The 230,686-nt window shown below is 41.2% G+C and carries 167 protein-coding genes, 3 tRNA genes and 3 pseudogenes (2 of these 173 running past the window's edge); 87 read left to right on the top strand and 86 right to left on the bottom strand.

Features of this window, described 5'->3' with window-relative positions; genetic code table 11:
• Window positions 1–1,912, bottom strand: partial view of a T9SS type A sorting domain-containing protein gene (locus IPO83_11795; protein ID MBK9731948.1) — the 5' portion only. 731 nt of this gene lie to the left of the window's left edge; 1,912 of the gene's 2,643 nt are visible here — the first part of the coding sequence; it begins with the start codon at window positions 1,910–1,912; its stop codon lies off the left edge, out of view.
• A gap of 128 nt (window positions 1,913–2,040) precedes the next feature.
• A complete protein-coding gene (locus IPO83_11790) occupies window positions 2,041–2,832 on the bottom strand; it encodes a DUF3108 domain-containing protein (GenBank protein ID MBK9731947.1) in 792 nt (263 codons plus the stop codon).
• A gap of 213 nt (window positions 2,833–3,045) precedes the next feature.
• Between IPO83_11790 and ruvC the strand changes: the two genes are divergently transcribed.
• Window positions 3,046–3,630, top strand: a complete 585-nt coding sequence (gene ruvC, locus IPO83_11785; GenBank protein ID MBK9731946.1) for a crossover junction endodeoxyribonuclease RuvC — start codon at window positions 3,046–3,048, stop codon at window positions 3,628–3,630.
• Window positions 3,631–3,838: 208 nt separating this feature from the next.
• On the opposite strand, the gene IPO83_11780 is transcribed toward ruvC, so the two are convergent.
• The gene (locus IPO83_11780) at window positions 3,839–4,834 is read right to left on the bottom strand and encodes an acyl-CoA desaturase (GenBank protein MBK9731945.1); all 996 of its coding nucleotides are present in this window, start codon (window positions 4,832–4,834) and stop codon (window positions 3,839–3,841) included.
• A 354-nt stretch (window positions 4,835–5,188) separates the two neighbouring features.
• On the opposite strand from IPO83_11780, the gene IPO83_11775 reads away from it, so the two are divergent.
• The gene (locus IPO83_11775; GenBank protein ID MBK9731944.1) at window positions 5,189–6,787 is read left to right on the top strand and encodes a T9SS type A sorting domain-containing protein; all 1,599 of its coding nucleotides are present in this window, start codon (window positions 5,189–5,191) and stop codon (window positions 6,785–6,787) included.
• 196 nt (window positions 6,788–6,983) lie between these two features.
• On the opposite strand, the gene IPO83_11770 is transcribed toward IPO83_11775, so the two are convergent.
• From IPO83_11770 to IPO83_11760, 3 genes are all read right to left on the bottom strand, one after another.
• The gene (locus IPO83_11770; protein MBK9731943.1) at window positions 6,984–7,304 is read right to left on the bottom strand and encodes a DUF3467 domain-containing protein; all 321 of its coding nucleotides are present in this window, start codon (window positions 7,302–7,304) and stop codon (window positions 6,984–6,986) included.
• A gap of 96 nt (window positions 7,305–7,400) precedes the next feature.
• Window positions 7,401–11,702, bottom strand: coding sequence for a DNA-directed RNA polymerase subunit beta' (gene rpoC / locus IPO83_11765; GenBank protein MBK9731942.1), 4,302 nt, complete (start codon window positions 11,700–11,702; stop codon window positions 7,401–7,403).
• Window positions 11,703–12,070: 368 nt separating this feature from the next.
• On the bottom strand, window positions 12,071–13,969 hold the full coding sequence (locus IPO83_11760) for a hypothetical protein (protein ID MBK9731941.1): 1,899 nt from the start codon (window positions 13,967–13,969) through the stop codon (window positions 12,071–12,073).
• A 226-nt stretch (window positions 13,970–14,195) separates the two neighbouring features.
• Here IPO83_11760 and IPO83_11755 point away from each other — a divergent pair, with 226 nt between their 5' ends.
• Window positions 14,196–15,527 carry an amino acid permease gene (locus IPO83_11755; protein ID MBK9731940.1) on the top strand — a complete coding sequence of 444 codons (1,332 nt, stop codon included), beginning with the start codon at window positions 14,196–14,198 and terminating at the stop codon, window positions 15,525–15,527.
• 325 nt (window positions 15,528–15,852) lie between these two features.
• Window positions 15,853–17,013 (top strand): aminotransferase class I/II-fold pyridoxal phosphate-dependent enzyme, encoded by a 1,161-nt coding sequence (locus tag IPO83_11750; GenBank protein ID MBK9731939.1) that lies wholly within the window; start codon window positions 15,853–15,855, stop codon window positions 17,011–17,013.
• Window positions 17,014–17,117: 104 nt separating this feature from the next.
• Here the strand turns inward: IPO83_11750 and IPO83_11745 are convergent, their stop codons facing one another.
• The 7 genes from IPO83_11745 to IPO83_11715 all read right to left on the bottom strand — a co-directional run bounded on the left by IPO83_11745 (window position 17,118) and on the right by IPO83_11715 (window position 26,192).
• Window positions 17,118–17,663 carry a YcxB family protein gene (locus IPO83_11745; protein MBK9731938.1) on the bottom strand — a complete coding sequence of 182 codons (546 nt, stop codon included), beginning with the start codon at window positions 17,661–17,663 and terminating at the stop codon, window positions 17,118–17,120.
• Between the two features lie 56 nt (window positions 17,664–17,719).
• Window positions 17,720–18,712 (bottom strand): N(4)-(beta-N-acetylglucosaminyl)-L-asparaginase, encoded by a 993-nt coding sequence (locus IPO83_11740; protein MBK9731937.1) that lies wholly within the window; start codon window positions 18,710–18,712, stop codon window positions 17,720–17,722.
• Between the two features lie 116 nt (window positions 18,713–18,828).
• Window positions 18,829–21,915 carry a T9SS type A sorting domain-containing protein gene (locus IPO83_11735; protein ID MBK9731936.1) on the bottom strand — a complete coding sequence of 1,029 codons (3,087 nt, stop codon included), beginning with the start codon at window positions 21,913–21,915 and terminating at the stop codon, window positions 18,829–18,831.
• Between the two features lie 541 nt (window positions 21,916–22,456).
• Window positions 22,457–23,200 (bottom strand): hypothetical protein, encoded by a 744-nt coding sequence (locus IPO83_11730; GenBank protein MBK9731935.1) that lies wholly within the window; start codon window positions 23,198–23,200, stop codon window positions 22,457–22,459.
• A 421-nt stretch (window positions 23,201–23,621) separates the two neighbouring features.
• The gene (locus IPO83_11725; GenBank protein MBK9731934.1) at window positions 23,622–24,122 is read right to left on the bottom strand and encodes a dihydrofolate reductase; all 501 of its coding nucleotides are present in this window, start codon (window positions 24,120–24,122) and stop codon (window positions 23,622–23,624) included.
• Window positions 24,119–24,940 carry a thymidylate synthase gene (locus IPO83_11720; protein ID MBK9731933.1) on the bottom strand — a complete coding sequence of 274 codons (822 nt, stop codon included), beginning with the start codon at window positions 24,938–24,940 and terminating at the stop codon, window positions 24,119–24,121. The genes IPO83_11725 and IPO83_11720 overlap by 4 nt, the downstream gene beginning before the upstream one ends.
• 73 nt (window positions 24,941–25,013) lie before the next feature.
• The gene (locus IPO83_11715) at window positions 25,014–26,192 is read right to left on the bottom strand and encodes a proline dehydrogenase family protein (protein MBK9731932.1); all 1,179 of its coding nucleotides are present in this window, start codon (window positions 26,190–26,192) and stop codon (window positions 25,014–25,016) included.
• A 355-nt stretch (window positions 26,193–26,547) separates the two neighbouring features.
• Here IPO83_11715 and IPO83_11710 point away from each other — a divergent pair, with 355 nt between their 5' ends.
• Window positions 26,548–26,973: a DUF1761 domain-containing protein gene (locus IPO83_11710; GenBank protein MBK9731931.1), complete on the top strand. Its 426-nt coding sequence runs from the start codon at window positions 26,548–26,550 to the stop codon at window positions 26,971–26,973.
• A gap of 69 nt (window positions 26,974–27,042) precedes the next feature.
• Here IPO83_11710 and rmuC read toward each other — a convergent pair whose 3' ends face one another.
• The 4 genes from rmuC to IPO83_11690 all read right to left on the bottom strand — a co-directional run bounded on the left by rmuC (window position 27,043) and on the right by IPO83_11690 (window position 31,564).
• Window positions 27,043–28,353 carry a DNA recombination protein RmuC gene (rmuC, locus tag IPO83_11705; GenBank protein ID MBK9731930.1) on the bottom strand — a complete coding sequence of 437 codons (1,311 nt, stop codon included), beginning with the start codon at window positions 28,351–28,353 and terminating at the stop codon, window positions 27,043–27,045.
• A gap of 180 nt (window positions 28,354–28,533) precedes the next feature.
• Window positions 28,534–29,265 carry a shikimate dehydrogenase gene (locus IPO83_11700; GenBank protein MBK9731929.1) on the bottom strand — a complete coding sequence of 244 codons (732 nt, stop codon included), beginning with the start codon at window positions 29,263–29,265 and terminating at the stop codon, window positions 28,534–28,536.
• 109 nt (window positions 29,266–29,374) lie between these two features.
• Window positions 29,375–30,139: a phosphosulfolactate synthase gene (locus tag IPO83_11695; GenBank protein ID MBK9731928.1), complete on the bottom strand. Its 765-nt coding sequence runs from the start codon at window positions 30,137–30,139 to the stop codon at window positions 29,375–29,377.
• A gap of 6 nt (window positions 30,140–30,145) precedes the next feature.
• Window positions 30,146–31,564 carry a tetratricopeptide repeat protein gene (locus IPO83_11690; protein ID MBK9731927.1) on the bottom strand — a complete coding sequence of 473 codons (1,419 nt, stop codon included), beginning with the start codon at window positions 31,562–31,564 and terminating at the stop codon, window positions 30,146–30,148.
• Between the two features lie 204 nt (window positions 31,565–31,768).
• Between IPO83_11690 and IPO83_11685 the strand changes: the two genes are divergently transcribed.
• Window positions 31,769–34,867 (top strand): M1 family metallopeptidase, encoded by a 3,099-nt coding sequence (locus tag IPO83_11685; GenBank protein MBK9731926.1) that lies wholly within the window; start codon window positions 31,769–31,771, stop codon window positions 34,865–34,867.
• A 37-nt stretch (window positions 34,868–34,904) separates the two neighbouring features.
• Here IPO83_11685 and IPO83_11680 read toward each other — a convergent pair whose 3' ends face one another.
• Complete coding sequence (locus tag IPO83_11680) at window positions 34,905–35,096, bottom strand: hypothetical protein (GenBank protein MBK9731925.1); 192 nt, start codon at window positions 35,094–35,096, stop codon at window positions 34,905–34,907.
• A 199-nt stretch (window positions 35,097–35,295) separates the two neighbouring features.
• On the opposite strand from IPO83_11680, the gene IPO83_11675 reads away from it, so the two are divergent.
• The 5 genes from IPO83_11675 (at window position 35,296) to IPO83_11655 (ending at window position 43,984) form a co-directional block, all read left to right on the top strand.
• Complete coding sequence (locus tag IPO83_11675; protein ID MBK9731924.1) at window positions 35,296–36,840, top strand: aldehyde dehydrogenase family protein; 1,545 nt, start codon at window positions 35,296–35,298, stop codon at window positions 36,838–36,840.
• Between the two features lie 412 nt (window positions 36,841–37,252).
• A complete protein-coding gene (locus tag IPO83_11670) occupies window positions 37,253–39,199 on the top strand; it encodes an ABC-F family ATP-binding cassette domain-containing protein (GenBank protein ID MBK9731923.1) in 1,947 nt (648 codons plus the stop codon).
• Between the two features lie 513 nt (window positions 39,200–39,712).
• Window positions 39,713–40,897, top strand: a complete 1,185-nt coding sequence (locus IPO83_11665) for a hypothetical protein (GenBank protein ID MBK9731922.1) — start codon at window positions 39,713–39,715, stop codon at window positions 40,895–40,897.
• Between the two features lie 187 nt (window positions 40,898–41,084).
• Window positions 41,085–42,440, top strand: coding sequence for an NAD(P)/FAD-dependent oxidoreductase (locus IPO83_11660; protein MBK9731921.1), 1,356 nt, complete (start codon window positions 41,085–41,087; stop codon window positions 42,438–42,440).
• Window positions 42,437–43,984, top strand: a complete 1,548-nt coding sequence (locus tag IPO83_11655) for a 4Fe-4S binding protein (protein MBK9731920.1) — start codon at window positions 42,437–42,439, stop codon at window positions 43,982–43,984. The genes IPO83_11660 and IPO83_11655 overlap by 4 nt, the downstream gene beginning before the upstream one ends.
• Window positions 43,985–44,583: 599 nt before the next feature.
• Here the strand turns inward: IPO83_11655 and IPO83_11650 are convergent.
• The 4 genes from IPO83_11650 to IPO83_11635 form a co-directional block, all read right to left on the bottom strand.
• Window positions 44,584–50,484: a VCBS repeat-containing protein gene (locus tag IPO83_11650; protein ID MBK9731919.1), complete on the bottom strand. Its 5,901-nt coding sequence runs from the start codon at window positions 50,482–50,484 to the stop codon at window positions 44,584–44,586.
• Between the two features lie 425 nt (window positions 50,485–50,909).
• On the bottom strand, window positions 50,910–51,746 hold the full coding sequence (locus IPO83_11645) for an MBL fold metallo-hydrolase (GenBank protein MBK9731918.1): 837 nt from the start codon (window positions 51,744–51,746) through the stop codon (window positions 50,910–50,912).
• Window positions 51,747–51,927: 181 nt separating this feature from the next.
• Window positions 51,928–52,422 (bottom strand): 6,7-dimethyl-8-ribityllumazine synthase, encoded by a 495-nt coding sequence (locus IPO83_11640; GenBank protein ID MBK9731917.1) that lies wholly within the window; start codon window positions 52,420–52,422, stop codon window positions 51,928–51,930.
• A gap of 111 nt (window positions 52,423–52,533) precedes the next feature.
• Entirely contained in the window at window positions 52,534–53,181 is a 648-nt protein-coding gene (locus tag IPO83_11635; protein ID MBK9731916.1) for an NAD(P)-binding domain-containing protein, read from the bottom strand.
• A gap of 603 nt (window positions 53,182–53,784) precedes the next feature.
• On the opposite strand from IPO83_11635, the gene IPO83_11630 reads away from it, so the two are divergent.
• Window positions 53,785–56,991: a T9SS type A sorting domain-containing protein gene (locus IPO83_11630; protein ID MBK9731915.1), complete on the top strand. Its 3,207-nt coding sequence runs from the start codon at window positions 53,785–53,787 to the stop codon at window positions 56,989–56,991.
• A gap of 95 nt (window positions 56,992–57,086) precedes the next feature.
• Here the strand turns inward: IPO83_11630 and IPO83_11625 are convergent, their stop codons facing one another.
• The gene (locus IPO83_11625) at window positions 57,087–58,004 is read right to left on the bottom strand and encodes a PD40 domain-containing protein (protein MBK9731914.1); all 918 of its coding nucleotides are present in this window, start codon (window positions 58,002–58,004) and stop codon (window positions 57,087–57,089) included.
• A 296-nt stretch (window positions 58,005–58,300) separates the two neighbouring features.
• On the opposite strand from IPO83_11625, the gene acs reads away from it, so the two are divergent.
• The 5 genes from acs to IPO83_11600 all read left to right on the top strand — a co-directional run bounded on the left by acs (window position 58,301) and on the right by IPO83_11600 (window position 64,804).
• Entirely contained in the window at window positions 58,301–60,208 is a 1,908-nt protein-coding gene (gene acs / locus IPO83_11620) for an acetate--CoA ligase (GenBank protein MBK9731913.1), read from the top strand.
• Between the two features lie 126 nt (window positions 60,209–60,334).
• Window positions 60,335–61,276: an Omp28-related outer membrane protein gene (locus tag IPO83_11615; GenBank protein MBK9731912.1), complete on the top strand. Its 942-nt coding sequence runs from the start codon at window positions 60,335–60,337 to the stop codon at window positions 61,274–61,276.
• A gap of 216 nt (window positions 61,277–61,492) precedes the next feature.
• Window positions 61,493–61,936 (top strand): hypothetical protein, encoded by a 444-nt coding sequence (locus IPO83_11610; GenBank protein ID MBK9731911.1) that lies wholly within the window; start codon window positions 61,493–61,495, stop codon window positions 61,934–61,936.
• Between the two features lie 285 nt (window positions 61,937–62,221).
• Window positions 62,222–63,508, top strand: a complete 1,287-nt coding sequence (eno, locus tag IPO83_11605; GenBank protein MBK9731910.1) for a phosphopyruvate hydratase — start codon at window positions 62,222–62,224, stop codon at window positions 63,506–63,508.
• Window positions 63,509–63,634: 126 nt separating this feature from the next.
• A complete protein-coding gene (locus tag IPO83_11600; GenBank protein ID MBK9731909.1) occupies window positions 63,635–64,804 on the top strand; it encodes a phosphoribosylformylglycinamidine cyclo-ligase in 1,170 nt (389 codons plus the stop codon).
• Window positions 64,805–64,965: 161 nt separating this feature from the next.
• Here IPO83_11600 and IPO83_11595 read toward each other — a convergent pair whose 3' ends face one another.
• A complete protein-coding gene (locus tag IPO83_11595) occupies window positions 64,966–66,000 on the bottom strand; it encodes a saccharopine dehydrogenase NADP-binding domain-containing protein (GenBank protein MBK9731908.1) in 1,035 nt (344 codons plus the stop codon).
• 154 nt (window positions 66,001–66,154) lie between these two features.
• On the opposite strand from IPO83_11595, the gene IPO83_11590 reads away from it, so the two are divergent.
• The gene (locus tag IPO83_11590; protein MBK9731907.1) at window positions 66,155–67,246 is read left to right on the top strand and encodes an SGNH/GDSL hydrolase family protein; all 1,092 of its coding nucleotides are present in this window, start codon (window positions 66,155–66,157) and stop codon (window positions 67,244–67,246) included.
• 42 nt (window positions 67,247–67,288) lie between these two features.
• On the opposite strand, the gene IPO83_11585 is transcribed toward IPO83_11590, so the two are convergent.
• The 9 genes from IPO83_11585 to IPO83_11545 form a co-directional block, all read right to left on the bottom strand.
• Entirely contained in the window at window positions 67,289–67,657 is a 369-nt protein-coding gene (locus tag IPO83_11585) for a hypothetical protein (GenBank protein MBK9731906.1), read from the bottom strand.
• Window positions 67,658–67,665: 8 nt separating this feature from the next.
• Window positions 67,666–69,537, bottom strand: a complete 1,872-nt coding sequence (locus IPO83_11580) for a carbamoyltransferase (GenBank protein MBK9731905.1) — start codon at window positions 69,535–69,537, stop codon at window positions 67,666–67,668.
• Between the two features lie 317 nt (window positions 69,538–69,854).
• A complete protein-coding gene (locus tag IPO83_11575; protein ID MBK9731904.1) occupies window positions 69,855–71,006 on the bottom strand; it encodes an AhpC/TSA family protein in 1,152 nt (383 codons plus the stop codon).
• 5 nt (window positions 71,007–71,011) lie between these two features.
• Entirely contained in the window at window positions 71,012–72,463 is a 1,452-nt protein-coding gene (gene gatB / locus IPO83_11570) for an Asp-tRNA(Asn)/Glu-tRNA(Gln) amidotransferase subunit GatB (protein MBK9731903.1), read from the bottom strand.
• A gap of 225 nt (window positions 72,464–72,688) precedes the next feature.
• Complete coding sequence (locus tag IPO83_11565) at window positions 72,689–74,083, bottom strand: hypothetical protein (GenBank protein MBK9731902.1); 1,395 nt, start codon at window positions 74,081–74,083, stop codon at window positions 72,689–72,691.
• A 176-nt stretch (window positions 74,084–74,259) separates the two neighbouring features.
• Entirely contained in the window at window positions 74,260–74,658 is a 399-nt protein-coding gene (locus IPO83_11560; protein ID MBK9731901.1) for a DoxX family protein, read from the bottom strand.
• Window positions 74,659–74,780: 122 nt separating this feature from the next.
• Window positions 74,781–76,244 carry an FAD-binding protein gene (locus IPO83_11555; protein ID MBK9731900.1) on the bottom strand — a complete coding sequence of 488 codons (1,464 nt, stop codon included), beginning with the start codon at window positions 76,242–76,244 and terminating at the stop codon, window positions 74,781–74,783.
• Between the two features lie 57 nt (window positions 76,245–76,301).
• On the bottom strand, window positions 76,302–77,765 hold the full coding sequence (locus tag IPO83_11550) for a Dyp-type peroxidase (protein MBK9731899.1): 1,464 nt from the start codon (window positions 77,763–77,765) through the stop codon (window positions 76,302–76,304).
• Window positions 77,766–77,778: 13 nt separating this feature from the next.
• Window positions 77,779–79,116: a hypothetical protein gene (locus tag IPO83_11545; protein ID MBK9731898.1), complete on the bottom strand. Its 1,338-nt coding sequence runs from the start codon at window positions 79,114–79,116 to the stop codon at window positions 77,779–77,781.
• A 268-nt stretch (window positions 79,117–79,384) separates the two neighbouring features.
• Here IPO83_11545 and IPO83_11540 point away from each other — a divergent pair.
• Window positions 79,385–79,458, top strand: a tRNA-Ile gene (locus IPO83_11540).
• A 144-nt stretch (window positions 79,459–79,602) separates the two neighbouring features.
• Window positions 79,603–80,262 carry an HAD family phosphatase gene (locus tag IPO83_11535; protein MBK9731897.1) on the top strand — a complete coding sequence of 220 codons (660 nt, stop codon included), beginning with the start codon at window positions 79,603–79,605 and terminating at the stop codon, window positions 80,260–80,262.
• A gap of 122 nt (window positions 80,263–80,384) precedes the next feature.
• On the opposite strand, the gene metF is transcribed toward IPO83_11535, so the two are convergent.
• The 3 genes from metF to IPO83_11520 all read right to left on the bottom strand — a co-directional run bounded on the left by metF (window position 80,385) and on the right by IPO83_11520 (window position 82,319).
• The gene (gene metF, locus IPO83_11530) at window positions 80,385–81,338 is read right to left on the bottom strand and encodes a methylenetetrahydrofolate reductase [NAD(P)H] (protein ID MBK9731896.1); all 954 of its coding nucleotides are present in this window, start codon (window positions 81,336–81,338) and stop codon (window positions 80,385–80,387) included.
• A gap of 150 nt (window positions 81,339–81,488) precedes the next feature.
• Window positions 81,489–81,875, bottom strand: a complete 387-nt coding sequence (gene apaG / locus IPO83_11525; protein MBK9731895.1) for a Co2+/Mg2+ efflux protein ApaG — start codon at window positions 81,873–81,875, stop codon at window positions 81,489–81,491.
• 156 nt (window positions 81,876–82,031) lie between these two features.
• A complete protein-coding gene (locus IPO83_11520; GenBank protein ID MBK9731894.1) occupies window positions 82,032–82,319 on the bottom strand; it encodes a hypothetical protein in 288 nt (95 codons plus the stop codon).
• Window positions 82,320–82,500: 181 nt separating this feature from the next.
• Here IPO83_11520 and IPO83_11515 point away from each other — a divergent pair, with 181 nt between their 5' ends.
• Window positions 82,501–83,382: a 1-aminocyclopropane-1-carboxylate deaminase/D-cysteine desulfhydrase gene (locus IPO83_11515; GenBank protein ID MBK9731893.1), complete on the top strand. Its 882-nt coding sequence runs from the start codon at window positions 82,501–82,503 to the stop codon at window positions 83,380–83,382.
• Between the two features lie 23 nt (window positions 83,383–83,405).
• On the opposite strand, the gene IPO83_11510 is transcribed toward IPO83_11515, so the two are convergent.
• The 5 genes from IPO83_11510 to thiL all read right to left on the bottom strand — a co-directional run bounded on the left by IPO83_11510 (window position 83,406) and on the right by thiL (window position 88,983).
• The gene (locus IPO83_11510) at window positions 83,406–84,050 is read right to left on the bottom strand and encodes a hypothetical protein (protein ID MBK9731892.1); all 645 of its coding nucleotides are present in this window, start codon (window positions 84,048–84,050) and stop codon (window positions 83,406–83,408) included.
• Between the two features lie 103 nt (window positions 84,051–84,153).
• A complete protein-coding gene (locus tag IPO83_11505; GenBank protein ID MBK9731891.1) occupies window positions 84,154–85,737 on the bottom strand; it encodes a T9SS type A sorting domain-containing protein in 1,584 nt (527 codons plus the stop codon).
• A gap of 223 nt (window positions 85,738–85,960) precedes the next feature.
• The gene (locus tag IPO83_11500) at window positions 85,961–86,425 is read right to left on the bottom strand and encodes a DinB family protein (protein ID MBK9731890.1); all 465 of its coding nucleotides are present in this window, start codon (window positions 86,423–86,425) and stop codon (window positions 85,961–85,963) included.
• Between the two features lie 109 nt (window positions 86,426–86,534).
• Complete coding sequence (locus IPO83_11495) at window positions 86,535–87,326, bottom strand: DNA alkylation repair protein (GenBank protein ID MBK9731889.1); 792 nt, start codon at window positions 87,324–87,326, stop codon at window positions 86,535–86,537.
• Between the two features lie 607 nt (window positions 87,327–87,933).
• Complete coding sequence (gene thiL, locus IPO83_11490; GenBank protein MBK9731888.1) at window positions 87,934–88,983, bottom strand: thiamine-phosphate kinase; 1,050 nt, start codon at window positions 88,981–88,983, stop codon at window positions 87,934–87,936.
• A 305-nt stretch (window positions 88,984–89,288) separates the two neighbouring features.
• Between thiL and IPO83_11485 the strand changes: the two genes are divergently transcribed.
• Entirely contained in the window at window positions 89,289–89,789 is a 501-nt protein-coding gene (locus IPO83_11485; GenBank protein MBK9731887.1) for a YcxB family protein, read from the top strand.
• A 94-nt stretch (window positions 89,790–89,883) separates the two neighbouring features.
• Window positions 89,884–95,955 (top strand): hypothetical protein, encoded by a 6,072-nt coding sequence (locus tag IPO83_11480; GenBank protein MBK9731886.1) that lies wholly within the window; start codon window positions 89,884–89,886, stop codon window positions 95,953–95,955.
• An 80-nt stretch (window positions 95,956–96,035) separates the two neighbouring features.
• Here the strand turns inward: IPO83_11480 and IPO83_11475 are convergent, their stop codons facing one another.
• Window positions 96,036–97,139 carry a glycosyltransferase gene (locus IPO83_11475; GenBank protein ID MBK9731885.1) on the bottom strand — a complete coding sequence of 368 codons (1,104 nt, stop codon included), beginning with the start codon at window positions 97,137–97,139 and terminating at the stop codon, window positions 96,036–96,038.
• Between the two features lie 620 nt (window positions 97,140–97,759).
• On the opposite strand from IPO83_11475, the gene IPO83_11470 reads away from it, so the two are divergent.
• The 4 genes from IPO83_11470 (at window position 97,760) to IPO83_11455 (ending at window position 101,726) form a co-directional block, all read left to right on the top strand.
• Window positions 97,760–97,978 carry a ferrous iron transport protein A gene (locus IPO83_11470; GenBank protein MBK9731884.1) on the top strand — a complete coding sequence of 73 codons (219 nt, stop codon included), beginning with the start codon at window positions 97,760–97,762 and terminating at the stop codon, window positions 97,976–97,978.
• Between the two features lie 212 nt (window positions 97,979–98,190).
• Window positions 98,191–100,308, top strand: coding sequence for a ferrous iron transport protein B (gene feoB / locus IPO83_11465; protein MBK9731883.1), 2,118 nt, complete (start codon window positions 98,191–98,193; stop codon window positions 100,306–100,308).
• Between the two features lie 220 nt (window positions 100,309–100,528).
• A complete protein-coding gene (locus IPO83_11460; protein ID MBK9731882.1) occupies window positions 100,529–100,879 on the top strand; it encodes a DUF962 domain-containing protein in 351 nt (116 codons plus the stop codon).
• A gap of 79 nt (window positions 100,880–100,958) precedes the next feature.
• Complete coding sequence (locus IPO83_11455; protein MBK9731881.1) at window positions 100,959–101,726, top strand: class II glutamine amidotransferase; 768 nt, start codon at window positions 100,959–100,961, stop codon at window positions 101,724–101,726.
• Between the two features lie 57 nt (window positions 101,727–101,783).
• Here IPO83_11455 and IPO83_11450 read toward each other — a convergent pair whose 3' ends face one another.
• Both IPO83_11450 and IPO83_11445 read right to left on the bottom strand, forming a co-directional pair.
• Window positions 101,784–102,539 (bottom strand): hypothetical protein, encoded by a 756-nt coding sequence (locus IPO83_11450; protein MBK9731880.1) that lies wholly within the window; start codon window positions 102,537–102,539, stop codon window positions 101,784–101,786.
• A gap of 136 nt (window positions 102,540–102,675) precedes the next feature.
• A complete protein-coding gene (locus IPO83_11445) occupies window positions 102,676–103,191 on the bottom strand; it encodes a DNA-3-methyladenine glycosylase I (GenBank protein ID MBK9731879.1) in 516 nt (171 codons plus the stop codon).
• 171 nt (window positions 103,192–103,362) lie between these two features.
• Between IPO83_11445 and IPO83_11440 the strand changes: the two genes are divergently transcribed.
• Window positions 103,363–103,797 (top strand): DUF4281 domain-containing protein, encoded by a 435-nt coding sequence (locus IPO83_11440; GenBank protein ID MBK9731878.1) that lies wholly within the window; start codon window positions 103,363–103,365, stop codon window positions 103,795–103,797.
• Between the two features lie 3 nt (window positions 103,798–103,800).
• On the top strand, window positions 103,801–104,592 hold the full coding sequence (locus IPO83_11435) for a hypothetical protein (protein MBK9731877.1): 792 nt from the start codon (window positions 103,801–103,803) through the stop codon (window positions 104,590–104,592).
• A gap of 17 nt (window positions 104,593–104,609) precedes the next feature.
• Here the strand turns inward: IPO83_11435 and IPO83_11430 are convergent, their stop codons facing one another.
• Both IPO83_11430 and IPO83_11425 read right to left on the bottom strand, forming a co-directional pair.
• Window positions 104,610–105,002, bottom strand: a complete 393-nt coding sequence (locus tag IPO83_11430) for a group III truncated hemoglobin (protein ID MBK9731876.1) — start codon at window positions 105,000–105,002, stop codon at window positions 104,610–104,612.
• Window position 105,003: 1 nt separating this feature from the next.
• The gene (locus IPO83_11425; GenBank protein ID MBK9731875.1) at window positions 105,004–105,300 is read right to left on the bottom strand and encodes a hypothetical protein; all 297 of its coding nucleotides are present in this window, start codon (window positions 105,298–105,300) and stop codon (window positions 105,004–105,006) included.
• A gap of 218 nt (window positions 105,301–105,518) precedes the next feature.
• On the opposite strand from IPO83_11425, the gene IPO83_11420 reads away from it, so the two are divergent.
• From IPO83_11420 to IPO83_11400, 5 genes are all read left to right on the top strand, one after another.
• Window positions 105,519–106,595 carry a saccharopine dehydrogenase NADP-binding domain-containing protein gene (locus IPO83_11420; GenBank protein ID MBK9731874.1) on the top strand — a complete coding sequence of 359 codons (1,077 nt, stop codon included), beginning with the start codon at window positions 105,519–105,521 and terminating at the stop codon, window positions 106,593–106,595.
• Window positions 106,596–106,853: 258 nt separating this feature from the next.
• The gene (locus tag IPO83_11415; GenBank protein MBK9731873.1) at window positions 106,854–108,263 is read left to right on the top strand and encodes an FAD-binding protein; all 1,410 of its coding nucleotides are present in this window, start codon (window positions 106,854–106,856) and stop codon (window positions 108,261–108,263) included.
• Window positions 108,264–108,304: 41 nt separating this feature from the next.
• Entirely contained in the window at window positions 108,305–108,868 is a 564-nt protein-coding gene (locus tag IPO83_11410; protein ID MBK9731872.1) for a hypothetical protein, read from the top strand.
• A gap of 225 nt (window positions 108,869–109,093) precedes the next feature.
• Window positions 109,094–110,857 (top strand): long-chain fatty acid--CoA ligase, encoded by a 1,764-nt coding sequence (locus IPO83_11405; GenBank protein MBK9731871.1) that lies wholly within the window; start codon window positions 109,094–109,096, stop codon window positions 110,855–110,857.
• A 424-nt stretch (window positions 110,858–111,281) separates the two neighbouring features.
• Entirely contained in the window at window positions 111,282–112,514 is a 1,233-nt protein-coding gene (locus IPO83_11400) for a DEAD/DEAH box helicase (GenBank protein MBK9731870.1), read from the top strand.
• Window positions 112,515–112,737: 223 nt separating this feature from the next.
• Here the strand turns inward: IPO83_11400 and IPO83_11395 are convergent.
• Both IPO83_11395 and IPO83_11390 read right to left on the bottom strand, forming a co-directional pair.
• Window positions 112,738–113,231: pseudogene (locus IPO83_11395) on the bottom strand (YkgJ family cysteine cluster protein).
• 111 nt (window positions 113,232–113,342) lie between these two features.
• Window positions 113,343–115,010 (bottom strand): glycosyltransferase family 39 protein, encoded by a 1,668-nt coding sequence (locus tag IPO83_11390; GenBank protein MBK9731869.1) that lies wholly within the window; start codon window positions 115,008–115,010, stop codon window positions 113,343–113,345.
• A 127-nt stretch (window positions 115,011–115,137) separates the two neighbouring features.
• Between IPO83_11390 and IPO83_11385 the strand changes: the two genes are divergently transcribed.
• On the top strand, window positions 115,138–115,977 hold the full coding sequence (locus IPO83_11385) for a T9SS type A sorting domain-containing protein (GenBank protein MBK9731868.1): 840 nt from the start codon (window positions 115,138–115,140) through the stop codon (window positions 115,975–115,977).
• A gap of 18 nt (window positions 115,978–115,995) precedes the next feature.
• Here IPO83_11385 and IPO83_11380 read toward each other — a convergent pair whose 3' ends face one another.
• Complete coding sequence (locus IPO83_11380) at window positions 115,996–116,457, bottom strand: MarR family transcriptional regulator (protein MBK9731867.1); 462 nt, start codon at window positions 116,455–116,457, stop codon at window positions 115,996–115,998.
• Between the two features lie 178 nt (window positions 116,458–116,635).
• Between IPO83_11380 and IPO83_11375 the strand changes: the two genes are divergently transcribed.
• The 5 genes and pseudogenes from IPO83_11375 to IPO83_11355 all read left to right on the top strand — a co-directional run bounded on the left by IPO83_11375 (window position 116,636) and on the right by IPO83_11355 (window position 123,558).
• The gene (locus IPO83_11375; protein MBK9731866.1) at window positions 116,636–119,038 is read left to right on the top strand and encodes a 3-hydroxyacyl-CoA dehydrogenase/enoyl-CoA hydratase family protein; all 2,403 of its coding nucleotides are present in this window, start codon (window positions 116,636–116,638) and stop codon (window positions 119,036–119,038) included.
• Between the two features lie 141 nt (window positions 119,039–119,179).
• Entirely contained in the window at window positions 119,180–119,542 is a 363-nt protein-coding gene (locus IPO83_11370; GenBank protein MBK9731865.1) for a four helix bundle protein, read from the top strand.
• Window positions 119,543–119,729: 187 nt separating this feature from the next.
• Window positions 119,730–120,910 (top strand): annotated as a pseudogene (locus tag IPO83_11365) (acetyl-CoA C-acyltransferase).
• Window positions 120,911–120,985: 75 nt separating this feature from the next.
• Entirely contained in the window at window positions 120,986–121,633 is a 648-nt protein-coding gene (locus IPO83_11360) for a putative metal-dependent hydrolase (protein MBK9731864.1), read from the top strand.
• 140 nt (window positions 121,634–121,773) lie between these two features.
• Entirely contained in the window at window positions 121,774–123,558 is a 1,785-nt protein-coding gene (locus tag IPO83_11355) for an acyl-CoA dehydrogenase family protein (GenBank protein MBK9731863.1), read from the top strand.
• A gap of 86 nt (window positions 123,559–123,644) precedes the next feature.
• Here IPO83_11355 and IPO83_11350 read toward each other — a convergent pair whose 3' ends face one another.
• Window positions 123,645–126,092, bottom strand: coding sequence for a TonB-dependent receptor (locus tag IPO83_11350; protein MBK9731862.1), 2,448 nt, complete (start codon window positions 126,090–126,092; stop codon window positions 123,645–123,647).
• Between the two features lie 300 nt (window positions 126,093–126,392).
• On the opposite strand from IPO83_11350, the gene IPO83_11345 reads away from it, so the two are divergent.
• From IPO83_11345 to IPO83_11335, 3 genes are all read left to right on the top strand, one after another.
• Window positions 126,393–127,361, top strand: coding sequence for a transporter (locus IPO83_11345; GenBank protein ID MBK9731861.1), 969 nt, complete (start codon window positions 126,393–126,395; stop codon window positions 127,359–127,361).
• A gap of 42 nt (window positions 127,362–127,403) precedes the next feature.
• Entirely contained in the window at window positions 127,404–128,948 is a 1,545-nt protein-coding gene (locus IPO83_11340) for a phosphatase PAP2 family protein (protein MBK9731860.1), read from the top strand.
• Between the two features lie 92 nt (window positions 128,949–129,040).
• Entirely contained in the window at window positions 129,041–129,730 is a 690-nt protein-coding gene (locus IPO83_11335) for a DUF4918 family protein (protein MBK9731859.1), read from the top strand.
• A gap of 186 nt (window positions 129,731–129,916) precedes the next feature.
• On the opposite strand, the gene IPO83_11330 is transcribed toward IPO83_11335, so the two are convergent.
• The 6 genes from IPO83_11330 to IPO83_11305 all read right to left on the bottom strand — a co-directional run bounded on the left by IPO83_11330 (window position 129,917) and on the right by IPO83_11305 (window position 136,526).
• The gene (locus IPO83_11330) at window positions 129,917–133,354 is read right to left on the bottom strand and encodes a pyruvate carboxylase (GenBank protein ID MBK9731858.1); all 3,438 of its coding nucleotides are present in this window, start codon (window positions 133,352–133,354) and stop codon (window positions 129,917–129,919) included.
• A gap of 220 nt (window positions 133,355–133,574) precedes the next feature.
• Entirely contained in the window at window positions 133,575–134,192 is a 618-nt protein-coding gene (locus IPO83_11325; protein ID MBK9731857.1) for a SprT-like domain-containing protein, read from the bottom strand.
• A 378-nt stretch (window positions 134,193–134,570) separates the two neighbouring features.
• The gene (locus tag IPO83_11320) at window positions 134,571–134,963 is read right to left on the bottom strand and encodes a hypothetical protein (protein ID MBK9731856.1); all 393 of its coding nucleotides are present in this window, start codon (window positions 134,961–134,963) and stop codon (window positions 134,571–134,573) included.
• Complete coding sequence (locus IPO83_11315; protein ID MBK9731855.1) at window positions 134,963–135,145, bottom strand: AtpZ/AtpI family protein; 183 nt, start codon at window positions 135,143–135,145, stop codon at window positions 134,963–134,965. The genes IPO83_11320 and IPO83_11315 overlap by 1 nt, the downstream gene beginning before the upstream one ends.
• Before the next feature lie 9 nt (window positions 135,146–135,154).
• On the bottom strand, window positions 135,155–135,595 hold the full coding sequence (locus IPO83_11310) for a polymer-forming cytoskeletal protein (GenBank protein ID MBK9731854.1): 441 nt from the start codon (window positions 135,593–135,595) through the stop codon (window positions 135,155–135,157).
• A gap of 34 nt (window positions 135,596–135,629) precedes the next feature.
• The gene (locus IPO83_11305) at window positions 135,630–136,526 is read right to left on the bottom strand and encodes a M23 family metallopeptidase (protein MBK9731853.1); all 897 of its coding nucleotides are present in this window, start codon (window positions 136,524–136,526) and stop codon (window positions 135,630–135,632) included.
• Window positions 136,527–136,764: 238 nt separating this feature from the next.
• Here IPO83_11305 and IPO83_11300 point away from each other — a divergent pair, with 238 nt between their 5' ends.
• The 4 genes from IPO83_11300 to IPO83_11285 all read left to right on the top strand — a co-directional run bounded on the left by IPO83_11300 (window position 136,765) and on the right by IPO83_11285 (window position 144,979).
• Complete coding sequence (locus IPO83_11300; GenBank protein ID MBK9731852.1) at window positions 136,765–138,012, top strand: DUF3179 domain-containing protein; 1,248 nt, start codon at window positions 136,765–136,767, stop codon at window positions 138,010–138,012.
• 78 nt (window positions 138,013–138,090) lie between these two features.
• Entirely contained in the window at window positions 138,091–139,650 is a 1,560-nt protein-coding gene (locus tag IPO83_11295; protein MBK9731851.1) for a glycosyltransferase family 39 protein, read from the top strand.
• A 123-nt stretch (window positions 139,651–139,773) separates the two neighbouring features.
• Complete coding sequence (locus tag IPO83_11290; protein ID MBK9731850.1) at window positions 139,774–142,557, top strand: tetratricopeptide repeat protein; 2,784 nt, start codon at window positions 139,774–139,776, stop codon at window positions 142,555–142,557.
• Between the two features lie 202 nt (window positions 142,558–142,759).
• Complete coding sequence (locus IPO83_11285; protein MBK9731849.1) at window positions 142,760–144,979, top strand: transglycosylase domain-containing protein; 2,220 nt, start codon at window positions 142,760–142,762, stop codon at window positions 144,977–144,979.
• A 131-nt stretch (window positions 144,980–145,110) separates the two neighbouring features.
• On the opposite strand, the gene IPO83_11280 is transcribed toward IPO83_11285, so the two are convergent.
• The 3 genes from IPO83_11280 to mtgA all read right to left on the bottom strand — a co-directional run bounded on the left by IPO83_11280 (window position 145,111) and on the right by mtgA (window position 154,717).
• A complete protein-coding gene (locus IPO83_11280) occupies window positions 145,111–152,778 on the bottom strand; it encodes a hypothetical protein (GenBank protein ID MBK9731848.1) in 7,668 nt (2,555 codons plus the stop codon).
• Window positions 152,779–153,152: 374 nt separating this feature from the next.
• Window positions 153,153–153,809 (bottom strand): START domain-containing protein, encoded by a 657-nt coding sequence (locus tag IPO83_11275; protein ID MBK9731847.1) that lies wholly within the window; start codon window positions 153,807–153,809, stop codon window positions 153,153–153,155.
• 194 nt (window positions 153,810–154,003) lie between these two features.
• Window positions 154,004–154,717 carry a monofunctional biosynthetic peptidoglycan transglycosylase gene (gene mtgA / locus IPO83_11270; protein MBK9731846.1) on the bottom strand — a complete coding sequence of 238 codons (714 nt, stop codon included), beginning with the start codon at window positions 154,715–154,717 and terminating at the stop codon, window positions 154,004–154,006.
• 180 nt (window positions 154,718–154,897) lie between these two features.
• Between mtgA and can the strand changes: the two genes are divergently transcribed.
• The 8 genes from can to IPO83_11230 all read left to right on the top strand — a co-directional run bounded on the left by can (window position 154,898) and on the right by IPO83_11230 (window position 160,660).
• Window positions 154,898–155,545: a carbonate dehydratase gene (gene can / locus IPO83_11265; GenBank protein MBK9731845.1), complete on the top strand. Its 648-nt coding sequence runs from the start codon at window positions 154,898–154,900 to the stop codon at window positions 155,543–155,545.
• A gap of 31 nt (window positions 155,546–155,576) precedes the next feature.
• A complete protein-coding gene (locus IPO83_11260) occupies window positions 155,577–157,394 on the top strand; it encodes an excinuclease ABC subunit C (GenBank protein MBK9731844.1) in 1,818 nt (605 codons plus the stop codon).
• A gap of 174 nt (window positions 157,395–157,568) precedes the next feature.
• On the top strand, window positions 157,569–158,108 hold the full coding sequence (locus tag IPO83_11255; GenBank protein MBK9731843.1) for a GNAT family N-acetyltransferase: 540 nt from the start codon (window positions 157,569–157,571) through the stop codon (window positions 158,106–158,108).
• 64 nt (window positions 158,109–158,172) lie between these two features.
• Entirely contained in the window at window positions 158,173–158,463 is a 291-nt protein-coding gene (locus IPO83_11250; protein ID MBK9731842.1) for a hypothetical protein, read from the top strand.
• 77 nt (window positions 158,464–158,540) lie between these two features.
• Window positions 158,541–158,972 (top strand): hypothetical protein, encoded by a 432-nt coding sequence (locus IPO83_11245; GenBank protein MBK9731841.1) that lies wholly within the window; start codon window positions 158,541–158,543, stop codon window positions 158,970–158,972.
• A gap of 1 nt (window position 158,973) precedes the next feature.
• Window positions 158,974–159,594 carry a hypothetical protein gene (locus tag IPO83_11240; protein ID MBK9731840.1) on the top strand — a complete coding sequence of 207 codons (621 nt, stop codon included), beginning with the start codon at window positions 158,974–158,976 and terminating at the stop codon, window positions 159,592–159,594.
• Between the two features lie 60 nt (window positions 159,595–159,654).
• Window positions 159,655–160,218: a CPBP family intramembrane metalloprotease gene (locus IPO83_11235; protein ID MBK9731839.1), complete on the top strand. Its 564-nt coding sequence runs from the start codon at window positions 159,655–159,657 to the stop codon at window positions 160,216–160,218.
• A gap of 52 nt (window positions 160,219–160,270) precedes the next feature.
• Complete coding sequence (locus IPO83_11230) at window positions 160,271–160,660, top strand: VOC family protein (protein ID MBK9731838.1); 390 nt, start codon at window positions 160,271–160,273, stop codon at window positions 160,658–160,660.
• A gap of 20 nt (window positions 160,661–160,680) precedes the next feature.
• Here the strand turns inward: IPO83_11230 and IPO83_11225 are convergent, their stop codons facing one another.
• From IPO83_11225 to IPO83_11195, 7 genes are all read right to left on the bottom strand, one after another.
• Window positions 160,681–161,574, bottom strand: a complete 894-nt coding sequence (locus tag IPO83_11225) for a hypothetical protein (protein MBK9731837.1) — start codon at window positions 161,572–161,574, stop codon at window positions 160,681–160,683.
• A gap of 254 nt (window positions 161,575–161,828) precedes the next feature.
• Window positions 161,829–162,482: a gliding motility lipoprotein GldD gene (gene gldD, locus IPO83_11220; protein MBK9731836.1), complete on the bottom strand. Its 654-nt coding sequence runs from the start codon at window positions 162,480–162,482 to the stop codon at window positions 161,829–161,831.
• On the bottom strand, window positions 162,479–163,819 hold the full coding sequence (gene gldE / locus IPO83_11215) for a gliding motility-associated protein GldE (protein ID MBK9731835.1): 1,341 nt from the start codon (window positions 163,817–163,819) through the stop codon (window positions 162,479–162,481). Before gldE ends, gldD begins: the two co-directional genes overlap by 4 nt.
• Before the next feature lie 44 nt (window positions 163,820–163,863).
• Window positions 163,864–164,277 carry a single-stranded DNA-binding protein gene (locus tag IPO83_11210; protein ID MBK9731834.1) on the bottom strand — a complete coding sequence of 138 codons (414 nt, stop codon included), beginning with the start codon at window positions 164,275–164,277 and terminating at the stop codon, window positions 163,864–163,866.
• A gap of 258 nt (window positions 164,278–164,535) precedes the next feature.
• Window positions 164,536–165,594 (bottom strand): A/G-specific adenine glycosylase, encoded by a 1,059-nt coding sequence (gene mutY / locus IPO83_11205; GenBank protein ID MBK9731833.1) that lies wholly within the window; start codon window positions 165,592–165,594, stop codon window positions 164,536–164,538.
• Window positions 165,595–165,853: 259 nt separating this feature from the next.
• Window positions 165,854–167,401 (bottom strand): T9SS type A sorting domain-containing protein, encoded by a 1,548-nt coding sequence (locus IPO83_11200; GenBank protein ID MBK9731832.1) that lies wholly within the window; start codon window positions 167,399–167,401, stop codon window positions 165,854–165,856.
• Window positions 167,402–167,720: 319 nt separating this feature from the next.
• Window positions 167,721–168,140: an SRPBCC domain-containing protein gene (locus IPO83_11195; protein MBK9731831.1), complete on the bottom strand. Its 420-nt coding sequence runs from the start codon at window positions 168,138–168,140 to the stop codon at window positions 167,721–167,723.
• A 455-nt stretch (window positions 168,141–168,595) separates the two neighbouring features.
• On the opposite strand from IPO83_11195, the gene IPO83_11190 reads away from it, so the two are divergent.
• The 11 genes from IPO83_11190 to IPO83_11140 all read left to right on the top strand — a co-directional run bounded on the left by IPO83_11190 (window position 168,596) and on the right by IPO83_11140 (window position 185,824).
• Window positions 168,596–168,889 (top strand): integration host factor subunit beta, encoded by a 294-nt coding sequence (locus IPO83_11190; protein ID MBK9731830.1) that lies wholly within the window; start codon window positions 168,596–168,598, stop codon window positions 168,887–168,889.
• A gap of 6 nt (window positions 168,890–168,895) precedes the next feature.
• Window positions 168,896–169,747 carry a tetratricopeptide repeat protein gene (locus IPO83_11185; GenBank protein ID MBK9731829.1) on the top strand — a complete coding sequence of 284 codons (852 nt, stop codon included), beginning with the start codon at window positions 168,896–168,898 and terminating at the stop codon, window positions 169,745–169,747.
• A gap of 555 nt (window positions 169,748–170,302) precedes the next feature.
• Window positions 170,303–171,853: an Rne/Rng family ribonuclease gene (locus IPO83_11180; GenBank protein ID MBK9731828.1), complete on the top strand. Its 1,551-nt coding sequence runs from the start codon at window positions 170,303–170,305 to the stop codon at window positions 171,851–171,853.
• A gap of 124 nt (window positions 171,854–171,977) precedes the next feature.
• Window positions 171,978–173,003, top strand: a complete 1,026-nt coding sequence (locus IPO83_11175) for a class I SAM-dependent methyltransferase (protein MBK9731827.1) — start codon at window positions 171,978–171,980, stop codon at window positions 173,001–173,003.
• A gap of 270 nt (window positions 173,004–173,273) precedes the next feature.
• Entirely contained in the window at window positions 173,274–174,227 is a 954-nt protein-coding gene (locus IPO83_11170; protein MBK9731826.1) for a sulfatase, read from the top strand.
• A gap of 286 nt (window positions 174,228–174,513) precedes the next feature.
• Window positions 174,514–176,514 (top strand): T9SS type A sorting domain-containing protein, encoded by a 2,001-nt coding sequence (locus tag IPO83_11165; GenBank protein MBK9731825.1) that lies wholly within the window; start codon window positions 174,514–174,516, stop codon window positions 176,512–176,514.
• 196 nt (window positions 176,515–176,710) lie between these two features.
• Complete coding sequence (locus IPO83_11160) at window positions 176,711–177,241, top strand: lipocalin-like domain-containing protein (GenBank protein MBK9731824.1); 531 nt, start codon at window positions 176,711–176,713, stop codon at window positions 177,239–177,241.
• Between the two features lie 4,051 nt (window positions 177,242–181,292).
• A complete protein-coding gene (locus IPO83_11155) occupies window positions 181,293–182,702 on the top strand; it encodes a two-component sensor histidine kinase (protein ID MBK9731823.1) in 1,410 nt (469 codons plus the stop codon).
• Between the two features lie 183 nt (window positions 182,703–182,885).
• Entirely contained in the window at window positions 182,886–184,274 is a 1,389-nt protein-coding gene (locus IPO83_11150; GenBank protein MBK9731822.1) for a histidine kinase, read from the top strand.
• A gap of 138 nt (window positions 184,275–184,412) precedes the next feature.
• Window positions 184,413–184,793 carry a response regulator gene (locus IPO83_11145; GenBank protein MBK9731821.1) on the top strand — a complete coding sequence of 127 codons (381 nt, stop codon included), beginning with the start codon at window positions 184,413–184,415 and terminating at the stop codon, window positions 184,791–184,793.
• Entirely contained in the window at window positions 184,790–185,824 is a 1,035-nt protein-coding gene (locus tag IPO83_11140; protein ID MBK9731820.1) for a response regulator, read from the top strand. The genes IPO83_11145 and IPO83_11140 overlap by 4 nt, the downstream gene beginning before the upstream one ends.
• 43 nt (window positions 185,825–185,867) lie before the next feature.
• Here IPO83_11140 and IPO83_11135 read toward each other — a convergent pair whose 3' ends face one another.
• Window positions 185,868–187,499 carry a T9SS type A sorting domain-containing protein gene (locus IPO83_11135; GenBank protein MBK9731819.1) on the bottom strand — a complete coding sequence of 544 codons (1,632 nt, stop codon included), beginning with the start codon at window positions 187,497–187,499 and terminating at the stop codon, window positions 185,868–185,870.
• A gap of 430 nt (window positions 187,500–187,929) precedes the next feature.
• Here IPO83_11135 and IPO83_11130 point away from each other — a divergent pair, with 430 nt between their 5' ends.
• The 7 genes from IPO83_11130 (at window position 187,930) to IPO83_11100 (ending at window position 201,724) form a co-directional block, all read left to right on the top strand.
• Window positions 187,930–190,827: a two component regulator propeller domain protein gene (locus tag IPO83_11130; GenBank protein ID MBK9731818.1), complete on the top strand. Its 2,898-nt coding sequence runs from the start codon at window positions 187,930–187,932 to the stop codon at window positions 190,825–190,827.
• A gap of 189 nt (window positions 190,828–191,016) precedes the next feature.
• Window positions 191,017–192,399: a T9SS type A sorting domain-containing protein gene (locus IPO83_11125; GenBank protein ID MBK9731817.1), complete on the top strand. Its 1,383-nt coding sequence runs from the start codon at window positions 191,017–191,019 to the stop codon at window positions 192,397–192,399.
• A gap of 93 nt (window positions 192,400–192,492) precedes the next feature.
• Entirely contained in the window at window positions 192,493–195,582 is a 3,090-nt protein-coding gene (locus IPO83_11120; protein ID MBK9731816.1) for a TonB-dependent receptor, read from the top strand.
• Between the two features lie 40 nt (window positions 195,583–195,622).
• Entirely contained in the window at window positions 195,623–197,137 is a 1,515-nt protein-coding gene (locus IPO83_11115; GenBank protein ID MBK9731815.1) for a RagB/SusD family nutrient uptake outer membrane protein, read from the top strand.
• Window positions 197,138–197,207: 70 nt separating this feature from the next.
• Window positions 197,208–198,077, top strand: coding sequence for a PKD domain-containing protein (locus tag IPO83_11110; protein ID MBK9731814.1), 870 nt, complete (start codon window positions 197,208–197,210; stop codon window positions 198,075–198,077).
• A gap of 298 nt (window positions 198,078–198,375) precedes the next feature.
• Window positions 198,376–199,317 carry a glycoside hydrolase family 16 protein gene (locus tag IPO83_11105; GenBank protein MBK9731813.1) on the top strand — a complete coding sequence of 314 codons (942 nt, stop codon included), beginning with the start codon at window positions 198,376–198,378 and terminating at the stop codon, window positions 199,315–199,317.
• A 202-nt stretch (window positions 199,318–199,519) separates the two neighbouring features.
• Window positions 199,520–201,724, top strand: a complete 2,205-nt coding sequence (locus IPO83_11100) for a glycoside hydrolase family 3 C-terminal domain-containing protein (GenBank protein ID MBK9731812.1) — start codon at window positions 199,520–199,522, stop codon at window positions 201,722–201,724.
• Window positions 201,725–202,011: 287 nt separating this feature from the next.
• Here the strand turns inward: IPO83_11100 and IPO83_11095 are convergent, their stop codons facing one another.
• From IPO83_11095 to IPO83_11065, 7 genes are all read right to left on the bottom strand, one after another.
• Window positions 202,012–203,172: a hypothetical protein gene (locus tag IPO83_11095; GenBank protein MBK9731811.1), complete on the bottom strand. Its 1,161-nt coding sequence runs from the start codon at window positions 203,170–203,172 to the stop codon at window positions 202,012–202,014.
• A 395-nt stretch (window positions 203,173–203,567) separates the two neighbouring features.
• On the bottom strand, window positions 203,568–205,865 hold the full coding sequence (locus tag IPO83_11090) for a M4 family metallopeptidase (GenBank protein MBK9731810.1): 2,298 nt from the start codon (window positions 205,863–205,865) through the stop codon (window positions 203,568–203,570).
• Between the two features lie 35 nt (window positions 205,866–205,900).
• Window positions 205,901–207,574: a hypothetical protein gene (locus IPO83_11085; GenBank protein MBK9731809.1), complete on the bottom strand. Its 1,674-nt coding sequence runs from the start codon at window positions 207,572–207,574 to the stop codon at window positions 205,901–205,903.
• A 312-nt stretch (window positions 207,575–207,886) separates the two neighbouring features.
• Window positions 207,887–209,527, bottom strand: coding sequence for an NAD+ synthase (locus IPO83_11080; GenBank protein MBK9731808.1), 1,641 nt, complete (start codon window positions 209,525–209,527; stop codon window positions 207,887–207,889).
• Between the two features lie 77 nt (window positions 209,528–209,604).
• Window positions 209,605–210,294 (bottom strand): outer membrane beta-barrel protein, encoded by a 690-nt coding sequence (locus IPO83_11075; GenBank protein MBK9731807.1) that lies wholly within the window; start codon window positions 210,292–210,294, stop codon window positions 209,605–209,607.
• A 99-nt stretch (window positions 210,295–210,393) separates the two neighbouring features.
• Window positions 210,394–211,119, bottom strand: a complete 726-nt coding sequence (locus IPO83_11070; protein MBK9731806.1) for a PorT family protein — start codon at window positions 211,117–211,119, stop codon at window positions 210,394–210,396.
• A 72-nt stretch (window positions 211,120–211,191) separates the two neighbouring features.
• Window positions 211,192–211,692, bottom strand: a complete 501-nt coding sequence (locus IPO83_11065; GenBank protein MBK9731805.1) for a DinB family protein — start codon at window positions 211,690–211,692, stop codon at window positions 211,192–211,194.
• Between the two features lie 157 nt (window positions 211,693–211,849).
• Between IPO83_11065 and recG the strand changes: the two genes are divergently transcribed.
• The gene (gene recG, locus IPO83_11060) at window positions 211,850–213,964 is read left to right on the top strand and encodes an ATP-dependent DNA helicase RecG (GenBank protein ID MBK9731804.1); all 2,115 of its coding nucleotides are present in this window, start codon (window positions 211,850–211,852) and stop codon (window positions 213,962–213,964) included.
• Window positions 213,965–214,092: 128 nt separating this feature from the next.
• Here recG and IPO83_11055 read toward each other — a convergent pair whose 3' ends face one another.
• Window positions 214,093–214,248: a hypothetical protein gene (locus tag IPO83_11055; protein ID MBK9731803.1), complete on the bottom strand. Its 156-nt coding sequence runs from the start codon at window positions 214,246–214,248 to the stop codon at window positions 214,093–214,095.
• A gap of 391 nt (window positions 214,249–214,639) precedes the next feature.
• On the opposite strand from IPO83_11055, the gene IPO83_11050 reads away from it, so the two are divergent.
• The gene (locus IPO83_11050; GenBank protein ID MBK9731802.1) at window positions 214,640–214,912 is read left to right on the top strand and encodes an HU family DNA-binding protein; all 273 of its coding nucleotides are present in this window, start codon (window positions 214,640–214,642) and stop codon (window positions 214,910–214,912) included.
• 159 nt (window positions 214,913–215,071) lie between these two features.
• Entirely contained in the window at window positions 215,072–215,254 is a 183-nt protein-coding gene (locus IPO83_11045; GenBank protein MBK9731801.1) for a 30S ribosomal protein THX, read from the top strand.
• A 54-nt stretch (window positions 215,255–215,308) separates the two neighbouring features.
• Here the strand turns inward: IPO83_11045 and pdxH are convergent, their stop codons facing one another.
• Window positions 215,309–215,953 carry a pyridoxamine 5'-phosphate oxidase gene (pdxH, locus tag IPO83_11040; protein MBK9731800.1) on the bottom strand — a complete coding sequence of 215 codons (645 nt, stop codon included), beginning with the start codon at window positions 215,951–215,953 and terminating at the stop codon, window positions 215,309–215,311.
• Window positions 215,954–216,106: 153 nt separating this feature from the next.
• Here pdxH and IPO83_11035 point away from each other — a divergent pair.
• Window positions 216,107–216,180, top strand: a tRNA-Pro gene (locus tag IPO83_11035).
• Window positions 216,181–216,268: 88 nt separating this feature from the next.
• Window positions 216,269–216,341 (top strand) — tRNA-Thr (locus IPO83_11030).
• Window positions 216,342–216,497: 156 nt separating this feature from the next.
• Here IPO83_11030 and IPO83_11025 read toward each other — a convergent pair.
• Together IPO83_11025 and IPO83_11020 are read right to left on the bottom strand one after the other, a co-directional pair.
• Complete coding sequence (locus tag IPO83_11025) at window positions 216,498–217,994, bottom strand: magnesium chelatase (protein MBK9731799.1); 1,497 nt, start codon at window positions 217,992–217,994, stop codon at window positions 216,498–216,500.
• A 41-nt stretch (window positions 217,995–218,035) separates the two neighbouring features.
• Window positions 218,036–219,133: a hypothetical protein gene (locus IPO83_11020; GenBank protein ID MBK9731798.1), complete on the bottom strand. Its 1,098-nt coding sequence runs from the start codon at window positions 219,131–219,133 to the stop codon at window positions 218,036–218,038.
• Window positions 219,134–219,669: 536 nt separating this feature from the next.
• Between IPO83_11020 and IPO83_11015 the strand changes: the two genes are divergently transcribed.
• Window positions 219,670–220,581 carry a YihY/virulence factor BrkB family protein gene (locus IPO83_11015; GenBank protein MBK9731797.1) on the top strand — a complete coding sequence of 304 codons (912 nt, stop codon included), beginning with the start codon at window positions 219,670–219,672 and terminating at the stop codon, window positions 220,579–220,581.
• 94 nt (window positions 220,582–220,675) lie between these two features.
• Here the strand turns inward: IPO83_11015 and IPO83_11010 are convergent, their stop codons facing one another.
• Window positions 220,676–221,116 (bottom strand): hypothetical protein, encoded by a 441-nt coding sequence (locus IPO83_11010; protein ID MBK9731796.1) that lies wholly within the window; start codon window positions 221,114–221,116, stop codon window positions 220,676–220,678.
• Between the two features lie 258 nt (window positions 221,117–221,374).
• Between IPO83_11010 and IPO83_11005 the strand changes: the two genes are divergently transcribed.
• From IPO83_11005 to IPO83_10990, 4 genes are all read left to right on the top strand, one after another.
• Window positions 221,375–221,671, top strand: a complete 297-nt coding sequence (locus IPO83_11005) for a YXWGXW repeat-containing protein (protein MBK9731795.1) — start codon at window positions 221,375–221,377, stop codon at window positions 221,669–221,671.
• Window positions 221,672–221,717: 46 nt separating this feature from the next.
• Window positions 221,718–222,293: a DUF4142 domain-containing protein gene (locus IPO83_11000; GenBank protein MBK9731794.1), complete on the top strand. Its 576-nt coding sequence runs from the start codon at window positions 221,718–221,720 to the stop codon at window positions 222,291–222,293.
• Between the two features lie 64 nt (window positions 222,294–222,357).
• Window positions 222,358–222,597, top strand: a complete 240-nt coding sequence (locus IPO83_10995) for a hypothetical protein (protein ID MBK9731793.1) — start codon at window positions 222,358–222,360, stop codon at window positions 222,595–222,597.
• 51 nt (window positions 222,598–222,648) lie between these two features.
• The gene (locus tag IPO83_10990; protein ID MBK9731792.1) at window positions 222,649–223,161 is read left to right on the top strand and encodes a DoxX family protein; all 513 of its coding nucleotides are present in this window, start codon (window positions 222,649–222,651) and stop codon (window positions 223,159–223,161) included.
• Between the two features lie 71 nt (window positions 223,162–223,232).
• Here IPO83_10990 and IPO83_10985 read toward each other — a convergent pair whose 3' ends face one another.
• The 6 genes from IPO83_10985 to IPO83_10960 all read right to left on the bottom strand — a co-directional run bounded on the left by IPO83_10985 (window position 223,233) and on the right by IPO83_10960 (window position 226,208).
• The gene (locus IPO83_10985) at window positions 223,233–223,742 is read right to left on the bottom strand and encodes a pyridoxamine 5'-phosphate oxidase family protein (GenBank protein ID MBK9731791.1); all 510 of its coding nucleotides are present in this window, start codon (window positions 223,740–223,742) and stop codon (window positions 223,233–223,235) included.
• A 279-nt stretch (window positions 223,743–224,021) separates the two neighbouring features.
• Window positions 224,022–224,486, bottom strand: a complete 465-nt coding sequence (locus IPO83_10980) for a response regulator (GenBank protein ID MBK9731790.1) — start codon at window positions 224,484–224,486, stop codon at window positions 224,022–224,024.
• Between the two features lie 98 nt (window positions 224,487–224,584).
• Window positions 224,585–225,067 carry a low affinity iron permease family protein gene (locus IPO83_10975; protein ID MBK9731789.1) on the bottom strand — a complete coding sequence of 161 codons (483 nt, stop codon included), beginning with the start codon at window positions 225,065–225,067 and terminating at the stop codon, window positions 224,585–224,587.
• 11 nt (window positions 225,068–225,078) lie between these two features.
• Window positions 225,079–225,327 carry an FAD-binding oxidoreductase gene (locus tag IPO83_10970; protein ID MBK9731788.1) on the bottom strand — a complete coding sequence of 83 codons (249 nt, stop codon included), beginning with the start codon at window positions 225,325–225,327 and terminating at the stop codon, window positions 225,079–225,081.
• Window positions 225,290–225,493, bottom strand: coding sequence for an FAD-binding oxidoreductase (locus IPO83_10965; GenBank protein MBK9731787.1), 204 nt, complete (start codon window positions 225,491–225,493; stop codon window positions 225,290–225,292). The genes IPO83_10970 and IPO83_10965 overlap by 38 nt, the downstream gene beginning before the upstream one ends.
• A gap of 142 nt (window positions 225,494–225,635) precedes the next feature.
• Complete coding sequence (locus tag IPO83_10960; protein ID MBK9731786.1) at window positions 225,636–226,208, bottom strand: ferritin-like domain-containing protein; 573 nt, start codon at window positions 226,206–226,208, stop codon at window positions 225,636–225,638.
• Between the two features lie 223 nt (window positions 226,209–226,431).
• Between IPO83_10960 and IPO83_10955 the strand changes: the two genes are divergently transcribed.
• From IPO83_10955 to IPO83_10940, 4 genes are all read left to right on the top strand, one after another.
• Complete coding sequence (locus tag IPO83_10955; protein ID MBK9731785.1) at window positions 226,432–227,415, top strand: YihY/virulence factor BrkB family protein; 984 nt, start codon at window positions 226,432–226,434, stop codon at window positions 227,413–227,415.
• Window positions 227,416–227,497: 82 nt separating this feature from the next.
• Window positions 227,498–227,668 (top strand): DUF1328 domain-containing protein, encoded by a 171-nt coding sequence (locus tag IPO83_10950; GenBank protein ID MBK9731784.1) that lies wholly within the window; start codon window positions 227,498–227,500, stop codon window positions 227,666–227,668.
• A 238-nt stretch (window positions 227,669–227,906) separates the two neighbouring features.
• A complete protein-coding gene (locus IPO83_10945) occupies window positions 227,907–228,578 on the top strand; it encodes a PorT family protein (protein MBK9731783.1) in 672 nt (223 codons plus the stop codon).
• Window positions 228,579–228,656: 78 nt separating this feature from the next.
• On the top strand, window positions 228,657–230,321 hold the full coding sequence (locus IPO83_10940; protein ID MBK9731782.1) for a DUF748 domain-containing protein: 1,665 nt from the start codon (window positions 228,657–228,659) through the stop codon (window positions 230,319–230,321).
• Between the two features lie 177 nt (window positions 230,322–230,498).
• Here IPO83_10940 and IPO83_10935 read toward each other — a convergent pair.
• A pseudogene (locus IPO83_10935) lies at window positions 230,499–230,686 on the bottom strand (AI-2E family transporter); it runs 938 nt beyond the window's last position.

The following is a 230,686-nucleotide window of genomic DNA, read 5'->3' as shown; positions in this document are numbered from 1 at the left end:
CCGGCGCTGTAGCATTTTTTGTTTCCCAGATATTCTTGATTCCATAATTGGAAAAAACCGCAAACACATGATTAACATCTGAAGGGTCTACATACACACACGAACAATACACAGGATTGAAGGCAGAGCCCGAAGGCAAATTATTCTGTGGATCGCAATCCGTCCATGCATGTGTGAGTGTTGTTGTATCAGCATGTTCGATACGATAAACATTTCCGCCACTTCCTTTTCCAATAAAAACTGTTCCGGGCTGGCTTTTGGAAATGCCGATTGCTGTGATCGCGCCAATCGTTTTGGATGCACGTTCCCAACTGGAATCCGTAGCCGTAGACGCGTTCTTCAATCGCCACAATCCTTTACTTGAGGATGCCATGTACAACAATTCAGGATCGTTGGGATCGAGTGCAATCGCATTGATGAATTGAACATCTGCATCCGTCAGATATGCATTCGTAATGGTATCAGGAATGCTGTAACCTCCGGTAGTTGTTCTGAAAAGGCCATTTGAATTTTTAGTGGTATAAATAATTTCAGGATGCTCATAATTAATGGCGCAAAAACCACCATCATAACCTGAAAGCACCTTGTGCGGACTAATGCCTGCATTTTGCATTTGATTGCTGCCATTATCCTGTGTACCGCCAACAATGGTAAGGTTACCTGAAGCAGGATGAATGTCGCCAGCATAATACTGCGTGACGCGGTAACCTAAGTTGCGTTCATAGATATCAGGAAAATCATCCTCAAAATTTCCCGACTTCCACACACCACCATCATTTCCAAAATAAATGGTGTCTGAATTCCGGAACAATATCGCATGCTGATCAACATGCATGTACTGATAGGCTGTTGAATCCGGATTTCCATGTGCAAGCCGAAACCAGGTATTGCCGCCATCCTTTGATCTCCATTGTTGCCAGCCACCTGCAACTACTGTGTTTTCATCTGCAGGATCAACAGCTAGCACCATATCATACCATGCCTGCTTTTTTGCAAAGGTTAGATCTCCACCCGGATCAGGAATAGTGAACCATGTGTTTCCTTTGTCAATCGTTTTATAAAATCCTGAGATTCCATAGGTGGAAGTGGTGCAGGCAATAGCATAAGCAACACTGTCATTTGAAGGAGCAGTGGCCAGTTCCACTCTGAAAATTCCTGCTGTTGGAAATCCGTTCGTCTGCTTCACCCAGGTTCCTGAATCTCCTGTTGCTGAATAATAAATTGCTCCTGCCTGAAAAATTCCTGTGGTCGCGAAAATGCCTCCACTCTTTGTGAATTCAACATCGCAGATACTGTTGTTTTGTACTCCCGGAACATTAAGCACTTTTTTAAAGGAAGCCCCACCATCCTGCGAACGCATGAGACCCGAGGCGGAAGTGGCAACATATACATCACTGCTCAATGGATGTACATCAATATCCTGACAATAACTGAATAATGAAGTATCGGTGGCAGGAAGTTGAGCCCATGTATTTCCTGCATCCGAAGATTTCCAGACGCCGGCTCCAACAGCAGCATCAACATTGTACCAGCCTTCGCCGGTGCAGAAATAAAATGTTTGCGGTTGTTGCGGGTCGTAGGTAATTTTTGTAATGGCTATGGATGAAAAAAAATCATTCACCGGTTGCCATTCGCCTGTGCGTGTTGTTGCCTGTGAAGCAAATTTTGCCGCAGGAATTTTTCCCTGTGCAATCAATTCCCGATAAGCCTTCCACAATGCCTGCGATGGAATGCTGCCTGTAGAAGGATCTGCATATCTCGCTTTCTCCCATTCCATTAGCTCTATGGGTGATTCAGAACCATCAGCCTGTGCCACATGATTTTTTTCCGTCGTAGAAAAAATAATATAAGTGAGGGCAGTGATCAGCATCAAAGTAATAGCAGCAAGGAAGAAGTTGTATTTATTAAACATGCAGGCAATGTTAAGTTTCTAAAATTAATCATTCTTATCGCTGTGATAATAGAACAAATACTCTTAACAAAAAAAACCGCTGCTATTCAAAATGCACCGGAATACTGCCACCATTAGATAAACAACATTCAGTTCAGCTTAGAAGATACAGGATTGCGAAGCCCGGAGTATTTATACAATTCTGCATAGACAGAACCAACGATAATCGGCGATTCCACACGCACAGGGATTTTATTGTTGTCGTCAGTCACCCACACTTTCATTTCTTCTCCACCTTTGAAGATCGTGCCTTCAATCAACAGTGGTGTAAATTTGATGCAGTTATATTTTCCATTCTTTGTAGTAACCACTTCTTTTCCGAGGTAACGGATATATACAGGATAAATCTTATCATCCAGAAACAATGAGACAGGAATGGTGTCATTTTTTTTGTACTTCGTAAAATCAATATTGCGGGCATAATAGATAGCCGACAGCACATCCTGCACGCAATCCGGAATCAGGAAAGTGCCTTTTGATGAAATTGCTTCCTTTTCATTGTGCTTGAAAATAACATTTTGATTGATCGTATAGCCACCTTCATTCACATCCCTGATAAACCGGAGCGGCTTAAGTGTCTTCATGTCGATGAAAGATTCATAGGTGTCACGCACTTTATAAAACATGTCATATGACTTATAGGTACTTCCATAACCCACCATGTGATAACAGGGTACATTATTAAAAAACCCTTCGTTCACCTTAAAAGAAACTTCACCTGCATTCAACCAGAGAGAATTCCAATTGTATGATACCTTATAATACACCTGTTCACCAATACTAAAAGCAGTATTCCTGGCAGTACATTCACTTTCGTTTTGTGCTTCCGAACTTGTCCTTACCAGGATGCATAATCCAATGACAAAAATTATTTTCTTCATGAAATATATTGCTGCTTGAAATTATAACGCTCTAAGATAAAAAATGTACCAAACATTATTGCAAGACTGAAAGTGAACTTATAGTGTCAAAGTAACGGCTGAGACACCATAAAGTTTTGTTAACACTTAATGCGCTTACCTGTTACGCCATTGAATGAAGAACAGTAACTTGCTTCCATAAAATATTTTCCATTGAATAACCTTGCTCAGGCAATGAAGAAAAAAGAACCGGACATCAGGAAGGTGATTCTTGGGATAGATCCGGGCACCAATATCCTGGGCTATAGCGTGATTGAAATCAATAAACAAGAAATGAAACTGATTGAAATCAATGTGCTCCACATGGATAAAGCGCCTGATCACTATCAGAAATTAAAAGAAATCTTTGATGGTATCAGAAAAGTTGTTCGCAAATACAAGCCGACTGAGATGGCGATTGAATCGCCCTTTTTCGGAAAAAATGTACAATCCATGTTGAAGCTTGGAAGAGCGCAGGGAGTAGCTATTACTGTTGCGCTTTCAGAAGATGTTCCTGTCTTCGAATATTCACCCAGGAAAATAAAACAATCGATTACCGGAAATGGCAATGCATCGAAAGAACAGGTTGCAGCTATTCTTTCTCACCTGTTAAAATTTGATCATCAGTATTTATTACTCGATGCAACCGATGCATTGGGCGTAGCTGTTTGTCACCATTTTCAAAATAAATCTCCTGTCAGCACTGATAAAAAAGTCTCCGGATGGAAACAGTTTCTGCTTCAAAATCCGGAACGCGCGATGACAAAAAAAAAGTCCTGAACTTAGGATTTGGTTATTTAGCGGTTAAAAAAATAATTTCCGGATTTATCATAGCCGTTTGTAAATACATAAAAGGAGCCGGCTTTACCATTGGCTGTGCGTTCACCGCCAACTCAATTAACTCTCTCAATGAATAAATGATTTTAACCCGGATTTTTCTTTTGAAAAATCCCGCTTCGCTACGACGAAGAACTGTAAAAAAAAGGGTTTAAAAGGCCTCCTGATTGGAGTGCGCTAATCGTGGAGTGGGTCTTCCCAATTGTTTCAGATAACGATAATGTGATCGAACAGCGCCTCCAAATTTTTCATGGTAATGATACGGCACATCGAACTGTTCCGCTGTACTTTTTAATATTTTGCTGATAGCAGGATAGTGTACGCTGCAAACACGGGGAAATAAATGATGCTCTACCTGGAAATTCAAACCACCAACATACCAGTTGATGAAACGGTTGCCCATCGCGAAATTACTGGTCGTGCGCATTTGATGCACAGCCCATGAATCTTCCATCGTACCCTCTCCGTCATCCTTAATATGCTCAGTGCCTTCTACGGTATGCGCTAATTGAAAAACGATGCCTAAGATAAATCCAGCCACCATATGCACTGTAAGAAAACCAATGATGAACTGCCACCAGGTGATATCCATTACCAACAATGGAATTATAATAGTGTAGGTATAATAAATTAGTTTAAATAAAATCAACATGATAATTTCCGAAACCGGATGTTTTTTATTTTTGTAAGGTCCGATATCATCCTGCGAAATTTTCTTGAAATCTTTCAGGAACACCCAGAAAATGGTGGCCAAAGAATACGCTAAAAAAGCCAGAATGTGTTGAAAGCGATGAATAGGTTTGTAGTCTTTGTGCTTAGATAAACGGATAAAAGGTGCAAGTTCGAGGTCTTCATCGTACTCATGAATATTGGTATAAGTATGATGTACGACATTATGGGTAATGCTCCATACATACCTGTTTCCACCAATCAGGTTCATCGTAAGACCAAGAACAGCATTTACTTTTGAATTGGAAGAATAAGCACCATGAATAGCATCATGCGCCACAGAAAAACCCAACCCGGCAATTCCCATTCCCATTAAAATGCACAACAGGAACATTGACCACATGGGTAAGAAATCAGCGATAATCAGTCCATATGAACCATAGGTGACAGAAAAAATCACAATCGTCTTAATGATCATCTGCGCATTTGCATGCGACGACAACTTGCGGTCTTCAAAATATTTACTGACCCTGGATTTTACTTCTGAATAAAAACGGTCGCCGCTGCTCTGCTGAAAACTTAATTTTGCTAATGACAAGGTGAGGAACGTTTTTCGTTAAAAAAGATGACGCAAGGTAGTCAAAAAAAGCCATAAATTTTGAAAGACCTTATGCAGGAAATTGAATTCAATATGGCTCATTAATCTCGTCCATAACATAAGAAACGGAGAAATGTTGAATAGTAACAACAAAAAGCAAGCATTATCAATTTAGCAGGCGTTCTTTCCGCATAATTTTCCAATTTGCGGCCATTAACGTAATTAATTTTAAGTATGATCTCACGGAAGTCAATCTGTAACACGGTCCTATTCCTGATATTGGCTTATAGTTATACTTATGCACAACAAGGTCCTTTGCCACCCTTTACTATTGAACTAGAACAGGTTGATGCACCACAATTGCCCGGAATACATTCATACGTAAAAGCTGTATCGGATGACAAATGGCTGATTGTTACAGGCAGAATTGATGGTTTACACAGTTTTTTTCCCAATTCCGCCTTTGCTCCTGCTGAAGCAAATCAATCGATTATAGTAATTGATACCGACGATTGGCAGGTGTGGTCAGCTTCCGTCACATTATTGCCCTATTCCATTCGCACTTCGCTTTCGGTAAGCAATGCAGAATTTATTCAGCAAGGCAATCAATTATATATTGTTGGCGGTTACGGATTTGATTCCTTGACGAATTCAAAAATCACCTTCCCGACACTTACCGCAATTAATGTTGATGCTGTAATTAACGAAGTTGTTTCCGGCAACAATAACCTGTCACCATATATCAGGCAGATTTCAGATACCGTCTTGTCAGTAACGGGAGGTGCTCTTCAAAAAATCGGAGCTACCTTCTTCCTGGTGGCAGGTCATAATTTCACCGGATTATACACTAAACTTCCAACCAATTCCTTCCTTCAAAAATACACCAACAGCATCAGCAGTTTTCAACTTGAGGATGATGGAACAAATATTTCTATCACCAATTTCAGCAAGCACACAGACACCATAAATTTTCATCGCCGTGACTTCAATGCGATTCCGTTAATAAATGGTGATGGGAGTGAATCTATCGGATTATACGGCGGCGTATTTCAGTATGACAAAAATCTTCCTTACCTCAATCCGGTTTATATTAATGAAACAGCAGTCATCACGGATACTTTCTTTGAACAGAAGATGAGTCAGTACACCTGTCCTGTGATTCCGTGCTTCGATTCAGTAACACATACCATGTACACTACTTTTTTTGGAGGCATTAGTTTATATGATTGCAACGATACTTCCAATATCCAGGAAGAAGACACACTTGTGCCGTTTATCAATGACATTACCACAGTTATCCGTTTTGAAAATGACAGTACAACAGAAACTGTTTTGCCGGTGAAATTATCCGGACTCTATGGAGCCAATGCAGATTTTTTTCCCGTTACGAATATTCCAAAATATGAAAACGGGGTGTTAAAACTAAGCGCCCTCAACGGTAAGCAATTGATCGGTTACCTCTACGGCGGCATTAATACCAATAAAGCGAATGAAGGTTATTCCTATGCAAGCAACCTGGTATTCCGGGTTTATCTGACTCCGGATTTTGCTACCAGTACAGCGTCCAATATGCTAACTGACGATTTTAATATTTTTCCAAATCCAGTATATGATCATTTACAAATCCGGTTTTCATTAAATACATCACAACGTGTTGCAATAACGCTGGTCAATTTATTTGGTGAAGAAATAGCCACTCTTGCTGACGGTATATTTTCAACGGGCAACCAACAGGTCTATTTTAATGCTGCACATCTTACCAATGGAATTTATGCCGTCCGTTTTATTTCCGGAGAAAATATCATCACAAAGAAGTTGATGATAATAAAATGAGATTGGCAATCCCGATCAATCCTTATCTATGATTTTTGCAGTGATAGAAGAGACTTAGGTTATTCCCGAAGTCTCTCAAAAACTTCTTAAATCACCAATTGCAAATGGACTTGTTATAATTCTTGTCGGGATATTCAAAAAGAATTGGCAAAGGCAATCAGGATTGATGGCTTTGATACTGATTGAAAAACAACATTCAGGCCTGTGCAATAGAAGGTCCGAAATTCATCGGAATCTTGATGTCTTCCGCTTCCTGAATTTCACCGTACATCGATTCAAACTTGCGCAGGTTATCAGCCATGGCACGCATGAAACGTTTTGCATGTTGCGGTGTGAGGACGATACGAGCTTTTACTTTCGCTTTGGGAACACCAGGCATCACTTTAATAAAATCAAGTACGAATTCCTGATTGGAATGTTGAATGATGGCGAGGTTGGAGTAAATACCATCGGCGGTTTCTTCACTCAGCTCAATATTGATTTGATTTTGCGTTTGTTGTTTGTCTTTGGGATCCATTTTGATTATTTATTTGCTTCAAAGTTAAAAGAAAAAAGCCGCCCCGGTTTACAAGGGCGGCTCTGAAATTATCTGACTCATTTACATTTTAGAATATCATTCATCAAGACTGGGAACCTCGCCCATCAGTTCTCGTTTGGAAGCCACGAGTTTATCGTATTCATCCTGTGAACCCACAACTATGTTTTCGTAATCGCGCAAACCTGTACCTGCAGGAATGAGGTGACCGATGATTACGTTTTCTTTCAACCCGCCAAGCACATCCACTTTCGCATTGATAGATGCCGAGCTAAGCACTTTAGTAGTTTCCTGGAATGACGCTGCTGAAATCCAACTCTTCGTTCCTAAAGATGCACGTGTTATACCCATCAGCAACGGACTTGAAGTTGCAGGCATTGCAGTGCGGAATTCCACGATCGGTTTATCCTGGCGTTTCAGCATCGAATTCTCTTCACGAATCTGACGAAGTGTTACGATCTGTCCCACTTTCAGGTTTTGTGAAGCACCTGCTTCTGTCACCACCTTCTTGTCAAATATTTCCTCATTCTCTATCAGGAACTCAAACTTGTCTGCACCTTCTCCTTCGAGGAAACGTGTATCTCCCGGATCTTCGATGTGCACCTTGCGCATCATTTGACGAACGATCGTTTCAATGTGCTTGTCATTAATTTTCACACCTTGTAAACGATATACTTCCTGAATTTCATTCACCATGTATTCCTGCACTGCATTTGGTCCTTTGATGGCAAGAATATCATTGGGTGTTATCGCTCCTTCTGACAATGGCTGACCGGCCTTTACGTAGTCACCCTCCGCAACAAGGAACAATTTAGACAATGGTACGAGATATTTACGTTGATCAGCATCTCTTGATTCGATGATGATTTCACGGTTACCACGCTTAACAGCTCCGAAAGAAACAACGCCGTCAATTTCACTTACAACAGCAGGATTCGAAGGATTTCTCGCTTCAAATAATTCTGTTACACGTGGAAGACCACCTGTGATATCACCGCGAAGTTTCGCAAGCGTTCTTGGAATTTTCACGAGTATCATTCCACCTTCCACATCTTCTCCTTCTTCTACATTGATATGTGATCCAACCGGAATGTTATAAGATTTATGCTCTTTGTTCTTACCAATAACTTTAATAGTTGGAATTTTCGTCTTATCGCGCGTTTCAATAATTACTTTCTCTTTATGACCAGTTTGCTCATCCATTTCTTCACGGAAAGTAATGCCTTCGATGATGTTATCGAATTCAATCTGTCCTTTCAACTCAGAAAGAATAACTGCATTGTAAGGATCCCAGGTGCAGATGGTTTTGCCCTTGGTCACCTTATCACCTTCCTTCACTACGATAAATGAACCGTAAGGAACGTGATTCGAAATCAGCACGCGATCAGACTTTGGATCTTCAATACGCACTTCACCGGCACGACCTATTGCTACCACCACTTTATCTCCTGCTCCGTTAGTGAACGTTGCAGTTCTCACGTCTTCAAATTTCACTACACCATCAAACTTAGCTTTCAACTCAGACTCAGTGGCCATACCGGAAGCAGCACCACCGGTGTGGAAAGTTCTGAGTGTTAACTGTGTACCAGGTTCACCGATGGATTGCGCCGCGATAATTCCAACCGAATCGCCGAGTTCTGTTCTGCGACCAGAGGTAAGATTACGTCCATAACATTTTACGCAAACACCTTTACGGGATTCGCAGGTGAGCACCGAGCGGATTTCCACCGTTTCAATAGCTGTATTTTCAATTTTTGCAGCGATGTCTTCATCTATTTCTTCACCGGCATTTACAATTAATTCATCCGTAAGAGGATCAATGATGTCGTACAAACTCACGCGACCTACAATACGATCGTACAGCGGTTCTACTACTTCGTCATTGTCCTTCAGGGCTGATATAGGAATACCACGAAGCGTTCCGCAATCTTCTTCCATAATCACCACGTCCTGCGCAACATCCACCAAACGACGCGTAAGGTAACCGGCATCCGCTGTTTTCAAAGCTGTATCGGCCAAACCTTTACGTGCACCGTGTGTGGAAATAAAATATTCCAATACACTCAGTCCTTCTTTCAGGTTGGCGAGAATCGGATTCTCGATCAGTTCTCCTCCTGAACTTCCGGATTTACGTGGTTTTTGCATCAATCCGCGGATACCACCCAACTGACGCACTTGCTCTTTAGAACCCCGTGCACCGGAGTGAAGCATCATGTACACACTGTTGAATCCCTGGCGATCTAATTCCAGTGCTTTATTCAGTGTTTCAGAAATACGGTTGTTCACACGGGTCCAGATATCGATCACCTGATTATAACGTTCGTTATTAGTGATGAAACCCATGTTGTAATTATTCGTGATTTCATCTACTTCATCCTGTGCGCCTTTCAACATTTCCTGTTTGTTATCAGGAATCAAAAGATCAGACAAGTTGAATGACAACCCGCCTTTAAATGCCATGGTGAAACCAAGTTGCTTGATATCATCAAGAAATCTTGCAGTAGTAGGAATATCTGTTGCTTTGATGATGTCTCCAATGATGTCGCGAAGTGCTTTTTTCGTGAGCAACATGTTGATGTAACCGGCCTCTTCAGGCACCATTTGGTTGAAGATCACCCGACCCACCGTCGTTTCAATCAGTTTATCAGAAAAAGTGTCATTCTCTTTCACTCTTGCTTTCACCCTGATCCAGGAATGTAGATCAACCTTGCCTTCATTATAAGCGATGATTACTTCTTCTGCAGAATAGAAGGCCTTTCCTTCGCCTTTCATCTTCAATACGCTGTCGCTCTTTCTTCCTTTAGTAGTATAATAAAGACCCAATACCATGTCCTGTGAAGGAAGGGTGATTGGCGAACCGTTTTGTGGGTTCAAAATATTATGAGAAGAAAGCATCAATAACTGCGCTTCAAGAATCGCAGCATTGCTAAGCGGCACGTGAACCGCCATTTGATCACCGTCAAAATCCGCGTTAAAGGCGCCGCATACCAATGGATGAAGATGAATAGCCTTTCCTTCAATAAGTTTAGGTTGGAAAGCCTGGATGGATAGACGGTGCAGTGTAGGTGCTCGGTTTAACATTACAGGATGGCCTTTCAGAATATTTTCGAGGATGTCCCAGATTACAGGTTCTTTCCGATCTACCAGCTTCTTTGCTGACTTCACCGTTTTCACAATACCTCTTTCAATCAGTTTGCGAATGATGAATGGCTTGAACAATTCGGCAGCCATGTCTTTTGGAATTCCGCATTCGTGCAGTTTAAGATCAGGTCCGACAACAATTACAGAACGACCTGAATAATCAACACGCTTACCCAAAAGATTCTGGCGGAAGCGACCTTGCTTACCTTTGAGCACATCGCTCAATGATTTCAGGGCACGACCACCTTCTGCTTTCACAGCATTTGATTTGCGGGAGTTGTCGAACAATGAATCGACAGCTTCCTGCAGCATCCGTTTTTCATTCCGCAGAATTACATCCGGCGCTTTAATTTCGATCAAACGCTTCAAACGGTTGTTGCGGATAATTACGCGACGGTATAAATCATTTAAATCAGAAGAGGCAAAACGGCCACCATCCAATGGTACCAACGGACGTAATTCCGGTGGAACAACGGGCAAATATTGCACGATCATCCATTCCGGACGGTTGGTGGTTCTTTCATTTGCTTCGCGGAAAGCTTCCACCACACTCAAACGTTTAAGGGCTTCCGCTTTACGTTGTTGGGAAGTTTCATTGGCAGCCTGATGACGCAACTGGTAAGAAAGATCATTCAGATCAATACGTGCCAACAGGTCACGAACAGCATCTGCACCCATTTTAGCCAGGAACTTCTTCGGATCCATGTCATCCAAATGCTGATTATCTTTGGGAAGTTGCTCCAGTATTTCGAGGTATTCTTCCTCAGTAAGCAGATCAAGATATTGCTTGTCATCCCTGATGCCGGGCTGAATTACTACATAGCGTTCGTAATAGACGATGGTTTCCAGTTTTTTGGAAGATAATCCAAGAAGGTAACCAATCTTATTAGGTAGCGATTTAAAATACCAGATATGAACCACCGGTACAACCAGCTTAATGTGGCCCATGCGTTCGCGACGTACTTTCTTTTCTGTAACTTCCACACCACAACGGTCGCATACGATACCCTTATAACGAATACGTTTGTATTTGCCGCAATAACATTCGTAATCTTTCACCGGGCCGAATATCCGCTCACAAAACAAACCATCGCGTTCAGGCTTGTACGTCCGGTAGTTGATTGTTTCCGGTTTCAACACCTCACCATATGATCGCTCTAAAATGGAATCCGGAGAAGCCAGTGACAGGGTGATTCTGGTAAAGTTGGGTTTGATTTTAAGGTCTTTCTTGAAAGGCATATGATGATTTGTGTTATTCGTTAACAGTTACTGGTAGTCGAATCAAGGAGACGAAGCAGCAAAATGCTTCTAACACCTTAAATAAGCAGGTGTCTATAATTGTATTGCAATAGCGAAAAATGATGAATGGGGAAGTGATTGATAACCAATGGTAAACGCCTCCGATTTTAAAGAACGGCAAAGATAGGATTCTTTTTCTGAAAAAGTGCAACGGATTTGAAGAAAAAAGAGGTATTTAAAGGCTTTAAGGAAGTTTTGACTTAAAGGTCGCTTTGATCAATCAGTTTTGGGTAAAATGCCTTTTTAAACAAAGGAAATATATCATCGGCGCCTAACTGCCGCAACTCAGCAATCAAAAATTGCTGCTTTCACTTTGGCTCTATTCTCAAAACAGACAGGTCATCCAGATATATGACAGCAGCATGCGGATTCCAGACATATACTTTCAGCACATCAACAGAATCTTTAGGAACAGGAATCTGAATGTTGAAGACGACTTTCTTCCAGATTCTAAGATCACGAATTTCATTGTCAATATCCAATCCCTTCCAAAAATAAACCTCGCTATTATGCTCCAGTGAAATAACAAAAACAGCATGCTTTTGCTGATCAAAAGGAATCTGACTGGCATAAAACATCGCACCTACTTGTATTGTTCCCGGCAATAAGAAACCAAGCCGGCGAACTTCGGTTGTGAATCCCGGTGCATATCCGTTCGACTCATTTACACGACAGGAATACTTGCCGGAAAATACAATAACCGAATCTCTGCCATCTGATTTTTCGTTTTCAAATTCATTTGTGAAAAGCGTGTCAGCTACTTTCCAGTTGCTTTTTAATTCACCCTTATACAAAAAGACCGCAGACTGGCTGAGATAACCCAAACAATCCTTCGATTGAAAAGTATCAAGCCATTCAAAACGCTCATCCACCATCAAATTAGCGAGTGCTGTTTTTGTTTCGTTAGGTGCGTAAAAATCATCCCAGATAACTGCACTTTTCACGGCCATCTGTTTTTCCTGGTGAATCTCCTGCAATTTTCTATATCGTGTGCTATCGAAAATATCATAGCCGAATGCAACAGCAGCATAACCGGATGATGAATAAATGGTGTAATCATTCAGTTGGTCCTTATATTTTTCAGCAGCTCTCAGGATTGTTTGCTGATTTCCACTTAAATCAAATGCGCACTGTGATTGCAGTTGCAGGAATGGATTAATGAAAACGGCAACCACCATAACCATTATGACACATTTTTTTAAAATACCGTTTGCGGACACTATTTTCCATTCAACAATGCAATTGAATCCATGCAGACAAATAATGCCGGCACATGGAACTACAGCAATTAATACCCTTATGAGTCCCAATGAATTGAACAGTCCCCATGACCAAAAAATCATGTGACTGATCCAAATACTGAAAAAACTTCCATACACCAGCAAAAGCTCTTCTGCAATTAAATTTTTCTGTCTACCGAAAAGATCTTTGAAAGTCCATACCAAACCGGTCAATGTACCAATGCAAAATAAGACGACGAGCGGCCATCCGATAAAATCCTTCATGCCATAAATGAATGTGAGCGCAGATCCTGAGCCATAAGAACTGTTCCAAACGGCATACGTCATTTTATTAAACACCCATAAAAAATCACGGTAATAAAACCAACCTATCAGGCTATAAACAACATGGCCGGTTGCAAGCAGTGGGATGATTTTATATCTTCTTTTGAATAAAAGAAAAACTATACACACTATAAGAATCACCAATCCTTCGGAGCGCATGAATGGAAGAAAAGAAGCAAGCAGCATTGCATACACCAACTTTTGCCGAAGCGCAAGAAAAATTACAATCACAAGTGAAAGCGCAAACAAAGGTTCCGTAAGACCGGAAAGGGAAAGCCGTATGTACATGGGTGCACAACACAATGCAAGCACTGCAAACCAACCGTTTTTTACCTGCAGCAGTTGCGTGATTCTATACGTGAAAAATATAGCCAACGTAGTTACTGTGACATTGAAAATTTTTATGCCGGCAAATCCAAATTGTGCAAAGGGTGCAGAAAAAAAAACATAGACAGGTTTGGCCCAATGATCCACGAAATTTTGAGGATGAATAAATGCATACCTGGAAAACAAATAATGGTAAATGCTGTCACCGTCATCTCCTGTGCCTTTTCTAATAAAAGCCATGGAAACCATGATCACATAATATAAAGCTAAAATGAATAGTGGCAATTGCTTTTCCCTTTCTACTATTGCTCTCATTGAATTAAGAAAAGCTGTACGAAGCATCGGGAGTTAGAAATTAATTAACCTGCATTTGCAATTAAGGATATAAATAAAATGCTCCACAAGTATAGCGAAAATAACCGGTGCGGAATTCTGTTAACGTTTATCTCTTTTTGAGATGGACTTATAAAAAATGCCTGTTTTTTTTGAAATAGAAATAGCCACCAACTCTTGTATCTTTCGAAAGAAAGCACAATAGAAGTTGTCCATCAAACCCAAACTCGGACTTTTTGATTTGACGATGATCATCGTTTCGATGGTGATCGGCATTGGTATTTTTAGAAATCCGTCTATTATTGCTCAGCATGCAGGAAGCGCAACTGTCTTTTTTATTGCCTGGATTTTAGGTGCGGTTGTCAGCATTTGTGGTGCACTTACTTTTGCTGAAATCGGTTCACGTTTTCCGGTAGCAGGCGGTTACTACAAATTGTTTTCATTATGTTATCATCCTGCGATTGCCTTCATGCTCATCTGGACGTATATTCTATTGAATGCGGGTTCAACCGCCGTAGTTGCATTCACCGGCGCTCAATATATCACACCTGTTCTTTTGCCTTTATCACTTCAAAACGCGAATGGTGAAAAGCTGATGTTTTTTTTCATCATTGGAGTTTTGTTTGTCCTGAATTTTCTTGGCATCCGCATGGGCGCACGCACACAAAATGTGCTTAGCATGTTGAAAATAGGGTTGATGCTGGTTTTCATTTCTGCAATTTTTTTTATTCCGCAAAACGATGCTGTTCATGCTGTTTTAGAGGACGTAAAAGAAAGCAGCAGTCATCCTGCTTCCCCCTTCATCTCTGCGCTGGGCATGAGTCTGATTGCGATTTTCTTTACCTATGGTGGCTATCAGAATATTGTAAATCTGGGCGCAGATGTAAAATCGCCGCAGCGCATTATTCCAAAAGCCATCCTGCTTGCAATTGGAATGGTTTTCCTGCTTTATTTTTCTATCAACATTGCTTATGTGAAAGTATTGGGCTTTGAAACGGTACAGCATTCACCGTTAATTGCCGCTGACCTTGGGAAAGTATTGTTTGGAAATGCAGGTGCCGCTTTTGCCTCTGTAGTAATTTTTATTTCCGTGTTAGGATTCATCAATTCTGAATTATTACACAATCCACGCGTGATGTACGCCATGGCAGAAGAAAAAATTCTTCCTAAAATTTTTATGAACGTGCATGCGCGGAAACAAGTGCAGGAATTTACATTGATCTTCTACACTTCGCTCATCGTTGTGATGTTCCTGCTTTTGCAGACTTACAATGATTTACTCAATTATGTGATGTTTAATGACACGATTTCGCTGGCCTGCGCAGCGTTCTGTATTTTTATTTTAAGAAGAATGAAAACAGGTGATGAATCCAAAGGTTTCCGCATCAGGTGGTTTCCTGTTTTACCTATCATCTTTATTGTGATGCAACTGACAGTTACTGCAAACATTGTATACAGCGATCCCGGAAATTCATTGATTGGTTTTGTGGTGCTACTGTGTGGTTATCCTTTGTATTTGTTGTTGAAGCGGTTTGTATGACCCGACTAATTTTTTGCAACCAACCTAAAAATCCTGTCTTGAAAATATTTGAAAATAATGTCGCCCCCGGGCTGAATAAATGCTTATTGAATATGCTGCTACATAATTACGCTCCTACGGGGCTTTACAAAAATGCACATCCTGTTGAGAGAAATTATGATGGCATAAAGAATAAATTTTGTTGAATCCCTCCAGGCAGGTTGGAGTAAGCTTCAGGATAGCATTATTTTGAATACATCAAATTTTTTTATCCGCAGTAGTTATTTTATCAATAAATACCGGGATAAACTTTTAAACCTAACTTTCGAACAAACAAATCAATATCATGGATCTGTCATACATCATTAACGAATTAGGAGAAGATCGCGAATCATATTTCGGTGCTGTTGCGCCGCCCATTATTCAAACCAGCAATTTTGCTTTTAAAAATGTTGCACTATTGCGGGAAGCAATGATGGATGAATTTGGAGTGAATCTTTATTCACGGGGAAATAATCCTACCGTAACTATACTCAGGAAAAAACTGGCAGCACTCGATCATGCAGAAGATGCACTGGTGCTTTCCAGTGGTGTTGCGGCAGTTTTTCTTGCAGTGTTTGCCAATGTTAAGCAAGGTGATCACATTGTATCTGTTGCAAAACCTTATTCATGGACAGATAAACTTTTTAAAAATTTATTACCACGATTAGGTGTTACCACCACATTTGTAGATGGAACACGGATTGAAAATTTCGAGCAGGCCATTCAACCGAATACAAAAATCATTTTCCTCGAATCACCCAACTCCTTCACTTTTGAATTGCAGGATCTGGAAGCAGTTGCACAGCTCGCAAAATCAAAACAACTGTTGACCATTATCGATAACAGTTATTGTTCACCATTGTATCAGCGTCCAATTGATTTTGGAATCGACATTTCCATACAAACCGCCACTAAATACTTAGGTGGTCACAGCGATGTGATTGCAGGTGTGATTGCAGGCAAAAAAGAAATGATTGAAAAAATATTCCGTTCAGATTTGTTGACTGTGGGTTCCGTCATTTCACCGTTTAATGCCTGGCTGTTGATTCGCAGTTTACGAACATTGGAAATAAGATTAGAAAGAATTGCACAGAGTACATTGAAGATTGCTGCATGGATGGAAAATTTACCTCCAATAGAAAAAATCCACTATCCATTTTCGCCTTCCTTTCCACAATATGATCTTGCAAAAAAACAAATGCAGCAAGCTCCGGGATTATTTACGGTAGTGTTAAAAGCAAATTCCATTCAGGCGATTGAAAAATTCTGCAACACACTCAAACATTTTCTGATGGCTGTTTCCTGGGGCGGACATGAATCATTGATCTTTCCTTCTTGTGCGGTAATTAAACCGGAAGATTTTAATCCGGATAATGTTACTCACAGAATGGTGAGGTTTTATATTGGGTTGGAAGATGCGGGGTATTTGATGGAGGATATTGCGGGGGCGTTGGGAGAAATTTGAGGATATTGTTAAATTGTTAAACTGTTAAATTGTTGTGGCGAAGCCAGAGATTGTATAGAAAATCTTCATCAATCTTTTACAATAAGCATTGTATTTGATGCCTTTTATTTCCACTTCCAATTTAACTCCTGGGAATATTTGATTTTCAATGTTCCGGAAAGTGCTCTTAAATAGGTTAGCAGGTTGTCCGGATCTTCAATTTTTGATTTGGGAATAATCAGACTTCCACCTGTCTTGATTCTTAAATAAACATAACTACCGGTCTCCACAATTTCTTCGATAGCCGACATGTCCATTTTTGTTTCTCCGGACTTGTCTATATCCTCTATGCTTGCTTCATTGAAAATTATTGTGCAGGGCTCATTGAATCTGTTCTTATACGTGTCTGAAATATGCTTTCGGTAATGCCGCTTATAATATCTTTGCAAATAAAAGGGATAAAAAATGACGCTCAGGATACTGAGTGCAACAAAATAATACATCCACCATTTTTTTTCAGTTTGAAAGAAAAGAAAAGCCAACACCAGAAATGCCAGCACCACAGTTATCAAACTTCTTTTTCTTTGGCTTTTTATGTTGTTGCTTATAGACGCAAGGTAAAGTTGATGTTGCAAATAATCGTTTTCATCCAGAGCAAACTTGAGTGTCATTCTTTAATAAATTTGGGTTTCACATAGCTGAACATTATTATTTACAGTTTGCACGACTACTTTTTGCCGGAAGGAATTAAGGAAAATGCATCTATCAATTCATTTTTCCCTTCAGTGGCCAACGCGTATTGAAAACCCGGTTGAATAGAGAAGGCACCCACTTCCCCTGCTTTGTTGATGGCGAGAAATGCGACCTGAATGTCTTTATAATTTTTCTGCTTTACGGAAATACGTTTCACCGCTTCTTCACAAGCTCTTTGTGGTGACTGGCCCATGCGCATCAGTTCCACGATCAAATGACTGCCACAGATTTTTAGCACAGCTTCTCCCAAACCTGATGCTGTAGCTGCGCCCACTTCCGGATCAACAAATAATCCCGCACCAATAATAGGAGAATCTCCTACCCGTCCATGCATCTTAAAAGCCAAACCACTCGTGGTGCAGGCACCGGAGAAATTACCTTTCTCATCCCGCAGAATCAATCCAATCGTATCATGGTTTTCAACGTTGATGACCGGTTTATAATCAGCTGTTTTTAACCATTCATCATACGCCCTTTTTGCCTCCTGCGACAATCCTTTTCTTTGACGAAATCCATTTTGAAGCGCAAACTGCAATGCTCCGTCACCTGATAACATCACATGCGGCGTTCTGTCCATCACGAGTCTTGCCACTGAAATTGGGTGGTCAATACCTTCAAGAAAACAAACAGATCCCGCATTGCCGAATTCATCCATCAGGCATGCATCGAGTGTAACATGACCATCCCGATCAGGAAATCCTGAAAGTCCGACGGAAGTATTTTGCGGATCAGATTCCACCACCATCACACCTTCCTGCGCAGCATCCACCGGACGACCTTTCCCTTTCAAAATTTGAATCGCTCTTTCATTGGCAGGAAGTCCGTGTTTCCAGGTAGAGACAACAATATTGCCGTTTACAACCGGTGCGCTTTTCTCTTGCTCACCTGCCTTAGCCAAAGAAGAAATCAATGCGCCGGAAGCGGAGGCCAGTGATACGTTACGGATAAATTTTCTTCTTGAATTCATGGACCTTATTTTCTGACAAATTAGAAATAAACTATGAGCGGAATCGGAAGCACTTCTAAACCCTCCCAATAGTGCTGGACATATTTTAATGAAGTGCGGCTTTCGAACAGTCGCACTTACATTCTCTCAGACATTTCAAATGTTTCCTTTGTTTGTGGTTTCAATTCACTCATTCCATTCTTCTTCAAAGCTTCAATCACTTTTGGAAGTTGCGTTTCATAAATTTTGTCGATCCTTTTATGCGCCACATCCATATCGTATTGCAAGCCGTTGAAACGATCCATTTGCGAGTCGGTTGGTTTTCCTTCATAACTCATCACACTTCCATATAACGAACCCATTCGTTCACGCAACCTTTCCTCACCGGTTATGGCCGTTCCTTCTTTAGTAGCTACGAGTGATTTTCTGGCGGCAGTTAAACTATCTGACAATACAGTTAATGATTGCAATAACTTTTTATCCTTCACAGCAGGTTTCATTTTTGAGATGGAATCATTGAGACTGATGAGTTGCTGATTCATGAAAGCCAATTCTTCAATCATCGAATATAGTTCGCTCAATGTCTTCTTCTGCACCGAACGGTCTGCAACACTGTGAACAGATTTCGGATCAGTTTCCAGCATTACTTTGCCGTTGAATGTTTTATCTCCTTTAATAAGTTTCACCGTGTAAGTTCCTTCATCCACCAACGGGCCAATGGTTGTATTGCCTTCAATCTGTGCACCAACAGGAGCCCGTGGAGGTTTCATTCTCATCGGCCACGTTACACGATTGATGCCTTTGCGTTTCGTTCCGTCAATGGTAGTCATCAGCTTTCCTGTTGCATCATAAATCTCAATTTTTACAGCACCAGTCACCACGCGGTCTTTCAGATAGTAAGTAATCACGGCATCTTCATTAGGATTGGGCGCGGAAAAATCTCCGGCTGTTGTCGGATAAGATCCGCCCAACGCTGACAATGAAACATAATTCGGTCGTGATGGAAGAATAGTGGCTTCTGCATTTAACACCTCATCATTCAATGCGCGAATCGGTGTTATGTCATCTACAATTAAAATTCCGCGACCATGTGTTGCGAGTATCAGATCATTCTTAACAGGATGAATGGCAATATCACGCACCGGTGTGTTGGGAATATTCCCGGTCATTTGTGCCCATACTTTTCCTCCGTCAATAGAAATAAACAATCCGGTTTCTGTTCCAACAAACAACAGATTTTTATTCACCAGGTCTTCCTTCACTTTATGTGCTGACCCTTTCAATCCATCCGGACCTAAACGCATCCATGTTTTTCCTCCATCATTTGTTTTGTACACATAGGAATTCATATCACCGGTTGCATGGCCATCGAAAGTTGCATAACAAATCATCTTATCAAATCGCGAAGGTTCGATGCTGCTCACCCATGTATTCGCGGGAAGTCCCGTAATATTTTTTACGGTATTCGTCCATGATTTTCCTGCATCGTTGCTCAATTGAAGATTGCCATCATCTGTTCCTACCCAGATCTGATTTTGATCCAAAGTTGATTCTGCTACCGTGAAAATGGTGCAATGATTTTCCGCAGAAGAATTATCTACCGTAACACCACCTGACTGTTCCTGCTTTTGCTTATCAGGATTGTTGGTGGTGAGATCGGGAGAAATTTTCGACCATGTATCACCCTGGTTGGAAGTGACGTATAAAAATTGTGAGCCTGCGTATAATTTATTGGAAGGACTGAAATACAAAGGTGAATTCCAGTTCCAGCGTAGCTTTGCTTCTCCCGGCATCGGATAAGGCGCGATGTCTTTCTGTTCATTGGTTTTCATATTTCTGCGGAAAATATTTCCACCCTGATATTCCCAATAAACATAGTCCGTCATTTTTCTGTCGGGCTGTACCCAGAATCCATCACCAAATCCCAGCGGCGTCCAATCATCATTATTAATGCCACCGGCACTTGCCGAAGGACCTTTCCAGGAACCATTGTCCTGTAATCCTCCATATACATTGTAAGGATCCTCACCATCGAAAGCAACATGGTAGTATTGTGAAACAGGTAATGAGTTAAGAAAAATCCAGTTGTTGCCTTTATCGAGCGACATGTATACGCCGCCATCAGTTCCGAGATACAATTGATTTGTATTGTTCGGATTGATCCACAAAGCATGGTGATCGCTGTGCACCCAACCGCCGGCATTCGATGCTTCTTTAAATGAATAACCACCATCATCACTGATAGAAAGTGTGAAGGCAGGACGGTAAATACGTTTCGGATTTTCCGGATCTACTTTCAACACACTGAAATAAAATGGACGCGCTGTTACATTGGCAGTGGTACTTTGTTCCTTCCAGGTTTCACCACCATCATTGGATAAATACAGTCCTGATTTTTTTGATTCAACAATCGCATACACATTTTGCGGTGCGCTTGGTGAGATAGCAATTACTACGCGACCTAAATCGCCCGGTGTAAATCCGTTTTGAATTTTCTTCCATGTTTTTCCGGCATCAATAGATTTATACAATGCACTTCCTGTTCCACCTGAAGCAAATGACCATGGTGTTCTTCTGAACTGCCACATAGATGCATAAATTACATTGGGATTCGAAGGATCAATAGCAACATCTGCACAACCGGTTTTTTCATTTGTATATAAAATCTTCTGCCATGTTTTCCCGCAATCAGTTGACTTATACAATCCACGGCTTTTGCTGTCGCTCCATAGTGGGCCCGGAGCAGCTACATAAATTACATTAGAGTTGGAAGGATCAATGGCAATTTTACTGATGTGTTCTGTGCTGTCCAAACCCATTTTGCGCCAGTTGGCACCTGCATCAAAAGTTACGTACAAACCATCACCATACGACACGCTGTTGCGCATGTTTGATTCGCCGGTTCCTACCCAAACAGTATCGGGATGGCGCTGATCAATTCGAATATCGCCGATACTTTGTGTGTATTTATCAAATATGGGTTTGAAAAAAGTACCGCCGGTTGTGGTTTTCCAAACACCGCCTGCAGCACTGCCTACATACATTGTTTTGGGATCGTTGTTCAACGCGTCAATTGCTGAAATTCTTCCTCCCATCACTGCAGGACCGATCTGGCGTGCTTCGATAGATCCGAATGTGGCGGAAGAAATCGCTGGTGTCTGCGCATTGTTCTTTTGAACGATAAGCAACAAAAAGAAAATAACAGGTAGCAGGACTTTTTTCATAATGATGGTGGGTTTGAATTCAGAAATAAAAAAATAGGAGGAATGGTTAAATGGTTAAATGGTTAAATGGTTAAATGGCTAAATGATTGCGGCAAAGACGGAGAATAGTTCGATGCAGACTCAACAATTGAAATCTTCCTAAACAACGTCATTGCCCAAAGGACTCTTCGAGCGATCCCCGGACAATGCCAGCATGAAAAATTCAAAAACGCATTATGATTAGTTGGCATTATCGGGAGAGAAGCAATCTCCATCGATTTGTGACAACTCTGAATTAAAAAAAAATTCTTATCAGTTTTGGATCGCTCGGAGCGTCTTAATGTCAATTAAGGATTGATTTTTACTAATCTGTATTATCGCTTACCATTCTTTTCAAATTCCTTTTTCGCATTTCATTTGCAAACATGGAATGATGACATTGATGGAGACCTATTTGAAAGGATAGGGATCGTATCCAACTATTCTCCGGCTTCGCCGCAACAATTAAACAATTAAACCATGCAACAATTAACCACTCAACCCGCTTTCATGACCATTCTACTTACTTGGTCGGTTCAGCAGATTTAGGCGGCATCACAAACATGGTAACATCAACCGGAACATTTACTTCCACCGTATTCACTGTTATTTTCTGAGAGCCTTCCTGTCCAGGTGTTTTGCTTTCAATAGAATGTGCCATCATCATACCGCCTTCCTCCTTATAATCTCCATAGATCGTTTCGCTTTGTAATTCCGTATCGGCCATCTTGATGGTTTGTGATTCTTTCAGTAAAAGATTAGAAGCTGCATCAATGAAGTAGGTAGTTTGCTCACCGTCTTTTCCTGTTAAGGAAATTTTATTTACAGGTGTGCCTTCAAAATCTTCCTGACCAAGAAATTCCGCTGTATATCCTTTTTCTTTGAAGTCAATGAGGTGGCCTTCGAAGTCGGCTTGCTGTTTCATAATTTTCAGTTCATCACCATTCATAGGTTCAGGATCCTTTGATCCCATAAATGGATTGATCTGCCAACCTGTGTTGCCATCTACCACAATCTGTTGTGTCATACCTTGAAAAGTGGCTTCAATTTTCATCCTGTCGGGACGTGCGAAATAGTTGGTGAATGGAATCTGAATGCCACCACCAACATCTACCGTGCCTGTCATTTTCATGGTATTGATCGCTTTAATTTTTTCGCGTCCACCTGCGGCTTTTACGTATTGGCCGATTATTTCATCTGCATTCTGAGCGCTGGCAAAAAATACCGCTGATAAAAGAACGGCAGTAAGAAGAAAAATCTTTTTCATGTAAGTGCGTGAGTTTTAGGTTTTAAAAGTTAGGCATTGACTCATAAGTCGTATGCTGAAATGGAAAGTTACAGCAAAGATGAAAAATTGAGGGGAAATGGGAGGAATATTTAGGAAGGAAGAAATTTAGACAACTATGCTTCCCATCCAGCGGAAAGGACTCTTCTTAAAAGTTCGCAACCTATCTGATGGATGGCTTCTAAATCCGATGATTCATCCTTGTTTTGAAAAACAAAAACAACGGGTGCATACCAAGTTGTCGCTAAATGGAACCGTCATGCTGAATTTATTTTCCGAAGGATCCTGCAGGCGACATCTCTGCCAAATTGGGAGATCCCGAAATAAATTCGGGATGACAGCCATGATTTTGCTTTTTTTTCCCACCATCAATGCGACAATTTGATACGCACCACACAATTATTTACAAACGTTGCTGTCTCTCAAATACCTGAAATGCAAACGCATACCTGTTCTTTTCATCGGCCTGATGGCGCTGTTCATTCACCATCTTCCAATCATCTTCATTCAGCGCGGGAAAAAATGTATCACCTTCAAATGAATGAAAAATGCGTGTGAGGTAAATACGGTCGGCCCACAGCACTGATTGAATAAAAATATCTCCTCCACCAATAATGAAAGCTTCCGCTTCTCCAGTTCCTACGGCATGATCAATGGCTGCTTTAAGATTTCCAACTACCGTACAACCCGGAGCGTTGAAGTTCTGCTGCCTCGTAATTACGATGTTGGTTCTTCCCGGAAGTGGCTTGCCTAACGAATCATACGTACCACGTCCCATGATCACCACATGACCTGCGGTGGTTTGCTTAAAATATTTCATGTCTGCAGGAAGATGCCAGGGTAACTTTCCATCCAGGCCAATCACATTGTTTTCGGCGGCTGCCACAATCAGTGAAATAATCATACAGCGATAGGTGCTTTGATGGATGGATGCGGATTGTAATTCAGCAATTCAAAATCTTCGAATTTAAAATCGAAAATATTTTTTACGAAAGGATTGATTTTCATCTGCGGCAAAGGACGGATATCGCGGGTGAGTTGCAATTGTGTTTGTTCGAGGTGATTGAGGTAAAGATGTGTATCACCAAGTGTGTGCACGAAGTCACCGGCTTCGAGATCACAAACCTGAGCAATCATCATCGTGAGCAATGCATAAGAAGCAATGTTGAACGGCACTCCCAGAAACACATCCGCGCTGCGCTGGTACAACTGACACGACAATTTACCTTTTGTTTCTCCCATAGATACATCAGGCGGTGCTACATAAAACTGAAACATCGTATGACAAGGAGGCAATGCCATTTTATCTACGTCTGCCACGTTCCATGCACTCACCATCAATCGTCGTGAGTTCGGATTTTTTTTGATCTGCTGAATCACATTACTGATCTGATCCACCGTTTGTCCGTCAGGTGTTACCCATGAACGCCATTGCTTTCCATACACAGGTCCTAATTCACCGTCTTCATCAGCCCATTCATTCCAGATGCTTACACCGTTTTCTTTCAGGTAAGCAATGTTGGTGGAGCCCTGTAAAAACCAAAGCAACTCATGAATGATGGATTTTGTGTGCAGCTTTTTCGTGGTCAGTAACGGAAATCCTTCTGACAGGTTAAACCGCATCTGATAACCAAACACGCTGATGGTGCCGGTGCCTGTGCGGTCTTCTTTGCGGACACCATTGTCTAAGATATGTTGTAAGAGGTCGTGGTATTGTTTCATGGAAAGTAACAATGCTGAGAAGCGGAGCTAAAAATAATACGTGCGTTGCAAATCGAAACTATAAAATCGAAAGTCAAATCTTTCTTCTGTTGATTTCTTTCTTTAACAACAATAATTCCCTGCTCGTTGCGCCGGCCACGGAAGTATTTTCCTGTGCCCTGCGCATGAGATATGGCACTACATCTTTCACCGGACCGTAAGGCACATACTTGGTAACATTGTAACCGGCGTGTGCAAGGTTGAAAGTGATGTTGTCGCTCATGCCATAAAGCTGTGAGAAATGTAAATGCGGATGCGAAGAAGCAATGCCCTTTTCTGAAGCATAGCTTGCCGCACGCAATGCGCTGATTTCATTGTGAGAAGCCACGCAGCAACTGACGAATTCAACATGATCGAGGCAGTATTGAACGGCGGCGTCAAAATCACGATCACTGGCAGCTTTGTCGGGTTGAATCGGTGACGGGTAATTCATCTCCACTGCCCTCCTGCGTTCTCTTCCCATGTAGGCGCCACGCACCAACTTAAGCGCATAAATGAATTTTCCAGCCCGGGCTTTTTCTAAAGAATCTTTCAAAAACTGCAGCCGGTCAACACGGTATAACTGCAAAGTATTGTAGACAATCGCTTTTTCTTTGTTATAAAAATTCATCATCTCCATCGCAAGATCATCCACCGGATTCTGTATCCAGGTTTCTTCAGCATCCATCATTACGCCAATGCCGGCATCATGTGCCGCTTTGCAGATTTTGTGAATGCGGCCTTTCACCCTGTTCCAGGCCAGGATTTCTGCATCGGATAATTTTTCTCGGGCATGCAATTTTTCAAGCAAACCAAAAGCAGCGATGCCGGTGATTTTGATGCTGATAAACGGAATGTGCTTATTCTCCTTCGCATAAGCGATTGCACGTAGAAACTCATTCACGGCAATATCAAATTCTTCATCCGTTTCTTTCGATTCCACGCCATAATCGAGAATCGTTTCTACATGAAATGCAGCGAGCTTACTGGTTACCACAGAACATTCCGACAATTTTTCTCCTCCACAAAAATGCTCGAAAATGGTGGCCTTCACCAAACCACGAATCGGCAAATGAAGTCTGAATGCTAACGGTGTTGCCCGTGTTCCGATTTTAACTAACCAGTTTTGATTCATGAGAGAAAAAAGCCAGTACGACTTTTTTAACTCTTTATCTGATTTGTAGGAAAACGCAATCTCTGTGTTTTCAAATGAAGGAATGGTTGATGGAGGCATGAAGCAAATGTAAGAATTGGGAATTGAGAATTTAGAATAATGTGCCAATGAATTGATGTCCCGATGTGCCAATGACTATTGACCAAACTAACGCCTAAGGACCATGTATTTTTTCATCTTTTTATCTGACTTGCCCGGGAAAGCGACCTCAGTATTTTCGAATGAAGAAGCAGTAAACGATAACAGGAATCCAATGCAAGAATTGGAAATAATACGCCGATGAATTGATGTGCCGATGTGCCAATGACTATTGACCAATGGCCAAACTAACGACTAAGGACTCAGGACTAACGACTCACTGCTCGCTACTCACTACTCTTTTAAGAACTTTTCCTACTTTGGGCAAAAAAAAGAAATGAAAAACGCAGTACTTCATTTGAATTGGCCCATGGTGCTGGCCGCTACAGTTGCTTACTTTGCAATTGGTGCAGTCTGGTATACCGTTCTATTTGGAAAATACTGGGCACGCGCTCATAATGCTGATATGAACGATCGCAGTGGAATGGCCCGTACAATGGTTATGGGTTTCCTGCTCACTTTTTTGATTGTTACCTGCACAGGATTGCTTCTGAATTCCATCCGCTGTAAAGAATTAACGGATTGCTTTATGCGAAGCTATGTAATGATTGCAGGCTTCGTAGTTGGACTTGTAGGCACCGCTTTGAATTATGGCAAGAAGCCGTTGGGAGTATGGTTTGTAGATATTGGCTATCACCTGATCGGTATTTTTGTCGCGGCACTGATTCTGGCGAAGTGGGGAATGATTTCAGGCAGTGTATAATTTCGCACCTGCCTTCTCATTTAAATTTACTGCTAAAACCTTTCAACGCTCCGGCGCAGGAAGGTTTTTTTAGTTTGAACCATCAACAGATGCTTCCACTAATGGTACCGGTAAATTCTTAGCAGGTTTAAGTCCGAGTACTTTCATTTTTTCCGCTCTGCGGATAAGATTCCCCGTGCCTGAATGCAGCTTATTCATCGCATCATCGTGTGATTTCTTTGCTTCGTCAATTTTTTTACCAATTAGCAAAAGATCATCAACAAATCCCACCAGTTTATCATAAAGGTCTGCGCCCTGCCGTGCTATTTCTTCGGCATTCCTGTTTTGCTGCTCCATCTTCCGGATGCTGGCAATGGTTTTTAAGTTGGCCCAAATAGTAGTCGGACTCACAATGGCAATGTTGCGCTCCCAGGCATAGTGAAATAATTCCGCATCCGTCTGTAATGCAGCGCTGAAAGCGGCTTCGCTCCACAAAAAGAGAAATACAAAATCAGGAGCATGCAGACCAGAGGCTGTATGGTATTTTTTTTCACTCAACAGCCGGATATGATTTTTAACAGATTGAAGGTGCTGCTTAAGGAAAACTGTTCGCTCTTCTACATTCGAGGCATTCATAGCCTGTTCATACGCAATCAAAGAAACTTTTGAATCGATGATGAGATGTTTGTTATCCGGAAGAAAAATAACTGCATCAGGCTGAATAGATCTGCCATCCGTATTTTGCGAAGCATGCTGTAAAGTATAGTCTCTGTTTTTGGTCAGACCTGAATGTTCGAGGATTTTTTCAAGAATCAGTTCGCCCCAATTGCCTTGTTGTTTGGTATCTCCTTTCAATGCTTTTACCAGGTTATTCGCTTCTTCCGATAATTGTTTGTTGAGATCAAACAGTCCTTTTAATTCTGTTTTCAGGCTTACTTTCTCCCGCAATTCTTTGTCATAAGCATCTTCCACTTTCTTTTCAAAATCTTTTATTTTTTCACCTAGCGGGAAAAGCAAATCGTGAATGTTGGCTTTATTCTGCTCAGTAAATTTTACAGATTTCTCTTCCATTATTTCATTGGCGAGGTTGCGGAATGCCGTTGAAAATTTTAGCTGCAATGTTTCTACTTCAACCTTTTGGTCATTTAGTTTTTCATTCAGGTGTGAGGCATCTGCTTGTGATTTTGATAACTCTGCAATATAGTTACGGACAGATTGCTCTTTGTCAGCAACCATAGTTTCCAGTTTTTGATTGGCTGCATATAATTCCGCAATTCTTTGCGCTGCTACATTTGTATGCAGCGTTAGTTTAGAAATTTTGTTGATCATCATCAATCTGGAAAACAAATAGCCAATAATGAAAGCTATCGATGCTGTTAAAATGAGAGGAAGGATTTCCATGGTGGATTTATTTACTTCTGGTTTTGATATTCACGCACACTTTTTTCTTAGCAGGAATTTTCATTTACACACAGTGTGCGCTTCACTAATCTATCAGACAACCACGATTATTTAAGTAGGAAAGATTGAGAAACCTGCTGACCGTTAAATGAAAAAACACATAACGTCAAAACCTGCACTTTATGTATTCCAGATCTGCCAGCTTCTCTCCGCCTGGAGTTGCAGCATTTCCAAACCGTTTTTAGTTTTGGCTTGCCGGGCTTTCCCTTTTTTGAGAAAAAGGGTTTCTTCCGGATTATAAATCAGGTCGAATAATAAATGTGATGGTGTAATATTTTCATAGGAAATATCCGGTGCCGCTGTTACCAAAGGATACATACCAACCGGTGTTGTATTGATGATAATTTTACAGTGCCGGATATCAGCATTCGCCACTTCATAACTTATTTCATCGATGCCCGAAGGATGGCGCGATACAAACTGAAAATCGATTCCCATTTTTTTTAAGCTCCAGGCTACTGCTTTTGAACTGCCGCCTGTTCCTAAAATCAATGCGTTGTTGTGATGTGGTTCGAGCAACTTCATGATCGATTGCATGAAACCATATGCGTCTGTATTGAAACCTTTTAATTTTCCATCGGAGATGCGGATCGTATTCACCGCGCCAATCTCACGTGCCGTTTCGTCTATCTCCTCCAAAAAACTCATCACCGATTCTTTATACGGAATCGTAACATTCAAACCGATAATGTCTTTTTGAGATTGAATTAAAACAGGAAACTCCTCAACGGAAACCAGTGGAAAATTTTCGTACACACAGTCTGCAATATTTTCCCGCTGAAACTTATCTCCGAAATATTTCTTTGAAAAGGAATGCGTGAGTGGGTAACCGATGAGGCCGAAGTGTTTCACTAAGTAGTGAGTAGTGAGTAGTGAGTAGTGAGAAACAAGTCGTTAGTCCTGAGTCGTTAGTTGCTTCATTGGCACATCGGAACATCAAAACAGCGGAACATCATAAAAATCATTTCTTGTTGAGAAAATAAACCATCGTATCTCCTCTCAGCCCAACACGAAGCGTCTCTAACGGAATCACTTCATTGGCAGGAATATTTCCAAGATTAGCATCTGTACCTACGAGCTTGATAAAGAATACCTGCTGCGCTTTGTTAGGTGCTTCCCACAGAATTCTTTCTGCCGGAATTTGTGTGAGAATTTCATCTACCAGTCCTTCGCGCACTTCGCCGGTTCCGCGATAGATGCCGACATTGCCGCCTTCCCGCGCTTCTGCAATCACCTTCCAGGCACCGGCTTCAATCTCTTCTTTCATCAACTGAATCCATTTATACGGCGGAATAATTTTCTCCGCATCTTTTGATCCTACTTCAGAAAGTACAATCCTGTCTTTGGCAAGCGTTCGGATAAGATTACATTTAATATCGTGCGGAATATCCAATGAACCGTCGGAGACTTCAGCATATTCAATTCCATATTTATCCAGGATTCTCTGATATTCATCAAATGCATCATGGGCATAAAACCATTCCATTAATGTGCCTCCGAAATACACCGGAATTTTTGCCGCTTTATAAACAGCAAGTTTCTCTTCCAGATTCGGCGTAACGGCGGAAGTACCGAAACCAAGCTTCACAATGTCAACATATGGTTCCGCGATCGAAAGAAAATTTTCGACTTCGCGTGCACTTAGCCCTTTATCCATTACCATGGTAAGCCCATTGTTGCGCGGCTTCTGTGAGCGGGCAGGCAACCTGTTAAGTAAGAATTGCATTAATGATTATTTGAACTGTTCTACGATGGAAGAGACAACAGCGTCCTTCCTTAACTCGGGTGCGAATTTATACAACAATTTATGTTTTGAATAATGTGAGTTCAGTCCTTCTTCTAACCACGCCAGTGCTTCACGGCGTTCACCCACCCTGAAAAGACAAACAGAACGCATAAATGAATAAGATGCCACGGGTCCTTTTTCAAGCGCAGCAAAATCCATTAACTGGATGGCATCTTCATAACATTCAAGATCTATCAGGTAACCTACCAGCTTTTCGTAATCACTCTTGTTTTTATAACGTTGGTTAAGCGCCATTACAGACTGGCATGCGAAAATGAACGGATCAATTTCTCCGAGGTTATAAAATCCCTGTGCCATACCCATCAGGTAATTTACATTATCAGGCATCAGGCGCAACGCCTTTTTATAAAAGTGAACTGCATTCGTCCAGGCTTTTTCTTTGCGGAATGTTTCCCCTATTCGAAAAAATGCATCGCAATATTTTGGATCTACAGAAATAGATTTTCTGTAGTAACTGCGCGCCTTGTTATAATCTTTCAGCTTCTCGTAACAAATACCAATCGAATAATACAACTCTTCATAAGGTTTTGAAAATTCGATGGCCTTTTGAAACTGATCAATGGCTTTATGATATTGCTTCAGCTTAAAATACGCTTCACCGCAATCGCGATAAGCAAGATCGCACGATTCATTGATGACCGTAACAAATTCATATGCTTCAATGGCCTTTTCGTACAGGTTCATGTCAAAATAAGCATGGCCGAGATTGTGCCAGGCAAGGTAGGAATATGGATTGTTGTCAAGTATCTTATTGTGCAACTCAATACTCTCATGGTGTTTCTTCGCCAGCTCTACACAATACCACATCCTGCTCAACGCTTCTTCATTTTCCTGATTGAGCTCCAGCACTTTCTTCAAAGAATCAAATACAAGATCATAACGATCCCAGTCTTCATACACATCAGCAAGCTCCAGGTACAACTCTTCACGGTCAGATTCATCACAGATCCGGATAGCAGCTTCCAGAATATTAACAGCCCGTTGATGCTGGTTGCGTTCAAGATAAATATCTGAACGGAGAATGTACAAGCCAATGTCGGAAGGATCCATGGCCTCCGCCTGGTCAATCAGCTCAAGCGCCTGTTTGAATTTTTTGAAATAAATAAGAAGACTCGCCTTCTTTGTAAGGAACCAGGGTGAATATGGATGTTGTTCAATCGCGACATCCATTACATGGATGGCTTTCTTCCATTGCTCCTTTTGTTCATAAAAGTTTACAATGTGCTCAAACGTATTTACATCAAAAAAACAGGCGTCCTGGTTGCGCACCATTTCTTCAAACCTGTCCACCGATGAACGGATGTCAACGGGCAATGATTCTTCATAATCTCTTTCTTCCATCATCGCGAATTTAACTGCACGAAATTACAATGAGGCTAATTTACAAAAATCTGTATACGATCAGCGTCATCTTTTCCACAGCGGCAAATTTGAAACAATTTTCATTACCCACCTTCATCGAAAAGTTTTTAGTAAGAATTGCTTTCATATTGATTTGAATAACCGATGTTTGAGTGTTGTCACTTGAATTACATTGTTTCAAAATCCATGAACAGATTTAAGCTTCGATTACCGGTTGTCATTTTCTTTTCATTCATTTCCTCTGCGCTGTATGCTCAAAAAACTAAAGCATACTGGCAACAGGAAGTAAATTATAACATTCAGGTTACACTGAATGACAGCACTCATTTTTTAACCGGCACTATTTCCATCGAATACATCAATCATTCACCGGATACGCTGCGATATATTTGGTTTCATCTATGGCCTAACGCTTATAAAAATAACAGCACAGCTTTCGCAAAGCAGGAATTGGAAAATGGAAGCACAGAATTTCATTATGCAGCACCAGAGGATCGTGGTTATATTGATCAACTTGATTTCAGAATTAATGATCACACTGCAGCAACAATTTATGATTCCACAAACATCGATATTGCAAAACTTTTATTGACCGAACCTTTATTGCCGGAAGGTTCCATCACCATCACCACTCCTTTTCACGTAAAAATTCCCAGAACTTTTTCACGCTTCGGTCATGTAGGCCAGTCTTACCAGATAACACAATGGTATCCAAAGCCTGCAGTGTATGATCGTTTCGGGTGGCACCCAATGCCTTATCTTGATCAGGGAGAATTTTATTCAGAGTTCGGTTCCTTTCATGTATCGGTTACACTGCCGAAAAATTATGTAGTCGGCGCCACCGGAACACTTCTGAATGAAACTGAAAACAAGTGGCTTGATTCACTTGCGCAGGCCAACCAAAGGAAATTTGAAAACCGGAAACAAAGTGGCAATGAACCGCCGCCTTCCCCTTTTGAAAAAAACAAAGATGATAATAGCTTTCCTCCATCTGATCACGAAACAAAAACACTTCAATATGTTGCCGACCATGTGCACGATTTCGCATGGTTTGCTGATAAGCGATATCATGTAATGAAAAGTCATGTTGACCTACCGGGAAAAAATTCCACCATCACTACATGGACTATGTTTCTCGATAAACATGCGGCCCAATGGAAACATGCCATTCACTTTGTGGATTCAGCAGTTATCTATTACTCAAAATGGGTGGGTGATTATCCATATCCACAGGCCACTGCTGTAGAAGGCGCATTGCAGGCAGGTGATGGCATGGAATATCCGATGATTACGGTAGTGAGTGGTGGTTTCGGAAATAATAAATCGTTGGAGACAGTAATTGCACATGAAGTAGGTCACAATTGGTTCTACGGAATTCTTGCATTTAATGAACGTGAACATCCGTGGATGGATGAAGGCATTAACTCCTATTACGAAAACCGGTATGTTGAAACCAGATATCCTGATGAAGGCCTCGTGCCCAATGTGCTGGCAAAGCCATTCGATCTAACTTCTTATCAACGTAGTTATCAGAATTACCTCATCTATGCTTTTCAGGCCTATCGCCATGTAGATCAACCGATGGATATCAATGCTACAGCATTCACTTCCCTTAATTATGGAGGCATTGTGTATGCAAAAACTGCGATTGTTTTTAAATATCTCGAAGCTTATTTAACGACTCCAATTTATGATGAGTTGATGCATCAGTTTTATAATGAATGGGCATTCAGGCATCCGTATCCGGAAGACCTTAAAAATTTCTTCGAAACAAACACACATAAAGAGTTCGATTGGTTTTTTAATCAATCCATTCAAACGAATGAGTATCTTGATTATAAACTGGTGAAAGTAGGCGACACCACTAACATCGGAACAAGAACTTTCCGGAAACTTACCATTAGGAACAAAGCGGAAATAAAAGGACCGTTTTCAATAACAGCCATAAAAAATAAACTTCCGGCAGTTGAAATGTGGTATGGTGGTTTTAACGGAAAGATGGACGTTCTTTTTCCGGAAGGTGATTATGATGCATTCCGCATTGATAAAAAATCCGATCAACCGGAAGTCAACAGGAAAAACAATACCATTCGAACATCCGGATTGTTGCCAAATGTGGAGAAGTTCAGGCTGCAATGGCTTGGCAGTTTAGACAATCCGCAACGCACCCAACTTTTTTTTACGCCAACCATCGGATGGAATAATTATGACAAAACGTGGTTGGGTCTTGCTTTGTACAATTCATTTCTGCCGGGAAAACCACTGAGTTTTGTAGTGATGCCTTCCTACGCTTTTGGCAGCAACCGTATTATTGGATCAGGAGAAATCAACCTGCAGCTTTTTCCAAAAACATCTTTCATTCGCAGGATTGATATTAATTCATCCGCAAAATCCTTTGACTACATCAACGATTCCTTTTATGGTGATGAAGGAGACAACGTGTATCGTTTTATGAAATTCACGCAGGAAGTGCAATTAGGTCTTAGAAAAAGTGAAGCACGCAGCCCGGTAAATCAATCGATCACATATAGAAATATTTATGTGTTGCAGGAGGCCCCGGAAAGTTTTTACAGTCACGCCAGGTATGGTCACCAGTTTTTCAATCAGCTCACCTATGCTCTTCAAAACAAAAGAGTCTTGAATCCATTTGCACTTTCCATTTCGCTGGAAGAAGGAACCAATGAAGGTGAAGATTTTTACCTGAAGACTTTTTTTGAAGGAAACTACACTTTCACTTATCCCAGGAAAAAAACAGGCATCAATCTTCGATTATTCACAGGCGTTATGCTTGTTTCGCCGGAAGAAGGAACAGTTGCGGATTTTCATTTAGGTGCTACCACCGGCGTGAAGGATTATCTTTTTGATGAAGTTTATTTTGGAAGAACGGAGTCCACCGGATTTTTATCGCAGCAAGTTGCCATAGAACAAGGTGGATTTAAATTGCGAACGGATGGCGTACAACCTGAACTTGGGAAATCAGATACGTGGTTGCTATCGCTGAATGCGAAAATTCCTTTGCCGTTTTTCACACCGCTTTTTGCATTTGGTGATGCAGGCATTGCGCCGGATAATAACAACTATCAATCATTTCAATTTGATGCAGGAATCGGATTCACACTTGTTCCAAACATAGTGGAAGTATATTTTCCATTGCTTTTTTCGAACGACATGAAGTTGAATTTAAACAGCACTGAATTTTATGATAAGTGGTATAAGCGGATTTCGTTTACCGTCAATATCAATCAGCTTCATCCTTTCAAAATAATCCGGAATATAACTTTGTAACAGGGTAATCGTGCTGGTTTCATAAAAAACAGCCCATTTACTTTTTCCTCCAGGGCAGGAAAACAAAAAACAAGTACACCAATGCAAAAAAGGTGGTGAAATAGATATTTGACCAGGGCACTCTGCCGCCATCATAACCACCCATCTTCACGATCACAATAAAAGCGAGGTAAGCGATAATTATATACCCTGCAATTCTTGCAAGCAGCGATTCGTGAAAGGGTTTCATGCTTTCTGAAATTTTCAGCAAAGTTATCTCCCGGTTGCGGCTTTCGAAATTTAATTGCACTTCAGCTGCTCATAATTGCAATTGAACTTACGCGTAATAGAAATGTTTTATTTTTTAGTTCTCCGTTTCATTCAGAACCACCCAAGATGTCCTATTTTTGCGCTCGTCAAAAAAATCGAATCGATAATAATCTTAAATCATGGCCACAAAAGTCTCCACCAGCTTCCTCAAAAAACTAAAATTAAAATCCATTTCCTCCGGCGCTTCAACCGGAGCAGCTTGGTTAAAAACCTCAGGTGAAACATTAGAATCCTATTCTCCGGTAGACGGAAAACTGATCGGAAAGATCCGGTTGGCTTCACGCACTGATTACGAAGTAGTGGTTTCCACCGCAGAAAAAGCTTTTCGCGAATGGAAAAATATTCCTGCTCCCAAACGCGGCGAAGTAGTGCGCCAGATCGGTGATGAACTTCGTAAAAACAAGGAAGCGCTTGGCGCATTGGTGTCTTACGAAATGGGTAAGAGTCTGCAGGAAGGAATGGGCGAAGTGCAGGAGATGATAGACATCTGCGATTTCGCGGTCGGACTTTCACGTCAATTATACGGCCTTACGATGCACAGTGAAAGACCTAATCACCGTATGTATGAACAATGGCATCCATTGGGTATCATCGGCGTAATCTCCGCTTTTAATTTTCCGGTAGCCGTCTGGTCGTGGAATGCGATGATTGCATTGGCCTGTGGCGATGTAGTGGTTTGGAAACCTTCTTCCAAAGTTATGTTGTGTGCCGTTGCTACGCAGCAGATTATTGCTTCAGTGCTGAAAAAGAATAATGTGCCTGAAGGTGTTTTATGTCTTGTGGCAGGAAGTTCCGGCGAAGTGGGTGATGTGATGCTGGAGGACAAACGCATCCCGATGATATCCGCAACCGGTTCAACACGTGTAGGAATTAGGGTAGCACAAAAAGTGGGAGAACGTTTAGGTCGTTCCATTCTTGAATTGGGTGGAAACAATGCCATCATTATTTCTGAAAATGCAAATCTTGATCTCGCCATTCGGGCAGTAACATTTGGCGCGGTGGGCACAGCTGGACAGCGTTGCACCACCACACGTCGATTGATCATTCATGAAAAAGTATATGAAGAAGTGAAAAAGAAACTGACGAAAATTTACAGTCAGTTGAGCATTGGCAATCCATTGGATACCGATAATCATGTAGGTCCGTTGATTGATAAAGGTGCGGTGAATGATTTCCTTTCCGCCATTGATAAAGTAAAAACTCAGGGTGGCAAGGTGCTGATTGGTGGAAATGTAAAACAGGGAAAAGGATATACCTCCGGTTGCTATGTAGAACCCTGCATGGCCGAGGTAAAAGAAAATCTTGCTATCGTGAAGCAGGAGACCTTTGCACCTTTGCTTTATCTCATGAAATACAAAACGATGGAGGAAGCCATTCACCTGCACAATGATGTACCGCAGGGATTATCCTCCGCCATCTTTACGGAAAATATGATGGAGATGGAACACTTTCTTTCAAATACCGGAAGCGATTGTGGTATTGCCAACGTAAACATCGGCACCAGCGGCGCGGAAATCGGTGGTGCCTTCGGTGGCGAAAAAGAAACCGGTGGCGGACGTGAATCAGGCAGCGATAGTTGGAAAGCATATATGCGCCGGCAGACCAATACCATTAACTATGGTAAAACGCTGCCGTTGGCGCAGGGGATTAAGTTTGATATTTGACGTGAATGAATGGCAACATGGTTAAATTGCTACAGGGTTGCGGCGAAGCCGGAGAATAATCGCATCTTTCAAGTATTCAATGATTCTTTGTTACAAAGCATTTCAATCAACGCCGTCATCCTAATTTAGGACTGACACTCTAACGAACGCCGTCATTGCACAAAGGACTCTTCGAGCGATCCCCAGACCATGCCAAAATGAAAAATTCAAAAATGCACAATGAGTAGCCGGCATTGACTGGGGAGAAGCAATCTCCACGGACGCATGAAATGTTCCCAACAGAATTTATTCCTATAAAAACTGATTCGATCATACTCTTTGAATCTCCCAATCCCGAAACAATTACTCCCACTTTCCACATCATCAACATTCATAAAATCATAAATCAACTTTCCACTTACCTTTGCCGCTTATGATTTCCATTAACAACATTTCCGTCTTTCATGGCGGTGAAGCACTTTTCGAGGATGTTTCCTTTTTCATAAATGACAAAGACCGTATCGGCCTCGTGGGCAGAAATGGTGCGGGCAAGTCAACGCTGATGAAGATCTTATCAGGAAACAGCAACCCTGATACCGGTAATATTTCCTTTCCGAAAGAATTTACCCGCGGTTACCTCTCTCAGGAACTTACTTTTCATGGTAATAAAACCGTGCTGGAAGAAACAGAAACTGCTTTTCAGGAAATTAAAGCACTGGAGAAAAGATACGATGACCTGACCGAGCGTGTGAGTCATCATACCAGTCATGAAGCACCTGACTACATGGATCTGCTTACTGAATGGCATGATGTAGGTCACCGACTCGAAATTCTCGGAGTTGGTAAATTAGAAGAACAGATGGAGCGCATCCTGGTAGGTTTAGGATTTGCCCGAACTGATTTTTCGAGAAGCGTGGCTGAATTCAGCGGCGGCTGGCAGATGCGGATTGAACTTGCAAAACTGTTGTTGCAGAAACCTGATTTGCTTTTGTTGGATGAGCCAACAAATCACCTTGATATTGAAGCCATCATCTGGCTTGAAGAATTTTTGCAGGAATATGAAGGTGCTGTATTACTTGTTTCGCACGATCGCGCATTTCTAGATCGCGTAACCAACCGTACGATTGAAATCATTAACCGCAACATTGATGATTATCCGGCTTCCTATTCAAAATTTGTGGACCTGCGAAAAGAACGCAGGGATCATTTGCTGGCGCAGAAAAAAAATCAGGACAAAGGAATCCGTCAGACGGAAGTGCTGATTGAAAAATTCAGGTACAAAGCATCAAAAGCAAAATTCGCGCAGTCACTCATCAAGCAGCTCGACCGTACAGAACGCATTGAAGTGGATGATGAAGATAATTCCGCTATCCGTTTTCGTTTTCCGGAAGGACCACGTTCCGGTCAGTTGGTGTTTGAAGCAAAGCATGTTACCAAACGCTATGGTCACAAAGTGATTCTGAAAGATATCACGTTTCATGTAAACCGCGGCGATCGCATTGCATTTGTAGGAAAGAATGGTGAAGGAAAAACCACCATGGCAAAAATTATGGTGGGCGAAGAACCTGCTGATGGAGACGTAACGCCCGGCTACAATGTGAAGATTGGTTTCTATGCCCAGCACCAGGCAGATCGTTTAAATGGTGATGAAACAGTATTCAATACAATTGATAAAATTGCGCCTTCAGAAATGAGTGCACGTGTTCGCAGTCTGCTGGGCGCGTTTCTTTTTCGTGGCGATGATGTAGATAAAAAAGTAAAAGTGCTTTCAGGTGGAGAAAAATCACGTCTTGCACTTGCAAAATTGTTGCTGGAGCCAGTGAATTGCCTTGTGCTGGATGAGCCGACGAATCACCTCGATATGCGTTCTAAAGAAGTGCTGAAAGAAGCATTGAATAATTATTCGGGAACACTCATAGTTGTTTCTCACGACCGTGATTTCCTGGATGGGTTGGTAAACAAAATTTTCTACTTCCGTGATCACAGCATCAGGGAATATATTGGTGGCGTGTATGATTTTTTAGAATCACAGAAAAAAGCTTCCTTCCGGGAATTGGAATTATCAAGAGGGTTGCTTGCATCGGGGAAAAAAAATGGCGTGGAAGAAAAAAACAAAAATTCCAATTCACCCAACGACAAGCAGAAACAAAAAGACCTCAAAAAACTGGAGCGGCAGGTTTCAGATGCTGAAAAAAAGATTGCTGAACTGGAAACAAGCATTGAACATGTTGAAATAAAACTTTCAAAACCTGAATTGCTGAGTGCAAATGAATCGAAAGAAATTTATGCGCACTACGAAAAACACAAACAACAACTTGCTGAAGAAATGAGTCGCTGGGAAAAGTTGGGCGCTGAATTGGAAAGGTTTAGGAATAATTAATCGTTTGTATTGTAATTACATGTAGTGGTCGGTGAAGAACACAGACAAAGCCCGAATAATAAAAAGTTTTAATTTATTAATTTTATTTTAAATACCTGGATATAAGGTCTGGAAAGTTCTAATATCAAAACAGGTTTTTGGATTGATTTATCAACCTGCAATCATAAACCGTCTGAAGTTTCTTTGCTGTTTTGAGATAATATTTATGAAAAACAGGATTATAGCAATATTAATTTTTAATCAACGACTTTGCGACTGAACATATAGTATAAAATATAATACTATAATCCTATTCAGGATAGGTATATGCGTGCAGAAATCATTCAAAATCGCTTTTTTGTACAGTTCACTTATAACAGAATTATAATTGGATAAATATTAACAATTGCGGCTTTCTTCTATGAAAACAGGTATGCATTATCCGTTATCGAACCACAATCGTACCTCTAAAATTTCGCAGTTGGGTTATGGAACGGCGTTTGCAAACGTGCCGCTGTAATAAAAACAGGTATTATGAAAAGGTTCGTTAAAATGTTTGCAATACTTGCTGTGATAACAACGAGTATGTGGGTGATACCAGCTAAAGCTTCAGCACAAATTGCAGTCAGCTACCAGCTTTTTTACGATCAACTCAGTCCATATGGTTCATGGGTAAGTTACCCAAACCACGGATATGTATGGTTGCCGAATGCAGGACCCGGATTCAGTCCGTATGCTACGGCCGGACATTGGATATTTACTGAATACGGATGGACGTGGGTATCAGATTATTCGTGGGGTTGGGCGGCTTTCCATTACGGCAGATGGTTGTTTGATCCTTTTTATGGCTGGCTCTGGGTTCCGGACTCTGTATGGGGACCCGCCTGGGTGGTATGGAGATCAAGTCCTGACTATTATGGATGGGCTCCGTTAAAACCGGGCATCAGCATCAATGCTGCGTTTGGGACAGGTTATAAAGTACCGAATGAATGGTGGGTCTTCGCACCTAGTTCGCATATTACCAGGCGCGACATCCCTAATTATTATGCTCCACGCACTAACAACGTGACCAACATCAAAAATACTGCGATCATTAATCGCACGTATGTGAACGAGAAGGAACACATCACTTATTCATATGGGCCAGATCGTGATGTTGCGCAAAAAGTTACAGGCACTCCTATCATCGCTGTAACAATTAAAGATCGCAGCACACCCGGTGAAAGTATGAGCAACGGTCAACTGAGCATCTATAAACCTCGTGTAGAGAAAACATATGCGAATGGATCAACACCTGTTCCAAAGAAAGTGACTGATCTTGCCGTTATGAAAAAGAAGGAACCTGCATCCATCCAATCATCACTTCAGGATCAGCCAAAGTCAAATACTTCAGTCAAAACATCTCCTGCTACAAAACAAATCCCTGTACAAAGTAAGGAGGAGAAACCTGCAAATAACAATGTGAAACAACCGAACATTGTAGCACCGCCAAAGCGAGAACCGAAGCAAGTGAACCCACAGCCAAAATTAGTAAGTCTGCCTGAGGCAAATTTTGTAATTCCTTCAATACAACAAGTGGCAAAGCATGCAGCTAATCAATCCTCAGGGCAATTTTCTGCCAGTACAATAAAGGTGGAAAAAGTGAAAGAGCCGGAGGTAAAACAACAATTAGGGGAATCGTTTGTAAAGAGAAAAAGGTTAATGAAAGCAGAGCAATAAATAATCCTGATTATTTTCAGAGAAAGGGTTTCAGCCAAATTGGTTTGAAACCCTTTTAATTTTTTTCATTCGATTTTCAATACAGTAATAATTTTTTTTCAATAATAATGGATGTCGATCCTGGTCGACAGATAAATAAATCCTGCTCAGCCACTTTTTTCGTAATATTCCAAACTCATTTTTTTTCATGCACATCGTTATTCTCGGCAATGGCATTTCAGGTATTACGGCGGCGCGTCACATTCGTAAGGGAAGCGATCATCGCATAACGGTAATTTCAAAAGAGAGCGAATACTTTTTTTCACGCACAGCGCTCATGTACGTATACATGGGTCATATGAAATTTGAACATACAAAACCGTATGAAGACTGGTTCTGGAAAAAGAACCGTATTGATCTTATGCAGGATGAAATTATGAGTGTCGCCATTGAAAACAAATCATTGATCTTAAAAACGGGCGCCACAATTACTTACGACAAACTAATTATCGCAAGCGGCTCACGACCTAAAAAATCCGGATGGCCCGGCCAGGATTTGAAAGGTGTACAAGGCCTCTATTCAAAGCAGGATCTTGAAAGCATGGAAGTTTATACAAAAAATATTAAACGTGCTGTGATTGTAGGTGGTGGATTGATCGGAATTGAAATGGCAGAAATGTTAGCGTCACGGAATATTCCGGTGACTTACCTGGTACGTGAAAAACATTTCTGGGGAAGTGTGTTACCGCAGGAAGAAGCAACCATGATCAACAAACACATTCTGGACCATCATATTGATCTCCGGAATAAAACTAAACTGGCTGAAATTCTTTCTGATGAAGACGGCCGTGTAAGAGGAGTGGTAACTGATACCAATGAGATGATTGAGTGTCAGTTTGTAGGACTTACTATTGGAGTAACTCCTTCTATTGACTTTTTAAAAGGAAGTGGTATCGCTTGCAGGCATGGTGTGGTGGTGAATAAATTTCTTGAAACAAATATACAGGATGTGTATGCAATCGGAGATTGCGCGGAATTCACTGAACGCTTACCGAACCGGAAGCACATTGAACAGGTTTGGTACACCGGGAAAATAATGGGTGAAGCAGTTGCTGCAACTATTTGTAACCAGCCTATGGAATATACTCCGGGCAATTGGTTCAACTCCGCAAAGTTTTTTGATATTGAATATCAAACCTATGGCTGGGTATTTCCAGGATTGCAGGCAGAGGAGCAAACATTTTACTGGGAAAATCCCGGGAAACAAATAAGCCTGCGCATCAACTTTCATAAAGTTTCACATGCAATAAATGGTGTAATGGTTTTAGGAATGCGGCTACGGCACTTGACGTTTGATCAATGGATTCGTGAAAAGAAAACCGTAGAATATATACTTGAACATTTACCGGAAGCCAACTTTGATCCTGAATTTTATAAACAACATGAGCGATCTATCATTGATAAATTCAATGCAGAGCATGCAACAACTCAACTTCAGGTGAAAGCAAAGCGTGGATTATTTTTAAAAATTTCAAATCCATTTCAATCAGCAGGAAGCCGATGAGTATTATTATGAAATCAGGAATTGCCATTACACTGGCAGGTTTGTTATTGTTTTTTGGAAGTTTCTTTGGAAGCAGTTTTCAGCTTACCAGCGAAATCCTTCAGCAGACAATTTCAGATTCGGCACACTTACAACAAATTCAACCTGAAGCAACAGCGATGCTTAACAAAAACTATTCTTCAGGATTTACTTTCGCAAATGATTTCAAAAAAATTGTAGCGGACATCAATACAAAAAACCGTACTGCTCAACAATGGGATAAAGTAATTTACAGTGACTACACTTTCGCCATCACTAAAAATTCAACCAGCGGATACATTAAAGAACACAATAAATTATTGCTGTTGCTGATTGTGATATGTATTTTCTTCGGTGCATTGCTGTATATCATTCCAAAATATGGATTGGGTTTGAAAGGAATTAAAAACAACCATATTTATTTCGATAAATTAAATGCACGCGGGTGGGTTGGAATATTGATTGGTACCTTGCTCATTCTGTTTTATATCGTGCTCTATTGGTTTCCTTACTACCTCACCAATTGGGTTATACTGGTTGATCCTGTTAGCAGGTTTCTTAGCGGCAATGATGCCAGTCAGTGGTTTCTCTATGGATTTCTTTATACCATAGCAGTTATTGTAATGGGTATTCGCATGCTGCTCAAGTACCGGCACAATACGTATCAGCAAATAAGAACAGGCTCTGTGATGTTTTTTCAAACTGCACTTGCTTTTATCATTCCTGAAATTCTTGTTTCGCTCAACAAGCCGTGGTACGATTTTAAAAACATCTGGCCGCTCAATTACAGTTTCTTTTATGATTACAATCTGAAAAATATGATTCAGGCAGGAACTATCGGATGGTTCATGTTGATTTGGGGAATTGCACTTATCATCATTGCTGTGCCTGTGTTATCTTACTTCTTCGGCAAACGCTGGTATTGTTCGTGGGTATGCGGCTGTGGCGGACTTGCAGAAACATTAGGTGATCCATTCCGGCAGTTGTCAGATAAATCATTAAAAGCATGGAAGATTGAACGATGGATGGTTCATGGCGTATTGGCTTTTGCTGTGGTGATGACCGGTACAACTCTCATCAATTATTTTTCTGACTATAAATTATTGGGTAATGCTACGAACAACCTGCACCAGTGGTACGGCTTTTTGATTGGTTCTGTTTTTTCAGGTGTAGTGGGAACAGGTTTTTATCCATTGATGGGAAACCGTGTATGGTGCCGTTTCGGATGTCCGCTTGCAGCTTATTTAGGAATGATGCAACGATTCAAATCAAAGTTCAGGATTACTACAAATGGCGGGCAGTGTATCTCCTGCGGTAACTGTTCCACTTATTGCGAAATGGGAATTGATGTGCGTGCCTATGCACAGCGCGGAGAAAATATAGTTAGATCATCTTGCGTAGGTTGTGGTGTGTGTGCGGCGGTGTGTCCGCGTGGAGTTTTAAGATTAGAGAATGGACCTGAGGAAGGAAGGTTTGATTCGCAGGTGATTGTTATATCAGGTGATAAGGTGAAGGTGAAATTGTGATTGGTTATTTCATCTATTAATTGTTAAATGGTTGAATTGCTAAATGGTTGCGGCGAAGCCGGATAATAGGTCACCAATCTAAGTCGCCTTAACATTTGCGTCGCCACTCAATCAACGCCGTTATTATCCAAAGGGCTCTTCGAACGATCTCGCTAAGAAAGCACTTCCATTTACAACACTGACCAACCAACGCCGTCATTTCGAGTAAGAACCATTTCAAAAAATGGAAAAAAATACGTCTATTCAAGTAAAAGGCTAAATTGGAATTGCAATTCAAAATTTGGGTACTCATTATCAAGCATTTGCATGGACGTCATTGTAATCCCGCCTTGCAAGCACTCTGATTTGCAACACTGTTTTTGGCGGGAGAAGCAATATCCTGATGCATCATTTTTTTTCAAATTGGTTTGGTAATTAAATCCTTGGAGATTGCTACTCCCGCTCTATACATTGTTTGGTAATTCTTACGAAGTTAAAGGCGGGATCGCAATGATGGCATTGTTTGAAGTTTCTTACTCACTCAGAAGAAAAATAAAAACCACAAAAAAACTCCCTGAAAAAAGCAGGGAGTTTTATGAGCCGCAGTTTAGTACCAATATTTATCGCTGATAAACTAATTGACCTAGATAAACATGATCTCCAACCAACATTTTTACATAATAAACTCCTGATGGAATGCTGTTATCGAGGTGAATCTCCTGTTCCGCTTTTCCATCAACTACTGAAGCCTGTATCATTTTCATCTGCTGACCAAGCAGATTCAGCAGTTGAATATTTACGGTTGCATTTTCTTCGCTGATCTCTCCTGGTAAATTCATTTCTACTATAAAATTTCCATTTGTAGGATTTGGATAGAGATTCATCGCTACATCTCTCTCCACGTTTGCAACTGATCCTTCCTTACAGCTCTTCGAAACAGTCTTTACGGCAGAAGTTGTACTGCATCCTCCGGGAGTGGTTACTGTTACTTTATAGTTGCCGGCACTGAGGAAGCTATTTCCGACCAAGTAGCTTTGATTGGTTCCAACGGTCTGGCTGCCCTTCTTCCATTGGTACGTGTACCCGGTTCCGAAGTTTGCAGTAAGTGTTAGGCTGGGGTTAACACACAAATCTAACGAGCCAGATGCTGTGATGGTTGCCACCGGCAGAGTTTTCACGATAGCCACAGCAGTGGAAGTTTTGCTGCAACCGTTGCTGCCTGTGACAGTCACTTTATAGTTACCGGCAGTGGTGGCCACATACGTTGAATTCGTGGTGGAAGGGGTGATGGGGTTAACTCCTTTCAACCACATATACAATAATCCTGAACCGGTATTGGCCTGTAGCGTAATACTCGCATGGACGCAAAGATCATTTGAGCCTCCGACCACCGCAGCAGTAGCCAAGGAGGGTAAGCTTAATGCTGTAACAAATGTTGGAGCAGAAACAGCAGTGCAACCAAAGCCGTTGCTTACGTGAACAGTATAACTACCGGATTGTTGAACACTGAACGTTTGAGTGCCATTGCCTGTGCTGATGAGATTTGTATATCTATACCAATTGTAGGTAATGCCAGTGCCTCCATAGGCCGTGAGTGCCGTGAGTGTTGAACCTGCACAAAGAGCAACCGAACCTGAGGGATTTACGGTTACAGTCATGGGGTGATCATCTACTATGCCGTTGCAATCCTCATCAATAAGGTTGTTACAGATGTCAATTCCGCCGGGATTAATTGACGAATTGCCATCATTACAATCTCCACCTCCCAATAATGCTGTAGTGGTATAACCTGCACCAGGGTTGCAATGCTGTACTACTGCGCTGCCCGTGTAATAATGATCGCCATCGGCGTCAAGATACCAGGAAGGTGTTACGCTTCTTGTTTGAACGGGTGTAGTTCTATTCGTAGTGGTTCCATCACCCAATTGACCGTCGCTATTTTTTCCCGTTGCCCACACAGTGCCGTCATTCTTTAAAAACAAGGAATGAGACGCCCCCGCCGAAATTGCAGTGATGCCGCTTAGTCCGCTCACCTGAACAGGTGTAGTTCTATTCGTAGTGGTTCCATCACCAAATTGACCATAGCCATTCCATCCCGTTGCCCACACGGTGCCGTCATTCTTTAAAAACAAGGAATGATACGCTCCCCCCGCAATTGCAATGATGCCGCTTAGGCCGCTCACCTGAACAGGTGTAGTTCTTTTCGTAGTGGTTCCATCACCCAATTGACCATGAGTATTATCTCCCGTTGCCCACACGGTGCCGTCATTCTTTAAAAACAAGGAATGAAACAATCCCCCCGCAATTGCAGTGATGCCGCTTAGGCCGCTCACCTGAACAGGTGTAGATCTATTCGTAGTGGTTCCATCACCCAATTGACCTTCTATATTTCTTCCCGTTGCCCACACGGTGCCGTCATTCTTTAAAAACAAGGAATGTTCTTCTCCCGCCGCAATTGCAGTTATGCCGTTTAGTCCGCTCACCTGAGCAGGTATAGTTCTAGTCGTAGTTGTTCCATCCCCCAATTGACCCCATAAATTCGACCCCGTTGCCCAAACGGTGCCGTCATTCTTTAAAAACAAGGAATGAAAATATCCCCCCGCAATTGCAGTGATGCCACTTACTACGCTCACCTGAACAGGTGTAGTTCTATTCGTATGAGTTCCATCACCTAATTGAAATGCATCATTTCTTCCCGCTGCCCACACGGTGCCGTCATTCTTTAAAAAAAATGATTGTAATTCTACCCCCGCAATTGCAGTGATGCCGCTTAATCCGCTCACCTGAACAGGTGTAGTTCTAGTCGTAGTGGTTCCATCCCCCAATTGCCCTAAACCATTCCATCCGCAAGAACCAGGCTTTCCAGGATAGGTGAAATCAAGAAATAGGGAGTGACTCCACCCTGCTGCAATAGCTGAGTAAATACTCGGGCTGGTAATAAGAGATGGATCTGCATCATCAACTAATCCATCGCAATCATCATCAAATCCTCCATTACAAGTTTCAATTGCTCCGGGATGAATGGCATCGGTCGCATCATTGCAATCATTAGCATTAGAAACATAACCAAAAGGCTGGCTGCAAGCGGAAACGGAAGCATTCACATTTCCATATCCGTCCACATCAGCATCGGCATAATAAGTATTCAAACCAATAACAGAAGGATCAACAGCATCAACTAATCCATCGCAATCATCATCCACTGTATTACAAGTTTCAGTTGCGCCGGGATGAATTGCGCTGTTGAAATCATTGCAATCAGTATGTGATGTAGTGAAATTTGCTCCCGGGTTTGTGCAATATCCGCTACCCGGATCGTTACTGCTTCCATATCCATCAGCATCAGCATCAATATAAAAGATAGCGAATACCAGTCCTTCATCAATCAGACCATTGCAATTATCATCAGCACTGTTGCAGAATTCAGGACTGCCGGGATGGGTAGATTCATTTCCATCATCGCAATCATTATTGGTCAAGGAAGTTCCTGCGGGCTGAATGCAAGCAAGAATCGGAGTACCTCCACCATAACCATCACCATCGCCATCTGCATAATAAGTACCAACTCCGGTTACAGAAGGATCAGCAGCATCAATTAATCCGTCGCAATCATCATCCACTGTATTACAAGTTTCAGTTGCGCCGGGATGAATTGCGCTATTGAAATCATTGCAATCAGTATGTGATGTAGTGAAATTTGCTCCCGGGTTTGTGCAATATCCGCTACCCGGATCGTTACTGCTTCCATATCCATCAGCATCAGCATCAATATAAAAGATAGCGAATACCAGTCCTTCATCAATCAGACCATTGCAATTATCATCAGCACTGTTGCAGAATTCAGGACTGCCGGGATGGGTAGATTCATTTCCATCATCACAATCATCATTGGTTAAGTAAGATCCTGCTGGTTGAACACATGCAAGAATTAGAATGCCTCCACCATAACCATCTCCATCTGCATCAGCATAATAAGTATTCTGACCAGTAATTGAAGGATCTGCATCATCCCCCAATCCATCGCAGTCATCATCAATACCACCATTGCAAATTTCTATTCCTCCCGGATGAATGTTCGCATTGTTGTCATCGCAGTCGTTGCTGGTGGTGGCGTAACCTGTTGGCGTAGCACATGAACAATTCATAAACACAGGTGCCCCTGCGCCAAAACCGTCATGGTCATTATCAGCATAGTATGTACAGGAAATACACTGAAAAATGTTCTGCGGAATTATAGTGGTATTTCCCAATTGTCCATAGTTGTTGAGTCCTGCGCTGCAGTATTCGTTCGTTGATGATTTAATTCCAATGCTGTGAAAATCGCCCCCTGCAATAGCTGTCCAGGTATTATTTGTTCCCACTTGTATAGGATTTCCTGTATCATTGTATGTGCCATCGCCTATCTGCCCTTCCACATTGCGTCCCCACGTATAGACTGTTCCATTGGTTTTCATGCCAGTGCTGTGTAAAGAGCCTCCTTCAATCTTTGCCCAGTTATTATCAGTTCCGGCCTGCACAGGGGAAGTTCGCGCATTGAAGGAAGTGCCATCTCCCACTTGTCCATAGATGTTCCAGCCCCAGCCCCAGAGCGTTCCGTTTGTTTTGATTGCAAGTGAGTGAACACCGCCGCCTGAAATAACAGCCCAGTCATTATCTGTTCCTATCTGTATTGGAACATCGCTTTCTGTTACTGTTCCATCGCCCAATTCCCCGTATCCATTGTAACCCCATGCCCACAGCGTGCCATTCGTTTTAATGGCAAGCGCATGAGAACCTCCGGCAGCAATCACTGCCCAGTCGTTGGCTGTTCCGATCTGCGTAGGGATATTGGTGGAGTTGCCGTTGGTGCCATTGCCCAATTCGCCCAGGTCATTAAATCCCCATGACCAGATGGTGCCATCAACTTTTAATCCAAGGTTATAAAAATGACCGGCAGAAATATTCACCCAGTTATTGTCTGTGCCAATTTGCACGGGACTGGTTTTATTAATAATCGATGCATCACCTAACTGGCCGTAGTAGTCGGATCCCCACGCCCAAAGCGTGCCGTTTGTTTTCAGGGCAATGCTATGCATTCTACCTGCCGAAACAATGCTCCAGTCATTATCAGTTCCTACCTGAACGGGACTGCTTCTGTCTGTGGTAGTTCCATCACCTAATTCGCCTTCGGTATTCAATCCCCACGCCCACAGTGTGCCGTTGGATTTTATGCCAAGGTTGTGGTAGCTGCCGGCGGCAATTTTTACCCATGTTGGTATCGTAAAGTTTTCATCAACCTGGGAATTGCAATTATCATCCACACCATTGCAAACTTCCGTTGCTCCGGGATGAACGGATGCACTTGCATCGTTACAATCGGTATTATCAGTTATGTAACCGGCAGGTGCAATACAAGTAAGAACTGATACACCTGAATTACCAAAACCATCACCATCTGCATCAGCATAGAAATTTTGTGGGGTGCATGGAATGTTTTCGAAATATTGGAAAGCGGAATTTCCATCCCCTGCCATTAAATCAAAATCTCCATCGCCATCAAGGTCGGCAAATGCAGGGGCAGACCAATAACTAATACTAATTAATCCGAATGGATTTGTTTGAACCGCTGCAAATAGAGGAGCTGTAAGTGTTCCGGTATTTTGGAAGTATTCAAAGCTTCCAGAGAATTCACCTGCCATAATATCCATATCACCATCACCATCAAGTTCCGCAAAGGTAACTTTAGAGAGACCGCCATTAACAGTACCAGTTAATCCGAAAGGATTGGATTGCACCCCACCAAATACAGGCACAGCAGTCGTTCCTGTATTTTGGAAGTATTGAAAGTTGCCTAAAGCATGCCCTGACATCATATCCATATCGCCGTCGCCATCAAGGTCCACAAATGCAGGTGCAGAATAATTATTTCCAATATTTGTTAGTCCGAAAGGATTGATTTGTACCGCACCAAATACAGGGGCAGTAGCCGTTCCGGTATTTTGGAAGTAGTAAAAGTTGCCAAGACCATGCCCTGACATCATATCCAGATCGCCGTCGCCATCAAGGTCGGCAAAGGCAGGTGTAGAAATATATCCATTACCGGTTAATCCGAAGGGATTGGTTTGCAGAGCACCAAATACAGGAGTGGTAGTTGTTCCGGTATTTTGAAAGTACTGATAGTTGCCATATTGTTCACCTGCCATAATATCAAGATCACCATCGCCATCCAAATCGGCAAATGCAGGTGTAGAATAGGCAGCAACGGCAGTCAATGAGAACGGATTAGACTGCACAACGGCAAAATTTTGCGCCTGTGATGCATTAGCTTGAAATAACAAGAGGCAGATACCTATCGCGATCGGAACTACTTCTCTTTTATGCAATGATATAAATCCAACCAGCACTTTGAACAATTGCGGCAGGTGCATATCAAGAATGTCTTGATTAAAATGCGTTTTTCCCTTAGGCGCTGGAGTTTGAATTTTTTTACGGGATGCGTAGACGTATCTGATCAATTTGTTGTTTAGTAGAACTTGTTTCATCTGATGCTGATTTAAGCGTTAAAACATAATAAGTGAAATCATGAGCAGTTAATTTATCTAAATGATTTGCCGGAAAATGTTGCATCAATATTTAATCAATGTGTTTGCTCGCAATCTACCAGTTTTATTCTTTATCCCAATTGCTGATTTCACGTTGTTCTTACTCAACGCAAATTCTTCCGATGTAATTAAGTAGTTATCGTCATGCCTTACAAATATAGCTTCACGCTTCATCAAAACCAGGAACAATGAACAGAATGCGTTTGGGAATGTTCAAGTGGTCGCCTTGAGCTGACGAACGGCGCATATTAGCAGCATAGAAGAGCTTTGTCTGCCAGTAACTGAATTTGCGCGCAGAAAAATATCTGAATGCTCAGCTATAATAATATAGTAATAAATTCTTTCTGAATGAAACTATCGTCCGCCTATAATGCGTTCAACTTTACCTCCTCTCCCATCCTGATGCCGCGGTCAGTCTGTTGCAAGGTGCATGCTTCTATCTTCGGATCGTGTTCAAAGAAAAGAACATAATTATTTTCCACCGCTGTAGTCAGAAATGATTCCTTCTCCTGCAAAGAAATCAACGGCCTGATATCATACGCCATTACATAAGCAATAGGAATGTGTCCTGCTGAAGGAATGAGATCGGCCATGTAAGCGATCGTTTGATTTTTATATTGAATCAGCGGAAGCATCATCGCTTCTGTATGACCATACACAAACTTAGTTTTGAAACCGGGAAACAACTCCTCACCATCCTGCAGCATTTTTAGCTGACCACTTTCTTTAATCGGCAGAATATTTTCTTTCAGGAAAGAAGCTTTCTCCCGTTGATTAGGTTGTGTGGCCGCTTCCCAATGTTTTTCACAGGAATAATAAATTGCATTTTTAAATGCAGGCACCAGTTTGTTTTCGTTGTCATATTTTATCGCTCCGCCACAATGATCAAAATGCAGATGTGTCAGAAAAACATCGGTAATATCATGCGGCGAAAATCCAAGATCACGCAACGACACTTCAAGACTTTTATCGCCATGTGGTTCATAATGTGAAAAAAACTTTTCGTTTTGTTTATTTCCTAATCCACAATCAACAAGCACCAACCTGTTTCCTTCTTCTACCAATAAACACCGCAATCCCCACGTGCATAGATTTTTTTCATCAGCCGGATTGATATTGTTCCAGATAGATTTGGGCACTACGCCAAACATGGCGCCGCCATCGAGTTTGAAGAAGCCGGTGTTGAGGGAGTGGAGTTGCATACTTGGAGAGGATGGCTGAATTGTTAAATTGTTTAATTGTCAAATTGCATTTTGGCTATGAGGCTCCATCTGAGCAACAACAATTTAGCAATGCAACAATGGAGCAATTTAGTGAAATGGATAATAGCTGTACTCTTCCAATAGATGCAACAACAATTAACAAGACAACAATTTAAGAAAGTCACTTCAACAACTTCCTCTTCAGTGCCATCATCTTTACAGCAGCAACAGCGGCTTCAATACCTTTGTTTCCATGTTTGCCGCCTGCGCGTTCCTGCGCTTGCTGAAGATCAAAGGTGGTAAGCACACCAAATATTACAGGTGTGGTATAACGAAGGTTCAGTTCCATAATTCCATGTGCTACTGCATCGCAGATAAAATCAAAATGCCTGGTTTCTCCCTGTATCACGCAACCAAGACAAATGATAGCATCTAATTTTTTTGATTCAATGAGCAATTTCGCAGCAACCGGTAATTCATAACTTCCGGGTACGTCAATTTTCAACAGATTTTTTTTCTTCAATGATAATTCCACAAGCGTCTTTCTGCAGCCGTTGTATAATGCATTGGTTACTTCCTGATTCCATTCTGAAACGATCACACCAACTTTTGCATTCGAAAGATCAGGCATTTCATCAAGATGGTAATCGGATAAGCTCTTTAAGCGGGATGACATTGGAAATTAAGAATTAATAATTAGGAATTTGATGTGCCTATGTTTTAATATGCCGATGCACGAATGACTATTAACTAACGACTCAGGACTAACGACTAATGACTTTACTCACTACTTCCTCACGAACTTTATCCCAAAATACGGATCTCCGAATTTTTGCATCAGGTTTACCCATAGCAATACAAACGATTCCATATAACGGGCTGATTGAATTGTACCAAGATCAATGATGTTCTTCCAGCCAAAATCCGTCAGCATCTGCGATACAACATTTTTGGCATTTTCATCATTGCCGCACATCAGCATATCAATTTTACCCGACACGAGAGCGGGATTAACCATCACGTCCGCAGTTACGATATTCAGTGTTTTTACCACATTAGCTTCAGGCAAAGTTCGCTGCACCAGTTCGCCCAACGAATCAGTATTACCAATAAATAAAGACGGTGGCATTCCTTTAGAAAAATCAAGCGGATTGGTGATGTCAATCACGGTTTTTCCATTGAAATTACTAATGCCTGCCATATTCAGGGCGTCCACTGTTCCAGCTCCATTCAAACAAAGAATAATAATCTCTCCGAAGCCGGCCGCCGCCTCAAAAGTTCCTGTTGATGCATTCGCACCATTCTTATTCACCCACGCCAGCGCTTTTTCATGGGCAGCATTGCGGGAACCCATTTTTACAATATGTCCTGACTGTATGAGTTTGGTTCCTATAGCATTGCCTACTGAACCTGTTCCGAGAATTGCTATGTTCATGATTTTAAATTTTATGAAGATTCAATAAAAAATCAGGTCTTCCGTCTTATTTACTATGCTTTGTTTTGACTCCAAATCTAATCGATTCATGAGGAAAGATAAATAGAAAGATTTATTACTTAACAACTGCCTTCGCAGGTCAGGACTTAGGCACAAATTATTAGAACAGTTGAATTCAATTACAAGAAGACTATTGGCTCGACATAACTTTCTCTGGATTCGAACTGTAAAAACCATTGCTGTGAAATTCTTATCCTGAACCAAAAGACAGACCATTTAATTTTACTTATGGCTGTCTGTTGCCAATTAAATGGAGTCAAATCTCAGGCATGCAAAACATAAAGACTCAATTATCTTAAATTGTCAATTTAAGGTGCTAACTTCCGTTTCTTTTTTACCGGTACTCTACGCTTATTCACAATGGTTGAACAAAGAACCAACGTGCAACGCTCTTTAAAAAAATTTCAATTAAAGTTTGCTAATTGCTGATCTAACATGACAATTCTCATATTCTTCATTTTAAACAATCTATAATTTTGGTATCCATTTGAACTACTTTTTCTTGTTTTTACTTTTTTTCACCGCCACCAAAAACTCTTCATTATGACAACCAACTTTGACATTCATTCATTGGAAGCCAAGTCTTCTTTGTTTTTCAAAATCATTCGCCTTGGCCTTACAGCCATATTTTTTCTATTTGTGAATAATATCGCAATAGCACAACAACAGGCGAATAAAAACCTGGTACCAAAATCAATTACACCGGCAAATTTTTATACCATTCAGGAAAATTTTTACAACCACTATGGCAAGCGCGATGAAACGGAGCTGCAATCTGAAATTGCCGGCGAAGACAATGAGGAAGAAAGTTATTACAATGAATTCAAGCGCTGGGAATACCTGATGGAATCAAGAACTTTTCCATCCGGAAATCTTCCTGATCCATCTATCGCTTTAAAAGAATATGATGCTTATAAAATAGCGCATCCCGAAGCTTTTTCTACCAGATCTGCGAGCTGGCAATCTGTTGGTTCGGCAAACGTACCCGGAAATGGCGGTGGCGTAGGCAGAGTGAATGTCATTCGTTTTGATCCGAACAATTCCAACATCATTTATCTTGGTGCTGCCGGCGGCGGCGTCTGGAAAACCACTAACGGAGGTACTTCGTGGAGCGATGTGACTTCTTCCATTCCTGTAACCAGCATTGCGGATATTGCGATTGATCCTTCCAACTCCAACAATATTTACATCGCAACAGGCGATGGATACGGATATGAAGCAACCTGGCAATCAGACAATGACTTTTGGGGAGGTGTATATGCTTCAGGTGTTTTAAAATCCACCGATGGCGGTGCTTCCTGGACAGCTACTGGTTTAACTTATACGCAAAGCAACAAAGAAGTTGTTCAGCGGCTGATCATTTCTCCTGCCAATCCATCGATACTATTGGCGGCCACGAGAGGTGGAATCTACAGGACAAGCGATGCCGGTGTAAGCTGGACCCAGGTTAACGCGAACCATTGCTACGATATGGAGTTCAATACGGCCGATGCAAACACTGTGTATGCAGGAGGAAACCAGGATATTCTCAAATCAACGAATGGAGGGGTAACCTGGACGATTATGAAAGATAACCTATGTGGCTCAGGAAGAATTTCTATCGAAACATCAGCCGCTAATTCTTTGGTGATTTACGCTTTGTGCGAATCAGGAACACTCTCAAGAAGTGCTGACGGTGGCGCTACCTGGGTTACAAAAGCTTCACCCAGTGGAGCAGCTACCTTTTATGGTTATTACGACCTGGTGTTGGAATGTTCTGATGCAAATGCCGACATACTGTTAGCTGGTGGATTATATGTTGCCAAAACAATTAATGGCGGCACTTCATGGCAAACCATTTCAACTTACTCTCCTTACACAGCAACTAATTATGTCCATGCTGATAATCATGAACTGGAATTTTTACCCGGCAGCACACAAACGATCTTCTCCGGAAATGATGGCGGTATTTTTAAATCAACAAATCAGGGCACTGCATGGACGGATCTCAGTTCAGGTTTGCGCATCGCCCAGATCTACCGGCTTTCCACTTCAGCAACCAATCCTTCCATCGTGTATTCAGGCTGGCAGGATAATGGGAGCAACCGCTGGGACGGCACCAGCTATACGCAGGTGTATGGCGCTGATGGTATGGAAGCATTAGTGGACTATACCAATTCAAATATTGTATTTATTGAAACACAATACGGTAGCATTTACAAATCAACCAACGGAGGCAGCTCCTTTAGTTTTGTCGCACCCAGCTCAGGTGCCTGGCTGACACAGTATATAATGGATCCCGTTGACCACAATAAAATGTACGCTGGCTATACTTCACTTTATAAATCTACCAACAATGGAAGCAACTGGTCAGTGCTGGGAAGTAATCTTTACGCAGGTGATTATGCTACTGCAATTGCCGTAGCGCCTTCCAACACCAATTACATTTATACGAGTTCGCTTGGATTGATAAAGAAAACTACCAATGGTGCTGCTCCTTTTTCCGATATCACAGCAGGCTTGCCTGTCTCATCTGCGGGCATCAATTACATTGCGGTCAGCAATACCGACCCAAACAATTTGTGGGTTGTTTTTAGTGGTTATTCGTCAGGAAATAAAGTCTATCATTCTATAAATGCAGGAAGCACATGGACCAATGTTTCAGGCACGTTACCCAACATGCCTGTGAATACAATTGTGTATGAAAACGGAAGTGCCAATCGTGTATATATCGGAACGGATATCGGTGTTTACTATCGTGATGACAACACAACGGATTGGGTGTATTACAACGACGGACTTGCGAATGTGATGGTGCATGAACTCGAAATCAATTACACATCTGATAAACTGGTTGCTGCAACTTATGGCAGAGGCATTTATGAAACCGATCTTGCAGGCACTGCGCCAACGCTTACCATTGCAACCACTGCGTTTGGCGTTTCATCCTTTTGTCCGGGTGAAAACATTAGCGTTGCGTACACTACAAGCGGAGCTTTCACGGCAGGAAATATCTTCACAGCGCAACTTTCCAATGCTACCGGAAGTTTTGCTTCTCCAACCAACATCGGAAGTGTGAATGCTACCGCCTCCGGAAACATCAGTGCACTCATTCCTTCAGCAGCGTCTGGTGCTGCCTATAGAATACGTGTGATAGGTTCTAATCCTTCGGTTACGGGAACTGATAATGGTTCAAACCTTAATATAGCTTGTCCTGTACCTACTAACCTTACCACTACAAATATTACTGCAACCAGTGCCAAGCTCAATTGGCTTCCACCATCCTGCAGTTCTGCCTTTCAGCTTTCATACAAGGTGAGCACTGCATCAACCTGGATAAAAGTTTTTCCGTCAGGCGCTACTTATTCATTAACCGGATTAACTGCCAATACAAAATATAAATGGAAAATAAGGACACAATGTGTCAGCAGCGCTCCCAAAGTTTTTTCAGTCTTTTCAGCTGCGAAAACTTTTACTACGTCTGCAGTAAAAACCGGTGGTGATGTAATTACAATCACAAACACACTGGATGTATTTCCAAATCCATTGAGCAATAACGCCACTATTCAATATGTGATTGGTAAAACATCAGCGATACAACTTGAATTGCTGGATGTACAGGGAAAAATAGTTCAGGAATTATTTAGCGGAATAGTTGATGCCGGCACTTACCAGGCTTCGCTTCAGCGGAATCAACTTGCATCAGGTGTTTACCTTTTACAAATGATTTCTGAAGATGGAATTGTTACGAAGAAAGTAGTGATTGAATAACTTTCTTTAACACAAAAAAGGACTGTGAATTTTTACTCACAGTCCTTTTTATTCTTTATTCAGAAGAAAAATCAACAGCGTTAAAGTTAAATTCTTTAGGGCTTCTCATCCGGATACGTAACCACCGCGATCTTATCACCCGTAGCATTCACCACAATGCGATAGAATTTCTCCACGGCCGTTCCTTCAAATTCAGCAATTGATTTCCAGTCTTTATCTATCGTGCGATCATATTTATATAATACGCCTTCAGAGCCCATTAAAAAAGTGCCATCAGGCATCACACCAAAATCTTCTTCGCCGGGAAGCGTAGGTACAATTTCCGTTGACTTGCCTGTTTTCAATTCATAAAAATTGATGGTGGATGAAGTGGAATCTTCATCAAACTGTACATAGTAAAATCCTGTGGAAGTTTTTCCCGGCATGCGCACCATGCAACGGCCAATTCTTTCACCCACCTTTTTTATTACACCGGTTTTGTAATAGCCCAACTGCAAGGTCTGTGGTTCTCCCAACACAAACATTGCTACAACATCATTATTTACCCAACAGTAATAACCTACCGGGTTTAGTTTTGGAAAAATGGGAACGTACTCATCATGCGCCAGCACCTTGGTCAACAATTGTGTGCTGTCATCTTCCAACACACGCACACAGGAGATTCCTGTTTTATCCGGCATCATCATAGGAGAATATTCCGACGTATTAGGAGTGTGTGTTACCGGTGAAGTTTTTGCAAATTGAAAAGTATATTTATAAATATCCGCTTTTGTGCTGTCGCGAATGGAAGTGTATAGTAAACCTGTTCCATCCGGAAGAAAATAGGGTTGATTATCGTAGCCACGCCATGAAGTTATTTTTTCAGGCGCCTCTACGAGGTATTTGCCTTTTTCATTTTTTGAGATGGATAAAATATATATGTCAGTCGCAGGTAAATCAGTTTGTGCAACGGCATTAAGCGCTGTTGAAACTATACATAATAACAGAAGAGACATCACAACAGACAACTTCATAACTCAGATTTTTTTTAAATGAACTAAATTTATGCGGGCACTAAATTAAGAAGGGAATTGGTATTTTGCGTTAACGGGTAGTGAGTAGTTAGTAGTTAATACAAGTCATTAGTCGTTAGTCATTAGTCCTGAGTCGTTAGTAAATTGGTCACTGGTGCATGAGTCATTGAGGCATTTGCAGATTAGTCATTAAGCATTGGCACATTGCACATCAATTCATCGGCACATCAATTCATTCGCACATCAGCTCATTATACCTCCACTCATAGTTCTTAATTCTCAATTCTTAATTCCCCATGCTCCCCCGCATCACCTCCTTTCACGATTACAAAAATGCTTACGAGCAAAGCCTGCATGATCCTGATGCATTCTGGTCATCGGTGGCAGACAGTTTTCATTGGAAAAAGAAATGGGAACATGTTCAGTCAGGTGGTTTCGAAAAAGTGGATTATAAATGGTTTGAAGGTGGCAAGCTGAACCTTTCCGAAAATTGTCTCGATGTTCATTTAAAAACATCCGGCGATAAAGTGGCCATTCTTTGGGAACCCAATCATCCGGATGAAAAAGCAAGGTCTTTCACTTATCGTGAATTGCACAAAGAGGTTTGCAAATTTTCAAATGTGATGCAGCAATTGGGAATTCAGAAAGGTGATGTCGTAAGCATTTATCTTCCCATGATTCCTGAATTAACTATTGCCATGTTGGCCTGCACACGAATCGGTGCCATTCATTCAATCGTGTTCGGTGGTTTTTCTGCTGCTTCCTTATCAGGAAGAATTCAGGATGCTGAATGCAAGTTGCTGATTACTGCTGATGGTTTTTACAGGGGAGAAAAACCCGTTTACCTGAAGCAAATAGCCGATGAAGCATTGAAGGAAACTCCAACCATAAAAAACGTGATAATCTGTAATCATGCACATCTTGAAATAGCTGTAATTAAAGACCGCGATCTGTTTTGGGATCAGCTAATGGTGCGCGCAAATGAGCTACATGCTGCGGAGGTAATGGATGCTGAAGATCCTTTGTTCATCCTGTATACTTCCGGCTCCACCGGAAAACCAAAAGGCGTTGTACATACAACCGCAGGTTACATGGTGTATGTTGGCTTTACCTTCCTGAATGTTTTTCAATACGAAAAGAACGATATTTACTGGTGTACTGCCGACATCGGTTGGATAACAGGTCACAGTTATGTTGTTTACGGTCCCTTGCTAAATGGTGCCACTACCGTGATGTATGAAGGCATTCCCTCTTTTCCTGACTGGAGCAGATGGTGGCAGATCATTGAGAAATACCGCGTGAATATTTTCTACACAGCTCCTACAGCTATTCGTTCATTGGAAGCCCAGGGAATGGAACACCTCCGTACAGCCAACTTCAGTTCGCTCAGAATATTGGGAACAGTCGGTGAACCCATTAACGAAGAAGCCTGGGAATGGTACCATAAAAATATTGGTCAGGAACGTTGTCCCATTGTTGATACCTGGTGGCAAACCGAAACAGGTGGCATTCTCATTACGCCACTTGCAGGTATTACACCTACCAAACCATCATTTGCAACATTGCCATTTCCCGGAATTGAGCCCGCTATTGTTGACGTAAATGGAAGTGTGCTGCAAGACATGGTTACAGAAGGAAATCTTTGCATTCGTCGTTCATGGCCTGCGCTGGCACGTACGGTTTATAAAGATCATGACCGTTTCATTCAAACTTATTTCAGTGCTTATCCCGGCATGTATTTCACCGGCGACGGTTGCCGCCGGGACGCTGATGGCTATTACCGCATCACCGGTCGTGTAGATGATGTGATCAAAGTTTCAGGACATCGAATCGGCACCGCGGAGGTAGAAAATGCAATCAATGAGCATCCGCTTGTAGCAGAGAGTGCTGTTGTTCCTGTTCCACATGATATTAAAGGCGAAACGATCATAGCATTTGCGATTTGCAGAGCTGCAGTACAACATGAAAGCATTCTGACAATGGAAATCATTCAGACTGTTTCAAAAATTGTCGGGCCAATTGCCAAGCCGGAAAAAATTTATTTCGTCTCCGGACTTCCCAAAACACGTAGCGGAAAAATCATGCGCCGTATTCTGCGTAAAATTGCGGAAGGTCATCCGGAACAGGTGGGAGATATTTCAACCTTACTGAATCCTGAAGTGGTGGAAGAGATAAAATACAAAGTAGCGGTTGACAGAACATAAATCTTGTTTGTTAAATCCAGCCAGGGTTGCACCCTTTCTTCCGGCAGGCGATATTAATAATTTTCAGGGTTCAAAACCTTTTTCTATATTTGAATGCTCAAAAAATCTTACCTCAAACAATCCCTCATGAAAAATTTCTTCGCTCTCATTGTTTGCATTGCTTTCACCGCAGTGTCCTGTACCAAAGAATATGATAATCCAACTCCGGTTGTAATTGACAATAATAACAATGGTGGTACCGGAGGAACAGGTGGTACCGGAGGAACTGGTGGCACGGGAGGAACCGGCGGCGGTACCGGTATTTCAGCAGTCCCCACTACTTTCACTCAAAAAGCATTGGTAGAAGAATTCACTGGCACATGGTGCGGATATTGTCCTGATGGCGCTTTGATACTCGAAGATTTAGTGCTGCATAATCCAGGAAAAGTAATCGGCGCTTCTGTTCATGAAGGTGATCCCTTGGAAATAGGTGTTTTTGCAGCGCTTGATGGCGCTTTAGGTGGTGTAACCGGATTTCCTTCAGGATTGGTTAATCGCCAACCCTATAGTGGACAATTAATAATGGATCGTAATTTCTGGGAAGGTGCATCAAATATGTTATTGACCGGAACAGCATCCTGCGGATTAGCAATTACATCCTATGTTCAAACAGGTAACCTTTATGTAACTGCCCATTGTGGTTTCAATACTACATTATCCGGTGACTACCGTGTTACCATTTACCTTACAGAAAATGAAGTAACCGGCTATCCACAGGCGAATTATTATGATGATGGTTCTTTAGATCCGAATTCTCCATTGGTAGGCATGGGTGATCCAATCATTGGTTGGGCACATAACAGTGTAGTCCGTACTGCACTTACTGAAAATCTTGGAGATGTAATTCCAGCAGCTAAAATGGTTCCCGGCGGAGAATATGTAATTACTAAAAGTGCGAGCACTACGGGTTACAATGTTAATAATCTTAAAATTGTTGCCTTTATTAATCTGGTGGGAACTGATCCGATGTCACACAAAGTCATGAACGTTCAGGAAGCAAAAGTTTTCCAGGTGAAAGATTGGGACTAGAATTTTTTTTGAATTGCAAAAAAGGAAGCTCATTGCTTCCTTTTTTTTTGCTTGTTAATAAAATGTGACTACAATAAACATTTGACGCATGGCATTAAAGAAAATCAACATCTGCACAGAATGTAAAAACGTTACTTTTCTCTAAGAAATTAAAAAGTTATCTTTACGCACGAAAAATCAATAGTTCATCTGATCGATTCCGCAAATTACCGCATTATGAAAGGATTTTCATTGCCTTTACGAATCATAGTCGTTGCCGTATTGCTGCTCTCTTTTAACAGTTGCATGCAATATCCGGAGGGCCCTTTTTTCACTTTGCAAACTAAAGATGAACGTCTCGAAGGCAACTGGTTGATTGATAAAGTGATTGACGCGAATGGCAACGATGTTACCAGCGAATATGCGGATCAGACTCTTTATGTGGTGGCAGGCAGAGATTCAAAAAGTTTAAGCTACTTCAAGTCGGGCTCTTTATATTCTTTCGGCACGTATGCATTTGCCGATAACAGCGATGACTTTATTGTAATCTACACCCAATACCATGGAATGGACGTATCAAAAGAGGTTTTACAAATCTTTTTTACTGTGCGAAAACTTACCGATACCTGGTTTTATTATATCGATGATAACGGTATTGAGTTTCAATGGAAGAAAAATTAACGCCATCATGGCAACAATTTCTCTTTGACCGGCAAATTTTCTGTTGCAAATTCAGTATGCCATTGATGTATAATTTCTGATTCCTTTACGATGCATCTCCCCCATTTCAATTTTTTCCGCTTGCAAAACTGATTTGAAGCGTCACCTGCCACAAGCCTGCTCCGGATGTAATCCTTCCACTTCAAAAAATAATACATTCTTCACTAAAGACTTTCCTCTTTCAATCTTATTTTTAGCGTCCGTAATACATTCAATTTCTTAATTAACTAAAAAATATTTCCCTGTATGTCAGTCATCATTCAAATCAATGCCCGCCAGATTCTTGATTCGCGAGGTAATCCCACTGTTGAAGCTGAAGTAATCACCGAAAACGGGATTATGGGGCGTGCTGCCGTTCCATCAGGCGCCTCCACGGGCAAGCACGAAGCAGTAGAATTACGGGACGGTGACAAAAAAGTGTATGGGGGAAAAGGTGTTTTACAGGCAGTGAAAAACATCAACAAAATTATTTCGAAAGAACTACTGGGTGTAAGCGTGTTTGAACAGCAGATGATCGACAGGATTATGCTGGGGCTGGATGGAACCGACAACAAATCAAAATTGGGCGCTAATTCGATATTGGCTGTTTCTCTCGCCGCTGCAAGCGCTGCTGCGAATGAGATGGGCATGCCGCTTTACCGCTATGTCGGCGGTGTGAATGCGAGAACATTGCCTGTTCCGATGATGAACATATTAAACGGAGGTGCACACGCCGATAACAAAATTGATTTCCAGGAATTTATGGTAATGCCTTTTGGTGCAGGTAGCTTCAGCGAAGCACTGCGAATGGGTGTTGAAGTATTTCACCAGTTAAAAAATGTGCTGAAGAAAAAAGGATATTCCACTAACGTGGGTGATGAGGGAGGTTTCGCTCCTAACATTCAATCCAATGAAGAAGCCATTGAAACGGTATTGAAAGCGATTGAAGAAGCGGGTTATACACCCGGCAAAGACATTTGGATTGCCATGGACGCCGCAATTTCAGAGCTCTGGGATGCCAAGAAAAAGAAGTACGTGTTCCATAAATCGGATGGCAAAGCTTTCAGCTCCGATGAAATGGTAGACTACTGGCAAAAATGGATCAAAAAATATCCGATCGCTTCCATTGAAGATGGTTTAGCCGAAGATGATTGGGCAGGTTGGAAAAAACTCACTGCTGCCATTGGAGATAAAGTGCAACTCGTAGGCGATGATCTTTTTGTTACCAATGTGAAGAGGTTGCAACAGGGCATTGATGAGCATATTGCAAATTCAATTCTGGTAAAGGTAAATCAGATCGGTACACTTTCTGAAACGATTAACGCAGTTGATCTCGCACACAGAAATGCTTATACAAGCGTAATGAGTCATCGTTCCGGTGAAACAGAAGACACTACCATTGCTGACCTTGCTGTTGCGCTTAACTGCGGACAAATAAAAACTGGTTCTGCATCGCGCTCCGATCGTGTTGCTAAATACAATCAGTTGCTGCGCATTGAAGAACAGTTGGGTGATGACGCTTATTTTCCTGGTAAAAATTTTAAATTTTTATAACGGAAAAAATTCAGCCATCATTTGAATTGATTGTTGTTCAGTAAACACTTACCTCACAACATCATTTACTGTTTGTTGATTTGTTGTTGTTGAAGTTTTTGTTCCGGTTTCTCTTTATAAAAATGCATGAGTTCGAAAGATTTAAAATATAGTCAGCGTGGTGTTTCAGCGTCCAAAGAAGATGTTTATACTGCCATCTCCGGACTCGACAAAGGATTATTTCCGAATGCATTCTGTAAAATTTTCCCCGATCATTTTTCAAATGATCCGTATTGGTGCAGCATTGTGCATGCCGATGGCGCAGGCACCAAATCTTCTCTTGCTTATTTATACTGGAAAGAAACAGGTGACGCATCAGTATGGAGTGGAATTGCGCAGGATTCCATTGTCATGAATACTGACGATCTGATTTGCGCCGGAGCTACAGGTCCTTTTTTATTTTCATCTATCATCAACCGCAACAAACATTTAATTCCTGCTGAAGTGTTATCTGAGGTTATTTCAGGCACAGCCGCTTTCCTGCATCTGATGAGGGAACATGGAATTGAAATTCATTATATGGGTGGCGAAACCGCTGACCTTGGTGATATTGTAAAAACCATCACCGTCGATTCCACTATCAGTTGCAGAATGATGCGCGAAAAAGTGATCAGGAATGAAATGCTGCCGGGCGATGTGATTGTTGGTTTTGCTTCTTATGGAAAAGCATCTTACGAACCAGTGTATAACAGCGGTATCGGAAGCAATGGCTTAACTGCTGCACGGCATGATGTGCTGGATCATACTTACTATTCGAAATATCCTGAAACATTTGATAGCAATACCAAAGCGGAACTGATCTATTCCGGTTCGAAAAAAGTGACCGATCAGTTTGAAGGAGCTACCTTAAACGTTGGAAAACTGCTGCTCTCTCCTACCCGCACTTATCTTCCGGTAGTAAAAAAAATACTTGAAAAGTTTTCTGATGAAATTCACGGCATGATTCATTGCAGCGGCGGCGGGCAGAAAAAAGTTTTACATTATACCGATCAGTTGCACATCATAAAAGATAATTTGTTCCCCGTTCCACCGGTATTCAAACTTATTCAGCAGGAATCAAAGACACCGTGGCAGGATATGTACCAGGTATTCAATATGGGACATCGCCTGGAAATTTATACGGAAGAAAAAAATGCAGGAGCATTGATTGATATAGCTGCATCATTTGAAATCGAAGCGCAAATAGTAGGTCGCTGTGTTTCGGCAAGTGAGAAAAAACTTACGATTGAAAGTGAGTTTGGAAGTTTTGAGTATTGAACAACTTTTTTCTTCCGGGAATTAATTTCAATCCACTCATTCATTTTTTTAAGTAACACCACGCTCAGGGTGAGCGTCGGCGTCGCGTTCCCTGAGCCTGTCGAAAGGCTTCACAAATGGTTCGCTGCAATTCAATCAAAACAAAAAAAACTCCAATTAACCTAAAGAATTTTTACTCCATCAATTCCATCAATAAGCGTTGCACCATACATTCCCGCAGGTGTTTGAAATCCGGGCCTGAAATCTCCTTTCAAAATGTTTTCTGCAATTCTAAGAGTAGTAATTGCAGTATATAAATAAGCTTCCGGACCTGTCATCACACATTCAATCTGTTGTCCATTATCATTGGCGATCTTCCCAAACACATACGATTTGCCGCTCTTCAGTTTTTCCTCATCGGGTCCTTCCGGCATCAGTCCGACAATCCAATCCATCAATTTACTTTTCATCACGCCTCTGAATATTCCCGGATGTTTCATGATAAAAACCAATGGTGACGGGAATGCAGTGTAGGTGGAAACATTTTGAATACCGGTCGTGATGGATGCCGTGAACAAATCTCCGCGCCACGGGTTCAAAACCATCTTCACCTCCTTGTTTCCAATTTTCGCGTGAAAAGATTTAGTGGCCGGAAGCGTCACTTGTTTTTCCCCATTTATGACTTCAATGCCAGGTTCATGCATGGCTTTCAATCCTACCTTCATCGTTCCTCGTGATGCTCCGCCGTCAACAGCGAATGCAAGGATGAGCTTATTTCCATCCGGCATCTGCTGCTTTAAATATAGCGCCATCACATCTGTTGGAACGATGCCGAAGCCCGTGCCTGGCATGAGCATGACTCCTGATGATTTTGCTTTTTCATTGAAAGAATAAACCGTTTCATACCCTGTTGCTTCACCTGAAATATCTGTGTAATGCACTTTATTTTCAATGCAACCAGTTATCAGTGGTGCGTTGGTTTTGTTAAAGGGACCTGCAAGATTTATCAGCAAGGAAATGCCTTGCAGATTCTTATTTATTTCCTGTTGATCTTCCAATGAAAATATGCGGTAATCAAGTCCATGCTTAGCTGCAAGCTGTTTTACAGTTTCGCTTCTTCCGGCCAAAACCGGTTTTAAACCTTTCTCTGACATCATGCGGGTTATCAATTTCCCCATGTAACCGGTGGCGCCGTAAATCATTTGTTGTTGCGTCATACATATGCTATCACACTATGAAATGGAGTAGTATTTTTTTAAAGTTAAGAAATCACTGACTTTAAATATGCACGTTTATTTAAAAACGAAGTAAGTACTATTAAATGCAGGCAGGGCTTCCATACAATAAAAAAAATTATACCTTCATCATATTATGACATCACCGCAATCCAATTCGACAAAAAATATACTTTTTGGAATAATCAGCACCGTGATAGTGTTGATTGTTATCTCAATAATTGGCGAAATAGTACTGCGGGTTTTTCCTGGCGCGGTAGCTGACCAGCTTCCGGAACCTCCTTATAATTCGCGGTTATTAAATGATGAAATTGGTTGGATCATTAAACCCAATTATGAATTCACCGGCAAGATGCGGGATCTGAAAAACAATGAATATCCTGTTCACATTTCATTTGATGAAAATGGTTTCCGGAATGTACCTGTTCATGATACACTGCCAAGACCGGTCACCATTTTATTCCTCGGTGATTCTTATACCGAAAGTGTTGAAGTTTCAAATGAAAAACTTTTTTATTCCATCATCCAGGACAGTCTGCCGGTTAAAGTATACGGATACGGAGCAGCAGGTTATGGAAATTTGCAGGAATATTTAATACTCGAGAAATACATCGACAAAATTAAGCCCGACATCGTGCTGTGGCAACTATGCACCAATGATTATATTGATAACTATTGTCCGCTCGAAAAAGAGACTAATTACCGTGTTGGCATGCAACGACCTTATTTAACAGCAACTAACAATATTGTTTATGACCGTGCGTGGCTACCGAATAAACACCTGCGCGAATATTCGCACTTTCTGTATTTTCTTGCTGAAAGAATGGATGCGGCCAAAACTAAAATTACCGGAAAAGCACCTGAACACCCTGGAGAAAAGATGATGTATGAACAGGATTCCTCTTTTGTGCTTTTCAAAAATTCCATTCACATTACTGACCTCATTGCAAAGAAATTCCAGGATCGCTTTGGAAAAGAAACGCACCTTATAACCTATGTTTCCGATAGCTTTGATCCACTATACAGCATTCTTAAAAACATTTGCGTGAAGAACAACCTGGAATTTATTGACAGTGTGGGTACCAAAGTGCAGGAGGCGCAGGATCTTGGCCAGGTTGTTCGCGCTAATGATGGATATCATTGGAATGAAGAAGGTCACAAAATTGTAGCAGCACGCCTGATAGAACAAATACGTCCTGTCGTGAATCAAATAATTGCAGCAAAATGATTGGGTTCTACGCCTGATACTAATTTACAGAAATCGATTATCTCACCAATTATTTTCAAGATCGCCGGCCTGATATTCATGATTGCGTTCGGTATAATATGTTTTCGCGGCAGCCTGTTTTTTCAACCCAAGCTTGTCCTTATTGAACAAGCGATAAACCACTGATACCGGAAACAAAAACAAAAAGAAGATCAACGATAAAATAATCCTGGAGTTGACGTAGCCTATTGCCTCCGCTAATTTCATCCATGCTTTTGAAAGCATGGAAGCCAACGAATAGCTCAGCAATGTCGCAACGAGAATAGCCAACGCTGCATAATCAAGGTAATTGACTTTAAAAATAAAATGAACAGCCAGTAAACCTGCTGCAATAGCGATGATGTTCGAATAGACTTGCGATTTTGTTTGCATACTGATTTTTAGTCCAGTGAAAATTCCTTTTTCCAATCAGCTTCTTCTAACCATTTGGGTTGTTCCAACTTATCAAATACAAAGTTGTTGATCACGAGAAAATCCATTTCTGTACGCATAAGGCACCGGTAGGCATCTTCCGGTGTACAGACAATTGGTTCGCCACGCACATTAAAACTTGTGTTGACTACTACTCCGTAACCGGTAATTTTTTTAAAGGCATTGATAAGTCCCCAAAATTGCGGATTGGTTTCTTTGTGCACTGTTTGAATACGGGCAGAAAAGTCAAGATGTGTAACTGCGGGAAGATCGCTTCGCCTGAAATACAATTTATCCTTCAGTGGCAGATCGTCATATTGATCCGGCAATTTATTCCTGCGTGTCTCATTAATGAAATCCACCAGCAGCATGTAGGGAGAATCCTCTTTCATTTCAAAATATGCTTCGCAGTCTTCAGCCAGCACAGCAGGTGCAAATGGACGGAAACTTTCGCGGTATTTGATTTTCAGGTTCAGCTTTTTCTGCATCTCCTCATTTCGTGCATCACCTAATATGCTGCGATTTCCCAAGGCACGAGGGCCCCATTCCATACGTCCCTGAAACCAACCAACAACTTTTCCATCAGCTAATAATGTGGCCACATGATCATATAACTCTGTTGACTGTTCCAAATATTTATAGGTTGCCTTATATTTTTTAGTCATCGGGATCATATCATGATTTTCAAAAGCCGGACCGAGATAAGATCCTTTCATCGCATCATAAGAATAATTGACTTCGCGTGGTTTATCAAAGTAAATATGATGCGCAGCCAATGCGGCACCCAAAGCACCTCCGGCATCACCGGCCGCAGGCTGAATGTAAACGTGGTCAAATATTTTCTCGCGGATTATTTTACCATTGGCAACACAATTCAGCGCTACACCACCTGCCATACACAAATTGTTACTTCGTGTAACTTCTTTTGCATGACGCGCCATCTTCAACACCACTTCTTCCGTCACCTGCTGAATGGCCAATGCCATATCGCAATATTCCTGCGTTAGCTCAGATTCCGGTTTACGAACAGGAAGGCCGAATAATTTTTCCCAACGGGAATTGTTGGTCATCTTAAGGCCGACCGCATAATCAAAATAATCCTGGTTTAACCAAAGCGAACCGTCATTCTTAATATCCAATAATTCATTGCAAATTAGGTCATGATACTTTTTAGTTCTCGCTGCATGTGGATTACCATACGGTGCGAGTCCCATTAATTTATATTCACCGGAATTCACTTTAAAACCGGTGTAGTAAGTGAACGCCGAATACAACAGGCCTACTGAATGCGGGAACTTTAATTCAGCAATCACTTTAATCTTATTGCCTTCACCATAACACAGGGAAGAGGTTGCCCACTCACCTACTCCGTCAATAGTCAGTATAGCTGCGTTATTGAACCGCGAAGGATAAAAAGCACTTGCTGCATGTGATAGATGATGTTCCGGGAATAAAAACCTTATCGACGCTCTGTTCAGGCCAATTGCCTTTTCGAGTTCATCACGCATCAGCTTCTTTAAAAACAATTTTTCCTTCAACCACACAGGCATCGACATCAGAAAGGATTGCAATCCTTTTGGTGCCCAACTATAATATGTTTCCAGGAGCCGCTCGAATTTGAGCAGTGGCTTATCATAAAAAGCGATGGTGGATAAATCTGCGGGGCCAACACCTGCTTCTTCCATGCAATATTTAATTGCATTGGACGGAAAAGAGGGATCATGTTTTTTCCTTGTAAATCGTTCTTCCTGTGCTGCAGCGATGATCTCCCCATCTTTAATTATAGCAGCAGCGGAGTCATGATAAAAAGCAGAAATGCCAAGGATATGCGCTTTTTCCATTTGCGCCATCAAAATAAAGTATAGATGAATGGCGCAATGGCGCTTCCGCCTGCAAACACGATAAGCACAGCCACTAAAAGCAGAATAAGAATGGTGGGCAGCAGCCACCATTTTTTCCGCTGTTTCATAAATTGCCAAAGGTCCTTTATAAATTCCATCGTGCTATTTCAAGAATGTAAAATATACCAATTCAATCAAATTTTTGCTGCCGTTTATTTTGTTGATCCCGCGTAATCTTAAACTGAATTAATAGAAGTAAAACGTCCCTTCTTTTTGATCAACTTGACTCATAGATCATAAAATGAAAAACAAAAAGATCATTGAAACACCGTTTGCAAAGTACTCATCAATTGTTCACCCCGCAGATTAGTGGCAATCACTTTACCTTCTTTGTCAAGCAGGAAACTTTGCGGAATGGAATGGATACCATAGGTTTCACAAACGGAAGATTGCCAGCCTTTGAGATCACTCACATGATTGGGCCACATCAATTGGTCTTTCTTTATTCCTGCAATCCATTTGTTCTTGTCAGTATCTAACGAAACACTGTAAATGGTGAATCCTTTGTCTTTAAATGCTTCATAGGCCTTCACCACATTCGGGTTTTCTTTTCTGCAAGGGCCACACCAGGAAGCCCAGAAATCCACCAGCACAATTTGTCCGCGAAGTGAAGATAACTTCAATGTTTTTCCATTGAAATCCTCCAAAGCAATATCCGGCACTTCACTGCCTTGCTGAAACGAAGGTGAATTATTCTGCTGCTTCAACTGATTCTGCTGATCGGTCACCATCTTCATGTAATCCTGCACAAAGGGCAACTGCGCATAATCTTTACTTAAACGGTCAGCGAGTTTATCAATCACTGCCGCATCATTCTGATAATCGAGGTTACTCGCTGCGAATACGGCGATGATGGGGTTCTTCACTGTGTCAATATAACCGGCTGCATACCGGCGGAAATTGCTGTCGGCCTTCATCACCTTTAGCTCATAAATTTTGCGAATGGAATCGGGAGTTTCACCATCCACATTCATGTTGTACTCGTTCATTGCAGCACCGAAAGCTTCGCCATACGTTTTTGTGTGCAGAATAAAATCACGCAATTGATCCGTAGCCGGTGAGCCTTTCACTTTATAATTGAAATTAGTAATCGCCGCGGTATCTCCAGTCACTTCCAATGTTCCGCTCTTTTCATCAAGCACCAGGAAAATAGCACGCTGCTCTCCGATTCTCAACTGAAACAAACCCTGATTTTTTACAGTAGTCTGTAATGAAAACCTGCCTTTGCCATCCAATACAGCCGTATCGAGCGCATTGCGCGAACTGTAAGTAAGTTCTTCAAGAAATATTTTTGAATCCTGAGGCAGATTGTTCAATTCACCTTTAATGGTGATGCCTTCTTTCGATGTTGACTGACATGATAGGAATGCTCCGGCAATTGCAAGCAGCAATAAAAACTGTTTTTTCATTTTCTTTATTTTGATTCTAGTTGTATTAACAATAATCTGCCGGCCACTTTCGGGTCAGCAGTTCCTTTTGAAAGTTTCATCACTTCGCCCATCAATAAACCCATCACGCCTTTTTTACCCTGCTTGTATTCGCGTATCTTATCAGGAAATTTTTCAATTGCTTCCGTTACAAATTTTTGGACGATCGCTTCTCCTGATTCCTGCAAAACACCCAATTCACCGGCAATTTCTCCGGCAGAACTGTTTTCCCGCTGAATGAGTTCCGGAAAAATCCGTTGTGAAGCGGCCGTAAAACTAATCTTGTTTTCGTCAATCATTTCAATCAGCTCTGCAAGCACTTCGGGTGGCAGCCGAAATTCTTTCAAAGAAATGGAATATTCATTCAGGTAACTTCTCACCGGTCCCATGATCCAATTTGCTGCTGCCTTATAGTTTTTTGTTTTCGCTGCTACCGCGAAAAAATAGCCGGACGTTTCTTTTTCTTCCGCCAGCATACTTGCGTCATACTCAGAAAGTGAAAAAGTGGTCATCAATTCCTGCTTTACCTGTTCAGGAAGTGATGGCATATGCTCTTTAATTCTTTGAATCATTTCATCGCTGATCATTACCGGTGGAAGATCCGGCTCAGGAAAATAACGGTAATCATTAGCCAACTCCTTGGAACGGATCGAATAGGTTACGCCTTTCGTTTCATCATAGCTGAGTGTATCCTGTTTAATAATTTCTCCTTTACTGATGGCTGTCACTTGTCGTTTGATCTCAAATGCAACCGCAAGTTTTACATGTCGGATTGAATTGAGGTTCTTGATTTCATTTTTGTCACCTAAAGTTGTTTCACCTTTCTTCCTGACCGAAACATTCGCATCACAACGCAGTGATCCTGCCTCCATATTACCATCGCATATATCAAGGTACCGCACCAATTTCCGCACTTCCGTTACAAATGCATGCGCTTCTTCAGGAGTGCTGATATCAGGTTCTGTTACAATTTCAATCAGTGGAACGCCTGCCCTGTTCAGATCTATGAATGAAAAAAATGGATCCTGATCATGCATCGATTTTCCTGCATCTTCCTCGAGGTGAATATGATGAATGCGCACTCTTTTTATTTTTCCTGCTGCTTCCACATCAAGATAACCGTTAAAGCAGATTGGATTTTCATGTTGCGTAACCTGGTAGCCTTTCGGCAGATCAGGATAGAAATAATTTTTGCGTGCAAAATGGTTTACGCGCTGAATGCTGCAATGGAAGGCCAGTCCCATCTTTACCGCGAATTCTATGGTCTTGCTGTTTAATTTCGGCAAGGTGCCGGGATGAGCCATGGTAAAAGCTCCGGCATGTGCATTGGGTGCAGCGCCAAATGAAATGGCGTCACCACAAAAGAGCTTGCTGGCAGTGAGTAACTGCGCATGTACTTCCAGGCCAATCACTGCCTCAAAATTGTTTGCTGAATCCATTTAAAAATTAAGGCGGCAAAGATATGAAATGTGAGGTTTGGAAATGTTTAGGTTGTTTGAGTAGCGGGTCATTAGTCATTTTGGTCATTACTCATTAACTTTAATCGCCCCAATTAATTCCTAATTCCTAATTCTATTGGCGCATTATCTTAGCGGCATTATTGTAGCTCATTTTTCTAACCCAACGGACAAGAACTTTTGACTACACAAAACATTGCAACCACGTTACATACTAAACCGTAACATCGAAACACTCAGGGAAAGTGTAGGGGTATTTTGTTTAAAAAGGGAAATAATATCTCTTGTACCAATGCTTATTTGCCAGGCCTGTTCAGGCGTAAAACTGAATGCAACACCCAAAGGAATATCGAAATCAGCAACACCACCACCCATCATTCCTGTCGTAATTTTCAGCGCCTTTACAGGAACAAAACTTACCAAAGCCGACAGCATTGTCTGTTGAATACTGCCCGGATGTTTATTTAATGGTTGAATCACATCCACACCTATCTCCAGTTTATCGAGAGGCCTGATGGCTCCGCCGATTCGTAACTGGGCCGGCAAAGTTTGTTTGATTTCTGATTGCGGACTCCAACTGAACAGTCCGCCTGCATTGAGGAGGCTCGCAATGTCAGAATAAATATCTGCTGAGTTCACACCAATAAAATTTACAACGCTATCGAGTATGCCATCATTAAGCTTCACCAGATTACCATTCCATTTCATCGATCCCATATTCGTGACTGAGATGCCGCCGAAAATTTTGTTTTTAATAGAAACTGTACCGCCAAAATCAATTGCAAAACCTTTTCCTACCGGATAGAGGTTACCTTTCAAATCTAATTGTGGATTGGTGATGTTTGCATAGTCGATATCAAAAACAGAAGAATAAGCAGCAAAGCCGGTGGCGGTATTTTCCGAATAACTGATATCAGTAATCGCATTACCCAGCAAGAAATTAACACCTATTCCACCATAAATGCTGATGCCCTCCAAATCAATGATTTTTCTGCCATAGCTGATGTTAAAATCCCGCGTCCAGCTCGATTGGAACGACGATCCGTTGAAATACTGGGAATAGGACAATGTAGTATCAGTGTGTCCCACCAAATAACCCGCCGCATCCTGGATAATAGTATCAATATACTTTGAGTTAAGGCCGTTGAAAACCAGGTCGGCAAAAGCAGGGTTGAGTATCGCGTCACCGGATAGTTTTTCTTTCCAGGTAAATGACAATCCGCCCACTTTAGGAATCTGCAATGCAAATGCTACAGGCATCAACTCATAATTGAAAGATAATCCGTCTTCGGCGAATAGTTGCGCGATGGTTAGTTTTTCATCTTCAGATAATTTCTTTCCATGAATGATGGATTGCACCAGATCAGTTTTTGGCAAGGCGTCAGAATATACCAATCCACTTGCGTCAAAAAATGCGAAGGTCATCCGGGTTTCATCGCCGAATATTCCAAGGTTAGCAGGATTTACGCCGGCCGACTGATAATCGCGGTAAAGGGTTGAACCGGCACCAAAAGTGCCGCCGCCATAGCTTAGCAGTTCCTGACCGATTGCTTTTTTGAATGTAAAAAGGCAGATAAAAAAGACCAGCGCATTTTTGAACATGAAAGGCTACAATTTATGATGATGAAGTTAAGCTTCATTTTTCAGTAGCTTGAAATCTGTTTTCCACAGGCGAATGGCAAACTCATATGATCGATGCCTTTATATGCCGGAAAGTTTTTAATCGTTCAATTTTATCTCTATCGTTTCCTTTAACTTCTTATCATTTAAAATATTTCTCAGGAAAAAATCAATTTCCCGAGTACCGGAATTTTATGGCGGTTGATCCAGATCAGGATGGCAGAAATAATGAATACAGCTACAGCCATCGTAAACAAACGTCCATCATCATCATAAACTTCAATACCAAGTTTAGTAAGATGGAAGAAAATAGCGCCTGCCATCAGACCAAATCCCATGATGGCTCCAAGCCAGGTAGTTCGTGGAATTAAGATCAATAGGGAAGCCATCAACTCCATCACGCCGGTGCCGATACGTCCCCAGGGTTCCATTCCTAACTGAGTGAAAATATAAACCGCTTCCGGATGCGCAGAGAATTTAAAATACAAAGTTTGCAGCATGATTACCGCTGCAGTAATCTTAAGTGCCCAAAGGACAAGTTGGTTGCGCGTATGCATTTCAGACAGGGTTTATAAGGTTGCAAAATAACCCATTTTCATTTTTAATGATTATCTGAAGTAAAATAAGTTTGGCTAACCATTTCTATTTCGATAATAATCACGCAAATGCGGAACTGAAATCAAGGCAATGTTTCCGTTAACTGTAACCGGTCAGTGAAACTATTATTGAAGAGGTTTTCAGCGTTATATTTTTTCATTACCCGCAGCCAATCATCGAGTTTTGGATAGTGTTCCCTTATTGTATGCAGGTGCGATGTAAGACGGTTATTAATTTTTCCCCAATGAAATATTCCTCCTTCACGAATGAATAACTCCTGCATTTCATCAAGCAGTCCTTCTGTTCCAACGGAACCTTTCAGTACAGGCGCATCAATATAAAAAACAAATCGGTCGCTTTCAGGTGTCAGCAGCGCATTAGACTTTTTCACAAAACGAATTCCCATAGGCGATTGCAAATAGATATTACCCTCTTTTCTGATAGTTTCTAACCGCGCCATTATTTTTTCAATCAGGTCTTCAAATTTTGCATAGCTGTATTCGAAAGCCGCTTCTGTATCATACGCATGTTTCTTTATTTTTTCAGCTGCCTGGTATAGCACACGTTGTGCCTTATCGATATAGACAATATCCTGCTGGCTTTTTAAAGCATTGTGCAAAAACTTTGGAGTGATTTCCGGTTTCCTGTTGAGCCGCCACCTGGCATAGTAAAAAATAAATGAATGATTACCGAGCCTGGTAATCAGGTTTCTTTTTTTTGCACCAAACCAGTTGTATAGATTAGGAGAAATGCGGTGCTTGATCATAATGCACCAATACCGTTCATTATAACAATAAGGATTCAACAGAATCATAAAACTCCTGGTTTCCCTGAAGATGTCACCTTTCTTCAAAATATCTTTCACCGTTTCCCATGTTTCCAACCGTTTTGATTCGCGCAAAAAATATTCGGGCAACACTTCCACCACATATGAATAGATTATGCCGAAGCAACCGAGATGTACAAGTGCAGCATTAAAATCTGTGGTATTCTGCACGAGTGTTATTTCCGGTTCCATCTGATGCTGTTTAAAAGGATCCGAAATGCCTCCTTCCGGTTCAATACGGAATTTTCTTCCGTTAGAAGCAACCAATACCATTGAACGAACTGCACCACTTACAGCAGGCAGTCCTAATCCTGTTCCATGTGTTCCGGTAGCAATAGCACCTGCAAGTGTCTGATGATACACACCACCCATATTTACAATAGCAAGTTTTCGCTTCTCTAATTCTGCATACAATTGCTGAATAATTATTCCTGCTTCTATTTCCAAAAAGGTGTTTCCATTTTTGGGTTGCACAAAACTTTTATCTCCCTTCTCTAAAATACGATTCAGCTTTTTGATGTCTATCATCACGCCATTGCCACAGGCAATATCGTTGAATGAATGACCTGATCCAACAGGCCTGATAGGCAACCGATCACTTTCTGCATCTTTGACGGCAGCTACAATTTCTTCAAGTGACTCAGGATACACATAACGGATGGGATCAGCCTGAAAAGTGCTGACCGTATTCTTCCATGTTTTTCGGAATTCAGTGATCATATCATTTTTCTTTTTTGAAGATGATAAATTACTTTCCAGATTATTTCAATCACCGGACTATGTGCTCAAAAATTTCATGGCTTTGATTCCGGGAAAGAAAAAATAAGCACCGCCACGGACACGGGTAAACTGCGGCAGATTTTTGTAACGTCTTCTTATAGGTTCCGCCTGAACAGTAAATGAGTTGGTAATTGTATCACCCACATTTCTATTGGTACCAATAACCGGATCACTGTCTTCATATAGCCCACCGAACTTGTGAAACTTCACCCATGAATTCTGCACGAATTCAAATTGACGAACCAGATCGCCGGCGAAGCACATGAAGTGAATACCGCGCTCTTTGCCATCAGGCTGTGCATTCATGATTTCATTCACATCCATTGACGCTGCAACAGGTTCTCCATATGTTCTGCCCCTGCGAAGCAACCGGTGCTTCTGAATCATTTCAGTCGATTGAATTTGTGTGAACTTATTTTCTTTGGGCAAAGCTGATGATTGTTCAGTCTGAAGAAAGTCGCGCGGGTTTGCACGCCTGATATGTGCCCCGAACGGACATTTTAATCCTTCTTTATCATCTTTGAAATAGTCAAATTTATTTTCATGACGGAGTTCAGGATTGTCTTTATCGGGCGACAAGGTGAGAGGTGCGCCACCGGGCCATCGTCCCATCATTTTTGCGCCCAGGCAAATGGCTTGTAAGGGTGAGTTTGTGGAAGTTGGTTCACGTGAGTTTTCCTTCAGGTATTTCCAGAAAGCAAATACATCCTGGCTCATTTGACGCAGCACCAGGTAACTTCCATTTTTTCCCAGATCCTTCATTGCAGGTGTTTGCTCCTTTGGAGGTAAAATTTCCAGCGGATCGTCAGTACAGATAACATCTGGCGATTCTGTGTATTGGTCGTACATATTTCTGTAGCCAAGAATAAATTCACCTGCTCTAACAATATTTTCCGGCGACTGATTGGTGCTTTTACTCAGTCCCTCTATAAACGGCTGACTGATTCCATCCTGAAAACCGAAATGTTCCTTACCGTTTTTTAATTCATTGGTTGATAAACAGAGAATTTCCGCAGTCTCATGTTCAGCAAGCAATGCTCTTTCTTCGCTGCAAATTGATTCTAATGCATTCACATCCTTTGCATAAATCAGGAGCATCGCATCAATACGCGCATGAGTTGAAGTTCCCCACTCCCAGTTTGATGGCGCGTTCGCTTCATAGTCACCCAATATTTCCTGCCGGTGTTCATCGGTCATCCCTTCCTTGAACTGACGTGAAAAAGATTCGAAACTGTCTTTAGACAGACCGATCGTTTGTAATCCATGATTTGTAAAAGCAAAGTGAAAGGCAACATTATCCGGTGCATATTCAGCAGTAGTAATTTTTTCACTTACAGTACGGAGATACTTTTTTGCCTTCTGCTTATCAGGAAACTGCAGCATTAAAAAACAAGATGCATGTAAGTTGCCATAGCCACGTATCAGCAATCCCTGTATGTCTTCTTTTTCAAGTTGTTCCATAGCTCTTGTCTTATTAAAAATATTGCAACCATTGCTTTACTTCTTCTTCCTTCATTTCTCCCCAAAGTCCCCGGCGGATCAATTGATTGTTAAGCACATTCAGGATACTCAACTCTTTATGCGTAGCATACCACACATTAGTGAGCTTCTGTTGTTTTCTCACGGTGTTCATGTAACCGTTGGCATCTTTACCACCTTCAAACAATGCCCATCTGGTATAAGGATAACCATTGCCATGACCTAAAATCAGGTTTACCTTTTTTGTTCTGCGTGCAGAGTCCACAAAATCACGTGCATAGCCATCTGATGTATTGTCGAAGTATGCAATGAAGACAATTCTTCTTCCTCCATCCAACTGCAACCATCGGGCTGTATGTACAGTGGGAATAAAAATATTTGCGCGCCGTATTCTCGCAAATGCAAGCAGCACATATAAAATAACTGGACGTATAAATCCTGCTTTCAAAGGGCCGGTTACTGTCATTTCATTACATACCCGCTCGCACTCCTGATCAGCTATCTTTTTATTTTCTTCATCACTTGCATGCGTCACATTATTTTTCACTTGAATGGCCAGCTTTAGTTCATTCAATCTGAATAAGATCAACATCAACCCAAAACCAATGAGCATCGACAAGAGCAGCCAAAAAGCGATAGAAGAAAACAGGTTATGATGAAATAATCCAAACAGCGATGTTAATAGCAGGAGGAGAAAAAACAGTTGCAGCAGAATCCAGTTTCCATTCAGCGCCCAGTTATTTGCAAATCCTCGTTTCCAGGCAGTAGTTGCCCAACTGAATTCGGGTTTTGCTTTTACATGCTGCTGAATCTGATCCCTGATATTTTTTGCGGATTGCTGAAGGAAAGAGGAATTTACAGATTCCTGATCAAGGAAATTTTCTATCTCCTTTCTTAATGCCTCTTCATTTTTAATATCCTCCACCGTTGCGTATTGAAATGCATTGTAGGTGCTGTTTACTACGCAATGGCGTTTCAGAAACTGATACAGATATTTTTCAATGTTGCCATTTTCTACGTATCCTTCACAACACGACATTATCTGACGAAGTCCCGGCAATGACAACTCAGAAAGTTCTCTAATATGCGCTTTCCTGTTGCCCCAATAAGTAGTCAGCAGCAGCAGGTGGATCGGTAATAATTTTCCGTTAGGCATCTTTTCTTCCGGCACCAGCACCCAGGAAGCGTAATGAACATATTTTAGTTTCCCCATCGGGAAAACGGCATTACCGGAAGGATCTGCTTTCATTTGAAGCAATAGTGCTTCGAGTTCAGACACTTTCCCCCTATCAATCTGGAATGAAAAAGTAGCTCCGTTACAAACCGTATTCATGTAAATGAATTTGCAAACGTTATTTATCGGCAGCGGTAATGACTTATCCTGTATTCTATTCGTTACTTTTTGCGGTAGGGAATCCTGGCAAACACTGGAAGTTAATTACTACCGCTCTAATGTAGGATATAAAAATTACTATTTCAACGCCAAAATCGTGTTCAGGTCCTACTTTAAAATGGCAATTGCTTATAAAAGATATGACGCTGATCAAAACAATTAAACTGACAGGAAAATACTTCCGGAAGATTATCTTTGCCCCAATTCAGGGCCTATAGCTCAGTTGGTTAGAGCGTCGGACTCATAATCCGCAGGTCCCAGGTTCAAGTCCTGGTGGGCCCACAGGTATTAAAGTCTTTCATTTACAAATCAGATCTCCTGCTGAGATCACTTTCCATTCTTGTTTTAGAATGATTTACCAATAACTTCGTCAGCATTAGATTTCGACATTCTTCAAATTATATTTGAACTTCAAACCCATTTCAATTGCATCCGGCAACTCACATCCGCAATATCATCTTCGACTACGGCGGCGTAATCATTGATATTGACATGAAGAGAACCGAAGATGCTTTCATCAGGTTAGGTGTGAAGGATTTCAACCAGCATTTCAACCAGTTGAAGCAAACAACGCTCTTCGATAATTTCGACAAAGGGAAAATTACAGAGCAGGAATTCCGTGATCAGTTGAACAAAGAATTGGGAACACAATTTTCCGATCAACAGATCAACGATGCGTGGAATGCAATGCTGGGTGAAATTCCAAAGGAGAAATTAAAATTATTGATGGATGTGCGTCACACTTACCGCACTTTCCTGCTCAGCAATACCAACATTATCCATCTTAAACAGATTACAAAATATATGGTGCAGGCATTTGGCCGGCCGAATATTGATGCCTATTTCGACAAAGTGTATTATTCATTTGTGGTGGGACTTCGCAAACCTGACGCAGACATCTTCCTGAAAGTATTGGAAGAAAATAACTTAAAGCCGGAGGAAACGCTTTTTATTGACGACAGTCCACAACATGTTGAAGGTGCAAAATCGGCAGGATTGCATGCATTGCTTTATAACCCGGGAGAAGACTTGCGCATCTTCCTGGAAAATTACCTACAAATGAAAATAGGAGCCGCTGCTTCGTGATAACTTCCAACTTAGTGTTCTGTTAAAGTAAACTTTGGCAGGGTTCATCCCGGGCAACTTCATTGTTAATAGCTGTTACAAAACCCTGCCAAAGTTGGCACCAACTCAAGCTTAGTACAACACTAAAACACCTTGCTCACTACAGCTTTAACAGGTCCAGGATTACTCATGGTATAAAAATGAATAAGCGGAACATTGGCCTTCGCCAGTTCTTTGCATTGCTGAATACACCATTCAATACCCACTTTCTTCGCAGCTTCATCCGTAGTGACTTTTTGTAACTGCGTTGCCAGTTCTTCCGGAATTTCTACATGAAACAAACGTGGTAATGTATTCATGTGCTTTCGGTTCGTAATGGGTTTTATTCCGGGAATAATGGGAACGGTAATACCGATTTCGCGGCAACTTTTTACAAACTCAAAAAATTTATTGTTGTCGAAAAACATCTGCGTGATAATATAATCGGCACCGGCGTCCACTTTTTCCTTCAGGTACTGCAAATCCATTTTCATGTTGGGTGATTCATAGTGCTTTTCAGGATAACCCGCCACGCCAATACAAAAATCAGTAGGCACCACATCTGTAATATCTTCCTGCAGGAAATTTCCGTGGTTCATTTTCACGGCCTGCTTCAACAGGTCGATTGCATGATGATGACCGCCTGGTTCCGGTTCAAAAGAAGTCTCATTTTTATTCGGATCGCCGCGAAGTACCAGCACATTATCAATACCGAGAAAAGCAAGATCAATCAATGCATCTTCTGTTTCTTCTACCGTAAATCCACCACAGACAATGTGAGGAACAGCATCCACCTTATAACGGTTTACAACAGCCGCGCAAATGCCGACAGTGCCCGGCCTTTTGCGGATAATCGTCTTTTCAAACAGACCTTGTTCATTGCGCCGGTAAATGTATTCAGCACGATGGTAAGTGACATTGATGAATGGTGGCTTGAATTCCATTAACGGATCCAAGGTGTCATAAATGGAATGAATGCTTTTCCCTTTCATGGGAGGAAGCACTTCAAACGACACCATGGTGGAGTCTGACTTTTTTATGTACTCTGTTACTTTCACTGTTGCTGTTTATTTATAAGGTGGGCAAATATACTATGAGAAGTAAGAAGTTTAAGTTTAGAAATATGGGATAAGCTTTCAGATGGGACAAATGCAGCAAGTGGCAGACCATCAGCTTAAGAGTTGATGGTGTAATAAAACAGCATTCAGTTAATTCAGCTTGAAAGGAGCTACCAGTTGAAATTCGGGAATGTTCACTTCAAATTGACTGCCGTCAATCAATCTTTCCATAAGATAAGTGCCGTGCATATGGCCGATTTCAGTCTTCAGGTGTGAGCCGGAAACATATTGATGCGACTTGCCCGGTTCTATTACCGGCTGCAATCCCACCACACCTTCGCCTTCTACTTCGCGGGTAACGCCGCATGAATCGAAAATATACCAATGCCGGCGCAACAATTTAACCGTTTGCTCACTGCCGTTTTCAATGGTGATGCGATAAGCAAACATGAATTCATTGTTCAGTGGTTGCGAATATTCTTCCTGGTAAAAGGTTTCCACCGATATCTTGACACCTGCGGTAATCTTGGTTATCATGCGTCGTCTTTTTTACTTCCTACATCAAAAAATCCAGCATCTTTCATTATCAAAAGCATTTCCATGGAATCAACAAAATTATGCTTTTACGGTTCAGGAAAAAAGGCGAAGAACAATTCAACAAAAAAAACACATTGCTTTTCTTTCACCTGCACATCAACGTTCATCTTTCCAGATTAAAACTTCATTGGTTTTTTCCTTATTGAAATCAGGGCATTTGCCATCGCCTGTTCCTGTTATGCCACCATCAGGCTGACAGATAACATTGCATTTGGAATCATAAAGCGTACTCATCTGGTCGCAACAGGGAGCAGTTACATAATACACTTTCGCTCCTTTATATTCATATTCATAAATGGTAGTTGGCGGATCCTGCTTAGGTTTGCTTTTATATTGCTTGATAAGTTTTTGAACACATTTGGGTGCAGGACATGCGGCATGGATGTCAAGGCTGATCGCCGAAAGAAAAAAAATGCCTGTGATCATTAATGCTGCTAATTTCATGTTGAAAATGGTTTTAGTAAAAATGAATCTATGCATCCAATGTTCGATTTTAATAAGTGCCAAATGTCCCGTTTCTCATGCCGGCAGCACCGCTCTCCCGCTAAAATAATAAAAAACGAACGTGATTACACCACTGCAGCAACTAAATGATACACTCTTCGAAGAAAAGCAGGTCCGTGTTTTCATCAAACGGGATGACCTCATTCATCCGCAAATCAGCGGTAACAAATGGCGAAAGCTGAAGTATAACCTCAAGGCTGCGAAAGAACAAGGGCATCATAAGCTGCTCACTTTTGGCGGCGCTTATTCAAATCACATTTATGCAGTAGCTGCTGCCGGTAAGGCATCCGGATTTGAAACCATCGGCATTATTCGCGGTGAAAAAGTGCTGCCACTCAATCAGACATTGACCTTTGCAAGTGAACAGGGAATGCAATTGCAATTCATCAGCCGCGAAGAATACAAACAAAAAGAAAAAGATGATTTCATTGATGCGCTTCGCCGTGAATTTGGCAATTTCTATTTATTGCCGGAAGGCGGAACAAACACGTTGGCAGTAAAAGGTTGCAGCGAAATTGTTGATGAAATAACAATTGACTGCGATTATCTCTGTTGCGCTTGTGGAACAGGTGGAACATTGGCAGGATTAATTGCAGGAGCCAACGGGAAAAATAAGGTGCTTGGCTTTTCAGCACTCAAAGGAATGAATGAACTGGATCAGAAAATCACAACACTGGTGAATAATTTATCAGGAAAAACATATTCCAACTGGTTAGTCAATCACAATTTTCATTTTGGTGGTTATGCTAAAATGCCGGAAGAGCTTCAGTTATTTATACAAGGCTTCCATTCCAAACATTCAATTTTATTGGATCCTGTTTACAATAGTAAAATGATGTTCGGCATTTATGATTTAATTAAGAATAATTTCTTTGAAAGAGATACTGCGATCGTTGCACTTCATACCGGCGGATTGCAAGGTTGGAATGGTTTCATAAAATAATGACACAGGAAACGGATCAAAAATTATTTTGATTTCGTGTACTGATAAACAGTGTCCTTCTTCAGTAGTGGATTTCCGCCGGAAAATCCCTGTTGATCGATTGTCAAAATAAAATTGTTGAAAAACACGGTTCCGAGATGCGGCAAAAAAGTGAATTCAAAATAATTATCAGTTGATTCCTTAACAGGAAAAACAGACAAAACATCTGAGTAAAACTGGTGATACAATGAAATGGTATCTATAGTTTGTGATTCAAATACAATTGTGCCATCATTATCAGACTGAAGTTCTTGCACATTGCCGGCCCCGGAAACAATACAACCGACATAACCAAGTATCATCGTGTTTTTATCCTTCACCTGAATCACCACTCCTGTCTGTTTTCGATGATCCTTCTTTTCCAGCTTAAAATCTGAGCCCGGCCAGGGTTCGGAATTAAATATGATATTGTTTCCTTCCGATTTCCAGGTTCCTTTACCTGAACGGTCCATGGCACCATAAGAAAAAAAGAATTCAAAAGTATGATCTTCTGATAGCTGAAAACCGGAACCCACTTCCATAACACCTTTCAGATAGTATTCACCTGCAATTTCTTTGTCTTTCAACTGTGCCTGGGTTTCTAACGTGAAAAATAAGAGCGTGGAAAAAATCAGTACCTGCTTTTTCATTAAATGTTTTTCAGACACCTTATCGGTGAGCTTGTGAGAACGAAAGATACCGGAATTTTAAAATTCAAATCGTAGAAGATAATTGCAATACATCAGCTACAAATTATTGAACTACGATTTTTCCATTGGCAAGCGTATATCCATTATTTTTCAACCGATAAAAATAAATGCCGCTGTTCCACCTGCTGCAATCCAATTTAATAACCGGATCATAGGTGACTGTTTGTTCATTAATTTTTTTTCCTGCCAGGTCAAAAAAATCAATTGATAATTGCGGGTAATTCAAAATTGCATCCTGAGGAATTTGCAGGAATGCAAAGTTATCAGCAGGTTGAGGATATACAGACAATTTTACTTCTGCGGGAACTGTTTCCGCTATGCCTACAAGACCTGCTAATTTCACTACCCAAAAATCTTTCTTGCCATGGTTTCCGGATACGTCAACATCCTGCGATTCTGAATAGCCTGTCAGAATAAAACCTTCATCCGGAGTTGGCTTTGCTGCATAACAAACATCATTTAAACTTCCTCCGAAATTATTTTGCCATTGAATTACACCATCCAGATCTGTTTTAACAATCCAATAATCCCATAAGCCGTAATTATTTTCCACATCGCCACCGGTTGATTTTGAATAACAGGAAAAAATAAATCCATCATCTCCCACCGCTTCCACTCCTGTTGCTACATCAGTGTTTAATCCGCCCATGCACTTCGACCACAAAATAGTACCTGATTCATCAAGTTTAAAAATACAGGCATCATCGTCGCCGTGATTACCCGTAACATCTCCATCATTTGAACCCGAATAACCGCAGACAATAAAACCACCGTCATTCAAAGCCACCACACCATTTGCCGCATCATAGCCGCTGCCACCGATGGAACGTTGCCACTGCAGATTACCCGAAACATCTGTTTTCATAACCCAGACATCGTAGTCACCATGGTTGCCTGTTACGTCGCCGGTGTTTGATTCAGAAAATCCAACCAGTATATATCCACCATCCGGACAAACTCTCACATCAGCCGCCTTCTCATAGTCAATTCCACCGTAACTCTTTTGCCATTGAATATTTCCGCTGCCATCTGTTTTCACCAACCAGAAATCGCTGCTGCCATGGTTTCCGGTTACATCTCCATCGTTTGATTGCGATCCACCGGCCAGGATTAATCCTCCGTCAGGAGTGATTCGCATGCCACCGAAGTCATCATAATTTATTCCGCCAAAACATTTTTTCCACTGCACAGAACCGGATGAAAATAGTTTTACAATCCAGAAGTCAAAATCATCACTGTGATTTCCTGAAACATCCACATCATTGGAACTCGTGCTGCCGCCGATAAAATATCCGCCATCAGGAGCCTGCAGACAACTGCTGGCAAGATCACTTCCGGTTCCACCCAGGTGTTTCTTCCATTGAAAATTTAAAGCAGGATCCAGCTTCGCAAACCAGAAATCATAATTGCCGCCATGTTGCACTTCTGACGGCTTCAGCAAATCACCATCACTGGAAGTGGAACCGCCGGCTACTAAATAACCACCGTCCTGCGTCACAACCACATCATAAGAAATATCATCCAGCGAACCGCCCATGGCATGCTGAAACTGAATGGCAGGAGCCTGTGAAAAAACATTGACTGAATGAAGAAGTCCAAATAATAAAGTAGCTAACCGGTAATACATAAAAAATGTTTGAAGGCTAAATTAGGAAATGAAACGATAAGGAATGATATACGATGTGGTCCTGGACTTGATTTCAGCGATGCACTATGGAGCATCATAAAGACGGAGTCATGAACGCCGGACACTTTTTTTATACAGATGTGGCACAAAAGATTGGTTGATTCATTTTTAAATCTATAAAATTTCTGCATGAGTAATAGAAGAATGAATGAGAGCTATGCGTTTATGCTAAATTTTCAGCCGCAAAAGGAATGTAGGTCAGTAAAGGAAGTGGTTCCAAACTGCCTTTCAGTCTTGCCACAATCTGTCCGCGATGATAAGAAGAGTGGTGAACGATGTGCATGATCGCATCAGAAACGCTCATCCTTTTTTTGCTACCGTCCAAAGGAAAAATGAAATCTACAATTCTGTTTAATTCATCGGGAGAAGCCTGTTGCAGATAATCCAACCAGTTGGCAGTATTTTCTGCGTCCAGTTGCTCACATTCTTGCAAGGTGCGTTCCTGCCAAAGCGTAGTAGAAATGGGTGTTCCATGAACTCTGCTCAACCACATATTGCCTGAGGAAAGCAAATGAGAAAAAAGCATCAACGATCTTTCATCAAGTGGATTTACCATTCTCATTGATGTGAGCAATTTGGTATTCGCCCAATGTTCAAAATTTATTTGTTTGATCAACAATTCTTTCATGATAATTCTTTTTGTCTGTGTCTTTTGAATATCGTTGCTTGAAAATCAATGGCGTACAATTACAGTAAGTTCTTTGCTCATTATTAAAATCAATGCGTTATCAGTCTTTTCACTTAGCTGCTTTCAGGTAATGATCCTTCGACTTCTTGTCCAGCTTTTCAATCGCATAACGCAAAGTTACGCGTGGCATCGTAACAGCGTATTTGTCCAGAAAAGTAAGCAACATACGTTCATCCCTCTTCCCTGCTTCCCGGATCCAGCCGCCGACAGCTTTGTTTATCAAATCATGTTCATCATGAACAAGCAACTCCGCAATTTTAAAAGTATCAATAAGATCATTTTGTCTGATGAAATAATAAGTGCTTACGATGGATGTTCTTCGTTCCCAAATATTTTTTGACCTGGCCAGTTTATATAGAATCGCTCTTGGTTTGTCAATCAGGTAACCACCAACAACATAAGGTGCACTGCGGTCTACAAGGTCCCAATTATTAATTCTATCGTGTCTTTTGATATACAGCTTAAACAACTCCTTTCTACTTGCTGCCGTAATTTTTTTATCCCTTGCCTGAAAATCCATAATGCTTACCGCACCCATTCTTGCTTCGTAATATTCGCTTTCAATCAACTTCTCCACTTCATCAATTGACATCTTCGAAAACTCTTTCGCAAGGCCGAAAATGGCAGACATTGCAACGCCTAAATTTTTATTTGCTTTATCCTCATCCCTGAAAAACCTCGAGTTGTCTGCTTTAGCAGTAGTGCGTAGCGCTGTTAACCTGTGCAGGAATTCTTTCGCTGTAACTCCTGGCGTTGTTGACTTATTCTTCGTTGGTGGAGAGGTTTCCCATTTTCCGGTCTGTTTTGCAATGTCAATTAATTTTTGTCCGTGTTCGGTCATCAGTCCTTCCTTAATCAACTTTTCAACCCTGTCTCTGTTCGGTTTACTCCATTTACTGGTTTTCGGATTGCGCGGTGTAAATGTGAGGTAGTAGCTTTCAGCATCTCTCTTTTTGGCTAAGCTGTCTATCCATCCAAAACACAGTGCCTCCTCCGTAGCATCATTGATATTAACGCAGGGCACTTTACTTTTTTTGTGATACAATATGAGCCATACAGATTTCTCCTTTTGGCAATTTGATTTTAACCATTTACGCCAAACTGCTCTCGTTTTGGCATAGACAGCTTGTTTTCCATCTTTTGTTTCCATGCAATAATTATGAATTTGTTTGGAGTAATATTTTTGAAGAAACTCTATTGATCACAAATGCTGCCATGTTTGCCGGCCTCCAGATAATTTTTATTGTTTCGCTTTTGCCGGATGTATTATTAATCATGTTGTGAGGATTAACCAGTCAGATATTCACTAACGGTTAATATTTTAGTTTTTCCATATTCCTGTGGTCATTTGCTTTTGGAGATAGTGAATTTTCATTCATCAATGCAACAAACGTTTTGTTGTAGTCAAGAACAATCTTAAAAATCTGGGTTCAATTTTATACGCATTACTAACTTTGATTTCCCTTCAATGCATTCCATCCCTGCGCTTTCAACGGATGCACATTGTTTCCTTTCGTGATCAATACAGCACCTTTATCTTTCGCAGTCATGTGGCCAATGACAGAAATGTCAGGATTGTTCTTCACCTTTTCAAAATCTTCCGGAGCAATAGTGAATAACAATTCATAATCTTCCCCGCCACTCAATGCACAGGTAGTTGGATCGAGATTAAATTTGAGTGCCATATTATAAGTCTCTTCTGCGATCGGAATTTTTTCTTCGTACAATTTGCAACCCACTTCCGACGACTCACACAAATGAAGAATTTCTGAAGATAAACCATCAGAGATATCAATCATGGAAGTGGGCTTAATTTCCAAAGATTGAAACAGTTCAATGATATCCTTTCTCGCTTCCGGCTTTAGTTGTCTGCCAACAATATAGGTTTGATTTTCAAGGTCGGGTTTCACTTCCGGACTTTCAAGATACACACGCTTCTCCCGTTCGAGCAATTGCAAACCAACATAAGCTGCACCAAGATCACCGGTTACACACAGCAGATCGTTTTCAGATGCACCACTTCTCAGCACGATATCGTCAGCGTTAATTTCTCCTATGGCCGTGATGCTGATTACAAGTCCTTTCAGACTGGACGTTGTATCCCCTCCAACAAGGTCAACACCATATTTCTCACAGGCGAAATAAATTCCTTCATACAAATCATTCACCGCTTCCAGCGAAAAACGATTGCTGATAGCCAGCGAAACCGTGATCTGCTTCGGCATGGCATTCATCGCATAAATATCAGAAAGGTTTACAATCACCGATTTGAAGCCGAGGTGCTTAATCGGAACATACATCAGGTCGAAGTGAATGCCTTCTATCAACAGGTCCGTAGTAACCACCGTCTGCTTTCCGGCTTCAAACTCAATAACCGCAGCATCATCGCCGACACCAATTTTACTGGATTCATTTACCAGCTCAATATTTTTTGTGAGATACCGGATCAGGCCAAATTCTCCGAGCTCGCTGATCTCTGTTCGTTCTTCTGATTCCATGCTTTTTTTGGGGTGAAGTTAGGGGAAAAAAGTAGTGAGTAGCGAGTAGTTAGTTGTCATTTGCTTGTTGCCGGTTGTCAGTTGTCGGCTGTCAGGAGCACAACTTTGGAAAGGTTAGAAACAATCAATAAAATAATTGCACTCGCCTAACTTTTCCAAAGTTTCCGGTTACAGCTTTTTAAAGTTTTGCAGTGAAACCTGCAACCATGTCCGTTTTTTAAGAAATTTGCACCCTTCGATTCATCCGAATATCTCCGGCTTCACCGCAACCATTTAACAATTTAACCATTTAGCCATTAAACAAGATGCAAATCACTTTTCAATATACACCTGCCATCCTTCAACGAGCCCACACACTCCACTATAAAAAATTCTTTCTTTTTCAGTCACGTTTACCAATGATCATGGGATTTCTGGCCATCTGGGCCGGACTGTTGTTATTTCTTATACTTGGAAAAGACGGTAACCGTTTTCTCAGCGTCTCGCTCATCTTTTCAGGTATTGTTGCCGTTGCCATTTATTTCTGGCTCATGCAAACGACCGGAAAAAGGGTTTATAAACGACTCGCCGAATACCATGCTCCTTTTGTGATGACAATCAATAACGAATCAATCCTGATGACGATCCATGAAAATACCTATGAAATGCCGTGGAAAGAATTGATAAAAGCGGTGATTCTGCCCGACATGATTTTGTTGTACCCTTCAGAGAAGATGTTCTATATTTTTCCGAAAGAAAATTTTAAGGCAGGTGAATTCGACAGCTTTGAAGCAATGGTGAAAGAGAAAGTAGCTGCTATTTTTTAATTTTTATGTTATGGAAATTTGGGACTTGCCGCATCTATGCACGCGTAAATACGTTCAACGCTTACTTTTGTAAATTCAGCATTCATCCATTCTTATGAACAAACAAGCTTTGGTAAAGTCAACACTTTTTGTCCCACTCGTAATCATTACAGTGTTGCTGCTCAATCTTTTTCTTCTTTTCGCTTTTCAATCCAACCCTAATGTTATGCTACCCACCAGGAATTATGACGCCTATGAAAAACTATGGAAGGAAGTTGATACACTGGAATCGAAAGGACTGCCCAAATCAGCACTGGAGAAAGTAAATGCGATCTATGCATTGGCCAATAAATCCGATAATGCGCCGCAAATATTCAAGTCGCTTGTTTATACGCTGAAATATAAACAGGTGTTGGAAGAAGGCGAGGGTGAAAAAGCATTGGAAGCTTTTGAAGCAGCGATCAGCAAGAGTCATTTCCCCACCAAAAACATATTGCAATCCGCCGCTGCAGAGTTGTATTGGAACTATTACCAGCAAAACCGTTGGAAATTTTCAGAACGTACGCAAATAACAGGAATTGAAAATAAGGATATTGAAACCTGGGATATTCCTAAAATTGTAAATCACGTTACAGAATTATACAAATCGTCGCTGGAAAATGTGGACTCACTGCAACAAACTTCCATTGAACCTTTTGCCGCGATTTTGGAAAAAGGTAATATGACGACTGTCTATCGTCCCACACTTTATGATTTCCTTGCCCATCGCGCTCTTGATTTTTTTATGAATGAAGAAGCGTATGTCACGCAACCTGCTTATAAATTTAACATCACCGGTGAAGAAGTCTTTCAACCCCTCGAAAAATTTACCGCACTTAAAATTGTAACGCCTGATTCCGTATCCGGAAAATTCCAGGCGCTTCGAATGCTGCAAAATCTACTGGCATTTCATGCTAAGGAACATAACACTACCGCATTAATTGATGCCGACCTCAAGCGTTTTCAATTCCTCCGTGCCAATAGTGTAAGTGAACTGAAAGATTCTTTATACCTGAAAGGATTGCTGCAGTTAGAAAACAGGTTTGCAAAAGATTCTTCAAGTGGCGATGTGTCTTATGCCATTGCACAATTTTATATGGAAAGCAGCAACTTATATGCACCGCCGCTTATTAATGATCACCGGTTTGACAAGAAGACAGCCATGAGCTATTGCGAAAAAGTGATCTCCAAATTTCCAAACAGCATTGCAGCAAAAAACTGCAATGCTTTGCGCGAAGAAATTCTCCGGAAAAATATTTCATTAACTGTTGAAAAAGTAAATCTTCCGGCACAACCCTTTCGTGGATTGTTAGAATACCAAAATGTGACCAACGTTTATTTCCGCATCATAAAAGATGATGAAATATTGCTGAAAGAGTCCGGGAAGATGGACGCCGAAAAACAATTTTCGTTGCTTTTGCAACAACCCGTTTTAAAATCCTGGTCACAATCACTTTCAGATCCGGGAGATTACCAATCGCATGCAGCAGAAATTAAAATTCCGGAAATGCCTTTGGGTAGCTACATTATTCTCGGCTCAGCAGCGGAAGATTTTTCCCTGGCGAATAGCGGAATTATGAAAGCCGCGACCACCCTCTCAAACATAGGTTACGTCAGCAAGCGCTATAAAGATCATTACAGCTTTTATGTGGTGAATCGTGAATCAGGAAAACCGATTTCCAAAGCGAATGCAAAAATTTTGGCGCAGCAATATGATCAGAAGAACCGCACCTATCAATTCAACGAAATCGGTGATTACACAACAGACGCAAACGGGTATTTTGAAATTGCGCCATCCACTATTAATCAAAATTTCAGGGTGGAATTTACAGCCGGCGATGACAGGTTAATGGCCGATGATTATTTCTACCTCTATCGCTATACAGAAGAAAAACAGAAAACCCTGCGCACAATTTTCTTTACGGATCGTGCCATTTATCGCCCGGGACAAACTATCTATTTCAAAGGCATTGTATTGGAGAATGAAGACGATAAGAATTCACTCCAAACAAAATTCAAATCAACAGTTGAATTCCATGATGTCAACGGTCAAAAAATTCAATCGCTTGATTTGGTTACCAACGATTACGGAAGTTTCCAGGGATCATTCACTGCTCCCACAAATGGATTGAATGGTGAAATGGAAATCCGAAACAGTTCGGGCAGTGTGTCTGTTTCAGTGGAGGAATATAAACGTCCGAGGTTTGAAGTAGTGTTTGATACATTGAAAGGAAGTCCGCGCTTGAATGAATCAGTAAGCGTAAAAGGAAAAGCAAAATCTTATGCAGGTGCAAATATTGACGGAGCTACTGTTACCTATCGTGTAGTGCGCCAGGCAAGGTTTCCGATTTGGTATTATGGCATGAAACGGGGAGGTTATGATCGATTTTCAAGTGAGATGGAAATTGCAAACGGTACAACTGCTACTGATGCAAACGGAGCATTTCAGATTTCTTTCACAGCCATTCCTGATCTTAAAATTCCTGCAAAAGAAAAGCCGCAATTCGATTACAAAGTGATCGTGGATGTGGTGGATATTACCGGAGAAACACATAGTACAGAATCAATTGTTTCAGTAGGTTATGTTTCATTGACTATTGAGCTTTCTATTCCGGAAACCGTTTCTAAAGATTCATTGCAAAATTTTGAAATCAGCACGAAGAACCTCAATGGAATTTTTGAACCCGCAAACGGAACAATCACTGTTTCCGCTCTGCAACAACCTGATCGCATCTTTCGTGAACGGCTTTGGAAACGTCCTGACCAGTTTGTTATGACGAAGGATGAATACTACAAATCATTTCCAAATGATGTGTACGACAATGAAAATGATTTTACAAGCTGGTCAAAAAAATCTGCAGTTGTTACACAATCCTTCAACACTGCTCTTTCCAAAATATTCTCCCTTCCGAATTCACTTGCTCCGGGAAAATATGAGCTGGAGATTACGGGAAAAGATAAGTACGGTGAAGATGTAAAAGTGAAAAAATATTTCACGGTATATGCTGCGAAGGATAAAGAAATTCCGTTGTTGCAAACGTGGTGGATGGCTGATGTATCTCCAATGGCTACAGCAGGAAACACCATACCACTTCAGTTCGGCACTTCGGAAAAGGAAATGCATGTCATCTATGAAATAGAAGCGAAAAATTTCAGTGAACGAAAATTATTGGATTTTAAGAAAGGAAAAGAAAATCTTTCACTACCCATCACCGAGAATTTTAAAGGCGGTGTAAACATGAATGCAATTACTGTAAAGCATGGCAGAGTTTATTCCTTCAACCAACAAATTTCTGTTCCTTATGCTGATAAAGAGTTGAAACTCGAATTCGAAACCTTCCGCAACAAATTATTGCCCGGACAAAATGAAGAATGGAAGCTGAAAATCTCAGGATCGAAAGGTGAAGCGGTAGCCGCTGAAATGGTGGCTGCGCTTTATGATGCATCACTCGATGCTTTCCGGCCACACAACTGGATGTTTGATATTGAAAGCATTTTTTATCCATTCTCCAATTGGGACCAGGGCAATTGTTTCGGAATAATCAATACCGATTTATTTGCTCCGGCATGGTTAGGCTATGGTTCTTATTTCTCCCCCATTTATGATCAACTGAACTGGTTTGGATTTTCAATTGGTTATGGTGGAAGGGTAAGATCTGAGATGCTTTATGCAGCTCCGATGGTGGAAAAAAATGTGGCTGCTGATGGGATGATGAAGACAAGAACAGGAAACAATTTGCAAAAAGCAGATTCCACAACCCTTTCTAATGCCACACCTAAGAAACAGGTGCAGGAAGAAGTTTCAGCAAGAAAAAACCTGCAGGAAACCGCTTTCTTTTTCCCGCAACTGCAAACAGATGCATCCGGAAATGTGATTTTCAAATTCATTATTCCTGAAGCACTCACGCGCTGGAAATTTCTCGGCTATGCACATACCACGGATCTTAAATATGGCATGATCACCAAAGAAACCATTACACAAAAAGATTTGATGGTTACTCCCAATGCGCCCAGATTTTTCAGGGAAGGAGATCAGCTTTTCTTTACTGCCAAAGTCACTAATCTTTCTGATCATGATTTAAACGGCCGTGTCACATTGCAGTTGTTTGATGCGCTTACCATGAAACCTATTGATGCTACATTTGGAAATACAAACAACGATCAGTCTTTCACGGTAGTAAAAAATCAAAGCAGCGCACTTTCATGGTCACTCACAGTACCTGAAGGAATAGAAGCAGTCAGTTATAAAGTGATTGCAAAAGCGGGTAATCAATCTGATGGAGAAGAAAATGTATTGCCGGTGTTGTCGAATAAAACACTGGTGACAGAAAGTTTACCATTGAACATTCGTGGTAACACCACAAAGAATTATTCTTTCACAAAATTGTTGCAGTCAGGTAATTCTTCCACGTTAAAAAATCACAACCTCACATTAGAAGTCACAAGCAATCCTGCCTGGTATGCAGTGCAGGCATTGCCTTACCTGATGGAATATCCGTATCAGTGTTCGGAGCAAACCTTCAATCGATTTTATGCTAATTCACTCGCTGCCGGTATTGCGATTTCCAACCCCAGGATCAGGCAGGTGTTTGATCAATGGAGTAATCTTAATACAGATGCTTTGCTTTCCAATCTCGAAAAAAATCAGGAACTGAAATCACTCCTGTTGCAGGAAACACCGTGGGTGTTGCAATCTCAGGATGAAACAGAACGAAAAAAGCGCATCGCACTTTTGTTCGACCTTAACAGGATGCGTAATGAAATGGATGCAGCCATCATGCGACTTCAGCAACTGCAGTCATCAAATGGCGGCTGGTCGTGGTTTGCAGGCGGACCAGATGATCGTTACATCACGCAATACATTGTTACAGGCATAGGTCATCTGACATATTTGAAATTGAGTCCTGTAGATGAGCGAATAAACAGCATGACGACCACTGCCATTCCTTATCTCGATAACCGGATTCGTGAAGATTATGAAAACCTGATCCGTTATAAAACAAAATTGGATCAGAATAACTTAAGCTATTTCACAGCTCAGTATTTATATGCTAGAAGTTATTTCAACGACATTCCTGTGCAACCGGAAAATAAAAAAGCAGTTGAATATTATAATGCACAAGCTCAGCGCTACTGGACTTCACAAAGTATTTATGCGCAGGGCATGATTGCATTGGCATTGTATCGCATGAATGATAAAAAAACACCGGTTGCCATTATCAAATCACTGAAAGAAAATTCTATCACGAATGAAGAACTGGGTATGTACTGGAAAAATAATAATGGTGGTTACTATTGGTACCAGGCACCTATTGAAACACAGGCATTACTTATTGAAGCATTTGATGAAGTTGCAGATGATGCAATATCAGTTGACAACATGAAGCTGTGGTTGCTGAAACAAAAACAAACCAACGACTGGAAGACAACCAAAGCAACTGCCGAAGCTGTTTATGCATTGCTGCTTCGCGGAAGTTCGTGGCTGATGAATGAACCGGAAATTACTGTGTCACTTGGAAATACAATTGTTGATCTCGGCAAACAGCTAACACAGGCAGGCACAGGTTACTTTGAAACAAATTGGAAAGAAAACGAGATCACTCCGCAGATGGGCAATATTAAAGTGACGAGAAGCAGTGCTGATAATGGTGTGAGCTGGGGCGCTGTCTATTGGCAATACTTTGAGCAGTTGGATAAAATCACGACTTCCGTCAACGGAACCATCACGCCACTTTCATTGCAAAAGAAATTATTTCTGCAACGAAACAGCGCGACCGGTCCTGTAATGGAACCGATCACCACTTCTACTTCATTAAAACCCGGTGATCTTGTTAAAGTACAGATTGAATTGCGTGTTGATCGCGACATGGAGTATGTTCACATGAAAGATCTTCGCGCTGCTTGCTTCGAGCCAATCAACGTATTAAGTGGTTATCAGTGGCAGGATGGATTGGGTTATTATGAAGAAACAAAAGATGCAAGCACGAACTTCTTCTTCGATCATTTGTCAAAAGGCACTTACGTATTTGAATATCCGTTGCGTGTTCAATTGAGAGGAGATTTCTCTAATGGAATCACAACCATTCAATGTATGTATGCGCCGGAGTTTACCAGTCATTCAGAGGGTGTGAGAGTTGTGGTAAAGTAATCCTGTACGGATTCCAGATAGCTGAAAAGAAGTGTTGAGTTGCCATAGTGATGTTGATTCATAATAGTTATTTCATTTTTTCAGCCCAACAATACGATCAATATTTTTTTCAAGCCCATCTCATTATTAATCTTTACTCCGCGATATTCAGTTGCTGCTTCTAAAGCACGCCACACGTCCAATCCCTCCTGCCCTTCCGAATAAAAAAATCCACGCCGCTTAAAGTATTCCGCTAAATATTCCTGCTCCGTTTGTCCCGGTGTAGGAATGAAGATGGCTTTGCTCCCAAGTGTTGCGAGATCCATAATAGTGGTGTATCCGGGACGGGAGATGATGATTTCGGAAGAAAGTATGGCGGTGTTGAGTGCTTCGGTTAACAGGTAATCTACCTGTGTGAAATTTTCTGAAATGCTAACGGCTTGATTCGATCCTTCAGCCATGCCGCGAACAAGAAACACTTTAAGCGGATGATTAGAGTTTCGATGAACAAATTCAGTTTCAATTTGGAACAACTGTTCTATCAATAATTTTTCAAGCAGCGTGCGTTGTGGTTCCGGTCCGGAAAGTAAGAGCAGGAGATCGTATTTCTTTTTTTCTTCCCGGCAGGTGAATCGTGAAACAGGGCCAATGAAAATTGCATTTTTGGGTAAAGGATATTTGTGTGATAATTCACCGGAAAGATTATCAGTGCCTTCAAAATCAGGAATCCAGCAAGCATCAAATTTTGACATGAAGTAATGATTAATGCCATTGATGAAGGATTCCAGCCATACAATATTTTTGGGAAGTTTGATGCCTGTTTGATGGGTGATCAAAACAGACTTTATTTTTTTAGAGTATAAACCATAACGGTTATCGGAAATAACGGCATCAATTTCTTCTTCAGTAATTATTTTTTTTAATTGTTTATGTTCCTTAATAACGGAAGCAATCAGTTGAGGTAATTGTAGCAGTAACTTTAAAGTAAGGCTTCCTTTTTCGTGATAACGGATTTCAGAGCCTGGTAAACGAATGCATTTTAATTCCGGAAATTCTTTTTGTAATAACTCCAATGCACGTCCATCAGCGGCGATGATTACTTCCGCTCCGAGGTTTTTCAGTTCCCGTATAATCGGAATGCAGCGGGCCGCATGTCCGAGTCCCCAGTTGAGCGGGGCGACGAGGATTTTTTTGGTTGGTTTCAAGATTTGATAAAAATAGAACGCGGATTTTTAGGATGGTCAGGATTATTCAGGATCTGGATTTATTTGATCAATGTTGTTTGATGGAAAAATTGCCAAATAATGTCGCCCCGCTGGAGCGGTCTGAACTAACAATGCGTTATTATCGCCCGCTGGGGCTAATGATGTCAGTTTTTTTTGATTCTAAATCCGATATTTACCAAATGATGATCAGAAAAACAGGGTGCTATTTATTATTCTTGTTGCTAGCTAGCAGCTTAATGAGCAGTTGCATCTTCAAGAAAAAATGCCAGACTTGTCCTTCATTTTCCCACGCTGATAGACAGGTTCCACTTTCCTCTCCGGTGCAAACTCCATTGCCTGCTTATATGACTTGCATTTCCCGATAGGTTATTTCAATCAGACTTACAACGCTTTTGATAAACTTTGAATAGCGCAAATTCTTCGTGGTAAGTACGTGCATTGGCTAAGTTTCAATTTGTAATTGTAATGTTCAAATTGCATCTTTTCCAAAGGTGACCAAGATCATTTTCACCTCTCACAGAATTTGCTAACTTGCGCTATTTAAACTCAATCTAAATAAGAAAGTGAATAAGAATCGTTCGGTACTTCCGCTTGGCAAAATGAAGGAAGGCGAATCCGGTGTAATAGTGGAACTGGAAAGAGGTGATCTTTCGCTGAAGCTGATGGAAATGGGATTTCTTCCCGGAGAAAAAATTTTCGTGGATAAAATCGCGCCACTTGGTGATCCGATATCTGTTAAAATAGGCACTTATTTACTGAGTCTGCGTAAAGAAGAGGCCAACGCAGTATTGGTACGTTCTGCTTCGCTTGTCACATAACCTATTTGCTTAGGTGTAAATGATGGTAATTTTTTCGCTCATCACGTTACAACCGTTTCCGGTGGATGAATGAAAATAATGCGGGTAATAAATATTTTTTTCGTGTAGCGAAGGAACATTCAATAATTAACCTGAGCAACTAACAACTGTTTACCGAGAACGACATAGTATTCTTTAAATAGTACGTGCAATAACTGACGAAGGACTGAAGCTTGAAGAAGAACTTAAAAATTGCGTTAGTAGGAAATCCAAATTGTGGCAAGTCGTCGCTTTTTAATGCATTGACAGGCCTGCGGCAAAAGGTTGGAAACTTCGCAGGAGTTACAGTCGATAAAAAGACGGGCTATGTTTCGCTGTCAAAAGATCTTGCCGCCAATGTGATAGACCTGCCCGGGACTTACAGTCTTTATCCACGCCGCATTGATGAATTCATCACGTTTGATGTTTTGCTGAATCCGGATAATGAATCACATCCGGATCTATTGGTGATTGTAGCAGATGCATCCAACCTGAAGCGCAACCTGCTCTTTTGCTCTCAGATTATTGATCTGAAAATTCCCACCATTATCGCGTTGAACATGATGGACGTAGCCCGTAAAAACGGACTGGCCATTGACACACAGCAACTCGCTGTCGATCTAGGCGTGAAAGTAATTCCGATCAATGCACGTGAAGGAAAAGGCATCAACGACCTGAAGCGCGCTATTCAAACAACGATACCTGTTCCTGATAAGAATTTTGTGGAGGTAAAACCACTTTGTCCGGAAGTGATTGATGGCGTGAAAGAAATAACGGGTGTTACCAGCGACTATACCGCCTTCCAGATTGCCTGTCACTACATCAATATTTTTTGTTTCAATGTGGAACAGAAAGGCCGCATCAAACGCCTCCTGGAACAACACCAGTTTGCGATGGCTAAGCTGCAGGGAGAAGAAATTTTACAGCGGTACGAAAAGATAAATCCTATACTCGACCGTTGCACTTCACAAGATCAAAGCAGGCAACAGGCGCTTGACACAACAGCCCGGATTGACGCAGTGTTATTGCATCCGGTGTATGGTTACCTGATCTTTCTGCTCATTTTCTATTTCGTTTTCCAGGCCATTTTTTCCTGGGCTACTTACCCGATGGAAGCCATTGGAACTGCATTTAGCTTTATGCAGGAAACACTGCATAAATCATTGCCGCAAAATCTTTTCACCAACTTATTAGTAGAAGGTGTGCTGGCCGGAATTGGAGGCATCGTGGTTTTTATTCCGCAAATCATGTTGCTCTTCGGATTCATTTCTATCCTGGAAGATACCGGATATATGACACGGGTGAGTTTCCTGATGGACAGGCTGATGCGCAAAGTGGGTATGAGTGGAAAATCAACTTTGCCATTGGTAAGCGGAATGGCCTGCGCAGTGCCGGCGATTCTTTCAACACGTGGCATTGAAAACTGGAAAGACCGCATTATCACCATCATGGTAACTCCTTTAATGAGCTGTTCGGCCCGGCTTCCTGTATATGCTTTGCTGATCAGCTTCATCGTTCCTGATGAAAGAATTTTTGGTTTCATGAACCTGAAAGGGTTGGCCATGCTCGGACTCTATTTATTGGGATGGGTGATGGCATTGTTGGCAGCCTTGGTGATGAAACTGATCATTAAAGCAAAAGAGAAAAGTTATTACCTGATGGAACTTCCGATTTACCGAAGGCCGCGTTGGGGAAATGTAGGACTTACAATGATTGAGAAAGCGAAAGTGTTTGTATTGGATGCAGGAAAAGTAATCATCACTATTTCCATCATTCTTTGGTTCCTCGCTTCATTTGGTCCGGGAAATTCTATGAGGACATTGGAAGAAAAATATGCGCTGATTCATCCTACTGATCAACTTTCGCAAACTGAATTGAACAACAGGTTGCAAGCCGAAAAATTAGGTGCTTCCTTCGCCGGACACATCGGACATTTTATAGAGCCGGTGATCAGACCGCTTGGATTTGACTGGAAAATTGGCATTGCGCTGATCACATCTTTTGCAGCAAGGGAAGTATTTGTTGGCACCATGTCAACCATTTATAGTGTCGGTTCTTCGCAGGATGCCGACTTTGAAGCCATTCGTGATCGCATGCGAAATGAGATTGATCCTGCAACGGGACAACATGTTTACAGTGCTGCAACCGCTTTTTCACTCATGATCTTTTTTGCTTTTGCCATGCAATGCATGAGTACGGTAGCTGTGGTTAAACGCGAAACAAGATCATGGAAGTGGCCGCTGATTCAGATCGCGTATATGACCGGACTCGCTTATTTATCAAGTCTGCTGGTGTATCAGTTGATGAAATGAAGGTTAGATTTATGCTCCTCAAAGACTGCTAAATAATTTGAGGACATCATACAAATCATCAGTGTTATGTAACTCTTGAATTGACACAACTGTGGCGGGATTTGCATTTAACAATAACCTTGAGATCACAGGAAATGAACCTGCCAAAGTTTAAGTAGAATCCCATTCGTTGCATGTTTCCGGCCTATTAGTAATTTCGACATTCCAAAATCAACCTTCCGTGGCAACACACCAATTTCAATCAATCACTGAATTCTATCCGTACTATCTTTCTGAACACCGGAAGACTTCTACGCGGACAATGCATTTTATTGGAACGGCTTTGCTGATCGCCTGTTTTATTTATACACTAATTACAGCAAAATGGATGTTGCTATTGCTGATTCCGGTATTAGGCTATGGTTTCGCCTGGGTTTCGCATGCATTTATAGAACGAAATAAACCTGCAACCTTCACTTATCCGATATTTAGTCTGCAATCGGATTTTATCATGTTCTGGCACATGCTTACAGGTAAGATAGGTGATCAAATGGCGGAAGCGAAAAAAAAATATCCTGTTATCGATAAATGATTCCTGAATTAAAAACTGAAGCAACTGAGTGATCAAAACAATAATTACTTCACTTCAATAAAAAAATAAAAACCATCGCATGTGCAGAATGATAGCCAAAGTAAGCCATGAATCAACTTCCATATTGAATGAAATGCTTCATTGTCCTACTTCTTTAAAATTCCTTTCTCAAAATGGTCGCCAACCGGAAACGCCGTGGGAACGTGGTGAACACAATGATGGATGCGGAATTGCATTTATCAATAATGGCCTGATTGAAATCCATAAACGTGACAGGGCGAATTCCTGGGATGAGAGTTACCAGTCAATTGTAAGAGAAGCGCGTTCCACTTTTTTCATTGCACACAATCGCCTTGCTTCAAAAGGTCTGAATGCATCGCTGGATGGTGCACATCCATTCTTTTATCAACCCGGAAAAACACCTTATGCATTCAGTCACAATGGAACGATACATTCTTATCATGAGGAGGCGAAAAAAGCCGGCACTTCAGATTCAAAAATTTTTCTTCAGCACTTAGTGGATGAACAGGAAAAACATCCGCAAAGAAGTATGGAACGAATTGTAACTGCTGTTGCAAAAGAAAAATCCTACAATTCAATATGTGCCTTTTTACTTCGTCCGGACAGGTTGCAGGTGTGGAGAATTTATAATGATTCCATTCCGGAGCAAGTAGAAACATTTGAAGCATACTACACCCTTTATCTTTCATTACGTGAAGGTGCTGCTGTTATTTCTTCAGAGCCGCTGGATGAAGGCAACTGGCAATTGCTGCCGAACAAAACATTTCTGACGTTGAAACCATCAAACGGATCGTTGCAGATAAATTATACTGCATTGAATTTCTAACCCTGATTTCTCCCGGGAAAAATCACGTTCACTGCCAAATCCGGAACAGGCTAATAATTATTGAACACTCCTGAAGTAACCATCACCGGCATTACTATAACCATCTTTAGCGGGTGAGGAACCATTCATTCCCTTCTTCGCAACCACCATTCCCACTGAAACATACATGAGCTGACTTGACTTTGCATAATCAGGAATGTTTTTGATATATGGAGCTGTTGGCGTTGTAAATGTCAACCCACCCTTATAATTCAGGAAGTCATCGAGATAATATTTGTAGCGAATGTAAAAACCCTGGCGAAATTTAACCTCCGCAAGCAGGGAGGGATTAAATATATTGACCCGGTCGGAGAACCATTCAATATTTTTAACTTTTGAATAATCAGGAATGATTATTTTTTGTTTATACGCAAACATCATTTCCAGTTCACCTCCCAGTCCGATATTCATGTTTTTGCTGAAATTTCCAATTTTAATCACCAATGGCAAACCTAATCCGTATGCACGTTCTTTGATCTGATAATCTTCTGCAGTATGAGTGATCATACCTACGTTTCGCAGATCAAGCCCCGTATAAAATCCCAGTGTATTATTAAAATCGAAGTGCAATTGTTGCCCGAAGTTAAAAACAGGAGAAAAGCGGACAATATTATTCAGGTTCTCGTCCCCGGCATCAACACTTCCCCAAGAAAAAATAGTCTCACCGGCAGAAGCTGTATACACATTAGTTGTGGAAGAACCTGACTGCGCTCTAACAGATGTAACGCCGAAAATCATTACAATTAGGACAAACAGAATGGATGTAACTCGCATGATTTTTTCTTTGCAAGATATATATTATCCCCGAAAATCAAAAGTGCTTATTGCATAGCCGGACATATAACTTCCCACAACAAGAACACTGCTGTTACATTTAAATCAGCCATCATAATTTCATAATGAAATGTTGTTATGCATTGTGCCAGCGTGGACTTCGCTTCAACACCTTTTTATACACAGGACAACCTTCAACATGCGCTCCTTTTAAATAGCCAATGCTCATGAGGAACTCATTTACAATTTCACCACCGGTAAATTTGAAAGTTTGTCTGAACACGTTCACCCATTCATCTTTTGATTTAGGATGATGAAGATTGAGCCAGTTCTTAAAGGAACCGTGTTCTTTCTGAATCACCTTCAACCGTTTTGCATTTTCAATGGCAGCGGCAACCTTCAGCCTGTTTCTGATAATTCCCGCATCATTCAGCAGACGAGTCACATCCTTTTCCTTATACGATGCGACCTTCTCAATCTTAAAACCATGAAAGGCACGCCGGAAATTTTCTTTCTTGTTTAAAATAGTGGTCCAGGAAAGGCCTGCCTGGTTAATCTCCAACATCAATCGTTCAAACAAAGCATTGTCATCATCTATCGGAAATCCATACTCTGAATCGTGGTATTTCTTATGGACATTATCCGGTTCCATGCTTTCAACTACTTCACAATAGGAAGAGGCCATGAGCTTGATTGTGTTTTGTAAGAAGGTTTGTTAGAAAACAAAGTCGTTTCGTCAGGAAAAATACACGATTCATCTGAATGTTTGCAGTAACATTGACTGCTGAATAGGTATTTTGTTCTTTCTTAAATGACCATTCATATGAACAACGATCAAATTTTCAGTGCTGTAAGCATGCTGGCACTTTGCAGTTGGCTGTTACTGATTATTGCGCCATACCGCAAATTGACGGAGAAAATAATCTTCAGTGGCATCATCGCGATCTTGTCCATACTGTATGTTTATTTGATTGTATTTCACATCAGGGAAGCGCCTGATGGCGGATTCAATTCCTTAAATGAAGTCGCCCTTCTTTTTAAGAATCCTGCATTACTATTGGCAGGCTGGATACATTATCTTGCCTTTGACCTGCTTGCAGGTCTATTCATCGTAAATAATGCACGGCAGCATCAGATCAATCGCTGGATACTTATACCCTGCCTGCTGCTTACTTTTATGTTTGGTCCATGCGGCTTGCTCCTGTATGTTTTGATCCGCACTTATAAAGCAAGGCAATACATCACCACCAATTTTTAGACTATGACAACATCTTTTTTTACCGAATTATTGAACCGTAACCGCGTATTGGCCATTTTCGGATTGCTGAATTTTGCTGCAGGTGCATTGATGCTTGTGCTGATGCAGTTTGATCATACCGAATTGCTTGGCATTAACAGATGGATCAAACCTTTCAAATTTTTCATCTCCGTTGCCATCTGGAGCTGGTCGATGGCCTGGTATCTTGTGTATCTTAAAAAACAACGGGCAGTAACCATCTACAGTTGGATGTTCATCATTTTGATGACCGTGGAACAATCAGCCATCGCAGGACAGGCGGCGAGAGGTGTTCCATCTCACTTTAATGTCGCCACTGCATTTGACGGAATGATATTTTCCATCATGGGCATCGTGATCTTAACCGTAACGGTGTGGACTTTATGCATGGGGATTCTGTTCTTCCTTCAAAAAGAATTTACCATTCCAATGAGCTATGTGTGGGGAATACGGCTGGGCATTCTACTTTTTTCAATTTCCTGTTTTGAAGGCGGTTATATGGCTGCGCGTCTTTCGCATTCAGTGGGTGGTGCTGACGGCGGTCCCGGCCTGCCATTATTAAACTGGAGTACTGCATTCGGTGATTTGCGGGTAGCGCATTTTATGGGCTTACACGCTTTGCAGTTTTTACCATTGTTTGGCTATTGGATATCTCAGAAAGACATTGTGAGAAGCGTTTCACATACGCTCCTTTTTTCAATTGCTTATTTCATTACCTGGTTATTGCTTTTAACAGAAGCCTTGAATGGAATGCCTTTGATTGCATCTCAGTATTAATCACCTCGCAACTGTCGCTAAGAATTTATATTCCGCTGCTGCGCAATCTTGTGATGCATCAATGCGGCAATATTTTTCGCTCTTGATATGGCTTCTTCTGACGTTTTTCCGGAGAAGAGTTCATGCACTGTTTCTTCCCACAACTTCAGCCATTGATCAAAATGCGCCTTTTCCAGCTTAATTTTTTTATCAAGATGAAAGTGCTTTTCCATAGGATTGCTGTTGTAACCGGCCACACCCAATAAGGTCGAACTCCAGAATGCATACATGACAGGCATATGCTTCTCCCAGGAGAGATCAGCTATTTCCGTAAAAATAAATCCGATGACCGGATCAACCAACACTTTGCGGTAGAAGGCATCAACCAGTATTCTAATGTCAGATTCATCATTAATATCTTTCATCTGCATTTCATCCTTGTGTCAGCAAACATAAACTATCTTCTAAAGCTGATACCGAATGTTTTTTGTTCACCGGAATTTCAAATTCGTCATACTGATTTAAAATGGTATTGGTATCGACATCATTGTAGGCTACTTTTCCTTCCAGCACTGTGATTTTGGTGGGAACATGCGCCTGGTGTTCTTTTAAAACCATTCCTTTCTTAAAACCCATAACCAGCACTTTAAAATGATCATTCTTATGTAATGCTTTGGCAACAGGGTTGGTTGCATTTTGCAACTGCGATCTTATTTCGTTGATGGTCATGTGTGAATTTTATATGGTTGTTTTTAAAACCCATTGATCTGATAACAGTAACAAAGCACGAAGTGGGTGAATCTTAAATCCTCCGATGCTCATAGCTATTATTTATGAAGGAGAAATAAAATTGTTTCACGAATTAAACGGAGCGATGCAGAACTGATTGGCTCCAAGATACCAATAAAGAATCGCTATTGATTCAATCGCATTGTGTACATTTCACCATGGATCAATCTTCCTTTTTGCTTTACGGCGCCAATGGTTATACCGGTGAATTAATTGCGCGTTTCGCCAGGCAATATCAACTGCAACCCATACTGGCCGGAAGAAATGCAGCAACCATTCAACCGCTTGCTGCAAAACTAAATCTGCCTTTCAAAATTTTTAGTCTTGATGATACAACAGCATTGCTGAATGCCTTGCGTGAAGTAACAGTGGTCGTAAATGCTGCAGGTCCATTTGCATTAACTGCAAAAAAAATGGTGGATGCCTGTTTGCAAACTGGCACGCATTATCTTGATATCAATGGTGATATCGCACTGTTTGAGTTGTTGAAAAAGCTCGATGCTGCAGCCAAAGAAGCCGGCATCATGGTGATGCCGGGTGTAGGTTTTGATGTGGTGCCTACAGATTGCATGGCTTTATTCCTCAAGAAATTACTGCCTGATGCCAATAGCCTTAAATTGGCTTTTGCCACCCTCGGTGGTGGAATTTCACACGGCACAGCAACTACAATGACAACTAAACTAGGCGAAGGCGGTGCGATGAGAAAAAACGGAGTGATTGTGCGAGTTCCTTTGGGCGATAAAGGAATGGAAATTGATTTTGGCAGGAAGAAATTATTTGCGATGCGTATTCCCTGGGGTGATATTTCGACAGCACATTTCACAACCGGCATTCCGGACATTGAAACATATACGAACATTCAACCTGCCATTTACAGGGCATTAAAATTTCAGTCTTTTTACAATTGGTTGCTGAGAACTTCAAAAGTGCGCAGTTTCGTGAGCAGGAAAATTAATGCACGTGCTGCCGGACCATCTGATGCACAACGTAATGAAGCCATTTGCCTTATCTGGGGACAAGTCAGCAACGCAACAGGTAAAAGTGTAACAGCAAGAATGAGCGGACCGGAAGGTTACACCCTAACATTCATTACTACCTTGCTCATCACTCAGAAAGTTTTACATGGAGAATTGAAAATTGGTTATCAGACACCTGCTGCAGTGTATGGTGAAAACATGGTATTGGAAGTTCCGGGTATGAAAAGAGAAATTGTGTACGACAAACTAAAAGAATAAAATTCCAGGCTGTCTTAACGAATAAATACCAGGCAGATCGTCGGCGTTTGTTTTCTGTTTACAGGACTGTATCCATTACCAAATGTTAAAAAATAGTTGCCCGCAAAGTCGCACGCAAGCAAAGGAAACAGGCTGTTTAACTTTGCGTGCTTTGTGCCTTTGCGGTAAAAAACAAAATGACAGAAATGTCATATACTCAATGGAAGCATATCCTTACACTACTTCATATTTCCTTTTACTTTTGTTTCATTAAGTCCCATGCTACCATTTCATAAAATTGCGGCTGAAGATATTCAGCATTTTGAATCTATCTGCGGAGTCATTCAGGTAATGACTGATGAAACTGCTTTGTTTCATTACAGTCATGATGAAACAGAAGATTTAAAGTTCCTGCCGGAGATTGTACTCAAACCCTCATCAGCATCAGAGATCAGCTCTATAATGCGTTACTGCAATGAGAAAAATATCTGTGTAACACCAAGAGCAGCGGGCACCGGTTTAAGTGGTGGTGCATTGCCGGTTTCAGGAGGAGTTATTCTTTCGATTGAACGATTGAATAAAATACTTTTTATTGATGAACGCAATCACCAGGTTACGGTAGAACCAGGTATGATTACGCAAGTGTTACAGGAAGCTGTAAAAGAAAAAGGATTGTTTTATCCGCCTGACCCCGCCAGCCGTGGCTCTTGTTTTATTGGTGGAAACATTGCAGAAAATTCCGGTGGACCGAAAGCAGTGAAATACGGTGTGGTAAAAGATTATGTATTGAATTTGGAAGTTGTACTGCCGAATGGGGAAATAATAATGACGGGTGCCAATGTATTAAAAAATGCAACCGGTTATAACCTCACGCAATTGATGGTGGGCAGTGAAGGAACGCTGGGTATTGTAACAAAAATTGTGTTGCGGTTAATTCCACATCCGCAGTATGACTTACTGATGCTGGTGCCCTTTCGAAATGCTGTACAGGCCTGTGAAAGCGTTAACGCAATATTCAGGGAAGGAATCATTCCATCTGCCATGGAGTTTATGGAACGTGATGCTATTGACTGGACCATGCGTTTTGCAAATGTTCCACCTATTCCTATTGCAGAAGATGTGCAGGCACATCTGTTAATTGAAGTGGATGGCAATGATCCTGATCAGTTGTTTAAAGAGATGGAAAAAATCACCGCTGTTGTTTCACTGTTTGATGTCGGGGATATTTTGTTTGCCGAATCAGCACAGCAAAAATCGGATCTCTGGAAGATGCGTCGCAGTGTTGCAGAAGCAGTGAAATCAAATTCAGTTTATAAGGAAGAAGATACAGTAGTGCCACGCGCAGAATTACCCAAATTATTGCAAGGTGTGAAGGCTATTGGAAAGAAGTACGGTTTCAAATCAGTTTGCTATGGACATGCCGGCGATGGCAATCTTCATGTAAATATTATTAAGGATGAAATGGTCGAACAGGAATGGTCAGAAAAACTGCCGCAAGGCATCCGTGAAATTTTTCAACTCTGTGTTCAATTAGGCGGTACGATTTCCGGCGAGCATGGTATTGGCTGGGTACAAAAGCCATACATGGATGTAGCTTTCACTCCCACTCAATTGAACCTGATGATGCAGATCAAAAATGTTTTTGATCCAAACGGCATTATGAATCCCGGAAAAATCTTTCCGGATTAGTTTATTTACTTTTGTATTAACAAAATTTTCATACTGAAATCATGAAAAATCTCAGGCACCATTTGACCGCTTTGTTTCTTGTGGTTTTTATTTGTGCTGCCAATGCGCAAAATGCTGAAATGATGGGTAGCCCTAAGGTTCCATTCAAGGATCGCATTTTTGTTGGCGGCAATTTCGGACTCACCTTTGGCACCATCACCAATATTGAAATAGCTCCTACTTTCGGTTATATGCTTAAACCTAACTGGTCTGCAGGAGTCGGCGTCAGGTATTCCTATTATCAGGACAATTTTTACAATCCGCCCTATAAAACAAATATTTACGGCGGACTTCTGTTCACCCGTTATGTGGTTTATAAAGGATTATTTCTCGAAGCAAATTTTGAAGGGAATAATTTCGATGTTTACAAATTTGATCCTGTAACAGAACTATACTATCCTGAACGCGACTGGATACCTTCGCTATTGTTAGGAGGAGGTTATTCGCAGCCGATGGGAGCGAACTCCGCTTTTTTCATCAGTATTTTGTATGATGTATTGCAAAACAATTACAGTCCCTATTATGGTGTGCCGATTATTCGTGCAGGATTTGGAATAGGTTTGTAAATTTGGTAATGAAGTTTGTCAGGTTATAAATTTGAGTACCCTGTTAAAAAACGGGTTGTTATTTTCTGTCTGCTATCCAAGCAAAACAAGCGTATCAGTTTTTCGCCGACATTTTCCGGTTTTATTATTTGATAGTCCTGATACTATTTTTTCAGTGATTGCTATTCTTCATTAAACAATAACAAACTTTTATTTATTTTCATTGCAACAATACCAAACGCCATGATTGAATTCACCCGTATTTTTGATGTGATTACATATCAACAGAAAAACTTTCCCAAGGTCGATTGCCTTTGCGGAAAAGTAAATGGCCAATGGGTCCGGCACAATACCCATACAGTAGTGGATTATATGAACAATGTGAGCATGGCGTTGATAGGATCCGGTATAAAAAAAGGAGATGCGATATCTATTATCGGGAATAACAGACCGGAGTGGAATTTTGTTGATTTAGGTATCATGCAGGTTGGTGCGGTTACCGTTCCCATTTATCCGACTATCAGTGAAGAGGATTATGTGTATATCCTGAACAATGCGGAAGTGAAGATGCTGTTCGTATCATCGCAGGAGTTATATGAGAAAATGACAACGATAAAAAGCAGGATTCCTTCGTTGCTGGAAATTTTCACGTTTGACCTGGTGGAAGGTGCTGTTCATTGGAAAGAATTCCTGAAGCGCGCGGTGCATTGTGATATCAGTGAGGTGATGGCTGTTAACGCGACAATTGATCAGCACGATATTGCCTGCATGATTTATACTTCCGGAACTACAGGTTTTCCCAAAGGGGTAATGCTCTCTCATTATAATGTAGTGGAAAATATGAAGTCGGTTTTTGATGTGCTCCCGATCAATGAAAAACAAACATCGCTCAGCTTCTTGCCATTGAATCATGTCTTTGAAAAACTGGTGATCTATTGCTATTTCATGAAAGGTGTTTCTGTGTATTATGCAGAAAGCATGGATACCATCGGTGAGAATTTGCGCGAAGTAAAACCACATTTTTTTACGTGTGTGCCGCGCCTGCTCGAAAAAGTTTATGAGCGTATTGTAAGTAAAGGATTGGAGTTGAGCGGTGCAAAAAAAGCACTTTTTTTCTGGGCACTTCGCGTTGGTGAGCAATGGGATGGCCAACGGAATCAGGGTTCATGGTACCATCTTAAATTGAAGCTTGCAAGAAAACTGGTTTTCAGCAAATGGAAAGAAGCATTAGGCGGGAATATATTTGCAATCTGTTCTGGAGCTGCACCATTAAATGCAAAGATCGGAAAGGTGTTTACCGCAGCAGGTATTACCGTGATGGAAGGTTATGGACTTACGGAAACTTCGCCTGTAATTTCTGTGAACCGTTATAATTTTGAAGACAACATGTTAGGAACAGTAGGACCACTTGTACCGGGTGTTCAGGTAAAAATTGCAGAAGACGGGGAGATTTTATGCAAAGGCCCGAACATCATGGTTGGCTATTATAAACTTCCTGATAAGACTGAGGAAGCAATTGACAAAGAGGGATGGTTTCATACCGGCGATATCGGTGAATTTGTGAATGAAAAATTTTTAAAGATCACTGACAGGAAGAAAGAACTCTTTAAAACTTCGGGGGGCAAATATGTTGCTCCGCAACCCCTGGAGAATAAATTCAAAGAATCCTTTTTTATCGAACAGATGATGGTGATTGGCGACGGACGCAAGTTTGTATCTGCACTCATCGTTCCATCCTTCACCAACCTTAAATCCTGGTGTGAGAAAAGCGGACTGCTGTGCAATACCAATGAAACGATGATACGCGATCAGAAAGTGCTGGAAAAATATCAGCAGGTTGTGGATGAAAAAAACAAAGAGTTCGGACATACAGATCAGATTAAAAAATTCCGTTTGATGCCGGATGAATGGACTGTTCCTGGCGGACAACTCACTCCCACCATGAAGTTGAAACGGAAAGTTATTATTGAGAAATACAGGAATTTGATTGAGGGGATGTATGGGGATTAGAGGGTTAGATGGCTTTATGGCTATAGGGTTACACTGATACATTGTTGCATTGTTAAATTGTTGAATTGTTGCTGCCAAGCCGTAGAGTATTTGTCAGAATTAATTCAAGCCTTCATTTTTACTCCTGGATATGTTTCGGCTTCGCCGAACAATTAAACAATTAAACAATTAAACAATTTACCCATTTAGCCCTATAACATTCATCAGCACACAATCTGCATTTCCTATCCCAATTTCCCAATCCCGATAATTAAACTATCTTTGCCGCCATTATAGAGATGGACTTTGTCCTGACGATTAAAAGATCTCCGCATCTACTCGCAGCTTACTTTCTCCCTCTCCTCAATACGCAGCAAAGCATAATTGCTCATGAGCAAGGATGAATGGCTTTGCGCATTCACGATTAAAAGATTAACACATTAACATGTCATTTGAAGCATTGAATCTTTCCGCGCCAATTTTAACAGCGCTGAAATCGAAAGGGTATGTACAACCCACTTCTGTACAAAAACAAGCGATACCGGTTATTATAGAAGGCCGCGATATATTCGGAAGCGCACAAACAGGATCCGGAAAAACAGCTGCGTTCGCACTTCCGTTATTGCAATTAATGAGCACAAAACCGGCCACTCACAGAGGTGTACGTACTTTAGTATTGGCGCCAACAAGAGAACTGGCACTCCAGATCGCAGATAGTTTTCGTGATTATGGAAAGCACCTTGGACTGAAACACGTAACCATTTTTGGTGGTGTTTCCCAACATGCACAAACAACTGCATTGCGCAATGGTGTTTCTATTATTGTAGCCACTCCGGGCCGTTTACTGGATCTGATGGATCAGGGCTTTGTGAAACTGAATGATGTTGAGTTCCTGGTGCTGGATGAAGCAGATAAAATGTTTGACATGGGCTTTATCAAAGACATCAAGAAGATTGTCGCTAAAGTTCCAGCGAACCGTCAGACTTTATTCTTTTCCGCCACTTTACCACCTGAAATAAAGCAACTGGCTGCATCATTGCTTCGTCAACCCGTAACGGTTGAAGTAAAGCCTGTTGCTGGCTCAGAAGTTTTGGTGGAGCAGAAGTTGTATTACGTAGATAAAATCAACAAGACTGCTTTGCTTTGCGATTTGCTGAAAGAAGAAAAAATCCACCAGGCATTGGTCTTCACACGCACCAAGCATGGAGCAGATAAACTGGTAAAAGCTTTAGCACTGAAAGGAATCCGCGCCTCCGCCATTCATGGTAATAAAGCACAAAATGCCCGTCAACGCGCATTGGATGATTTCAAAACCAAACGCATTACCATACTTGTTGCCACCGATGTTGCATCACGTGGTATTGATGTAAAAGAACTTCCTTACGTATTCAATTATGACTTGCCGGATCAGGCAGATTCCTATACGCATCGTATCGGCCGCACAGGTCGGGCAGGTGCCAGCGGATTTGCATTTTCATTTTGCAGCGCTGATGAAAGAATGTTATTGAAAGATGTTCAGAAAGCAACCGGCAAACAGATTCCCGTAGCAGAACATGCATACATGATGAATATGAACCAGCCTGTTAACCAAAAGGAAGTTGCTTCATCGCCATCACATTCACGTTCTTCCAACAACAGTAACACCTTCAGTAAACGCAGAAGGTTTTCGAGGTATTGATATTTTATTGAGGAAATAATTAAAACCACAACCTGCATTCGTAAGCAGGTTGTGGTTACTGCTTCCTTTAAGGACTTTCTCTGCAACCGCTCCATTTACAAAGGAAACTCGAGCGCTTCGGTCCGCGCAGATCAAGTGAAGCCCGGAGCGTGGATATTGTCATTGCTGTAAATCAAATGATCATTGCAAAACTATTGATCAGAAGGGATTTATATTTTCCGGTTTAAATGCCATACTCTTTTTTCAAACCTTCTACCACTTCAGCCACTGCGGGACAAATCATCGTGTTATGATAGGTAATTCCAAGCTTCTGAATAATTTTTCGCTGTTGCGTATGTGGATAGTCGCGGCAGGCAGCAGGACGATCTTCATAGACTGAACAATAATTATCCGCACCTAAAAAGGACAGGGCATTTTCTTGAAAATATAATCATTGTCTTCATCAATCCGGAGGAATTGCTCAGTGAAATCTGCCGGTCGCAGGTTGAAGTGTTTGGCAAGCCGGTCAATGTCTTTCCCCAATAATAATGGTCCCGTAGTGCGGCAGCAATTAGCACACTTCAGGCAATCAATATGTTCGAATGCCGCATCATGCAGTTGATTGGTGATAACATCAAGATCAGCAGGTTTTAGTTTCTTCAGACGATCGAGGAATTTTTTATTCTCCTTTCGCTTGCTTTTTGCATTTTCAATTTGCTTCAGGTAATCCGGCTCCATCACCTTTTTGTTTTATTGTGAATTGAGACGTAATTACAATTACATCCCAAAGAATAATTCAATCATCACCATTTCCATTTGTAAAAAAAATCAGCGTTGATCAGATGTTGTTTACCTGGCCCTTTTGAAAATGAATACTTGTCTCTCAGAAGTTCCCTTGAAATTATTTAATTGCTCCTGCCAGAAAAAATTTCCTTCCCGCATATCATCCGGAATTTCCATAATACCCACTGGTTCATAATTTTCAGCAGAATAATTTCTGATCCATTCAAAAATATCCTGAGGTGACTCATCACGCATCAACCATGATTGAGGTATCCGGCAAAATACTAACCATTCAGGCTTCGCTGTTTCGATTTCAGCAATCATTTCCTTTTGCATGCGCACATTATAGGCCTGTTTTTCCATAAGACTGTACGTATAGATGTAACCGGTTGCGGAAAGACGATTCGCATAAAAAAGGATCTCCGGTTCTGAGCCCAATACGGCAACCTGATCGTCAGGCGTTGAATGACTCTTGATGTAACGGCCCATAGTAATGGCTTCAGGAAATGGATTTCCACCATAGAGCATTCGTGAAACTGTAAACATGTTTTGCTGAAACAGATAAGGAAATAACTGGATGATACCTGCAAAACAAGCTGCCAGAAAAATTACTCCTGCCAATGCTTTTCCATAGGCCAAATTATATTTTTCAGAAAGTAACCTTCCAAATGCAGCTATTGCAATACCTGCAAGTATGGAGAATGCCGGAATGAACAATACAAAGTAATGCTGGCGGAAATACAAACCAGGAAAAACGGCAAGCACTGAAATAATGGTGAGTGCAGTAGTGAACAAACGGATCTTTGACGGAAATTCTGTTATCCATAGCAACAGTAATCCCAAAGGAGCAAACAACCAGAGAAAAATAAAATCATTTTGCAAGCCATCCAGATTTATTTTCAGATTGGCAACTCCTCTGCTCCAACTTTCTGCACTCGCATATTGACTTCCATATTCAAAAGTCCAGAACCAGAAACGGTCGAATGTTCCCGATGCAATCATCCATAAAAACAAAAAGGTAACGGGAAGAATCACTCCCACTGCCAATATGCAACCTGAAAGCAGCCATTGCTTCCAGTTGCTTTTCTGAATAATAATCTGATGGTATAAAAACACGAGTCCTGCAAATGCGACGAAAAATATTCCAGACTGTTTCATCAGCACGCTTAGTCCAAGTAATATTCCTGAGAAGAAGTAAGAGGTAACCCGTTTACCCGGAAGTGCTAACACCAATTGAAAAATTCCTGCTAATGCAAAGAACACCACGAAATGGGTAGCATGTGCCGCGCTTCCTAAGACCGCAGGACTTAATGCAATCAATGCATAGGTAGTTGCAGAGACAATGGCAATTGCATTTCCCAGGAACCTGCGAACTGCAACGAACAACAATACAATCGTGGCAATATTCACGATCAAAAAACCTGCACGAATACCTTGTTGTGTTTCTCCGAAAATAAGCATGAACAAAGCGTACATCATCGATGTGCCCGGAAATTTCATGTTGTATGCATTCTCAAATGGCGCATATCCTTTGAGCAGCAACTGACCGATGTATGCGTATTCACCTTCATCGCGTTCGAGCGATAATCCGAGCAATCGCAGCCGGACAATTGCAACAAACAACAACACCAGGGCAAGCAGCCACCAATACACAGCATTCCCATTAAACAACGAAGTTGCAGGTTGCTGAAATTCCCTTGTCCGTGAAACTGGCTGCTGTTTATTTTTCGCCATGAGTAAAAATTGATGGCGACGAAGTTAGTATAGATACTTTTCAAAAAAAGAACATGCAGACATTTTGTATCTCGCATCAGTTACTTTTTTTCTTAATTTAACATTCATTATTCCCATCACACTTATCATGAAAAATAATTACCTGATACTTTTTGCATTGCTGTTTGTTTACTCACATTCATTTGCGCAGGAATTTTCTTTTGTCCTATTCATTCAGGATAATGCCGGCAACATAGATTCTCTCACGCTGGGATATGATATCAACGCTACCGATACAATTGATTCATTTTTTGATGAAGTGAATATTATCGGTTCTCCCTATAAACCCGAACTCGATATGCGTTCATCAAACCATTTCTTCGGAACCTGGAATGATGAAACTTCTTTTGAATCCAAAAAACAATTTATCCGGAAAAACTGCCCTTTTAGCTGGATCGATTTGCCGATAATTGAGGTCGAGATAAAAAGCACCAGTTGGCCACTGAAGGTTTATTGGAACAAAAACTTGTTTAACCAACCTTGTGATAGCGGAAGTGTTCTGACAAGCGTTTCACCCGGAGGATGGTGGGATACCAGCGGTGAAATCATTATGGTTGCTGATTATGATTCAGCAATACTGAATCAAAGTTCATATCGCTATATCTCGGGAACTGATACATTGAATGAGTATTGGATTGCTTTTGGTGACGAATCAATCATCGCAACCGGAATTGATGAAATAACTTCTTCCAGTCATAACGTTCTATTATTTCCCAACCCGGCTAATGATCTTCTTCAAATAGCCATCCCACTCGATTTTGGCAAAACTGCAAGTATTCAGGTTGTTTCCAATAATGGCGTGGTATCCAATATGGCATTGTCAGGATCTTCGCTTGATATAACTTCCCTGCCCACGGGTTTGTACCAACTGATCCTGTCGAATACCAAAGGTCAAAAAATCTTTGGGAGGTTTGAAAGAATGCAATAGATCAATCAGCAGACTTTTCTAAACTTTTCCCTCAAAAATTTTATCCAGTAGTTTATTCAATTGCTTTACTTCTTTCTCCGGAAGGTTATGCAGCACACTTTCAATTTCATGGTCACGCTTCTTGATCTTGTCGAGCAGCTCCATTCCTTTTTTTGTTATGGTGATGTCGACGTGACGACGATCTTTCTTATTCAGTTTTCTTTCCACCATGCTCATTTTCCGCAGTCTTTCTACAATGCGGGAAACATCACTGTTCTTGTCAATCATCTTTTCCTTCAGCAAGTTAAGATTGGCAGGTAAAGGATGCAGAATCTTCAGGATGCGAAGCGCATAGAACTGCTGCCAGGTAATACCGAAAAGTCCGAGGTGCTGCTGATAATAGTATTCCATCCAACGACAAGTATAAAATATATTGGCAATCGCCTTTTGGTACTCGTTTTTATACGTGGTGTTTCCTAATGCTTTTTCAATGTTTCCCATGTCTCCGGATGATTCAGCGACAAATATATGTGATCACATTAAATGTTTAAACAAATACTTTTATTTTTGTTTCGCAAATGAAGAACTAAGTAATAACTTCGCCGCGCCAAAAGGTTCCATTTCGGTTGAATTTGCCTTACCAAAACCGGTTGGGATTTTTTCTTAAAAAATATACAACGTGAGCCAACGGAAAATCAGGAAAGTAGCAATACTCGGATCAGGTGTAATGGGCAGCCGTATTGCCTGTCATTTCGCGAATATCGGCGTGCAGGTATTGTTGCTGGATATTGCCCCAAAAGAACTGACAGCTGAAGAACAGTCAAAGGGTTTAACGTTAGAACATCCAACCGTAAAAAACAGGATTGTAAATTCCGCGCTTCAATCCACTTTGAAAGCGAAGCCAGCTCCTTTATATACTTCCAGCTCAGTTAAACTCATTACCACCGGAAATTTTGCTGATCACATGAAAGACATCTCCGGTTGCGACTGGGTGATGGAAGTAGTGGTCGAAAATCTGGAGGTTAAGAAGTCGATCTACGAGCAGGTGGAAAAATACAGAACGCCCGGAACACTTGTTTCTTCCAATACATCCAGTATTCCAATTCACCTGATGGCAGAAGGCCGCAGTGAAGACTTTCAGAAAAATTTCTGCGGAACACATTTCTTCAATCCGCCGCGTTACCTGCGTTTACTTGAAATCATTCCAACGCCAAAGACGGATATGGAAGTTGTTGATTTCCTGTTACAGTACGGCGATTTGTTTTTAGGAAAAGCAACGGTATTGTGCAAAGACACACCTGCTTTCATTGCTAACCGCATTGGGGTATATGCCATTATGCAGATTTTTCATTTGATGGAAAAGCTGAACATGACGGTGCAGGAAATTGATTCACTCACCGGCCCTGCTATTGGACGACCAAAATCTGCTACGTTCAGAACCAGCGATGTAGTCGGTCTTGATACACTGGTGAAAGTTGCACAGTTTGTTTACAGTGCTTGTCCTGATGATGAAGCAAAAGAATTATTCCGCATTCCCTCCTGGCTTGACCAGATGGTTAAAAATAACTGGCTTGGAGACAAGACAGGACAAGGTTTTTTCAAGAAAGAAAAACGGGAAGGAAAAACTGTTTATCCTTCACTCAATATCAAGACGCTTGAATACGAACTGGCGCCGAAGACAAAGTTTGCCACTATTGACCAGTTGAAACAGAGCGATGACCTCATGCAAAAAATGAAAATCGCCGTCAATGGAAAAGACAAAGCCGGAGATTTTTACCGTCACTTTTTCTATGGCATGTTGCAATATGTTTCCAACCGCGTTCCTGAAATTGCAGATGATATTTACAGAGTTGATGATGCTTTGAATGCAGGTTTCGGATGGGAATTGGGTCCGTTTGCCACTTGGGATGCAATGGGTGTTGAAGCTTCCGTAAAAGCCATGGAAGCCAATGGGAATAAACCGGCTCCATGGATTTATGAAATGATTGCAAAGGGAAATACTTCTTTTTATAAAGTTGAAAACGGGAGCAAAAAATATTATGAACTCAAAAGCGGAACTTATAAAACGATTCCCGGCACAGATGCTTTTGTTATTCTTGAAAATTATTCAAACAATATTGTCTGGAAAAACAGCGGAGCACACTTAATTGATATTGGTGATGGTGTCCTGAATCTTGAATTCAAAACGAAAATGAATACTATCGGCGGTGAGGTTTTGGATGCCATTCCAAAAGCAATTGAAATGGCAGAGAAAAATTTTGCGGGATTGGTGATTGGTAACCAGGGAGAAAATTTTTCCGCCGGTGCAAATCTGGCCATGATGCTGATGCTGGCCATTGAACAGGATTATGATGAGTTGAATATGGCTTGCAAGATGTTTCAGAATACATCCATGCGTATTCGTTACTCTTCCATTCCTGTTGTAGTTGCACCTCATCATCTCACTTTAGGCGGTGGTTGCGAATTTTGTCTGCATGCAGACAGCGTGCAGGCAGCAGCTGAAACTTATATCGGCCTCGTGGAATTTGGCGTGGGAATTATTCCTGCCGGTGCAGGTTCGAAAGAAATGACGGTGCGTGCAAGTGATGCTTACCAGGAAGGAGAAATTGAATTTCCGGAATTGCAAAAACGCTTCCTCAACATAGCAACAGCTAAAGTTGCCACAAGTGCTGCGGAAGCATTTGAGATGGATATTTTCAGAAAGGGAATTGACGACATCAGCATTAATGAAAAAAGATTGATTGCTGATGCAAAACAGAAAGTGCTGCAATTGTCGAGAGAAGGTTATACGATGCCAGCTCCGCGTAATGATATTTATGTGTTGGGAAGAAGTGCATTGAGTGCTTTCTATGCAGGCATTGTTGCCATGCAATTCGGCAACTATGCTTCAGAACATGACAGGTTGATTGCTGAAAAGCTGGCATTTGTAATGAGTGGAGGAGATTTAACAGCCCCAACTTACGTAAGTGAACAATACCTGCTTGACTTAGAACGTGAAGCTTTCCTGAGTTTAGCTACCACAAAAAAATCAATGGAGAGAATGCAGAGCATTTTGAATACCGGAAAACCGTTGAGAAATTAGGGATTGGAGACTGAAGACTCGAAGAGGTGAGACTTGAAGACGGGACTTGCTGACGTGAGACTTGTAAATTTTAGTTGAAAGGGTAATTTGCGAAGATGTTTGTAGAGTACTAAATATGGAACATTATAGAACCAAATCAATATGGAACACAATTTTAGAAAACTTAAAATTTGGGAGGAAGCAGTTAGCATAACTGTTACCACTTACAAAGCGACGAAACAAATGCCTAAGGAAGAAATTTTTGGAATGGTTTCACAAATGAGGCGGGCAGCGAATTCAATGCCTTCAAATATTGCTGAAGGTTGTGGCAGAAGAACTGCGAAAGATTTCAGTTATTTCATTGACATATCTCTTGGCTCATCCAATGAATTGATTTCCGATTTAATTGTTTGTATGAAATTGGATTATCTGAAACCAGAAGAAGCAAATAACATTATTGCGAAAATTGAAACCTGGCAAAGCATGACTTTTTCATTTCAAAGAAACAATTTGAAAAAAAATTAATATTGTCATTAATCATTCGTCACCAATCCTACACCTTTACTCTTATGCCTTTTAGTCTTACGTCTTCAAGTCTTACGTCTTCAAGTCTTACGTCTTCAAGTCTTACGTCTTCAAGTCTTACGTCTTCAAGTCTTAAGTCTCAAGTCTTAAGTCTTCAAGTCTCAAATCAAACCATTAATTAAAAAATATGTCCAACCAGGAAGCATACATCATTTCCGGCCTTCGCACCGCAGTCGGCAAAGCAAAAAGAGGTGGATTCAGATTTATGAGACCGGATGATCTGGCCGTGCAAGTGATTAAAAAGCTACTGGCCGATGTTCCTCAACTGGATCCCAAAAGAGTGGATGATCTTATTGTTGGCAATGCTGTACCTGAAGCTGAACAAGGCTTGCAGATTGCGCGATGGATCGCGATTCAGGCGTTGCCGGTGAGCGTTCCTGCAGTAACTATCAATCGCTACTGTGCAAGTGGTCTTGAAGCAATTGCTATGGCAACTGCAAAAATCAGAAGCGGAATGGCGGAATGCATTATTGCAGGAGGAGCAGAATCGATGTCGTTGGTTCCAACTATGGGTTGGAAGACCGTTCCGAATTATTATGTGGCAAAAGATCATGCTGAATATTTCCTTGGCATGGGACTTACCGCTGAAGAAGTGGCACGCGAATACAATATCAGTCGTGAAGACGCTGACTTGTTTTCATTTCAATCACATCAGAAAGCAGTCGCAGCTATTAAGGAAGGTAAATTCAAGAATGAAATTGTGCCGGTGACAGTTGAGGAAGTTACCGTTGAAAACGGAAAACGGAAAACAAAAAACTGGATCGTAGATACCGACGAGGGACCTCGCGCAGATACTACCATGGAAGCGCTTGCCAAACTAAAACCAGCATTTAAATTGGGTGGACAAGTTACAGCCGGCAATTCATCACAAACTTCTGATGGCGCTTCTTTCGTAATTGTGATGAGCGAAAAATGGTGAATGAACTCGGTTTGAACCCCATTGCACGATTAGTGAGTTGCGCTTCAGCAGGTGTTAACCCACGTATAATGGGCATTGGGCCTGTGGAAGCAATTCCCAAAGCTTTAACGCAGGCAAGTATGAAGTTAGCGGACATTGATGTGATTGAACTCAACGAAGCATTTGCGACACAATCGTTAGCTGTTGTACGAACATTAGGAATTGATCCTTCAAAAGTAAATCCGAATGGAGGCGCCATTGCGCTCGGCCATCCATTGGGCTGCAGTGGAACAAAACTTTCTGTTCAACTCATCAATGAATTGAAACGAACCCATAAGAAATATGGAATTGTTTCGGCTTGTGTCGGTGGCGGACAAGGAATTGCCGGTGTGATCGAAGCTATCGCTTAGTTTAATACAGATAAATCAAGACTTTAAATTTTTCATAATTTTTTTAAACCAAAACAGACTGTAACAATGACCACAATGATTGAAGCTGACAAAACTCAGCAATTGAGATTCCCGATCGGAATGTTTGAATTCGGAAAGAGCTATTCGAATGAAGAGATTCAACAAATGACCCGCAAAATTGATGAGTTCCCGGGTAAGTTAAAAAGGATCATCACTGGTTTGACCAAAGAACAACTCGATGCAACGTATCGGCAGGATGGATGGACCATTCGCCAGGTGATTCATCATTTGGCTGATAGCCACATGAATGCCTACATCCGTTTCAAACTTGCTTTAACGGAAGATATGCCAACGATTAAACCTTATGATCCGCAGGCATGGTCAGAACTGGAGGACGGAAAAAATGCTGCAACATCTTTTTCATTTGACTTGTTGTTCAACCTCCACAAGCGTTGGGCTATTTTATTAAAGTCGATGAGTGAACAGGACTTTGAGCGCGTGTTTTATCATCCGGAACATCAGATGAGCTATGAGTTAAAAGAGATTCTTGCCATGTACATCTGGCATGGTGAGCACCACTACAATCACATTCTGAAAGCAAAAGAAAAATTCAGCGCTTCAAAATCAAAAGCGAAAAAAGTGACTGCCACTAAAAGTATAGCCAAAAAAGCTGATGTTAAAAAAGCCGTAAAGCCGGAAGTGAAAAAAGAGGTGAAGAAGTAATTACTTCAATGGATTAAGATTCATGAACGCAGCGAATAAATGTTGGTGCTGACAAACAATTAACGCTGCGTTCATTTTACAACAAAGTCTTATTTAGTTTCCTGATTTTCAATACATCCACCATTTAAAAAACTTATTCCATGTCAACTGAAACCATCCTCCGAAATGTAACCAAGGGCGGTGAATTCCTGGTAAGGGAAACTTCACCTTCCGACATTTTTGTACCTGAAGAAATAAATGAAGAACAAAAAATGATGGTGCAGATGGCACGTGATTTTGTGGAGCAGGAATTATTTACTAACGATGCACGCATTGAAAAGCAGGAAGCAGGCCTTGCTGTTGAACTCATAAATAAAGCGGGCCATCTCGGCTTGTTAGGCGCTTCCATACCGGAAGAATATGGTGGTTTTGGAAAAGATTTTATCACCTCTACGTTTCTCACCGCAGCACTTGGCGATGCCGGTTCATTGGGTGTTTCCATTTCAGCACACACCGGTATTGGTACATTGCCCATTCTGTATTTCGGTACAGAAGAACAAAAGAAAAAATATTTGCCACGCCTTGCAACGGGTGAATTGAAAGCTGCTTATTGCTTAACGGAACCGGGTTCAGGCTCTGATGCATTGGCCGCAAAAACATCAGCGATATTAAGTGATGATAAAAAGTCGTGGATCATAAACGGACAAAAAATGTGGATCACCAATGGCGGATTTGCTGATCTGTTTATTGTGTTTGCAAAAATAAATGGAGAGCAGTTTACTGGTTTTATTGTGGAAGCCACATCGCCCGGCTTATCTCGCGGTGAAGAAGAACAAAAGATGGGCATCAAAGGCTCCTCCACACGCCAGATATTTTTTCAGGATGTTAAAATTCCTGTGGAAAATTTATTGGGCGAGGCAGGAAAAGGACATTTGATTGCATTCAATATTCTCAACATCGGCCGGTTGAAATTAGCAGCGGCCACTGTTGGCGGAGGAAAAAGGTTATGCAACACTACTATTCAATATGCTACACAACGTGAACAATTTAAAAGACCGATAGCTTCCTTCGGCGCTATCAAATACAAACTTGCGGAACAGGTGATCCGGCTTTTCGCAGTGGAATCAGCCATGTACCGGGCTGCCAGCGATATTGAAAACAAGAAAATCACTTTGCTGGAAGAAGGTAAAAAATACCATGAAGCACTGATGGGTGCCGCAGAAGAGTATGCTATTGAATGTGCGTTGTTAAAAGTAATGGGATCTGAGATGATTGATTACCTCGTGGATGAAACCGTTCAGGTGCATGGCGGTATCGGTTTTTCGGAAGAATATCTTCCTGCACGTGCCTATCGTGATGCACGCATCAACCGCATCTTTGAAGGCACGAATGAAATCAACCGGCTGCTTTCGGTTGACATGTTGCTGAAGCGAGCACTGAAAGGAAAAATCGATTTGATGTCGCCTGCCATGGCGGTGCAAAAAGAACTGATGTCAATGCCTGATTTTTCGGAAGCCGAGGGAGACTATGCGTACGAGAAAAAAATAGTAACGCACATGAAAAAAGCAACGCTGATGACTGCCGGTGCTGCCGTTCAAAAACTGATGATGGCATTGGAAGACGAACAGGAACTACTGATGAATGTTTCCGACATGCTTTCTGAAATTTATACAAGTGAATCATTGTTGCTGCGCATTGAAAAACTAAAATCAATGGGACATGATGTTACATTGTTGAATGATATACTTGGTGTTCATTTGCATGATTCCGTTAATCGCCTCGAAACAGCAGCCAAGAATGCGTTGGAATCATTTGCTGAAGGTGATGAAATGAAAATGATGCTGGTTGGATTGAAACGTTTCACTAAAATGGAACCCTTCAACTGCAAAAATGCGAGGAGACGCATCGCTGACAAGCTTATTGCGGAGAACAAGTATTGCTTCTAAGGAAGTTTTTTCTTAAAGTTTTTTTTGTTGTGTGAGGCAACAACCGTCGAAAGTTGTTACCTCTTTTTTTGCTGCAAAATTTCCCACTATATTTTGACACCAAATGATATGGTAATTGCTCTTCCATCAGAGGGCCAGATTCCGGGATCAGGATAGAACGTTGGACGCTTGGTGAAGTAAGAACGATCAGCAAGATTGGTGATATTCAGTTTTAAGTTTAAATTTTTATAATACCAGGCCGCATTTGCATCCCAGATCTGATAGGACGGCACAATTCCCAACGTACCGCTTGCATTGGGTTGTTCCGTATTTAACGGATCAGTATACACTTCACTTACATAACTGTGCATCAGCGACGCAGAAAAATATTTGAAACGATAGGAAATGCCGGATCGCAAATTCCAGTCAGGTACTGTTTCTACTTTATTGCCGGTAACATCAGTATTTACACCACTTGCCACCACATTGCCTTTTGTGTAGCGCGCATGCATATAAGCTGATGAAGTATAAATTGAAAAGCCCCGAATCCATGGAGAAAAATTTCCCATCACGAAAGGAGAAAATTCTGCAAACACTTCCAATCCGTAATTCAATGAATTACCCACGTTGGTTTTGAAAAAATAAGTGGCGCCGGTGTCATCGACTTCTACAAGTGTTCCAATTCGATCGTTGTATTGTACTGCAAACGCGCTGATATCATAGTTCAGCCATTCTGAAATATTTCCTCTGATTCCCAAATCCGCATTGTAACCTGTTGCATCTTTCAGATCCGGATCAATCTGATCGAAACTTGTGGCAGGCACAATATCCTTAAGGATCATCGGGCGATAAGCCTGCGACCAACCACCATACACATTGTTCCTCTTGTTTATTTTGTACTCTCCCCGAATGCCTGCCAAAATATAATTATGATCAATAGTTTGCGGCAGATCACTGTCAGAAATGTAAGTGATTTTTCCTTTCAGGTCTGACTGACCCATTTCAAAGCGTAAGCCCGGCGTGATGGAAAAGTTCTTTGTTAGCTGAAAAAGGTTCTCTGCATACAATCCATTTGTGATGGAAACATAATTGATGTCGCGTTTAAATGCCGGATCAGAAACTACCGTGAGATCATAATCAAAACCGGTTGTTCCGGTGCCTTGCTGCAACCGGTGCAAATTGTTGTGGATGAAACGGTAACCTACATTAAATTTATTTTCCTGCCGTAAGAAATGATATTTATGAATAAACCTGAGCTCTGTGCTGAAACTGTGAAAATGATCAATATCAACCTGCCGTGGATTGTAAGAACCAATCTTTGTATTGAAAGTATCCGGTGTAGTGGCAAGTCCCAGCCATTGCACACTGTTGCGATCGCCCAGCACCGCAGAAGTAATGAGGTTAACTGTTGAACGGCCTTTAATATTCCAGGTAAGATTTAAACCGGGAACGGTAATATTCGGATTATAATAATTGCGACTACGCACAGATTGCTTCGGATTTTCATAAAACATCGAATCATTCAACGCACCGGGAAGCTTGTTCAGATAATTCATATGACTCACCTCTGCCTTTAGCCAAAGATTGTTCATCAATGGATAGTTTAGTCCGATGTGCCAGGCATCATAGTAATAATTGGAGTTGTCGCGATAGCCATCTGCCGACCGGTGATTATAAAAACCATAATACGATAACTTACCTGCTTTACCACCAGCCTCCGTAAAAGTGCTGATGAAATTGTAGGAGCCACGAGACACCTGCGTATGAAAAGAAAAAGGCTTGGTAGTATCTGCTTCATGCAACTTGTAATTTAACATGCCGCCAAACTGCGCACCATACTGAAGTGCGGCAGATCCACGAATCAACTCCACTTTTTCCACTGCTTCCATAGGTGGATTGTAATGGTTGGCAGGATAACCATACAGATCGGAATTGATCATGATATCATTCTGCCGTATGTTGAACTCCCAGCTTCTATGTGGATCGAGTCCACGGGTTGAAACATTTACAGCGTTACCAGAGCCATCATACTCATACACAAAAACGCCAGGCACTTTTGCAAATACTGAACGCGCATAATTTTGTGCAACATTAAGTTCTGTGTTTTTCAATTCTATTACCTCATTCTTCACACCTGCTATCAGGTAGGTTCCTTCCACATCATTGAGGCGTTGCATAGTTTCTTTCTCTCTTTCAGCTTCAACAGTAATATTGCTAAGCACCGTTGCATTCAAAGGAAGTTTAAAAACTATGTCTACAATGTTGCCATCAATAACCATTACGTCCATTGAAACAGGTTCATAACCTATTAATGAAGCTTTCAGCACGTACTTTCCGGGTACGACATTTTTAATCAGGAACGTACCATTTTCATTTGTATAGACGCCTTTGTTTTTATCTATAATCACCACGGATACATTTGAAAGTGGTTGGTCATTTTCATCAGTAACTGTTCCTGTTATTCTGTTTGCGGAAGTCTGAGCAAAGGAAGAGAGGCAAAAGCAAAGCAGTATAAATACAGTTTCAGCAATCGAAAATCGTAGTGATCGAATCATTGTTTGCTTATAGGTACGCAGCAAAGATAGGCAGTGTGATTGTGCATGGCAGAATGTTGGCGCAGCTTTTAAATATCATTAACAGCAGCAGAAGTCCGTTCAATATTGTAAACATAAAACCATTCAACGGACAGCAAGAAGGAAGCATCAAAATGCAAGCTGTCACTTCAATACAAAAAAAATTTCCTGCGCATCGTATTGAATCAATGAGCCACCATCGCTTTCATAACAGAATGTAAATCTTTGTTAACGAACTCCCAACTGTGTTTCATAGCATCTGTTCTAAAATATCTTTGCCCGATGTTAAAAAATATACTGAAGATGACACAACACAATACACGCGCATTCATTTACCGATTCATCCTGCTGTCCATATTTATGGCCTGTTGCAGGTTTGGTAACGGGCAGACGCCTTCCGACGCGGTGATGATGGACAAAGGACAAATCTGTTTTGATCTTTCCTACAATCATGACTCATGGCATGAGTACTGGGAAGGCACCAAGAAAAGAGAGAATGGCAATATTGGTACCCTTACACGTCATACCATAATGCCAATGTTTGATCTGGGAATCACGGACAGGATCAATGTGATGGGAGGTTTTGCTTATGTACTCACACGCCCGAGTGCGGGACAGATTGAAGGCACCGAAGGATTTCAAAACCTGAACCTTGAAGTAAAAGTAAATGCATTTGAAACCGAATTAGGTCCCGGAAAGTTTAATGCGCTCGTAACAGTTGGATTCATGACTCCACTGAGCAACTACGTACCTGATTACGCTTACAGCATTGGTTTAGGTTGTACGGAAGTTTCCTTGCGACCCATTATTCAATACACATTGAACAATGGATTGTATGCGCGGTTGCAGGGCGCCTATAATCTTCGTGGTAACTGCATATTACCACGCGATTACTATTACACCACACAGGCTTATTTCAGCAACGAAGTCGAGATGCCGGATGCAATAGATTATTCAGCAACGCTCGGTTACCAGACAACTGATAAAGCATTTAAAGCGGAAATTTTTTACGGCGGATTTAATACCCTGGGCGGCTTCGACATTCGTGTGCAGGACATGGGATTTCCTTCCAATGAAATGGACTACACTAACATTGGTGCCGCTGTTCAATACTATCCAAACTTTGTTAAAGGATTGGGTGTGCATGTTTCAGGAAGTTATGTACTTACCGGAAGAAACGTGGGACAATCAACAACCCTTGGCGGCGGCGTGAGCTATTTCTTTGCGCTGTGGAACAAAGACAAAAATTAATTCAATCAAATAATTTTAACTGATACAAATAACTCAAACAATATGAGAAAGAATTTTCTGCCGGTTATCATACTTATTATCACTGTTGCAACATTTTTGCAATCGTGCAACAAAGATATTCCTACCGGGATGAGCATACAACCTTACACCTTTAAATCACTTGATGAAAATGGAGGCACCTGGAAACCTGTATTACTTACTGATGGAAGTGAGGTAGGAGTGTCTGCTCCCGCTGAGGTTTCATCGGCAGCTTATCAGTCAGAGTTATCAGATCTGAAAGCTACGATCAGTAATCTAACTGATGATCAGAAAACAGCGGTTGAATATTGGGGAAGCAATTCACTCATTCGCTGGAATGAGATTGCAAGCGAACTGGCAGCAAAGTATAACATGCCTCCTACTCCTAATCCCGATGGCACTTACCCAGCGCCGGATGCAGCCAATCCGGGAAATTATCCTTACTTCCCATTTGCGCATCCGCAATATACTTCCCGGATGTATGCATATTGGAGCGGTGCACAGTTTGATGCGTTGATTTCGGTATGGCATGAGAAATATACCTACAACCGTGTTGCTCCTTACAAAGCTGATGCTGCTATTCAGACACTTCTTCCTGAAAATGATTTGCCGGGTTATCCTTCGGAAGATGCAGCAATAGCAGCCGTTTCTGAAGTGATCCTCTCTGCGATGTTTCCTCTTGAAAAAGATTACATCATCTCGAAATCACTCGAGTTGAAGAATGCCCGCATGTGGGCAGGCATGAATGTATCAAGCGATATAGCAGCCGGCGATTCTCTGGGTCGTGCTGTTGCTGCGAAATTTATTGATCGCGCCAAGACAGATGGAATGAAGAATGCGCAAACGCCAAAACCTATTTCCGATTCCATTAAAAATGCAGCGATTGTAAACTTTGGATGGTCGTGGAAAAATCTTGAAACACCGGAACGCCCGGTTGGGTTGACTCCACTATTCAGCAAAGTAAAACCGTGGTTCATTCCAGGTGTGGAAGCAGTTCGACCTCCTGCTCCGCCAGCTCCCGGCTCTGCAGCATTTTTAACAGCAACAGATGAACTGAAAGGCTATATGAAAAATCTTACGAAAGAAGAAGCTGATATTGCATACTTCTGGGCTGATGGTCCCGGCACGTATACGCCACCGGGACACTGGAACCGTTTCGCAAAAGAATACATCGTGCAGGATCAGCTCAACCCGTTGCGAACAGCACGTGTATATGCTTATCTGAACATGGCAATGGAAGATGCCGGTATCAGTTGCTTTGATTCAAAATATTACTATCATTATCCGAGACCTTCCGGAGCAGATGAATCAATAACAACAATTATTGGTATTCCAAGTTTTCCGTCCTACACTTCCGGCCATGCTACTTTCTCCGGCGCAGGCTGTAGTGTCCTTTCGTATTTCTTCCCGGACGGTTCTTCCCAATTTCAGGAATGGGCAAAAGATGCAACAGAGTCACGCATCTATGCGCGTATTCATTATCGCTTCGATTGTGAAGTGGGATTAACAACCGGCATTGCGATTGGAGATTATGCGGTGGATGCTGCAAAGGCAGATGGAGCAAATTAATTAATTCAGAAACTTCTGACTTTATTCAGGCAGCGGACCTATCAGTCCGCTGCTTTTTTTTGTGTATCATACAAGTTCAAATTAAAAGATACATGCAGGATGTCTCAGTTTCCACTTTCGCAGAAAAAGTGATTTCATTTTATAGTTCACTTCAACTTAGTCTTCCTTCTGCATTGCAAACTATCGTTTTAAATCCCTACCGGGAAGAAAAAGTAATGGACTATGTGCAACAGTTTTTCGGGAAGTATTGCAACGACCATCAAAAACGCACTTTCATCTTCGGCATTAATCCCGGAAGGTTTGGAAGCGGCGCTACGGGTATTTCATTTACCGATCCTGTTGCATTGAGGGATTTTTGTGGAATTGAAAACAACCTTGGAAACAAGCGTGAACTGTCGAGCGAATTTATTTACAAAGTGATTGATGCATTTGGTGGCACTGATAAATTCTACCGGCAATTTTTTCTTACTGCCACTTGTCCGTTGGGCTTTATGAAAGGAACCAAAAACTATAATTATTATGACGATAAAAAGCTGCAGGAAGCTGCTACTCCTTTCATCCGCAAAACATGGAAGCAACAGACTGCTCTTGGAGCAAAAAATAATAGGGCCATCTGTATCGGTTCCGGCAAGAATATGAAAATGCTTGAAACACTGAATGCTGATTTTCCCTATTTCGAAAAGATCATTTCACTGGAGCATCCCAGATTCATTATGCAATACCGGAGAAAAAAAGTGGAGGAGTATGTGGAGATGTATTTGAAAGTGATAGGGAAAGTATGAAGGGTTTTCAGGGTTTATATTGTTTGAGGGTTTGAAATGTTTTGGGTTTATATTGTTCAGGTTGTTGAGCAATTTCCCGTTGTAAGTTGTAAGTCCTTAGTCCTTAGTCGTTAGTCGTTAGTAGTCTTTAGTCTTATTGCAAAATCCTATCTTGTACATTCCAAATTAATTCCTAATTCCTAATTCTCAACTCACCTCCATCACCAAGTCGTCAGCCTCCACCAGCGTCTTTTCATTCAGCACAATTTTTTTTATCACAACGTTTTTGGTTGCAGTAACAGAAGTTTCCATCTTCATCGCTTCAATCACAAACAAAGGTTGATTCTTTTTTACCTTCTCTCCCTCTTTCACAAATAGTTTTGACAACATGCCTTGCAATGGAGCTCCGATCTGGTTTTCACCGGATGCCTTTTGATGCGTTTGCTTTTTGACCAGCGACTTTTTGTCCAGCATTTCCACCGTACGCGTTTGTCCGTTCAACCGGAAATAAACAGTGCGGTAACCGCTTTCATCTGCCTCACCTACATACAACAAACGGATCATCAGTGTTTTTCCGCGACCGATTTCCACTAATATTTCTTCATTGCTTTTCAAACCATAAAAAAATGCAGGTGTAGGAATGGTACTTACATCGCCAAACTGACGCACATGTTTGTAATAGTCTTCAAATACTTTCGGATAGAATTTATAGGAAAGAAAATCAAGCATGGTTTGCGAAGTGTCAAACTGCTCCTGAAATTGTCTGAATTCTCTTTCAAAATCAATGGGTTTCAAATGCGCGTTCGGCAGATCAGTAAACGGAGCCTCATCTTTCAGAATAATCCGTTGCAACTCTTTTGGAAATCCACCATACGGTTGCCCGATCTCACCCTTAAAAAATCCTTTCACTGATTCAGGAAAAGAAAGAGTTGCGCCTTTCACCATCACCTCCTCCTTTGTAAGTTTATTGGAGATCATGAACATCGCCATGTCGCCCACCACTTTTGATGAAGGCGTAACTTTTACAATGTCACCAAACAATTCATTTACATCTTCATATGCTTTCTTGATGTCGTCCATCCTGTCGGCCAATCCCAGGCCGATGGCCTGCGGTTTGAGATTCGAATATTGTCCGCCCGGAATTTCATGGTGATACACTTCTGCCGTTCCCGCCATCAGTCCGCTTTCAAAAGGATAATAATAATCACGTACATTTTCCCAGTAATTGGAAAAACGGTTGAGTGAATCAATGTCCATTTTCAATTCACGCTCCTGTCCGCGCATCATTTCTGCAATGGAATTAAAGTTAGGCTGAGAAGTCAGTCCTGATAAGGAACTCAACGCAACATCAATTACATCCACTCCAGCTTCAATCGCTTTCAGATACGTTGCAGATTGAATTCCTGAAGTATCATGAGTATGCAGGTGAATGGGAATGTTCACCACCTTTTTCAATTCAGTAATCAACTGTGTTGCCGAATAAGGTTTTAATAATCCCGTCATGTCTTTGATGCCAAGAATGTGGGCGCCCATGTCTTCGAGTTCACGTGCGAGATCAAGATAATATTGCAGTGAATACTTTTTACGGTTTGGGTCTGCGATGTCTCCCGTGTAACAAATACATGCTTCGGCCAATCCACCGGTTCTCTCGCGCACGGCGTTGATGCTTATCTTCATGCTCTTCGTCCAGTTGAGCGAATCGAAAATTCTGAAAATGTCGACTCCACTTTTCCATGACTCCTCAATAAATTTTTCCACCAGGTTATCAGGATACGCTGAATAGCCGATGGCATTGTTACCGCGAATCAACATTTGAAATAAAATATTCGGAATGGCTTCGCGCAGCAACTGCAACCGTTCCCATGGATTTTCATGCAGGAAGCGCAATGCAACATCAAACGTAGCGCCGCCCCAAATTTCCATAGAAAAAATTTCAGGATGATGATGGGCAAAACTTTCCGCCACAGCCATCATGTCGCGCGTACGAACGCGTGTAGCAAGTAATGACTGGTGTGCATCCCGGAAAGTGGTATCCGTATAATGAATTTGCTTTTCCGCTTTCAGCCATGCAGCAAATTTTTCAGGGCCAAGGTCTGTGAGTAATTGTTTTGAACCTGGGCGAATAGTTTCAAAGTGATTGAAGTCAGGTGCCTTTGGCTTTTGAAAAATTTTCGATTGATCCACTTTCTGCACGTCGGGATTTCCGTTCACTACCACATCGGCGAGATAGCGCAACACTTTCGTGCCGCGATCCTGTTTTTGTGTCACGCGTACCAGGTCAGGATACAATTCAATAAACTTAACCGTAGCTTTTCCTTCGATGAAAACAGGATGTGTGATTACTTTTTCAAGAAAAGGAATATTGGTTTTTACGCCCCTGATTCTGTATTCTGTTAATGTGCGGTGCATACGTGCGGCGGCAGCACTGAGCGTGCGGCCATGTGCAGTAATTTTTGCAAGCATGGAATCAAAAAACGGCGAGACTTTTACGCCCTGGTAAGAACTGCCTTCATCGATACGAATACCATGACCACCGGCGTTTCGATAGGCAATGATGGTTCCGTAATCAGGTTTGAAATTGTTGGCAGGATCTTCTGTCGTTATCCGGCATTGAATGGCAAAACCATAACAATGAATTACTTCCTGCGAAGGAATATCAATCTCTTTTGAATCGAGCGCTTTGCCATCAGCAATCAAAATCTGGCTGCGGACGATATCGATACCTGTTACTTCTTCTGTTACCGTATGCTCAACCTGTATGCGTGGATTTACTTCTATGAAAAAAACATTTTCTTCTTTGTCTACCAGGAATTCAGCAGTGCCGGCATTGTTGTAATTCACCTTGCGTGCCAGTTGCAATGCATAGGCAAATAACTTTTCACGGGTGCTTTGTTGCAGAGAAGTTGATGGTGCAACCTCTACCACTTTCTGAAACCTTCGCTGCACGCTGCAATCGCGCTCAAACAGGTGAACAATATTTCCGTATTCATCACCAAGCAATTGCACTTCGATATGCTTGGGATCTTCTACAAATTTTTCAATGAAGATGGTATCATCGCCAAATGCATTGCCTGCCTCGCGACGTGCTTCACCAAATGCTTTCTCCAGGTCTTCTTCTTTATACAAAACGCGCATGCCTCTTCCGCCGCCACCGGCACTTGCTTTCAGTATCACCGGAAAGCCAATACGTTTCGCTTCTTTCAAAGCAATTCCGGCATCTGTCAATGGCTTTTTGTTGTCTTCAATCACCGGAACGCCACAAGAACGCGCCACATTTTTAGAAGCCACTTTATCTCCCAACTGTTCCATCACTTCCGGTCGCGGACCGATGAATATGATTCCTGCTTCGCCGCATCGCCTTGCAAAACGAACATTCTCTGATAGAAATCCGTAGCCGGGATGAATGGCATCTACCTGATTCATTTTTGCGATGCGAATGATTTCTTCAATATCCAGGTAAGGTTTCAGCGGCTCATCATCTGCACCAATCTGGTATGCTTCATCGGCTTTGTAACGGTGTAATGAATAACGGTCTTCATAAGTATAAACGGCCACCGTGCGGATACCCAGTTCTGAAGCAGCGCGCAATGCCCTGATGGAAATTTCACCACGGTTAGCGACCAGTAGTTTTTTTATTTTTTGCATAGAGGGAAAATAGAAAGAAAAGGTGAACAGAAGAAGACGTTGTAAAGTTACACTCCACCTGTTAATTGAACAACGGATAAATTGATACGTAGAGACGCAATGCATTGCGTCTGTTCATTGTTCATTCCAATGATTTTTTTTTCAGACCAGAACATTTTTCGGTGATTTCCATGCCTTCGTGGCAATTGTTTCCTGATAGAAAACGCAAAGCATTTTGTTTCTACCCATTCACCTTCATCACTTCCGCAACCGGACTGAATAAATAAACCCTTTTGGTTTGTACTTCTACGCAACGGTACCGCTTCCGCAACTTCTCTCCTTTTTTAAAAACCCTTCCTCCAATGGCAAGGAACAGGCCATTGTGTTCAAGATCTTCGAGGTGAAATACAGGATGCTTATTATATTTATTCAACACTTTTATAAGCACAGGATCGGCACAATGCGTTGCAGAAGGATTGACAAAATATTTTTTCAAAGCAGTACGTACATCTTCCGGAAAAATCCTTCGTCCGGTAAATTGATCCATCAATAGCCTGAACTCATTTTTCCATTCCTGCCCGTGAGAAGAAACAGCATGCTTGTGCTTTTCCCAGGTAACAAGATGCGCTACTTCATGCACGAGGGTTACCAAAAATGCATATTGGTTGAGGTCGCCATTGACAGAAATACGATGACCTTTGCCGGCTCCCGGCCAACGGTAATCTCCGAGAATTGACCTTCTCTTGCGCGTGATGGTCAAGGCGATTTTATAATCAATTATCCATCGTGCTACAATGTCCGTCGCATCTTCCGGTAAAAATTTCAATAATTGTGTTGCAAGATTTTCTGCTGGCGTCATTTTGCTTACGAGGAATGTGTAAATGTCGTAAAGGCAATTTAAAAATTAACCAACATTTTTCAGAAGTGTTTTGAAGTCAAATAAAAAAATTACTTGACCAGTGTTTCGATAAAGCTTGTACTTAGGTTGCCGAAGGGTTGCGGAGATATAGTAGAATTTCAAGATCATTTCAAAATAGCTTCTCAGTGGCTGAATGACATTTTTTATAAATTTTTTTCCGTGCGAAGGCGTAGTTCGCAATGTTGTTATTTACCAATTTTTTAAACAAACATTCGGTCTTTGCGTGATTGAATTAAAAACACAACATTTTTAAACCCACTTTGTCAGGATTAATTTATTAGGAAACCTTTTTCAGTTGAAAACAGAATTGGATTCAGATTATTCCTTTTTCCTGGCCTTTACCTTTTGCGCCAACAGCAATTCCCGAACTTCAAATACAGTAAATAAAATATAAAACACGAAAAACGGAATAATAAAGGCCGGATTATGCGGTCGTGTAATCACTACATACATTAGTACAAGCACTGCGCTGAGCAACAATTTCACCAGCACTATTCCATTTACGCTGGCTACAAAGCCATAGCTGGTTTTTTCCAATCCTCTTAATCCAATATATAAGGTGAGTGCGGTGATCAATGAAAAAAATACGAGAGAGATCCAGGTAAATAACTGAAACGATGCAATTGCAGGAATTAAAAAACTCAGCAATGCGACAATCAATGCCAAACCTGCGGTTAAAATAATCAGTCGTGAAAAAATAGTCCTGTACATTATTTCTTATCGTTCATCAATTCTTTATAAATAATGTACAATGCCAGTAAAACAGAGCCAAAGGAAAGCACTACCTTAAATACAGGAAAGGTCCAGCCACTCCACTTGTCGAGAAAGTAACCGGCGATAAATCCCAAAGCGATGCAGGCAATGATCTGGTAAGCAATAGAGAAATATTTCAAAAGAAGAAATCAGACTGCTTTTGATTCTTTCTGAAGTTGCTGGGAGGTAGATTTTTCAGCAGGCTTCATTTCTTTTACACCCATTTTGCAGGAACCGGTAAAACGTGCACCGGCTTCTACCACTAATTTTCCGGTAATTATATCTCCTTCAAGGTAACCAGTGGATTTCAAAAATAACAAGTCGCTTACTTCAACTTTGCCGAAAACTTTTCCGGAGATATCAGCATTGTCGCAGACCATGTCGCCATCCACAATACCCGTGGCTCCAATTACAATTTTCGACTTAGAGTTAATAGTTCCTTTCATTTTGCCATCAACACGGATGTCGTTGTCAGATTTTATTTCACCATCAATCTGAGTACCTGCGCCAATTATATTAATGGCGGATTGATTAGGTGAAGGGTTGGAAGTGATGGGCTTGGTCGGGTGATTTTCTTTCGTGTTGAACATGGAAATGAATTTTTGAAATGAAAAAAGTGAGTGGCTATTTGAAAACTAGGTAATCCTCGGGATTAAGTGGTAAGCCTTTATACCAGAGTTCAAAATGAAGGTGTGGTCCGCTGCTGAGTTCTCCTGTATTGCCGATAATCGCAATTACGTCACCTGCTTTTACGTAGTTACCTTCTTCCTTTAAAAGTACTGAGTTGTGTTTGTACAAAGATATTAAATTATCATTATGCTGTATGGCCATCACGTACCCTGTTTCGGCTGTCCAGTTGGCAAAAATAACGATTCCATCCAATGTTGATTTTATAGGTTCGTTTTCAGGCGCTACAATGTCAACTCCATAATGCTGTTCGCTGCCGTTAAAAGGTTCCGTAATATAGCCCTTCAAAGGAGTAAAAAAGTGAAAGCCACGCACAGCCGAACTTTTTTTGAGCAAAGAAGAAGTCTTTGACACCGTAAACCGTTGCTCGTCTTCCAGGTCCTTTCTCAACTTGTTTTCTGCTGGTGACACTTTATCCAGATCAATGGAATCATAGTTTTGCACCTGCACTCCGGATGTTACATCATTCATTCTTTCAGGATCCAGATCTCCGCTTATTACCCGCTTTATATTCGTTAGAAAAAGGTTGTTTGCCTCCAATACTTTTTGCATCGAATCGCTTCTCAACTTCAGTTCCATCACATCCCGCCGCATATTCACATCTGCATAACCAGGTATGTATTCCCGTAAGGGTGTGTAAACTATAGCGGAAACAGTAACCAGCACCAGAATTACAAGAATAGTACTGACCAATACATACACATTCATGCGGGTGAGCTGAAAAGAGGTCACCTCTTCAAACGTCTCATCGTTCAATAATACCAACCGGTATTTGTCCGTGAGCCGTTCAAACCACGATTTTTTCTTTTTATAAACAGCAGGTTGCTCTGGCATGCTAAAAAACAGTGTGCAAAGATGGATAAAACAGCGTGTTTGAAGAAAACTTCTTTCAAACACAATGTGCCGATGAGTTGATGGGCGGATGGGCAGATGTTTGCCAATGACTATTGACGTAAGACTAAAAGACTAAAAGACTAAAAGACTAAAAGTCAAAAGACTAAGGACTAAGGACTTACTACTCACTACTCACTACTCACATTTCCTTCCAACTCACTATGTTTGTGCCTTTCTTATGAATCAACGCCTCCGAATCTTCCTTTTCGCCATCGGCATGCTGCTCCTCATCCTTCCGGATGCTGCTGTTTTCTACCTGATCATGCCTGTTCCAACCAGCCAGTATTCGGATCAGATGGAACTCGGCCACTTTCTTTACAAGACACTTTGGTTTGCAAGAATCCTTGGGCTTTTATTCGTTTTTCCTTTGCTGTTTCAGACCTGGAAATCCGGTTCCACAATTGGAAAAATTATCGTCACCGGACTTTTCGCATTCAGCGTGCTCACCGTGTATGTTTTAGGTTTTCGCTTTATGCCTGAAAATGTGTTTAAAGAACCGAAAGAATTATTGTTTACACTTCCTGATAAGAATACCGTACCCGGAAATAATTATGTACTGGGCATTGAACTGAATGGGGAAGCGAAAGCTTACCCGCTGAAGTATGTTGGCTATCACCATAAAATTCAGGATGTTATTGGTGGCATGCCTGTTTTAGTAACCTATTGCACGATGTGTCGCACCGGTATGGTGTACGATCCTGTGATCAATGGCAGGCAGGAACGATTCAGGCTGGTAGGTGCGGCTTTTAACAATGCGGTAATTGAAGATGAAACCACCCGGTCGTGGTGGTATCAATCTACCGGAATAGCCGGGGCAGGACCCTTAAAAGGTACCGCAATGAAAACCATTCCGTATGAGCAAATGACGTTGAATACCTGGATAGCGCAGCATCCGAACACACTCATCATGCAACCTGATCCGCATTATATTAAGGAATACGCGAAACTGAAAAGCTATGATATAAATATCCCTTCTGCCAATACGGATCGGGAAAAGAACAAATCTTTTCTACCGAATAGCTGGGTGATTGGAGTATTGCTGGACGACAGTTCTAAAGTTTTCCTGTGGAATGAACTCACAGAGAAGAAACTAATTAACACTACCGTGAATAACCAACCTGTTGTAATTACCCTGCAAAAAGACGGCTATTCATTTCATGCATTTAAAAGCAGCCTGGGAGATACCTCACTTCTCTTCTCGTTACAAAATGACAGTTTATTTCTTGATGCGCAAACCGGCTCCGGCTGGAATTGGAAAGGGGAATGCACATCAGGACATTTTGCAGGAAGAAAATTGTTACCTGTTACCGCATATCAAACCTATTATCATTCGTGGGAAAGATTTTATGGTAAGCATAAAAATGCTACTTACGGTATTACTAATAATAAATTTCTAAACGCGCCGCCAGCTATTAAACAACAATAACCCTGCTGACAGGAGTCTGAAATTTTAAAAATCTCAACCCTGTCCAATCTACCAACTGCACCCTATCTTTAACCATTTATGAAACTGCTTTTGAACAATTCCTATTTTAAAGGCACCCTGCTCGTCATAACTATTATCCTTTGCTGCATTCCGTTGTTTGCAAAACTTGGTGTTGCACCGATCTATATGTGGGACGAAGCAACTTATGCAAACAATGCGCTTGACATGTATTTAACTCACGATCCGGTTGTAGTTCGCATGGAAGGCCAACCGGATCTATATAATACAAAACCGCCTTTCGTATTGTGGATGGAAACGATTAGTCTTCATCTTTTCGGCTGGAATGAATTTGCCATCCGTCTCCCTTCCGCAGTTTTTGCTTTGCTTACAATCCTCGTTTTACTGTGGTTTAGTCTGGCTGTTTTTGATTCCGTTCTTATTGCAATGGTAGCAATGCTCACACTTGTATCTGCCAACGGTTACGTCACCATTCACGTAACCCGAAGCGGCGACCTGGACGCTACGCTTGTTTTCTGGATCACCCTGTACCTATTGGTTTTTCTTAAATACCTCCTCAAACCAGGCCGGCCTGGACTCCATTTTTTTCTGATGGCAGTGGGAATAACCGGTGCATTTTACACCAAAGGAATTGCCGGCTGGCTACCGGTTCCTCTGCTCGTTATCGTATCAATAGCTGATGGTAGTTTTTTTAATTTATTACGGCAAAAAGCAGTTTATATGGCTGCAGCAATTGTATTACTCTTATCAGGAAGTTATTATTTGCTGCGGGAAACAATGTCGCCGGGTTATTGGTCTGTGGTATATGCTTCTGAATTAATGCGCTTCAACAATACCGTGATGAGCTGGCATGTGCAGCCTTTTTCATTTTACTTTTTCAATATGCTACATGGAAGTTTCACGCCTTTCCTTTACCTGCTTCCCTTTTCATTAATTATGTTTCTTTTCGAAAAGGAAAAAATAGTAATACGTTGCCTGCTTTACCTTTGGATACTTTCATTGGGTTATTTCCTGCTCATTTCCTATCCGGCTGATAAATTAGAATGGTACGATGCGCCTCTTTATCCGTTAATGAGTTTAATCGTTGCCATATTCATTTATAGCGTGATTAAAAAGCTGGGTACGCTTCCTTACTTTCAGGTACAGGAGTCATTCAAAAATTCAATAGTTGTATTGGTCCTTTTTGCAGCATTGCTAATTCCTTATAGCCGAATGGTTAATAAAATATTTACAACTGACGACATCACTTACGCCTGGGACCGGAGCCAATCAGATGAATTCAGAATCACAGGCGCATTTATGAAATTCTTAAACGAGAACCATCCGGAAATAAGCAGGTATACTATCCTGAAATCACCACCAAAAGACCCTGAGCATTACGATCAATTGAAATTCTACCAACGAACTTACCAGCATCTGGATCATTATTCCATCGTTCTAAAAAACAATCCAACGGAGCTGGAGCCCGGAGAAATAGTTATGACTTGTGAACCAATGCTTAGGGAAGCGTTGCGCACCAACTGGACAGGCAAGGTGATTCAATCCTGGAAAGGATGCGATCTGTTTCAAGTGCTGGAGCCAAAAAAAACAGGTTTTATTCCTTCAACTGTCATCCAATAACCTACCGGGAAGCACGTTTGAAATGCCTGTTCACACGAAACCAATTATCTTGCGTTAATTTCCCTCTTTAAAAATATTTTTACCTTTTATGAGTTATCTTGCACGTTTAAATTTCTGATAGAATTGCATAGAAAACAACACCGGCTCTTTTCGGTACTTTTTACTGTTTTAATCTTGTCGTCCTGCTCTTCCGGCAAGAAAGGCGGACAATCTTATTTTGGCCGGGTTTATCACAATACCAGTGCCCATTACAACGGGTATTACTATGCAAAATTGAAAATGACGGAAACCGAGCAGCAAATGCGCTCCGGAAAAAAAGACGATTATACAAAACTCCTTCCTATCTACGACATTGGAAATGCTGACGACGCTGCTGCCGGAAGCGAAATGGATTCAGTCATCAAAAGATTAACTGTTGTTGTCAAGCTTCATCCAAAAAGCAAATGGGCAGACGATTGTTATTTCAATATTGGCAAAGCATATTATTACAAGAAGAATTACGAAGCGGCACTCGCAACATTTCAATATGTATCTTCTGAATTTAAAGAAAAGGCCCCATCCACTTCATCCGCTGCTTCTAAAAAGAAAAAGAAGAAAGGCAAACCCATGACCAAAGCGCAGCGCGATGCTCAGCGTGAAAAAGAAGAAGCGAAAGCGGCTTCAGACAACGAAGGCGGCGCACTGAGTTTTCTGAAACATCAACCCATTCGTAATATTGACCTGTTGTGGATGGTTCGTTGTTATGCCAACCTGAGGAATTTTTCAGATGCGCAAGCTATTATCGCCTATCTCGAAGAGGGCAATAAGTTTCCTAAAGATCTAAGTGAAGATCTTGCACTGACAAAAGCATATGTTAATATTCAACAGAAGCAATACGAGAAGGCGATTGATCCGATGCAGATCGCTACTGACCTTACTAAGAATATGAAAGATAAAACGCGTTATACTTTCATTCTTGCTCAGCTCAACCAACTGAACGGCAACTATGCAAACGCGATTAAGAAATTCGGTGAAGTAGCCAGCCTGAGACCGTCTTATGAAATGGAATTTAATGCCCGTATTAATGCCGGTAAAATTTTCATTCAGTCGGGTGTTGGCTCCTATAAAGAGGTAATGGCGCAACTGGTTGAGATGTCGCACGATGAACGCTATGTTGATTACAACGACCAAATCTATTATTACATGGCCCTGGTAAACCTGCGGCAGGATAAAGAAGAAGAAGCCGTAGTGAATCTGGAAACATCTATTAAAAACAGTTTCGCGGATATCAATCAAAAAGGACTTTCCTTTCTAAAATTAGGAGAACTGAGTTTTCTTGATCAGGACTATATGACAGCACAGCCCAGCTATGACAGCGCAGTGGCTTTTTTGGATCCGAAGTTTGACACACTTGATCGTGTAAAAGAAATTCATGCAGTGTTAGATCGCATCGCGCAGGCAAACAGGATCATCTTTGTGCAGGACAGTTTGCAAAAACTCGCAAAGATGAGTGAAAAAGAAAGGAATAAAATTATTGACAATGCGATCACAACCGCTGAGCGCAAAAAACAATATGAAGCCAAAGACACTATGTTGAGTCTGGAGACTCAGAAAATTCAGGAACTCCCGGGCAATCAGGCAGGAACCTCCGGCAACTGGTACTTCTACAATACTTCTACAAAAGCGACAGGTTACAATGAGTTTATAAAGAAGTGGGGCAACCGTCCGCCGGAAGATAACTGGCGGCGAAGCGATAAAAAATCAAATGATGCCCAGGTTGCTGACAATAGCGGAGAAAGCGTAGAAGACAAGGAAGCAATATTGGCTGCGAATAAAGCAAGTGAAGGTGTAAGCGAATCGCAAAAGATGGCGGAGAATATTCCACTCACGAAGGAAAAAATGGCCGTATCGAACGGCATTCTGTTCGACGCTTATTATGATCTGGGAACTATTTATAAAAGCGATCTGAAAAATATTCCGAAGGCCATCGAAACATTTGAAAAGATGGCCGCCCGTTTTCCGGACATGGAAAATATTACTTCTGTATACTATAACCTCTATCTTCTTTACACACAAACAGGCAACGTTGCAAAAGCGGAAAGCTATAAACAACTGATTTTGCAAAACCCAACCAGTGTATATGCGATGGTAATCAGTGACCCTGATTACTTAAATAAAAAAGACGCTCAGAAGCATGAGTTGAGTAATTATTACGCTTCTACTTACGACTATTATACACAGGAACAATATAAGGACGTAATAAAACGGATTCGGGCAGCAGACAGTTTATTCAGGCCAAATCCACTGGAACCTAAGTTTGACTTATTGGAGGCCATGGTAAAAGGTAAAACACTGGGCCGCCAGGAATACATTGATGCACTTGATTCCATCGTAAAAAAATATCCAAGTGGCGAGGTACACGATAAAGCAATTGAAATATTGATTGCACTTGGTGTACAACAGGCTGCGGCTCCGTTAAACAAGCAAAGTGATCCGATGAGTAAAAACAAGCAAAATTCCAAGGTCGCTCCTTATCAGTTGCATGAAGGAAATCCGCATTATTTAGTGGTCGTCTTCAATACCATTTCACCCAAAACAAAAGATGTTTCTGCCGGTCTTTCTGATTTCAATAAGGCAAAGCATGCACTCGATAATTATAAAGTAACGCCACAATTGCTCGATACCAAGACACAGATCATAGTTGTAAAACAAATGAAAAACAAGGATGCTGCAATGACTTACTACAATGAGGTTTCTGATTCCGAAACCCTTTTTGAATCTGTGGAAGACATTGGCTATTCCATTTTTGTAATTGATGACAAAAATTTCCCGCTCTTTTATCAGCGCAAGGATGTAGCTGAATATGAAGACTTCTTTTCCAAAAATTATGAGAATGAAGAAGAGGAAGAAAGCGATGATGGTGAGTGATCACCGTATTTTTTATAAAAATTACGGCTAAGATTTGTCAGTGATACACTATCTAAAAACACGTTCTTAGTCCAATTGAAGGAATATTTTTTGCTTCGCAACACATCTGATCACAGCATCCAACATGCTACCGCGAAAAACCTACTTAACTTTACTTTATTTGCAGACCACATCCAGTCATTGTGCCTGATCCTTACTCTTCATGTTAAAAAATAAGAAGTCAACGCCATTCATAAAATATTTCTGGTACTGCGTGTTGGGTAGTATCACTTTCTTTTTTTTAATGTTGTTACTGGCAGCAGTAGGCGCATTCGGGAAGATGCCTTCCTTCGAGGAAATAGAAAATCCGCGCAGTTCACTCGCTACTGAAGTATATTCATCTGATGGTGTGTTGCTTGGTAAATATTATTTTCAGAACCGCTCTACGTCCTCTTTTGAAGAAATTCCGGTAATGATCCGCAATTGCCTCACCGCAACAGAGGATGTGCGGTTTTACAGTCATTCCGGCATCGATTATTGGGGCACTTTAAGGGCAGCGCTTTCTACACTTGTCGGAGATAAGGAAGGTGGCAGTACCATTACACAGCAATTGGCTAAGAATCTTTTTCCAAGACCTTCATCAAACATTTTTGCTACGCTCCTGTCGAAATTCAAAGAATGGGTAATAGCGATCAAGCTTGAAAGAAGATATACAAAAGATGAAATTCTAAATCTTTATCTGCAAACTGTCGCTTTCAGTGAAAACTCTTACGGTATTAAATCCGCGGCACATACTTATTTCAATAAAACACCCGACTCATTGCGCGTTGAAGAAGCTTCATTGCTCATCGGAATGCTGAATGGAAGCACCATCTACAATCCAAGACGTCATCCTGATTTTGCATTAACACGCAGAAACATCGTGATGTCGCAGATGAAAAAAAATGGCTTTCTCACGCAAGCGGCATATGATTCTCTGAAGCAGATACCTATCATTCTCAATTATATGAGTCCTGATCACAATGAAGGAGCTGCTACGTACTTCCGTGAATTCCTGCGACAGGATCTCACACAATTCTGCAAAGATCATTTGAAGCCGGATGGTTCTCAATACAATATTTATAAAGACGGACTTCGTATTTATACCACCATCAATTATAAAATGCAGTTGTATGCCGAAGACGCGGTACAAAAGCACATGCGTGATTTGCAAAAGCAATTCAATCAAAGTTACAAGGGTTCTGTACCGTGGGGCAAGAATGAAAAATTTATTGAAGACGCGATGAAGAGAAGTGAACGATGGTCGAAGATGAAAGCTGCAGGCATTTCAGAAGATTCGGTTCGTATTGCTTTCAAAACAAAAATTCCGATGACTGTATTTTCCTATAAAGGCGAAATAGATACCACCATGTCGCCCTATGATTCCATCCGGTATTATAAATTCTTTTTGCATTGTGGATTTATGGCTATGGATCCCACCAATGGAAACATCCTTGCCTGGGTAGGTGGCATCAACCATCATTATTTTCAATACGACCATGTAAACATCAATGCAAAAAGGCAGGTTGGTTCTACCATTAAACCCATTCTTTACACACTGGCCATTGACAATGGTTACTCACCATGTTTCCAGGTTCCGAATGAAAAAATTTCTTTTCCGGAATTTCAGGATTGGACACCTTCCAATTCAGATGGGAAATACGGTGGAATGGTTACCCTTTACCAGGGACTTCAGAATTCCATCAATACCGTCAGCGCATTTCTGATGAAACAATTAGGTCCGCAGCCAATGATTGATTTATCAAGACGGATGGGCATCACCAGCGACATGCCACCCTATCCTTCCATTTGCCTGGGTGTGCCCGATATTTCAGTTTATGAAATGACGGGAGCTTATGGAACATTCGCGAATCAGGGTACTTATACAAGGCCACGTTACCTGTTACGCATTGAAGACAACAAAGGAAGTGTGATACAGGATTTTACTTCCAAACAAGTAGAAGTTGTTTCTGAACAAGTAGCCTATGTGATGGTAAAGATGCTGGAAAATGTGGTGGACCATGGAACTGCCAGCCGCCTCAGGGGTAAGTTTGAAATTACAGCGGAGATGGGTGGAAAAACCGGTACCACACAGGACAATACCGATGGTTGGTTTATGGGCATCACACCACAAATTGTAGGCGGTTGTTGGGTAGGTGGTGAAGAACGGATCATCAGGTTTAAATCAATGTTCTACGGCCAGGGTGCCAGCATGGCTTTGCCGATATGGGCTTATTTTATTAAAAGTTGTTATGCAGACAAATCGCTGAATATTTCCACTACAGCGCATTTTACACCTCCTTCCGGTGAGCTGAGCATCGAAACCGATTGCTCTAAATACAATGAAGAAAACGGCCAACAGAACACTGATTTTATTTTTGGTACGGGGGAAAAGAATCAGTAGGTTTTATACATGATGTGCCCATGCTTTAATGTGCCAATGAACTAATGTCCAAGGACTATTGACAATTAACTATTGACCATTGACCATTTATGCAACTGCCTCCATCAACCTTATAAACCTGCATAACAGATTTACGGACGAGCCACAAACAATCCCAACGCAACATTAGGTTCCAGTAAATTATAATCCTGTCCGTCTGGTATGCCGTCACCGGTAATATCAGCGATATTATAACCGAAATTGGGGAATGTAACATCCGGTTCCATCGCATTGAAATCGCCGCCGTCAATTGATCCATTCTGATCTATGTCGCCACTGTAAATCGCCCAAATGCCTGCAATAAATGTCATCTGCGGATTCGGATTGAATGGATCAGGATATGCTTGCAGCACATCCGATGAAAAATCGTAACTGCTATCATTCATCGATACCGCAGCAGCACTCCATGTTTCAAGGGTGTTTTTATAATGGATAGAAATATAATAGGAACTATTGTGAGCGACATTAAAGAAAGTACAACTTATCATTCCATCCGCATGCAGCAAACCGCTGAAGGAATCAATTGTTTCATAACCTGCTTCATCATGTAATCTTATAGTTACAGTATCCACTTCAGCAAGGTCAACACCTATATTTTCATTAGATAAAACAGGTTTCATAAATCCCGGATTAAATTCATCCATGTAACCCTGAATGAAAAATTTCACCTCAAAAACAAATGAGGTCACGCATCCTTCATCCTCTTCGCTATTACAATTGTCATCAATGCCATTAAAGCAAATTTCAGCAGCATCAGGATGTATTCCGGGTGCGGCATCATTACAATCTGTGCTATTTGAAACATAGCCAGATGGTTGTCCCAAACAACTGATTTGAGCTACGGCAGCATTTCCATACATATCATTATCAGCATCCTCATAGTATAAAGTGTCTTCATTCACCGTTACTTCCATTTCAGCAGTTGCAGAGCAGCCGACGCTATCGGTGCCTGTAACGGTATAAGTAGTAGTGACAACCGGAGTGGCAGTCACACTTTCTCCTGTTGTTGCATTTAATGCATTGGAAGGCGACCAGGAATAAGTCAGTGCATTTGAGGCAGTAAGTAAAATGGACGAACCCCGACAGATGATAACAGCCGAAGGATTGACACTCACGACTGGTTTTGAATTTACTGTTACCTGCACAGTTGCCGTATCAATACAACCTTCAGCGGTGATGCCGGTTACATTATAAGTAGTGGTGGATTCCGGGTTCGCAATTACGGCAGCCTCACTTGATGTATTTAATCCTGTAGCAGGAATCCAACTGAATTGCTGCGCACCACTTGCGATAAGTGATACGTTGTTGCCGGAACAGATGACTGCCTGAGCCGGATCCACCATAACAACAGGAACAGGATTTACAGTTATCGTAACAAAACCACTGGTGAGGCAACCATATTCGCTGGTACCTGAAACAGTATAGGTTGTTGTTGTTTCAGGATTAACAACTACAGATGAACCGGAAATGCTGCTTAATCCTGTTAAAGGTTCCCAACTGAAAGTGTTTCCATTTGACGCAATAAGTGTTGCAGAATCTCCTTCACAAATAGCAGCAGAAGAAGGTGTGATGATAACCGGATCACCACTGATGACTGAAATCGTAAAGGCAGCATTGGCAATACAACCATGTTGATCCATTACCTGAACAGCATAATTTCCGGCAGATGCAACCAGTATCGATTGCGAGGTGCTTCCTGTCGACCATAAATAGCTTGAAAATCCATCGCTTGCATATAATGTAGTTGATGATCCTGCACATATAGTATCTGCACCATTAACGGTTGGATTCAGTGATTCAAAATAGCTTATGGATTTTGAAATTGTACCGGCACAGTTATTTGAATCTGTTACGGTAACCGAATAATTTCCTTCAGCAACAGCAAAAATCATTTGTGTTGCTTCACCTGTTGACCACAAATAAGAAGTGTATCCTGTGCCTGCATCCAATGTAGTATTGGTTCCGGTACAAATCGAATCAGCGCCGTCAATAAGTGGTGATGGAAGCGGAAGAATTGCGAGCGTATGCGAAGCTGAACCGGAACACCCATTTGCATCAGTCACTGTTACACTATAATTTCCTTCGGAAGAAACTGCAAGGGTTTGAGTAGTTGCTGAAGTTGACCATTGATAAGAATTGTACCCGTCTCCTGCATCTAATGTTGCATTCGTTCCTGAACAGATTGCATTGACTCCGGTGATGACTGGTGCGGGAAGCGGAAGAATCGCGAGCGAATGTGAAGTTGATCCGGAACAACCATTTTCAGCCGTTACAGTAAGAGAATAGTCTCCGGCAGTACCAACTGAAATACTTTGGGCAGTGCTTCCATTTGACCAGAGGTAAGATGCATAACCTGATTGTGTAATCAAGGAAGCGGCAAATCCGCTACACACTGCATGCTCACCGGTTATCGAAGGAGTAGGGTTTTGTAAAACATTGATGTTAACGGATGCTGTTGATTCGCACCCTTCCGCATTTGTACCGGTTACCTGGTAGGTTGTATTTGAAAAAGGAGTGGCTATCACAACATCACCCACTACAACATTCAAACCCGCAAGCGGCGGCGACCATAAATAAGTCATTGCTCCGCTGGCGGAAAGTGTAGAAGAGACTCCCTGGCAAATAGTTGATGGTTGTGATAGCACGTTTAAAACAGGCAAAGAATTTACAGTCACTACTGTAAATTGAGAAGCACTGCAGCCAAAAGTATTTGTACCAGTAACCGTATAGCTGGTTGTTACTAATGGCGTGGCAGTTACGACTGCTCCCGAGGTAATGTTTAAACCTGTGGAAGGAAGCCAGTTATAAATTGAAGCACCGGAAGCAGTTAATAAAGTTCCGGATCCAATGCAGATGGATGGCGATGCAGGATTCACCGTCACAGAAGGATTGGGATTTACTGTAACGAGCCTGGTTGCTGTTGCTGTGCAGCCAGTTGCGTTTATACCTGTAACCGTGTACGTAGTTGTTATAGAAGGATTGGCCAGCACAGATGCCCCCGTTGTAATACTCAATCCTGCGGAAGGCGACCACGAGTAAGTACTTGCACCAGAAGCGGTAAGCGTCACATTTCCGCCAATACAGATCTGAGCTGAAGAAGGTGTAATTGCAAGTGTAGGATTTACATTCACTGTGATTTTAGAAGTAGCAGTTGCGGTGCAACCGAATGCATCGGTGCAGGTAACTGTGTAAGTTCTGTTACTGTTCGGAGATGCTACGACTGTAGATCCTGTGGTGACATTGAGTCCCGCTGAAGGTGTCCAGGAATAAGAAACTCCTCCCGAAGCAATCAATGTCGCGCTGCCATCCGGACAATAAGAAACCACTGAAGGGCTTACTGCTGCTGGTGGCTTGGGCCTCACGGTAATTACTGATTGCGCAGTTGCAGAACATCCTGCTGCGTTTGTTCCGGTTACCGTAAATGTTTTGGTGGTACCTGGACTTGCATTAACTATGTTCCCGGTAGTACTATTTAACGACGATTGAGGTGCCCATGTATAATTTAATGCACCTGCGGCAGTCAGATCCGTTGAATTGCCCTGGCAAATAGTAATCGCTGCAGGATTTATTGATACTACCGGTAATGCATTTACGATTACAGTTACTGTTGTTACTGAAGAACAACCGGTATTGCTTGTACCGACTAGTGTGTATGTTTTTGTATTTGCCGGACTTGCCACAACATTGGCGCCAGTGGTTACATTCAATCCACCTGATGTCGCCCAGGTATAAGTAGCTGCCCCTGCAGCAGTGAGGTTCGTGGAAAACCCTTTACATATAGCGGCGCTTGATGGATCAACGGTAACAACCGGCAGCGGATTAATAGTAAGTGTGACAGTGGTGGTAGCGGAACAACCAAAAGCATTGAAACCGGTAATGGTATAGGTAGTTGTTACAGCAGGCTGTGCTGTTACCGTGGATCCTGTAGTAACATTTAAACCCGTTGACGGTGACCACGTGTAAGATGTTCCTCCTGAAGCGGTTAGTACTTTGCTTGCTCCCGCACAAATAGCAGGTTGCGCAGGACTAATCGTTATAAGAGGTTTTGCGTTAACAGAAACAGTTACATCCGAAGTAGAAGAACATCCAAGTGTATCAGTGCCGGTAACATGATAAATTTGTGAAACAACAGGACTGGCGATAACCGTATTCCCGCTTATTGTATTTAAAGCTGTAGCCGGTGACCAAACATAAGATGAACCACCACTGGCGGAAATTGAAATATTATTTCCAGAACAAATAGTCGCCACTGGTGGTGTAAAGGTTACTTCCGGCAAACTGTTCACTGTTATCGGTAAGATCTCGTAAGGCGAACATCCTTCTTCATTTATTCCAAGCACAGTGTATGTTGTGTTAATTGCAGGATAAACATCCACGGCATCTCCTGATGTAGCACTCAATTGAATCGTAGGTGACCAGATATAACTGGAAGCGCCGGTGACGGTAAAATGAATCGTATCACCGAAACAAATGGAAGAAATAACTGGTGATACCGAAATAGTTGATACACTGTCGATGGTTAATGTTCTGGAATTAGTTCCTATGCAACCATTCGGATCAGTAACGGTAACAGCATAAATGCCAGGGAGTGAAAGCGCTACAATGCTGCCAGTTGTGCCGTTTGACCAGAGGTAACTGCTGAATCCGATACCAGCGCTGAAGGTGGTTGAATTTCCCGCGCAAATAATATTCAATCCTGAAATATTTACAACTGGAATGGGATGAACAGTAAGGTTGATGGAAGAAGATCCGATGCACCCTGCAGAATCTATTACAGTTACCGAATATATACCAGAGACGGTTGCTTTTATAATGGAAGTCGTGTCACCGGAAGACCAGAGATAATGAAAATATCCTTCTTCAGCATATAAGAGGGCTGTGTCACCTTCACAAATTGCATTATTGCCTGAGATGATTGGAACCAGTCGCGGATATACGCTCAGTGTATCATTTCCTGAACAACCATTCATATCAATTACTGAAACTGAATATTGACCCGCCGCATGTATTTCAACAGTAGAAGTTGTATCATCAGTTGACCATTGATAGTTGGAAAATCCTTCTTCTGCAAAAAGCTGGATGGATGTTTCTTCGCATATCGAATCCTGCCCGGAAATATGAGGAGAAGGGTTATCAAGAACATAAAGTGTTGCAGAATCACTACCTGCGCATCCGAATGAATCAGTGACTGAAACCGTATACGTGCCAGGCAAAAATAAAAGAGTACCTGAAATGGTGTCAAGATTCGACCAGTGATAAGTGGCGTAAGAAACAACTGTCGTCCAGGTAACAACAGAGCCTGAACAAATTGAATCATCACCGGTAATTTCCGGAATAGGATTATTTTTCCCAATCATCAAAATGGTATCACTTCCCAAACAGTTTTTATTATTGGTAACAGTAACAGCCGCATACCCAACATTCGCAAGACTAACCGTTTGTACTGTATCACCCGTCGACCATTGATAGTGAAGATATCCGGAACCGGCATCTAACGCAACAGCCGTGGCTTCACAAATAAATTCGCTTCCGGAAATCTGAGGTTGTGGATTTGCAAAACTCAATGATCTGTATGCCATGGCTTCGCATCCTGCAGAATCAATCACCAGGACGCTGTATAACTGTGGTTCTGAAACTGTAATAAATGATGTAGTGTCGCCTGTAGACCAGTTGAAAGACTGATAATTTCCTGCCACAGAAAACAAGCTGGTGAAACCGGAACAAATTGAATCGTTTCCTTCAATTACAGGAGTAAATTTTTGAGCAACTTCAATAATGCCGGAGCCCGTACAGCCATTAACATCAATTACCGATAATGTGAAGATGCCCGGTTCTGCAATATCGATGCTCGCATTCACACTTTCATCTGACCAGAAATAGCTTATATAATCTTGCTCCGCTTCCAGGGTTATGGTATCTCCGAGGCAAATGACGGTGTCGCCATTTATGACGGGTTGGGGTAAGGCATTAACTGTAACTGTAGTAGAATCAACAGCGATGCAACCGGATGCATTTATTCCTGTTACAGTGTATGTAGTGGTAGATTCAGGATGGGCAGTAATGCCGGAACCTGATGTTTCAGTCAAGCCTGTTGAAGGTAACCAGGAATAAGACAGAGCCCCGGAAACGCTCAGTGTTGTTGACTGGCCTAAACAGATTGATGGGTCATATTGAATTAGCGACAGATGGTATGCAGGAAGTTTAACATCAATTAAAAGCATGCTGTATCCTGGAACCACTATCGCATACTCACCGGTCAATGATTGTTGCGTGCTGTATTTGATCGGTGACACATTCGTTCGGAAGGCAAGTAATGAATCAGCGTAAATGGAACGGACGCCAATTTCTCCGGTTACATTATTGCCTTCATATTCAATGTTACGGATGGTATCTGCAATCCCCGAATAATTTATAACGTATAGTTTTCCCTTGCAGGAATCAGGATGGCTGAAAAAAAAAGATTCTGCATGCGCGCTTCCTGTAATGGCTTGCGTCTGCGGATGATGATATTTGGTAGAAACAATTTCCCTGATAAGTTGAAATGCATCAGTGGCCGGCGATGAATTAAATTCCACCGGAAGTGTTTGCGAATCATCCCAAAACGGATCATAAGCCGAAGCAGAAGCCAATTTGAAAAAATAAGCGCCTGCGAAAAACTCTCCGTTCAACGCGTTGTAATCAATCATTCCAAAGAGATTTTTCATCGGGAAAAGCCCGGTTACAAATGTGTTTTTGTAATTAAAAGTGTCACTTGGTTTAATGCCATATTGCACTACATACATTTTATCATAATAAGTTTTGTAAGCCGCAATACGATCGGGAATCGAATTGAAATAATCTTTCATGCATTGATCCGGAAACTTATTAGGTTTAAAACAATTTTTAGGATACCACCACCAGTTAATTGCGGTAATTTTTGGCAGACCCAGCCCTGTAGAAATGTGCTGGCTGAGTGGTGAATTCCAGATGCTAAAATTATCAGCACCCTCATTCGCGCCGTTAAAAACAATCGGAATGGTAGCATACCAGGATTCATAAAACGGGTTATCCGGATTTCGCATTACATCAACAAAGGAATCGGCCCGTATGATATAATCAGTTACACCGCCCGGCAACAGCACGGAATCACCACGGTTATCTACTTCTGTTCCCATCACTACGGCTTGCACCGGAACTCCGCGTTCATGAAATCCATCCAGAATCAGTTTCAGTTCTGAAGGATGCCACCAAAGCACATTTACGCTGATCACGGTAGAAGCACCATTGAGGTTGCAAAGGAGGCTGTGGCTGTCAACATATGGCGGAGGCAACTGATGCGGTACTATAAAAAGCGAATCATTTTCAAACTTGTACTGATTTTCAATGTCGTGTGATTCATCGATGGTTCCCCAATAATTATGGTTGTCGTTGAATTTAGTATCCATAAAAACCGCCTCATCATGATAGAGACCATAACCGTGATTTCCAGCAGCATAATGATACAATCTTGCTACGCTGCCTCCCGGATAATAATAAGATTGAAAGTTTAGTTTTTTAACAGAATCAGTAAAGCCGGAAAAAAAAGTAGTGAAGCCGGTGGATGGATCCAGAAATCGCTTCCAGGTATTACTTCGATATTGAAATACACTTTCTGTATTAACGCCGAGCATGCTGTTTGGAACGGTATAGCCGCCAGAGTCAGCAATGATTATACGAATGTTTTGCGCTGCTGCGGTGCCAGTAAAAAAAAGCGTAAGAAAAAAGACAATAATCCTTTTCATAGTACATGTGCTTTATTATAATTATAACAGGCACTCAACTCCCGATCCGGCTTGCATTTGAAATGCCAAACCGTTTATAAGTCGCTATACAAAATGATATGCTTAATAAAAATTCCTCCCCCTTCTGCTTTCTACTTCAATTTGATTATTTGATTTTGTGTTTGCGTCATAAGTGCGGGAATAAAGCTAAAAAAAATATCCAGTTTTTTTAATTCAATTATCAAAAAGATAAAATCAAATGTAGCATTTGAACATATAAGTATTTTAATTACTATTTAAGATAATACTTTTCTGTTGAAATAATCTGCAAGACAAAAAAAATTCAGGAGCTTAAATTAAGCTGCACCGTGGTGTATAGGTACTTTGTGCCAACGCTATTGCGTCAAAAACCCAAATTTGGTACCATCATATTTTTTACTCTCAATCAACTCGCGCAAATTCAAACTGGATTCATAAGGTGCTTTGACAATAAACATATTCACCAACCAATCAGGAATATTACCTCCGGGATCAAAACGCACCTGGTAAGCGAGCTGCACTTCACCATTTGCCAATGGTGTGATTTCATAACCACCAATGAAGACGGGAATACGAACAAGTCCATCTTTAGCAGGAACATAAGCAGGTTCACCTACCGAACTCGTAAACACCTTTTTGGTTTCTTTGTCCTGCCAGATTTTAAAATGTATCGCAATGTCACGGTCGTTGAACGGATAGGGTAAATCATTTACCTGGTATTGATACTGTTCTGTTTCACTGATTTTTTTCAGGATGGCAGATGAAGTGCAGGAATAAATCCAGCTGTAATAATTATTTGCATCCATGATCACAGCCACCACAGCATTCATGGGTGCCTTTACATTCATCTCCGTTTTAAGCTCTGCAATCGAATAGCCCTCCACCTGGCGTGAATAAATTTTTATGCCATTCTGATCTTTAGAAAGTTTCCATTCACCTGTTTGTGAAAATGAAAAACTACTGAAGCACAAAAACATACAGCACAAAAAAACATTTCCTGAATTCATACTCATCTTAGATAATAATTTGGTGTTCGAAAATACAAAAGAATAAGGTGTTGAAATTACGGTAGCTGTCAATTCAGTTTAGCATCCACCAAATAAAATGCCGGCTGCACTATTCATCATCAACGCTTTTTCAAATGCAACATTCAAAAAGCTGAGCGAATCAACAGTATAATGAAAAACGAAGGAAAAAGTTACACCTGCTATTTCAATATATGCTCAATATCAGGATCACCATCGAGGTGATTCATTTGACGTACAATCCAGGGATATCTTCTTGCCACCCATTTACCCATAGGTTTAACTTTATAAACTTTAGGATTCGGGAGGCATGCTGCAATCATGGCAGCTTCGCTTCTTGATAATTTCGATGCCGGCTTACTGAAATAACTGTGTGACGCACTTTCAATACCAAATATTCCATTTCCCATTTCCGCAACGTTCAGATAAAGCTCAAGTATTCTTTGTTTGCTGTACAACAACTCAATCATAAACGTGAAATAAACTTCCATTCCCTTTCGGAACCATGATCTTCCCTGCCATAAAAAAACATTTTTTGCAACTTGCTGGCTGATGGTGCTTGCACCACGCACCCTGTTCGGGTGTTTCTCATTATACTTCATTGCCTTTTCAATACTGTTGAAATCAAATCCGTTGTGGTCAGGAAACAACTGATCTTCACTGGCAATCACAGCGAGCTTGGCATTGGAACTGATTTGCTGATAAGATACATAATCCCGTTTGAGGCCATGACCGGAAAGCAGGCTGCCCAACTGGGTAAAAGTGATAGGTGGATTTACCCATTTCACTAACAGTAAATAAGCAAGATGAAAAATAAACAACACAAGAAAAATGCGCTTGAATAATCGCCATACTTTTGAAATAATTTTTTTCACCTCACTCCTGGTTTGATGCATGTATAATTCACGCGGCGGCAAATATAGTACTCATCAAATGTCTTTACATCAACTTTTACATGCTTCGATTTTCGAAAAGCAAGTTGCTGCTGTAAATGATCAAGTCTGCTTAGCTTGCACCTTTATGCACTTATCTGTAAATTGAACGCAATTCCATTTCATCAATCCATTAATTCCAACATGCATCCACTCCAACATCTTTTCGAAAAAAATAAAGCATGGGCAGACAGGGTTCGCTCCACCCAACCCGATTTCTTCGCCAGGTTATTGCAGCAACAATCACCTGAATACCTGTGGATCGGTTGCTCCGACAGCCGTGTGCCTGCCAATGAAATTGTTGGCCTTTTGCCTGGCGAATTGTTTGTTCACCGGAATGTGGCCAACGTAGTGGTACACACAGATTTTAATTGCTTGTCAGTCATCGAATATGCAGTAGAAGCCCTTGGCGTAAAACACATTATCGTTTGTGGTCACTATGGTTGCGGCGGTGTGCAGGCTGCTCTGAAAGACAGTCAGCTCGGATTAATCGATAACTGGTTGCGCCACATCAAAGAAGTCTGGAAAAAATACGAAAAGGAAATCAGTCTTATTAAAGGCGAACACGAAAAGCTGAACCGGCTTTGTGAACTCAATGTGATTGAACAGGTAGTGAATGTTTGCAACACCACGATCATTCAAAAAGCCTGGGGTCGGGGACAGAAAGTGGCTGTCCATGGATGGATCTACAGTATTGAAGATGGACAACTCCGGGATTTGAATGTGCAACTTTCCAATTCAACAGAACTTAAAACATTCTATGAAGCAGCTAATGCTGCCGGTTTGAAATAGCAGGCTATAACATTTTTCAGAAGAATGTACCGTGACCACCGAAGACTTTAAAAATCTCTTTCCGCATTTGCCCGATGATCCCGGCGTATATCGTTTTATTGACGAAGGCGGTGTGATGATCTATGTCGGTAAAGCAAAGAACCTGAAAAAACGGGTTACCAGTTATTTTGTAAAAAACCATGCGCAGTTTAAAACCAGCGTGATGGTGCGTCATGCGCGGCGCATTGAATTCACCATTGTAGAATCAGAGCAAGATGCATTGCTGCTTGAAAATACATTGATCAAGAATTATCAGCCGCGTTATAATATCAACTTGAAAGATGACAAGACCTATCCGTTCATCTGTATTAAAAATGAAAATTTTCCAAGGGTATTTCTTACCAGGACCCTTGAACGCGACGGGTCAGAATATTTTGGTCCGTACACTTCCGTAGTAAGAGTGAGCGGCATCCTTGATTTTATAAAAAAAATGTACCCGCTGCGCACCTGCAACCTCAACCTGAGTGAAAAAAATATTGTTGCACAAAAATTCAAGGTCTGCCTTGAGTTTCACATCGGGAATTGCAAAGGACCTTGTGAAGCCCGGCAATCGAAAGAATCCTACGACCACAGCATTGCGCAAATCCGTCACATCCTGAAAGGCAATCTTGGCGAAGTGATTCAAAACCTGAAACAGGAAATGCACGATCTTGCAGTAAATTACCGCTACGAAGAAGCGGAATTGCTGAAGAAGAAATTACTGGCACTTCAGGATTATCAGAGCAAATCACTTGTTGTTCATCCTACTATCACCAATGTAGATGTGTTCTCCTTTAAAGAAGATGAAAAGAATGCGTACGTAAACTGCATGCGCATAGTGAATGGTTCTGTAATTCAAACACGCACGCTGGAGATCAACAAAAAGATTGAAGAAGAAAAAGAAGAACTGCTCGTATTTGTAATCCATGAATTGCGGAGCCAGTTACAAAGCAATTCAAAAGAGATCATCGTTCCTTTCAAAATTGAATTTCCTTACCAGGAAATAACAGTAACCGTTCCCTCGCGTGGCGACAAAAAAAAACTCCTGGAGCTTTCTCAAAAAAATCTTTCTTATTACCTGTTGGCGAAGATGAAAGACAACTTTGAGAACAAACGGGAAACATCAGCCCAACGAATTCTTTCACAACTCCAAAAAGATTTCCGGCTTACTGAATTACCGGTGCATATCGAATGTTTCGACAACTCCAATTTCCAGGGTGCCTTTCCTGTTGCTTCCACCGTAGTTTTTAAAAACGGAAAACCGTCGAAGAAAGATTACCGTCATTACAATATTAAAACTGTAGAAGGTCCGAATGATTTTGCATCAATGGAAGAAATTGTTTACCGCCGTTACAAAAGATTATTGGAGGAAAACCAGTCGTTGCCGCAACTCATTATGATTGATGGCGGTAAAGGTCAGCTTGGGGCGGCAATGAACAGCCTTGAAAAATTAAACCTGGTAGGAAGAGTGGCTATCGCAGGCATTGCAAAGCGACTCGAAGAAATATATTTTCCCGGAGATCCTTTGCCTCTATACGTTGACAAAAAATCTCCCTCTTTACGATTGATTCAGCAACTGCGTGATGAAGCCCATCGCTTCGCCATCACCTTTCACCGAAGTAAAAGAGATAAGGCAACATTGCGTTCTGAATTGACAGCTATCAAAGGCATTTCCGACAAAACCTCAGAAAAATTATTGCAGCATTTTCATTCGGTTGAAAAAATAAAGTTGGGTTCCGATGAAGAATTAGAGCAGGTTATCGGAAAAGCTAAAACAAAAATATTAAGAGACTATTTCAACACTTCCAACAACAAATCTCAGAATGGTTAGTGATAACTTTTACTATAATGCTGCAGTAAATTAATACGGTAGCCAGGCATCAATTGTTCAAGGTATTGTAGCATTTTTACACTTTCTTGGTGACTGTCAGATCACAGGATAACCATCTAAACAATTTTATAAGTCAATAAATACAAGTTATTAAAACTCATCCATAAACAAGTTATGCAATCCTTAAACTTCACTCCATTTCCAGCGTTAACCACCGAACGACTCTCATTACGACCTTTGACAACTGACGATGCCAATGAAATTTATATCCACCGTTCTGATGAAAGAATTCTTGAATTCCTTGACATGCCAAAAGCAACAAGCGTGGAGGATGCGCTGGCTTTCATTCAGAGAATAACCAATCACGTTGCAAATAATGAATCTATTTTCTGGGGCATTCAACTGATCAACGATCCGTATCTGATTGGATCCATTTGTTTATGGAATATTGAAGTAGCAGAAGATAAGGCTGAAGTCGGCTATGTATTACATCCGGATTACCAGGGAAAAGGCCTCATGCAGGAAGCATTGGCAGCGGTAATTGATTTTGGTTTCAACCATCTACATCTGAAAATTATTGTTGCTGACCTTCATTCCGGCAATAAAAAATCACTTCAGCTGCTTCAAAGAAATGGATTTGTATTTGAATCAAAATCAGAAGAAATGGTTATTTATTCGTTGAAAAATAACAATGTGAAAGTTGGGGCAGATTGAACTGATATCAGGCAAACAGATGCTCTCATGAAGTTAAAAAGGTAATACCTAAATGATGCTACTCATGAAACATTTTTTTACAACACATGAGGTTAAAATTTCCAGAATAGCATTCGTCGCAATTTATCTTGCACTCATCCGGACTATTGGCGAATGTTTCCGCCTGAATTATTTGATTGGAACCGCATTGACGTTTGAACAATTGCAACCTTTCCTCCTGGGAGCAATGATTTCCGCCATTGCCTGCCTTGCAATGACTATTAGCTCCTTTTTTGCGATGAACAAACTGATAATTACCATTGCACTGATCACTATTGTAACCCTGCTGATTATAAAAATTTACTACGCAATATGATAGCATAAAAAAACTTGGCTCAGTAGCTTGCACACAACAAATAATCGATACCTTTTCAACCTGAATTGTACCATTACGTGATGATAAAGAAAAATACCTTCTGGCTCAGCGCTGCCATACTTTTTCAACTCTTAACTGCTGCCGCACATTCCATGAGTTTCTTTTTTTCGCCGGAAGGTGCAGATGATACAGAACGGCAATTGATATTGTTGATGAAAACTTACAGGACCGATGCAGGAGCAGGCTTTGCGCCTTCTACACAAGATATATTCACTGCTTTCAGCGCCTGCTTCGCGCTACTTTATTTATTGGGCGCATTGATCAACTGGTATTTGCTGCGCAGAAAAACAGATGCTGTTACATTGAAAGGAATTGTAAATATTAATATGCTGGTGTTTGGCATTTGCTTCGCCGTGATGGCAAACTTTACCTTTCTTCCTCCTATCATTCTTACCGGACTGGTTTTTATGTGCCTCGTTATTTCCAGGTTAACCTTTTCAAAATCGTAGCATGTCGGTCTTATCACAATTGGCCAGTTCACTTGATCGAAGAGATGAAGAACCGAATATTGAACTGGGAAAAAAAATTGCAGCAGTTGCGGATCGTAATGCAGTGAAAGAACTGGTTTCATGTCTACATCACAAAAACAAAAATATCAGGCATGATTGCATTAAAGTATTATATGAAATTGGCGAAAGAAATCCTCCACTCCTGGTGCCTTATTTTAGTGAATTCATCGCCTTGCTGGAAACCGGGAACAGCCGAATGTTATGGGGCGCCATGACTGCGCTTGATTACATGGCGCTGGAAGTTCCGGATGCAATGTATAAAGCGCTTTCAAAAATAGAAACTGCAGCAGGTAAAGATTCCGTTATTGCACGTGATCATGCAGTTGGCATTATGGCCAAACTTTCTTCTATCGGAAAATATGAAGCACAATCTTTCAGACTGCTGATCAGGGAACTGCAGAGCTGCCCGCTTAATCAACTGCCGATGTATGCTGAAAAAACACTGGAGACCATCAGTAAAAAGAACAAGCCTGAATTTCGGAAAACATTAAACGAACGACTAACGGAAATAAAAAAAGATTCACAGCGCAAACGGTTAATGAAAGTATTAGATCAATTGTAAGTTCCTCTGCAAACATCATCCGGCATTCAAACTAAACAGGTAAAATATAACTAACAAAGCATGAACGAAGAAATACTATCCGCACTGATAAGGATTAGTCCATTTATAATCCTGATGCTGGTGATTTACATTTTCTTACGATTGAAACGATTCAATGCGAACGATATTTATCTGCAAAAGCCAAATTCATGGAGTCGTTTCGCAGTTTGGTATTTTTCCTTTCTGCTTTTCATTTTAATAACGGAGTTAACTCTTTACGATTTCGGCCTGTTATCAGTACCACATTGGCACCATACTTTATTACCATCCTTAATCAGGATCACCGGCATGGTGATCCTGGCGCCAATAGCCGAAGAGCTTTTTTTCAGAGGCTTGATTCTTTTTCGCCTTGAAAAATTAAAGATGAACCGGCACGCAGCAATTTTATTGCAGGCAGCATTGTTTGTGCTTGCGCATAACTTCACTTACGAAAATACCATGCAGTCGAATATTGGAGTAGTGCAGAGTTTTGCGGATGCTACTTTATATGCTTACGCAAAATACCATACAAGATCATTGCTTACACCAATGGCAATGCACATGACCGGCAACGTGGTTGCAACACTCGAACAATTCATTTTATAGTTGAAAAAAATTTCAACCCATAATTTACTCACGATAAACCAAAACAAGCACTATGAAAAGAGTTACAGGAATTGGTGGCGTATTCTTTAAGTGTGAAGACGCCGGTGAACAAAAACAATGGTATGAAAAACACCTCGGCATGCAGATGAATGATTGGGGCGGTTCCATTTTCTGGTGGCGCGATGCTGATAATCCGGAAAAAAAAGGAAGCACTTCGTGGAGTGCTTTCAAAAAAGAGAGCGCTTATTTCGAGCCCAGCACAAAACCTTTCATGTTCAACTACCGTGTTGAAAATCTTGAAGAATTGCTGAAAGCTTTGAAGGAAGAAGGTGTGGAGATTGTTGGTGAAATGCAGGTGTTTGAATACGGAAAATTTGGCTGGATCATGGATCCGGAAGGAAATAAGATTGAGTTGTGGGAACCTATTGATGAAAAATTATGATGGAGGAACAACACTAAAATCTAAAGCTGAAACTTCACCCCTACTGTTCCTGCAATGCCGAACCTTGTTTCAAATGATGCGCCATTCAGGTAAATCTGCTTACTCAGTTTGCCTTCAATGTTTGCTACAATGCTGAATTGTTCTGCAAAACGAATTGAACCACCAAACGGAAACCTCAATTCCATTAACAGGGAAGTTGCGGCAGGAATATCATTCTTTGTATCTGTTACGGATTCGAAATATTGTACCGTACTGATACCATTTGAAAAAGTATCTGATGCAATGGTTTGTGAAAAGATGCCATAATTTTCAATTATGGAAGGATGAACAGCAGTGCCGATTGCAGCACCTGCTCCAAAGTAGGCACCGAACCTTTTTGAAGGATCGGTTTTAAAAATATAATCGGCAGTGAGTCCTACTACAGGTGACCATTCAGTATAATAAACATAGTTGCCAATAATTGAATCCAGCAATATCGTGTCACGATTCATGAAATTGGTATTGTGATAAACATACGGTTGATAGTATAGTCCAAACAACAGTTCACGGTTATTAAGATACTGTCCTTTCTTTTTGCTGTAAGGAACAAATCCAAGCTGACTGAAAAATCGCATAGACTTTAAAGCTCCGGCAGTATTTACTTTATCATCCGGAAGTATAAATGGCACACCGGTTTTACTGCTTCCATTGATGGTAACAAATCCCTCATGATATTCACTGAGGTCAATGGCTGTGAAATCATTTTCATCCTTCGCAAGCAGTTTAATTTTATTTAAAGAAGCTGATTCTGAAGGTGCCCAAAGTTGAAGTCCCGCAGTGATGGATGAAAATTGGAGAAAAGGTTTTGGTTGACCTTTTGCCATGCTTGCCATTAACAATAAAACAATTAGAATTTTAAATGGAAGATATTTCAAGGGAATTTATTTAAAACAAAGGAAAAGGATATTAACATGATGCGTTCAAAATCGATGCTGATCAAATGTACTTTCTAGAGGTGGTTTGTTAATTCAGTCACGTGAAGACGCAAAGCTCGCACAGAAAAACCAGGCGTATCAACTTTGCGAGCTTTACCTCGTTGCGTGAAAATAAATTTTATGAACTCCCGCATCCATCAGGTATAATTTGTTCATCCGTTATTAGTTAGAACTATAGCGGGACCGAAAGTAATTCAGCTTGCCTCCTTCCACTTCAATGTTTTAATCAACTCAATAATATCCGGCTTAATAAAATTAACCACCGGTGCAATGGAATCCGCATTGGGTGTATTGTAGAAATAAAGAGAACCACGCAGAAAATGCTTGTTGCTATCGGTCACAAAAAACTGAACGGCTGATGCTGCATTGCCACCCACTTCATAATAAATTCCATACACGTGGTTGGGCGTCTCCACATAGTTTTCATCAATATAATCGGCTTTAATCGTGTGCTTGAAAGTAAGTTGATGCGCATCTTCCACCAACTCCTGCAGCATTTTTTTTCCATTGATTTCTTTATAGCTCATATACAAATTTCCATTCAGTGATGGAAAGGTGATATTAAACCAACATGGATTGTCCGGGACAGTATCGAGAAAGACAGTATCGCGGTTGATGACACCATATGTTGGGTATTCAAAAGTAAACGGACAGGCACCATTGTCGAAATGCTGATAACCTCTGTCGGGCAGGATGATTTTAAAATAGCCACGTGGTTTTGGAGTATAAGAAGTGCCACAACCAAATACAAACAAGCAGGACAGCAAAAAACAACAGACAGGAATTATGCAAGAATTCAACGTTGTAGAAAAACGGGTTTTATCCCGTTGTTGGCGGGATATAATCATGAGGATTCTTCAGACTTGCTTTCCATTCTTGTCACCTTCACCTTGTTGATGCGGTAGTTTTCGACCGACAAAACGGTGAACAGGAAATTTTCGTATTCCACCGTTTCATTCGGTTGTGGAATAGTGCCACGTATTTCAAGTATCAATCCGCCCAATGAGTCGGTATCGCTTTTTACTTCATCAAAAAAATCTTCCGGCAAATTCATCAGCTTGCAGAAATCATTGATAGGCGTTTTGGCTTCGAAAATGAAATTGTTTTCATCCACCTTTGTGAAATCCAATTCTATTTTCTCATCTGTTTCATCACGAATGTCGCCGATGATTTCTTCTACGATATCTTCCAGCGTCACCAGGCCTGCAGTTCGGCCGTACTCATCAATCACCATCACCAGGTGCCGTTGATTGCTTTGCAGCTCCACTAATAATTCAGAGATTTTTTTTCCTTCCGGAACAAAATAGGGTTCGCGTATGAGTTGGTGCCAGTTCTGATTAGCCGGTTCCTGTAAAAATGTGAGCAGATCCTTCGTGTATAAAATACCAATGATATGGTCAAGGCTTTCACGATAGACCGGAATTCGTGAATAACCGACGTCACGAACTGTTTTGAGCAACTGTTCGAAAGCGGTTTTTTCATCCACACAAACCATATCAATCCTCGACTTCATGATTTGCCTTACCACAATGGTTCTGAATTTCAAGATACCCTGCAAAATGGGAATACCATCATCATGACCTGTGGATTCTTCCACTAACTGCTCTTCCGGTTTTTCCATTACCTCTTCTTCGAGTCCTTCATTTTCACGTGCAAACCTTTTCTCAATAAAATAAGATGATTCAATAATAAATTCAGTGAATGGAAATAAGAGACGGCTGAGTAAAAGCAGCGGCGTACCCATTGTTTTTGACCACATGATGTTATTCTTGCCACCAAAAAATTTAGGGAGAATTTCCTGGCAGACTAAGAGCAAAAAAATGAGCGCCAGTATTTCAAGCAGGTATTCAAGCCATGAAAAAGAAGAGCCCCCGAAAAGATGGATGCCGATTTTTACCGCGATAAAAAGCACGGTAACATTGATCACCATCTGCAACATTTTTACGAGCACCAGCAAGTGACGCGGACGCGCCATCAGGTGTTGAATGTGCCGGAATGTGCGGGGACTCTTCTTCTCTAAATCAGCCAACTCACTGGAAGTAAGGGAGAACAAGGCATGCTCTCCGCCTGAAATCAGGAAGGAGATAAACAGCAGCAATAAAGTAGAAAAAGAAAATAAAGAAACTTCTACAGGAAACGATTGAATAAGTACCAATGGCACCATCAACAGTTCCGAAATTGCCACACTACCAGATTGATCCAAATGAGTTTTGCTTTAGTCAGACAACTTTAGAAGGGAAGGTCATCTGCGACTGTTACATCAGCAGTTTCATTCACCGTTACATCATTCGTACCACCACTTCCGCCATCCGGTTTGCGATCGAGCATGGTGAAAGAGTCGGCCACGATATCGGTGCGATACCGCTTGATGTTTTCCTTGTCAGTGTAGCTGCTGGATTTGATTTTCCCTTCCAGATAAATGGCACTGCCTTTCTTCAGGTACTTCTCTGCAACTTCAGCAAGTTTCCGCCAGCACACAATGTTGTGCCATTCGGTTTGTTCTACACGGTTACCACTTTTGTCATTGTAGGCTTCTGTGGTAGCCAATGAAAACTTTGCAACGGTAAGTCCACCTTCGAGGTGATTTACTTCGGGATCTTTTCCAAGATTCCCAACGAGGATAACTTTGTTAACGCCTCTCATAAGAATAAAAATTTTGGGTTAAAAAATAAATACAGAGCTAAAATAGTATTTTTTTAATTCGGTGGTAGAAAAAAAATTCCAGGTTTTGATTACTAAGTAAAAATGACATGCCGTTGATGTCATTATTTTCATGCAAATAGGCCGACCCTGCAAAGAAATCGGGTTTCTTTTTCACGTTATTGTTGCATTTGATACGCTACCCATTTGCATGGCGATTAAAAAAAGACAGCAATGCTTTTAATATTGCATCTTCCATCTTTACGCTAAATTGCCTTTCAGATAGTTACTGATTAAAACCGGAAAACCGATTTCTGCCAGGCTTGACTTCTTCACTTTCAACCAACCTTTTGGTAATCGCTTTTGAGGTTTACATAATTCTATTCTGAAAAACTGCGCATAAATAGTTTGATGCGTCAGCTTATGCTCCATCACTTTTGAAATTCCTTTTACAGTTATTTTTTTTCCTGAAAAGAACGAAGACTCCTTCCATGATTTCAAAAACTCAGTTTCCGATTGATAAGCAGTTGTTTCACTTACCGGAAACTGATACAGTCCTTTCCAGATATCTTTCTCATTTCGCCTTTCAATAATGATCTCCACCTCATTTTCCAGCACTAAAAAATTAAACCACCTGTTTCGTACCATTACTTTTTTTTCCTTAACAGGAAAATCAAACACTGCATTTTTTGTAAAAGCAACACATTCCTTTTTAAAGATGCAGGAGCTGCATGCAGGATTGGCCGGCTTGCAAACCAATGCGCCGAAATTCATGATAGCCTGGTTGTAATCTGCAGGATGTTTTTTATCGAGTAGCTTTTGCGCCAGTTCAGCAAATGTTCTTTTTCCTTTGGTGGAATCCACTGCTTCGCTGATGCCGAAATATCTGGCAAGCAGCCGAAATACATTCCCGTCCACTACAGCATGCGGCAAGTCGAATGCAAAGGATGCAATAGCGGCAGCAGAATAAGGCCCCACTCCTTTCAGCTTCAAAATTTCTTCATGCGTATCCGGAAACTTTCCACCAAAATCATTTACCACCTGCTTCGATGCCGCATGGAGATTGCGTGCCCGCGTGTAATAGCCCAATCCTTCCCAAAACTTCAGCACTTCATCTTCAGAAGCATTTGCCAGGTGATTTACAGTTGGGAATTTTTTAGTGATGCGTTCATAATATGGAAGTCCTTGCTCCACGCGTGTTTGCTGCAGAATAATTTCAGACAACCATATTTTATACGGGTCGCGCGTATTTTTCCATGGCATGCTGCGTGGATTGGCTGAATGCCATTTCAATAATTTTGTAGTGAAGGAATTATTCATCGCTGTGCAAGAAGCACAAAATTGGGGAAGAGTTCAACAACTTCTTTTGCCTGTTAATGACGCATTAAAATTCCCCCGGATTTTTTATTTGAAAAATCCAGCTTCGCTAAAAAAGGGTTGCATATCAAATTGTCGCTAAAGGGAACCGTCATTCCGGATTTATTTTTTTCCAACCATCAATCGACAATTTGGTATGCAACGAAAAAAAGAGCCGCTTGATAAAGCAGCTCTTCAATTTCAAATATTGTGAAAGGAATCATTATTCCGTTCTTACAATTTTTAATGTCTTCACAACTTCATACCCTGCATTCAATTGCACAAAGTAAACACCAGGCAGCAGTGGTTCATTGATCTCCAGCAAAGTTGCAGGATCAAGCGACTTGTATTCGCGAATCAATCTTCCGCAATAGTCAGTCAGTTTTGCATTTAACGGTTGCTGTAAATTGCCTCCTGTCTTTATCGTCACTTTATTTGTAAACGGATTTGGATAGGCTTCTGCAGTAAAGCTAATTCCTGGATCTCCCATTTTGCAATTTATTGTTACCGTCTGGCTTGGGGAAACTTTCTTACAACCGGTGGCTGTAATTTTTACTTCTACCTTGTACGAACCTGATGTAGTTGCCGCGTAGGTTGCGTTAGTTGCTCCTCCGATATTATCGTTATTAAGTTTCCATTTGTAAGTTACTCCTGTTGTCGGCGTGCCGGTTCTGGTGAGCAATACTGAACCACCTGAGCAGGCAGCCTGCGTAAAATCAACCTCTGGTTTCGGATTGGCAGTAACAGAAATTTTATTAGACAAAACTGATTCACAAGCATTCGAAACGAGGCAGGAAAAGCTGCCTGATTTATCGGCTTCATACGTTTGGTCAGTTGCACCGGCGACAAAATTGGAACCCTTCTTCCAGGCATAACTTACTGCTCCGGGCGCATTTACTGAAAGGGTCACGGAACCACCTTTACAAAAGGTGGTGGGCCCACCTGCAGTAATTACAGGTGATAAGGTGCTGCCGCCCGGCATTTGTCCGAGATGATATACAGTGCCGTTAGTGCTTGAAACCCACGCTTCACCTGCAACACAATCTATTGCAATACCGCTCAGGGATGTTACACCAATAGGCAATGCATGTCTCTTTACATATGCACCAAGTGGAGTGAACTCCGCCATGCTGTCTTCGATGCTGCTTACCACAAATAAATTGCCGTTAGCGCCCACTTCAAGGTCGCCAAAGGAAACACTGAAATTACTGGTGATCTGGAATGTCTGCAGTACGGCACCGGTTATCGGATCAACTTCTGCAATCATGTTTTCAAGTGAGGCACTTGGAACATTGTCCTGCACCATAAAAAAGGTGTGACGTAGAGGATGATAAGCACCGCCTACTACGTGACTGCTGCCAAAAGCCGTATTCAATGTTTGGGTAACTGTTCCTGTAACATTATCTACTGCATAAATATCAGCTACACCACTTTCCCCATTAACAAAAAGCAATTGCCCTTCCGGAACAGTGATATTTTTTAAAGTGAGCTGAGCAGGCGCCATCTCGACATCTACATCATTTGCGTTTTCACCTGGTTTTGCAAAAAAAGTTGATAATACACCTGCCGGAGTGTAAGAATAAATGTTGGTTGATGAACAACTGTAAACCCATACTCTTGCAGCGCCGGGATCATAACCAATTCCGCACAAGGAGCCTGTTTCTGCAGGGTTGAACGAACCAAGTAATGTTATTGGAGTAGGTTGAGCGTATACGCCATTGGAAAAGAAGGCGCTTAAAAAGCTAATGATTACGACAAGATTTTTTTTCATAACAGGAGTATTAGTTTAAAAGATTGAAGTGGAATGATAAAAGATCACCTATACAAATATACCTTTCTGATGCATATATACAAATCTTCGGATCGACGCAGAAAAGCGATAAATACAACTAGAAGCCATCTCCAAATTGATACGTCCTGCTCTTTTAGCTTTTTGAGATGGCTATTACAGTTTATCAGTGGAAAAAACTCCTCATCGCTCCGGTTAATTGATGTTAAGCTCAAATTACCTGATCATTCTACTTGCAGTACGACTTAACAATAAATCTGTGCTGAGTAAGCAGCTCTACGTTTTCTTATCAGCACCAATGCTACATGGCTTGCCGATTTACCTGCTTTCCTGAAAGGAACGCTTTCCATGGATTCCAATAATAAGTAGTCCATCCTTTTTTAATACTGTCGGCATGCTTATCAGGAAGATTGGCATGCACCATATTCAGAATCGCATCTTTACCACTTTGTTCGAAGGTGAGCATGAAAATTGAATCCATTTCCTTTGATTCCCACTCTGAGGCACGCCAGGTCTGTACGATCATTTTATCTTTTATGAGTACCAGGTTTTTCCCGGTAATGTAATCGCCGCTTGCCGAAAATTTGGCTCCTTCCTTATCTGAAATCTGTGTAGGATAACCGGTCGATGCAGTATGTTTTTTTGCATCCATATAAAGTTCATAAAGGTACTTAGTTGTGGTGTTTTTGAAAACGACTTTTTGGGTGATGGTTTTTGACATGACGTTGGATTTATTGGTTAGACGAATGTAAAGGTTCGGATTGGACAGAAGGGAGGGGAAATTTTTGATTTCAACCTACCAGAAGGAGCAGCAAGATTTTCCATCGGTCATCAAAGTCATTGAAGTTCTATAAGAGGGTCATCGTAACAAAATCAAAAACCTTTTCAAGGTTTGGTTCGCAGGTCATTTGAAAGCCCGACTATCCGTAATGACTAACTATCAAGGTCAGTTACCTTTCTAGCATCAAAAATCGTTAATCGATATCCGATATACTTTTATGAATCATCATTAAGTTGACGAGACTGTGCCTAAACCACATCAAATCCCAAAAAAATCACCCTCTCACACTTAAAATTCAACTTAAACTTCCCCTTTCGGATTTTTTTCCGAAATTTGCGCCCTTAACATTTTACCAAAACGATTAATAGTTAGTCAGTTATAAATCAAATTACTCCATGAGAAAAGCCGATTTGATTACAAAAATTTCAGATAAAACCGGCATTGCCAAAGTTGATGTATTGGTAACGCTGGAGTCATTTTTCAAGGAAATTAAAGAATCGCTGAAGCAAGGCGAAAACATTTATGTAAGAGGATTCGGAAGTTTTATTGTGAAAAAACGTCGTCAGAAGATCGGCCGTAATATCAAGAAAAACGAAGCCATCATCATTCCGGAGCATTTTATTCCTGCCTTTAAACCGGCCAAAACATTTATGGACAAGGTAAAAGGAGCCAATACGGCCAAAAAATAATCTGCTTTGAGAATTCAACAAGTCATTTTGCTGGTGGTTGGTGTTGCGCTTGTGGCAGTACTCTATGTCTTCGGGGTTACAAAATCACCAAAGAAGCCTGAACCTGTTATGCCGGGCGCTATGCAAGCGATGGCGGGAGAAGGAGCAGTATCTATTGATTTCAACGCTATTCTTGATAAAGCCCGTTTAACCCTTTCTGATAAGCAACGTGACTCAATTGCCATGGTGGAGTTGAATCTTGAAAAAACACGTGGCGAAGTAGCAAAAGCCTCCATGCTTCAAAATCTTGGTGAAGACTGGACCAAAACAGGAAATATAATTGTAGCAGCCAAATATTATGCAGAAGCTGCTGCAATTAACAATGACATAAAAACCTGGGAAGAAGCCGCCGACCGTTTTTTCATGGGTTTTCCAACGGCTGCTGATTCAATCGTAAAAATGTATGCCGTGCAGGAAGCCATCAAGTGTTATGAGCAACTGCGTAAACTGGATTCTTCGAATATGGAATATCCTGTTCGGGAAGCAATATGCTATGTTGACGGACAAGGACAAATCATGCAGGGCGTTACTCTATTGAAAGGCGTAGAGAAGAAAGATCCCGACAACAAGGATATGAACCTTATTCTGGGTAGATTGGCCGTTGTTTCGGGCCAGTATGACAAGGCTGTTACACGATTAGAGCACCTGATAGAGATAGACCCGGACAATGCAGAGGCCTACTTTCATTTAGCGGAAGCCTATCGCGCCCTCGGAAGAAAAGAAGATGCTGTAAAAACACTGGAAAAGTGCAAATCGCTCGTAAAAGATGACGACTTTCGCGCCCAGATCGATTCATATATTAACCAAATCAAAAATTAATAAACAATGCCATCAGGTAAGAAGAGAAAAAGACATAAAATGGCTACCCACAAGCGGAAAAAACGTTTGCGTAAAAACCGTCATAAGAAGAAGTCACGCTAAATTTCTTCGCTGCAGTTTTTTTGCAGGAAGAGTAATTGCCACTTGCCGGGATTTCAACCAGATACCCAACTGCTGAAATCTCCGGATTTTTTTAAATGCATCTCCTGGCAGCTCTTCCGATAAGATTTTCCCGGCACACGACACTTTTATTCTGTTATCACATCCTTTAGATACTTCATTTGGTGAAGTAAATGTCAGGTGCAGATGAGTCGTTTCCGGAATTTTCCATCCGCTTTAGGTGCACTGCGAAGCTCAGACAACATTGAATGTCTGTGAAAAGGTTGACATATCGGGCATGTCCTGTATGCAGTCCTTTTTGATTGAGCGATGTAGTCCACATCCAACCATTTTCCTGTCGACCGGCTATCACGCACTGACAGGATATGCTGATTTCTTTTTGAGATCCTGCATGGCACATTTCCCGCAAGGGAATCACTTGTAAATTGTGGTGTCGTGAACAGGGAATTAATTATTGACTCCGGTACAAACGGAGTAGAGATTGCGTTGCTGGAAGATAAAGTGCTGGTGGAACTTCACCAGGAGAAACTAAACCAGAACATTGCGATTGGTGACATTATTCTGGCCAAGGTGGGAAAAATACTGCCGGGTCTGAATGCTGCCTTTGTGGATATCGGTCAGCCCAAGAATGGGTTTCTTCATTATTCCGACCTCGGACCCCAAATAAGGTCTGCGCAGAAATTTACCAAGTTCGCTTTTGATGGAGTGATGCCACCCGACCTGAATGATTTCAAGCTGGAACCGGAAACACAAAAGACCGGAAAGATTGCCAATACCATTTCCAAACGTGTTCCGCTATTGGTTCAGATTACCAAAGAACCCATCTCCACCAAAGGGCACCGGTTGTCGTGTGACATTTCATTGCCGGGCCGTTTTATCGTGCTTATTCCTTTTATCAATTCCATCAGCATTTCTAAAAAAATCAATTCGCCGGAAGAAAGAAAAAGGTTGAGCCGTTTGATGGAAAGCATCAGGCCGAAAAATTTCGGTGTCATCGTGCGCACACTTGCGGAAGGCAAATCGGTGCAGGAACTTCATGAAGACATTACCCATCTTACTGAAAAGTGGAAACAACTGACCGCTGAACTCAAGGCAGTGGAGGCTCCCAAGAAAGTGATGAGTGAGATGAATAAAACCTCCACACTGCTGCGAGATATGCTGAATCCCTCTTTCAACCGGATCATGGTGAATTCGAAAGAGATGTTCCAGGAAATAAGAAATTACATTGGCCGTATTGCTCCTGAAAAAGAAAATATTGTTCAACTATATACCGGACGCACTCCCATTTATGATCAGTATGATATCACCAAACAGATCAAGGTTGCCTTCGGGAAAACGGTTAACCTGAACAGCGGCGCTTACCTCATCATTGAGCATACAGAAGCGTTGCATGTGATTGATGTAAACAGCGGCCACAAAATGTCGGGCGACGACACGCAGGAAGCCAATGCCATGACGGTGAATATGGAAGCCGCAGAAGAAATAGCACGGCAGCTCCGCTTGCGCGATATAGGAGGAATAATTGTGATCGATTTTATTGATGTAAGAAGTCCGGAGAATAAACGGTTGCTGAATAAAAAGATGACGGACATGATGAAGCTTGACAAAGCCCGTCATACTATACTTCCGTTAAGTCGTTTTGGCATTCTCCAAATCACACGTCAAAGAGTAAAACCTCAGGTTACGATTGTAACAGATGAAAACTGTCCGGCCTGTGGCGGTACCGGAAAAATTGGCCCTTCTATTTTAGTGATGGATGATATTCAAAAAAACATTGATCACCTGATTACGAAAAACAATCAGAAAAAAATCACTCTGCTTGTACATCCTTATCTCGAAGCATTTATCAGACAAGGTTTACCTTCGATCCGAATGAAATGGTTTTTCAAATACCGTCAATGGATCAACCTCGATTCCAGCGACAGTATCAGCATTATGGAATATCATTTTTATGATAAGCAGGGAGAAGAGATTTTGATGGGGTGAGGGGAATGGAGAATTAGGAATTAATAATTCCGGTTCGTTTAGCTGATATGATCAACTAATTGAAAATATAATTTTGACAAACTGTGTGTATCTTACCGCTTGAAAAACAAAACTATAAATAAAGATGAGTAGAATATCAGAAGAAATCGCAAATCCTGTAGCCGGAGCAAACCAGGCAACCACTGTTAAACCAGCAGATGGAAAATGGCGTGGCAACAGTAAGAGTGCTACTGAAGGACAGCAATGGGACAAGTCGAAGGAAATGAATTTTACGTACACTAACCTCGACAAATTTATCCGTTACAGCCTCGGTGAAAATGCCCATTTCAGCAATGCTTTTTATGATGGAGATTATTCATTAACCCTTGACCAGGCACAGGAGAAAAAATACAGGATGGTAACAGAGCAGCTTCGGATCACTAAGGACAGCAAGGTGCTTGACCTTGGCTGCGGTTGGGGTGGCTGGCTGATGTGGCTGAAAAAAAATATTGGTTGTAAAGCCATTGGCGTTAATCTTTCTGAAGGACAGGATGCTTCCTGCCGTAAAAATGGTTTGGAAGTTTATCTGAAGGATGCTCGCGCTGTGAAGCCTGAAGATTTCGGACTATTTGATGCCGTTACCGCCTTCGGAAGTTTCGAACATGTGGCTTCTGTAAAGGATTACCTTGATGGAAATCAGGACAAGGTGTATGATGATTACTTCCACAACGTAGCAAACCTCTTAAAACCAGGTGGACGGTTTTACATGCAGGCAATGGTGTTCAGCAAAAACATGTTGCCATATGATCAATTCGATATCAATGCCCCGAAAGATTCCAATGCATACATTCTTGCATTACTTACCAAACATAATCCCGATTCGTGGCTTGCTTACGGGCATGAGCACATCATACGTTGCGCTCAACCCTATATGGATAAGGTTTTTTATAACAGCGGCCGTCTTGATTATGTTAAAACGAACCGCGAATGGACCAAACTATTCTACAAGTTTCAGTGGGGAAAATACATGTGGTACCTGTCGTTGATCCCAAAATATATTAAGGACAAGGAATTCCGTTACCAATTAGATGTATTAAGAATCCGCCCTAACCGCGTTTGCTTTGAACGCGAAATCATGGATCATGCTAGATTGGTTTTTCAAAAAAAGTAAGTGGTGAATATCGGGTCAATTAATTCTTCAGATACTATCTGAATAAGATGGGCTTGGTTGAATAAATGATTTTCCTGCCACTGAGAATTCTGCTTCAAAAGTAAGCTTGTCTTAAATCGCTGTTCATAACGATCTCCACGCGAACACCGGAGATCGCTATGGCACAGATCGGGAATTTGTAACCTTGTTATAAGAGACAGGAATAACTTTATCCCAAAATTGTACTACTCCACAAGAATATTCCACAGTTTTAGGTTCGAAAACTGCAGGATGAACACAAATCAGGACTATTTTTTTATTCTATTAATCATTTCACTGGTGATTTCAGTGAGCGGTTGTACCTATGACGTTTCTGACCCGCAATCTCCGGAAAGGAAAATTATCATCGTGATAATCGACGGCCCACGCTATTCTGAAACGTGGGGAGATTCATCCAGACAATATATTCCTTATCAATCCGGCACGCTGCAATCAAGAGGTGTGCTTTTCACAGGATTTTATAATGATGGTATCACCTACACACTTCCCGGTCACGATCAGATTGTGACCGGTGTAAATGAATCGATTGATAACACCGGATTACAACTTCCTGCATTTCCGTCCTTCTTTCAATACTGGAGGAAGCAATACAATACAGCAGCAACAGATGCATGGATTATTACATCAAAAGATAAACTGGCAGCGCTTGCTGACTGTAACGATTCTTCCTTTCATCAGCAGTACAACCCTTCAACAGACTGTGGTATTGCAGGCCCCGGAACAGGATATCGGGATGACACGACAACTCTTATTCATGCGCTGGAAATTCTTCAGCAATATCACCCGCACCTGGTATTGATACAGTTTAAAGAACCGGATGCAAGCGCTCATTTGAACAACTGGAATGGATATATCAATGGCATTCATCAAACAGATCAATATGTAAAAAACATTGATGCGTTTCTCCAGCAGGATTCTTTTTATAAAGAGGAGACAGATCTGATTATCACCAATGATCATGGCCGACATAAGGATGGTTGGTTGAACGGGTTTATAAGTCATGGCGACTCATGCGAAGGATGCAGACATATATCCTTGCTTGCAACAGGACCTGATTTTAATACCAATCAAATAATAGCCGACACGTTCACCTTGCGTGATCTTAATGCTACTATCAGCTATTTACTCTCTGTTAATAATATTTATAGTGAAGGCAAGGTGATTGAAACCGCGTTAAAAAAATAATGCAATTTTTTATTGTCGGGCATATTTCGATGACAACCTTCCTTAAAGCTATCAGCCAGACGCTATAAAACCAGCACGCAAAAAAACACTAACCTATTTACCTCATTTATTCAGCAAGTTGTATAGTCAGAAATAAACTCATGCATTGCTATAAGAAGCAATTGAAATTGCTGTTAATGTAAATGATGGTGCCTCAAATTGAGAATGACATCAGTCATATTCCTCCTGCGCTGCACAGTTTAATTTTGATATCCTATAAAATTAAAACAAACTAAAATCTACTACAATGAAAAGCAAAATTTCAGGAGTAGTCATTATCATGATGATGGCTATTTCAGCAAGCGCGCAATGGTCGATTGATTCGCTAAGCACAGCAGGAGTCTATCCATATAGCGCTGCTACATTAAACAAGGCAGTTTTTACGAATGGCGGAAACTGGGATATATTTGATGCAACCACAAATATTCATACAAGCGGACTTTTATCTATTTCAAGGCCACAGGTTAGGGTAGTAAGTTTTGGAGAAAAAGTTTATTTAGGGGGCGGTAAATATGGAAACTTTGCTGATCCTCAATACTCCAAAAATGTGGATGTATACAATGCAACCACCAATACATGGTCTACTTTGTTTTTGACAAAAAACCGTGAAGTGGGTGGTGCCGGAGCAGCAGGTGATAAAATTGTTTTTGCCGGTGGAACAGGCCGGTCAGATATTTCCGGACCAGTTTACATGTACAGCACAGCCGACATATTTGATGTTAACACTGGTGTAAGAACATCAGGAAAACTTTCGAAGGCACGTTCGAATATTGCTGTTGGCGCAAGCGGAAATAAAATTGTTTTTGCAGGCGGTTGGTTTTGGGACATGAGTTACAACACCATCAGTTCAAATACTGTTGACATTTATGATGTTTCAACGGGCCTGTGGACAAAAACTACACTTTCATTAAAAAGAGAAAACATAGCAGTAGCCGTTATTGCCAGCAAAATAATTTTTGCCGGAGGAACAGGTGGTAATTTGGGCGGCGCAGTTAAAAATGTTGACATATACGATGCTTCTGCAGATAGCTGGACAACTTCCAATCTGCCCACAGCGCGCTACAGCATGAAATCAGTTGTGATTGGAACCAATGCTTACTTTGCGGGTGGCGCTTATGATCCTGCGGAAAATGAAGTTGATATCTACAATACTGTCGCCAACTCATGGAGCACGATCTACATGCCTACTGCCTTATCAGGATATTCGATGAGCGTGATCAACGACAAAATATATTTTGCAGGTGGTTACATTACGGCAACAGCTACCTATTCAAATCTGATACAGATTTATGATCCTGCAACTGCAACCTGGACGTTTGATTATTTATCATTGGGAAGAAATAGTATTAAAGCATTAACCTGTGGCAACAAAGGTTATTTCGCCGGTGGTTACATTGCTTACGGCTATCCTATTCCTGTCTCCACAAAAAGGATTGATTTACTTGGCACATTGAGCCCGGTGGCGGATTTCAGTGCAAGCGCAACCAACATATTTGCAGGCGGAACAGTAAACTTCACCGACCTGAGCACCAACATTCCAACAGCATGGTCATGGACCTTCAATGGAGGAACACCGTCAACATCAATTATTCAAAATCCTTCTGTTCAGTATAATACAGCGGGAACGTATGATGTTACCTTAACTTCAATTAATGCAGTAGGTTCCAGTACAATTACTAAAACTGCATTTATAACTGTCAATCCTGCACCTTGTCTTATGCCTGATGGATTAACGACAACAAATATTACGACAACCGCTGCTACGTTTAACTGGAATGCGGTAAGTGGTGCTCTGAAATATAAAGTGAGTTACAAGCTTACCGGAAACAATCCGTGGATCACCACAACTGTTACAAATAATTTCATTCAGTTTACCGGTCTTTCTGCAAACACAACCTACAATTGGAAGGTGAAAACCATTTGCAGCAACAACCCAACTATCAGCTCTGATTTTTCGAGTAGCGTGAGTTTCACAACAAGTCTGAATAAAATGGCTACCACGATGTCGGGCAACAGTTTTGAAGTTTATCCGAATCCGGTTACCAATGAATTGAATATTTCCGTTAACAGTATGCAGTTACCTTTAACCTGCCTGATCTACGATTTGTACGGAAGAATGGCAAAGGCAACCCAATTAACGGAGCCAATGCAAATAATTAATGTTACAGACTTAGCTAGCGGAAATTATTTGATATTAATAGTAACAAATGACAATCAAAGAATGAGCGCAAAATTCATAAAGCAATAATTGCAGCATGCAGGTTTAAATTAAAACGGCAGCACTCGCTGCCGTTTTTTATAGGTAGTATAATGAGTTAAGCACTGAATTTCTTTGCCTGGAAATGCGGAATGATGTTCCGCGCTCCTAAACAGCATACAGCGCAATCTGCTCACAGTTTATTACTTTGTGATGCACTTCTCATGCGTCGTATAAACCGATCGAAATGAAACTTTTTGCCTTAGCAGTAATGGTGACTCTTTGGTCTGCCTGCTCAACCCATTTACCTGACAGTAACCTCAACGAACTGGCAGGCATGTATAAATTGCACATCATCGAAAACCTGGATTCAACGGGAGCCTGGCATGAACAGGAATGGGCAAGCGGAGGAACGGGATACATTGTTTATGATGGCAAAGGACACATGGCTGTTCAGATCACTCCCAACGGTTACAAAGATTTTGGTTGGCTGACAGAAGAAGAAACAATCAATAAAAAATTATTGCATCAAAAAATTGACAGCATGCCTGTTGCAGCACTTAAAGCTGCAGTGGAAGAATTTTCATCCAACTATGTGTACGTGGCGAACTATACAATCAATGACAGTGCTGGTATTGTCGAGCACCATCGTTTATCGCATAGCATTCCATCTGCCTGGAATACCAATGTGAAAAGGCAATTTACATTTGATGGTGACACTTTAATACTCAAAGTTTTAGATGCCAACAGAAGGTTAAAGTGGATCAAACAAAAGTAACCGTGGTATGAAGAAACAACCTGAAGAAGATAACTCACCTATTGAAAAATGGGAAAAGAAAATCGATTTGCTCGAAAAGAAGTTACATGAAACAACACTTGAGTTAGAAAAGAAGAACCGTGAACTAGAGATAGAAGCAGCATTGGATAAAGTAACCGTTGTTGCAATGAGCATGAAGCAACCTGACGACCTTCTGAATATTTGCGAAGTGTTGTTTATGGAACTGCAGGCACTGGGATTTATTGAATTGAGAAATTCGATGATTAACATTCATAATGATGCCGATAAAACATTTGTGAATTATGATTATTCCGATGCAATTGGAAAAAGCATCAATCATTTAGCTTACAACATACATCCTGTTATTGAAAACCAGGTAAGTCAGATAAGAAGCGCTGACGATGCATTTTCAGAAACAATTTTTTCAGGCAATGATTTAAAAGAGTGGAAAAAATTCAGGAAAAGAATCGGAGAAAAGGATGATCCGAGAATAAACAAAAGCACTGCACTCTACTATTATTTTTATTCAATCGGAAAAGGTGCTATTGGGATTTCCGCTTTTAGCCCTGTTATAGATGAAAAGCTTGAAGTGTTGAAACGGTTTAGGAACGTTTTCAGTTTATCGTATCAGCGTTACATTGATATTGCACTTGCCGAGGCGCAGGCCAAAGAAGCAAGGATTGAAACAGCACTTGAAAGAGTAAGGTCGGTTGCAATGGCAATGAGGAAGCCTGAAGAGTTGGCTGGCATTAGTGAAACCTTGTTTACAGCATTGAAAGCACTTGGATTTGCCGACCTCCGCAACACAGAAATTATTATTAACAACAATGCAAAAGAATCCATTGTCAGCTATTATTATTCTGATTATGGCATAACAGGAATTATTGAAGTCTTTTATAACAACAATCCAATAGTAAAGGCATGGGTGATAGAATTGAGAAAAGCCAATAATGCTTTTGCAGAAGTAATAATTCCGGAAAATGAAATGGCAACCTGGAGGGCCTACCGGGAAGAAATTGGTTATCTCCCTGATCCAAAGCTCAACGAAGCAACCTCTGTTTACTATTATTCCTATTCAATAGGGCTTGGAGCCCTGAGTATTTCGTCATTCAAACCTGTTGCAGCGGACCAGATAAAAATACTCGAACAATGCAGAAATGTTTTCAATTTATCCTATCAGCGTTATGCAGATATCGCACTTGCAGAAGCGCAGGCAAAGGAAGCCAGGATTGAAGCAGCGCTCGAACGTGTTCGCTCAAAAGCAATGAGCATGATGCAACCTGCTGATATGCTCGAAGTATGTACTGTGATTTCAAATCAGCTCGAATTACTGGGGGTTAAAGAAATCAGAAACATTCAGACTGCCATTTTCAATGAGGAGAAAAGCACTTACTTCAACTATGAGTTCTACACAAAGCACAATAAGACCATCATCACTGAAACGGACTACAAGAATCATCCGGTTCAAAGGGAGTTTGCTGATCAGATGCTAAAAGGTGCCGGTGAAGTTTTCATTTACTCATTCAAAGGAAACGAGGTGAAGGACTGGATTGCATATCAAAAGACGACCAACGTGTTTATTGATTCATTTCTTGAGCAGGCAACAGCGCTCTGTTATTATTGGAATTCTCTCGGACCAGTCGCGCTGGGAATGTCAACATATATTTTACTGAATAAAGAGGAGATCGAATTGTTCAAGAGATTCAAAAATGTTTTCGAACTCGCTTATCAACGATACAGTGACATTGCGCTGGCTGAAGCGCAGGCTCGCGAAGCGCAGATTGAAGCATCGCTCGAGCGCGTAAGAGGAAGAGCGATGGCAATGCACAATTCTGAAGATCTGTCAGCAACGGTGAATGTTTTCTTTAAAGAGTTGAAGACACTCGGCATCATTCCGATTCGTTGCGGCGTTGGCCAGGTAGCTGAAGCATCACATACCACGAGCCTTACCACTACAACTTATTCTCAGCAAGGCGACACCTTTCAGGTAATCGGTAAACTGAAACAGGAAGGACATCCGGTGTTGGAAGGAATTTATGATCACTGGAAACTTCAGCAGGAATATTTTCCGGTGTTGAGTGGAGATGACATCAAAGCGTACTATGAAGTTACCCAGGGCCAGATCGCATATCCTGAATACAGCACAAATGTCACACAATACGGCAATCAATTTCCTTTCAAAGAAGGATTCGTATTTGCCTGGACTGAAAATGAATTAACAGAAGAAGAGCGGAAGGTGTTTAGAAGATTTAGTTCAGTGCTCAGTCTCACCTACCGCCGCTTTAGTGACCTGAAAGAAGCCGAAGCACAGACAAGAGAGGCACAGATACAGTTGGCATTGGAAAGAGTTCGCGCGAGAACGATGGCGATGCAGCATAGCGATGAATTGCAGGATGCCGCAATAGTTTTATTTCAGCAGATAAAATCTTTAGGTGTAGAAACCGGCAGTTGTGGTTTTAATATCTGGGATAAAGATGAAGAGGTAGCGACCGTCTGGATGAGTTCTCCGGAAGGGGGACTACAAGCACCATTCAAATTGGTGCATACAGAAAGTGAAATCTATAAAGATGTTTATGAAGTGGCGCGAAGCCGAAAAGATTTTCTGGTGAAAGAAGTCAGCGGTGACACATTGAAAAAACATTTTGATTATTTATTGACAGTGCCCGGTATCGGAAGCGTTATAAAAAAACTACGAGAGACAGGCTATTCATTTCCGGAGAGCATGATATATCATTTCGCCTTTTTTAATCAAGGCTACTTGTCCTTTCATCTGCATGAATCCAGACCTGAAACTCACGATATTTTCAAGCGGTTCGCAAACGTTTTCCAACAAACTTATACCCGTTTTCTTGATCTGCAAAAAGCGGAAGCGCAGGCAAGGGAAGCAAAGATTGAAGTTGCATTGGAAAGGGTTCGTGCAAGCACAATGGCTATGCAAAAAAGTACTGAGCTCGCAGATGCTTCCCGGGTGCTTTTCGGACAAATGATCTCACTGGTGCCCAACCTGTGGAGCTGCGGTTTTGTACTCTGCGATAAAAATAAAACAGTTGATGAATGGTGGTTGAGTGGCGGTAATGGATATATGCCCGATTTGGTTTTACCGAATGTAGGCGATGCAACGCACGCAAATATTTACAAAGCATGGTTGCAAGGTGCTTCCTATCATGAAGAAGTAGTAGAAGGCGAAGCATTACAGCAACATTATCACTGGCTGATGACTATACCGGTTGCTAAGGCTGCATTTGAGGCGCAGGCTGCATCTGGTATTCCAAAACCTGTATGGCAGCAATTAAGCTGCGCCTATTTCACTCAGGGCTACCTGGTGGTGATTACCGAAACGCCCTGCCATGAAGCAGATATCTTAAAACGCTTTGCCAAAGTATTCGAACAAACCTATACCCGTTTCCTCGATTTGCAAAAAGCGGAAGCGCAGGCCAGGGAAGCACAAATAGAAGCAGCACTGGAGCGGGTGCGTTCAAAAGCCATGTCCATGTATAAAAGTGAAGACCTGCATGCAGCCGTGGCTATTGTATTTGAAGAACTGGAAAAACTGGATCTTGGTGTATTACGATGTGGCATCAGTGTTTTAAATAAACAAAGAAGATGTGGAAAGATTTGGCTCATATCTACAGATGGAGATAAAGCGGTAAAGGTAACGGGAGATGAGTCATTTGATATACATCCATTGTTACATGGCGCATTTGAGGCATGGCTTAAACAGGAAGATTTTTATTATGTATTGGAAGGAGAAGACCTCGTAAACTATTATAAAGCGGTACAGAATGCAGCATTCATGTTGCCGGAATCGCAGCTTTTGGTCTCTGAAACAAAGACTCTGCAATACTGCTTTGTTGCTGTTTATAATTCCGGCGGCTTGTTCGCATTCCAGGAAACAGCCTTTACAGAGGAAGGAAAAAAATTAATGCGCCGTTTTGCTGCTGTATTTGATCTTACGTACAAACGGTTCCTTGATCTGCAAAAAGCAGAAGCAAATGCAAGAGAAGCACAAATCGAAGTTGCATTGGAAAGAGTCAGAAGCAGAACACTCGCCATGCAAAAATCAGATGAGCTTGCCGAAACATCGGCAGTACTTTTCCAACAACTGATCCACCTTGGTATCGAACCCAATCGTTTATACATCGCCATTATAGAAGATAAAAATGGCTACACTGAATTCTGGATAACTGATGAAGACGGTTCCAAAATAAGTTCGGCATTTCATACTAACCTCAACGACAATCCTACCTTTAAAAGAATGCTCGATGGATGGAAGCAGGAGAAAAAATCCTTGATCATCGATATGCGTGGAGATGAATTACAGGAATATTTTAAATACCTCGAAAGCATTCATGTTCCATTCAAAGGTGGGCTCACACAAAAAAGAAAGTTGCAGCATATCGCTTATTTTGGAAAGGGGTTTATTGGAATAGCATCGCCGGTTGATCAGTCTGATGAAACGATGTTTTTACTGGAAAGATTTGCCGCCGTATTCAATCTCGCATTTACCCGTTTCAATGATCTGAAACTTGCAGAAGCACATGCAATAAAAGCCGAAGAAGATCTCATCAAACTGCAAACAGAAAAGAAAAGAGCAGAAGATGCACTAACGGAGTTGAAAGCGACACAAAAACAATTGATACAGTCCGAAAAAATGGCAAGCCTCGGTGAACTCACTGCCGGTATTGCCCACGAAATTCAAAACCCGTTAAACTTTGTCAATAATTTTTCTGAATTGAATAAAGAATTATTGACCGAAATGAAAGATGAATTGGACAAAGGAAATATGGAGGAGGTAAAAGCAATTGCCAATGATGTGATTGGCAATGAAGAAAAAATTAACACCCATGGAAAACGAGCGGATGCGATTGTAAAAGGCATGCTGCAACATTCAAGAAGTAGCAGTGGAGTAAAAGAGCCAACTGATATCAATGTTTTATGTGATGAATATTTACGGCTCACCTATCATGGACTTCGGGCAAAGGATAAATCATTTAATGCAATAATGAAAACTGATTTTGATGCGGCGATTGGAAAAATAAGCATCGTACCACAGGATATTGGAAGAGTGATACTGAATTTGCTCACCAATGCATTTTATGCGGTGAATGAAAAAGTCAAAAAGCACCATGAAGATTTTCCTGACGGTGCTTTAACAAAGGCAGGTTACGAACCAACAGTTTCAATAAGCACAAAAAAGACAGGCGATAAAGTAAAGATCAGCATCAGTGACAATGGCAACGGCATTCCTTCAAAAGTGTTGGATAAAATTTTCCAACCCTTCTTCACCACCAAACCGACCGGACAAGGAACAGGTTTGGGTTTATCGCTGAGCTATGATATTATTACCAAAGGACATGGTGGAGAATTGAAAGTTGAAACGAAAGCGGGCGAAAGAAATCCCGATAGTCTGGAGAATGGTGAAGGAACAACGTTTATAATCCTGCTGCCGGCTATCGGTTGATAAAAATAAGAATTACACAAATCCGGAATTGAATTCCGGATTTGTCCATACAACCTATCTTTAAATGCTAAATCAAAATTTTTCAGTTCAAGAAAAAAATAGTTTTAAGATCGAAACAAAAGAAAAAGAGTTTACTCACTTTAGCAGAACCATGTAATTTTAAAGTTCATTAACCGCGAAATAATGGCTCCTTTTCTCGTACCGCTTATTATCAGTTTGCTTCTTTCACAACGCCTGCGGAAGCATGCCATCCTTAACAATAAAAAGAGATGGGAACTGGTATTTAATATCAATATCTATTTCTCATCATTTCTGTTTCTGGTACAGTTTCTTGCACACGATTCTCCCATTTTCCGATGGGCATGGGATGTATTAATAATCACCATCATCGTCTTTTCCCTCAGTCAAAAAGAACTTCGCCCGTTGCGAATGTTTTTTTGGGCTTTTATTCCGGTTGTAATTGTGATGCTGGCAAGCCACCTGACGGAATTAATAAATGAGAATTTTTATAATGAATACGCAAACTATTTCGACAATGTAAAATCGTTGATGCTGATCTGGATGGCGGCCATTTTATTCAGTCAGAACAGGCAGCAAAAAGCGCAGGAAAAAGAACGCATCAAAAGACACCAGGAAGATGAATTGAACAAGGCGATAGCGATTCGAAAAGTAGAACTGGAAGGATTGGTGGCAGAGCGGACGGCGGAACTTACGGGGCAAAAAGAAGAGTTGCAACGTGCATTAACTGAATTGCGCAGCACCCAAACACAATTGATACATTCTGAAAAAATGGCTTCGCTGGGAGAATTGACAGCAGGCATTGCCCATGAAATTCAAAACCCGTTGAACTTCGTGAACAATTTTTCTGAGGTGAGCAATGAGTTGTTGAATGAAATGAAAACAGAACTGGAAAGTGGTCATACAAATGAAGCTATGCTGATTGCCAATGACGTGAGACAAAACCTGGAAAAAATAATTCACCATGGAAAACGCGCCGATGGGATTGTAAAAGGCATGCTACAGCATTCACGGGCAAGCACCGGAAAAAAGGAACCCACGGACATTAATGCATTGGCTGATGAATATTTACGACTCGCGTACCACGGATTGCGCGCGAAAGACAAATCATTTAATGCTTCGCTGAAAACCGATTTTGATCCGGACCTCGGAAAAATAAATGTGATCCCCCAGGATATCGGACGGGTAATTCTGAATTTGCTGACCAATGCATTTTATGCGGTAAGCGAAAAGAAGAAAATGAGTGCAGCAAATTCAGGATACGAACCTACCGTTTCAGTAACCACAAAAAAAGCAGGCGGTAAAGCTGTGATCACCATCAGTGACAACGGTAATGGCATTCCACAACATGCAATGGAAAGAATATTTCAACCCTTCTTTACCACCAAGCCAACAGGACAAGGAACAGGATTGGGACTTTCCATTTCTTACGACATCATCACCAAAGGACATGGCGGAGAATTGAAGGTGGAAACGAAAGTGGATGATGGAAATCCCGATAATTCCGGGAAAGGAACAGGAACAATATTTACCATTTACTTACCAGTGAATTGAAGATAGGCGAAAAGAGGCGTAGCCTCAATAAATAGTATAACAACGGGTTTCAACCCGTTGACAAAGCAGCAACATTAGAACGAGAACCGACGAACGAAGCATTATTGATTCACATAGTGGTTTAACAAGATACAACTGATGAAAGTATTAGTAGTCGACGATGAACATGACATGCAACTGCTTTTTGAACAACGGTTCAGAATAGAAATACGTGAGCACCAAATTGAATTTGCATTTGCTTTTTCAGGTGAAGATGCATTGATCTATCTCCATCAGCACCACCAGGAAGCCGTGTTGATTCTTTCTGATATTAACATGCCCGGCATGAGTGGACTTGAATTACTGAAACACATCAAAGAAGAATATTCGACACCGCCTCCACCGGTTGTGATGATGGTAACTGCCTATGGTGACCAGGAGAATTACAACATGGCCATGAAATTAGGCGCAGATGATTTTCTCACCAAACCCATTGATTTTGTTGCGTTAAAAGAAAAATTAAAAACCAGGATCTTATGACAAAAATTTTGGTAGCCGATGATGAAGCGGACCTGGAAGTACTCATCAAGCAGAAGTTCCGCCAGAAAATCAGGGAGCAGAAATATGAGTTTATGTTTGCTATCAATGGCAAAGAGGCTTTGATTAAGATGCATCAAAATCCTGATATAGCCATCTTATTGTGCGACATTAACATGCCTGAAATGGATGGACTTACGCTATTGACCAGGCTCAATGAAGAATGTCCGTTGGTGAAAGCAGTGATGGTTTCAGCATACGGCGACATGGACAATATCCGCATTGCTATGAACCGCGGAGCTTTTGATTTTGTAACCAAGCCCGTGAATTTTGAAGACCTCGAGCTCACGATGGAAAAAACCATTCAGCATGTAAATCAAATCCGGCAAACATTGAAAGCCATTAAGGAAAACAACATCCTTAAAATGTATGTGGATGAGAATGTGTTGAAATTCATGGGTAGCCGTGAATTCGAAGCATCCATCATGGCCAATGAAACCATTGAAGCATCGGTAGCATTTATTGATATCTGCAGCTTCACTGCCATCAGCGAAAACGAGACACCTGATGTAGTGGTTACATTGCTAAACCGCTATTTTGATCTGATCGCAAAAGAAATCATAGCACAGAATGGGTTCATAGACAAATTTATCGGTGATTGTGTAATGTCAGTATTTAAAGGTCCATACCATCTTGATCGCGCTATTGATGCCTGTCTTTCCATCAGGGATAAAATTGAGGCATTGCCCGCAGCAGGAGTTAATTTTTCACCCAAGGTTTCCATTGGCATCAACAGCGGTGAAATGATTTCCGGCAATATCGGTTCCGCTACTATAAAAAGGCTGGACTATACCGTTATAGGAGACACTGTGAATACAGCACAACGGCTGCAATCGGCGGCTGGTGTCGGACAGATTTTAATTAACGATGCCTGCTTTGAAAAAGTGAAACAATCTTTCAATTGTAGAAAAATCGGTCCTGTTAATCTCAAGAATAAAGCCCACGTTGTAGTTGCCTATGAAGTATTAAACTGAATTATAAATCTGCAAGTAAAATGTTCCAACCTGAATTTTCAGATTATTGAATGATAAGTTTCCTCACCAGTCTTTCACCATTTCCGGTTATAGCAACAAGATAAACTCCGGCAGGCAAATCTGCAGTTTTGATTTCAAGTGATCCTGAAACCGAATGTTGGCTGCGTATTTTTTTCGCATGCAGATCAAAAATTTCCACCAGGTTATTTTCAGCAATGCCGCTGATCGTAATGTGATCGGTGGCAGGGTTGGGATAGATGGAAACCGTCATCTCCTGCTGCTCTTCATTCACCACGCGTAATTGTGTATCTGAAAGCCTGGCAACATACAAATTTGATTTCGCAACTTTCTTCGCACCAAAATACATTTGCGCGCCTCCGATACCGGAAATGCCGACCCACTTTTTGTTTTGACTGATATCAAGACAACTTACTGCATCATAATTTTTTCCGCCGGAAATACTGGCCCACTGTGCAGTTCCGCTGCCGTTGTATTTCACCACAGCAATTTCATTAGCACCCGGATTAGCAGCAGTGGCGGATACTGATCCAAAAGTTACCGTTGCACCTGAAGTGAATGCCACATAAGTATCACCGTCATTGGCTACTGCGAGATCATTCGCAAAATCTCCCGTTGTAGCTCCACCTCCGGTGTGCAGCCATTGCATTACATAATCTGCATTGTATTTGGCAATAAATATTTCTGAATTTCCGGGTGATGTAATCGTCGTTCCGCTTATGGTTGCTGTATAGGGTGAAAACCCGCCGAAATTTCCCGCCAGGTAAATATTGCCCGCTGCATCAGCATCAATATTGCAGATGTAACCATTGGGAATATCGCCTACATCGCTGGTATAAATAAAATTACTTGCCTCATCAAACCTTGAAACGAAGTAATCATTGAACGATCCGAAAATGGTGTAGTCGCCGAATGTGGTATAACCTTCACCAAAATTTCCAAGCACATAGGTATTCCCCAGGCCATCCACAGTTATCCGGCTGCCTGATGAATTGCCTCCAAACTGACTGTTTGTTTGACGTGCCCAGGCAAATGCGCCTGTGATACCATTGTATTTAATCACACACATATCATACACTGATCCTGGCGAAGCAAAATAGTAGGAGCCCTGCACATTCATGCTGCCGGCAAATTTTCCGGTTACGTAAGCATCACCGGCAGGATTTACTGCCACATCATAAAAGAATTCCGAACCTGTTCCAATCGTATGGTCCCACCATTGAAGTGTGCCTGCACTGTTGATCTTCATTATAAAAGCATCATTCTGCCCGGTGCAGGGCAAACTGCTTCCATCATAAACCAGATCTACCTGGTAAAAACCGGTTAAAAAAATGTTTCCGATTGCGTCTGTTGCAATGCGTTGCACAGTAGAACTCTCATTGCTGCCAATAATTTTCACCCATTGTACTACACCGTTCTTATTCGTTTTTGCTATAAAACTATTGTATTTGAATGGTGTGGTGGAGGTGATATAATAAGCACCCACATAATCATCACCGTAAAAAGTACCTGCTACATACATGTTGCCTGCCTTATCAAAAGCAAATCCGTTGACAGATGAACAGCAACTGATATTTTTAGCAGCGTCCCAGGTAAATGACTGAGAAAATGCAGACTCTAAACTAAATAGCAGGAGCAGTGTAAAGATTGATTTCATTTTTTATGATTTTTGTGAGTACCGTCAGGGAAAGATAAATAAACATTCATTAATCAACATTGCAATGTTTTTGGATAGCTGCTTCGTTGCTGTTATAATTGATAACCTTTTTGATAATATATTGTTAAGTGGATGTGGCCGCATAAAATAATGAGAATAACCACATTCAACTTAATAAAATCTGAAGTTTGCATCTTGTAAATTATTGTAACTGCAAACAGCAGCGACTTGGAAAAAATAATATCCCGATCTAATAGCCTAAATTCAACACTTGAGAAATCTGATGGAGCTGATGAAACAAATATTTTCATGCATTTTTTTCTTCTGGCTTAGCTCCTGCTCACAACTACTTTTTGCCCAATCCGAAAATCTTCATTTCGAATACATTACCATTTCTGAGGGCCTGCCGCATAACACCGTTTTTTGCATCATGCAAGACAGGAATGGTCTTATGTGGTTTGGTACGCAGGATGGACTGGTACGATATGATGGATATGAATGCCATGTGTTTAAATACCAGGAGTCGGACACGACGGGCTTTCAGGGAAAGAGTATTCATTGTCTGCTCGAAGACAAAGAAGGAAACTTATGGGTAGGGACACAGGGTAATGGCATCAATTTTCGCGATAGCAAAACTGGCACTTTCACCAACCTGAAAAAGGAACCGGCGTTAAAAACCATTTCAGAAAGCTGGATCAATACTTTGTGCGAAGATCAAACCGGCCGTATCTGGATCGGTACCATTAATGAAGGGTTATTGATTTATAATCCAAAGACGCATGCTGCTAAACATTTCGATAATAAGAATTGTCATTTAACAGACAATGCTGTTTCAAAAATTATTGAAGATGGAAAGGGAACTATCTGGGTAGCAACAAGTGGTACGGGTATCTATTATTATGATGAAAAGAGTAAGGACTTCCAGAAAATTCATTCCACTATTCATGGCGATACAGATTTCGATAGTTTCAGAAAAACACTATTCACTGACAGCAAAGGCAATTTATGGATTGGCACGGAAGGGTCAGGCTTATATCAGCTTAAGATAGATACCAAACAGCTTCAACGTTTTACTCTGCAAAATGGATTGGCATCCAACAATATTATGGGCATTGCAGAAAATAAGAATGGTGAGTTATTATTAGCTACAGATGGCGGCGGCTTAAATATTTATCATCCTGAAAAACAGTCTTTTTCGGTGTATCAATACAATCAGGAACAAAAATCACTTAACACAAATGCTTTATTTAATGTATGTATTGACCGCGATGAAAATGCATGGGTAGGAACCTACAACGGTGGTGTAAATGTGCTTAAAGTCCATAAGACCTGGTTTGAAACATTGGTCCATTCCGGTAATAAGCCTGGCGAATTAAGTCAAAGGTCTGTGCTGAGTTTGTGTAAGACCACCGACGGTTCCATTTTCGTGGGGACTGACGGTGGCGGACTGGATATTTTTGATAAAGTGACCAGCACCTTTTCCATTATTCACAACGATCCTGCCGGTTACGGGAATGTGGTAAAAACAATATTTGAAGACAGTCAAAAACGTCTTTGGCTCGGCTATTTCAATGATGGATTAAGTTTCTTCGATCGCAGGAATGGCACTTTCACTCATTACCGTTCAGTTGCCCATGACTCCATGAGCTTAAGCGGAAATAACGTATGGTCTATCGCTGAAGGCGAAAAAGGAGTTTTATGGATCGGTATTATAGGTGGTGGCGTAAATCTTTTTGATCCTGCAACCGGACATTTCAAACGCTTCAGCCATCAACCTGATGATCCTTTCAGTATTGCCAGTGATGATGTGATGACCGTATTTATAGATAAGCATCAACAGGTTTGGATCGGCACAGCCTCCGGCGGCCTTGACCTGTTTGAAAAAAGCACGGGTCATTTTACACACTTTAAACGAGAGCAAGGAAATGCGAAAAGTATTTCGGCAAATGACATCAGGTGTATTTTTCAGGATACAAAAGACAGGCTATGGATTGGAACGGAAAGTGGTGGATTAAATCTTTGGCTGGGCAAAAATGAATTTCAGCACTTCACCACCGAAAATGGTTTAATCTCTAATGCCATCATGGGAATTGCGGAAGATAGCAGTGGTTATTTGTGGCTCAGCACATTCAATGGCATCATACGTTTTGATCCGGAAACTAAAAAATTTTTGAATTTCGATTTTCATCATAATCCTTATACTACTTCCAATCAATTTAATCAGGGCGCTATATTAGCTGATGGTGAAGGCACCCTTTACTTTGGCGGCATTAATGGTTTAACATTTATCCGTCCTGAAAAAGTGCGTATTTATGAAACCAAACCTGCCATTGTGTTTACCGACTTCAGAATTTTTAATAAATCGGTGCCGGTTGGAATGTTGCCAGACGGGCGCACGATATTAAACCAAAGTCTTCAGGAAGCATCAGAAATACATCTTTCTTATTACGACAATGCTTTCTCATTTGAGTTTGCAGTGCTGGATTATACAGAACCTTTTAAGAGTGACTATGCCTATAAAATGGATGGCTTTGACAATGGCTGGCGAAACACAAAAGCTGACCAACGCCTGGTTACTTACACGAATCTTGACCCCGGCACCTATACTTTCACGGTAAAAGGAACCAACAGCAATGGTGTCTGGAGTGATGAAAAATCAATGAAGGTTATTATAGCTCCTCCGTTCTGGGAAACCTGGTGGTTTAAATTACTGGTGTTGATTTTTGTGGCCGCCCTTATTTGGCTGGCATTGCGCATATATACTACCAGACGTGAAATGGCTTTGAAACAAAAAGTGCTGGAATCAGAACGCTCCATTCTTACACTTACCAATGAGAATCTGACTTCCGAGCAAACAATTTTACACCTGCAAAATGAAAAACTTGAAGTAGAAATTAAATCAAAGAGCGCCGAACTGATGGCCAATGCAGTACAGACTGCTCATAAAAATGAAATCCTGATTGGTGTAAAAGAGCAATTGGAGGAAATCAATAGTGCTGCTGACAAAGAAAAAGCCGGCAGGTTAATCAGAAGTCTGAAATCTACGCTGAGTACAGAAATAGAAGGGGAAAAAAGCTGGGAGCAGTTCACCACCTATTTCGACCAGGTGAACCAGAACTTCATTACTGAACTTTTGAAGAAGCACCCTTCCCTAACTCAAAACGATTTGCGCATGTGTGCATTAACCCGACTCAATATGAGCAATAAAGAAATGGCTGCTTTACTGAATATCTCTGTGCAGGGAGTAGAAAAAAGCCGGTATCGCTTAAAAAAACATCTGGGTCTGACCGTTGAAGATGACTTAGCTGCTTATTTAAGAATAATCTGATAATGCACAAAAGGCTTCTTTTTGACTGCATTTTAATACGTAAATTACCTGTTTATAAAACTATTAATGGGTGTCCAGCATTTGTCTGGCAGGTATATTAGGATATCAGTTATCGCACAGATTACATTCGCCCATGTTTCTTTCAACCTTTCCATTTCTTTTTTGTTCACTTCAACTAAACCTTAAAACATGAAGAACATCACTACAAAAATTTTCATTTTCCTTTGTTGCCTCAGTAGCTTTTCACTGAAGCTCGCTGTTGCAAGCGACCCAACTACTTCCGCCCCTGCGCCAACGCAAGCGGCAGCCAATGTGATTTCACTTTTCAGTAATGCCTATTCCAATGTAACGGTTGACACCTGGTCAGCAGTTTGGGATGTCGCTGATCTTAGCAATTATGTAATTGGCACCAGCGATTCAGTAAAGAAATACAGCAACCTCGCATACTGCGGAATAGAGTTTACCTCGCAAACGATTGATGCAACCAACATGACCTATTTCCATACGGATTTGTGGACACCGGATGCTGCAACATTTAGTATTAAGCTCGTGGATTTTGGAGCAGATGGAGCATACGGAGGTGGTGATGATACCGAACAGGAACTGGCCTTTAATGCAACCACTTCGCCTGCGATAGTTACGAATACCTGGATCAGTTTTGATATTCCTATTGCGAATTTCACTAACATGACTTCCAAGCAGCATATTGCACAATTGCTGTATGTTTCAGCAAGCAATACTGCATTTGTTGACAATATTTATTTCTACAACGGAGGAACTACAGTTACCGAACCAACCACTTCTGCTCCTTTACCTACTCCCTTGCAAACCGATGTCATTTCCTTGTTCAGCAATGCATATAACAATGTACCGGTTGATACCTGGTCCGCTTCATGGGATGCCGCCGACCTCAGCAATTATGTAATAGGAACCGGTGATTCAGTGAAGAAATATAGCAGCCTGGTTTTCTGTGGCATTGAATTTACCTCGCAGACAATCGATGCTACTAACATGACCTATTTCCATACTGATATCTGGACACCTGATGCTTCCACATTTGGTATGAAGCTGGTAGATTTTGGCGCCGACGGTGCTTTTGGAGGAGGAGATGACACCGAACAACAACTGGATTATAACGCAACCACTTCACCAGCTATAGTTACCGGAAGCTGGATCAGTTTCGATATTCCACTTTCTCAATTTACAGGATTGACTTCCATGGCACACATGGCACAATTGATTTATGTTGCCGGCGGAAGCACTGTTTATGTAGATAATGTTTACTTCCATAAATTGTCGACCGGCATTCAGGACATTCAATCGGTCAGCAATCTTTTTAAAACGTATCCAACATTGGCTGATGCCACTATAAATGTTGCATTGAATCATGCACCATCCGGAGAACCGGTAACACTAACCGTTTCAAATATGCTTGGTAAAGAGGTATATAACCAAACCGTGAATAACCAATTGTCTGGAATTTCAACCATTGATTTGCCTTCAGGATTGTATTTAATTTCCATCCGCACGGGAAACGTGATACAGACTCAAAAAGTAATAGTTCGTCATTAATCATTACCGTAAGTTTTTTCATAATTGCTCAGCTTGCTGAGGGGGAACCTGGTTCCCCCTCAGATCAGGCCTGATAAAGAAAGACCACTCCATATGATAAAATTCATGAAGTACGGAATCATACTGCTCCTCTGTTTAAACTGTTCCGTGATCTATGCGCAAGGCACTTTAACCGTCAATGGCACTGTTACAGATGCCGGTGGACCATTGATCGGCGCAATTGTGCTGGAAAAAGGCACACAAAACGGTGTTGTAGCCGATGAGAACGGTAATTTCTCGATTAACGTAGCCGGAAAGTCCGCCATCCTCGTATTTTCTTATGTAGGACATAAAAGTCAGGAAGCAGCAGTAGGCAATCAGTCAACTGTTAATGTAGCACTGGAGAATGATGATTTGCTCAATGAAATAGTGGTAGTCGGCTATGGAACACAGAAGAAAAGTGTTACTACCGGAGCAATTTCAAAAGTACGCGGCGATGATCTGGAAAGTATGCCGGTAATGCGTATTGAACAATCACTGCAAGGCAGAACCTCCGGTGTTTGGGTTACTTCCAATTCCGGTTCACCAGGCGCGGCCGCAACTGTCAGGGTTCGTGGCACCACTTCCATCAATAACTCCGATCCGCTGTACGTAGTGGATGGTGTTCCTATTTCCGGTGGTATAGACTACTTAAATCAGGGCGATATTGAGAGTATAGAGGTTTTAAAAGATGCTGCTTCAGCAGCAATATACGGTGCGCGGTCAGCAAATGGTGTAATATTAGTTACCACGAAAAAAGGGAAGAAAGATATGTTGGAAGTGTCGTTGAACAGTTATTATGGAATACAAAATCCAACCCGTCAACTTTCACTTTTAAATGCCACGCAATATGCTATTCTCATGAATGAATCATCGGTAGCATCAGGTGGTAATGTTTTATTTTCTAACCCTGATTCACTGGGTGAAGGAACAGACTGGCAGGCTGCCGTTTTTGAAAAAAATGCGCCGGTTCATAATCATGATCTCAGTATTTCCGCCGGCTCCGGTAAATCAATGTACTATGGTTCCTTTAGCTATTTCGATCAGACAGGTATTGTATCGTCTAGCCAATCCAGCTTTCAACGGTATACAATCCGTTTCAATGCAACCCACAATATCAACAAATACATCACGGTAGGTCATACTTTAGGTTACACCCGCAACAACGGACAAGGTGTTCCGGACAATACCGAATATGGTTCGCCGCTCGGTCGTGCAATCAATCTTGATCCGATAACTCCGTTGATTGAAACTCGTCCGGATGTACTGAACAGTGATATCTTTCAAAACTTCGCGGTAGTATTGGATGATAACGGACAACCTTATGGCATTTCGCCTTATGTAACATCGGAAATACTGAATCCTGTAGCAGCCATTAAAGTAAATCAAAGCAACGGTTGGGGCGATAAAATTGCCGGCAATGTGTTTTTGGAACTGATGCCTTTCAAAGGATTCAAATACCGCAGCGCATACGGAGTTGATTTTGCGTATTGGGGTGCAGAAAGTTTTTCACCGGTTTATTATCTGAATGCCGCAAACAGATTGGACATCAACCGCTATGCACGTTCGCAAAACCGTGGCATCTACTGGAATTGGGACAACACGATTTCATATCAGAAAACATTTGCTGAAAAACATAACTTTAATTTTCTGGCCGGCATGGTGGCAGAACATAACCAGGGAGAAGGTTTGACTGGATCAGTACAGGACATTCCAGCAACTGATATATCAAATGCCTCACTCCTCTTTGCTGTTGCTCCGGAGAACCAGGGTTTCGGTGGTTATGAATATGAAGGTGCTTTGGTTTCTTATTTAGGTCGTGTTACGTATGATTTTTCCGGTAAATATCTTTTTTCAGCACTTTTCAGAGTCGACGGATCACCTAAGTTCGGTGAGAATTACCGTTATGGAACTTTTCCTTCTGTATCCGCAGGCTGGGTGGTTACAGAGGAAGATTTCTTTAAAAACAATGCCTACGTTAATTTCTTAAAGATCAGAGGATCATGGGGCATCAATGGAAATGACAAGATCGGTGACTTCCGTTTTGTTTCTACTATCGGCGGGTTCCGCAATTATACTTTTGGTGTTGATGAATCACTCATCAATGGTTCTACGCCAAATGCACTTGCTAATCCTGACCTCCGTTGGGAAGAAACAAAACAAACCAACTTTGGATTGGATGCAAGGGTATTCAAAAATTTCACGGTCACGTTTGACTGGTTCATAAAAAAAACCAGCGGAATGTTGCTTGATATTGCTGTTCCGGGTTACGTCGGTAATGCTGGTCCTGTCGGGAATATTGCTTCCATGGAAAATAAAGGAATAGAATTGGAATTAGGATATACCAAAACGATAGGAACAGTAACCCTTGATTTCAGCGGCAATCTTTCACATTTTAAAAATACCGTTACTGATTTAGGACCTGATAAAGAATATATCGTTGGACAGACCTTCAGCCCGCAAGGTCTTGAAATCACACGCTCTTCAGTGGGTGAGCCGTTTGGTTATTTCTTTGGTTACAAAACGGATGGCATTTTCCAGAATCAGGAAGAAGTAAACAGTTACACCGGAATTGACGGACAACTGATTCAACCCGATGCAACACCGGGTGATTTCAGATTTGTTGATATCAATGGTGATGGAATCATTGATGCCGATGACCGGACAAAAATTGGCGATCCGGTTCCGGATTTGATTTATGGATTCACCCTTTCAGCGAGTTGGAAAGGATTTGATATTATTTTGTTCGGGCAAGGTATTGCCGGTGCACAGGTATTTAATGCTACCCGCCGATTTGATTTGCAAATGGCAAATATGACTACCGATGCTCTCGACCGTTGGACCGGTGAAGGAACATCCGATTCATATCCGCATTTGGTGATGAATGATCCCAATAAAAATTTCAGCAGCTCCTCTGATTTTTATGTGGAGAATGCGTCCTTCTTTCGTATCCGGACATTGCAACTCGGTTATACTTTGCCGCTCGAGATCACTTCCAAAGCAGGCATTAAAAAAATACGGGTGTATGTTTCAGGAAATAATATCGGAACCATCACCAAATACCATGGCTTCGATCCTGAAATTGGCGGCAGCAGTTTTGGAGTTGACAGAGGCGTTTACCCGCAGGCCATGTCCTTTCTCATTGGAGGCAATATCACTTTTTAAGTTTTTAACATCTGAAATCACATCTTAAAAAAGATAGAAAATGAAATATCTCAATCGTAAAATCCTATTCTTCTCCATCGCAATGATGTCAATGATGTCTTGCGGCAAAAGCTTTTTAGAACTTGAACCGATTGGTACGCAACTGGAATCAAATTTCTACCAGACCGACGAAGAAATTTTTGAAGGCGTGGTTGCGGTGTATGATGTAACACAATGGGGCGGTACCAACGGATGGACAATGAAACTTGGTTTGCTCAACGCGGCTTCAGATGATTGTTATGCCGGAGGCAGTGATGCATCCGATCAGCCTAACTGGGTGGCCTGGGATAACTTTACGCTTGATCCTTTTCTTGGCCCTCAAAGAGGTTTATGGAATAAAAACTATACTGGAATCTATCGTGCCAACCTGATCCTTGAAAAAATGGAAAATCCGGATATAAAAGATATGACGCCGGAAAAAAAGGCACGTTATATCGCGGAAGTAAAATTTTTACGCGCCTATTTTTATTTCGACCAGGTAAGAATGTTTGGAAATATTCCACTCATCACAAAAACACTCGGACCGGAAGAAATTTATACGCAAACACAAACTACTCCGGCAGCTATTTATGCTCAGATCGAATCGGACCTCCAGGCAGCGGTTGGTGAATCGCAGTTACCTGAAACGGTTACACCGGATGAACTCGGACGCATTACAAAAGGAGCTGCTAAAGCACTACTTGGAAAAGTTATTTTGTTTGAAAACGATAATGCAAGAATGGCGGAAGCAGCATCTTTACTTGAGGATGTGATCACCTCAGGTATTTATGCATTAGAAACAAACTACGCCGACATATTTAAACCTGATAATAAATTTGGTGTAGAGTCTGTTTATGAAATTGTTCACTCAAGCAATCAACATGGCGGTTATGAAAATTTTATCAACTTCACTGAAGGCAATTACAATGTTCAGTTTTTCGGCATACGCGATTTTGTAGGACCTGACTATGCAAATGGCTGGAGCTTTTGTCCTATCACAGAAGATCTGGTTGATTTCATGAAAAATGATCCGCGTTTTGCAGCGACCATTATTGATGGAAAAGCACTCAAAAATGCGGGCGCCTCTTATACCGTCAGTTATCAGAATACTGATTACTTTATCAACAAGTACGCGCCGCTACAGGATTTTAAAGCCACTTCCGGTGAGCCGGCATTAAACTGGGGCTATAACATTAAAGAGATAAGGTTGGCTGATGTGATGCTGATGGCCGCCGAGGCATTTGCCAGATCAGGTGATGAAGGAAAAGCCAAACTATATCTCAACCAGGTGCGAAGCCGTGTTGGCTTGCCTGACAGAGTTTCAAGTGGAACAACCTTGCTCGACGACATTGCCACCGAACGCCGTTTGGAACTTGCAACAGAAGGAGCACGATTCTGGGACCTGATCCGCACGAATAAAGCAACTACCGTTTTAGGGGCTCTCGGCTATCAACCAAACAAGAATGAATACCTGCCGATTCCACAACAGGAAATCGACATTTCGCAAGGTGCCATGGTTCAAAATCAGGGGTACTAAAAAAAAATTCAATCAGGATTTCAGTTGTAAAATTCTAATCTTTTGTTAAAAATTTAATATGTATTTGAACATGAAAAAACTAAAAGAACTCGGATGCATGCTGGTGATTTTTTTCAATATCCAGGCATGCCAGCAAGATAATATTACTGACCTGCCTGCTCCGCCAACGGTATCATTTGATGTGCAAACAACAAGCAGTCCTAATTATTTATTACTGGTTGATCAAACGCCTGGAACCTTCCTTCACAAATGGGATTTGGGCAATGGTGCAAAAGCGGATTCTTCCGTGGTGGAAGCTTACTATCCTTACGCGGGAACTTACACTGTAACACTACAATCATTCAATGCCGGTGGTTTTGGCACTGCCACTAAAGAAGTTACGATTGGGCAGGATGATCCTGACGCTTGCTTCGGCAATATCAAATTGCTTACATCATGCAGTACCAAAACATGGGTGCTGGAACCTGCCGCAGGCGCATTGAAAGTGGGGCCTGATGCTGACTTCACTACCGTTTGGTACCAAACCGGTGAAGCAGATGTTGCTGTGCGCAGTTGCATGTTCAATGATGAATATAGCTTCAGTATTGACGGCACCTTTCAGTATGATAACAAAGGTGATTTTTGGGCAGACACTGATAATTCCGGCAATGTTACACCTGCTGATATGGGATGTGCTCCAGGTTGTCAACCCTCCACTGCATGGCCTCCGCAATACAACGACTGGAACTCTAACATCAATAGTTTCACAGTGAATGAAACTGAAATAACACTCAATGGATCAGGGGTATTTTTGGGACTCTACAAAGTTGCAAACGGAATGGAAGTAGTTACGCCACAGAGCAACATTACCTATCAGATAAAAGAACTGACAGAAGATAAACTGATTGTGCTCATCAATTTTGGACCAGGTTTTTGGCAATTTACTTTTGTTCCTAAGTAAGATTTCTATTTTTTGATAGCTTAACTTCGGTTACATCTCAAGAAGCAAAAAAATTAACCCGAAAATGAAAAACATGTTTTTAATTGCTTTAATTATCTGTACCTCCTGTAATGATAAAAATACAGAGACGCCTGCACCTGCTCTTCCATCCTTGTCCATCAACAGCGTTACACTTTTTGAAGGTGATGGTGCTTCAAACTTTCCATTCAAGGTAAATTTAAGTAAGCCAACAGATAAAGAAGTGACCGTGAATTTCACAACAAAGGATAATACAGCGCTGGCTGGTAATGACTATGAAATGCAAAGTGGAACGCTCACCATTCCTGCGAACAGCAATGAGGCAGCTATCAATGTAACAGTGATTGGTGACACTGTTAAGCAAACAGATAAGCAATTTGAAGTGGTGTTGTCAAATCCTGTGAATGCCACATTGGCTACTAACGAGGGAACAGGAACCATTCGCAATGATGACACTTACATATATGTGCCACTTGATGGTTACATCACACCGGAAAGTTATGCAGGATACAATACTCTCTGGAAAGATGAATTCAACGGCACTTCAATTGACAATACAATATGGGGATATGATATTGGTAACAGCGGGTGGGGAAATAATGAATCTCAATATTACACCAACAGTTCAGGCAATTCTTATGTTTCCAACGGTAATCTGGTGATTGTGGCCAAGAAAGAAAATTATGGTGGCAGCGAATATACTTCAGCAAGACTCTTAACAAAAAATAAAAAGGACTTCACTTTTGGTAGGGTTGATATTCGTGCCGTGTTGCCAAAAGGACAAGGTATATGGCCTGCATTGTGGATGCTGGGTTCAAAGATTGATCAGACAGGCTGGCCTAATTGCGGAGAGATTGATATCATGGAAGTTATCGGAAGCATTCCGAATGTGGTAAATGGAACTATTCATTATGGACCACAGGGCGCAACGCAAAGCACTTCACTTACTGCTACTCAGGCTTTAACCTCCGGTGATTTTTCTGATAAATACCATGTGTTTTCCCTTATCTGGTCGCAAGGTAGTATTCAGATTTTGGTAGATGACATTTCTTACTTTCAGGTTACGCAAGCGCAGGTTGGCGCCATCTATCCATTCAACGAACCATTCTTTGTCATTTTTAATGTAGCAGTCGGTGGCAATTGGCCCGGCTATCCGGATGCTACCACCGTTTTCCCACAGCAGATGCTGGTGGATTACATCCGTGTTTTTGAAAAATTGTAAGATGAATAGCTGATATTTTTTCAGGAAAATATCAATCGGATCTTATCAGCACCGGAAATTTCTGAAGATTAAGCACACGCTTTTTGATGCGTGCAGCCATAGGTTTGTTTAAAAAAAATCTTTACCCATGAATATTAAAAAATACAATTTTCACTTTATCGGACTACTCCTCATCTTTGCTGTATGTTCAGGACAAAAAGAAATGCCGGAAACACGAACAGTTCCATTATCGCCAAAGGATGAATTGATTGAAACGTTGCTTGCAAAAATGACACTGGAAGAAAAATGCGGCCAGTTGAATTTTGTGGTAGGTAGCATATTAACAGGACCGGCTGCTACCGCTGAAGTTAAAGTTTCCAATTATGATGAAGCCATCCGAAAAGGCAGGATAACTGGCATCTTCAACACAAATGGCGCAAAAAATATCCGTCACCTGCAAGAGGTTGCAGTGAAGGAATCACGATTGGGAATTCCATTACTGATTGGAGCCGATATCATTCATGGTTACAAAACGATCACTCCTATTCCCTTAGGCGAGGCAGCAAGTTGGGATCTGGCTGCGATAGAAAAATCAGCGCGGGTTGCTGCGAGAGAATCAAGTGCATCCGGTATCAACTGGACTTTTGCACCCATGGTTGATATCTGTCGTGATGCGCGCTGGGGCCGTGTGGCTGAAGGCGCAGGTGAAGATCCTTATCTGGGAAGTCTTATTGCTGTGGCCCGTGTAACAGGTTTTCAAGGCAACAATTTAAAAGATGCAAATACAATAGCTGCCTGCATCAAACATTTTGCCGCTTATGGCGCCCCTGATGGAGGGCGTGATTACAATACAGTCGACATGTCGGAACGCAGGTTACGTGAAACCTATTTTCCGCCATATAAAGCAGGATTGAATGCAGGAGCTGCAACCATCATGACCTCTTTCAACGAATTAGATGGCGTACCTGCAACAGGTAACCCTTTCTTATTGGATGAAGTTTTACGCAAAGAATGGCTCTTCAAAGGTTTAGTTGTTTCCGACTGGCAATCTATTGAAGAAATGATTTCACATGGTAATGTGACTGATCGGAACGAAGCAGGTGCATTGGCAATTAAATCAGGTGTGGATATGGACATGATGGCTGATATCTACATAAAAGAATTACCGGAAATGGTGAAGAATGGCCGCGTAGCTATTAAGTATGTGGATGAAGCCGTTCGTAGAACACTGGCATTAAAATATGACCTGGGTCTATTTGATAATCCCTATCAATATGGTGATGAAAAAAAAGAAGCTACGGAAATTTTATCTAAGGAAAGTCGTGCTGCCGCATTTGACATTTCAAAAAAGTCCATCGTGCTATTACAAAACACATCGAATATTTTGCCATTGAACAAATCAATTAAAAGTATAGCACTGATTGGTCCTTTGGCAGAAGATAAAACCGAACAAAATGGTTGCTGGGCATTTTTTGGTGAAGCAAAAGATGTAGTATCCGTAGCAGAAGGCATCAAAGAAAAAGTGGGTGCAAATTGTAAAGTCATGATCGCTAAGGGCTGCGACTTTTATACAAACGATACCAGTGGATTCAGCGAAGCAAAAAAAATTGCGCAGCAATCAGATGTAGTTATTCTTGCAGTGGGTGAGTCTGCAGTAATGAATGGTGAAGCCGGCAGCCGTTCAGATATTCGCTTGCCTGGTGCGCAGCAACAATTGGTAAAGGCAATGATGGCAACAGGAAAACCGGTGATAGTATGCATGTTTCATGGCCGTCCGATTGACCTGAGTTTCCTGGAAGATCAGACACCTGCTGTACTGGCCTGCTGGACACTTGGTACTGAAACAGGACATGCCGTTGCCGAAGTATTGTTTGGTGATTATAACCCTTCGGGAAGGTTACCCATTTCATTTCCACGCACCGTTGGCCAGGTGCCCATTTATTATAATTCCAAACAGACGGGACGACTCTATACGGGCAACTATAATGAACCTTCCACGGAACGTGTCTATCGATCGAAATACCGCGATACTGAAAACTCTCCTTTATTTCCTTTTGGATACGGATTGAGCTATACTACTTTTAAGTATGATGTTGTGGTTTTAGATAAAACAGAAATCAATGAGGATGGAACTGTAACTGCTTCCGTACAAGTGAGCAATACCGGAAGCCGTGATGGCGAAGAAGTGGTGCAGCTTTATATCCGTGATTGGGTAGGCAGCACCACGAGGCCAGTGAAGGAGTTGAAAGGTTTTCAAAAAATATTTTTAAAAGCGGGAGAAATAAAAACTGTTTCATTCAAAATAAGCAACGAGATGTTATGCTTCTATCGTGAAGATATGAGCTGGGGTGCTGAGGCAGGAAAATTCACAGCCTACATCGGTGAAAACTCCTCCACTAAAAACGGGCATGATTTCTTTCTAAAGTAAGCACGATTCCGTATAAAGTGTGATGAATTGCCATTGGAAAATATTCAAGAAGCCAATACGGAAACAGGCGAAAAATATTTTAATGGATACATCCAACTCATGTGGCGTAAAATAAAAAGCCGGGCAGCTTAATGCCCGGCTTCTTATTGTGTTGTTGCTAATTATTTTTTTATCAGCTTGATATTGACTGAACCGGATGTTGTTGTCATTCTTGACAAGTATATACCTGCTGCAAAAGCTGAAGCATCAACGGTTACTTCGCGACTGTCAGGATTTAAATTGTACACCTATTTGCCGACGGCATCGAAAATTTCAATCGTGGAAATTTTTTCTTTTGAGGTGATGGTCCACTGACTGTTGGAAGGATTTGGATAGGCGTTCAGCACTTCAACTGCAGGATCGTTGATACCAAGCACCACTTCGCCGAATGCTACATCGTCAAAATAATAAGTTTTCTCACCGGCGGTTGCGCCATCTGTGCCGAAATTAAAAAAGAGGGAAGCCATGTTATAGTGCCAGCCCATGCTCAGGCCTACACTCAGCAATTCTGTTCCAGGCGCCTGGTTAATAAAATCAAAAACAAGGCTTTCCCAATTGGCCGTGAGCGTGGTATTTAATTCCGTTTCACAGGTGTGTGTCGGATCATTTGAATCCTCCACTTTCAGTCGAATGGGAGTGCCGGCAGCCGGCGACCACACACGAACAGTCATTTTGCTATCGGTAAGTGTCAATGGAATATTGGTGGCGAAACCTGAGGGTGTTCCAATGGTAGTACCCGCCCAGGTGGCAGCACCTGCTGTTTTGATCACCTTTATCACCATGTTGCCAGCGTTAGTTGGATCAACAACCAGTGAGGATACATTACCGCCAAAATCCGTGGTGCTGTAGTTGGTGCTGGTTCCTTCAAAATCAACAGGCAAATCAATTTGCGCTCCGGTATATACTTGCTGAATATCATCGAAGAGAAAAGTGGAACTGGCTGAACCGTTGCCTACATTACCAAAATCAAACATGAAAACCAGGTTGTTATAAACTGAAGGTTGGCCGGAGAAATTCCACGACATGGTTTCCCATTGATTAGAAACCGTTGTAGGTACATCAGCTTCTGCGGAACCGGTTCCGTTTTCTAATTTAATTTTTACGATGGTGCCAGCCGGAGCGGCTGTGTATACTTTCATAGATATAATGCCTGCGGTCGAAAAATCAAGGTTATTGGCCATGATTAGTTTGCTGCCTCCCCAAACCTGGCCTCCATTGCGAACAATCTGTGCCACTTTTCCACTGGTGTTATTTCCTGAAGATTGAGGATTCGCGATGACGGTAGCGGTGCCGCCATCAAAATTGATAAAGTCGGCAGTTGTGATGGCCGACTCAAAGTCAATCGGTAATGATTGTGCATATCCAAATGCGCTGGCAAATAGAAAAATAATGAACGTAAATTTTCTCATGAACTTTAATTTGATAATTACAAAATTGTAGCTGTAAAATACTCTTAAAATTCGATTTTATGGCTGAAAAAAAACCAAAATAAGTGGATACCAAATTGGCATTAGCTAACAGGATGCACAGGTGCTTTCATGTTATTGCTATTCACCCAAAGTCTGGTGAATTATGCTCGTGCTTTCATCGTCGATGACAGTTTTCAGTATGCATTGGTTGTGCTTTTTGATGATGTATTTTCCAAGGCGAAAATTCTGTATCGCAATGTTTTCATTTGTTCAAGCACATGAGAAAGGAGCATCAATCAGCGGAACAATGGCGAAATTGTATGTTCCACTGGCAAAAACCCTCTTCAGAAAATGATCCGCTGAAGAGGGCTTTTTTTTCTACAAAAAATGTGGGGCTAATGCTGCACCAGGAATTTTTGAATGTGCGATTCGTTGCCGGATTTCATCACGCATACAAACAGTCCATTTGAAAAACCGGTTGTATTTATTTCTGTACGATAATGAGGATCATCAAGCACTTCATTCTTTAAAACAGATTGTACAACTCTGCCAGTTACATCCATTATATACAGTTCGACAGGCGTATCATTTTTCCAGTCGAATTCAATAGTCGTAAACGGGCCAGCAGGATTCGGATAGATGCTGATGGTTAAATCATGAGATGATGATGCCTGCAATTGACCTTCACTCACCGTTTCATTTTTGAGATCACCGGAATTATAATCACTCATCTCACACTTGTCAATAAAAGCAGTAAATAAACTTCCACTGAGTGACGTAAATCCCGGGTGAAATGTGATGAGATTTCCACTCTCAACAGTTACGATAGCCCCTGAATTAATGGTAGTGTTGCAATCAGTTAAAAAATTATTGAAGAAAACAGTCGCATTACGCACTTCTTCAGCAGCGTCAATTGAAGTAACAGTAGCATACGTTCCACACAACGATGCAAGATTATAAGGCGTGTAATGTGTAACGCCCACCGCCATAAATGCTTCCCCAACGGAAATCACTTCCTGCGAACAACTGCCAAATAAATCTTTAGCTGATTGAATCCATGCATTACGTGCGGTAATGTAACCGTCGTCACCATCGAGGTAATTCATCATTGCCTGCCAGGCAATGTCCCTTGCACTTTCCCATCCGATACTGGTTACATTATATTCCCAGCCAAGGTCGTTGGTACCGCTTCCTCCATTCGCTAAGAGGAAGAATACAAAATTCTGCACACCACTATTGGTATGTACACCACCATTGTCATCATCTCCGCTTTCCCAATTGGTTCCCAAATAAGTGTCAGGCTGTCCATCAGATTTTGGATCGGAAAAAGATCTTAGTTCGCCATCTGATTTATCGCCGCCCACCATCCAGTCAATGGATCCTTCAACATTGTTCTCCACCATTTCACCAAAGATGTCAGCAAAGGATTCATTCAGTGCACCTGACTCATCAGAATAATCTAATGCATCGAAATGCGCATATTCTATTATACCGTGCGTGTATTCATGTCCTACAATATCGAGCGTGTTGAAATCATCGGTGGTACCGGATGTGCAATCCGAGCCAGCTCCAAAATTGAGATTGTCAATGATGTTGGTATAATTCGCATTACTACAGTATTCAGCGCCACCATCAGTCGTGTATTTGCGATTGCTGAATAGATCAATCAAACCATCATCACCATCAAAACTTTCATGACCATGCGTATTTAAAAAATAGTTGTATGCTTTCTTGGCTGACCACAATGATGTAATCGTCATTCTGCTGCTGCCTGTTGTAGTCCAGTCGTTATTCCCATCGCATTTGTAATAATCGTCACCGGAAAAAGAATCAGCATACCAGCTTTTGATTTCCGTATCGGGATTGCAATCATCCCAAGAGAAATAGGACGTTTCAATATCACCGTCAAAGTCGCATGCAGTGGTGGTGAATTTAGTTTGTACAGTTTGCGTACCATTGAACGTAGTTTGTGCTGTGCCTGAAGAACAGAATACATCGAGCGAACGGGAGCGAATTACATTTCCTGTTTGTGCATCAATGTAAACATACTTTGCAGCCCATGGTTTTTCAGCAAACACTGCTACACGATAGGCAAGCTCATAGTTTGATGGTTCCTTTACACCCTTTGCATCCTTTTTAATAATCAATAATTCCGCATGAGGTTTTAAAGTAGCATGGGCATCATTCTTCGCCTTCTTAAAATCTGCTTCGCGTGTTGCGTTTTCCCAAAGATATTTTTCAGCAGGAACCACTTTCAATGCAGCTTCTACAGCAGCGGAAGGAACGATGGTTGCATTCACATTAAGATCAAGATCCGCGATAAAATCACCGTTGGCTAAATAGGCCCTGCCTTTTTTCTCATGCACAAGTTGTTCGATCATTTCCACTCTTACACCTTTATAGAATTGTCCATAACGAAAGTGTGAATTTCCTGCAGGATCTGTTTTCACGTTAAGTATGCGCATTTCATCGAGGTTGCCGCGTAATCCTATAAGATCAGGTTGCTCTTCGAAGAGATGTGCCGCTGTATAAGGCGCATCATTTCTGAATTCAATCCATCCGGGCTTGCTGTCGGGATGAAGGTAGATGCTGAATTTTTTAGTAAGTAAATCTATGCGCTGCAGTTGCTGCGCTTGTATCCATTGCGCCATCAGTAATATGATGAAGCAAGAAGTTAGAAGTGTCCTTTTCATGATTTTGTTTTTTGTTGATATGAAATGAAACACTGTTACTGTTGTTGCTTTAAGGCATCAATCTGATCCTGCAACTGAATGATGTAGAGAGAAAGTTCTTCCACCTTCTGCATCATTTTGGTTTGCATCTCTCCTACTGATAACCCGTGCTCTTTCATTACGTCCGCTGCCGGAATTCCGGGAAGGTGTTTGTTCGTGGTAACAAACTTCTTCAGCTCACTTATGGAAGGCATAGAATAGTTTTCATCAAAAACATAATCAGGCCATGATTCAGATAGCTGCACTTTCAATTCTTCGCACATCACTTTTCCATCCACGCTTAGTAAATAACCGGTTGCAGGAACAGATGCGCCGATCATCACACTTCCGCCGGCGTAACACATTGAAACATCACCGCCATCGTTGTTCAGAAATAATTTTGACACAGCACCATTGTTACGCGCCATGATTTCATTGTTATCAATTGCAATGTTGGTGGAAGTCATGCTGCCACTCACGATAAATCCACCACCGGTAGGTTCTGCATCTTCGCCAAAGTCAACCTGAAGCTGCGCCTGTGGGTTGGTGGTACCTATGCCTACATTGCCGGTACAATACACTTTGCCATAAAGAAAAGCTGCATAGCTACCGCTGTTGTTTTCGTCAACTACTGAAAAAAGTCCGTAGTTACTTCCTGTGCTGCTTGGAATATTTACATACACACCTGTTTTAGCATTGCTGCCTGAAGTTGCAGGAATTGAAATATACTGACCATACAATGTACCTAAACCGCTCATGGTTTTGTAATCGCCATACAAAGTACCAGTCCCGCCAGAAGTGATCGAAGTATAATTTCCATAGTTAGTGGCAGAACCCAGGAGATCCATGGTCGTGCGGTTGCCATAGCCAATACCGGTTCCATAATTCTGAATATCGTTAAAGATACCGTTCACACTTCCCGTTCCATTGGTTGTTTGCCAAACCTGGTTGTAAAATCCATACTTGATTCCGGTGCTTGCAGTAGTCACCCAACTATGGATGCCTTCTGTTTGGCCGGTAGAACTCATGGCCGTTTCCACATTCAGACCTTTAGAAGTGGTAGTGTTGTACAAATCCAGTTTGCCACGTGTGCCGGCAAATGCCGGTGCACCAGTCCAGAGGTTGGTGCTATTGTCCTGCAGTATTCCTGTTATCAATGCACTGCCATTCCATTTCGGAATATAGTTCGTTGTATTGGTGCCAACCTGCGGATCTGTTTCTGCACCACCACCACCGCCTGCCGTAGATTGTGTAGTGCCATCTGCAAATTTGATATTGGTTACATAAGCATCTCTCCATTTAAAAGTGCTGCTGCCAAGATCTATAGTGCCTGACGCATTTGGAACCAATGATTCATTGATTGATGTAGGATTCAGGTTCGACAGATCTTTCTTTAGCTGCAACACCGATTTCCAGATGCTGCCATCAAAATAGTAGAAACCAGGTTGGTTATTGGTTTGATAAATGAGTAAACCTTCCGTCGGACCGGCAATTGCATCCCGCTGTGTTTTGGTCATGCGTGGAAGCAAGACACCTTTTGTAGTGGATTTAATTTCCAGTAATGAAGCACCAGCCGGCGTGGCAGTTCCAATACCCGCCGCACCTGATGAAGGAAAGGTATTCTGTGCGAATAATTGAGTGAGACCTCCTGTAACTATGAAGATAACAAGGAGCAAAGCAGTTTTTTTCATGTCCGTTTTTTTTGTTGATGAATTAATTTTCGCCAAACATATTACTGCACGTAACCGGAATTCAAATCTATTTTGTGAACGGATGGTTTGAGTTGATGAAAGGAAAAAATGACTGAATGCATCTGGATTCAGTCGTTTATATTATATAAAATAATATGCTTAGGCAATCAGAAGTTTGTGTTCCCGACTTTTAACTCGGGAAATAGCTTGACATAAATGTCGAGGAACATTGCTGGTTTTTTTCAGGCAGTTTTTTATCGTCCGTTTAAAGTGCATTGAAAAAATCAGCAGATGAGCAACTCAATTTATTGGCTACGATAAATACTTCGCAACAATCGGCAATCTGCGGCCCGATCCGAATGCTTTAGCAGAAACCCGCAACACGGGAGGCGATTGATGGCGTTTGTGTTCGCTGATGTTCACCATTTTCAGCACACGATCAACCAATGATTTTTCAAAGCCAAGCGCCACCAGCTCTTTAGGACCTTTTCGTTTCTCAATGTATTGAAACAATATTTTATCAAGTATTGCATACTCCGGCAAAGAGTCGGCATCTTTCTGGTCATGTCGTAATTCGGCAGATGGTGGTTTCGAAATGATATGTGCCGGAATTATTTCTTTATCACGGTTAATATATTTCACGATTTCGTACACTTCCGTCTTATACACATCTCCGAGCACTGCCAGTCCGCCGCACATATCACCATACAAAGTACCGTAACCAACCGCCATCTCACTTTTATTAGAAGTATTGAGCACAATGAAATGATGCTTATTTGCGAAAGCCATCAGATACAAAGCACGAATCCTTGCCTGAAGGTTTTCTTCCGTCACATCAAACGGTTTGCCTTCAAAAAACGGATTCAAAACATTCAAGGCTGCATCATAAACATCTTTAACCGGAAGGGTTTCATAAGCAATATCCAGATTGCCTGAAAGTTCAAGAGCATCGCTTACGGAGTGTCCTGTTGAAAATTGTGACGGCATCAGCAACACTTTTACATTTTCTTTCCCAAGCGCTTCCACTGCAAGACAAGCCACCACAGCGGAATCAATACCGCCGCTCAGTCCAAGAATCGCTTTTTTAAAATTCAACTTGTTGAAATATTCGCGAATACCAACTACGAGTGTCTGATAAATCAACGGGATTTTTTCCTTGGGTTGCTCACGGTTTTCCAAATCATGCGCATGCATTACTTCATCAAGATCATATAACTTAACCTGCTCTTGGTAATACATCATCTCATCAAACACTTCTCCGTTTGGTGTAATCACCACAGATCCACCATCGAATATCAATTCCGTTTGCGCACCTACGCAATTGCAATAAAATACAGGAAGCCGGTAGTTCTTTGCAGTTTGTTTCAGCAAATCAATCCGGTCGCGGGAATGTTCATAATCAAATGGCGATGCGGAAATATTAAGCAGGTAATCAGGTTTAAAAGCAGCAATCTTTTCTATGGGTGTTGTTACGTACAATGGATTAATGCCTGCATTCCAAAGGTCTTCGCACACTGTAAATCCAATTCGCTTACCCATAAAATCAAAGGCACCGAATTCATGGTTAGGTTCGAAGTATCTATACTCATCAAACACATCGTAATTGGGTAATAATGATTTGTTGATGACTTGTTTTATGGTCCCGTCATATAAAAAATAAGCAGAATTATAAAGGTCTTTTCCTTCCGGTTTTGGATTCACGGTAGGCGCTCCAATCAATACCGCAATACCAACAGCTTCCTTTGCTATCAACTGAACTGATTCATCGCATTGATCAATAAAATCACGGAACTCCAGGAAGTCGCGGGGAGGATATCCGCAGACACTCAGTTCAGAGAACATAACAAGGTCAGCTCCCATTTCTTTTGCACGGCGTATCGCATCGGTAATCTTCTTTCTGTTTCCTTCAAAATCACCTATCAGGTAATTCTGTTGTGCCATTGCAATCTTCATAGATTCTGTTTCAGATGGCTCAAATGTAAAACTTCCATGCAGGAAATACAGTAGTGACGCAATGCATTGCGTCGCTGCTAAAAATAAATTCCAAGTTGCAAGCGAAAGTGTGCGAGCGTTGAAACCGTTTTATAGTCCTTTGGATTATCGGTGGCATCAATAAAACCATTGTGAAACTGAAGGCCCGCCAACAGCGCTGTCTTACCACTTACCTGATATTCTATACCACCGCCAAGCAGCAGACCCAGATTTCCGGGCGTCACATCTTTTCCAAAGTCCACCTTTGCTTCCTCCATACTTCCGTTCAAGGTTGCAATATTTGCTCTCGAACGTATCGCAATACCACCTTGCAAACCGAACTGTCCAAAGTAAGTAATGTAACCAATCTGATTGGTGCGAAGCTTCATGCTCAATGGAATTTCTATGTATTGAATAGTATAGTCCACACTAGTTCCGGCCGGATAAATCCTGTCAGGAAAACTATTGAACTTTGTTGAATCGGTGTAGGTCAGCTTTCCGCCCTCATAGGAAATAAGCACACCTGTTGCAAATGCATAGTTTGTTGGAATAAGCACATCCATCAGTAAACCATAACTAAATCCGGCATAAGAACCATTTCCTTCCAGGCCTTTATCATTTGCAGAAAGCCAACTGAGCTGTGGTGATAACGTCAATCCGAAACGTAATCCGGAATCCTGCTGTGTTCCCTGTGATGAAGCCTGGAAAAAAGAAAGACAGGAAAATAGGAGGAGAAAGATTTTCTTCATAGTAGATGAAATTTTATTTTTAGATAGTTGATTGAGAAATTAGTTTACAGGACGAAGATAAGTTGAAATGGACAAACGGCTTTCTGACCTGTAGTACAGCTAAAAAGGTGATACAGATATACCAACTGAATAAGGCGTAACTGCAGCGCCCTTATTTTCTTCGAATAAATGATTCAACTGATAATATCCAAACAATCCAAACTTATAATACATTAATCTCAGTGACACGCCATAACGGAAAGGAGAAATATTTTCTATGCCATAAACCTTCAGTTTATCGGCACCAACTATGGATTGATGATAATTTAATTTCCAAAAGTCACCCACCAGCATTCCTGCTCTGAATCCCGGAGCAATCAAAAATCCAAGTTTTTTACTGTTAGGTTTCAGATGTATGTGAACTTCCACGGGTATTTCAAGATAGGATACTGAAAGCTTACTTTTTATAAAGAGTGAATCTGAATAGGGCTCCAGATCCGTATACACCATTTCGGATCCGGCGGTACTATAATCATACTTATAAATTGAATTGCTTTTCACACCTGATACAGAGTAACTGATGCCGGGTGCAATGCCTACTTTAGCTTTCACAATATTGAATTCGTAGAAGAGGTTAATATTCAATCCGCCCGAAATCAGTTTCGATTTAATATTTTCAGGTGCATTTAACCAGCCGCTGTTGATGAAGTCAAAAAAGAAAAATTGCTTTGGGAAATTCAATACGCCGGCCATTTGCGGTGGCATCATGGAAGCGGTAGAATCATCTACCTGAGCTGAAACTGTAGCAGTACAAAAAAGGAATAGAAAGATGATGTGATTTTTCATACGTGGTTCATTTGCGCAAAAGTAATTATTGAAATGCTGGTTAAATTCTGCAACTGATTGATGCGTTCACTTTTATCTTTTCTCTTCCTTCATCCGATCATCCACATTACGCTGTATCTCTTTGATTACTGTTTCGAAATGATTTTCATACAAATCAAGTAAATCTTCCAGCGTTATCTGTCCGTTCTCCGGATAATTTACCGTGTTCAACCATCCATCATGCGAAATGTTCTTCAGCAATAAATAATTACTTGTTCGCAACAATCGAAAAAGTTTTAAAGATGCATCAATGGGCTGATTATAATATGTTAATGATTCCGCCCAAAGGTCTTTATCAAAAGCAATAATATCTTCTGTTGGCTCCGCCACCGCCCTTCTGAAATTTACATACGCCGCTGCTTCCAGGTCTGCAAGATGAATCACCATTTCATTGATGTTCCACACATCACGATGTGCACGATACGACATTACATCTTCAGGAATCGTATGCAGCATCTCGCTCAAACGCTGATAGCCGTTGCCAAAGGAATTGATCTTTGATTTTCTTTTTTCGGGAGTGGAGAAAGCCGACATTTTTTAAGATTGAATCAGCAAACTACAAATTTGAACGCATCTATTTGATGGCAAAATTATCCAGCTAAAAGTTAATCCGGTCTTTTACCTGCCATTTATTATTTTCACTTTTCGTATCCGGAAAATTCCGGCACCCGTATCCTATTTTTGTACAGCCATGGCACAAATCTATCAACTGCTTGCTTCTCCTATTGAATACCTGAAAGGCGTTGGGCCACAACGCGCCGACATTTTAAAAAAAGAACTGAACATCTTCACCTTTGGCGATCTGCTCCATCACTTTCCATTCCGTTATATCGACCGCACTTCCTTCTTTAAAATCAACCAACTCACTCCTCACACACAATACGTTCAGATCATCGGCAAAGTAGTGGAGAAAAACCTGGTAGGTGAGAACAGGGGAAAAAGATTTGTGGCCTACTTCACGGATGGCACCGGTGAAATGGAACTGGTTTGGTTCCAGGGAATCCGGTATGCAGAAAAATTTGTGGAGATCGGAAAAAAATATGTGGTGTTTGGAAAGCCCGGCATTTTCAAAGGCGAATATTCCATCGTTCATCCTGACATTACTTCATTTGAAGAAGCAGTGGAAAAACCCGATGGTCGTTTACAACCGATGTATTCTTCTACTGAAAAATTAAAGGGTAGAGGTTTGCATTCAAAAGGCATCGAGAAATTAGTGACCACGCTTTTAGCATTAATTACGGTACATGATCTGAACGAAAATCTTCCGGATACTTTGCTGAAGCGATTCCATTTTATTCCGCGCTTTGAAGCATTCAATCAAATTCACTTTCCGGAAAATGAAGCGATGCTGGAAAAAACAAGAAACCGTCTGAAGTTCGAAGAATTATTTTTCAGTCAACTGAGAATATTGCAATTGAAGCTGGGGAGGAAAAGGGCATCAGCAGGTTTCATCTTTACGAAACTCGATCCTTCCTTCAATCGTTTTTACCATGAAAAATTACCCTTTCAACTCACGGCCGCGCAAAAAAGAGTGATCAGGGAAATACGAATGGACCTGGTTTCAGGCAAGCAAATGAACAGGTTGTTACAAGGTGATGTAGGCAGTGGAAAAACAATTGTTTCCTTACTCGTGATGCTGATGGCGATTGATAACAGTTTTCAATCAGCCATGATGGTGCCTACTGAATTACTGGCATTGCAACATTACCGCAACCTCACACTTCTGACAGAGGGACTTGGATTGCGTGTTGCATTATTAACAGCATCAGTAAAAGGCAGTGAACGAAAGAAGATGCTGGCGGCCTTACAAGATGGCGAGATTCACCTGTTAATCGGAACACATGCTTTGATTGAAGACAAAGTAGTGTTCAACAACCTCGGACTGATTGTGATTGATGAACAACATCGCTTTGGCGTGGAACAACGTGCCAGTCTCTGGACAAAAAATCATTTGCCACCACATGTACTCGTAATGACGGCCACACCTATTCCAAGAACACTGGCCATGACATTATACGGCGACCTTGATGTTTCAACGATTGATGAATTACCTCCGGGAAGAAAACCCATCACTACTGTTCACCGTTTTGATTCCTCCAGGCTACGTGTATTTGGATTCATGAAAGAACAAATCAAAGCAGGCCGACAGATTTATATCGTGTATCCATTGATTGATGAATCGGAAAAACAGGATTATAAATTTCTGATGGATGGTTATGAAAGTATCGCACGTGCTTTTCCATTGCCCGAATTTGCGATAAGCATTGTTCATGGTAAAATGAAATCAGATGCGCGCGATCTGGAAATGCAAAGGTTCATCCGGAATGAAACACAAATCATGGTGGCCACTACCGTGATTGAAGTTGGAGTAGATGTTCCGAATGCAAGTGTGATGGTGATTGAAAGCGCCGAACGTTTTGGATTATCTCAACTGCATCAGCTTCGTGGCCGTGTGGGTCGTGGTGCTGAAGATTCCTATTGTATTCTGCTCACGGGTGATAAGCTTTCATCAGAAGCACGTGCCCGCATGAATATTCTGACACAAACAAATGACGGTTTCCGTATTGCTGAAGAAGATTTGCGCTTGCGCGGTCCCGGAGATCTCGAAGGCACACAGCAATCAGGTCTTGTTCCGTTTCACATAGCAGATCTTGCGCGTGATCAGAAAATACTCGCTTTGGCAAGGGAAGAAGCGGAAAAATTGTTGGAAGCAGATCCGTTATTGCAAGCAGAACAAAATGCAGTACTTAAAAATTATCTGTCAACACAGAACAAGAAAGAAAAAAGATGGAGCCGGATTTCTTAATAACCAATCTATGTTGTTACAGCAGGCGTTAGTTATTAGACATTCATTCATTGGTCATTGGTCCTTAGTCATTAGTCATTGAATCATTAGTCATTGGGTCATTGGCCCATCATATTTCATACTTCACCTCATTTCTTTTTCATTCCCGGAGGAAACAACTCCTGCTTTTTCCCCTTTGCGCCCGAAGCGCCTGTTGCTTCACCATTCATATATGCAGGACATTCTGCACGGTTGCAGGCTGAAAGCAGTATATAAATAGCGAGTGCAAAAAGGATTTTTTTCATTGTGCAGTAAAATTAATTGATAATGCTCTGAAAAAAATATCTTTCTGATGGTGGCTATTTATTCAAAGGCAAAAACGTTTATCGTGCTTCGGTTAAGAGCTTAATGCATTGCATGAAGACAGGAGAATCATTCTGAAACCTTTTCCTGTCAATGGTTTCAGAACTGAACAGGCAGGGTGAGCTTTTTCATTTTAAGGATTTTTTCTGTTTTGATTGATCGATTCCTGGCTGCCTGATACAGCATATAAAAAATTATAATGCTTCTGAATCTTACTGCCGCAAGCATTTCAGCAAAAAAACGCTGCAAATGATTTGGAATATTCTCAAAAGCACATATTTTTGATGCGCTAAAGAAATCAAAAAATTATTTCACGAAAAAAATTTCCCTCTTATGAACAAAGGTCAACTCATTGCAAAAATGGCTGCTGATTCCAAAGTTTCAAAAGCACAGGCAGGTGCTGCATTGGATTCATTTATTCACACCACGATGAGCACCTTAAAAAAGGGAGATAAAGTGACCTTAGTTGGTTTTGGAACATTCAGTGTGTCAAAGCGCTCGGCAAGGAAAGGCAGAAATCCACAAACAGGAAAATCCATCAATATTCCGGCGCGCAAAGTGGCAAAATTCAAAGCCGGAAAAGAATTCGCCGCCAAAGTAAAATAATAGCATTAAGTCCTTCAATAATTTACGCAACGCATTCCACCCACGGAATGCGCTTTTATAAATGCGACTTATATATGGTCTGAAAAAACACCACCATTATTCACAGATTTTTACTCACCTTTGCGAATCCTGATTTTTAACCAATAAAAACAATAATTCATGGGCAGAGGTGATAAAAGAACCAAACGTGGTAAGATTACCATTGGCTCTTTCGGCAATAGCAGAAAGGCGCGAACAGCTACTAAAGCAATCGTAAAACCGGTAGCAACTCCTCCTCCGGCAGCAACAGCAGCTCCAAAAGAGGAAACCAAAAAAAGAGTGACCAAGAAAAAAGAAAAGTAAGTTACCTGCGATTGCCTATTCATGCTGTCCCGATAAAAAAATCGGGACATTTTTTTATGGAGCAAGTCGCTCTATTTTCCATGCTGCACCTACACGTGTAAATAACAACCTATCATGCAGCCGGCTCATGCGTCCCTGCCAGAATTCAATAGTGTAAGGAATTACACGATAACCACCCCAATGAGAAGGACGTGGAATTTCGCTGCCTGAAAATTTCGTTTTTAAAATTTCTAAGTTTTCATCCAGCACATTTCTACCTGGAATTACTTCACTCTGTGGTGAAACTATTGCACCAAGTCTGCTATCTTCAGGTCTGCTTTTGAAATACGCATCTGAAGCATCGCCTGATAATTTTTCAATTCTTCCTTCAATGCGTACCTGCCGGTGTAGTTCATTCCAGAAAAAGAGCAGCGCTGCATATGGATTCCACAATAGTTCTTTTCCCTTTCTGCTGTTGTAATTCGTATAAAAAATAAAATTCCCTTCATCAAGTCCTTTAAGTAAAACAATACGTGCTGAAGGTTTAAAATCAATACCGCAGGTCGCTAACGTCATCGCATTTACTTCCGGTAAACCGGCCTGTGAAGCTTCCTGAAACCATTGCTCAAATTGTTGCAGCGGATTTTTAATCACTGATGCTTCATCCAATGTGCGTCCTGAATATTCCTGGCGCAATTGTTCAAGTATTTCCTGCTGCATATTTTTTTTTGTAAAAGTATTTAAATGACCCATTGCAGCAGCATTCAATGCATAATACACTTCAACAATTCTGATTGCAATTTAGATTTTAAAGTAAATTTGCCAGTGCGGTAAGTAAAATACTCCTGTTAATTTAAGAGTGCCCATTTTTTTCGGGGTGTAGCGCAGTTGGCTAGCGTGCCACGTTCGGGACGTGGAGGTCGGAGGTTCGAGTCCTCTCACCCCGACATTTTTCATCCTTAACTCGTTGGTACAGCATGCCGGTGAGTGGGAAAATTCAGATGTTCAAATCGTTTCAAGAATATCTGTTTTTTTGCCTCCTTAGCTCAGTTGGTAGAGCAATTGATTCGTAATCAGTAGGTCGAGGGTTCAAGTCCCTTGGGAGGCTCAGGGAAGTATGAAAACTTAATGTGCCGGTGTTTTAATGTGTCGATGTGCCAATGACAAATGACTAATGACTGAATGAATGATGACTTAATGCCCAATGACCCAACTAACGACTCAGGACTAACGACTAATGACTTTTATTATTCATTACTCACCACTAATTCAACTCCTCCTCCTCTTCCCCAATCCCAAAATTCATCATACTTCCCAACAAGTCTTTAAACTGAATGCCTGTTTCGAGCCGATGCTTGCTGAGTTGTGAGAATTCTGCAAGTCCGTGAAGCGCGAATTCCATCATGAATAATTGTTCCTGCTTTGTTGCGCGTGGAAAATAAACCTTCACGAGTTCATTCAATCCTTTTACAAAAAGCAAAGACTTTTCATACGAAGCTTGCGGTTCATTTTGCAGAATGTCCACTTTATTTCCTTCATTAAACCAGTTCACCACTTCTGCATAAGGACTCACCGTTTTTACTTTGGCCTTTTTATTTTTTTCCGGGTTTGGAAAAATATTCGAGAATTGTTTGCGCAATGCTTTTCCGATCAGCATGGTGGCAACAGTCGCAATTCCTTCCACTTCTCCTTCGTAAACCAATTCAACTTTTCCAGTAATAGAGGGAAGAATGCCATAGATATCTGCTAAGCGGGCGTAGCCTTTAGCTTCTTTATTAATGAGCATTCTGCGTTCAACGGTGCTGTAGAGATTTTCCAACGCTGAAATAGTGAGTCGTGCCGATACACCGCTTTTCTTATCTACAAAATCACTTTCACGGGCTTCAAAAGCTGTTTGTTCAATCAGATCGTACAACAAGGAAGGAATCGTAATTGATTCACGCTGTGATGCAGTAATATCTGATTCCTGTTCGGTGATGGCACGGGATGTTTCAATGCTCTTCGGATAATGCGTGAGAATCTGACTGTCGATACGATCCTTCAACGGAGTGACAATAGATCCGCGATTCGTATAATCTTCAGGATTCGCTGTGAACACAAACTGAATATCCAATGGCAACCGCATCTTGAAACCACGGATCTGAATATCTCCTTCCTGCAAAATATTAAACAATGAAACCTGTATGCGTGCCTGCAAATCCGGCAACTCATTAATAACAAAAATGCTGCGGTGTGAACGTGGTATGATTCCATAATGGATCACCCTTTCATCTGCATAATTCAGTTTTAAGGAAGCCGCTTTTATCGGATCCACATCACCAATCAAATCTGCTACAGATACATCAGGAGTTGCAAGCTTCTCCGCATACCGTTCATCACGGTGCAGCCATGCAACAGGCGTCTGCACGCCCCATTCAGCGATCTGGTCTTTCGCAAAACGTGAAATAGGCTGTAAGGGATCATCATTCATTTCCGAATCCTTCACCACCGGAATGTATTCGTCGAGCAGGTTCACCATGAGACGTGCGAGTCGTGTCTTTGCCTGTCCTCGTAAACCCAGCAAGATTATATTGTGACGGGAGAGAATGGCAGTCTGTAACTGTGGAATCACTGATTCATCATATCCCTGAATTCCTTCAAACACATTTCTTTTTTCTTTTAATGCGGCGATCAGGTTATCGCGCATTTCTTCCTTAATGGGTTTGGGTTGATAGCCCGCCGCTTTTAATTGGCCGAGCGTATTGATCTTCTCTCTGTTCATGCTTGGTTTTAAGATAAAAATTAGGGTGGTAGAATAATAAATCAGCGCAAATGCTTTCTGCGGTTGCGTACAAAATCTTCAAATAAATAGGTGCCGACATTATCAGGTGAAGCATAAAATGCTTTACCACTATTGATCTTTGTAAACTCACGCACAAATTGCTGCAGGTAAGAATCTTCAGCAATCATAAATGTAGTGATGGGAATATTCATGCGTTTACATTGAGCGGCTTTGTTCAGGGTTTTGTTTACGATCTTCCGGTCTAAACCAAAACTGTTTTTGTAATACTTGCCATTCTCCTTCAAACAGGATGGTTTTCCATCTGTAATCATGAAGATCTGTTTGTTATTGGCTTTCTTTCTGCGAAGCAATTCCATGGCAAGATCGAGACCGGCGCAGGTGTTCGTGTGAAATGGGCCCACCTGCAAAAATGGAAGGTCTTTGATTTCCACTTTCCACGCATCATCGCCAAATACAATGATGTCGAGCGTATCTTTTGGAAAACGTGTGGTGATCAATTCAGCAAGCGCCATCGCAACTTTCTTGGCCGGTGTTATACGGTCTTCACCATATAAAATCATGCTGTGAGAAATATCAATCATCAGCGCGGTGGAAGTTTGCGTTTTCATCTCCCGTTCCTGGATCTCGAGGTCATCTTCTGTAAGCTTAAATTCATCCATCCCATGATTGATCTGGGCGTTTCTGATAGACGATGTGATATTGATGTGATCAATGGAATCGCCAAAAGAATACGGTCTTGAATCCGTTGTGAGCTCTTCACCTTCACCAGAATACGTAGTCTTATGACTTCCCGGACGTGATTTCTTCAGTTTTCCGAATATCTCTTCCAGCGATCGTTTACGGATTACCTGACCTGCCTTTTCTGTCACAGAAAAATTTCCATTGGCGGGATTCTCTTCTATATAACCTTTGTCTTTCAGTTCCTGTATGAAATCTCCCATGCCATACTCATCGCTGGTCATTTTATATTCCTTGTCCAGTTCATTCATCCATTCAAGGGCTTCATAAGGATCTCCTTTGGTGTATTGCAATAGTTGCAGAAACAGGTCGAGGAGCCGTTTAAACGGATCACCGCCATCAGCAGGAGGAATATAATTGGTGAATCGGAGGTTCAAGATGAAACTTTAACAGTGATGACTTAAATTTTTAGAATTGAAGAATAAATGTAAAACAATCCTGAGGGAAAAAGTTCAATGTTCTATAAAACTGCAGCGCCAACGCATTGTCAGATTCAGTACCTAAAATTAAAAGTAGCAGTCAGCATCCATGATGTACCGGACCAAACAGTTTTTAACTAATCTGTAAAGAATAAATTTCTTGTACTAAAAAAAAGAAGGCAGACAATTCTGTCTGCCTTCTTGCTCCCCTCCAGGACTTGAACCTAGGACCTACTGATTAACAGTCAGCCGCTCTAACCAACTGAGCTAAAGAGGAGTAAATGGGACGGCAAAAATAGAGTTTTCGCTTAAAAAAGAAAACTTTACTTCAAATTGACTGAATAGACTCAAAACATCCTTAAAACATTCTGTCTTATCAGGAATTTCACGGCTTGCAGTTCCCTGCGATTTTTCAATGCTGCTAAAAATCCTTAACTCACTTTAGAATACAATAGCTTTAGCTTCAAGACATCTACTCTTCGTCAAACCGCAATACCATGAAAATCATGCATCTTCTCGCCTTTATCTATAAACTGCTAAAAAAAACAGTTGAAGAATTCATTGAAGACCATGCAATTAAGTACAGTGCTGCCCTGGCCTACTACACTATTTTTTCAATGGCGCCGGCAATTTTGATCATCATGTCGTTGCTTGGCTTTTTCTTCGGGCGGCAAGCCATAGAAGGTGAAGTTTATGGACAAATCAATTCTTTAGTGGGCATGCAGGCAGCGCTTCAAATACAGGATATGATTAAAAACATCAATCTCACGCAGGATACATTGTTCGCAACTGCTGTCGGAGCAGCCTTACTATTGATTGCTGCATCAGGGATTTTTGGAGAAATACAGGACTCTATCAACAGCATTTGGGGTATAAAAGCAAAACCCAAAAGAGGACTTCTGAAATTACTGATCAATCGCCTGCTTTCCTTCTCCATGCTGGTAACCATCGGATTTATTCTAACAGTTACGCTAATGATCAGTGCATTGGTGAATCTGTTGAGCACAGCTATCGGTAATTATTTTCCGGGAATCACTTTGTATTTCCTGTTCGCATTTAACAACCTGCTTACAATGGTGGCAATCACAGCGCTCTTTACCATTATTTTTAAAATACTGCCTGATGCTGTCATTAAATGGCGCTTTGTAATTGTAGGTGCGCTTGTGACAACCGGGCTTTTTATGATAGGAAAATTTGTAATTGGATATTATCTCACGAAAAGCAATATCGCTTCTATTTATGGTGCTGCCGCATCCATCATGATTATTATAGTTTGGGTTTACTACAATGCCATCATTCTCTATTTTGGAGCTGAGTTCACTCAGGTTTATACGCAACTTATCGGAGGAAAAATAACACCAAAAAAATATGCTGTACTAATTGAAAAGAAAGTTATTGAAATGAAATAGACTTTCAATTTATTAAAAAGTCAGAGAAGTGATGGGCATTCAGCAACTTCTCTGACTTTACGGGATGTTCTGAAATTTATTATATCCGGAATTCTTAATTGGGTTGCATGACCTCCGGTGTACGCGCATCCCTTCTCACAAATTTGCCATCTTTATCAAAGAACAAAACGGCATCATCAATGGGTGTATAGTAAGATTTTAAACCTGCTTCATTTTCGGTCAACCAAACCCTTGCACCTGTTTCCTTTGGATAATTTTTTATAATATATTCATTGATTGAAGCAGGCACGTTTGCTTCCGCCAACTCACTCTCCCTGCCGTAAACTTTGCCTGCCTTATCGTAAATCAACATATGATGCAAATTTTGTTGATCCGTGAAAGTAACCTTATAACGGTCTGCATCTGCTTTCCACTCTACGGCGTTCGCGGCAGGATAATCTGTCTTGAACCTGGAAATCACTGTTCCAGGTGTTTGTGCTAAGGCTACGGTTAAGCCGAAAGCCATCACCAGCATAAATAAACATTGCTTTTTCATCTTTGAAAAATTTTGTTCAGAAATAAGTTGTATTAACCAAAGAAATGCCATCCTGCAATTCTTCCGTATTCATACAATATCTTCAGATAGAATGAAAAATGAACAATGCTTTAAGTTAATAGCAGGCTACTGTTGAATTTCTATATCAATGCGGGGAATTAAATCCACATAAAGCAGGACGAATAATTAAATCAAATGGCCTTTGGCCTAAAAAACCGGTTGGCATATTAATCGCTCGCTCCATATAAACCGAAAATCATGAGCATCACGAGCAAATCAATTATTCCGGGTTTACTTATCGCAACAGCACTGAGCTTTACTTCCTGTGCACCACAAAAAGTTGTAGTGCAGCCGGAAGCTCCTGTTGTGATTGAAAAAAGTTCTCCCGGTCCAACCTATGCTTTACGAGGACCTGAATGGAGTTGGGACCGTACTAAAAAGGAGTACGTGTATGTTGCGCCGGATTTTGTTGTGAAACCAGATGGAGTTTGGGTACGCGGACACTGGCGCGAGGTAAAAGGTGGATACCAATGGGTTCCAGGTCATTGGAAGTAGCACCATGTGATGGTCATTAATTTTAAAAACTATAAAATCTAAAACAATGTCAAAGATCATTGAGAAGTCGTTCTATTTATTGTTCTGCAGTTCCGTCCTGCTTTATTCCTGCTCGGATTCAACCCAATCAGAGGATGAAGGAAAGAAAACGGCTGAAGAACAAAATGATGATAAGTTCAACACAAAGGACAGCGAAAAAGACGCACAGTTCGTAGTGGACGTCATATCAGGTAACTACTATGAGATTAATCTTGCATCATATGCAGGAATGCATAGCAGTTCTGCTGACGTAAAATCCATGGCGAAACAAATGGTAGACGACCATACAAGCATGGTGAACCAGTTAAAATCTATTGCAGCATCCAAAACTATCAGTGTTCCGATGGATGATTCAACAGAAGTAAAAAATGCTATTGACGATCTGCATGATGCAAAACCCGAGAACTTTGATAAAGCATGGGCAGATAAGATGCTGGAGAAACATACAGCATCAATCAGTAAACTCGAAGAAGGTTTAAAAGATGTGAGAGATTCTGAAATTAAGGCGTGGATAGAAGGTGCACTGCCGACAGTTCGCAAGCACTACGACATGCTTAATAAATTGAATGAAAAAACGATGTAGGTCTGATCCGGTGGTAAGTCCTACTCATCATTTTGAAATTGAAAACACTATATAAATCATAACTATGAAAAACGTTAAAGAAAGGAATCCAAAAGAGGAACATGCTACCGGAGATGCTGCTCACAAAAAGAACGAACAGGAAAAAAATGAGCATTCTACTTCACAGGAAAATGAATTCGATGTAAGTACGGAAGACAGAAATGAAAATGAAGTACAGGGAGCTACCGGGAACCAACCTTTGAGAAATGCTGAAAACGAAAATGAACGTTTCAACCAACAATTGAAACAGGCGGAAAAAAAATAATAATTAAGATGGTGCGGAGAAGACGATTCATTTAAACAAATAAAAAGAAATATGAAATCATTGGAAAGTTTAGAAAAATGGAGTGACCGACATCATTCTCCGTGGATGGATGCATTGCGGGTAGTATTGGGACTTTGCTTATTGGTAAAAGGATTTATGTTTATAGCAGATACCTCCTCTCTTGTTCGGCTATTAAATGATTTGTTCGGTATTGCAGATGGTATTGTCTGGGCGCATGCAATCGCAATCCTGCACCTGGTAACCGGATTTTTAATCGTTATCGGTCTTGCGACCAGGATCAGTTGCCTGATCGACATTCCATTGTTGCTGGTGGCGATTATTTTTGTCAATTCAAACACGGGATTCATTTCCGCAGGTGAATTATTATTTTCTATCATCGTGTTGCTGTTGCTGATTTTATTTTTTTTAACCGGGTCCGGAAGAGGCTCAGCTTATTATTACCTGGTTAACAGCAAGCGATCAAGATTAACTGATGAATCGGATGAAGAATACAAAGGCGCTTCATCTGCTTCGCCTCTTGACAAAGAAGCAAACATTCTTTAAGAAACAACTCCTTTGTAACGTTGTAAAAACAAAAGGCATCAAACTTCTGATGCCTTTTGTTTTAATGATTTTTATTGGTTGAGCACTATCAATTTGTGATCTCCTTCATCAAACTTTTTACCGGTTACGATTGATTTCAGGAAGTTAATTGCCAGAATGATCTTACTCGAATTACCATCCCAATATTCCACTTTTACCGGCCTCACCTTTACCAGCGCAATGTTGGGATCTTCTGCACCGTCGGGAAACCAAACTTTAAACAAAGGATTCCAAAGCTCCCTGATCTTTTCTTTGTCTTCTGAAATTTCGGCAGTACCGTTTATCACGACGTATGAATTCTTTGCATTACTGGCATAAGTAAGCAGCACTTTCTGATTTCTTGAAATTTCCCTCACCTTCTTCGAATTATCCTGGGTAAAAAACCACAGCGTACCATCCTGTTCAACTTCCGTGGCCGCCATGGGTCGCCCATTCAGCTCCCCTTCCACCGAAGTAGTAATCATCATGCAGGAATGAATGTCCTTCAACAATTCGCGGAACTTTTCAAGATCTTTTGATTCTGAATTTTGCTCTTTTTCCATAGTTCTGTTTTTTTATTTCCCTGGCAACAGATAAAAATGTGCCATGCAGCGCATCAACGGAAATCGCGTTTAGATCGCTTTTGAACATGGGGAAACGGGAAGATTATTTCTCAAATTCCTATACACTGTTCAATCCAAGGGCACAACCGGAAAAGACGCTCACATATAGTTTCTGCGGACATAAAAGACTAAAGTATGTTTGCGGAATTTACAAAGAGAGTGCAGGAAAGAAAAAAATAGGTCAACAACAATAGGCTCCGTTTCTTAATAAATAGTCTTCTACTTAAAAGGCTTTTTTATCACGAATCTTTCTTTCGGGATATTCACCAGCTTTTCTTTCCAGTTTTCTGCAAACAGGTATTGCAACACTTCCTGTTCGGCACCGAAGAAAATCATTTTTGAAATGTATAAGTTGGCACCTTTCAAAAAAGTATCTTCTATATCCTTAGGGTTGTCGGAAGTTGAAAACATAATGATGGGTACATGATCGAATCTCTTATTCTCTCTTATTTCTTGCAAACATTGTTTGCCGTTTTTAAATGGCATATTAATATCCATGAATATAATATCAGGTGGTGGAGGTTGCTCGACTTTTAAAATGTATTGCATTAACTTTTCACCATCTTCAACATTGTCGAGCTGAACTTTAATTCCCGCCGCAATAATAGATTCTTTAAAAAACTCATAGTCATCACTATCATCATCCGCGAAAAGAATATGGATAGAATTCGTTGCACTTGACATTTGGTGGTTTTGAAGGCAATATAACCATAGTTTCTTGCATATTTCACAATAAAACCAAAGTATAAAAATCAGCAGTTTGCCTCTGGAAAATCGTACTGCTATTGATTGAAGCTGCGTCGTTTTGGGGATTGTTTTGCTTTTTTTTGTACATGATTATTCTCCGCTTCATCCATTGAATGCGTTTGATGCAGGTTAATTTCATTTTCAGCCAACCGCGATAATTTCACGTAATATTTTTTCAATACCTGCAATTCTTCTTCTGTCAGGTCTTCCACATCAATCAGTCGATTGCTTGCATGCCCGTTCGCAGCAATCACTTCGTTTAATTTAAGTTGCAGGGCCATTGTGTCTTTATTCTGAGATTGCTGAATGATAAAAACCATTAAAAAAGTGATGATCGTAGTACTGGTGTTGATCACCAACTGCCACGTGTCGGAATAATCGAAAAAAGGACCTGTTATTCCCCATACTATAGCCAGCCCGGCGGCTGTAAGAAATGCACCGGGTCGTCCTGTTATTTTAGTTATCGTGGTTGCAAGATGGTCAAAGAATCTCGAGGTCTTTTTTACTTTCTTTTTCATCGAAGAAATATTTAATGCCTGTTAAACGAAAAAATATCCGCGTTTTTATTGGGTTTCTTCAGGAAGATATCAGCAATAATTTCCGCACCAATTTGGGAGAAAACAATACCGTTTCCACCAAACCCAAGGCAGAAATAAGCATTCGGCATCTTGTGACAGGCCCCCACATAAGGTAAGCCATCCCTCGTAACACCAAACGTTCCTGTCCAGTTAAATTCAGGTTCAAAGGTCAGGTGAGGAAATTGTATACTTATCGACAACAATGCAATCGATTCCTTTTTGCACCAGCTCATATGCAACCAGTGCTCCGGATATGCCACCTCCGAGAATTGCGATATCGGCACAAATGGATTTTTTTAGTTGACGATAATTGAAAGGCAAGCCACTTTTTATCAACCAGAATGGATAGCCGGATTTTAGATTCATCAATAGGTTTTTATCACTGCTTTTCAATAAATCAAGAACGGGATTTGAAAATAACTGCGTCCTTTAATTCACCACCGGTTTTTGCCAATTACTTTTTCAAAACCCGTTCCCGAGAAAAAAGATCCGGCCATGCTGCAATCCTTTATTCTTCCGCAGCTTCCACATTTATGCCTTCTTCTGCAATTTCAGTCAATAATTTATCCGCTTCCTTTTCTTCATTCAGTGTTTCTTCCAGTACAGAAGCTTCTTCGTTAAGTCCGAGCGTTTTTGCTAACTGCGCCAAACCACCATACGTGGCAATTTCATAGTGTTCTACTTTTTGCGCTGCCATGATGAGTCCTACGTCCCTCGTCATTGTTCCGGCATCAGTGTCTTCAATGATGCTTTCTCCCTCTTTTGTTAGTCCTTCCATAGCATCACATTTTTTCGCCTGTGCCTTTTCCCCAATCATTTCAAATACCTGCTCCAAACGAGTGACATGACCACGGGTAACTTCCAGATGGTCTTCAAATGCCTGCTTCAATTCATCAGTCGTTGCTGCCTTTTGCATTTTAGGAAGTGTTTTAACGAGGTGTTTTTCAGCCCAATAAATGTCTTTCAATTCATCCGTAAAAAAATCTTTCAATTCGGTGTGCTGATCCATTGTGGCATCCTGATCTTCTGCTTTCTTCTTTAGCGCAGAAGGCGCACTTTTTTTTATCTCTTTCTTTTCCATGGTATATTTTTTTTGGTTAAAAGATTTGCTGCCTGTTTTAAAAATTATGCCAACTGATGTTAAGCGGTACAGCCGTTTCAATTTGTTGATATTGTAAAAAGTGCTACACATATGAGTAATGAATTCTACGTTTCTGTGCTCGTACTTGATAAAATTTAATATCTGAAACGACTTAAACAATCAGCATTGGATTTGCAGATTAACCATTTCACACAATTATAGTATGGAAGCAGCCAGCAATCTCGAATCACCAGTTAACACAGAAAATAAGGTGAAAAAAAACCGTTTATCCCAATTCTTTCATCATATACCTTCCACATGGGATCTTCTTAAAAAAACTTTTAAAGCATGGAATGAAAGAGATCCATTCCGTGAAAGCGCGATCATTGCCTATTATGCGATCTTCTCGCTTCCAGCGTTGCTGGTGATTGTAGTTGCTGTTGCCGGATTTATTTTCGGAAAAGAAGCGGTAACCGGACAATTGTCGAGGCAGATTAGAGATATGATGGGAGCTGACACCGCAAAACAGATAGAGGAAATGATTGCGAACGCGTCCATTGGCAACAAATCAATATGGGCAACCATAATAGCTGTGATCACACTGCTCGCGGGTGCAACAGGTGTATTTGTTCAGTTGCAAAAAACACTCAACATGATCTGGGAAGTGAAACCAGCGCCGAAGAAAAAGGCTTTTCTTCAATTTGTAAGAACGCGTCTGCTCTCCTTCGGAATGATATTGTCGATTGGCTTTCTACTGATTATTTCACTCGTAATAACAGCAATAATTTCTGCTCTTGGCCAATGGTTGCAACAACAATTGCCGGACTTAACCATTGTGATACTGCAGGCATTAAATTTTTTGATTTCATTTGCCATCATCAGTTTATTATTTGCGTTGATTTATAAATACATACCCGACGCTAAGATTCAATGGAATGAAGTTGTTTGGGGCGCCATATTAACCGCTGCACTTTTTTCCATTGGTAAATTAGCGCTTGGTCTATATTTCGCGAAGGCCAATCCAACAAGCACGTATGGCGCGGCAGGTTCAGTGATACTGATCATGTTATGGATTTCCTACTCCTGCATGATTTTTTTCTTTGGTGCAGAATTTACCAGGCAATCCAAACTGATGGATGGAAAAAAAATTATTCCGGCGGAGGGAGCCATGAAAGATCCTGAAGGAAAAATCAAACTTAAAAGCTGATACCACTGCGTGTTAGGGAGCTTGCATCCCTCTGTTTGAGCCGTGGCATTATTTTTATTTATCAATTCCAAAACTTACTACTATGCTAAAATGGGCCGCTATTTTTCTTGTTATTGCAATTGTTGCCGGCATCTTCGGATTCACAGGTATTGAAGCAGGTGCTGCTTCCATTGCAAAAATTCTGTTCTTTATCTTTATCGTTTTGTTTCTGGGAACATTGCTTTTCGGGAGCATGCTTTTTAAAAAGAGATAACGAACAAAATCAAAAAAATCCACTGCCGGCCTGGTTCAGCAGTGGATTTTTAATTTAAAAGAAGCTTGGAAATTATCTTGTTTATCAAAATAAAAATAATTTTCGAGCATGCTTATTCCCATTGTGTAGATATCAATGCTCATTCCACTATTATTTATTGCATAAACGAAACAACAGGCAATTGAGGAATGATTTTTTCTGAATGTCCAATCAATATTTGTTCACAAAATAAATAGCTATGAAACGGATAACAATAAGTGTACTGGTAATACTCATGAGTTTTACCTTTTTCAAAAGTAATGCACAGGTTCCGGGTAAATTTTACCTGGGCGCCAGGTTCATGCCTACGATTTCAGATTTTAAGGTTTCGCAATCAAATGGTGATCTTTATAAAACACAGGCGGTTATCGGATATGGATTCGGAGGGCTGCTCGGGATTAATCTGACAGATCACGTAGGATTGCAAGGAGAATTGCTTTATTCGCCGCTCGCCCAGGATTACGTCGACAACATGAATGTGAACAGGAGAATTACGCTTAATTACGTGAATATTCCTTTGCTGCTTGTACTCAATACCAATAGCAGTAGTCCAGTCAATCTTAACTTTGCTGTAGGACCTCAGTTTGGCATACTGGCAGGATCATCATTCGACGCAACAGGGTCAGCGGAAGGCGATACTATAACAGCTGTTTTTGCTGCAAAGCCCGCTGACATTGGAATTGCTTACGGTGCGGGACTTGATTTTAGCATTGTCCCCAATTTTTCAATTGACATAGGTTATCGGGGCGTAATTGGTCTGGTGGATGTCAGCGATCAAAGCAAGTCCATTACCACGGATCAGTATTATTTACTTGACAGGTCTCATTTGATGACCTATGCAGTTTATGCAGGGGTTAAATTCAAATTCTAGTTTCATTTCACTGTGGGAAAGGAACAGGATTAAGGTTTGACATGTTCCTTCCCGCAGTTATATTTTCCCTCTTAAACTATGAAATACTCAAATTACAAAGCATTAAATATATTTATATATGTTTCAGCCGCTTTAGCTTTAATTGCAACCTTCATTAGCATTGGTTCAGGAGTTTATCTGCGGAAAACGATAGACAAAGCAATCGTAGAAAATGATTCTCTTCCCTATAAAATTGAGTATGGTGCCTTATATGTAAATCTGCTGACAGCTTCCGTTTGCGCTACAGATATATTAATTGATTCAAAAAGTGATTCAGGAACAAACAACATAAACATTCGTGCCGCTTCTATCACACTTTCCGGAATCAATTTTTTCAAATACCTCAGCAATAAATCTTTATCCGCAAGCCACGTAACCATTGAGCATCCGTACGTCCACCTTTCCAATTTTGATACAACACAGGTTAAGAAGGATAGTACCAAGGAGATTAATTTGTACACAACCCTACATCAAAATGGTCTGACAGATTTTAAGCTTGGCACTTTCAGGATTGAACACGGGGAAATAAAAGTATCATCAAAGGATACCACCGATCTGCTGCTAACGATTCGTGATGTGAATTATGAGCTCCATGACATCCTTATCGACTCCACACTTATCAGATCAGAAAAAAGGTTTAATGCAGGTGAAATGAACGCTTCCATTAACGGCATCCAGGGTCATTTTCTCAAAGGACTCTATGCTTTCCAGGTCCCGGCACTTCGCTTATCCGGTAAAAACAACATACTTACTGTCGATTCCATTTTACTTCATCCATCGGTTAAGAAAGAAAAATTTGCCACACAACTTGGACATCAGTCAGATTGCGTACAACTAAAGTTGATTGATTTAAAAATTCATTCCGCCGCCTTTACCGATATCATATTACTTGGATCGGTTTTGCTTGATCAGATTGAAATAGGTTCTTTTATTCTTCATGACTATCGGGATAAAAATATCGCGCGTGCTCCCGGCGTTAAACCTTTGCCACGCGAAATGTTACTTGACTTGTCTTTTCCGCTGACCATAAGAGAAATTATCCTCGCTGACGGAGATATCACTTACGAAGAGCTGGCAGAAGGAGCAACTGAAAGTGGTTCATTAAACATCTCCAAAATAAAAGGATCCGCAACAGGAATTTCGAATGTTGAAATGGAAAAAAGTGACACGATGCAGGTGGAGGGTACAGGATTGTTGATGAATCAGGCGACCGTAGGAACACATGTCTCCTTTCTTCTTGCAGAAAATAAATTTTTCACTTCCATGAATATGGAAAGCTATGACATGAAGATTCTCAATCCCATGATCAAGAATTTTGCTCCCATGGAAATTAGCAAAGGCAATGCGAAACGTATGCAGATGTGGTGCGCTGCTGACAATGTAAAAGGAACCGGACAAATGACATTTGTTTATTCAGATCTCGAAGTGAAATCATTGGAAGATAAAAACAGCAGTGAAGTTGTTAACGGGTTGAAAAATTTTATTGCAAACGAAATCATTTTGGTTCAGGAGAATCCTAAGAATGATGTGCTGCGTGTTGGAAAAATTGACTACACACGTGATCCTGAACGAAACATTATCAATTATTCCTGGAATCTCACCTTCAGCGGGTTTAAATCTTCTATTGGTCTTGAGGAAGAAAAGTTAAACAAACCCGCTAACGCGGATTTGCCACATGCAAAATCCCGCTTAGCTAAGAAATAAAAATCCTACGCTTTGTCAATCGCTTTAAAATAATAATTGTTTGTAAACCTTCGTAGTTCCGGGGAGGTTAAAAGCACTGCATTTTTGAATTAAAGCATTCAGGTCCAGCTTTCAGATCACAGAGTGCAGCAGCATTAAATTTGTCTTCTTATCAAAACATCTGAGATCACTGTCAGCTTACTTTTGTTTCAGTAAAGAAGTTTCTGCTTTCTTTTTCGGAAGCTTAAACTTAAATATCTGTTTACCCGGCGAAGGAATATTATCACCTAATAAGATTCCCCAGGCTTTAAGCGAATCAACACGGTCAAATATAACTTTCAGTATTGCTGTCAATGGAATAGACAAGAACATTCCGGGCACGCCCC

This window comes from Chitinophagaceae bacterium (genome assembly GCA_016717285.1).
Classification (GTDB): domain Bacteria; phylum Bacteroidota; class Bacteroidia; order Chitinophagales; family UBA10324; genus JACCZZ01.
Note: the sequence above shows the minus strand (reverse complement) of the source record. Positions and strands in the feature narration are given on the sequence as shown.

Coding starts and splice junctions, on each gene's coding strand:
- IPO83_11770 (MBK9731943.1), bottom strand. CDS start 7,304: ATGGATCCCAAAGACAAACAACAAACGCAAAATCAAATCAATATTGAG.
- IPO83_10960 (MBK9731786.1), bottom strand. CDS start 226,208: ATGGAAAAGAAAGAGATAAAAAAAAGTGCGCCTTCTGCGCTAAAGAAG.
- IPO83_10940 (MBK9731782.1), top strand. CDS start 228,657: ATGAAATACTCAAATTACAAAGCATTAAATATATTTATATATGTTTCA.
- IPO83_11400 (MBK9731870.1), top strand. CDS start 111,282: ATGTCATTTGAAGCATTGAATCTTTCCGCGCCAATTTTAACAGCGCTG.
- IPO83_11545 (MBK9731898.1), bottom strand. CDS start 79,116: ATGAATACGGTTTGTAACGGAGCTACTTTTTCATTCCAGATTGATAGG.
- IPO83_11110 (MBK9731814.1), top strand. CDS start 197,208: ATGAAAAAACTAAAAGAACTCGGATGCATGCTGGTGATTTTTTTCAAT.
- IPO83_11015 (MBK9731797.1), top strand. CDS start 219,670: ATGAAAATCATGCATCTTCTCGCCTTTATCTATAAACTGCTAAAAAAA.
- IPO83_11025 (MBK9731799.1), bottom strand. CDS start 217,994: ATGAACAGAGAGAAGATCAATACGCTCGGCCAATTAAAAGCGGCGGGC.
- IPO83_11335 (MBK9731859.1), top strand. CDS start 129,041: ATGCAGGATGTCTCAGTTTCCACTTTCGCAGAAAAAGTGATTTCATTT.
- can (MBK9731845.1), top strand. CDS start 154,898: ATGCATCCACTCCAACATCTTTTCGAAAAAAATAAAGCATGGGCAGAC.
- IPO83_11115 (MBK9731815.1), top strand. CDS start 195,623: ATGAAATATCTCAATCGTAAAATCCTATTCTTCTCCATCGCAATGATG.
- IPO83_11580 (MBK9731905.1), bottom strand. CDS start 69,537: ATGGAAAAAGCGCATATCCTTGGCATTTCTGCTTTTTATCATGACTCC.
- IPO83_11095 (MBK9731811.1), bottom strand. CDS start 203,172: ATGAGAAAATTTACGTTCATTATTTTTCTATTTGCCAGCGCATTTGGA.
- IPO83_11425 (MBK9731875.1), bottom strand. CDS start 105,300: ATGACCATCAACGAAATAAGATCGCAGTTGCAAAATGCAACCAACCCT.
- IPO83_11685 (MBK9731926.1), top strand. CDS start 31,769: ATGAACAGATTTAAGCTTCGATTACCGGTTGTCATTTTCTTTTCATTC.
- IPO83_11585 (MBK9731906.1), bottom strand. CDS start 67,657: ATGCAAACAAAATCGCAAGTCTATTCGAACATCATCGCTATTGCAGCA.
- IPO83_11275 (MBK9731847.1), bottom strand. CDS start 153,809: ATGAGTATGAATTCAGGAAATGTTTTTTTGTGCTGTATGTTTTTGTGC.
- IPO83_11615 (MBK9731912.1), top strand. CDS start 60,335: ATGAAAAATTTCTTCGCTCTCATTGTTTGCATTGCTTTCACCGCAGTG.
- IPO83_11075 (MBK9731807.1), bottom strand. CDS start 210,294: ATGAAGAAAATCTTTCTCCTCCTATTTTCCTGTCTTTCTTTTTTCCAG.
- IPO83_11630 (MBK9731915.1), top strand. CDS start 53,785: ATGACAACCAACTTTGACATTCATTCATTGGAAGCCAAGTCTTCTTTG.
- IPO83_10950 (MBK9731784.1), top strand. CDS start 227,498: ATGCTAAAATGGGCCGCTATTTTTCTTGTTATTGCAATTGTTGCCGGC.
- IPO83_11340 (MBK9731860.1), top strand. CDS start 127,404: ATGAGAAAGAATTTTCTGCCGGTTATCATACTTATTATCACTGTTGCA.
- IPO83_11285 (MBK9731849.1), top strand. CDS start 142,760: ATGTTAAAAAATAAGAAGTCAACGCCATTCATAAAATATTTCTGGTAC.
- IPO83_11160 (MBK9731824.1), top strand. CDS start 176,711: ATGAAACTTTTTGCCTTAGCAGTAATGGTGACTCTTTGGTCTGCCTGC.
- IPO83_11415 (MBK9731873.1), top strand. CDS start 106,854: ATGCTACCATTTCATAAAATTGCGGCTGAAGATATTCAGCATTTTGAA.
- rpoC (MBK9731942.1), bottom strand. CDS start 11,702: ATGCCTTTCAAGAAAGACCTTAAAATCAAACCCAACTTTACCAGAATC.
- IPO83_11430 (MBK9731876.1), bottom strand. CDS start 105,002: ATGCAGATGAAAGATATTAATGATGAATCTGACATTAGAATACTGGTT.
- IPO83_11695 (MBK9731928.1), bottom strand. CDS start 30,139: ATGCAATTCTTACTTAACAGGTTGCCTGCCCGCTCACAGAAGCCGCGC.
- IPO83_11380 (MBK9731867.1), bottom strand. CDS start 116,457: ATGGGAAACATTGAAAAAGCATTAGGAAACACCACGTATAAAAACGAG.
- IPO83_11725 (MBK9731934.1), bottom strand. CDS start 24,122: ATGATTATTTCACTGATTGTGGCAGCCGCCGAAAACAATGTGATTGGC.
- IPO83_11790 (MBK9731947.1), bottom strand. CDS start 2,832: ATGAAGAAAATAATTTTTGTCATTGGATTATGCATCCTGGTAAGGACA.
- IPO83_11675 (MBK9731924.1), top strand. CDS start 35,296: ATGGCCACAAAAGTCTCCACCAGCTTCCTCAAAAAACTAAAATTAAAA.
- IPO83_11590 (MBK9731907.1), top strand. CDS start 66,155: ATGACATCACCGCAATCCAATTCGACAAAAAATATACTTTTTGGAATA.
- IPO83_11155 (MBK9731823.1), top strand. CDS start 181,293: ATGCAAAAATCAGATGAGCTTGCCGAAACATCGGCAGTACTTTTCCAA.
- IPO83_10965 (MBK9731787.1), bottom strand. CDS start 225,493: ATGAATCTAAAATCCGGCTATCCATTCTGGTTGATAAAAAGTGGCTTG.
- IPO83_11780 (MBK9731945.1), bottom strand. CDS start 4,834: ATGATCATTAAGACGATTGTGATTTTTTCTGTCACCTATGGTTCATAT.
- IPO83_11130 (MBK9731818.1), top strand. CDS start 187,930: ATGCAAGACAGGAATGGTCTTATGTGGTTTGGTACGCAGGATGGACTG.
- IPO83_11730 (MBK9731935.1), bottom strand. CDS start 23,200: ATGAAAAAGATTTTTCTTCTTACTGCCGTTCTTTTATCAGCGGTATTT.
- IPO83_11195 (MBK9731831.1), bottom strand. CDS start 168,140: ATGTCAAAAACCATCACCCAAAAAGTCGTTTTCAAAAACACCACAACT.
- IPO83_11125 (MBK9731817.1), top strand. CDS start 191,017: ATGAAGAACATCACTACAAAAATTTTCATTTTCCTTTGTTGCCTCAGT.
- IPO83_11150 (MBK9731822.1), top strand. CDS start 182,886: ATGGCTCCTTTTCTCGTACCGCTTATTATCAGTTTGCTTCTTTCACAA.
- IPO83_11670 (MBK9731923.1), top strand. CDS start 37,253: ATGATTTCCATTAACAACATTTCCGTCTTTCATGGCGGTGAAGCACTT.
- IPO83_11100 (MBK9731812.1), top strand. CDS start 199,520: ATGCCGGAAACACGAACAGTTCCATTATCGCCAAAGGATGAATTGATT.
- IPO83_11230 (MBK9731838.1), top strand. CDS start 160,271: ATGAAAAGAGTTACAGGAATTGGTGGCGTATTCTTTAAGTGTGAAGAC.
- IPO83_11140 (MBK9731820.1), top strand. CDS start 184,790: ATGACAAAAATTTTGGTAGCCGATGATGAAGCGGACCTGGAAGTACTC.
- eno (MBK9731910.1), top strand. CDS start 62,222: ATGTCAGTCATCATTCAAATCAATGCCCGCCAGATTCTTGATTCGCGA.
- IPO83_11410 (MBK9731872.1), top strand. CDS start 108,305: ATGAAAAATCTCAGGCACCATTTGACCGCTTTGTTTCTTGTGGTTTTT.
- IPO83_11645 (MBK9731918.1), bottom strand. CDS start 51,746: ATGCAACTCCACTCCCTCAACACCGGCTTCTTCAAACTCGATGGCGGC.
- rmuC (MBK9731930.1), bottom strand. CDS start 28,353: ATGGAAATCCTTCCTCTCATTTTAACAGCATCGATAGCTTTCATTATT.
- IPO83_11360 (MBK9731864.1), top strand. CDS start 120,986: ATGATTGAAGCTGACAAAACTCAGCAATTGAGATTCCCGATCGGAATG.
- IPO83_11320 (MBK9731856.1), bottom strand. CDS start 134,963: ATGTACAGGACTATTTTTTCACGACTGATTATTTTAACCGCAGGTTTG.
- IPO83_10990 (MBK9731792.1), top strand. CDS start 222,649: ATGAAATCATTGGAAAGTTTAGAAAAATGGAGTGACCGACATCATTCT.
- IPO83_11635 (MBK9731916.1), bottom strand. CDS start 53,181: ATGAACATAGCAATTCTCGGAACAGGTTCAGTAGGCAATGCTATAGGA.
- IPO83_11595 (MBK9731908.1), bottom strand. CDS start 66,000: ATGACGCAACAACAAATGATTTACGGCGCCACCGGTTACATGGGGAAA.
- IPO83_11665 (MBK9731922.1), top strand. CDS start 39,713: ATGAAAAGGTTCGTTAAAATGTTTGCAATACTTGCTGTGATAACAACG.
- IPO83_11070 (MBK9731806.1), bottom strand. CDS start 211,119: ATGAAAAATCACATCATCTTTCTATTCCTTTTTTGTACTGCTACAGTT.
- IPO83_11055 (MBK9731803.1), bottom strand. CDS start 214,248: ATGAAAAAAATCCTTTTTGCACTCGCTATTTATATACTGCTTTCAGCC.
- IPO83_11680 (MBK9731925.1), bottom strand. CDS start 35,096: ATGAAACCCTTTCACGAATCGCTGCTTGCAAGAATTGCAGGGTATATA.
- IPO83_11200 (MBK9731832.1), bottom strand. CDS start 167,401: ATGAAAAAAAATCTTGTCGTAATCATTAGCTTTTTAAGCGCCTTCTTT.
- IPO83_11385 (MBK9731868.1), top strand. CDS start 115,138: ATGAAAAATAATTACCTGATACTTTTTGCATTGCTGTTTGTTTACTCA.
- IPO83_11050 (MBK9731802.1), top strand. CDS start 214,640: ATGAACAAAGGTCAACTCATTGCAAAAATGGCTGCTGATTCCAAAGTT.
- IPO83_11435 (MBK9731877.1), top strand. CDS start 103,801: ATGACAACATCTTTTTTTACCGAATTATTGAACCGTAACCGCGTATTG.
- IPO83_11640 (MBK9731917.1), bottom strand. CDS start 52,422: ATGTCATCCCGCTTAAAGAGCTTATCCGATTACCATCTTGATGAAATG.
- IPO83_11600 (MBK9731909.1), top strand. CDS start 63,635: ATGAGTTCGAAAGATTTAAAATATAGTCAGCGTGGTGTTTCAGCGTCC.
- mtgA (MBK9731846.1), bottom strand. CDS start 154,717: ATGCATCAAACCAGGAGTGAGGTGAAAAAAATTATTTCAAAAGTATGG.
- IPO83_11350 (MBK9731862.1), bottom strand. CDS start 126,092: ATGATTCGATCACTACGATTTTCGATTGCTGAAACTGTATTTATACTG.
- IPO83_11505 (MBK9731891.1), bottom strand. CDS start 85,737: ATGTATTACCGGTTAGCTACTTTATTATTTGGACTTCTTCATTCAGTC.
- IPO83_10945 (MBK9731783.1), top strand. CDS start 227,907: ATGAAACGGATAACAATAAGTGTACTGGTAATACTCATGAGTTTTACC.
- IPO83_11560 (MBK9731901.1), bottom strand. CDS start 74,658: ATGCATACGCGCAACCAACTTGTCCTTTGGGCACTTAAGATTACTGCA.
- IPO83_10980 (MBK9731790.1), bottom strand. CDS start 224,486: ATGTCAAGTGCAACGAATTCTATCCATATTCTTTTCGCGGATGATGAT.
- IPO83_11310 (MBK9731854.1), bottom strand. CDS start 135,595: ATGTTCAACACGAAAGAAAATCACCCGACCAAGCCCATCACTTCCAAC.
- apaG (MBK9731895.1), bottom strand. CDS start 81,875: ATGATAACCAAGATTACCGCAGGTGTCAAGATATCGGTGGAAACCTTT.
- IPO83_11165 (MBK9731825.1), top strand. CDS start 174,514: ATGAAAAGCAAAATTTCAGGAGTAGTCATTATCATGATGATGGCTATT.
- IPO83_11440 (MBK9731878.1), top strand. CDS start 103,363: ATGAACAACGATCAAATTTTCAGTGCTGTAAGCATGCTGGCACTTTGC.
- IPO83_10975 (MBK9731789.1), bottom strand. CDS start 225,067: ATGAAAAAGAAAGTAAAAAAGACCTCGAGATTCTTTGACCATCTTGCA.
- IPO83_11420 (MBK9731874.1), top strand. CDS start 105,519: ATGGATCAATCTTCCTTTTTGCTTTACGGCGCCAATGGTTATACCGGT.
- IPO83_11370 (MBK9731865.1), top strand. CDS start 119,180: ATGGAACACAATTTTAGAAAACTTAAAATTTGGGAGGAAGCAGTTAGC.
- IPO83_11550 (MBK9731899.1), bottom strand. CDS start 77,765: ATGGAACAACTTGAAAAAGAAGACATACAGGGATTGCTGATACGTGGC.
- IPO83_11390 (MBK9731869.1), bottom strand. CDS start 115,010: ATGGCGAAAAATAAACAGCAGCCAGTTTCACGGACAAGGGAATTTCAG.
- IPO83_11455 (MBK9731881.1), top strand. CDS start 100,959: ATGTGCAGAATGATAGCCAAAGTAAGCCATGAATCAACTTCCATATTG.
- IPO83_11300 (MBK9731852.1), top strand. CDS start 136,765: ATGAATCAACGCCTCCGAATCTTCCTTTTCGCCATCGGCATGCTGCTC.
- IPO83_11255 (MBK9731843.1), top strand. CDS start 157,569: ATGCAATCCTTAAACTTCACTCCATTTCCAGCGTTAACCACCGAACGA.
- IPO83_11655 (MBK9731920.1), top strand. CDS start 42,437: ATGAGTATTATTATGAAATCAGGAATTGCCATTACACTGGCAGGTTTG.
- ruvC (MBK9731946.1), top strand. CDS start 3,046: ATGAAGAAAAAAGAACCGGACATCAGGAAGGTGATTCTTGGGATAGAT.
- IPO83_11450 (MBK9731880.1), bottom strand. CDS start 102,539: ATGCGAGTTACATCCATTCTGTTTGTCCTAATTGTAATGATTTTCGGC.
- IPO83_11500 (MBK9731890.1), bottom strand. CDS start 86,425: ATGAAAGAATTGTTGATCAAACAAATAAATTTTGAACATTGGGCGAAT.
- IPO83_11445 (MBK9731879.1), bottom strand. CDS start 103,191: ATGGAACCGGATAATGTCCATAAGAAATACCACGATTCAGAGTATGGA.
- IPO83_11355 (MBK9731863.1), top strand. CDS start 121,774: ATGTCAACTGAAACCATCCTCCGAAATGTAACCAAGGGCGGTGAATTC.
- IPO83_11330 (MBK9731858.1), bottom strand. CDS start 133,354: ATGCAAAAAATAAAAAAACTACTGGTCGCTAACCGTGGTGAAATTTCC.
- IPO83_11485 (MBK9731887.1), top strand. CDS start 89,289: ATGCAAATCACTTTTCAATATACACCTGCCATCCTTCAACGAGCCCAC.
- IPO83_11495 (MBK9731889.1), bottom strand. CDS start 87,326: ATGACCGAACACGGACAAAAATTAATTGACATTGCAAAACAGACCGGA.
- IPO83_11135 (MBK9731819.1), bottom strand. CDS start 187,499: ATGAAATCAATCTTTACACTGCTCCTGCTATTTAGTTTAGAGTCTGCA.
- IPO83_11750 (MBK9731939.1), top strand. CDS start 15,853: ATGGATCTGTCATACATCATTAACGAATTAGGAGAAGATCGCGAATCA.
- IPO83_11080 (MBK9731808.1), bottom strand. CDS start 209,527: ATGAAGATTGCAATGGCACAACAGAATTACCTGATAGGTGATTTTGAA.
- IPO83_11715 (MBK9731932.1), bottom strand. CDS start 26,192: ATGCCTCCATCAACCATTCCTTCATTTGAAAACACAGAGATTGCGTTT.
- IPO83_11170 (MBK9731826.1), top strand. CDS start 173,274: ATGAACACAAATCAGGACTATTTTTTTATTCTATTAATCATTTCACTG.
- IPO83_11745 (MBK9731938.1), bottom strand. CDS start 17,663: ATGACACTCAAGTTTGCTCTGGATGAAAACGATTATTTGCAACATCAA.
- IPO83_11010 (MBK9731796.1), bottom strand. CDS start 221,116: ATGAAAAAGCAATGTTTATTTATGCTGGTGATGGCTTTCGGCTTAACC.
- IPO83_10985 (MBK9731791.1), bottom strand. CDS start 223,742: ATGGAAAAAGAGCAAAATTCAGAATCAAAAGATCTTGAAAAGTTCCGC.
- IPO83_11085 (MBK9731809.1), bottom strand. CDS start 207,574: ATGAAAAAAACTGCTTTGCTCCTTGTTATCTTCATAGTTACAGGAGGT.
- gatB (MBK9731903.1), bottom strand. CDS start 72,463: ATGGATTCAGCAAACAATTTTGAGGCAGTGATTGGCCTGGAAGTACAT.
- IPO83_11325 (MBK9731857.1), bottom strand. CDS start 134,192: ATGACGCCAGCAGAAAATCTTGCAACACAATTATTGAAATTTTTACCG.
- IPO83_11555 (MBK9731900.1), bottom strand. CDS start 76,244: ATGATCACTGAATTCCGAAAAACATGGAAGAATACGGTCAGCACTTTT.
- IPO83_11740 (MBK9731937.1), bottom strand. CDS start 18,712: ATGAATTCAAGAAGAAAATTTATCCGTAACGTATCACTGGCCTCCGCT.
- IPO83_11000 (MBK9731794.1), top strand. CDS start 221,718: ATGTCAAAGATCATTGAGAAGTCGTTCTATTTATTGTTCTGCAGTTCC.
- IPO83_11190 (MBK9731830.1), top strand. CDS start 168,596: ATGAGAAAAGCCGATTTGATTACAAAAATTTCAGATAAAACCGGCATT.
- mutY (MBK9731833.1), bottom strand. CDS start 165,594: ATGAATAATTCCTTCACTACAAAATTATTGAAATGGCATTCAGCCAAT.
- IPO83_11625 (MBK9731914.1), bottom strand. CDS start 58,004: ATGAAGTTGTCTGTTGTGATGTCTCTTCTGTTATTATGTATAGTTTCA.
- IPO83_11345 (MBK9731861.1), top strand. CDS start 126,393: ATGTTAAAAAATATACTGAAGATGACACAACACAATACACGCGCATTC.
- IPO83_11235 (MBK9731839.1), top strand. CDS start 159,655: ATGAACGAAGAAATACTATCCGCACTGATAAGGATTAGTCCATTTATA.
- gldD (MBK9731836.1), bottom strand. CDS start 162,482: ATGATTATATCCCGCCAACAACGGGATAAAACCCGTTTTTCTACAACG.
- IPO83_11090 (MBK9731810.1), bottom strand. CDS start 205,865: ATGAAAAGGACACTTCTAACTTCTTGCTTCATCATATTACTGATGGCG.
- IPO83_11045 (MBK9731801.1), top strand. CDS start 215,072: ATGGGCAGAGGTGATAAAAGAACCAAACGTGGTAAGATTACCATTGGC.
- IPO83_11295 (MBK9731851.1), top strand. CDS start 138,091: ATGAAACTGCTTTTGAACAATTCCTATTTTAAAGGCACCCTGCTCGTC.
- IPO83_11470 (MBK9731884.1), top strand. CDS start 97,760: ATGAAGGAAGGCGAATCCGGTGTAATAGTGGAACTGGAAAGAGGTGAT.
- IPO83_10995 (MBK9731793.1), top strand. CDS start 222,358: ATGAAAAACGTTAAAGAAAGGAATCCAAAAGAGGAACATGCTACCGGA.
- IPO83_11280 (MBK9731848.1), bottom strand. CDS start 152,778: ATGAAAAGGATTATTGTCTTTTTTCTTACGCTTTTTTTTACTGGCACC.
- IPO83_11710 (MBK9731931.1), top strand. CDS start 26,548: ATGAAAAACGCAGTACTTCATTTGAATTGGCCCATGGTGCTGGCCGCT.
- IPO83_11250 (MBK9731842.1), top strand. CDS start 158,173: ATGAAACATTTTTTTACAACACATGAGGTTAAAATTTCCAGAATAGCA.
- IPO83_11120 (MBK9731816.1), top strand. CDS start 192,493: ATGATAAAATTCATGAAGTACGGAATCATACTGCTCCTCTGTTTAAAC.
- IPO83_11735 (MBK9731936.1), bottom strand. CDS start 21,915: ATGAAAAAAGTCCTGCTACCTGTTATTTTCTTTTTGTTGCTTATCGTT.
- IPO83_11510 (MBK9731892.1), bottom strand. CDS start 84,050: ATGAAAAAGCAGGTACTGATTTTTTCCACGCTCTTATTTTTCACGTTA.
- IPO83_10955 (MBK9731785.1), top strand. CDS start 226,432: ATGGAAGCAGCCAGCAATCTCGAATCACCAGTTAACACAGAAAATAAG.
- IPO83_11610 (MBK9731911.1), top strand. CDS start 61,493: ATGAAAGGATTTTCATTGCCTTTACGAATCATAGTCGTTGCCGTATTG.
- IPO83_11720 (MBK9731933.1), bottom strand. CDS start 24,940: ATGAAACAATACCACGACCTCTTACAACATATCTTAGACAATGGTGTC.
- IPO83_11240 (MBK9731840.1), top strand. CDS start 158,974: ATGTCGGTCTTATCACAATTGGCCAGTTCACTTGATCGAAGAGATGAA.
- pdxH (MBK9731800.1), bottom strand. CDS start 215,953: ATGCAGCAGGAAATACTTGAACAATTGCGCCAGGAATATTCAGGACGC.
- IPO83_11065 (MBK9731805.1), bottom strand. CDS start 211,692: ATGTCGGCTTTCTCCACTCCCGAAAAAAGAAAATCAAAGATCAATTCC.
- IPO83_11105 (MBK9731813.1), top strand. CDS start 198,376: ATGCAAAGTGGAACGCTCACCATTCCTGCGAACAGCAATGAGGCAGCT.
- IPO83_11005 (MBK9731795.1), top strand. CDS start 221,375: ATGAGCATCACGAGCAAATCAATTATTCCGGGTTTACTTATCGCAACA.
- IPO83_11575 (MBK9731904.1), bottom strand. CDS start 71,006: ATGAAAAAACAGTTTTTATTGCTGCTTGCAATTGCCGGAGCATTCCTA.
- IPO83_11480 (MBK9731886.1), top strand. CDS start 89,884: ATGAACAAACAAGCTTTGGTAAAGTCAACACTTTTTGTCCCACTCGTA.
- acs (MBK9731913.1), top strand. CDS start 58,301: ATGCTCCCCCGCATCACCTCCTTTCACGATTACAAAAATGCTTACGAG.
- IPO83_11690 (MBK9731927.1), bottom strand. CDS start 31,564: ATGATGGAAGAAAGAGATTATGAAGAATCATTGCCCGTTGACATCCGT.
- IPO83_11305 (MBK9731853.1), bottom strand. CDS start 136,526: ATGCCAGAGCAACCTGCTGTTTATAAAAAGAAAAAATCGTGGTTTGAA.
- thiL (MBK9731888.1), bottom strand. CDS start 88,983: ATGGAATCAGAAGAACGAACAGAGATCAGCGAGCTCGGAGAATTTGGC.
- IPO83_11760 (MBK9731941.1), bottom strand. CDS start 13,969: ATGAGAGCAATAGTAGAAAGGGAAAAGCAATTGCCACTATTCATTTTA.
- IPO83_11650 (MBK9731919.1), bottom strand. CDS start 50,484: ATGAAACAAGTTCTACTAAACAACAAATTGATCAGATACGTCTACGCA.
- recG (MBK9731804.1), top strand. CDS start 211,850: ATGGCACAAATCTATCAACTGCTTGCTTCTCCTATTGAATACCTGAAA.
- IPO83_11775 (MBK9731944.1), top strand. CDS start 5,189: ATGATCTCACGGAAGTCAATCTGTAACACGGTCCTATTCCTGATATTG.
- IPO83_11565 (MBK9731902.1), bottom strand. CDS start 74,083: ATGTTCAAAAATGCGCTGGTCTTTTTTATCTGCCTTTTTACATTCAAA.
- IPO83_11210 (MBK9731834.1), bottom strand. CDS start 164,277: ATGAGAGGCGTTAACAAAGTTATCCTCGTTGGGAATCTTGGAAAAGAT.
- IPO83_11175 (MBK9731827.1), top strand. CDS start 171,978: ATGAGTAGAATATCAGAAGAAATCGCAAATCCTGTAGCCGGAGCAAAC.
- IPO83_11145 (MBK9731821.1), top strand. CDS start 184,413: ATGAAAGTATTAGTAGTCGACGATGAACATGACATGCAACTGCTTTTT.
- IPO83_11660 (MBK9731921.1), top strand. CDS start 41,085: ATGCACATCGTTATTCTCGGCAATGGCATTTCAGGTATTACGGCGGCG.